Origin of the sequence: Bacillus sp. HSf4, from assembly GCF_029537375.1 — a bacterium.
Classification (GTDB): Bacteria; Bacillota; Bacilli; order Bacillales; family Bacillaceae; genus Bacillus; species Bacillus sonorensis_A.
The window spans coordinates 980,001-1,206,765 of the sequence record NZ_CP120679.1 but is presented as its reverse complement, the minus strand read 5'-3'; the positions used below and the strand labels follow the sequence as shown (position 1 = coordinate 1,206,765).

238 protein-coding genes, 17 tRNA genes, 1 rRNA gene, 3 pseudogenes and 1 riboswitch (2 of these 260 only partly in view) are annotated in these 226,765 nt (G+C 45.3%); of the genes and pseudogenes, 81 read left to right on the top strand and 178 right to left on the bottom strand.

The features are described 5' to 3' along the window. The 7 genes and pseudogenes from P3X63_RS06150 to P3X63_RS06125 all read left to right on the top strand — a co-directional run. Positions 1 to 1,251, top strand: the 3' portion of a protein-coding gene (locus tag P3X63_RS06150; RefSeq protein ID WP_277692602.1) for an FAD-dependent oxidoreductase. The gene continues 279 nt to the left of window position 1, outside the view; the window shows 1,251 of its 1,530 coding nt (coding positions 280-1,530); the start codon falls outside the window, past its left edge; its stop codon occupies positions 1,249 to 1,251. A gap of 94 nt (positions 1,252 to 1,345) precedes the next feature. Next, positions 1,346 to 1,879 (top strand): annotated as a pseudogene (locus P3X63_RS22820) (protoglobin family protein); the annotation flags it as partial. Between the two features lie 252 nt (positions 1,880 to 2,131). After that, positions 2,132 to 2,638 carry a methyl-accepting chemotaxis protein gene (locus tag P3X63_RS22815; protein ID WP_409446677.1) on the top strand — a complete coding sequence of 169 codons (507 nt, stop codon included), beginning with the start codon at positions 2,132 to 2,134 and terminating at the stop codon, positions 2,636 to 2,638. A 143-nt stretch (positions 2,639 to 2,781) separates the two neighbouring features. Beyond that, complete coding sequence (locus tag P3X63_RS06140; protein WP_077737092.1) at positions 2,782 to 3,327, top strand: biotin transporter BioY; 546 nt, start codon at positions 2,782 to 2,784, stop codon at positions 3,325 to 3,327. 17 nt (positions 3,328 to 3,344) lie between these two features. Then, positions 3,345 to 4,781, top strand: a complete 1,437-nt coding sequence (locus tag P3X63_RS06135; RefSeq protein ID WP_026586298.1) for an AMP-binding protein — start codon at positions 3,345 to 3,347, stop codon at positions 4,779 to 4,781. Then, the gene (locus P3X63_RS06130; protein ID WP_277692601.1) at positions 4,778 to 5,881 is read left to right on the top strand and encodes an acetyl-CoA C-acyltransferase; all 1,104 of its coding nucleotides are present in this window, start codon (positions 4,778 to 4,780) and stop codon (positions 5,879 to 5,881) included. The genes P3X63_RS06135 and P3X63_RS06130 overlap by 4 nt, the downstream gene beginning before the upstream one ends. Before the next feature lie 77 nt (positions 5,882 to 5,958). Beyond that, positions 5,959 to 6,531, top strand: a complete 573-nt coding sequence (locus P3X63_RS06125; protein ID WP_026586296.1) for a histidine phosphatase family protein — start codon at positions 5,959 to 5,961, stop codon at positions 6,529 to 6,531. A gap of 43 nt (positions 6,532 to 6,574) precedes the next feature. Here the strand turns inward: P3X63_RS06125 and P3X63_RS06120 are convergent, their stop codons facing one another. From P3X63_RS06120 to P3X63_RS06105, 4 genes are all read right to left on the bottom strand, one after another. Then, positions 6,575 to 7,597: a FecCD family ABC transporter permease gene (locus P3X63_RS06120; protein WP_277692600.1), complete on the bottom strand. Its 1,023-nt coding sequence runs from the start codon at positions 7,595 to 7,597 to the stop codon at positions 6,575 to 6,577. Then, a complete protein-coding gene (locus tag P3X63_RS06115; protein ID WP_277692893.1) occupies positions 7,594 to 8,592 on the bottom strand; it encodes a FecCD family ABC transporter permease in 999 nt (332 codons plus the stop codon). The genes P3X63_RS06120 and P3X63_RS06115 overlap by 4 nt, the downstream gene beginning before the upstream one ends. A gap of 79 nt (positions 8,593 to 8,671) precedes the next feature. Further along, positions 8,672 to 9,646 (bottom strand): ABC transporter substrate-binding protein, encoded by a 975-nt coding sequence (locus P3X63_RS06110; protein ID WP_277692599.1) that lies wholly within the window; start codon positions 9,644 to 9,646, stop codon positions 8,672 to 8,674. Between the two features lie 79 nt (positions 9,647 to 9,725). After that, positions 9,726 to 10,718: an EamA family transporter gene (locus tag P3X63_RS06105; protein ID WP_277692598.1), complete on the bottom strand. Its 993-nt coding sequence runs from the start codon at positions 10,716 to 10,718 to the stop codon at positions 9,726 to 9,728. A gap of 330 nt (positions 10,719 to 11,048) precedes the next feature. On the opposite strand from P3X63_RS06105, the gene P3X63_RS06100 reads away from it, so the two are divergent. Next, complete coding sequence (locus P3X63_RS06100) at positions 11,049 to 12,188, top strand: S8 family peptidase (RefSeq protein WP_026586291.1); 1,140 nt, start codon at positions 11,049 to 11,051, stop codon at positions 12,186 to 12,188. Positions 12,189 to 12,249: 61 nt separating this feature from the next. Here P3X63_RS06100 and P3X63_RS06095 read toward each other — a convergent pair whose 3' ends face one another. The 4 genes from P3X63_RS06095 to P3X63_RS06080 form a co-directional block, all read right to left on the bottom strand. Further along, complete coding sequence (locus P3X63_RS06095) at positions 12,250 to 13,503, bottom strand: M48 family metallopeptidase (RefSeq protein WP_026586290.1); 1,254 nt, start codon at positions 13,501 to 13,503, stop codon at positions 12,250 to 12,252. Positions 13,504 to 13,574: 71 nt separating this feature from the next. Next, positions 13,575 to 13,889, bottom strand: coding sequence for an AzlD domain-containing protein (locus P3X63_RS06090; protein ID WP_026586289.1), 315 nt, complete (start codon positions 13,887 to 13,889; stop codon positions 13,575 to 13,577). Next, positions 13,882 to 14,598: an AzlC family ABC transporter permease gene (locus P3X63_RS06085; RefSeq protein WP_026586288.1), complete on the bottom strand. Its 717-nt coding sequence runs from the start codon at positions 14,596 to 14,598 to the stop codon at positions 13,882 to 13,884. The genes P3X63_RS06090 and P3X63_RS06085 overlap by 8 nt, the downstream gene beginning before the upstream one ends. 11 nt (positions 14,599 to 14,609) lie before the next feature. Further along, positions 14,610 to 15,161 (bottom strand): helix-turn-helix domain-containing protein, encoded by a 552-nt coding sequence (locus P3X63_RS06080; protein WP_077737100.1) that lies wholly within the window; start codon positions 15,159 to 15,161, stop codon positions 14,610 to 14,612. A 106-nt stretch (positions 15,162 to 15,267) separates the two neighbouring features. Here P3X63_RS06080 and P3X63_RS06075 point away from each other — a divergent pair, with 106 nt between their 5' ends. Then, a complete protein-coding gene (locus P3X63_RS06075) occupies positions 15,268 to 15,783 on the top strand; it encodes a YhfM domain-containing protein (protein WP_277692597.1) in 516 nt (171 codons plus the stop codon). Here the strand turns inward: P3X63_RS06075 and P3X63_RS06070 are convergent. From P3X63_RS06070 to P3X63_RS06060, 3 genes are all read right to left on the bottom strand, one after another. Continuing rightward, complete coding sequence (locus tag P3X63_RS06070) at positions 15,704 to 17,245, bottom strand: fatty acid--CoA ligase family protein (RefSeq protein WP_026586286.1); 1,542 nt, start codon at positions 17,243 to 17,245, stop codon at positions 15,704 to 15,706. The genes P3X63_RS06075 and P3X63_RS06070 overlap by 80 nt on opposite strands. Positions 17,246 to 17,413: 168 nt before the next feature. Continuing rightward, complete coding sequence (gene lplA / locus P3X63_RS06065) at positions 17,414 to 18,403, bottom strand: lipoate--protein ligase (protein ID WP_026586285.1); 990 nt, start codon at positions 18,401 to 18,403, stop codon at positions 17,414 to 17,416. Next, a complete protein-coding gene (locus P3X63_RS06060) occupies positions 18,387 to 19,154 on the bottom strand; it encodes an MBL fold metallo-hydrolase (protein ID WP_026586284.1) in 768 nt (255 codons plus the stop codon). The genes lplA and P3X63_RS06060 overlap by 17 nt, the downstream gene beginning before the upstream one ends. 158 nt (positions 19,155 to 19,312) lie before the next feature. On the opposite strand from P3X63_RS06060, the gene yhfH reads away from it, so the two are divergent. The 3 genes from yhfH to P3X63_RS06045 all read left to right on the top strand — a co-directional run bounded on the left by yhfH (position 19,313) and on the right by P3X63_RS06045 (position 21,398). Continuing rightward, on the top strand, positions 19,313 to 19,447 hold the full coding sequence (gene yhfH, locus P3X63_RS06055) for a protein YhfH (protein WP_077737102.1): 135 nt from the start codon (positions 19,313 to 19,315) through the stop codon (positions 19,445 to 19,447). A 311-nt stretch (positions 19,448 to 19,758) separates the two neighbouring features. After that, positions 19,759 to 21,045 carry a glutamate/proton symporter GltT gene (locus tag P3X63_RS06050; protein WP_077737103.1) on the top strand — a complete coding sequence of 429 codons (1,287 nt, stop codon included), beginning with the start codon at positions 19,759 to 19,761 and terminating at the stop codon, positions 21,043 to 21,045. A gap of 149 nt (positions 21,046 to 21,194) precedes the next feature. Continuing rightward, positions 21,195 to 21,398, top strand: a complete 204-nt coding sequence (locus tag P3X63_RS06045) for a hypothetical protein (protein WP_035427978.1) — start codon at positions 21,195 to 21,197, stop codon at positions 21,396 to 21,398. A gap of 227 nt (positions 21,399 to 21,625) precedes the next feature. On the opposite strand, the gene P3X63_RS06040 is transcribed toward P3X63_RS06045, so the two are convergent. Next, a complete protein-coding gene (locus P3X63_RS06040; protein ID WP_026586281.1) occupies positions 21,626 to 22,666 on the bottom strand; it encodes a M42 family metallopeptidase in 1,041 nt (346 codons plus the stop codon). Between the two features lie 104 nt (positions 22,667 to 22,770). On the opposite strand from P3X63_RS06040, the gene P3X63_RS06035 reads away from it, so the two are divergent. Continuing rightward, complete coding sequence (locus P3X63_RS06035; RefSeq protein ID WP_077737104.1) at positions 22,771 to 23,766, top strand: ketoacyl-ACP synthase III; 996 nt, start codon at positions 22,771 to 22,773, stop codon at positions 23,764 to 23,766. Between the two features lie 91 nt (positions 23,767 to 23,857). Here the strand turns inward: P3X63_RS06035 and P3X63_RS06030 are convergent, their stop codons facing one another. The 6 genes from P3X63_RS06030 to P3X63_RS06005 all read right to left on the bottom strand — a co-directional run bounded on the left by P3X63_RS06030 (position 23,858) and on the right by P3X63_RS06005 (position 32,625). Continuing rightward, positions 23,858 to 26,020, bottom strand: coding sequence for a YhgE/Pip domain-containing protein (locus P3X63_RS06030; RefSeq protein WP_077737105.1), 2,163 nt, complete (start codon positions 26,018 to 26,020; stop codon positions 23,858 to 23,860). A gap of 71 nt (positions 26,021 to 26,091) precedes the next feature. After that, positions 26,092 to 26,664: a TetR/AcrR family transcriptional regulator gene (locus P3X63_RS06025; protein ID WP_026586278.1), complete on the bottom strand. Its 573-nt coding sequence runs from the start codon at positions 26,662 to 26,664 to the stop codon at positions 26,092 to 26,094. A gap of 183 nt (positions 26,665 to 26,847) precedes the next feature. Next, positions 26,848 to 28,269 carry a protoporphyrinogen oxidase gene (hemY, locus tag P3X63_RS06020; protein ID WP_026586277.1) on the bottom strand — a complete coding sequence of 474 codons (1,422 nt, stop codon included), beginning with the start codon at positions 28,267 to 28,269 and terminating at the stop codon, positions 26,848 to 26,850. A 15-nt stretch (positions 28,270 to 28,284) separates the two neighbouring features. Beyond that, positions 28,285 to 29,223, bottom strand: coding sequence for a ferrochelatase (gene hemH / locus P3X63_RS06015; RefSeq protein ID WP_077737244.1), 939 nt, complete (start codon positions 29,221 to 29,223; stop codon positions 28,285 to 28,287). Between the two features lie 73 nt (positions 29,224 to 29,296). Beyond that, positions 29,297 to 30,358: a uroporphyrinogen decarboxylase gene (gene hemE, locus P3X63_RS06010; RefSeq protein ID WP_026586275.1), complete on the bottom strand. Its 1,062-nt coding sequence runs from the start codon at positions 30,356 to 30,358 to the stop codon at positions 29,297 to 29,299. Positions 30,359 to 30,483: 125 nt separating this feature from the next. Continuing rightward, positions 30,484 to 32,625, bottom strand: a complete 2,142-nt coding sequence (locus tag P3X63_RS06005) for a transglycosylase domain-containing protein (RefSeq protein WP_277692596.1) — start codon at positions 32,623 to 32,625, stop codon at positions 30,484 to 30,486. A gap of 131 nt (positions 32,626 to 32,756) precedes the next feature. Between P3X63_RS06005 and P3X63_RS06000 the strand changes: the two genes are divergently transcribed. Both P3X63_RS06000 and P3X63_RS05995 read left to right on the top strand, forming a co-directional pair. Next, the gene (locus P3X63_RS06000; protein ID WP_026586273.1) at positions 32,757 to 33,260 is read left to right on the top strand and encodes an antibiotic biosynthesis monooxygenase family protein; all 504 of its coding nucleotides are present in this window, start codon (positions 32,757 to 32,759) and stop codon (positions 33,258 to 33,260) included. Positions 33,261 to 33,363: 103 nt separating this feature from the next. Then, positions 33,364 to 34,617: pseudogene (locus P3X63_RS05995) on the top strand (hypothetical protein); the annotation flags it as partial. Between the two features lie 128 nt (positions 34,618 to 34,745). Here P3X63_RS05995 and P3X63_RS05990 read toward each other — a convergent pair. Together P3X63_RS05990 and P3X63_RS05985 are read right to left on the bottom strand one after the other, a co-directional pair. Beyond that, on the bottom strand, positions 34,746 to 34,880 hold the full coding sequence (locus P3X63_RS05990; protein WP_277692595.1) for a hypothetical protein: 135 nt from the start codon (positions 34,878 to 34,880) through the stop codon (positions 34,746 to 34,748). Beyond that, positions 34,877 to 35,974, bottom strand: coding sequence for a Rap family tetratricopeptide repeat protein (locus P3X63_RS05985; RefSeq protein ID WP_277692594.1), 1,098 nt, complete (start codon positions 35,972 to 35,974; stop codon positions 34,877 to 34,879). Before P3X63_RS05985 ends, P3X63_RS05990 begins: the two co-directional genes overlap by 4 nt. Before the next feature lie 271 nt (positions 35,975 to 36,245). Here P3X63_RS05985 and P3X63_RS05980 point away from each other — a divergent pair, with 271 nt between their 5' ends. Beyond that, entirely contained in the window at positions 36,246 to 37,988 is a 1,743-nt protein-coding gene (locus tag P3X63_RS05980; RefSeq protein WP_277692593.1) for a ribonuclease YeeF family protein, read from the top strand. A 1-nt stretch (position 37,989) separates the two neighbouring features. After that, positions 37,990 to 38,418 (top strand): SMI1/KNR4 family protein, encoded by a 429-nt coding sequence (locus tag P3X63_RS05975; RefSeq protein WP_277692592.1) that lies wholly within the window; start codon positions 37,990 to 37,992, stop codon positions 38,416 to 38,418. A 27-nt stretch (positions 38,419 to 38,445) separates the two neighbouring features. On the opposite strand, the gene P3X63_RS05970 is transcribed toward P3X63_RS05975, so the two are convergent. The 27 genes from P3X63_RS05970 to P3X63_RS05840 all read right to left on the bottom strand — a co-directional run bounded on the left by P3X63_RS05970 (position 38,446) and on the right by P3X63_RS05840 (position 62,072). Beyond that, on the bottom strand, positions 38,446 to 39,354 hold the full coding sequence (locus P3X63_RS05970) for a peptidoglycan-binding protein (protein ID WP_277692591.1): 909 nt from the start codon (positions 39,352 to 39,354) through the stop codon (positions 38,446 to 38,448). 50 nt (positions 39,355 to 39,404) lie between these two features. After that, complete coding sequence (locus tag P3X63_RS05965) at positions 39,405 to 39,668, bottom strand: phage holin (RefSeq protein ID WP_277692590.1); 264 nt, start codon at positions 39,666 to 39,668, stop codon at positions 39,405 to 39,407. Positions 39,669 to 39,682: 14 nt separating this feature from the next. Further along, positions 39,683 to 39,952, bottom strand: a complete 270-nt coding sequence (locus P3X63_RS05960) for a hemolysin XhlA family protein (protein ID WP_277692589.1) — start codon at positions 39,950 to 39,952, stop codon at positions 39,683 to 39,685. 62 nt (positions 39,953 to 40,014) lie between these two features. Beyond that, positions 40,015 to 40,197, bottom strand: a complete 183-nt coding sequence (locus tag P3X63_RS05955) for an XkdX family protein (protein WP_277692588.1) — start codon at positions 40,195 to 40,197, stop codon at positions 40,015 to 40,017. After that, positions 40,194 to 40,526, bottom strand: coding sequence for a hypothetical protein (locus tag P3X63_RS05950; RefSeq protein ID WP_223254772.1), 333 nt, complete (start codon positions 40,524 to 40,526; stop codon positions 40,194 to 40,196). The genes P3X63_RS05955 and P3X63_RS05950 overlap by 4 nt, the downstream gene beginning before the upstream one ends. Positions 40,527 to 40,529: 3 nt before the next feature. Beyond that, positions 40,530 to 41,999: a phage baseplate upper protein gene (locus P3X63_RS05945; protein ID WP_106070664.1), complete on the bottom strand. Its 1,470-nt coding sequence runs from the start codon at positions 41,997 to 41,999 to the stop codon at positions 40,530 to 40,532. Between the two features lie 16 nt (positions 42,000 to 42,015). Then, on the bottom strand, positions 42,016 to 43,878 hold the full coding sequence (locus P3X63_RS05940; RefSeq protein ID WP_106070663.1) for a glycosyl hydrolase family 28-related protein: 1,863 nt from the start codon (positions 43,876 to 43,878) through the stop codon (positions 42,016 to 42,018). Positions 43,879 to 43,913: 35 nt separating this feature from the next. Then, positions 43,914 to 45,626: a phage tail protein gene (locus tag P3X63_RS05935; RefSeq protein ID WP_106070662.1), complete on the bottom strand. Its 1,713-nt coding sequence runs from the start codon at positions 45,624 to 45,626 to the stop codon at positions 43,914 to 43,916. Between the two features lie 12 nt (positions 45,627 to 45,638). Continuing rightward, on the bottom strand, positions 45,639 to 46,475 hold the full coding sequence (locus P3X63_RS05930) for a phage tail family protein (RefSeq protein ID WP_035338298.1): 837 nt from the start codon (positions 46,473 to 46,475) through the stop codon (positions 45,639 to 45,641). Further along, positions 46,475 to 50,944 (bottom strand): phage tail tape measure protein, encoded by a 4,470-nt coding sequence (locus tag P3X63_RS05925; protein WP_277692587.1) that lies wholly within the window; start codon positions 50,942 to 50,944, stop codon positions 46,475 to 46,477. The genes P3X63_RS05930 and P3X63_RS05925 overlap by 1 nt, the downstream gene beginning before the upstream one ends. 208 nt (positions 50,945 to 51,152) lie before the next feature. Continuing rightward, positions 51,153 to 51,518 (bottom strand): phage tail assembly chaperone G, encoded by a 366-nt coding sequence (gene gpG / locus P3X63_RS05920; RefSeq protein ID WP_106070661.1) that lies wholly within the window; start codon positions 51,516 to 51,518, stop codon positions 51,153 to 51,155. Positions 51,519 to 51,571: 53 nt separating this feature from the next. Beyond that, entirely contained in the window at positions 51,572 to 52,189 is a 618-nt protein-coding gene (locus P3X63_RS05915; RefSeq protein ID WP_035338292.1) for a major tail protein, read from the bottom strand. Between the two features lie 14 nt (positions 52,190 to 52,203). After that, a complete protein-coding gene (gene gp17 / locus P3X63_RS05910) occupies positions 52,204 to 52,587 on the bottom strand; it encodes a tail completion protein gp17 (protein ID WP_035338290.1) in 384 nt (127 codons plus the stop codon). Continuing rightward, positions 52,584 to 52,982, bottom strand: coding sequence for an HK97-gp10 family putative phage morphogenesis protein (locus P3X63_RS05905; protein ID WP_035338289.1), 399 nt, complete (start codon positions 52,980 to 52,982; stop codon positions 52,584 to 52,586). Before P3X63_RS05905 ends, gp17 begins: the two co-directional genes overlap by 4 nt. Beyond that, on the bottom strand, positions 52,982 to 53,290 hold the full coding sequence (locus tag P3X63_RS05900; RefSeq protein ID WP_035338287.1) for a phage head closure protein: 309 nt from the start codon (positions 53,288 to 53,290) through the stop codon (positions 52,982 to 52,984). The genes P3X63_RS05905 and P3X63_RS05900 overlap by 1 nt, the downstream gene beginning before the upstream one ends. Next, positions 53,280 to 53,582 carry a head-tail connector protein gene (locus P3X63_RS05895; protein WP_035338285.1) on the bottom strand — a complete coding sequence of 101 codons (303 nt, stop codon included), beginning with the start codon at positions 53,580 to 53,582 and terminating at the stop codon, positions 53,280 to 53,282. The genes P3X63_RS05900 and P3X63_RS05895 overlap by 11 nt, the downstream gene beginning before the upstream one ends. A gap of 20 nt (positions 53,583 to 53,602) precedes the next feature. Beyond that, complete coding sequence (locus P3X63_RS05890) at positions 53,603 to 54,019, bottom strand: collagen-like triple helix repeat-containing protein (RefSeq protein WP_035338283.1); 417 nt, start codon at positions 54,017 to 54,019, stop codon at positions 53,603 to 53,605. Positions 54,020 to 54,041: 22 nt separating this feature from the next. Continuing rightward, on the bottom strand, positions 54,042 to 55,322 hold the full coding sequence (locus P3X63_RS05885) for a phage major capsid protein (RefSeq protein ID WP_035339334.1): 1,281 nt from the start codon (positions 55,320 to 55,322) through the stop codon (positions 54,042 to 54,044). A gap of 69 nt (positions 55,323 to 55,391) precedes the next feature. Beyond that, the gene (locus tag P3X63_RS05880) at positions 55,392 to 56,123 is read right to left on the bottom strand and encodes a head maturation protease, ClpP-related (protein WP_035338281.1); all 732 of its coding nucleotides are present in this window, start codon (positions 56,121 to 56,123) and stop codon (positions 55,392 to 55,394) included. Next, positions 56,068 to 57,378, bottom strand: coding sequence for a phage portal protein (locus P3X63_RS05875; protein WP_035338279.1), 1,311 nt, complete (start codon positions 57,376 to 57,378; stop codon positions 56,068 to 56,070). Before P3X63_RS05875 ends, P3X63_RS05880 begins: the two co-directional genes overlap by 56 nt. Beyond that, positions 57,379 to 57,573: a DUF1056 family protein gene (locus P3X63_RS05870; RefSeq protein WP_016886545.1), complete on the bottom strand. Its 195-nt coding sequence runs from the start codon at positions 57,571 to 57,573 to the stop codon at positions 57,379 to 57,381. A 9-nt stretch (positions 57,574 to 57,582) separates the two neighbouring features. Further along, on the bottom strand, positions 57,583 to 59,292 hold the full coding sequence (locus P3X63_RS05865; RefSeq protein ID WP_035338277.1) for a terminase large subunit: 1,710 nt from the start codon (positions 59,290 to 59,292) through the stop codon (positions 57,583 to 57,585). Continuing rightward, the gene (locus tag P3X63_RS05860) at positions 59,289 to 59,804 is read right to left on the bottom strand and encodes a phage terminase small subunit P27 family (protein WP_035338275.1); all 516 of its coding nucleotides are present in this window, start codon (positions 59,802 to 59,804) and stop codon (positions 59,289 to 59,291) included. The genes P3X63_RS05865 and P3X63_RS05860 overlap by 4 nt, the downstream gene beginning before the upstream one ends. A gap of 230 nt (positions 59,805 to 60,034) precedes the next feature. Continuing rightward, positions 60,035 to 60,409 carry an HNH endonuclease gene (locus tag P3X63_RS05855; RefSeq protein ID WP_106070660.1) on the bottom strand — a complete coding sequence of 125 codons (375 nt, stop codon included), beginning with the start codon at positions 60,407 to 60,409 and terminating at the stop codon, positions 60,035 to 60,037. Positions 60,410 to 60,435: 26 nt separating this feature from the next. Further along, the gene (locus P3X63_RS05850; protein WP_035338272.1) at positions 60,436 to 60,744 is read right to left on the bottom strand and encodes a hypothetical protein; all 309 of its coding nucleotides are present in this window, start codon (positions 60,742 to 60,744) and stop codon (positions 60,436 to 60,438) included. 80 nt (positions 60,745 to 60,824) lie between these two features. After that, a complete protein-coding gene (locus tag P3X63_RS05845) occupies positions 60,825 to 61,592 on the bottom strand; it encodes a hypothetical protein (protein WP_035338270.1) in 768 nt (255 codons plus the stop codon). Between the two features lie 255 nt (positions 61,593 to 61,847). After that, positions 61,848 to 62,072, bottom strand: coding sequence for a CotD family spore coat protein (locus P3X63_RS05840; RefSeq protein WP_080736642.1), 225 nt, complete (start codon positions 62,070 to 62,072; stop codon positions 61,848 to 61,850). 598 nt (positions 62,073 to 62,670) lie between these two features. On the opposite strand from P3X63_RS05840, the gene P3X63_RS05835 reads away from it, so the two are divergent. Then, positions 62,671 to 62,889, top strand: a complete 219-nt coding sequence (locus P3X63_RS05835) for a DUF2188 domain-containing protein (RefSeq protein ID WP_035338268.1) — start codon at positions 62,671 to 62,673, stop codon at positions 62,887 to 62,889. A gap of 396 nt (positions 62,890 to 63,285) precedes the next feature. On the opposite strand, the gene P3X63_RS05830 is transcribed toward P3X63_RS05835, so the two are convergent. Next, a complete protein-coding gene (locus P3X63_RS05830; protein WP_035338266.1) occupies positions 63,286 to 63,666 on the bottom strand; it encodes an ArpU family phage packaging/lysis transcriptional regulator in 381 nt (126 codons plus the stop codon). Positions 63,667 to 64,059: 393 nt separating this feature from the next. Between P3X63_RS05830 and P3X63_RS05825 the strand changes: the two genes are divergently transcribed. Further along, positions 64,060 to 64,884, top strand: a complete 825-nt coding sequence (locus tag P3X63_RS05825) for a short-chain dehydrogenase (protein WP_106070658.1) — start codon at positions 64,060 to 64,062, stop codon at positions 64,882 to 64,884. Positions 64,885 to 64,941: 57 nt separating this feature from the next. Here P3X63_RS05825 and P3X63_RS22810 read toward each other — a convergent pair whose 3' ends face one another. The 11 genes from P3X63_RS22810 to P3X63_RS05775 form a co-directional block, all read right to left on the bottom strand. Next, positions 64,942 to 65,100, bottom strand: coding sequence for a DUF7667 family protein (locus P3X63_RS22810; RefSeq protein WP_457851280.1), 159 nt, complete (start codon positions 65,098 to 65,100; stop codon positions 64,942 to 64,944). Positions 65,101 to 65,205: 105 nt separating this feature from the next. Continuing rightward, positions 65,206 to 65,376: a Fur-regulated basic protein FbpA gene (locus tag P3X63_RS05820; protein ID WP_003185375.1), complete on the bottom strand. Its 171-nt coding sequence runs from the start codon at positions 65,374 to 65,376 to the stop codon at positions 65,206 to 65,208. Then, the gene (locus P3X63_RS05815) at positions 65,373 to 65,912 is read right to left on the bottom strand and encodes an ERCC4 domain-containing protein (protein WP_073425508.1); all 540 of its coding nucleotides are present in this window, start codon (positions 65,910 to 65,912) and stop codon (positions 65,373 to 65,375) included. The genes P3X63_RS05820 and P3X63_RS05815 overlap by 4 nt, the downstream gene beginning before the upstream one ends. After that, entirely contained in the window at positions 65,909 to 66,346 is a 438-nt protein-coding gene (locus P3X63_RS05810) for a hypothetical protein (RefSeq protein WP_106070657.1), read from the bottom strand. The genes P3X63_RS05815 and P3X63_RS05810 overlap by 4 nt, the downstream gene beginning before the upstream one ends. Before the next feature lie 241 nt (positions 66,347 to 66,587). After that, positions 66,588 to 69,014, bottom strand: a complete 2,427-nt coding sequence (locus P3X63_RS05805) for a phage/plasmid primase, P4 family (RefSeq protein ID WP_106070656.1) — start codon at positions 69,012 to 69,014, stop codon at positions 66,588 to 66,590. Positions 69,015 to 69,074: 60 nt separating this feature from the next. Then, a complete protein-coding gene (locus tag P3X63_RS05800; RefSeq protein WP_106070655.1) occupies positions 69,075 to 69,515 on the bottom strand; it encodes a DUF669 domain-containing protein in 441 nt (146 codons plus the stop codon). An 18-nt stretch (positions 69,516 to 69,533) separates the two neighbouring features. After that, positions 69,534 to 69,887, bottom strand: a complete 354-nt coding sequence (locus tag P3X63_RS05795; protein ID WP_277692586.1) for a hypothetical protein — start codon at positions 69,885 to 69,887, stop codon at positions 69,534 to 69,536. Continuing rightward, positions 69,877 to 70,812: an AAA family ATPase gene (locus P3X63_RS05790; protein ID WP_277692585.1), complete on the bottom strand. Its 936-nt coding sequence runs from the start codon at positions 70,810 to 70,812 to the stop codon at positions 69,877 to 69,879. Before P3X63_RS05790 ends, P3X63_RS05795 begins: the two co-directional genes overlap by 11 nt. 3 nt (positions 70,813 to 70,815) lie before the next feature. Then, a complete protein-coding gene (locus P3X63_RS05785) occupies positions 70,816 to 71,376 on the bottom strand; it encodes a host-nuclease inhibitor Gam family protein (RefSeq protein ID WP_277692584.1) in 561 nt (186 codons plus the stop codon). Between the two features lie 196 nt (positions 71,377 to 71,572). Then, complete coding sequence (locus P3X63_RS05780; protein WP_077736770.1) at positions 71,573 to 71,839, bottom strand: YqaH family protein; 267 nt, start codon at positions 71,837 to 71,839, stop codon at positions 71,573 to 71,575. After that, positions 71,836 to 72,399 carry a hypothetical protein gene (locus P3X63_RS05775; RefSeq protein ID WP_277692583.1) on the bottom strand — a complete coding sequence of 188 codons (564 nt, stop codon included), beginning with the start codon at positions 72,397 to 72,399 and terminating at the stop codon, positions 71,836 to 71,838. Before P3X63_RS05775 ends, P3X63_RS05780 begins: the two co-directional genes overlap by 4 nt. 53 nt (positions 72,400 to 72,452) lie before the next feature. On the opposite strand from P3X63_RS05775, the gene P3X63_RS05770 reads away from it, so the two are divergent. Then, positions 72,453 to 72,743, top strand: a complete 291-nt coding sequence (locus P3X63_RS05770; RefSeq protein WP_277692582.1) for a hypothetical protein — start codon at positions 72,453 to 72,455, stop codon at positions 72,741 to 72,743. Here P3X63_RS05770 and P3X63_RS05765 read toward each other — a convergent pair. After that, positions 72,730 to 72,894, bottom strand: coding sequence for a hypothetical protein (locus tag P3X63_RS05765; RefSeq protein ID WP_017474700.1), 165 nt, complete (start codon positions 72,892 to 72,894; stop codon positions 72,730 to 72,732). The genes P3X63_RS05770 and P3X63_RS05765 overlap by 14 nt on opposite strands. A 310-nt stretch (positions 72,895 to 73,204) precedes the next feature. Continuing rightward, on the bottom strand, positions 73,205 to 73,390 hold the full coding sequence (locus P3X63_RS05760) for a helix-turn-helix domain-containing protein (RefSeq protein WP_026587143.1): 186 nt from the start codon (positions 73,388 to 73,390) through the stop codon (positions 73,205 to 73,207). A 268-nt stretch (positions 73,391 to 73,658) separates the two neighbouring features. Here P3X63_RS05760 and P3X63_RS05755 point away from each other — a divergent pair, with 268 nt between their 5' ends. From P3X63_RS05755 to P3X63_RS05735, 5 genes and pseudogenes are all read left to right on the top strand, one after another. After that, positions 73,659 to 74,087 (top strand): helix-turn-helix domain-containing protein, encoded by a 429-nt coding sequence (locus P3X63_RS05755; RefSeq protein WP_026587142.1) that lies wholly within the window; start codon positions 73,659 to 73,661, stop codon positions 74,085 to 74,087. Between the two features lie 10 nt (positions 74,088 to 74,097). Beyond that, positions 74,098 to 74,526, top strand: a complete 429-nt coding sequence (locus tag P3X63_RS05750) for an ImmA/IrrE family metallo-endopeptidase (protein WP_277692581.1) — start codon at positions 74,098 to 74,100, stop codon at positions 74,524 to 74,526. A 57-nt stretch (positions 74,527 to 74,583) separates the two neighbouring features. Continuing rightward, complete coding sequence (locus P3X63_RS05745; RefSeq protein WP_277692580.1) at positions 74,584 to 76,008, top strand: recombinase family protein; 1,425 nt, start codon at positions 74,584 to 74,586, stop codon at positions 76,006 to 76,008. Between the two features lie 10 nt (positions 76,009 to 76,018). Then, positions 76,019 to 76,168, top strand: a pseudogene (locus P3X63_RS05740) (hypothetical protein); the annotation flags it as partial. A gap of 142 nt (positions 76,169 to 76,310) precedes the next feature. Then, on the top strand, positions 76,311 to 77,474 hold the full coding sequence (locus P3X63_RS05735; RefSeq protein WP_142246162.1) for a M20 family metallopeptidase: 1,164 nt from the start codon (positions 76,311 to 76,313) through the stop codon (positions 77,472 to 77,474). 175 nt (positions 77,475 to 77,649) lie between these two features. On the opposite strand, the gene P3X63_RS05730 is transcribed toward P3X63_RS05735, so the two are convergent. Genes P3X63_RS05730 through P3X63_RS05720 form a run of 3 tightly spaced genes read right to left on the bottom strand, consistent with a single transcriptional unit; the run spans position 77,650 to position 80,367 of the window. Continuing rightward, positions 77,650 to 78,357: an EcsC family protein gene (locus P3X63_RS05730; protein WP_026586270.1), complete on the bottom strand. Its 708-nt coding sequence runs from the start codon at positions 78,355 to 78,357 to the stop codon at positions 77,650 to 77,652. A gap of 53 nt (positions 78,358 to 78,410) precedes the next feature. Continuing rightward, complete coding sequence (locus P3X63_RS05725) at positions 78,411 to 79,634, bottom strand: ABC transporter permease (RefSeq protein ID WP_277692579.1); 1,224 nt, start codon at positions 79,632 to 79,634, stop codon at positions 78,411 to 78,413. Continuing rightward, positions 79,627 to 80,367 (bottom strand): ABC transporter ATP-binding protein, encoded by a 741-nt coding sequence (locus tag P3X63_RS05720; RefSeq protein ID WP_026586268.1) that lies wholly within the window; start codon positions 80,365 to 80,367, stop codon positions 79,627 to 79,629. Before P3X63_RS05720 ends, P3X63_RS05725 begins: the two co-directional genes overlap by 8 nt. 512 nt (positions 80,368 to 80,879) lie before the next feature. On the opposite strand from P3X63_RS05720, the gene P3X63_RS05715 reads away from it, so the two are divergent. From P3X63_RS05715 to P3X63_RS05705, 3 genes are all read left to right on the top strand, one after another. After that, entirely contained in the window at positions 80,880 to 81,311 is a 432-nt protein-coding gene (locus P3X63_RS05715) for an HIT family protein (RefSeq protein ID WP_026586267.1), read from the top strand. A gap of 220 nt (positions 81,312 to 81,531) precedes the next feature. After that, positions 81,532 to 82,605, top strand: coding sequence for a 3-phosphoserine/phosphohydroxythreonine transaminase (gene serC, locus P3X63_RS05710; RefSeq protein ID WP_026586266.1), 1,074 nt, complete (start codon positions 81,532 to 81,534; stop codon positions 82,603 to 82,605). A gap of 143 nt (positions 82,606 to 82,748) precedes the next feature. Beyond that, on the top strand, positions 82,749 to 83,276 hold the full coding sequence (locus tag P3X63_RS05705; RefSeq protein WP_026586265.1) for a tryptophan transporter: 528 nt from the start codon (positions 82,749 to 82,751) through the stop codon (positions 83,274 to 83,276). A gap of 92 nt (positions 83,277 to 83,368) precedes the next feature. On the opposite strand, the gene yhzF is transcribed toward P3X63_RS05705, so the two are convergent. After that, positions 83,369 to 83,560, bottom strand: a complete 192-nt coding sequence (gene yhzF / locus P3X63_RS05700) for a membrane protein YhzF (RefSeq protein WP_026586264.1) — start codon at positions 83,558 to 83,560, stop codon at positions 83,369 to 83,371. Between the two features lie 149 nt (positions 83,561 to 83,709). On the opposite strand from yhzF, the gene P3X63_RS05695 reads away from it, so the two are divergent. Both P3X63_RS05695 and P3X63_RS05690 read left to right on the top strand, forming a co-directional pair. Next, a complete protein-coding gene (locus P3X63_RS05695; RefSeq protein ID WP_026586263.1) occupies positions 83,710 to 84,066 on the top strand; it encodes a YtxH domain-containing protein in 357 nt (118 codons plus the stop codon). A 191-nt stretch (positions 84,067 to 84,257) separates the two neighbouring features. Next, complete coding sequence (locus P3X63_RS05690) at positions 84,258 to 84,878, top strand: HTH-type transcriptional regulator Hpr (protein ID WP_026586262.1); 621 nt, start codon at positions 84,258 to 84,260, stop codon at positions 84,876 to 84,878. Here P3X63_RS05690 and P3X63_RS05685 read toward each other — a convergent pair. Then, positions 84,875 to 85,222: a YhaI family protein gene (locus P3X63_RS05685; protein WP_026586261.1), complete on the bottom strand. Its 348-nt coding sequence runs from the start codon at positions 85,220 to 85,222 to the stop codon at positions 84,875 to 84,877. The two genes, P3X63_RS05690 and P3X63_RS05685, sit on opposite strands and share 4 nt — an antisense overlap. A 210-nt stretch (positions 85,223 to 85,432) precedes the next feature. On the opposite strand from P3X63_RS05685, the gene P3X63_RS05680 reads away from it, so the two are divergent. After that, a complete protein-coding gene (locus tag P3X63_RS05680; RefSeq protein WP_026586260.1) occupies positions 85,433 to 85,948 on the top strand; it encodes a DUF3267 domain-containing protein in 516 nt (171 codons plus the stop codon). Positions 85,949 to 86,022: 74 nt separating this feature from the next. Beyond that, entirely contained in the window at positions 86,023 to 86,238 is a 216-nt protein-coding gene (locus P3X63_RS05675; RefSeq protein WP_003180249.1) for a hypothetical protein, read from the top strand. 49 nt (positions 86,239 to 86,287) lie between these two features. On the opposite strand, the gene P3X63_RS05670 is transcribed toward P3X63_RS05675, so the two are convergent. Both P3X63_RS05670 and P3X63_RS05665 read right to left on the bottom strand, forming a co-directional pair. Further along, the gene (locus P3X63_RS05670; RefSeq protein WP_003180247.1) at positions 86,288 to 86,386 is read right to left on the bottom strand and encodes a YjcZ family sporulation protein; all 99 of its coding nucleotides are present in this window, start codon (positions 86,384 to 86,386) and stop codon (positions 86,288 to 86,290) included. Between the two features lie 121 nt (positions 86,387 to 86,507). Continuing rightward, positions 86,508 to 86,594 carry a YjcZ family sporulation protein gene (locus P3X63_RS05665; protein ID WP_035427975.1) on the bottom strand — a complete coding sequence of 29 codons (87 nt, stop codon included), beginning with the start codon at positions 86,592 to 86,594 and terminating at the stop codon, positions 86,508 to 86,510. Positions 86,595 to 86,756: 162 nt separating this feature from the next. Between P3X63_RS05665 and P3X63_RS05660 the strand changes: the two genes are divergently transcribed. Continuing rightward, entirely contained in the window at positions 86,757 to 87,617 is an 861-nt protein-coding gene (locus tag P3X63_RS05660) for a peptidylprolyl isomerase (RefSeq protein ID WP_026586259.1), read from the top strand. Positions 87,618 to 87,665: 48 nt separating this feature from the next. Here the strand turns inward: P3X63_RS05660 and P3X63_RS05655 are convergent, their stop codons facing one another. The 6 genes from P3X63_RS05655 to P3X63_RS05630 all read right to left on the bottom strand — a co-directional run bounded on the left by P3X63_RS05655 (position 87,666) and on the right by P3X63_RS05630 (position 95,454). After that, the gene (locus tag P3X63_RS05655; protein ID WP_026586258.1) at positions 87,666 to 87,893 is read right to left on the bottom strand and encodes a sporulation YhaL family protein; all 228 of its coding nucleotides are present in this window, start codon (positions 87,891 to 87,893) and stop codon (positions 87,666 to 87,668) included. A gap of 67 nt (positions 87,894 to 87,960) precedes the next feature. Continuing rightward, the gene (gene yhaM, locus P3X63_RS05650; RefSeq protein ID WP_277692578.1) at positions 87,961 to 88,905 is read right to left on the bottom strand and encodes a 3'-5' exoribonuclease YhaM; all 945 of its coding nucleotides are present in this window, start codon (positions 88,903 to 88,905) and stop codon (positions 87,961 to 87,963) included. A gap of 73 nt (positions 88,906 to 88,978) precedes the next feature. Then, the gene (locus P3X63_RS05645) at positions 88,979 to 91,927 is read right to left on the bottom strand and encodes an ATP-binding protein (RefSeq protein WP_277692577.1); all 2,949 of its coding nucleotides are present in this window, start codon (positions 91,925 to 91,927) and stop codon (positions 88,979 to 88,981) included. A gap of 13 nt (positions 91,928 to 91,940) precedes the next feature. Then, on the bottom strand, positions 91,941 to 93,167 hold the full coding sequence (locus tag P3X63_RS05640; RefSeq protein WP_277692576.1) for a metallophosphoesterase family protein: 1,227 nt from the start codon (positions 93,165 to 93,167) through the stop codon (positions 91,941 to 91,943). A 126-nt stretch (positions 93,168 to 93,293) separates the two neighbouring features. After that, positions 93,294 to 94,565, bottom strand: a complete 1,272-nt coding sequence (locus P3X63_RS05635; RefSeq protein ID WP_077737109.1) for an ABC transporter permease — start codon at positions 94,563 to 94,565, stop codon at positions 93,294 to 93,296. Further along, on the bottom strand, positions 94,558 to 95,454 hold the full coding sequence (locus tag P3X63_RS05630; protein WP_026586253.1) for an ABC transporter ATP-binding protein: 897 nt from the start codon (positions 95,452 to 95,454) through the stop codon (positions 94,558 to 94,560). Before P3X63_RS05630 ends, P3X63_RS05635 begins: the two co-directional genes overlap by 8 nt. Positions 95,455 to 95,572: 118 nt before the next feature. Between P3X63_RS05630 and P3X63_RS05625 the strand changes: the two genes are divergently transcribed. Next, entirely contained in the window at positions 95,573 to 95,758 is a 186-nt protein-coding gene (locus P3X63_RS05625; protein ID WP_026586252.1) for a YhzD family protein, read from the top strand. Between the two features lie 67 nt (positions 95,759 to 95,825). On the opposite strand, the gene P3X63_RS05620 is transcribed toward P3X63_RS05625, so the two are convergent. From P3X63_RS05620 to P3X63_RS05575, 10 genes are all read right to left on the bottom strand, one after another. After that, positions 95,826 to 96,095: a hypothetical protein gene (locus P3X63_RS05620; protein WP_277692575.1), complete on the bottom strand. Its 270-nt coding sequence runs from the start codon at positions 96,093 to 96,095 to the stop codon at positions 95,826 to 95,828. Positions 96,096 to 96,112: 17 nt separating this feature from the next. Continuing rightward, entirely contained in the window at positions 96,113 to 96,253 is a 141-nt protein-coding gene (locus P3X63_RS05615; protein WP_179115746.1) for a hypothetical protein, read from the bottom strand. Then, the gene (locus tag P3X63_RS05610; protein ID WP_077737112.1) at positions 96,243 to 97,361 is read right to left on the bottom strand and encodes a Rap family tetratricopeptide repeat protein; all 1,119 of its coding nucleotides are present in this window, start codon (positions 97,359 to 97,361) and stop codon (positions 96,243 to 96,245) included. Before P3X63_RS05610 ends, P3X63_RS05615 begins: the two co-directional genes overlap by 11 nt. Before the next feature lie 122 nt (positions 97,362 to 97,483). Further along, positions 97,484 to 98,251 carry an enoyl-CoA hydratase gene (locus P3X63_RS05605; protein WP_277692574.1) on the bottom strand — a complete coding sequence of 256 codons (768 nt, stop codon included), beginning with the start codon at positions 98,249 to 98,251 and terminating at the stop codon, positions 97,484 to 97,486. 132 nt (positions 98,252 to 98,383) lie between these two features. Beyond that, positions 98,384 to 99,901 (bottom strand): coproporphyrinogen III oxidase, encoded by a 1,518-nt coding sequence (locus P3X63_RS05600; RefSeq protein WP_277692892.1) that lies wholly within the window; start codon positions 99,899 to 99,901, stop codon positions 98,384 to 98,386. 166 nt (positions 99,902 to 100,067) lie between these two features. Beyond that, positions 100,068 to 100,931, bottom strand: coding sequence for a Cof-type HAD-IIB family hydrolase (locus tag P3X63_RS05595; RefSeq protein ID WP_026586247.1), 864 nt, complete (start codon positions 100,929 to 100,931; stop codon positions 100,068 to 100,070). A 464-nt stretch (positions 100,932 to 101,395) separates the two neighbouring features. Beyond that, positions 101,396 to 101,749: a YlbF/YmcA family competence regulator gene (locus P3X63_RS05590; protein WP_026586246.1), complete on the bottom strand. Its 354-nt coding sequence runs from the start codon at positions 101,747 to 101,749 to the stop codon at positions 101,396 to 101,398. Between the two features lie 101 nt (positions 101,750 to 101,850). Next, the gene (locus P3X63_RS05585) at positions 101,851 to 102,981 is read right to left on the bottom strand and encodes a DUF445 domain-containing protein (RefSeq protein ID WP_277692573.1); all 1,131 of its coding nucleotides are present in this window, start codon (positions 102,979 to 102,981) and stop codon (positions 101,851 to 101,853) included. Positions 102,982 to 103,222: 241 nt separating this feature from the next. Further along, a complete protein-coding gene (locus P3X63_RS05580; protein WP_026586244.1) occupies positions 103,223 to 103,612 on the bottom strand; it encodes a hypothetical protein in 390 nt (129 codons plus the stop codon). Further along, the gene (locus P3X63_RS05575) at positions 103,609 to 103,815 is read right to left on the bottom strand and encodes a helix-turn-helix transcriptional regulator (protein WP_277692572.1); all 207 of its coding nucleotides are present in this window, start codon (positions 103,813 to 103,815) and stop codon (positions 103,609 to 103,611) included. Before P3X63_RS05575 ends, P3X63_RS05580 begins: the two co-directional genes overlap by 4 nt. 459 nt (positions 103,816 to 104,274) lie before the next feature. Between P3X63_RS05575 and P3X63_RS05570 the strand changes: the two genes are divergently transcribed. The 5 genes from P3X63_RS05570 to P3X63_RS05550 all read left to right on the top strand — a co-directional run bounded on the left by P3X63_RS05570 (position 104,275) and on the right by P3X63_RS05550 (position 109,198). After that, positions 104,275 to 105,360 carry a YheC/YheD family endospore coat-associated protein gene (locus tag P3X63_RS05570; RefSeq protein ID WP_277692571.1) on the top strand — a complete coding sequence of 362 codons (1,086 nt, stop codon included), beginning with the start codon at positions 104,275 to 104,277 and terminating at the stop codon, positions 105,358 to 105,360. After that, the gene (locus tag P3X63_RS05565; protein ID WP_026586241.1) at positions 105,357 to 106,700 is read left to right on the top strand and encodes a YheC/YheD family endospore coat-associated protein; all 1,344 of its coding nucleotides are present in this window, start codon (positions 105,357 to 105,359) and stop codon (positions 106,698 to 106,700) included. The genes P3X63_RS05570 and P3X63_RS05565 overlap by 4 nt, the downstream gene beginning before the upstream one ends. 169 nt (positions 106,701 to 106,869) lie before the next feature. Continuing rightward, positions 106,870 to 107,079 carry a YheE family protein gene (locus P3X63_RS05560; protein ID WP_026586240.1) on the top strand — a complete coding sequence of 70 codons (210 nt, stop codon included), beginning with the start codon at positions 106,870 to 106,872 and terminating at the stop codon, positions 107,077 to 107,079. Positions 107,080 to 107,099: 20 nt separating this feature from the next. Further along, a complete protein-coding gene (locus tag P3X63_RS05555) occupies positions 107,100 to 107,987 on the top strand; it encodes a helix-turn-helix domain-containing protein (RefSeq protein WP_077737115.1) in 888 nt (295 codons plus the stop codon). 104 nt (positions 107,988 to 108,091) lie between these two features. Then, positions 108,092 to 109,198 carry an ABC transporter ATP-binding protein gene (locus P3X63_RS05550; protein WP_026586238.1) on the top strand — a complete coding sequence of 369 codons (1,107 nt, stop codon included), beginning with the start codon at positions 108,092 to 108,094 and terminating at the stop codon, positions 109,196 to 109,198. Between the two features lie 24 nt (positions 109,199 to 109,222). Here P3X63_RS05550 and P3X63_RS05545 read toward each other — a convergent pair whose 3' ends face one another. After that, a complete protein-coding gene (locus P3X63_RS05545) occupies positions 109,223 to 109,444 on the bottom strand; it encodes a hypothetical protein (protein ID WP_277692570.1) in 222 nt (73 codons plus the stop codon). 220 nt (positions 109,445 to 109,664) lie between these two features. Here P3X63_RS05545 and P3X63_RS05540 point away from each other — a divergent pair, with 220 nt between their 5' ends. The 3 genes from P3X63_RS05540 (at position 109,665) to P3X63_RS05530 (ending at position 110,772) form a co-directional block, all read left to right on the top strand. Further along, positions 109,665 to 109,865 (top strand): alpha/beta-type small acid-soluble spore protein, encoded by a 201-nt coding sequence (locus P3X63_RS05540; RefSeq protein WP_026586236.1) that lies wholly within the window; start codon positions 109,665 to 109,667, stop codon positions 109,863 to 109,865. A gap of 118 nt (positions 109,866 to 109,983) precedes the next feature. Continuing rightward, positions 109,984 to 110,127, top strand: coding sequence for a hypothetical protein (locus P3X63_RS05535; protein ID WP_179115747.1), 144 nt, complete (start codon positions 109,984 to 109,986; stop codon positions 110,125 to 110,127). Positions 110,128 to 110,151: 24 nt separating this feature from the next. Continuing rightward, positions 110,152 to 110,772: an NAD(P)-dependent oxidoreductase gene (locus P3X63_RS05530; protein WP_026586235.1), complete on the top strand. Its 621-nt coding sequence runs from the start codon at positions 110,152 to 110,154 to the stop codon at positions 110,770 to 110,772. Between the two features lie 34 nt (positions 110,773 to 110,806). Here the strand turns inward: P3X63_RS05530 and bmrD are convergent, their stop codons facing one another. Both bmrD and bmrC read right to left on the bottom strand, forming a co-directional pair. Further along, positions 110,807 to 112,825: a multidrug resistance ABC transporter ATP-binding protein/permease BmrD gene (gene bmrD / locus P3X63_RS05525; protein ID WP_077737117.1), complete on the bottom strand. Its 2,019-nt coding sequence runs from the start codon at positions 112,823 to 112,825 to the stop codon at positions 110,807 to 110,809. Then, the gene (gene bmrC / locus P3X63_RS05520) at positions 112,822 to 114,576 is read right to left on the bottom strand and encodes a multidrug ABC transporter ATP-binding protein BmrC (RefSeq protein ID WP_026586233.1); all 1,755 of its coding nucleotides are present in this window, start codon (positions 114,574 to 114,576) and stop codon (positions 112,822 to 112,824) included. The genes bmrD and bmrC overlap by 4 nt, the downstream gene beginning before the upstream one ends. A 535-nt stretch (positions 114,577 to 115,111) precedes the next feature. On the opposite strand from bmrC, the gene P3X63_RS05515 reads away from it, so the two are divergent. From P3X63_RS05515 to P3X63_RS05495, 5 genes are all read left to right on the top strand, one after another. Beyond that, positions 115,112 to 115,612 (top strand): universal stress protein, encoded by a 501-nt coding sequence (locus P3X63_RS05515; protein ID WP_026586232.1) that lies wholly within the window; start codon positions 115,112 to 115,114, stop codon positions 115,610 to 115,612. Between the two features lie 225 nt (positions 115,613 to 115,837). Continuing rightward, the gene (locus P3X63_RS22805; RefSeq protein ID WP_081692818.1) at positions 115,838 to 116,152 is read left to right on the top strand and encodes a heterocycloanthracin/sonorensin family bacteriocin; all 315 of its coding nucleotides are present in this window, start codon (positions 115,838 to 115,840) and stop codon (positions 116,150 to 116,152) included. Positions 116,153 to 116,270: 118 nt separating this feature from the next. Next, positions 116,271 to 118,118, top strand: a complete 1,848-nt coding sequence (locus tag P3X63_RS05505) for a putative thiazole-containing bacteriocin maturation protein (RefSeq protein ID WP_277692569.1) — start codon at positions 116,271 to 116,273, stop codon at positions 118,116 to 118,118. Further along, positions 118,118 to 120,052 (top strand): TOMM precursor leader peptide-binding protein, encoded by a 1,935-nt coding sequence (locus P3X63_RS05500; protein WP_277692568.1) that lies wholly within the window; start codon positions 118,118 to 118,120, stop codon positions 120,050 to 120,052. Before P3X63_RS05505 ends, P3X63_RS05500 begins: the two co-directional genes overlap by 1 nt. A 72-nt stretch (positions 120,053 to 120,124) precedes the next feature. Next, entirely contained in the window at positions 120,125 to 120,589 is a 465-nt protein-coding gene (locus P3X63_RS05495) for a DUF4944 domain-containing protein (protein WP_026586229.1), read from the top strand. A 12-nt stretch (positions 120,590 to 120,601) separates the two neighbouring features. On the opposite strand, the gene P3X63_RS05490 is transcribed toward P3X63_RS05495, so the two are convergent. Next, complete coding sequence (locus P3X63_RS05490) at positions 120,602 to 121,582, bottom strand: aldose 1-epimerase (RefSeq protein ID WP_026586228.1); 981 nt, start codon at positions 121,580 to 121,582, stop codon at positions 120,602 to 120,604. A 231-nt stretch (positions 121,583 to 121,813) separates the two neighbouring features. On the opposite strand from P3X63_RS05490, the gene nhaC reads away from it, so the two are divergent. Further along, positions 121,814 to 123,175: a Na+/H+ antiporter NhaC gene (nhaC, locus tag P3X63_RS05485; protein WP_277692567.1), complete on the top strand. Its 1,362-nt coding sequence runs from the start codon at positions 121,814 to 121,816 to the stop codon at positions 123,173 to 123,175. 40 nt (positions 123,176 to 123,215) lie between these two features. Here the strand turns inward: nhaC and dat are convergent, their stop codons facing one another. Then, complete coding sequence (dat, locus tag P3X63_RS05480; RefSeq protein ID WP_026586226.1) at positions 123,216 to 124,067, bottom strand: D-amino-acid transaminase; 852 nt, start codon at positions 124,065 to 124,067, stop codon at positions 123,216 to 123,218. A 276-nt stretch (positions 124,068 to 124,343) separates the two neighbouring features. On the opposite strand from dat, the gene P3X63_RS05475 reads away from it, so the two are divergent. The 3 genes from P3X63_RS05475 (at position 124,344) to P3X63_RS05465 (ending at position 126,044) form a co-directional block, all read left to right on the top strand. After that, positions 124,344 to 125,243, top strand: coding sequence for a polysaccharide deacetylase family protein (locus P3X63_RS05475; RefSeq protein ID WP_026586225.1), 900 nt, complete (start codon positions 124,344 to 124,346; stop codon positions 125,241 to 125,243). A 106-nt stretch (positions 125,244 to 125,349) separates the two neighbouring features. Continuing rightward, positions 125,350 to 125,859 carry a GNAT family N-acetyltransferase gene (locus P3X63_RS05470; protein ID WP_277692566.1) on the top strand — a complete coding sequence of 170 codons (510 nt, stop codon included), beginning with the start codon at positions 125,350 to 125,352 and terminating at the stop codon, positions 125,857 to 125,859. Further along, on the top strand, positions 125,856 to 126,044 hold the full coding sequence (locus tag P3X63_RS05465; RefSeq protein ID WP_277692565.1) for a hypothetical protein: 189 nt from the start codon (positions 125,856 to 125,858) through the stop codon (positions 126,042 to 126,044). The genes P3X63_RS05470 and P3X63_RS05465 overlap by 4 nt, the downstream gene beginning before the upstream one ends. A gap of 254 nt (positions 126,045 to 126,298) precedes the next feature. Here P3X63_RS05465 and P3X63_RS05460 read toward each other — a convergent pair whose 3' ends face one another. The 3 genes from P3X63_RS05460 to P3X63_RS05450 all read right to left on the bottom strand — a co-directional run bounded on the left by P3X63_RS05460 (position 126,299) and on the right by P3X63_RS05450 (position 128,499). Next, complete coding sequence (locus tag P3X63_RS05460; protein ID WP_277692564.1) at positions 126,299 to 127,048, bottom strand: NAD-dependent protein deacylase; 750 nt, start codon at positions 127,046 to 127,048, stop codon at positions 126,299 to 126,301. A 28-nt stretch (positions 127,049 to 127,076) separates the two neighbouring features. Beyond that, positions 127,077 to 128,153 carry a mechanosensitive ion channel family protein gene (locus P3X63_RS05455; RefSeq protein ID WP_026586221.1) on the bottom strand — a complete coding sequence of 359 codons (1,077 nt, stop codon included), beginning with the start codon at positions 128,151 to 128,153 and terminating at the stop codon, positions 127,077 to 127,079. Positions 128,154 to 128,391: 238 nt separating this feature from the next. Then, positions 128,392 to 128,499 (bottom strand): YhdX family protein, encoded by a 108-nt coding sequence (locus P3X63_RS05450; RefSeq protein ID WP_003180159.1) that lies wholly within the window; start codon positions 128,497 to 128,499, stop codon positions 128,392 to 128,394. Positions 128,500 to 128,689: 190 nt separating this feature from the next. On the opposite strand from P3X63_RS05450, the gene P3X63_RS05445 reads away from it, so the two are divergent. From P3X63_RS05445 to crcB, 3 genes are read left to right on the top strand one after another with little or no spacing between them, the layout of a single operon-like run. Next, positions 128,690 to 129,412 carry a glycerophosphodiester phosphodiesterase gene (locus P3X63_RS05445; protein ID WP_077737125.1) on the top strand — a complete coding sequence of 241 codons (723 nt, stop codon included), beginning with the start codon at positions 128,690 to 128,692 and terminating at the stop codon, positions 129,410 to 129,412. After that, positions 129,409 to 129,807 (top strand): fluoride efflux transporter FluC, encoded by a 399-nt coding sequence (locus tag P3X63_RS05440; protein WP_026586219.1) that lies wholly within the window; start codon positions 129,409 to 129,411, stop codon positions 129,805 to 129,807. Before P3X63_RS05445 ends, P3X63_RS05440 begins: the two co-directional genes overlap by 4 nt. After that, a complete protein-coding gene (gene crcB / locus P3X63_RS05435; RefSeq protein ID WP_026586218.1) occupies positions 129,804 to 130,154 on the top strand; it encodes a fluoride efflux transporter CrcB in 351 nt (116 codons plus the stop codon). Before P3X63_RS05440 ends, crcB begins: the two co-directional genes overlap by 4 nt. A gap of 209 nt (positions 130,155 to 130,363) precedes the next feature. Here the strand turns inward: crcB and P3X63_RS05430 are convergent, their stop codons facing one another. The 3 genes from P3X63_RS05430 to P3X63_RS05420 all read right to left on the bottom strand — a co-directional run bounded on the left by P3X63_RS05430 (position 130,364) and on the right by P3X63_RS05420 (position 132,656). After that, positions 130,364 to 130,624 carry a hypothetical protein gene (locus tag P3X63_RS05430; protein ID WP_026586217.1) on the bottom strand — a complete coding sequence of 87 codons (261 nt, stop codon included), beginning with the start codon at positions 130,622 to 130,624 and terminating at the stop codon, positions 130,364 to 130,366. A 144-nt stretch (positions 130,625 to 130,768) separates the two neighbouring features. After that, positions 130,769 to 131,167, bottom strand: coding sequence for an RNA polymerase sigma factor (locus P3X63_RS05425; protein WP_026586216.1), 399 nt, complete (start codon positions 131,165 to 131,167; stop codon positions 130,769 to 130,771). 115 nt (positions 131,168 to 131,282) lie between these two features. After that, positions 131,283 to 132,656 carry a hemolysin family protein gene (locus P3X63_RS05420; protein ID WP_077737126.1) on the bottom strand — a complete coding sequence of 458 codons (1,374 nt, stop codon included), beginning with the start codon at positions 132,654 to 132,656 and terminating at the stop codon, positions 131,283 to 131,285. Between the two features lie 311 nt (positions 132,657 to 132,967). Between P3X63_RS05420 and P3X63_RS05415 the strand changes: the two genes are divergently transcribed. Both P3X63_RS05415 and P3X63_RS05410 read left to right on the top strand, forming a co-directional pair. Further along, a complete protein-coding gene (locus P3X63_RS05415; protein WP_026586214.1) occupies positions 132,968 to 133,393 on the top strand; it encodes a Cu(I)-responsive transcriptional regulator in 426 nt (141 codons plus the stop codon). Between the two features lie 59 nt (positions 133,394 to 133,452). Further along, entirely contained in the window at positions 133,453 to 134,772 is a 1,320-nt protein-coding gene (locus P3X63_RS05410; RefSeq protein ID WP_026586213.1) for a hemolysin family protein, read from the top strand. Positions 134,773 to 134,817: 45 nt separating this feature from the next. Here P3X63_RS05410 and P3X63_RS05405 read toward each other — a convergent pair whose 3' ends face one another. After that, complete coding sequence (locus P3X63_RS05405; RefSeq protein ID WP_026586212.1) at positions 134,818 to 135,174, bottom strand: DUF805 domain-containing protein; 357 nt, start codon at positions 135,172 to 135,174, stop codon at positions 134,818 to 134,820. A gap of 141 nt (positions 135,175 to 135,315) precedes the next feature. On the opposite strand from P3X63_RS05405, the gene P3X63_RS05400 reads away from it, so the two are divergent. Then, positions 135,316 to 135,912, top strand: a complete 597-nt coding sequence (locus P3X63_RS05400; RefSeq protein ID WP_026586211.1) for a TetR/AcrR family transcriptional regulator — start codon at positions 135,316 to 135,318, stop codon at positions 135,910 to 135,912. After that, on the top strand, positions 135,912 to 137,180 hold the full coding sequence (locus P3X63_RS05395) for an acyl-CoA thioesterase/bile acid-CoA:amino acid N-acyltransferase family protein (RefSeq protein ID WP_277692891.1): 1,269 nt from the start codon (positions 135,912 to 135,914) through the stop codon (positions 137,178 to 137,180). Before P3X63_RS05400 ends, P3X63_RS05395 begins: the two co-directional genes overlap by 1 nt. A gap of 63 nt (positions 137,181 to 137,243) precedes the next feature. On the opposite strand, the gene P3X63_RS05390 is transcribed toward P3X63_RS05395, so the two are convergent. The 4 genes from P3X63_RS05390 to P3X63_RS05375 all read right to left on the bottom strand — a co-directional run bounded on the left by P3X63_RS05390 (position 137,244) and on the right by P3X63_RS05375 (position 139,345). After that, positions 137,244 to 137,846 (bottom strand): lysophospholipid acyltransferase family protein, encoded by a 603-nt coding sequence (locus P3X63_RS05390; RefSeq protein ID WP_026586209.1) that lies wholly within the window; start codon positions 137,844 to 137,846, stop codon positions 137,244 to 137,246. 258 nt (positions 137,847 to 138,104) lie between these two features. Then, entirely contained in the window at positions 138,105 to 138,245 is a 141-nt protein-coding gene (locus tag P3X63_RS05385) for a hypothetical protein (RefSeq protein WP_277692563.1), read from the bottom strand. 15 nt (positions 138,246 to 138,260) lie between these two features. Continuing rightward, positions 138,261 to 139,163, bottom strand: a complete 903-nt coding sequence (locus P3X63_RS05380) for a tetratricopeptide repeat protein (RefSeq protein ID WP_277692562.1) — start codon at positions 139,161 to 139,163, stop codon at positions 138,261 to 138,263. A 17-nt stretch (positions 139,164 to 139,180) separates the two neighbouring features. Further along, positions 139,181 to 139,345, bottom strand: coding sequence for a response regulator aspartate phosphatase (locus tag P3X63_RS05375; RefSeq protein ID WP_236251210.1), 165 nt, complete (start codon positions 139,343 to 139,345; stop codon positions 139,181 to 139,183). A gap of 469 nt (positions 139,346 to 139,814) precedes the next feature. On the opposite strand from P3X63_RS05375, the gene sigM reads away from it, so the two are divergent. The 3 genes from sigM to P3X63_RS05360 are packed head-to-tail and all read left to right on the top strand — an operon-like array spanning position 139,815 to position 141,647. Next, complete coding sequence (gene sigM / locus P3X63_RS05370; RefSeq protein WP_003180127.1) at positions 139,815 to 140,306, top strand: RNA polymerase sigma factor SigM; 492 nt, start codon at positions 139,815 to 139,817, stop codon at positions 140,304 to 140,306. After that, complete coding sequence (locus P3X63_RS05365) at positions 140,299 to 141,369, top strand: anti-sigma factor (RefSeq protein WP_026586208.1); 1,071 nt, start codon at positions 140,299 to 140,301, stop codon at positions 141,367 to 141,369. Before sigM ends, P3X63_RS05365 begins: the two co-directional genes overlap by 8 nt. Beyond that, entirely contained in the window at positions 141,357 to 141,647 is a 291-nt protein-coding gene (locus tag P3X63_RS05360) for a hypothetical protein (protein ID WP_026586207.1), read from the top strand. Before P3X63_RS05365 ends, P3X63_RS05360 begins: the two co-directional genes overlap by 13 nt. A 175-nt stretch (positions 141,648 to 141,822) precedes the next feature. On the opposite strand, the gene P3X63_RS05355 is transcribed toward P3X63_RS05360, so the two are convergent. Next, positions 141,823 to 142,194 (bottom strand): GNAT family N-acetyltransferase, encoded by a 372-nt coding sequence (locus P3X63_RS05355; protein ID WP_409445030.1) that lies wholly within the window; start codon positions 142,192 to 142,194, stop codon positions 141,823 to 141,825. Positions 142,195 to 142,366: 172 nt separating this feature from the next. On the opposite strand from P3X63_RS05355, the gene pdxR reads away from it, so the two are divergent. Continuing rightward, positions 142,367 to 143,764 (top strand): MocR-like pyridoxine biosynthesis transcription factor PdxR, encoded by a 1,398-nt coding sequence (pdxR, locus tag P3X63_RS05350; RefSeq protein ID WP_277692561.1) that lies wholly within the window; start codon positions 142,367 to 142,369, stop codon positions 143,762 to 143,764. Positions 143,765 to 143,842: 78 nt separating this feature from the next. Beyond that, positions 143,843 to 144,718 carry an AraC family transcriptional regulator gene (locus P3X63_RS05345; protein WP_277692560.1) on the top strand — a complete coding sequence of 292 codons (876 nt, stop codon included), beginning with the start codon at positions 143,843 to 143,845 and terminating at the stop codon, positions 144,716 to 144,718. A gap of 127 nt (positions 144,719 to 144,845) precedes the next feature. Here the strand turns inward: P3X63_RS05345 and P3X63_RS05340 are convergent, their stop codons facing one another. The 3 genes from P3X63_RS05340 to P3X63_RS05330 all read right to left on the bottom strand — a co-directional run bounded on the left by P3X63_RS05340 (position 144,846) and on the right by P3X63_RS05330 (position 149,085). After that, the gene (locus P3X63_RS05340; RefSeq protein WP_035428267.1) at positions 144,846 to 146,471 is read right to left on the bottom strand and encodes a pyridoxal phosphate-dependent decarboxylase family protein; all 1,626 of its coding nucleotides are present in this window, start codon (positions 146,469 to 146,471) and stop codon (positions 144,846 to 144,848) included. Between the two features lie 25 nt (positions 146,472 to 146,496). Next, the gene (locus tag P3X63_RS05335) at positions 146,497 to 147,855 is read right to left on the bottom strand and encodes a sodium-dependent transporter (protein ID WP_026586202.1); all 1,359 of its coding nucleotides are present in this window, start codon (positions 147,853 to 147,855) and stop codon (positions 146,497 to 146,499) included. A gap of 138 nt (positions 147,856 to 147,993) precedes the next feature. Then, positions 147,994 to 149,085, bottom strand: coding sequence for a citrate synthase/methylcitrate synthase (locus P3X63_RS05330; RefSeq protein ID WP_077737134.1), 1,092 nt, complete (start codon positions 149,083 to 149,085; stop codon positions 147,994 to 147,996). 111 nt (positions 149,086 to 149,196) lie between these two features. Here P3X63_RS05330 and P3X63_RS05325 point away from each other — a divergent pair, with 111 nt between their 5' ends. Further along, entirely contained in the window at positions 149,197 to 150,075 is an 879-nt protein-coding gene (locus tag P3X63_RS05325) for a transcriptional regulator CitR (RefSeq protein ID WP_026586200.1), read from the top strand. 676 nt (positions 150,076 to 150,751) lie between these two features. On the opposite strand, the gene P3X63_RS05320 is transcribed toward P3X63_RS05325, so the two are convergent. The 3 genes from P3X63_RS05320 to hmpA form a co-directional block, all read right to left on the bottom strand. Next, complete coding sequence (locus P3X63_RS05320; RefSeq protein WP_277692559.1) at positions 150,752 to 151,567, bottom strand: C40 family peptidase; 816 nt, start codon at positions 151,565 to 151,567, stop codon at positions 150,752 to 150,754. Positions 151,568 to 152,082: 515 nt separating this feature from the next. Further along, complete coding sequence (locus tag P3X63_RS05315) at positions 152,083 to 153,489, bottom strand: SpoVR family protein (RefSeq protein ID WP_277692558.1); 1,407 nt, start codon at positions 153,487 to 153,489, stop codon at positions 152,083 to 152,085. 112 nt (positions 153,490 to 153,601) lie between these two features. Next, positions 153,602 to 154,813, bottom strand: coding sequence for an NO-inducible flavohemoprotein (gene hmpA / locus P3X63_RS05310; protein WP_277692557.1), 1,212 nt, complete (start codon positions 154,811 to 154,813; stop codon positions 153,602 to 153,604). Positions 154,814 to 155,065: 252 nt separating this feature from the next. On the opposite strand from hmpA, the gene nsrR reads away from it, so the two are divergent. Then, positions 155,066 to 155,497, top strand: coding sequence for a nitric oxide-sensing transcriptional repressor NsrR (gene nsrR / locus P3X63_RS05305; RefSeq protein WP_026586196.1), 432 nt, complete (start codon positions 155,066 to 155,068; stop codon positions 155,495 to 155,497). Between the two features lie 26 nt (positions 155,498 to 155,523). On the opposite strand, the gene P3X63_RS05300 is transcribed toward nsrR, so the two are convergent. Further along, on the bottom strand, positions 155,524 to 155,787 hold the full coding sequence (locus tag P3X63_RS05300) for a DUF3889 domain-containing protein (RefSeq protein WP_372709768.1): 264 nt from the start codon (positions 155,785 to 155,787) through the stop codon (positions 155,524 to 155,526). 249 nt (positions 155,788 to 156,036) lie between these two features. Here P3X63_RS05300 and P3X63_RS05295 point away from each other — a divergent pair, with 249 nt between their 5' ends. Continuing rightward, positions 156,037 to 156,285 carry a YhdB family protein gene (locus P3X63_RS05295; RefSeq protein ID WP_026586194.1) on the top strand — a complete coding sequence of 83 codons (249 nt, stop codon included), beginning with the start codon at positions 156,037 to 156,039 and terminating at the stop codon, positions 156,283 to 156,285. Between the two features lie 25 nt (positions 156,286 to 156,310). Here P3X63_RS05295 and P3X63_RS05290 read toward each other — a convergent pair whose 3' ends face one another. From P3X63_RS05290 to P3X63_RS05245, 10 genes are all read right to left on the bottom strand, one after another. Then, positions 156,311 to 156,829: an NADPH-dependent FMN reductase gene (locus P3X63_RS05290; RefSeq protein ID WP_026586193.1), complete on the bottom strand. Its 519-nt coding sequence runs from the start codon at positions 156,827 to 156,829 to the stop codon at positions 156,311 to 156,313. 4 nt (positions 156,830 to 156,833) lie between these two features. After that, positions 156,834 to 157,475 carry a response regulator gene (locus P3X63_RS05285; RefSeq protein ID WP_026586192.1) on the bottom strand — a complete coding sequence of 214 codons (642 nt, stop codon included), beginning with the start codon at positions 157,473 to 157,475 and terminating at the stop codon, positions 156,834 to 156,836. After that, positions 157,472 to 158,620 (bottom strand): GAF domain-containing sensor histidine kinase, encoded by a 1,149-nt coding sequence (locus P3X63_RS05280; protein WP_026586191.1) that lies wholly within the window; start codon positions 158,618 to 158,620, stop codon positions 157,472 to 157,474. The genes P3X63_RS05285 and P3X63_RS05280 overlap by 4 nt, the downstream gene beginning before the upstream one ends. Before the next feature lie 266 nt (positions 158,621 to 158,886). Beyond that, entirely contained in the window at positions 158,887 to 159,075 is a 189-nt protein-coding gene (locus P3X63_RS05275) for a helix-turn-helix transcriptional regulator (RefSeq protein ID WP_026586190.1), read from the bottom strand. Between the two features lie 21 nt (positions 159,076 to 159,096). Next, positions 159,097 to 159,555: a DUF6773 family protein gene (locus tag P3X63_RS05270; protein WP_026586189.1), complete on the bottom strand. Its 459-nt coding sequence runs from the start codon at positions 159,553 to 159,555 to the stop codon at positions 159,097 to 159,099. A 123-nt stretch (positions 159,556 to 159,678) separates the two neighbouring features. Then, a complete protein-coding gene (locus P3X63_RS05265; protein WP_026586188.1) occupies positions 159,679 to 161,427 on the bottom strand; it encodes a phospho-sugar mutase in 1,749 nt (582 codons plus the stop codon). 190 nt (positions 161,428 to 161,617) lie between these two features. Further along, entirely contained in the window at positions 161,618 to 163,288 is a 1,671-nt protein-coding gene (gene glpD, locus P3X63_RS05260) for a glycerol-3-phosphate dehydrogenase (protein ID WP_277692890.1), read from the bottom strand. A gap of 143 nt (positions 163,289 to 163,431) precedes the next feature. Continuing rightward, positions 163,432 to 164,922 carry a glycerol kinase GlpK gene (gene glpK, locus P3X63_RS05255; protein ID WP_026586186.1) on the bottom strand — a complete coding sequence of 497 codons (1,491 nt, stop codon included), beginning with the start codon at positions 164,920 to 164,922 and terminating at the stop codon, positions 163,432 to 163,434. Positions 164,923 to 164,963: 41 nt separating this feature from the next. Continuing rightward, complete coding sequence (locus P3X63_RS05250) at positions 164,964 to 165,779, bottom strand: MIP/aquaporin family protein (RefSeq protein WP_026586185.1); 816 nt, start codon at positions 165,777 to 165,779, stop codon at positions 164,964 to 164,966. Between the two features lie 230 nt (positions 165,780 to 166,009). Beyond that, positions 166,010 to 166,567, bottom strand: a complete 558-nt coding sequence (locus tag P3X63_RS05245) for a glycerol-3-phosphate responsive antiterminator (protein ID WP_277692556.1) — start codon at positions 166,565 to 166,567, stop codon at positions 166,010 to 166,012. Between the two features lie 174 nt (positions 166,568 to 166,741). Between P3X63_RS05245 and P3X63_RS05240 the strand changes: the two genes are divergently transcribed. After that, positions 166,742 to 167,734, top strand: a complete 993-nt coding sequence (locus P3X63_RS05240; protein WP_277692555.1) for a quinone oxidoreductase family protein — start codon at positions 166,742 to 166,744, stop codon at positions 167,732 to 167,734. A 161-nt stretch (positions 167,735 to 167,895) separates the two neighbouring features. On the opposite strand, the gene P3X63_RS05235 is transcribed toward P3X63_RS05240, so the two are convergent. From P3X63_RS05235 to P3X63_RS05205, 7 genes are all read right to left on the bottom strand, one after another. Next, on the bottom strand, positions 167,896 to 168,807 hold the full coding sequence (locus tag P3X63_RS05235) for an AEC family transporter (RefSeq protein WP_277692554.1): 912 nt from the start codon (positions 168,805 to 168,807) through the stop codon (positions 167,896 to 167,898). A 120-nt stretch (positions 168,808 to 168,927) separates the two neighbouring features. Beyond that, the gene (abc-f, locus tag P3X63_RS05230) at positions 168,928 to 170,565 is read right to left on the bottom strand and encodes a ribosomal protection-like ABC-F family protein (RefSeq protein WP_077737139.1); all 1,638 of its coding nucleotides are present in this window, start codon (positions 170,563 to 170,565) and stop codon (positions 168,928 to 168,930) included. A gap of 82 nt (positions 170,566 to 170,647) precedes the next feature. Next, complete coding sequence (locus P3X63_RS05225) at positions 170,648 to 170,809, bottom strand: hypothetical protein (protein ID WP_179115750.1); 162 nt, start codon at positions 170,807 to 170,809, stop codon at positions 170,648 to 170,650. 88 nt (positions 170,810 to 170,897) lie between these two features. After that, entirely contained in the window at positions 170,898 to 172,436 is a 1,539-nt protein-coding gene (locus P3X63_RS05220; RefSeq protein ID WP_026586181.1) for a bifunctional GNAT family N-acetyltransferase/carbon-nitrogen hydrolase family protein, read from the bottom strand. 24 nt (positions 172,437 to 172,460) lie between these two features. Continuing rightward, complete coding sequence (locus tag P3X63_RS05215) at positions 172,461 to 173,123, bottom strand: HAD family hydrolase (RefSeq protein WP_277692553.1); 663 nt, start codon at positions 173,121 to 173,123, stop codon at positions 172,461 to 172,463. Between the two features lie 138 nt (positions 173,124 to 173,261). Beyond that, a complete protein-coding gene (locus tag P3X63_RS05210) occupies positions 173,262 to 173,666 on the bottom strand; it encodes a CBS domain-containing protein (protein ID WP_372709771.1) in 405 nt (134 codons plus the stop codon). A 157-nt stretch (positions 173,667 to 173,823) separates the two neighbouring features. Beyond that, entirely contained in the window at positions 173,824 to 174,207 is a 384-nt protein-coding gene (locus P3X63_RS05205; protein WP_051290400.1) for a DUF5365 family protein, read from the bottom strand. A gap of 107 nt (positions 174,208 to 174,314) precedes the next feature. Between P3X63_RS05205 and P3X63_RS05200 the strand changes: the two genes are divergently transcribed. Next, entirely contained in the window at positions 174,315 to 175,226 is a 912-nt protein-coding gene (locus P3X63_RS05200) for an RluA family pseudouridine synthase (RefSeq protein ID WP_077737141.1), read from the top strand. 12 nt (positions 175,227 to 175,238) lie between these two features. Here the strand turns inward: P3X63_RS05200 and P3X63_RS05195 are convergent, their stop codons facing one another. The 3 genes from P3X63_RS05195 to P3X63_RS05185 form a co-directional block, all read right to left on the bottom strand. Further along, the gene (locus P3X63_RS05195; RefSeq protein ID WP_077737142.1) at positions 175,239 to 175,835 is read right to left on the bottom strand and encodes a class D sortase; all 597 of its coding nucleotides are present in this window, start codon (positions 175,833 to 175,835) and stop codon (positions 175,239 to 175,241) included. After that, positions 175,832 to 179,365 carry a 5'-nucleotidase C-terminal domain-containing protein gene (locus tag P3X63_RS05190; RefSeq protein ID WP_277692552.1) on the bottom strand — a complete coding sequence of 1,178 codons (3,534 nt, stop codon included), beginning with the start codon at positions 179,363 to 179,365 and terminating at the stop codon, positions 175,832 to 175,834. Before P3X63_RS05190 ends, P3X63_RS05195 begins: the two co-directional genes overlap by 4 nt. Before the next feature lie 113 nt (positions 179,366 to 179,478). Beyond that, positions 179,479 to 181,494: an ATP-binding protein gene (locus P3X63_RS05185; protein ID WP_277692551.1), complete on the bottom strand. Its 2,016-nt coding sequence runs from the start codon at positions 181,492 to 181,494 to the stop codon at positions 179,479 to 179,481. Between the two features lie 632 nt (positions 181,495 to 182,126). Here P3X63_RS05185 and P3X63_RS05180 point away from each other — a divergent pair. Further along, positions 182,127 to 182,786, top strand: coding sequence for a spore coat protein (locus P3X63_RS05180; protein ID WP_077737144.1), 660 nt, complete (start codon positions 182,127 to 182,129; stop codon positions 182,784 to 182,786). Positions 182,787 to 183,790: 1,004 nt separating this feature from the next. Here P3X63_RS05180 and P3X63_RS05175 read toward each other — a convergent pair. Further along, positions 183,791 to 184,372 carry a YhcN/YlaJ family sporulation lipoprotein gene (locus P3X63_RS05175; protein ID WP_026586160.1) on the bottom strand — a complete coding sequence of 194 codons (582 nt, stop codon included), beginning with the start codon at positions 184,370 to 184,372 and terminating at the stop codon, positions 183,791 to 183,793. A 142-nt stretch (positions 184,373 to 184,514) separates the two neighbouring features. Here P3X63_RS05175 and P3X63_RS05170 point away from each other — a divergent pair, with 142 nt between their 5' ends. Together P3X63_RS05170 and P3X63_RS05165 are read left to right on the top strand one after the other, a co-directional pair. After that, positions 184,515 to 186,305 carry a S9 family peptidase gene (locus tag P3X63_RS05170; protein WP_277692550.1) on the top strand — a complete coding sequence of 597 codons (1,791 nt, stop codon included), beginning with the start codon at positions 184,515 to 184,517 and terminating at the stop codon, positions 186,303 to 186,305. Positions 186,306 to 186,359: 54 nt separating this feature from the next. Next, positions 186,360 to 186,719 carry a hypothetical protein gene (locus tag P3X63_RS05165; protein ID WP_026586158.1) on the top strand — a complete coding sequence of 120 codons (360 nt, stop codon included), beginning with the start codon at positions 186,360 to 186,362 and terminating at the stop codon, positions 186,717 to 186,719. A 39-nt stretch (positions 186,720 to 186,758) separates the two neighbouring features. Here P3X63_RS05165 and P3X63_RS05160 read toward each other — a convergent pair whose 3' ends face one another. Next, complete coding sequence (locus P3X63_RS05160) at positions 186,759 to 188,144, bottom strand: L-cystine transporter (RefSeq protein WP_035427961.1); 1,386 nt, start codon at positions 188,142 to 188,144, stop codon at positions 186,759 to 186,761. 367 nt (positions 188,145 to 188,511) lie between these two features. Here P3X63_RS05160 and cspB point away from each other — a divergent pair, with 367 nt between their 5' ends. Continuing rightward, positions 188,512 to 188,712: a cold shock-like protein CspB gene (gene cspB / locus P3X63_RS05155; protein ID WP_003155376.1), complete on the top strand. Its 201-nt coding sequence runs from the start codon at positions 188,512 to 188,514 to the stop codon at positions 188,710 to 188,712. A 115-nt stretch (positions 188,713 to 188,827) separates the two neighbouring features. Here the strand turns inward: cspB and P3X63_RS05150 are convergent, their stop codons facing one another. The 17 genes from P3X63_RS05150 to queG form a co-directional block, all read right to left on the bottom strand. Further along, on the bottom strand, positions 188,828 to 189,769 hold the full coding sequence (locus P3X63_RS05150) for an ABC transporter permease (protein ID WP_277692549.1): 942 nt from the start codon (positions 189,767 to 189,769) through the stop codon (positions 188,828 to 188,830). After that, positions 189,762 to 190,685, bottom strand: a complete 924-nt coding sequence (locus P3X63_RS05145) for an ABC transporter ATP-binding protein (RefSeq protein WP_277692548.1) — start codon at positions 190,683 to 190,685, stop codon at positions 189,762 to 189,764. Before P3X63_RS05145 ends, P3X63_RS05150 begins: the two co-directional genes overlap by 8 nt. A gap of 33 nt (positions 190,686 to 190,718) precedes the next feature. Then, positions 190,719 to 191,423, bottom strand: coding sequence for an ABC transporter ATP-binding protein (locus tag P3X63_RS05140; RefSeq protein ID WP_026586154.1), 705 nt, complete (start codon positions 191,421 to 191,423; stop codon positions 190,719 to 190,721). Beyond that, positions 191,413 to 191,793, bottom strand: coding sequence for a GntR family transcriptional regulator (locus P3X63_RS05135; protein WP_026586153.1), 381 nt, complete (start codon positions 191,791 to 191,793; stop codon positions 191,413 to 191,415). The genes P3X63_RS05140 and P3X63_RS05135 overlap by 11 nt, the downstream gene beginning before the upstream one ends. 3 nt (positions 191,794 to 191,796) lie before the next feature. Continuing rightward, positions 191,797 to 192,564, bottom strand: a complete 768-nt coding sequence (locus P3X63_RS05130) for a hypothetical protein (protein ID WP_026586152.1) — start codon at positions 192,562 to 192,564, stop codon at positions 191,797 to 191,799. Between the two features lie 129 nt (positions 192,565 to 192,693). Further along, positions 192,694 to 193,038 (bottom strand): hypothetical protein, encoded by a 345-nt coding sequence (locus P3X63_RS05125; protein WP_026586151.1) that lies wholly within the window; start codon positions 193,036 to 193,038, stop codon positions 192,694 to 192,696. A gap of 13 nt (positions 193,039 to 193,051) precedes the next feature. Further along, complete coding sequence (locus tag P3X63_RS05120; protein WP_026586150.1) at positions 193,052 to 193,582, bottom strand: NAD(P)H-dependent oxidoreductase; 531 nt, start codon at positions 193,580 to 193,582, stop codon at positions 193,052 to 193,054. An 18-nt stretch (positions 193,583 to 193,600) separates the two neighbouring features. Continuing rightward, on the bottom strand, positions 193,601 to 195,166 hold the full coding sequence (locus tag P3X63_RS05115) for a DHA2 family efflux MFS transporter permease subunit (RefSeq protein ID WP_051290399.1): 1,566 nt from the start codon (positions 195,164 to 195,166) through the stop codon (positions 193,601 to 193,603). A 65-nt stretch (positions 195,167 to 195,231) separates the two neighbouring features. Next, a complete protein-coding gene (locus P3X63_RS05110) occupies positions 195,232 to 195,864 on the bottom strand; it encodes an HlyD family secretion protein (RefSeq protein WP_277692547.1) in 633 nt (210 codons plus the stop codon). Positions 195,865 to 196,166: 302 nt separating this feature from the next. Then, positions 196,167 to 197,336, bottom strand: a complete 1,170-nt coding sequence (gene yhbH, locus P3X63_RS05105; RefSeq protein ID WP_026586147.1) for a sporulation protein YhbH — start codon at positions 197,334 to 197,336, stop codon at positions 196,167 to 196,169. A gap of 150 nt (positions 197,337 to 197,486) precedes the next feature. Further along, complete coding sequence (gene prkA / locus P3X63_RS05100; RefSeq protein ID WP_026586146.1) at positions 197,487 to 199,382, bottom strand: serine/threonine protein kinase PrkA; 1,896 nt, start codon at positions 199,380 to 199,382, stop codon at positions 197,487 to 197,489. Positions 199,383 to 199,787: 405 nt separating this feature from the next. Next, complete coding sequence (locus P3X63_RS05095) at positions 199,788 to 200,486, bottom strand: hypothetical protein (RefSeq protein WP_277692546.1); 699 nt, start codon at positions 200,484 to 200,486, stop codon at positions 199,788 to 199,790. A gap of 13 nt (positions 200,487 to 200,499) precedes the next feature. Beyond that, positions 200,500 to 201,210: a polymer-forming cytoskeletal protein gene (locus P3X63_RS05090; RefSeq protein ID WP_077737147.1), complete on the bottom strand. Its 711-nt coding sequence runs from the start codon at positions 201,208 to 201,210 to the stop codon at positions 200,500 to 200,502. Positions 201,211 to 201,224: 14 nt separating this feature from the next. Next, on the bottom strand, positions 201,225 to 201,839 hold the full coding sequence (locus tag P3X63_RS05085) for a YhbD family protein (protein ID WP_077737149.1): 615 nt from the start codon (positions 201,837 to 201,839) through the stop codon (positions 201,225 to 201,227). Positions 201,840 to 201,924: 85 nt separating this feature from the next. After that, positions 201,925 to 202,407: a tRNA (uridine(34)/cytosine(34)/5-carboxymethylaminomethyluridine(34)-2'-O)-methyltransferase TrmL gene (trmL, locus tag P3X63_RS05080; protein WP_142246136.1), complete on the bottom strand. Its 483-nt coding sequence runs from the start codon at positions 202,405 to 202,407 to the stop codon at positions 201,925 to 201,927. A gap of 39 nt (positions 202,408 to 202,446) precedes the next feature. Continuing rightward, the gene (locus P3X63_RS05075) at positions 202,447 to 203,352 is read right to left on the bottom strand and encodes an amidase domain-containing protein (protein ID WP_277692545.1); all 906 of its coding nucleotides are present in this window, start codon (positions 203,350 to 203,352) and stop codon (positions 202,447 to 202,449) included. Positions 203,353 to 203,413: 61 nt separating this feature from the next. After that, positions 203,414 to 204,562: a tRNA epoxyqueuosine(34) reductase QueG gene (gene queG, locus P3X63_RS05070; RefSeq protein WP_277692544.1), complete on the bottom strand. Its 1,149-nt coding sequence runs from the start codon at positions 204,560 to 204,562 to the stop codon at positions 203,414 to 203,416. An 82-nt stretch (positions 204,563 to 204,644) separates the two neighbouring features. Here queG and P3X63_RS05065 point away from each other — a divergent pair, with 82 nt between their 5' ends. Further along, entirely contained in the window at positions 204,645 to 205,274 is a 630-nt protein-coding gene (locus P3X63_RS05065; protein ID WP_026586139.1) for a hypothetical protein, read from the top strand. 102 nt (positions 205,275 to 205,376) lie between these two features. On the opposite strand, the gene P3X63_RS05060 is transcribed toward P3X63_RS05065, so the two are convergent. The 7 genes from P3X63_RS05060 to P3X63_RS05030 form a co-directional block, all read right to left on the bottom strand. Next, a tRNA-Gly gene (locus tag P3X63_RS05060) sits at positions 205,377 to 205,450 on the bottom strand. Between the two features lie 135 nt (positions 205,451 to 205,585). After that, on the bottom strand, positions 205,586 to 205,855 hold the full coding sequence (gene rpsN, locus P3X63_RS05055; protein ID WP_026586138.1) for a 30S ribosomal protein S14: 270 nt from the start codon (positions 205,853 to 205,855) through the stop codon (positions 205,586 to 205,588). A gap of 103 nt (positions 205,856 to 205,958) precedes the next feature. Then, the gene (locus P3X63_RS05050) at positions 205,959 to 206,243 is read right to left on the bottom strand and encodes a hypothetical protein (RefSeq protein WP_026586137.1); all 285 of its coding nucleotides are present in this window, start codon (positions 206,241 to 206,243) and stop codon (positions 205,959 to 205,961) included. Continuing rightward, positions 206,240 to 207,148 (bottom strand): PqqD family protein, encoded by a 909-nt coding sequence (locus P3X63_RS05045; RefSeq protein ID WP_026586136.1) that lies wholly within the window; start codon positions 207,146 to 207,148, stop codon positions 206,240 to 206,242. The genes P3X63_RS05050 and P3X63_RS05045 overlap by 4 nt, the downstream gene beginning before the upstream one ends. Beyond that, a complete protein-coding gene (locus P3X63_RS05040) occupies positions 207,138 to 208,607 on the bottom strand; it encodes a hypothetical protein (RefSeq protein ID WP_026586135.1) in 1,470 nt (489 codons plus the stop codon). The genes P3X63_RS05045 and P3X63_RS05040 overlap by 11 nt, the downstream gene beginning before the upstream one ends. After that, a complete protein-coding gene (locus P3X63_RS05035; protein ID WP_077737151.1) occupies positions 208,573 to 209,319 on the bottom strand; it encodes an ABC transporter ATP-binding protein in 747 nt (248 codons plus the stop codon). Before P3X63_RS05035 ends, P3X63_RS05040 begins: the two co-directional genes overlap by 35 nt. Before the next feature lie 108 nt (positions 209,320 to 209,427). After that, positions 209,428 to 209,637, bottom strand: coding sequence for a hypothetical protein (locus tag P3X63_RS05030; RefSeq protein WP_026586133.1), 210 nt, complete (start codon positions 209,635 to 209,637; stop codon positions 209,428 to 209,430). 549 nt (positions 209,638 to 210,186) lie between these two features. Between P3X63_RS05030 and P3X63_RS05025 the strand changes: the two genes are divergently transcribed. Next, the gene (locus P3X63_RS05025; protein ID WP_026586132.1) at positions 210,187 to 210,393 is read left to right on the top strand and encodes a helix-turn-helix transcriptional regulator; all 207 of its coding nucleotides are present in this window, start codon (positions 210,187 to 210,189) and stop codon (positions 210,391 to 210,393) included. Continuing rightward, entirely contained in the window at positions 210,390 to 210,845 is a 456-nt protein-coding gene (locus P3X63_RS05020) for a DUF2178 domain-containing protein (RefSeq protein ID WP_077737152.1), read from the top strand. Before P3X63_RS05025 ends, P3X63_RS05020 begins: the two co-directional genes overlap by 4 nt. 36 nt (positions 210,846 to 210,881) lie before the next feature. On the opposite strand, the gene thiC is transcribed toward P3X63_RS05020, so the two are convergent. Further along, on the bottom strand, positions 210,882 to 212,657 hold the full coding sequence (gene thiC, locus P3X63_RS05015) for a phosphomethylpyrimidine synthase ThiC (RefSeq protein WP_026586126.1): 1,776 nt from the start codon (positions 212,655 to 212,657) through the stop codon (positions 210,882 to 210,884). A gap of 140 nt (positions 212,658 to 212,797) precedes the next feature. Beyond that, positions 212,798 to 212,907: riboswitch (TPP riboswitch) on the bottom strand. Positions 212,908 to 213,122: 215 nt separating this feature from the next. Between thiC and P3X63_RS05010 the strand changes: the two genes are divergently transcribed. Continuing rightward, the gene (locus P3X63_RS05010; protein ID WP_077737154.1) at positions 213,123 to 213,899 is read left to right on the top strand and encodes a sporulation protein; all 777 of its coding nucleotides are present in this window, start codon (positions 213,123 to 213,125) and stop codon (positions 213,897 to 213,899) included. Positions 213,900 to 213,939: 40 nt separating this feature from the next. Here P3X63_RS05010 and aroD read toward each other — a convergent pair whose 3' ends face one another. Beyond that, positions 213,940 to 214,707, bottom strand: coding sequence for a type I 3-dehydroquinate dehydratase (aroD, locus tag P3X63_RS05005; RefSeq protein ID WP_077737155.1), 768 nt, complete (start codon positions 214,705 to 214,707; stop codon positions 213,940 to 213,942). 148 nt (positions 214,708 to 214,855) lie between these two features. Here aroD and P3X63_RS05000 point away from each other — a divergent pair, with 148 nt between their 5' ends. Next, the gene (locus P3X63_RS05000) at positions 214,856 to 215,224 is read left to right on the top strand and encodes a four-helix bundle copper-binding protein (protein WP_179115751.1); all 369 of its coding nucleotides are present in this window, start codon (positions 214,856 to 214,858) and stop codon (positions 215,222 to 215,224) included. 110 nt (positions 215,225 to 215,334) lie between these two features. Here P3X63_RS05000 and P3X63_RS04995 read toward each other — a convergent pair whose 3' ends face one another. From P3X63_RS04995 to P3X63_RS04975, 5 genes are all read right to left on the bottom strand, one after another. Beyond that, positions 215,335 to 216,429 carry a response regulator aspartate phosphatase gene (locus P3X63_RS04995; protein WP_077737156.1) on the bottom strand — a complete coding sequence of 365 codons (1,095 nt, stop codon included), beginning with the start codon at positions 216,427 to 216,429 and terminating at the stop codon, positions 215,335 to 215,337. Positions 216,430 to 216,782: 353 nt separating this feature from the next. Beyond that, the gene (locus P3X63_RS04990; protein ID WP_026586121.1) at positions 216,783 to 217,214 is read right to left on the bottom strand and encodes a DUF805 domain-containing protein; all 432 of its coding nucleotides are present in this window, start codon (positions 217,212 to 217,214) and stop codon (positions 216,783 to 216,785) included. Positions 217,215 to 217,514: 300 nt separating this feature from the next. Continuing rightward, positions 217,515 to 219,116, bottom strand: coding sequence for an ABC transporter permease (locus P3X63_RS04985; RefSeq protein WP_077737159.1), 1,602 nt, complete (start codon positions 219,114 to 219,116; stop codon positions 217,515 to 217,517). Continuing rightward, entirely contained in the window at positions 219,116 to 220,024 is a 909-nt protein-coding gene (locus P3X63_RS04980; protein ID WP_026586119.1) for an ABC transporter ATP-binding protein, read from the bottom strand. The genes P3X63_RS04985 and P3X63_RS04980 overlap by 1 nt, the downstream gene beginning before the upstream one ends. Beyond that, positions 220,024 to 220,602 (bottom strand): TetR/AcrR family transcriptional regulator, encoded by a 579-nt coding sequence (locus P3X63_RS04975; protein WP_268884453.1) that lies wholly within the window; start codon positions 220,600 to 220,602, stop codon positions 220,024 to 220,026. Before P3X63_RS04975 ends, P3X63_RS04980 begins: the two co-directional genes overlap by 1 nt. Before the next feature lie 477 nt (positions 220,603 to 221,079). On the opposite strand from P3X63_RS04975, the gene P3X63_RS04970 reads away from it, so the two are divergent. From P3X63_RS04970 to P3X63_RS04955, 4 genes are all read left to right on the top strand, one after another. Further along, the gene (locus P3X63_RS04970; RefSeq protein WP_277692543.1) at positions 221,080 to 221,853 is read left to right on the top strand and encodes a hypothetical protein; all 774 of its coding nucleotides are present in this window, start codon (positions 221,080 to 221,082) and stop codon (positions 221,851 to 221,853) included. A 556-nt stretch (positions 221,854 to 222,409) separates the two neighbouring features. Beyond that, positions 222,410 to 223,963, top strand: coding sequence for a T7SS effector LXG polymorphic toxin (locus tag P3X63_RS04965; protein ID WP_277692542.1), 1,554 nt, complete (start codon positions 222,410 to 222,412; stop codon positions 223,961 to 223,963). 7 nt (positions 223,964 to 223,970) lie between these two features. Continuing rightward, the gene (locus tag P3X63_RS04960; RefSeq protein ID WP_077737162.1) at positions 223,971 to 224,387 is read left to right on the top strand and encodes a YxiG family protein; all 417 of its coding nucleotides are present in this window, start codon (positions 223,971 to 223,973) and stop codon (positions 224,385 to 224,387) included. Between the two features lie 259 nt (positions 224,388 to 224,646). Continuing rightward, positions 224,647 to 225,006: a hypothetical protein gene (locus P3X63_RS04955; protein WP_026586114.1), complete on the top strand. Its 360-nt coding sequence runs from the start codon at positions 224,647 to 224,649 to the stop codon at positions 225,004 to 225,006. A 137-nt stretch (positions 225,007 to 225,143) separates the two neighbouring features. Here the strand turns inward: P3X63_RS04955 and P3X63_RS04950 are convergent. From P3X63_RS04950 to rrf, 17 genes are all read right to left on the bottom strand, one after another. Then, a tRNA-Leu gene (locus tag P3X63_RS04950) sits at positions 225,144 to 225,225 on the bottom strand. A gap of 13 nt (positions 225,226 to 225,238) precedes the next feature. Beyond that, a tRNA-Leu gene (locus P3X63_RS04945) sits at positions 225,239 to 225,327 on the bottom strand. A 12-nt stretch (positions 225,328 to 225,339) separates the two neighbouring features. Then, positions 225,340 to 225,410, bottom strand: a tRNA-Cys gene (locus P3X63_RS04940). 15 nt (positions 225,411 to 225,425) lie between these two features. After that, positions 225,426 to 225,500: transfer RNA gene (locus tag P3X63_RS04935), tRNA-Gly, on the bottom strand. A 53-nt stretch (positions 225,501 to 225,553) separates the two neighbouring features. After that, positions 225,554 to 225,625: transfer RNA gene (locus P3X63_RS04930), tRNA-Gln, on the bottom strand. An 8-nt stretch (positions 225,626 to 225,633) separates the two neighbouring features. Continuing rightward, positions 225,634 to 225,706 (bottom strand) — tRNA-His (locus P3X63_RS04925). A gap of 20 nt (positions 225,707 to 225,726) precedes the next feature. Further along, positions 225,727 to 225,800: transfer RNA gene (locus P3X63_RS04920), tRNA-Trp, on the bottom strand. 7 nt (positions 225,801 to 225,807) lie between these two features. Next, positions 225,808 to 225,892: transfer RNA gene (locus tag P3X63_RS04915), tRNA-Tyr, on the bottom strand. Positions 225,893 to 225,899: 7 nt separating this feature from the next. Further along, positions 225,900 to 225,972: transfer RNA gene (locus P3X63_RS04910), tRNA-Thr, on the bottom strand. Positions 225,973 to 225,975: 3 nt separating this feature from the next. Beyond that, positions 225,976 to 226,051: transfer RNA gene (locus P3X63_RS04905), tRNA-Phe, on the bottom strand. Between the two features lie 9 nt (positions 226,052 to 226,060). After that, positions 226,061 to 226,137, bottom strand: a tRNA-Asp gene (locus tag P3X63_RS04900). A gap of 22 nt (positions 226,138 to 226,159) precedes the next feature. Beyond that, positions 226,160 to 226,236: transfer RNA gene (locus tag P3X63_RS04895), tRNA-Met, on the bottom strand. Positions 226,237 to 226,257: 21 nt separating this feature from the next. Next, positions 226,258 to 226,333 (bottom strand) — tRNA-Val (locus P3X63_RS04890). Positions 226,334 to 226,448: 115 nt separating this feature from the next. After that, positions 226,449 to 226,523: transfer RNA gene (locus tag P3X63_RS04885), tRNA-Glu, on the bottom strand. A 15-nt stretch (positions 226,524 to 226,538) separates the two neighbouring features. Then, positions 226,539 to 226,630: transfer RNA gene (locus P3X63_RS04880), tRNA-Ser, on the bottom strand. 7 nt (positions 226,631 to 226,637) lie between these two features. Then, positions 226,638 to 226,712, bottom strand: a tRNA-Asn gene (locus P3X63_RS04875). 8 nt (positions 226,713 to 226,720) lie between these two features. After that, positions 226,721 to 226,765, bottom strand: a 5S ribosomal RNA gene (gene rrf, locus P3X63_RS04870) (it continues 71 nt past the right edge of the window).

Here is a 226,765-nt window from a genome sequence, read left to right as displayed (position 1 = left end):
ATGCCGAATGCCAGGGTCTATTATGAAGCAAATCTCCAGGCGCTTTCATACATTAAAAACCTTGTGCTTGAGCAGAACATCCCCTGTGATTTTGAAGAACAAGACGCCTGCATTTATACGACGGAAGAGCAATCGGCAGAAAAAATCAAAAAAGAGTATGAGGCTTACAAAAAGCTCGGAATCGACCGCGATTTCATCAAAGACCTTCCCGTCGCCATCGATATTAAGGCCGGTCTTGTCATGAAAAATCAAGCCCAGTTTCATCCGCTTTATTACTTAAAACATCTTGTCGAGAACATCCAGCAAGCCGGGGGAAAAATTTTTGAAAACACGGCCGCCAAGGAAATCAAAGAAGGCGACCGCCCAAAAGTGCTGACCAGAAGCGGACAGCAGATCTTCAGCGACTATGTCGTGTGCTGCACGCATTTTCCGTTTCATGATAAAAAAGGCTTCTATTTTGCAAGGCTTGAGCCGAGCCGCTCCTACGTCCTGGCTGTCAAACCTAAACAACCGTACCCGGGCGGCATGTATTTAAGCATTGACCAGCCTTCCCGCTCCCTGCGTTCGGTTGTGATCGGCGGCGAGAAAATGGTTCTCGTCGGCGGCGAAAGCCATAAAACCGGCCAGGGAAAAGACACAATCGAACATTATCAGGCATTGGAATCATTTGCAGAAGGTGTTCTCGGCATCGAAGACATCCCCTACCGCTGGTCGACACAGGATTTAATCAGCCTTGATAAAATCCCTTATATCGGGCCGATTTATCCGAAGGAAAAGCGGATTCTTGTCGCAACAGGATTTAAGAAGTGGGGCATGACGTCAAGCACGCTCGCCGCGCAAATCATGACCGACCATATCACAAACGAAAGCAATCCTTATCAGGAGGTCTTTACACCTGCCCGTTTTCATCCTGATCCGGGCATAAAAAAAGCGATGTCCTACAACGCGGATGTCGCAAAGCATTTTGTTGAAGGAAAGCTCGAACAGCCGATCCGGAAGCCGGAAGACCTCGCCCCCGGAGAAGGAGCGGTCGTGGCGATCGGCGGCAAGCGGGCCGGCGCCTATCGCGATGACTACGGACAGCTTCATACGGTCGATACGACCTGCACCCACATGGGCTGCGAGGTCGAATGGAATGACGGGGAACGGACATGGGACTGCCCGTGCCACGGGTCAAGGTTTTCCATCAGCGGCGATGTCATTGAAGGACCGGCTGTTCTGCCGTTAAAGCCCTCTGAAAGCAATACCTAAGCTTAAAAAACGGAAAAAAAAGCCGATAAGAAAATAAAGCGGGATATTTTCAAAAAACCGGTAATTTCATTGCCGTTTACAGGGGGATACGATTGTGTTATTCAAAAAGGACAGAAAAACGGAAGGATCATTATTTGCTGGTACAAGCGATGATCAAACGAGTCGCATCAGGCTTAAACAGCACGCGGAATTTAAAAAACAGCTGGCCATGGTTAATTTAACAGATGAAGACCTTTGGGTGCTGAGCAAGCTGAAACCCTTGATTTCAGAACATATAGAGACGATCGTCAGCCGGTTCTATCAAAACCTTGAACATGAAAGCTCGCTGATGGAGATCATTCATGAAAACAGCTCTGTCGACCGCTTAAAAAAGACATTATCCATTCATATACAGGAAATGTTTTCAGGCGTGATTGACGAGGCATTTTTAGAAAAAAGAATTCGGATCGCACATGTTCATTTGAAGATCGGTCTTTTGCCAAAGTGGTATTTGGCCGCTTTCCAAGACATTCTTTTATCACTGCTCAAGATATTTGAAAACGGCTTAAACAATGAAGACTATCAACGGGCCGTCACGGCGGCGACAAAGATTCTCAACATTGAACAGCAGATCGTTCTGGAAGCCTTTGAAGATGAGCACGCGAGACTCCGCGCACAGGAAGAAAACAGAAAAACCGAACTTCACAAGCAAATCAAAGAGACCTCCGGCTCATTAGCCGCCTTATTTGCAGAAACGACAGGCGCGGTGCAGGAACTGGTCGATAAATCAGCAGAAATCGTCGAGACGTCCAGAGCGGGTACGAAGACGGCCGTATCTGTGGAGGAAAAATCGATCGGCGGCAAAAAAGAGCTCGAGGAGCAGGAACAGCAGCTGAATCAAATGGGGAGCAGCATGACCCAAATTGAGTGTGAAATCAAAAAACTGGAAGAAATCGCCCGGCAAATCGAAAAGATTTTTGGGATTGTGACAGGCATCGCCGAACAAACGAATTTGCTGTCTCTCAACGCCTCGATCGAATCGGCGAGAGCCGGGGAGCATGGCAAAGGATTCGCGGTTGTCGCAAACGAAGTCAGAAAGCTTTCCGACGACACGAAAAAAACGGTCTCAACCGTCTCCGAGCTCGTCAATAATACAAACGCCCAAATCGGCATCGTGACCAAACACATTACAGATGTGAATCAGCTTGTTAATGAAAGCAAGAATAAAATGTCAGAGATCAATCACCTGTTCGACGATATTGTCAGCAGTATGAAAACTAGCAAAAACCATAGCGGGCAAATCGAAGGCGATTTGCAGGCCTTTTTAAGCGGACTAGAGGAAGTCAATGGAGCCGTATCCCAAGTCGCTTCTTCAGTTGACGCTCTCGTTGAACTGACAAAAAAATAACCCTTCACACTACACAGGTCATGACATGATCTGTGTTTTTTCCGCCCCTTTATGTAAACCTATAAAATATTATAGTTGACATTACAAAAGTCTCAATGATAATTTGATTCTATTCATATATTTGAAAGGAATCGAAGTCTACTATGCATGTAAAAGATATGGTTTTCATTTCACTTAGCACGGCGATTATGGCGGTTCTCGGTTTTTTTCCCCCGGTCATGCTGCCGTTTACACCCGTCCCGATCACAATGCAGACGATCGGTGTCATGCTTAGCGGCGGCATCAACAAACCGAAAAACGCCGGGCTCAGTCTCATCGTCTTTTTGCTGCTTGTTGCAAGCGGTATGCCGATTCTTGCGGGAGGCCGGGGCGGAATCGGTGTCTTTACAAGTCCGAGCGCAGGCTTCCTGCTGGCCTATCCCGCCGCAGCTTTCTTCATCGCTTTAGCCGTCGGGAGGCTGTCTGTTCTGCATTTCAGACACCTTTTTTTGATTCACCTTTTATTTGGCATTCTCTTTATCTATGCAGTTGGCGTACCTGTTCAGGCCTTTCTGATGAACATTTCTCTTCAAAAAGCGCTGACGTTCTGCCTGGTCTATGTTCCCGGTGATCTGTTAAAGTCGGCCATTGCGGCTTATCTCGTGCTAAAATTAAGAAAAGCGATGCAGATCAAGAGACAAGGAATATAGTTTGGAGGAATTTCACCATGCCGATCACCGAAACCTATCAACGCCACGCACAGCAGCACCCTGAAAAAACGGCCATCCAGACCGGAACGGAATCAATCCAATACAAAGACTGGCATCGGCTCGTCTGCCGGACGGCCGCCTGGCTGAACAGCCAAAAACGGACAAATAAAAGGATCGCGTTCATGCTGCCGAACGGCCTTCCTTTTTTGCAGCTGTTCGCCGGGGCTGCAGCAGCCGGCTGGACGGCCGTTCCCTTTGATCCGAGGTGGAGCCGCGCCGAGTGCATCGAAAGGCTGTTACTTTGCAAGCCCGACCTTTTCATCACAGAGCGGCCCTTTCCTGAATATGAAGATGCTCTTGCTTTGGAAGAATGCCTCGCGGACATCAGGAAGAGACCGGTTGCTGATGAACCAGACATCGATGATGAAGAACCCTTTTACATCGGGTTCACATCAGGTTCAACAGGCGCGCCGAAAGCATTCATCAGATCTCAACGTTCCTGGATTGAGAGCTTCCGCATCAGCAGCAGAGACTTTCAATTATCCGCTGAAGACAGGGCTGTCATTCCAGGTCCGCTCTTTTTTTCTCACTTTTTATATGGCGCAATGAACACATTATTTCTTGGGGGAACAGTCGACCTTTTGCACAAATTTTCAACGCACCGGCTCGAAAAAACGATCGACAGCCTGCCTGTCACAGCGTTATATACAGTGCCGACAATGACGGAAGCGATGTTGTCGGAAAACAGGCGGATCGAAAGACCCCTTAAAATTATTTCTTCCGGCGCCAATTGGAGCCAACACGCCAAAAACGCGTTCCAAAAAGCCTATCCTAATCTTTTGTTATATGATTTCTACGGGACATCAGAATTAAGCTTCGTCTCCGTTTCCGCTCCCCGCGATTTTCAGGTGAAGCCCGCTTCAGTCGGACGCCCCTTTCAAAACGTTGACGTCTCCATCCGCCGGAACTCAGGGGATATTGCCGATACCGGCGAGGTCGGCAAAATCTATGTGAAAAGCCCGATGGTGTTTTCAGGCTATTTGCAGGAACAAGCCGGCTTCCCCCGCCCTGACGAAAGCGGGTGGATGACGGTCGGTGACATGGGCTGGATGGATGATGACGGATACTTGTACATCTCCGGAAGAGAGAACAGCATGATCGTCTACGGAGGCATTAATATTTTCCCTGAAGAGATCGAAGCTGTCCTCACCTCGCATCCTGAGGTCGAAGAAGCGGCGGTCGTCGGTATCGCCGATGATTATTGGGGAGAAAAAGCGGCAGCCGTCATTAAGGGCGGAGCCTCCGTCAAAGAGCTGAAAGCGTTATGCAGACGCAGGCTCGCCCCCTACAAAATCCCGAGAAGCTGGCATGTTGTCGAAGAGCTTCCGCATACTGCCGGAGGAAAAATCGCCCGCAGCCTCGTGAGAAAACAGCTGAAGGAGCTGATCAAATGAGAGCGGTCATCACAGCCGCCAAACGAACGGTCATCGCAAGACAAAACGGCTCTTTGAAAACAGCAGAGCCGCACGAATTGGCCGCCGCCCTCATTCAATATTTAGAGAAACCGCTGAACGGCCATTTAAATGAAGTCATTCTCGGAAATGTCGTCGGACCCGGAGGCAATATTGCCCGTTTAGCGGCGCTTTCCGCCGGGCTTCCCGCTTCTGTAACCGGAATGACGATCGACCGCCAATGCAGCGCAGGTCTTGAAGCGATCCGCACCGCCTGCTGTTTCGTCCAGGCCGGGGCAGGAAGCTGCTACATCGCCGGAGGAACGGAAAGTGCGAGCCTCTCCCCTTTTCCGCAAAGAGCGCGCTTTTCTCCAGATGAATGGGGGGATCCGGATATGGGCGAAGCGGCAGAAATGACGGCGCAAGCTTATTACATCACCCGCCAAATGCAGGACGATTATACACTGTTAAGCTATCAAAGAAGCATAAGGGCGTTTGAAAACGGTTATTATGAAGATGAAATCCTGCCGTTTCAAGACTTGACGGCTGATGAAAGTATGCTCAGCAAGCGGCAGATCGAAAAAATCGTCCAAAGGGCTCAGCCGGCTTTTAAAAAGCAAGGCACCGTGACAGCCGCCAACAGCTGCGGAATTCACGACGGCGCAAGCGCCGTCGTCGTCATGGACGAACAAAAAGCAAAAGCGCTCGGCTTAAAGCCCGTTCTGCGATTCGTCGACAGTGAAGTCAGCGGCGTCAATCCAAATTTCCCGCAAATCTCGCCCGTGCCCGCGATTCAAAAACTGTTACGGAGAAGAGGTCTGTCCGTTCAAGATATCGATCTGTTTGAAATCAATGAAGCATTCGCCGTCAAAATCGCGGCGTGCGCCCAAGAACTTGGAATCGGCTATCATAAACTGAATGTCAGGGGAGGCGCCTTGGCGCTCGGTCATCCCTACGGCGCTTCTGGGGCCATTTTGGTGACCCGTTTATTTCATGAGACGAAGAGAAGACCTGATCTGAAGTATGTCATCGCAGCGATCGGCAGCGGGGGCGGCATCGGAACAGCCGTGTTGTTCGAAACCGTATCCGGTCATCATGCGTGAGTTCTCGTTTTGACATTAGTATAATGACCTTATCACCAAAAAACGTGCACTCGTGCTCGAAAGGAGATTTTTGCAAAATGACTGCGATTTGTTTAATCCGGCACGGAGAAACCGACTGGAATGCTTTTGGAAAACTGCAGGGACGAACAGATATCCCTTTAAATGAAACCGGAAAAAGACAGGCGAAAGAAACCGGAGAATTTTTAAAAGATACAGACTGGGACGTCATCATTACAAGTCCTTTAAAAAGAGCTCGGGAAACAGCGGACATCATCAATCAATATTTAGGGCTTGATATTGTGGAAATGGAGGATTTCATCGAAAGAAATTACGGAGATGCCGAGGGAATGCCATTTGAAGAAAGAATGAGGCTCTATCCTGATAAAAACTATCCGAATCAAGAATCGAAAGAAGCATTGGCTGAACGCCTGATGGCCGGTGTTCAAAAGGTCAATGAACAATATCCCGATCAAAAGGTGCTCATCGTCGCGCACGGAGCAGCGATCCATACGCTGTTGTCCAAGATTTCAAACGGAGACATCAATCTTGAAAACACGAAGCTTGTCAACGCCTGTCTGAGCAATATCAGCTTTCAGGACAACAAATGGCATGTCAACGACTATAATCTGCGCGATCATTTGTCAGTATGATATGAATAACGGACGGCCCGAATGGATGCCGTCCGTTGTCGTTTTACTTCCTGCCCCGTTTTGCTTCACGGCGCAGCAAATAGATAAAATAAGGCCCGCCGACAACTGCGGCGATCAAGCCCGCCGGAATTTCCAGCGGCGGGATCAGCCCCCTTCCGACAGCATCGGCCGCAAGCAGGATGATCCCCCCGATCAAGCCGGAAGCAGGAAGCAAAATCCGTGATTCATGGCCCGCCAGCTTTCTTCCGATATGCGGTGCCATCAAGCCAATAAAACCGATCGTCCCCACGGCCGTCACAGCCGCCGCTGTCAGCGTGACGGCTGCGGCGAGCAAAAGCCCCCTTGTTCTTTCAAGGGAAATGCCGAGGCTTGCGGCTACCCCGTCCCCGGATTTCATAATATCAAGCGGTTTTGCCGCCAGCCAAACGGGCGGAATCAAAAGACAGCACCAAATGAAAAGATCCAGCACATGATCCCAGCTTCTCCCCCATAAACTGCCGTTCAGCCATATTAATGCACTGCTCACATTCGGACTGGCTCTTGAAATCAACAGCTGAATCCCCGAATGGCAAAAAGCGTTGACAGCGATGCCGACCAATGCCAGCCTTACCGGGGCGATTCCGTTTCGGTAAGCCAATACATAAACGAGAACAGCGGCCAGGATGCTGCCAAGGAAAGCGGCGCCTGTCAAAAAAAGCGGTGTTTGCTGGGCAAACAGCACGGTGACGATCACCGCGCCGAGCCCCGCTCCCCCGGTAATGCCAAGCGTGTCTGATGCTGCGAGCGGGTTTCTCAGCAGCGACTGAACGATCGCTCCAGCAATGGCTAAAGCGGCGCCTGCCAGGACGGCCAGGATGATTCTCGGCATTCTGAATTCCATTACCATAAACCGAACGCCGGGATCGCCTTGCCCAACCAATGCTTTAAGCACGGCGAAAAGCGGGATGTTCTCATCGCCGATCGCCAAATTCAACACAGCGAGCACAGCCAGGCAAATCAAAAGGAGGAGCAGGACCGCCGCCGGTTTCCCCCGGTGTTTTTTTGTGTGGTCTGTCCATTTGTTCATGAAGCCGTCCCCTTTTTGCTTCTTCGCGCCAAATAGATGAAAAAGGGCGTTCCGATCAATGCCGTGACAACGCCGACCGGTGTTTGGTACGGATAATAAACAAAGCGTGACGCGATATCAGCCAGCTGAAGCAGGATGGCTCCTAGCACGGCTGAATACGGAATCACAGCGCGGTAGTCGGCGCCCGCGACATACCGGATCATATGAGGAACCATCAAACCGATGAAACCGATCGGACCGGCTGCTGCTACAGAAGCACCGGCTAACGCGACAACGGTGACGGCAATGAGCACCCGGACCACCCAGACTTTTTGTCCCAAGCCTTGGGAAATGTCGTCACCGAGACTGAGAACGGAAGCCGCTCTTCCCAGGGCCGCCGCAATCAATAAACCGATGATGCTGACCGGAAGCAACAAATGCAGCTTTTCCCACGAACTTCCGGCCAGAGAGCCGGAAAGCCAAAATAAGATGGTTTCCGTCGATTCTTCATTGAAAATCAGCATCATCTGTGTCAGTGAAGCAAGGATCGCCTGAATGACAACGCCGATTAAAGCAAAACTGATATCCTTGTCATGCTCGCTGAAAACCGATGCGGTCACATAAACGATCATGGCGGCAAAAGCGCCCCCCGTAAATGCGGCGCCCATCGTCATTTGAGGAGCCGCGGCTGCCGGCAGCATCACCGTCAGAAAGACAACAGCCGCGGAAGCGCCCGCACTTATGCCGAAAATCCCCGGCGATGCCAGCGGATTTCTTGTCACCGCCTGCATGAGCGCACCGGCTGCGCCCAGATTCGCTCCGATCAATGCCCCTTCCAGAGCGCGCGGTATGCGAATCGTCTGAATGACTGCGTGCAGCTTCGAACTGTCACCTGAAAAAATGGCCGCCCAAATATCGGAAAGCGCGATATTTGTTGAACCGATCGAAATCGAAAGCGTAAAGCTCGCAAGCAAAAGAATGAAAAATAAGAGCGGAACGAACCGATTCACCTTCATCAAAGCAGCTCACCTCCCAAAGAAAAAACAAGCGCATGCTTTTTTGACAAAAAGCATGCGTTGAATAGATAAGCCGGCATCAGGATTTCTTTTGAACAGCCGGAAGAATATGTTGATCAATTTCGTCAATCACGGCATTCGCCCCGTCTATGCTGCGGCGAAGCGACCATGCGAATCTGTCAACCTCATACACATTGCCGGTTTTGACGGCATTGAGCTTTTTCCAGAGCGGATCTTTTTCAATCGGCCTTTTTCCATCTTGATCGACTTGATCCTTTTCTCCTGTCATCAGGATCATGACATCAGGATCTTTTTCCAGAAGCTGTTCAAGCGTCATTTTAATATTGACGGACTCACCGTTGTCAGCATCGCTTTTTTGGCTGTCTCCCACACCGTATGTGTAGCCGATTTTTGCTAAAAGCTGAGAGGTGAAGAAGTTTTCGTCACGGACGGTGACAGCCTCATTTGTATTCCCGATTAAGAGGATGCTTTGCTTTTGACCAGCAAATTTCTTTTGCAGCTGATCTAGTTTTTCTTGATGTTCGGTCAGTTTTTTCTCCATTTCGTCTTCTTTGCCGACCGCTTTTGCGATCGTCTTGGAGACGTCAAGTGTATCCTCGTAATCAGCGTTTAAATTTTTCAAAGCGATCGTCGGCGCGATTTTTGACAGTTTATCGTAAACACCGCTGTGTCTGCTTGAATCGGCAATGATTAAATCGGGCTTTAACGCGGCAATTTTTTCAAAACTTGGCTGGGCGCGTGTCCCTACCGATGTGTAGCCTTTGATTTCTTCCCTGACTTTTTCATTGATAAATTTCGGTTTTCCGTCATCTGCGACACCGACAGGCTTGATTCCGACGTCAACGAGCGCATCGATGAAGCCAAGCTCAAGGACAACGATCTTTTTCGGATGCTTCGGCACCTTTGTTTCGCCAAGGTCATGTTTGACTGTCACAGTATCCTGTGCGGACGTTTTTCCGCTTTCGCCTGCCCCCGAGCATGCCGCTAAGACTGAAATAAGCAGACATAGAATGACAAAAGATTTAAGCTTCATATGTATCTCCTTTTTTCTTAATAGACGAAACTATTATAGCAACAGCAGAAACAAATGACAACGATAATCATTATCATTATTAAAAAGGAGATTCGAAATCTGTGATGTCCGTTTTTGTTTTGCCTTCTCTGCTTAAAGAAAGCCAGATGACCGTCATGATGATCATGATCGTGCCCGCTCCTTGAACCGCATTGAACGGAACATCCAGCCAAACCGCTGATGACAGAACAGCCGCAAGCGGTTCGGCACAGCTCAGGCAGCTCGTTTCCTTCGGCGATAGATAAGAAAGGCTGCCAATATAGAGGGCAAATGCAAGGGCAGTGCCGCATAAAACGACAAACAAAACAGCCATCCCCTCCCCGATGCCGATTGCAGACGGATCAAACTGAAACGGGGGGAACACGACGGAAATGCCGAGACCTCCGATCAGCATCCCCCACCCCGTGACTGTCAGTGCACCGAACGCTTGAATTAAAGCTCCGGCATAAACCGTATAAAAGGCAAGCGCTGCGCCTGACAGCACACCCCAGATGACCGATGGCAGCGGCACATACAGGCTGTCGGGCCTGCCTCCGGTCAACAGCAAAAACACGCCCGCCAGCGCAGCAAACGCGAGCATTACATCTTTCAGCTTAGGTGAAGCCTCTTTTTTGATATAGATGTAAATCAGCACAAAAAAAGGCGCTAAATACTGAAGAACGGCAGCGGCCGCCGCATTTCCCCCTTCTATCGAAGAAAAGAATGTATATTGGACGGCGAGCATCCCAAAGATTGAAAAGATGAGAATCGAGGAGGCCGACGATTTTTTCTTCCAAATCCGAAAGACATGCGAGCTTGAGTTTTTCACAGCAACATATAATAAAAGAATCACGCCTGATGCGAGAAGCCTCACCGAAACGAGAGCCCCGGCACCTACTGCTCCCTGCTCAAATAAATACTGGGCCGCACTGCCCGACAATCCCCACAATGTCGCGCCGGCAAGGACCATCATGATTCCTTTGAAATGCTTTGCTTTCATATCATCCACTCTCTCCCATATGCGATATATTGCATATTCTAATGCAAGAAACATTGATCTGCAACCCCCCCCTCTAAAAAATATTATGTTATGAAATGATCGATTGGTATTTTCATAAAATGAAGTAACGGTCGGAGCTATTGGCGCCGTTGAAGGGCGGGACGTCTTTCACACGTAGAAACGGCGGGAACTATATACTGAAGGTATTGGTTATTTTTCTAAAACAGTCATTTATGACCAAAAAATGGTTATATATTTTCGGGAAATTTGGTCCTACCCGACAATTCATTTTTTTTCTATAATAAATTAACAGAATAATTCGAATAGAATATATTATCCATCTATTTCAATTATTCTGAATAAAAAAGAGGAGAGTGAGTAACGATGAGAAAAAGAAGTCTATGGCTTAGTGTGCTGACGGCCCTTCTGCTCATTTTTTCAATGGCTTTCAGCGGGTCGGCTTCTGCTGCCCAGCCGGCGAAAAATGTAGAAAAGGACTATATTGTCGGATTTAAGTCAAGAGCAAAAACAGCAGCCGTCAAAAAAGATATCATCAAAGAAAGCGGCGGAAAAGTGGACAAGCAGTTTAAAATCATCAACGCCGCAAAAGCATCGCTTGATCAAAAAGCGCTGAAGAAAGTGAAAAACGACCCGAGCGTCGCTTATGTCGAAGAGGACCATGTCGCACATGCACTGGCACAAACCGTCCCTTACGGCATTCCGCTCATCAAAGCTGATAAAGTGCAGGCTCAAGGCTTTAAGGGAGCCAATGTCAAAGTCGGTGTCATTGATACCGGAATCCAATCCTCTCATTCAGATTTAAATGTTTCCGGCGGAGCGAGCTTTGTATCCGGTGATTCCAATCCTTTTATTGACGGAAATGGACACGGTACACATGTTGCCGGTACAGTAGCAGCGCTCGATAATTCAATCGGCGTTTTAGGCGTGGCACCAAATGTGTCCCTCTACGCCATTAAAGTGTTGAATTCAAGCGGAAGCGGAACTTACAGCGCGATCGTAAGCGGAATCGAGTGGGCGACGTCAAATGGAATGGATGTCATCAACATGAGCCTTGGCGGATCATCGGGTTCAACCGCCTTGAAACAGGCTGTTGACAATGCGTATGCAAGAGGAGTTGTCGTTGTGGCAGCAGCGGGAAACAGCGGATCATCAGGAAGCAGCAATACAATCGGCTATCCTGCCAAATATGATTCGGTTATCGCTGTCGGTGCAGTGGACTCTAACAGCAACAGAGCTTCTTACTCAAGCGTCGGCTCAGAGCTTGAAGTCATGGCTCCAGGCTCAGGCGTGTACAGCACATATCCTTCCAACACTTATGCGACATTGAACGGCACTTCAATGGCGTCACCTCATGTTGCAGGAGCAGCAGCTTTGATCTTGTCAAAATACCCAACGCTTTCAGCTTCACAAGTCCGCAACCGTCTCTCCAGTACGGCGACTTATTTGGGAAGCTCCTTCTACTACGGCAATGGGCTGATCAATGTCGAAGCTGCCGCCCAATAACATATTTTAGCAAAACCTCGATAGAAAAAGCTAGTGTTTTATCACATTAGCTTTTTCTTCGTTATTTGGAGCCCTGTTCAACGTTTTGAATCCGCTCCATGATGGTCGGGTGACCGTATTTAAAAATTTTGACGAGAAACGGCGGATTCGCTTCACTCAATCCCGCCTTTGACAGCTCTTGGAAAGTGGAAACAGCAGCCTTTTTGTTTTTCGTCAATTCAATCGCATACTGGTCGGCGGCTTTTTCCTGATGTCTTGATACCGCATTTGTAAAAGGGGAAGAAGCGAATGAAACGACGCCGATCAAGAGCAGCAAAAGCGGGAGCGCTGCAAGATCCGCTTTGCTTTTGATGTTGAACCTTCTTCCATGGCGGCGGATGATCCATTTATATATTTTGTCGATCACAAACAAGCCGGCGAGGGACAAAAGCAAATAACCGCCGAGGCCGATGTAGACATGCTTCATGACATAGTGCCCCATTTCATGCGCCATGATGAATAAAATTTCAGGCTCGTCAAGCTTGTTCAGCGTCGTATCCCATAAAACGATCCTTTTATTAGCACCGATCCCTGTCACATAGGCGTTTAACGCATTCGTTTTTTCAGACATGTTGACTTCATACACGTGGTTCGCGGGTATGTCGGCCTGATCGGCAAGCTTCAAAATGTGGTGTTCCAGCTCTTTATTTTTCAGCGGGTAAAAGTCGTTATATAAAGGATCGATCACAACAGGCTGAAGAAAAAACAAAAACAGTGTAACCGGGACAGTCAAACACCATGCATAAAACCACCACCGTTTTTCATGCTTTTTGATCAGCCAGAAAAACACCAGCACCGCTCCGAGCGTCAAAGGAAAGCTGATCCAAAAATCGATCACCTGATCCTTGATCCAGCTCGCAGTCGTCTGGGTTGAAATGCCGTAGTCAAGCGAGTATTGGTAGCTGATCCAGTCAAGCGGCAAAGAAGCGAGCGCAACGATCAGAAACAGGCAAAAAACATAAGCCGCAATCTGAATAAACCTGCGCCTTGACGTCTGCTCCGCCCAATCCTTCATTTTCTTGGATAAGCCGGCTGTCAAAAGAATAAAAAACAAAAACCATTCAAACGGAATCCGGAAAAAAAACAGAAAATCTTTGATTTTCGAATACTCTTCCGACAGGATAAGCTCCCGTTGATTCATAAATGTCGCCGGATCGGCACTTGTCCCTTTCAGCGCCTCGGGAACGGAAGACTCGCCGGTCATAAAGAGGTACCAGTAGAAAAAAAGGCCGTACAGTACATATAAGAGACCGGCGCCTGCGATCCATTTCCCCATCAACAATCACTTCCTCTCACTAAACGGTTACTCCTATTGTAAGCTTTTTAGCAAAAAGTTAGAACCAAGCCTTACAATGAGAGGAACAATCCCGTTCCGGCAAGCGTCAAAATCGTACCTGTGACGACAATGATGACGCTCGCTCCCAAATAGGCGAATAAAAAAGCGATGAGAGCGCCGGCAAGTCCGTAAAGCATGCCGCTTTGGACAAAAAAAACGCCCGGAAAAATCAATGCGCCGAGCACCGCATACGGCACGTTCTTGAGGACGCGCTCTAAAAATCCGGGAAGCTTCAGATTTTCAAGTGCGACTAAAGGGATCATCCGCGGCACATATGTAACAAGAGCCATCCCGAGAATCATCCAGATGATGTGATGACTAGACATATTTTCTCTTCCCCTCTGTTCTCATTTGATCAAGCCATTCAATCAGAACGGCCGATAAAAGCGTAGCACATACAATCGACCAGCCCGAGGACAATAAGCCGTTCAACTGGATAGCGGTGTTGAGCACCCCTGCCGAACCGGCCAAAAAAAGCACTTTTCTCTGTTTTTTTAATGCGGGCACAAGAAGCCCGATGAACATCGCATAAAGGGCAATGCTCATGCTCTCCTGCAATACTGCCGGCATGGCCGCGCCAAGTGCATGGCCGGCGGCACTCCAAACAACCCAGCTTACATAGCCGATCGAACCAAGCCCCATCATGTATGACGTCGTCAGTCTTTCATTTCTTAAAGCAGCGACCGTAAACGATTCGTCCGTCACCGCAAAAAAGGCGTAGAACGCTTTTTTCCAGGATGAATCCTTTTCCACGAGCTGGTTTAAAGAAGCGGAGAATAAAAAGTGCCTAATGTTGACAATAAAAGTCGTCATGATAATTTCAATGATTCCGGTTTGAACGGCGAGCATGCTCAGTGACATGTACTGGGACGCCCCGCCGAAAACAAGCGCGCTCATTAAAAACGTCTCGAAAATCGACAAGCCCGTTGTTTTTGCCAAAAGCCCGAATGTCAGGGCAACCGGAATGTAGCCGACTGCAAGCGAAACCCCTGATCGCAGTCCGTCCATAAATGTGAGTGAACGCTTTGTTCCCATCTTGACACCTCTTACGGATAATAAATTAATGTATAGCATGATGCGGTCTGTTCCGTATGGTTCTGATAGCTGTGGACAGTATTGGCGGTAAAATGCATGGCATCGCCTTCATGTAATTCACAGCTGTAGCCTCCCGCATCCACGGCGACCGTCCCTTTGGAGACGAGCACATATTCTTCGATTCCTCCGTGATGAGGCTCAGACTCATGCATGCAGCCCGGCAGCAGTTCAATGTAAAAGATTTCGAATTTCTTTTTTTGATCGAACGGAAAATGCGGGTAAGCCGCATATTTGTCTTCACCGGCCATCACAGGCGTTTTCTCGAGCCTGCGAACGATTGTCGGTTCCCCGGCCGGTTTTTCGGCCAACGACGTAAAAGAAACTTGCAGGCCGTTGGCGATTTTCCACAGCGTGGTGATCGTCGGGCTTGAAGCGCCTTTTTCGATTTGCGCGAGCATTCCTTTGCTGACACCGGTTAGATTTGATAATTGATCAAGGCTGTAGTTGCGGATTTTTCGAAGCCTTTTGATATTTTCGGCAACCTGCTGTTCGATGGAATTCATCTTTCATCTCCTTATAATAAATTGAACATTTGTATAATTTAATGAACATTATAGCATAATTTTTCAGGATGAAAAGATATGTGCGCGGAAAAACTTGAGACATGAGGTGATCATTCTGAAAAAAATAATGGGCATCGTGCTTTTTTTCGGTATTTTATCACTTAGTGTTTTTTATATATTCAGCCTGATGGCAGATCCTTTTGATGCAAGAAATGCCGAAGAAATCACGCTCGTGCCGGCAGAAAAAAACGGAAAAACGATCAGGATTGAAGAAAGGCGAGAAATAAATGAGATGCTGGATGTGTTCAACAAAGGGAAAAGAATGAAGAAAACCACGGCTCATGAACTGTCCGCCCCGGATTACCGCGGCGATATCAAAATGAACGATACCCACAGGGTGCGTTTCACGGTCTGGCTGAAGGAAGATGAAGCTGTGATTTTGAAGAACGAAGATGCAACTTACTTTCACCTCAATAGGAAAGACAAAGCCGTTCTCATCAAAAGATTGCAAAAAGGGACGCAGGCTCGCGTCCCTTTTTCTGCTAAGATTGCTTTGTCAGCATGTCCTTTAAAGCGCGTCTTAAAATTTTCCCCGTCGAATTTTTCGGAATTTCTTCCATGAAAACGATTGCTGACGGCCGTTTGTATTTGGCAAGATGCTTCTTGCAATGTAAAAAAACCTCATCTTCTGTCAGCGTCTTCGTTCTAGGAACGACATAGCATTGCACGGCTTCCCCTGTATTCGGGTCAGGAACGCCGATGACCACCGCTTCCGCAACTTCCGGATGCCGGTAAAGCACTTCTTCGACTTCCCGCGGATAAACATTGTAGCCGCCGACGATAATCATGTCTTTTTTTCGGTCGACAATATAGAAATAGCCGTCCTCATCCCGTTTAGCCAAATCTCCCGTATACAGCCAACCGTCTTTAATCGTATGCGCCGTTTCTTCCGGCATTTTGTAGTAGCCTTTCATGACGTTCGGCCCCTTGACGATCAGTTCGCCGACCTGGCCTGGTGGAAGCTCCTCTCCCAGCTCATTGACCACCTTGTTTCTCACATTCAGAATGTTGGTGCCGATCGAGCCGGGTTTGCGGCCTGTGCTGAACGGATTAAAACATGTTACAGGCGATGCTTCAGAGAGCCCGTAGCCTTCCAAAACGAGGACGTTGAACTTCTCCTCAAAGCTTTTCAAAAGGGCTACAGGCATGGCCGCACCTCCGGAAATGCAAAGCCTGACAGAGGCAAACCCGTTCCCATCGGCCTCCTCATACTGATACAGATAGTTGTACATCGTCGGAACACCGGAGAATATTGTTGCCTGATGCTTCTTGACTAGTTTAAAAACAGCCGCCGGACTGAACTTCGGTACGATTAAAATCGCGGCGCCGTTCATCAGCGGCGCATTCATGCAGACCGTCAAACAGAACACGTGGAACATCGGCAGAGCGGCGACGACAAGATCGGCTTCATTCATCGTCAAGTATTGCGCCGTATCATTCGCATTTGAAAACAGATTTTGATGGGACAGCATCGCGCCCTTCGGTTTCCCCGTCGTTCCAGACGTATAGAGAATCGCGGCTGTATCTTCACTTTGGATGTCAGGAAAAGACTTTTCGGATGGCTTCATCATATTTGCAAACGATTTCAATTTCATGCGGACTTCTATGTTGGCCGATTCTTGAAGAGGCTCTCCCGTTTCACACAGTACGACATGCTCGACCTTTTGGAGGGATTCGTGCATCTTTTCATACAATGGAAGAAGCTGCCCTGCAGCCACAATCACTTTTGCATCACCATTGGTGAGCATATAGCCGATTTCCGTCGGCGTATAGGCCGGATTAATCGGAATGACAACGGCTCCGGCTTTCAGCGCTCCATAAAATGAAATCACAAAGTGCGGTGTATTGCCGAGAAGCAGTGCGACATGATCTCCTTTTTCAACCCCTATTTCCTGCAAACCCCCTGCGAAACAATCGATCTTTTGCTGCAATCCTCCGTAGGTTTCCGTCTGTTCCCCAAAAATATAAGCGGTTCGGTCAGGCTTTGACCGGGCTGTTTCCCCTAGCTTTGAAACTAAATTCATTCTCCCACCCCTTAAAAATGAATGAATAACCATTCATTTTGTGATAATCAAAATCTATTCCCATTATAGTAAATGACGAGAAAACACTCAAGAGCCGAAGGGAAATATCTTCCATAACTCCTGTGTTTAAAAGAAGGAAGCATGCCCAAGGGTATGGGCGCGCTCCCTCTAGTATACGAGATCGAAAAATTCTTCTTTTTGAATGTTTCCGAAGTAATGTTGAATATCAACACCCTGCAGGGCTTCTTCAATCGCTTTTCTTTCATATTGAATGCCTGTCAGCTTGTCTTCGATTTCTCCGACATCGCCGACACCGAAAAAGTCGCCGTAAATGTTGCATTCATGGATGACGCCTTTGTGCACTTCAAGGCGGATGTCAATCGATCCGGCTGTAAAACGCTTTGAATGCTGGAGGTTGAACTTCGGCGATTTTCCGTAGTTCCAATCCCAGTTTTGATAGCGTTCTTTTGAGATTTGCTGAATGATTTCCCAATCTTTTTCCGTCAACTTGTACTCCGGAATTTCATCCTCCGTATCGAAAATGTAGCGAAGCAGGAGGCTCCTGAATTCCTCTGTCGTCATCTTCTGCTCGAGAAACTCGCTGATGTTGGCCACGCGGCTTCTAATCGATTTAATGCCCTTTGATTCGATTTTATCTTTCTTTACCTTCAATGCGGAGACAACGTTCTCTATTTCTGAATCAAATAAAAGCGTGCCATGGCTGAACATTCTGCCTTTCGTTGAAAATTGCGCATTGCCGGAAATTTTCCGGCCGTTTGCCATCAGATCGTTCCGCCCGCTCAGCTCAGCGTCGACGCCAAGGCGCTTTAAGGCTGCGACAACGGGCTCGGTGAACTTTTTGAAGTTATGAAAGCTGTTGCCGTCATCCTTCGTAATAAAGCTGAAGTTCAAGTTTCCGAGATCATGGTAGACGGCTCCGCCGCCTGAAAGTCTGCGGACAACGATGATCCCGTTTTCATCGACATACTTCGTATTGATTTCCTCGATTGTATTTTGATTTTTGCCGATGATGATCGACGGCTGATTGATATAAAACAGCAGATAAGTCTCTTCCGGATCAAGATGCTTTAAGCAATATTCCTCAATGGCCAGATTGATCCGCGGATCTGTGATATGTTGATTATCGATAAACAGCATGTTTTCCTTCCTCCTTCTCATCTCCCCACACATAGCCGGTGTGTGCCAGATCAACGCCGCCCTTGTATACGGTTTTGGCCTCTTCCACAAGCATCCGATGCTCACCGAAATGCGGAAGGTGTGTCAACAAAAGATGCCCCGCTCCGGCTTCCGCTGCGATCCGGCCCGCTTCAAGGCTGTTCATATGCCCGGCTGATGCGCCATCCTGTCCGGCATAAAAATTGCACTCGCTGATGACGAGATCCGCCCCTTCGCTAAAAGGAATGAACGCTTCCTGAAAGCTCGAATCCGCGGTATAAACGACCGAGTGGACACCGTCGGTAATCCGCATCGCAAAACAGTCGACAGGATGGACCGTTTTCAAAAATGTGAATGTAAACGGACCGATTGTCAAGGGCTGATCGGGATCATATGACAAGCCCGCAGTATGCGTTTTATATGTAAGCCTTGAAAACTGTTCTTCATCAAAAGGATGTCCGTAAATCGGAAGCGCATTCTCCCCTTTTCCAAGGAATGAACCGACGAGTTTGGCAAATTGCAATGGCCCGATGTCTGCAATATGGTCGTGGTGATAATGGGATAACACAACGGCATCAAGCTTTTCAACAGGCAAAAACTGCTGCAGCTTCGATAACACCGCGCTGCCGCAATCGATTAAGACCGAACGATTCCCTGATTGAAGCAAATAACCTGAAGTCGCTTCATTTGCGGCCGGAAACCCTCCATAGCACCCGATAACAGTGATCTTCATCCTGCTTACACCTCATTGTTTATGAGTTTAGTCCCCCTATTCAATATACCCATTTTTCTTAAAAATTGCATGTTTTATGTTTTGCCATAAAACAGATATTGATTTTTCGCAAACTGTTATAATACAATGTAATCAACAAACGAATTGGAGGAATTGAAATGCTGGGCAAAATCACAGAATTTTTCAGAAATTTACCTTCAAAAAAATGTTCCAAATGCGGCAATGAAATTGATGAGCAGCACGAATGCTACGGAAATACGTGTTCTAAATGTCTCAATTTAAAAGATTTATAAATGCTAAGACATACACTTCGGCGGACAATTGCTCCCCGGGGTGTTTTTTTGTCACAAAGTTAGTCATAAAGTGAGAGATTTTTGTCAAAATTCATTATCTTAATAACATTTTACTATCTGGGTTGGGAAAATAGGCTCCGCTTTCGGAGCCTGTTTGATTTTGAGCTGTGTAAATGATCTCATATCTGAATTTTCGATATATTCAGATGTTATTTTTTTAATGGACGAGCTGCTTTTTCTTTCGCTATACTTAATTTACGATCTCGAATTTAATATTTTAGTATAATTACATACTTGTTGGGAGGGCATCTATGAAAAGAATGAAAATCGGCTTAGCCACGCAAATATTCCTCGGGCTGATTTTAGGTGTGGCAGTGGGAGCTATTTGGTTTGGAAACCCCGCTGTAGCAACATATCTTCAGCCTGTCGGTGACTTATTTTTAAGACTCATCAAGATGATCGTGATTCCAATTGTCGTATCCAGCTTGATCGTTGGGGTTGCGGGAGCCGGAAGCGGCAAAAAAGTCGGCAGACTCGGCTTTCGGACGATTCTTTACTTTGAGATCATTACCACGTTTGCCATTGTTCTCGGACTGCTCTTGGCAAACGTTATTCAGCCAGGACACGGCGTCAATTTTTCGGGTGCCGAAAAGACGGATATCAGCCAATACGTCCAAACGGAAAAAGAAGCGGGCACAAAATCGGTCGCAGACACTTTTTTACATATTGTACCGACAAACTTTTTCCAATCTCTCGCCGAAGGAGACATTCTGGCGATCATTTGCTTCACCGTCCTTTTCGCCCTTGGGGTTGCAGCAATAGGGGAAAAAGGAAAACCTGTGCTGTCTTTTTTTGAAGCAACTTCCCACGCTATGTTTCATGTCGTCAATATTGTCATGAAATTCGCACCGTTCGGCGTTTTTGCCTTAATTGGTGTGACGGTCTCCAAATTCGGTTTTTCGTCACTCATGTCGCTGGGAAAGCTCGTTTTACTGGTCTATTTCGCGCTGGCTTTCTTCCTGATTATCGTCTTCGGCATCGTCGCCAAACTGGCCGGCATCAGCATTTTTAAATTTTTGGCATACTTAAAAGACGAACTTCTCCTTGCCTACAGCACTTCAAGTTCTGAAACCGTCCTGCCCCGCGTGATGGAAAAAATGGAGAAAATCGGCTGTCCGAAAGGCATCGTTTCCTTCGTCATACCGATCGGCTATACATTCAACCTGGATGGTTCTGTCCTGTATCAGGCGATCGCCGCCTTGTTCTTGGCGCAGGCGTATGGGATTGATCTGTCCATTGTCCAGCAGCTCACATTGATTCTCGTATTGATGGTCACATCAAAAGGGATGGCCGCGGTTCCCGGCACATCGTTTGTCGTTCTTCTGGCGACGCTTGGAACCTTCAACATCCCTGTAGAAGGTCTTGCCTTTATCGCCGGCGTCGACCGGATTATGGACATGGCGCGGACGGTTGTCAACCTAACCGGAAACGCCCTTGCGGCGGTTGTCATGTCTAAATGGGAAGGCGAATATGACGCCGTCAAAGGACATGCTGAATTGAATAAAACTGAACCCGCTGACATGAAAATGTCCAGCTGACGGCATGAAAAAACGTATGTATTCCCTTTATCGGAAAACATACGTTTTTTTTAAAAATATACGATTTAATCAAGAAACCTGTCCAATCAGCTTCCTTCTATTGACATACGATGTACTGTACTTCAAATAAGAACAGGAGGGAAGTTATCATGTATTACTATCATGATCACTGCAAGAAGGACTTTGACTACGATTACGACTATCATAAGAAAGACCACGACTGCAAGAAATACTACTACTATTATTATTACTACTACTATCCTTGCTATAAGAAATATTATGACTACGACTATAAGAAATTCGATTATGGCTATGACCACTGCAAAAAGAAAAAGCATTATGACTTCTGGTAAGTCATTCTATTAAGATTGCCGACAACCCTTCACATTCGTGATCGGTTTTTAAATCGGCGCTCACAAATCAGGAAGGCATGCCGGCTACGTGCATGGATCCCCTGTGAAAGTCTGCTCCTCTGGCCGTTCTTCCTGAACTGTAATTGTTTAAAGGTCACGCCTGAAAAAAGATGACTTCCACAACTTTTCTCCCAAGGGATCGATCCTTGGGAGTTTTTTGCGAGAACTCAAACCATTTCCGACTGCACGTAGTGATACAAAAGGTTTGCCGTATGCTCCAGAGATGTCCGGTGCGTCCTTTCAAATGCGTGGGATGCGTCGATTCCCGGGCCGATCAGCCCGTGGACGATGTCATGGCCTGCTTTGATGGCAGCCGAAGCGTCCGATCCGTAGTACGGGTAAATATCAAGCTTATATTTGATCCCATGCTTCTCACAAATTTCGGTCAGGCGTTTTCTGAGACCGAAATGATACGGGCCGCTGGCATCCTTGACACAAATGGATACCGTATATTCATCCGTCGATTGTCCATCACCGATCGCCCCCATATCAACGGCCATGTATTCGACTGTTTCAGGCGGTATGTTCGAATTGCCGCCATAACCGATTTCTTCGTTGTTCGAAATCAAAAAGTGGGTTGTGTAAGGCAATATGATCTTTTTATTATGAATCGTTTTGATCAGCTGCAGCAAAAGAGCGACGCTTGCTTTATCATCCAAATGCCGCGATTTGATAAATCCGCTCCGCGTGATTTCAACCCGCGGATCAAAGGAAATAAAATCCCCTACATTAATGCCGAGCGCCCTGGTGTCTTTTTCATCCCGGACAGGCTCATCAATGCGGACCTCCATGTTTTTCTGGTTCCGTTCGGCTTTCCCGGCGTCTTTATATACATGAACAGATGTTTGATGCATTAAGATCGTGCCCGTGTATGTTTTTCCGGAAGCCGTTTCAATTCTGCAATATTCACCTTCGATCGAATTGTAATGAAAGCCGCCGATTAAGTCTATTTTCAGCCTTCCGTCTGACTTAATCTCTTTCACCATTGCGCCAAGTGTATCAACATGCGCCGTCAGCATCCGGTGGCGTGTCCTGTCGCGCCCGGGAATCGTCGCGATCAGCCCGCCTTTATGATTGAGCCTTGTTTCAATCCCTTCTTTCTTTAGCAGCTGGTCGATATAGTGTATGATCTCATATGTATTTCCGGTCGGGCTCGGAATCGAGACAAGCTCTTTGATAAGCTCCATTGTTTCCTCGACAGATGACATCTTCATTCCCCCTATCTTTGGATGTCTATAGTATACCTCATAATAACAAATTAGTACCAGATACTAATACTTGATGATATAATATAAATAAGGAGAGTGAGTTCATGAAAACTTTATCAAAAGCGCGAATCTCGGCCATTGGGAGCTATGTTCCCAAAAAGCGGCTGACAAACGAGGACTTGGAAAAAATCGTTGACACTTCTGATGAATGGATCACACAGCGGACGGGCATGAAAGAAAGACGGCTGGCTGACGAACAGGAATTCACATCAGACCTTTGCATTCAGGCGATAGAAAATTTACAAAACAGATATCACGGCACACTTGATGATGTCGATATGATCATCGTCTCCACAACAACGGCCGACTACGCGTTTCCGAGCACAGCCTGCCAAATTCAGGAGCATTTCGGATGGTCGGATACCGGTGCGGTCGATGTCAATGCAACATGTGCCGGGTTAACATACGGCCTGCACATGGCCAACGGGCTCATCACTTCGGGATTGCACCGGAAAGTCCTTGTGGTTGCCGGTGAGACATTATCAAAAGTGACCGATTATACAGACCGCTCATCATGCGTATTGTTTGGGGACGGGGCCGGCGCACTGCTTGTCGAGCATGATGAAACAGCTGCAGACTTCATCACATTTGTCCAAGGCACGAAAGGCGACGGCGCCCGGCACTTGTACAGGACCGGCTTGAGAAGTGATCTAAAAGGAGATCCGCTTGCAGGAGAAGGGAAAATGGTTCAAAACGGGCGTGAAGTATACAAATGGGCTGTCCGCACCGTACCAGAGGGCATTCATGCACTGCTCGAACAAGCGGAAATGTCTCTTGAAAACATCGATTGGTTCGTACCGCACAGCGCAAATTTGCGGATGATCGAATCGATCTGCGAAAAATCGGGAATCCCGATTGAAAAAGCGCTGACAAGTGTTGAATGGTTTGGCAATACGTCTTCCGCTTCGATTGTCCTTGCACTTGATGAAGCCGTGAAAAACGGAAAACTCAAAACTGGAGACACACTGCTCCTTTTCGGCTTTGGCGGAGGCTTTACATATACCGGACTGCTTGTGAAATGGGGTGTGCCTGTTTCCTAAAACAGGAGAAAGAGGATTGGCAGCTGAACAGTTTCCGGCATAAAAAAAACACCTTTTTAGACCTATAAAGGGCTAAAAAGGTGTTTTTTCCTTATGCAGGCTGCTCCTCGATTTTTCCTTTGCTGAGCAGCACTTTAAAATAGATGAGCGTTAAAGCCATCATGAGCAGGGCAACACCGCCGAGGACAGCGGCCTGTTCCCACATATAACCGTAATCTCCGCTTGAAATCACCGCTCTGTAGCCTGCAATGCTGTAAGTCATCGGCAGCGCCGCATGAATCACTTGGAAGAATTTTGGAACGAGGGCGATCGGGAATGTTCCGCCGCTTCCGCCAAGCTGCAGGACGAGCAGAATAACGGCGATGAACCGGCCGGGATTTCCCATCGTCGCCGCCAAAAATTGAATGAGCGCAAGACAGGTAATACTCATAATGATGCTGAACAAATAAAATCTCCAGACGCTTTGCACTTCAAGTCCGATTCCCCAAAGAATAATCGTGCAGGCGATGACCGCTTGCAGAATACCAACTGGAAGAAGCACGCTGAATTTGCTGATGAACCAGCCAAACGCCGATTCGGGCTTGCTTGAAGGTTGTTTGACATCAAACACAACGGTGATCATGAGGGCGCCGACAAATAATCCGAGCGATAAAATGTACGGGGTCAATCCTGTGCCGTAATTTGATACCGGATCGATCTTGTCGCCTTTGACATCCACAGGATCAGAAAACATATTATAGTTCTTTTCCCCGGCTTTGATATCACCCGTCTCATCCGCCGCATCAGACAGCTTGTCGGAAAGCTCCCCGCTGCCGTCTTTCAGCTTGCCAAGCCCATCGTCCAAATTCTTCATTGCGTCAGACAGCTTGAAAGAAGCATCCTCCAGCTTCTTGGATGAGCTTTGCAGTTCGCCAAACTTGCCGGTCAATGTCTGGCTGCCTTCGGCAATCTTTGAAGACCCGCTTTTCGCTTCTGCGAACTTTTCGTTATAAGCCCCAAGCCCGTTTGTCAAGGTGTCGAGTCCTTTTTGGATCTTTACCGATCCGGTATAAAGCTGGTTCGCCTGGGAAGGGAACTTTTTAAGCTCCTGAAGCTGCTGTTTCATAACAGAAAGATCAGGAAGCTTGCTCATATCCGGAATCCGCTCTTTCAGCTGTTCCAGTTCAGGGAGTTTCACCTCTCCCATCCGCTGATCGACCTGTTTTGAAAGAGCCGCTTTTTGTTCTTTTGTCAGCATGTTGCTTGATTCAATAATTTGTTTGACTTCAGTTTTTTGGTTTTTCAATGCTTGTTCCAGCTGTGTCAAGTCGTTTGACATTTGGCCGATGTCTTTTTTCGCCTTCTCGGCGTTTGTGAGCGCCTTTTCCAGCTGCGCAATCTTCTCATCTGAAATCGATTGTTCGAATTTGCTGATTTGCTGGGCCTTGTCATTGAGCTGCTCTAAGCCTGCCACCAGCTGCGGCATGCCTTGCTGAAGCTCTTGTGCACCGCTGTACAGCTGACCGCTTTTTTCCTGGAACTGTCCGAGGGCAGAATCAAGGTCATGGATTTTTTCATTGAGCGTATGAAACGCCTTACCGAACTTCTCCATGCCGTCTTTGTTAAACTGCAGCTGGCTTTTCGCCAATTCTTCCAGACCCTTTTTGATCTTTTCGCTGCCGTCTTTTGCATCCTTTAAGCCTTTATCAAGCTTTCCGGCTCCAGCGCTTGCTTCTCCCAGACCTTTTGCAATCTTACCGAAGTTATCAAAGATCACTTTGACGTACTGTTCGCTGATTTCCGAGCCGACTGAATGCTGCAGCTGCTCAATCGCCTTGTCGCTGATCTGAGCGCCGACATAGTTGCGTCCGGCGTTTGTATGATAAATCAGATCAAGCTTTTTCGGCTTTTTGTCCAACACAGTGCTGGCGTTTTTTGAGAAGTTTTCAGGAATTTCCACAACCATATAATATTCTTCATTTTGCAGGCCTTGCAGCGCTTCATCTTTCGTTGTAAAATGCCAGTCAAATTTATCATTTTCTTTCAGTTCTTTAACAAGATCATCGCCGATGTGAAGGTCTTTTCCTTCATATGTTGTTCCCTTATCAGAGTTGATGACCGCTACAGGCAGCTGATCAACGTGTCCGTAAGGGTCCCAGTATGCCGCCAAAAAAACGCTGCTGTAGATCAGCGGAATAAAGAGAACCCCGATGACAGAGATGAGCAGTTTTTTATTTGTGATCAGTTCTCTCCACTGGTTTTTTAAAACATTCATGGTTGATACGCCTCCTAATCAACGGCCGGATCTATCGATTTGGCCGCACACCTAAAAAAAGGAAGGATTATCTAGTTTGACAATCCTTTTAAAATATACATTTTCAGCATTTCTGCAATTTCTTCTTTCTTCAGCGGTTCATGGTGTCTTTCCCAATCAAAGATAAGCGCAATGTAAAGCTTAAAAATGACAAATGCGTTCAGTTCGGGATCACACGGTCTTATATCGTCATTTTTAACCGCTTCTTTTATTTTTTTCTTAATGTAGTTGATCACCATCCGCTCCAGCTTTTCAGTCACTTCCCGGGCGGCGGGGGTGCCCAGCTCCGTTGCCTCCTGAAAGATTTTAATCGTCAGCTGATGTTTCTTTCTGTACTCCAAAATGGCCATCATCGCGCGATGAGCATTTTCATGAAACGGCAGTTCAGGGTCGATCGCTTGATCTGCCGTTTGCTTCATTTCAATCAGCAGCGATGAAAAAATTTCGCCGAACAGTTCCTCCTTATTTTTGAAAAAGGTATAGATGGTGCCCTTCCCGACATTTGCAAGCTTTGCCACTAAATCCATTGTCGTCGCTTTGTATCCAAATTGTGTGAATGATTTTGTCGCCGCTTCAATAATCAGTATTTTCCGGTCTTTGCTCATGCTTTCTCACCCCAAAAATGACTATTTGAACATTTTGGTCAATAAGTACAGAGAGTAATTTACCACATCCGCAAGCGAAATGCAAATGATTTAAATGTTAGTTTTTCCATATCCAGCCTTTGATTATGTGATCATGAAAAGGGCAAAAAAAAAGCCGCCGATTTCGGTCGGTCAGCTTTGCTCTTATTCTGCTTTTTCAAACAGGTGGGAAAGAACATCTTTGACGGCTTGTTTGCCTTGATCGATGCAATCCGGAATTCCGACACCTTCAAAAGAAGCGCCTGTCACAAAAATTCCGGGATACGAGGTTTGAAGCCCTTCCCGTATTTCTTTTATTCTTTTTTGATGGCCGACATGATACTGCGGCATGGCTTCATTCCATCTTGTGATACAGCTCATTTCCGGCTCGCCTTCGATGTTCATGATCCGTTTCAGATCGTCGAGCACGATCTTGACCATTTCTTTGTCCGACTGCTCGACAACCGACTCATCACCGGCTTTGCCGACGTAAGCCCTTAACAGAACTTTGCCTTCCGGCGTGGTGCTCGGCCATTTTTTGTTTGTCCATGTGCAGGCGGTGATAGAGAAGTCACTGTTTCTTGAAATGACGAAGCCTGTGCCTTGATGCTCCATCTGGACAGCTTCCTCTGGAAAGCCCAGCGCCACATTGGCGACAGATGTCGAAACCATTTTCTGCAGACCTTTCAGCCAATCTTCATCTTGAAACATTTGCGAAACGGCTTTATGCGGAGCGGTGACCACGGCTGCATCGGCGTCGAGCACGGTTCCGTTGTCAAGCTTCAAGCTGTATCCGCCTGCGGCGTGCTTGATCTTGACTACTTTTGTGCCTTTGTAAATCTTTGTCCGTTCAAGCTGTTTTTCCAGTTCTTCTACAATGGTCTGCAGTCCGGTTTTCAAGGTTTGAAACTGGCCTTTCTTTTTGCCCGCCGGCTTTTGGCTGCCTTGACGGCCGCGCGACTTTTTCATACCGACGATCAAGCTTCTGTATTTCTGCTCGGTCTGGTAGAACTGCGGGAAGGTTGACATCAGGCTGAGGCGGTCGATATCTCCGGCATAAATGCCTGAGAGCAGCGGCTCAATCAGGTTTTCAACCACTTCCCCGCCGACGCGTCTTCTGAAAAACTCACCGAGCGACTGGTCTTCCTGAGGCTTGCTTGCGGGAAGAAGCAAATCCATCCCCGCCCTCAGCTTTCCCTGAAAAGAAAACAGGCCGGTTGTCAAAAAAGGCCCGATTTTCGTCGGCACACCCATTACAGCCCCCTCCGGGATCGGATAGAGCGTCTCATTGACGAGAACATAAGACTGGCCTGTCGCATTGTTGACAAGCAAATGCTCGAGTCCGAGATCTTTGACAAGCTGCGGAGCGCTCTGTTTTCGTTCCAAAAATGAATCCGGGCCCCTCTCAATTACATATCCGTCTTTGTGGACGGTCTGAATCTTTCCGCCTAATCTCGGACTCGCCTCAACAAGCGTCACTTCAGCCGGAAGGCCGTTCGTTTTGATTTCCTTTTCCAAGTAGAAGGCGGCGGCCAACCCGGTAATACCGCCGCCGATAATGACAATCTTCCTGCGTTCTCCACTCATATAAAATCGCCTTCTTTACTGTTCTTCTTTGTCCAATTCTTTCAGCACAACATCTGCTAATGCGTCGATAAATTGCGGTTTTGCATTAGGCATTTCCGGCCTGTAGTAGCTGGCTCCGACATCATCTGTGACAACTTTGCATTCATAGTCGTTATCGTACAGGACTTCCAAATGGTCGGCCACAAAACCGACAGGCGCGTAGACAAAAGCGCTGTAGCCTTTTTGCTCTGATAAGTCCCGCGTCAAATCCTGCACATCAGGTCCAAGCCAAGGATCAGGAGTGTTGCCTTCGCTTTGCCAGCCGACCGCATAATCCGCCACACCCGCTTGTTCAGCGATAAGGCGGGCTGATTCTTTGAGCTGATCCGGATATGGATCTCCTAAATCAACGATTTTTTCGGGCAGGCTGTGGGCCGATACGATCAGGACAGCGTTATCCCTTTCTAGAGGCGGCATTTGCGCGTACGTTTTTTTGATTTGATCCGCCCAGTAGCTGATAAATTTCGGCTCATCATACCAGCTGTTAATCGATGTGATCTTGATGCCCAGCTTATCCGCTTCCTCCTTTGCCCGCTTGTTGTATGACTGGACGCTGAATGTGGAAAAGTGGGGCGCCAGGACGATGCTGACCGCTTCTGTTATGCCGTCTTTATGCATGTCCTGAACGGCGTCTTCAATAAACGGCTCAATATGCTTAAGACCGATATACGCTTTAAAGGTCACATCATCCTGCATCTCGTTTAAGCGCTTTTCAAGCTGACTTGTCTGCTCGCCGGTAATCTTCGCCAGCGGGGAAATGCCGCCGATCGCCTGATAGCGGTCTTTCAAGTCCTGAAGCATGTCCGGCTCAGGTTTTCTGCCTCTCCTGATATGCGTGTAATAACGTTCAATGTCTTCTTCCTTGTATGGCGTTCCGTATGCCATGACGAGAAGCCCCATTTTCTTTTTACCCAACATGAACACCTCTTTACAGATCTTTATCTATTCGTATTTTGACAGTTCAGGTCGTAAAGACCAACTGAAATGCTCATGAAATCAGGCTCGATTTTTTGGAGGCGGAATACTCATGAACAAATGCCGTTAACTTTTTCAGCGTCTCAGGGCTCACCTCAGGGAAGATACCGTGGCCGAGGTTGAAAATAAACCGATCTGTCAGCAGGCCCTGATCGAGAATTTCCTTTGTTCTCGCCTCGATGACATCCCACGGCGCAAGCAGAATCGACGGATCGAGATTTCCCTGGAGGGTTTTGGTCAGCCCTTTGTCCCTTGCTTCCTGAATGCTCATCCGCCAGTCCAGGCCGACGACGTCGAGGGAAAGGTCATGCCAGTCGCGGGCAAGGTGGCTTGCGCCAACACCGAACATGATCAATGGCACACCTTCTTGTTTAAGCTCTTTAAACAACACATCCATCGTCGGTTTGATGTAGCGGCGGTAGTCAGCCGCATTCAACGCTCCGACCCATGAATCAAACACCTGAATCGCTTTTGCGCCGGCGCGGATTTGCGCCTTCACATAAACGGCCGCCATTTCGCCCAGTTTTTTCATCAATTTAAACCACGCCTCAGGCTGACTGTACATAAACGCTTTTGTTTTATTGTAGTTTTTAGATGGACCGCCTTCGATCATATAGCTTGCCAATGTAAACGGCGCACCTGTAAAACCGATCAGCGGGACGTTCAGCTGCTCCTTAGTCAGCAGTCTGATCGTCTCGAGAATATAGGGAATATGTTCATCCGGCTCAAGCTCGCCGAGTTTTTCAACATCGGCAAGCGAAGTGATCGGCTGATCGATCACAGGGCCGATTCCGTTTTTAATCTCAACGTCTACGCCAATTCCTGGAAGCGGTGTCATGATGTCCTTATAAAGAATCGCCGCATCCACCCCGTACTGTTCGACAGGAAGCCTTGTCACATAAGCGCACAGCTCAGGCTGATGCGTAATGTCAAACAGTCCGTATTTTTCTTTTAACGCCCGGTATTCCGGCTGCGATCTGCCGGCCTGCCTCATGTACCAAACGGGCACATGGGCGGTTTTTTCTCCGCGGCACGCTTTTAAAAACGCGTCATTAAAAGCATTGTCGTTTTTCACACTGATTTCCACCTTTCAAGCTGCAACCATACGTTCGCAAAATTACTCCTTCAAATATACCGTTTTTTTGCTGAACGGTATACTCATGAGACTTATTGTTCAAAAAATTGATGAATTTCGTGTTCCTAATGACCCGAAGGAAATATATTCGGTTCGATAAAATCGGTCCCTTCCCCCTCTGTTTTCGTTTGCGGATTGTATGGAACAATTTTGTATGAAGCACCGGAAAAAACATTGGCATACGGGATGTCATAGCTTCCCGTTCCTTTTACGGTATCGATCAATGTTTCTTTTCCGTTTTTCTTTTCATATATTCGGTATTCGGCTCTTTTATCCTCTTGTTCATGCCATTTTAGTGACACCGTAATCAGTCCCATAGGTGAAAAGGTGTAGTCTGCTGTCGCGATTTCCAGGTCTTCAAGATGAATCGGACGGTCCAGATCCTTGATCCCTTCCGGTTTTTGAAATGCGGACGGCTGCTGGCCGGAGCGTTTTAATATGTCTTTAAACAGCCTTGTCGGATAAGAGCTTCCGCCTTTTAAATAATGGGTTTTATCCGTCCTGTCATAGCCCATCCAGACAGCCCCTGTCACTTCGGGGGTATAGCCGGCAAACCAGGCGTCTTTTGTACCGCCTTCTTTACCGGTAAACGTAGTGGAACCCGTTTTCCCGGCCACCTCTCCAGAAAATTCGCCGGCTTTCCCGGTTCCGCTTTTGACAACCTCTTGAAGCATGCGCGTCATGTTCCAGGCCGTCTGTTTGCTAAAAACCTTTTCCGGTTTTTCTTGATGGCGGTACAGCACATTCCCGGTCTCATCCGTAATTTTTTTAATAAAGAACGGCTCATCATATTTTCCTGAATTGGCAAATGTCCTGTATGCGCCGGCGAGTTCAAGCGGCGATACGCCTGTTTCAAGCCCGCCCAGCCCCAGCGCGAGGCCGTCATCAGGAAGGTTCATCCCCAAACGGCTGAGATAAGGCTTGACGGTTTCAACACCGATCTCATTCAGCGTCCAAACAGCGGGAGCGTTTTTACTGTATGTCAAAGCATCCACCATCGAGACTTTTCCTTCATACTTTCCGTCATAATTTTTCGGGGAGTAGCCGCCTTCATATGAAAGCTGTTTATCTTCAAGCAGAGAATACGGTTTATAGAGCTTTTCTTCAAGAGCCGGCCCGTAGACGGCAAGAGGCTTGAACGTCGAGCCGGGCTGCCGCGGAGCGGTCGCTCTGTTATAGCCCTTCGGAAGATAATCCCTCCCTCCGAGAGCTGCAACAACACCGCCTGTCTTATTGTCGATAAAAACGGCGCTGCCTTCGGCTTTATTGTCTGTACCCGGAAAATAGCCGTCCTCTTTCATCAGCGTATAGGCTGCTTTTTGGATTGAGGTGTCAAGCGGTACAGTGATCGTGTATCCGCCTTGAAGGAGCTGCTCGCTTGAAATGGAATATTTGTCTTCCGCCTCTTTCATGACAAGGTCAATATAGCTGTCGAGCCAAGGCGTTTTTGATTTTTCTTTTACGTGAAGGCCCAGCGTGCTTCCCTGCGCCCTGACCGTTTCTTTTGAGCTGAGATACCCCTGCTCATTCATCATGCTGAGGACGACATTGCGCCTCTCTCTGCTTTTATCCGGGTGGAGAATGGGTGAATATGTGCTCGGCGCCTTGGGAATCGAGGCGAGAACCGCTCCTTCGGCCGCTGTTAAATCTTTTACATCTTTATCGAAAAAATAGTTTGCGGCCGCCTGAATCCCGTAAACACCGTGTCCGAAATAAAGCTGGTTCAAGTACATTTCAAGGAGCTTGTCCTTGCTGTAATCCCGTTCTAAATTAATCGCGATGATGACTTCTTTTGTTTTTCTTAAAAACGTTTTGTCATTTGTTAAAAAAATATTTTTAGCCAGCTGCTGTGTGATCGTGCTTCCACCTTCTACTTTGCCGCCGGCTAATATATCTTTGTAGACGGCCCTCGTCACCGATTTAAAGTCGATGCCATGGTGCTCATAAAAGCGTTGATCTTCAACAGCGATGAACGCATGTTGAACGTTATCCGGCACTTCATCGATGGAAACCGGTCTTCTGTTTTCGGTATAAAGGCTTGCGACCTCTTCACCATTTTGGTCGACGATTTTAGAAGAAGCATGGAAAATCAGCTTCTTTTCATCAATGACGTAATCCCCCAGAAAAATGATCGTAATATAGCCGATTAATGATAATAGGATAATGGCAGCAGTTATGATAATTGGAATGAAAAATCTTTTTTTCATCTGTTCACCTCATTCCTTTCTATAGCTAGTATGGGAATTTTTTCTTCAGATTATGTTTTCGCATTTATTCATTTCCTTGATAGAATTTTAAAACGGCCTTTTGTTATACTATCAGAAAAGGGGTGGGTAAAATGAATTTTTACATGACATACGGAACCGTTGATTTTTTAAAAAAGATCGCTGAAAAACACGGTCTTGAAAACATGCTGTTTATGAAAAGCTACGATTCTGCGCTTCTTTTTCACGAAACGGAAGGAGAGAGCGTTTTCCAGGCTCCTCACCGCTACGAAATCATCGACCGGTCCGGGGAATTGGGAGAGTCCGGTTTTGTCGTCCTCAACAACATCCCTGTGACACCTGAAGGCAGACCTTTGTTTGAAACCCGTTTTAAAAACAGGGCGGGAAAAATCGAAAATCAGCCGGGGTTTAAAGCGCTTCGCGTGCTCAGGCCGCAAGAAAGCGACACCTATATCGTGTTATCGCTCTGGGAATCAGAACAGGCCTTTCAGGATTGGAAAAATTCAAACTCATTCAAAGAAGCACACAAAAAAGAACAATCTTCAGCAGGAATCAACAAAGGCGGAACGATCTTTTCCAGGCCGTCCTATATTTCTTCCTATCATTCCGTCCAATAACTGCCTTTTCGGCAGTTTTTTTATTTCCGGGGAAATGGCCCTCCTTCACACTCTTGCAGCCCAGGAATAAGCTGTATGAGGTCATGATACAGGGGGATTGGAAATGGATCTTGAACTGACGTCCGTTCATTTTTTGTATTTGGCGTTCATTGCCGCCATTCTTGTGTTTATGCTTCTCCGCCTTGACACGACATGCATCTCGCTTGCCGGAGTGTTTTTCATTTCCCTAATGGCGACCCATTCCTTCAGCGCTTCTGTCATCGGCGTATTTAACAGCTTAATCTATGCAGCCCGCGAACTTCTCCCGACCATTTTTATCATTTGCTTCGTTGTTTCCATGAGTGAGCTCCTGACCAAATCGGGGATTCATGAAACGATGATCACCCCCATCGCCAAGTGGATAAAAGGGCCTGCTCTGGCCTACTGGATTACCGGAGCTCTGATGTTTATCATTTCATCCTTTTTCTGGCCTTCCCCTGCCGTTGCTCTCGTCGGAGCCGTGCTTTTGCCCGCTGCGCTTAAAGCCGGCCTTTCACCGATAGCCACGGCGGCAGCGATGAATTTGTTCGGCCACGGCTTCGCCCTGTCAGGAGATTTCATTATTCAAGCAGCGCCAAAACTGACGAGTGATGCGGCTGGTGTCCCGGTTGCAGAAGTGATGGCCGCAAGTGTTCCGCTCGTCCTCGTCATGGGTTTGACAACGACGGTTACAGCCTTTTTCATGCTGAAAAAGGAGCGCACAGTTTCAGGGATTGATCCGGCCGGCGTGCAGCAAGACGCTCCCGAACCGCTGCTTGGTCCGGCTGCGAGAAAATGGCTCGCATTCGTCGTGCCGATGATATTCATCGGCGATATTGCCCTTATGTTGATCCTAGACCTCCAAGGAGAAGAAGCGACAGCGCTAATCGGCGGAACAGCCGTTTTCGTCCTCATTCTTATCCATTTTATCGTCTACAAGCACCGCTGCCTTGAGAAAATCACCGCTTATTTCATTCACGGGTTTCAATTCGGTTTTAAAGTGTTTGCCCCCGTCATTCCGATTGCCGCTTTTTTCTACCTGGGCGATACAGGTTTTAAGGAAGTTTTGACGGCCGACATTCCGGGATTCTCGAACAGAATTGTAAACGACCTCGGATTGGCTGTTGCCCATTCCGTTCCCCTGTCTCCCGCCATTGCCGCGATTGTCCTGACATTCGCCGGGGCTATTACAGGTCTTGACGGCTCAGGATTTTCCGGAATTTCTCTAGCCGGTTCTGCCGCCAGCATGTTCGCTGCCGCTACAAGCGCCGATCCAGCTGTTCTGACAGCCCTCGGCCAAATTTCCGCAATTTGGGTAGGCGGCGGAACGTTGGTTCCGATAATAGACATATAGTTTAAGCGCTAAATTAAATAAGAGAAGGGATTCGACCCCCTTCTCTAATATTAATCTAATTAAGGAAAAAGAAAAAACCCTTCCCATTTTGAGAAGGGCAATAAATCTCAATATCACCCAAAAATTGCACTCTCAGCAACCTTTATTGGCGATTGCTGATCTGCATTAGATGAAACGTGCGATAACCCAAATGCCACGACACTTCCAAGTACAGCAATAGTAATAATCGCTTTTACTTTTTTCATCATAATTCCCCCGTTAGTTTAAGAATTTGATCTTTAGCGCGACATGCTTCCTCGAAATATTTCGCCGCAATGTCACTATCTCCCTGCTTTTTATAAAATATTGCGATATTAAAAGTGAGATCTGCTACGTCTGCCCACAACTTTTTATTTTTCAAATACTCTAACGCGTTTTCAATGGTGAGCAAATCACGCTGATCATATAAAGAGTATATGAGTTTAAGCTTGGCCTTATATACTCTGTCGTCTTCTTCTATAGCACGTTCAAGGCTTTTACTGTACCACTTGCGGGCTTCCTTAGATAAATTCAACTTGTAATTAACCCGGCTCAACATGTACATGCTTCGTATGCCGAACACTGAATTTTCGCTTTCATGGATACTTGCAGCCTGTTCAAAATATCTTTTAGCCTCAGATAACAAATCTCTTCGCTCATAACATACACCCAAATTAAAGCATGCAAAGCTTTCTGTTAATCGGTCTCCCTTTGATGAAGCCGTATTTAAAACAAGCTTGTAGATCTTTTCAGCATCTTCATAACGTTCCAGTTCAACTTGATTGGCTGCAATGATCATTTTACATTTAAGTACCCTATTTGTGTAGGATTCATGAGCTTTGTACGAATCTAACGCCTTTTCTGCATGATTTAATGAAAAGAAATGCTGTCTTATTTCATAATATGCAATTGCCATTTGATAGTGAAACTCCGCTTTTTCAATCTCATCATCAATTTTGATCAGTCGGTTTTCAGCGATTCTGTAAAAATTGATTGCCTTGGTGAAGTTCTTTTTATAATACTCGTACATGCCTGAAAAGAAATAAAAATAATATTGAATCATGTGGTCGGTCTGAGCTTCCACGGATTCCGGACTAATTTCTGCTAACAAGTCGCCAGACTCATTATATTTTTCTATTAAAAGCTTATAGCGAGAATCAATCAAATTAAAATAGATTAAAACCTCCTGGTTTTCTTCCATGTGCGGCAGCTTATCTTGAATTTCCTCCCGCATTTCAGTCGCTTTAGGAATATCGTTTTGTTTGATCACCTTATACCAATCATTAATCCTCTGCCCTATTTTTTCATACGCTATCTTTTCCACATTTGCCCCTTCCTTTCTCTCAAGATTAAAATTCTTCAGACAAATTAAAATATTTTACTTTCTCTTAATTTCATGGTAATTATTTTACAGAAAAGATCATTTTTTGACAACCATATTTTGCTAACCTCATAGAGCAGACTACCCGTTCATTCGGGTTGTTTGACCTAATCATTATGATTCATTTTCAGTAATCGGCAGGATTTATTCACCAATTCTTTTCTATAAAGTGGTAAACTCGTTTTTGAATAAGTCTTTTGAAAGGGTTTGATGAATGAAAATCTTTGAATCTAAAACTTTATTAGCTGCAATGGAGGCACGATCCAAAGAGTACAAAAGCACAAGGGAGCAGTTTGTCAATCTGAAAAAAGCCTTTCAAGGCATGGCCGACTTAGGGGATGACTTTCAGGGTGAGGGAGCTGACAAGATCAAAGCATTTTATAGAGATCAGGCCGGGATAGTTAATGACTGGATCGACCTAATTGATATGCAAACTAAGTTCCTGGACAGCATTTCCGATGCTGTAGCCGATGCCAAACTGGCCGGAGACACATTTGTCGATATGGAGTTCTTAGAGAATCAGCTTAACAATGCCCTTAAAAATGCTAAGGCAATGGTGTCCCACCAGAAAAAAGACCTGAAAAGGATCTTGCAAGACATCCATGATATACTGCCTTTAGAAGTCTTTTCTTCTGAAAAATTTAAGCAGCATATTAATGATGCAAACGATGAACGCAAAGAAACAATCAAAGCTGTTGATGATCTTGACGCAGCTCTCAAAGAAGAGTACTCAGCATCTGAAATCAATCAACAAATGGTCGTCGCCGACTATACCGCACTCATTGATGCGACCGGCAAGGGAAAAGACGCTTCGCCAATTCATTATGATGCCAAAGCTTACCGAAGTAGCGAAGCCTACCAACTAAAAGATGACGTACATAAGAATGCAACAAACTATATCCAGTTCAAAAAAGATCAGGCCGAAGGCCGCCGGATCGCAAAGGAACAGGAAGAACTAGCGAAAAAGCAGCAAGAGCTTGCAAACCGTCCTTGGTATGAAAAAGCGTTGGATGCCGGCGGAACATTTCTAGGAGAAATCAGTGGGTACTATGATTATAAAAGGGCTGCTGAAGGCGTTGACCCGGTGACAGGTGAAAAACTGACGGATGGTGAGCGTGTCGCAGCAGGAGCGATGGGCGCGGCTGGGTACATTCCTGTTGTCGGCTGGTTCGGTAAAGGAGCCAAAGGAATTAAAGGCGCCTACAGCATGTACAAAGCAGAAAAAGCAATATCGACAGCTGACAAAGCGCTTGCGGCCTACAAAACGCCGAAGACGTTCCAGGCTTTGAAAAACTCTGAGAAAGGTTTATACGGCCTCGCCGCCGCAAACGGTTTCAGCGAAACGATTACCGGCCGGGATATGTTCGGGAATCAGATATCTGAGGAAAGGCGCGAACAAAACCTTAACAATGCTTTATCTATGCTTGGGGCTTTTGGTTTACGTGGTGTTAGCGGTAGGTTGAATGCAAGAGCACCAGGCAACGTTACTAAAAAGACAGATGCAAGTTCTTACAGGCATTTAAAAGTCTACGAGAAAAACAAATATTTTAAACGAAGTGTGGAATATAATGCGGGTAAAGACGGAACGGGATATACTTATAAAGTCTATCAAAGAAGCGATGTAGACTGGAATATGGTACGAACCAAAGGCGCGAAAAAAGGCCGTGGGTTGACAAATGCAGAGGCTTCAGCAAAATACGGTCTAGCCCCTATCCTTGATGAAAAGGGTAGCGTTGCGACGTTACACCACTCACAACAAAAAGGTGTTGGGCCATTGTTTGAAGCCTCAACCAGATACCATAACATCAGTAACGCCAAAAAGGCTCCTCTGCATCCATACAAAGGTAAGTTAAACCCCTATCACCCGATGGATGAAGGAACCAGGGCAGCTTTTCAAAAAGTCGATTCTATAAACTATTGGAAAGTAAGAGGAAATGAAGCTTTAGGAGGGAAATAAAATGAGCATTTTACCTGAAAAATTAGATCAAGTTCTCGGAGAAGATATTTATAAACGGGAAGATAAAGATGAAGTAAAAGAGGTTTTAAAAAGGTTAGACGTAAAGGTATCAGATACTTTCCTTGAATTTTATAGCCAGTATGCCGGCCCATTTTGGGAAGAAAACATTCCTTTTGAATTGTTAGATATTATAGATGAAGAGAATAATATTGAATCCTATACAAAGACCACGCGTTTTGAGCACGGCTTTCCTGATAACTTCCTTGTACTAAGTGAAATGTCTGCAAATGCTATTTTAGTGCTTGATACAGTAACGGACAAAGTTTATAACGTGAATTTTGAAGGCGGAGATGAACTGCTTTTAAAAGGAGAGCTACAGGAAACTTGGCCAACTTTTTATGATTTTCTAAAAGAATACTTCAACTGCTGAAATAAAGCCCCCAAGCGGGGGCCTTTTTTATGAAAACAATTTTGTCCAGGTAGCTTTTCCGGCAATGCCATCCACAGAAAGACCCTTCGCTTTTTGGAAGGCTTTAACGGCTTTCTCAAGACCATTACCAAAGATTGAATCAAGGCCGTTCACATCATAACCTTGACAGATCAGCAAAGCTTGCAGAATCCAGGTCAGGTTCCCTCTTGCACCTTTACGGACGTTCACGGCAGCCGCGCGAGTTTTCGGCCCCCACAGCCCATCCACGACAAGACAGGCATTAAATTGTTTGTTTAATTCAGTTTGGAACCCCTTCAGCAAGGCTTTTCGCGTTTCCGGCCCTGGGTAGCCGTCCACCTTAATTTTTAAGCCGTACCGCTTATTTAAAGTGGACTGGATGGTTTTGACGATTGCCCGGCCACCGCTGGAAGATGATTTCTTTTCCGGCTTCTTTGCTGGTGTCGGATTGCTTACCTTTGATTTTAATTTCGGACGCTTCCCAGCTTGCAATTGTGCTAAAGTCAAACCGCCCATCATTTCTAAATGCGGGTAGTCTTTAAAGCTTTTCCAATCTCCGCCCCATGCAAAGCCCAGGGCTTTTGCAATCTGAGCGACTCTGCGCCATTTGCTATTTACAGTCCAGAGCGCTTTTTTTCCATCAGAAGAAAGCAGAACATAGTCAACCGCTAAACCATAATTATGGTTTGACTGACCCGCTTTAGCATTCGTAACAATATTCCCAGGAGCTGTCCTTCCCTGCGCGTACAATCTATTTTGTTCTTCAAAAGAACGGTAACCCGATGTAATTTGAACGTAGATTTTTTCTTTATAGGCACGCTTGATCACTTCGATTGCGGTCTCTTTCACAACAGGGTGTATTCCTGACCCCATGTTACGGACAGAACGATCAATCAATTTTTGTAAAGAAACTGCCATTTGAAATCACTCCTAATCTTTTAAATAAAAAAGGCTGCCAGCCGGCAACCTTATTTCGTCAATCCTTTTTCTTTCAATGCCTCTTTTTGCAGTTTTCCTTTCTCGGTAACATAGTTGTTTTTATACCAGGCGGCAATAGACGTAACGATGGTGAATGCCGCAGAGCCGGCCAAATACAAAGCATCTGCCAGCGTGTTGACCTGGTCCTCGCTGATCGGCAAAGCTGCCTTTCCAAACATGATCAATGTCTGGTTTACCAATGCAATAAAAAGAAGCACCGTCCGGACGACCGTGCCTTTGTCTAAGTTTTTCATATTGTTTTTCCTCCTTATTTCTGCAGTAGATTATAAAAAACAGCGATTGCGCCGCCGATGATTCCGGTGCTGACCGCTGTAATGATCGCGCCAGTGATGCTGCGCTTGATCCAAGTTGTGTTTTCCTCGATCTTGTTCAGCTTTTCATTGATTGAAATGATCTGCTGATCATGTCGGTCAGACGTCCTTTCGAGAGTAGTAATCCGCTGATCTTGTGTTTTTTGATCTGCTTTAATTTCTGCGATTTCTTTTTGTAAAACATCATAATCATTCGCTTGCGTCATGTCCCCTAATCCTCCTGTTCTCACATCGTATTCACCTCCCCTGAGGCAAAATAAAAACACCCTTATTGGGCGCTTGTCATTCCTAAATCCACACTGAGAGATGGCTTATCGTAGCTTCGGCCTGTTATTTCTTCATATTCTGCCGGGGTGATCCAGTCGATCCTTACATACTCTCGCATCTCATCATCCGTGTAACACCCCCAATCATAGAATTGTTTTATATCCGCAAGCGTGGGATACTTCATGATGCTCCGCCCCCTTTTAACGCTTCAACATCGGCCTGAAGGCGTGCAATTTGCAGTGAGAGCAAGGCATTTTGTTTTTTCAATAGATCAGTTATGTCTGGCTCAGGCTCCGGAGGCTGCAAGCTTTCAATGTACTCTTTTGTAGCCGTCTCCTTCCACACCTTTTCGTCCGGATAAAATTTCGGTTTATACAAACCTTCCGGTGGCGCAATTGTAGTCGTGTTTTCTGGTAAAACGTAGTTACCTTCTTTGTCGATTTCCTCTACTATGAGAATATCTGTGAGGAGAAAATTAACGTCGTACTGAAAAACTTGGATCAATAAAAACACCTCCTAATTGATCGGAACAACAACATCCAAATAATAGCCAGTCACTGCACCATCATTATTTGATTGTATTCCGGTGAGTTTTAGGTCCCCTTCTGGATAAATTATCAGTTTGCTATTACCCATCGTCCCGCTTACAGATACGTTTACTACTGCACCACTTGTTGGCGCGAATGAAGACGGAATTGACCCGAACACGACCTCTCTGTTCGTCGTGACATGACCGCGAATCTGTAATGTATTTCCGACTTTCGTATACTGAACCGTCCTATCTCCCGATTTCGCTCCGTTTTTCAGCGTAACCTTTACCCACGTCGGTGATTCAAGCTCGCTTGAAGGGACAAGGCGTCTCCAGCCCATCCAGCCGAGGTTGCCGTCTCTATAGTTCGTATAGACGTTATTTTTGTAGTCCGTGGAAATGACCCATCCGAACGTACCTTTCCCCTCTGCATCTGTACTCGTAAAATGAAACATTCCTCGATTTGATAGTGGAGTCGGGGAATTTACTGCGCCTCCTGCCGCATAAAAAGTCCCCATCCCTTTCCCTAATGAAGTCACCTTTTCTAAGACATCCTCACCATTGTAAGCTATAGCCGTTACCCCACCATCATCAGCGCTGATTTTCTTTAGCTGCCCGCCATTCCACTTAGTCCGCTCATTTGCGGTAATATGACGAACATTATCCGCGGTATGCGTATCAAACTCCGTTTTGGCCGCCTGTTTAACGTTGTCTACATTCGACAAGCCAACCTGTGCTTTTGTTACTGCGTGAGGATTACTCTTATTTCCGACGTGGCTATCGAAATCGATTTTCGCCGCCTGCTTGACGTTATCAACATTTGAGAGGCCGACCTGAGCTTTCGTTACCTTGTGAGGATTGTTCTTTTTAGATGCGTGCTCATCGGTATAAGCTTTCGCACCAGTCTCAGCGGCGTCCGCTTTTTCCTGAGCGCCTTCTTTCGTTTCAATGTTATCGAGATTTTCGAACTTCTTCTGTAATTCAGCGATAACCCGTTCGGCATCATCCGCCATTTCTTGAACGGCGGCTTTTAGCGATTCAAAATCGTCGATATAGTATTCGGCCACCGGGGCGATGTCCTGATCAACGAGCGCCCGATCGATTTCGAACGAAAACTTATGCACACTCATCTTTTGGCCGTTGTCGTAATTGACGTAAAGCTCAGCCTGCACCGTTCCATAATGCTTAACTTGTTCCGGTGTTAAGACATAAAAAATAACGCCCTTCAGCGCGTCTTCGACTTCTGTATTAACATAGACTTGGCTGCCGTCAGTAAACCTCATGAATAGCTTGGCATGGGTTGCCTTACTTATCGGCAAAGGTACACCGTCCTTTGTCAGGTTAAACGACAATTTTGCGGTCCCTATATCTTGCGTACTAAATTGAATGCTTGTTGAAATGCTTCGTTTTATCTTCGAGTTAACATCGAATAGAATATCTGCATTCTTGTAAACCATCTGTTCCCCTCCCGTCTTATACGTTTCCGGACGTTTCTATTTTATTGGTCGCGCTGTTCCGGTACGAGTCTGCTTCGACCGCACGGCACCGCGTATCATTTCCGAATGCGACGATATTGTCGCACGTCGCCGTAACCCAAATACCGCGGCGAGGCGCTTTTTTAGAGCTGCGGATTTTGTTCGCAATCAGAGAGCTATCGGTCGTATCGTTCGACATGTAAATGCCATCGAATCCTCCCGCGCTTGACTGAGAAGGATCGGTGATTTTGTTGTACTTCAGATCGATCCCGGAGCATCCTCCATGCGTCATGATTCCATGTGTTCCGGTATCTTGAATTGATACGTTATTGATGTTGGCTTGTTTGACCGCATTAAGCTTGATCCCGTCTGTCTTGGTCGTCTTGACCTCTCCCCCACTGGTAGATATATTTTTGGAAAACTCCGCATAAATTGCCTGGCTACCTGTATTTTTGCTTTGGTGGTTGCTGATGTTGACTCCATCTGCATATCGAATGAATATCCCTTTTTTGCCGTCCGCCGTCCCTGAAACGATATTATTAGAAATCGTCACGTCTCGTTGGTAGATTTCTTTTCGACCCAAAACGTAGATCGCTTTTTCTCCCATGTTTTCGAAAGTATTTGCGTTAATCACTACGTCGCTTCCTGTCTCGTAAGTGACTTTTGTTCCGCCTAAATCGTATAGCTGACCGTCAGGGATAGGCGCAACGTAAACGCCGCCATAAGTGTTTAAGAACCGATTTCCCGAAACCACGACACCGCGCCATTTCATAGGCTTAACGGAGTAATAACGCATACCCTCAAACGTGTTGTTTATGACTTTGATATTCTCGTAGAATTTACCGGTGACTGCACTGTGCGATCCGACGCCAGCATGAAAAGCACCCATCTCCCTCGAAGCCCCAAAGTAGCAGTTTTCAACCGTCACATTTTTTGTGACTGTGCCATCTAAATTTCCGGAGTCAATCGTTCCATATGATCCGGATTTTGTCGTATCTAACTGTATCGCTTCCGCAAAGAACCGTGAATCACTTGTTTCCTGCCCAAGAAAAAAGCAGTTCTTAATGTAAACGTCTTTGGAACCCGGCAAATCAATCGCATGGTTATCGCGAACATTCTTAAAGGTGACGTTCTTAATCATAATGTTAGACGCATGCGGAGCCGTAAGCAGTGTAAATCCGCCGGTATATAAATGCGAATTCCCTTCGATTGTGCCCCCGTCAAATATAACGTTACTAACGCCGCTATATCCCGACGTGACAACTCCGTCTCTATATAAAACGAAGAGCGTCGCGTTATGCTGCGAAAAACGTCCGACTGTCGCGCCGTCCATCCATAGGTACGTATTGCTATCCACGCGCAGGGATGTCGTCATTTTATACGTACCGGGCGGAAAACGAACAAAATGCATTTTGCTTGCGCTTAGCCGCGCGTCTAATGCTGATTGGATAGCAGCCGTGTCATCCGTTTCTCCGTCGCCAAGGGCGCCGTAATCTTTAACGCTTACCCATTGGATGAGGTCGGTGATTTTGTTGTAATCGTAGTCAAGACGGTCTTTTGCCGTCGGATGGATCGAGCCGTCCATTGCGACACGGATGTCGACGACCTCTTTTATACTGGTCCCGTCGGGATTTAATACGAGGTTAGCAAACCGCGAATATAGATTTTTAATTCGGTTTGCAACAGAATAGCCGCCGTGATCGATTTGTTCTGACGTGTGGGCGGTTTGAGCTGTTTTGTGAGCTTTAAGCTGATTTTCTTGATCATTTAAGCCATTTTCGATACTCTGCATGTCTGATCTCAACTGTGATTGGTAACGGGAATTTCGTGTATGGTCATAATCTTTTAACAGCCGCACCATTTTCTCACTCCTTTTTTTAGCAAAATAAAAAACGCCTACCTGAGCGTTTTGAAAAGCTGGTCAATATATCGTTTTTGATCCCTTAGTTTCTTAGCCTGATTGACTGCAATATCCTGAATATCTTTTCTGAAATTCGCGAACATCAATTTTGGGCTGCTGTATGGGTTCAACGGGTTGTACTGAATTGAAATCAGCCGAACATCGTCTTCAAACATGATCCCTGATGCCGTAACAGCCAAGACATGGATGGTGTCGCCTTTCCAGAAATCTTGCTCGATCTCTAAAAGCTTCGGCTCATAGATTTTTTGGAAATCAGCTTCTACCGTCATTTCCGGATATGGATTCACATGCCTTTTTAATGCAGAAATCATACTGCTGGCTTTTTTATAGCGCTCATCCCTGATCGGTTCAGCCCAGCGTGGCTTCCCTTCAATCAAGAATTTCTTTTCGTCTGGATGAATGTATAAAATAGGCTCAAACTCGTACTGAGGGTTTTTGTCATCAGTACTGCTCCCCTTTTTTAAGGCCCCGTATCCCCAGGCACGTGTTGTACTGTTTTGCGAGTTTGTTGTAATTGAAATGCCGGGCATATTATAGCGCGAATCTAGGGTGAAATTAATCCGTTTCCCCATCTTTTTGTAGATATAAATTTTGTAATTATCCACGTCTATTTCAATCCCATAATCCTCAATGATTTCATCCATTAGCTCTGTCGAGTTTTTATCACCGAAATTTTCTTGATCTGCTGATTCAAATTCACTCTCCGGCGTCTTAAAAATATATTTGAAGTCTGTATTCTTCAGAGCAAAATCAAGCGCATCTCTCAATCTTAATTTCTTTGATACAGTTTCATGAATCCTGTTGTTAATAAGCAGCACAGTGAATATGTGGCTTGCTGTAACGGTTTTACTTATGACATTTTTCTCTTGATGAAGTTGGACACCCGTAATGTAATATTTTTGGTGATTGAATTTTTTCTCGTCCAAATAAAGAATATTGTCATCCACCAATAAATCAAATTCTGTACCGTTTTCCTGCGTTTTTGTGATCGTAAAGGTAAAACTCTTTTTGCCAGTCGTATCGTCCATCAGATCGACGGAAACGCCCGTTATTTCCACAACGCTCTTTCCGTCTTTCGTTGAGACATGCAGCTGTGGAAAATCAATATCCGTAGGCAAATTTTGATTAAGCGGAACGTCTTTCCCATCATATTCTTTGCTTGGTACCTCCGGCGTCGGTATCGGTGTTTCGGGTTCTTCAGGTTCATCCGGCACCTCATCCACAGAATCATATTGTGTGAGTTTGTAAGTGAAAATGAGACTGTTCAATTTGGTGGCGTAATTTGGATCAGAAGCATATTCAGCTTCTACAAGAGCAGCTGTCGCCTTCTTATAATCTTTTTCCCCCACCACGGCTTTATAATGGTCTGGGTCCCAGCTCGTTCCGTTTATGTACAGCTTGGCTAAATCCTGAATCGATTCATACCGAGACGGATACTTTCGGAAGCGAGCTTGCACTTTGGTTGCATTTCCGCTCTTATCATATTCAGTCGTCCACATGAGAACATATTGACCGTTATAAGTACCCTTGATGCCGAATAGGTTTTTCGCTTTTTGGGCCAGCTCACTTGTACCCCATCCGCTCTCTAAACAGGCTTGAGCAATAATGAGAGACGCGAGAATATCATATTTTTTATAGACTCTTTGGGCGTCCGGTGCAATTTCTTTTATAAAATCTGTATTTGCCATATTGCATGCTCCTTACGCGTAGTAGAAACGGGTATCGAATATGATCTCAAAATCACTGGTATTCTGGATTTCAAACTCATTCATTCCTATATCGAGTCCCGGGAGCCTGCCGGATGTTTTGATAGGCGTTTTATTGATCACCGTGTATTGCTTAATAAAAGAAACGCGCTGTGATTTTTTTAATTCCTGTTCAATTTTCAGTTTCTCACCATTTGTATGGTTGATGATCGTCACATTTTTTCCGGCTGCCCATAAGGTCACATTGTAGTCATGCTCAAGAGGATTGATATAGGCATCACCGGTGTTATAAACCTGAAACCTCTTTCGATTTTTGAACCTGTATTCCAGATCGTCACGCATGTGAATATTCATTCCCGGACTCCAATGTTCTCCATCAAAATTCTGCTTTGTCAAAGAAGTGAATTTGGATTCTGCCAGTCCAGTGATGTTGTTAAATTCAACTGTGAACGTTACAAAGTTTTTCTCCTTTTCTTTTGGAATACTAAATTTCCCATCACAAGTTACACGAAAACGGAGATTCGGCAATAAATCGGTCGAGATATAATAGGGAAACGGCTTGACTAAAAGCGCGTAAAGTTCCCGCCTAAATTGATAAAAGTTTTCAGCGATGACTGAATTCAAATAAAATTCAACGGTTATTTTTCGTTCTGTATATGTGACATCCCGAGGATGCTGCGGAAGGATAACTCCGTTTATTCTGGGTATGCTAACCGCTTCACGATCAATCCCAGGTGCTTCAGGTGTGAAGCTTAAAGGTTCAAAAAAAGGAAGCAGGCTTTTTAAACTCTGCTCCCCAAGTCCATTATCGTAATCTAGGAATAATTTCACTATCTCACCCCGTTTATGAATGAAGTTCGATTAAACCGATCACCGGCTGATTGGTCAATTTTCCTGCCATCAAGATATGTGTTGCTGTCTTTTAGTAAAAGCTGCTGCAAGAGCTGCACATTTTTATTTAGAAAATCAATCTGCTTTGCCATCATACTGATTTGTTTTTCTTGATTCTTTACAACACGGCTGATGTCTACAGAAAGATCATTAGGGGGTGGCAGCTCCTTTTCAGGCTTTGCCGAAACTTTTTGAAGCAGGAGAAGTGCTTTTGAAATCATCCCATCCTGCAAATCCGGAAGTACGCCAAGCTTGCTACCGATACGAGCCCATAGTCCAATATTACGCTCCCTGTATGAAGGGTCTTCCGTGATCGTTGTTTCATCATACCCTCGTTCATTTAAAATGGCCCATTTTGAACCGCCTTGACCAGGTGAGATACCGCCTTTTGCATAACCAACATAGCCGCCACCCCGGGCCATTGATTTTAAACCTGGATGATTGCTAATGTCGCCATATCTGCGCTTGATATAGTTAATTGCAGCCAACGTATTATCTATTGGATTCAAAATGTTATTATGTCCAGGAAACTTGTTGGCGTTAAAAGTACCCGGGATCGTCTGCATTAACCCCTGTGAGGGATGGCCTGCTTTCGCATTGGAATCCCATAAGTTGATAGCATTTGGATTTCCGCCGCTTTCCTTCATGGCGATGGTCACAAGCCCTGGAATCCATGAAAGAGGCACCCCCGCAATACCAACAGCCTCTGTAACCCATTGGTTTACGGCTTTCGTTCCGCCAGTCCCTTTAAATGTGGACGGCTCTGGCATGACTCCTTTCAAAAATTGAGCTGCACCATTTTTTAAAGTCTTGAGTATGCCGGTACCAAACGAATCAATGCCTTTTCCCGATTTATACGGGATCAGCCCACTAAACAGTTTTTTAATTAATTTTCCTGGGCCGTTGATTATCAAATCCATAGCGCTTGAACTAACATCCCCGACTTTATCAACGACACCTTTTCCGAACGAAATAGCTCCGTTGACCATTTTCTTAGAGCCTTCAGCGGCTTTTTTAAAAAAGTCTCCGACACCGCCGGCATATCCAGGAAGACCTGAAGCCGCTAACTCTTTTGATTGATCATGGGGGAGCACAGATGTACCACGCGGCAGATCCCAAACTTGCGGGCCGCCCATCCCGACAACATACGTTCCGATGCCTGGTGTATGGGCCAGTTCCCATCCTTCTTCACCAACAAGCGCTTTTCCTCCAGGGTGAAAGTCTGTACCTTTCGCATATGCAGCTCCTGGCGCCATTTGCATTTTTTCAGACCGGCCATTGTAACCTTTAGGCTTCCACTCTGGAATGGTTGGGATATGCATAAATTCAAGAACCGTGTTAATTCCACCGGTAATCTTATTAACAACACCAGCTAAATCGAGAACAAAAATATCCCATTTTCCAAGGACTTCGCCTGTCTCAAAATCAACTTGATCAAGATGTCCATAAGCTTGAAGCTTTGCCTCCTTGACTACACCTTGATGCGTCTTTTCTGCTTGTTTGATTGTTTTTTTGGCTTGGCTTTTTGCTTTTCCAACAGTGTCATCGTGCTCTTCCTTTGAAATTGTGCCTTTTACATAATACTGATCATCAGCAGCAGCAATAACGGAATCGCGTTGCTTTTCGGCTGCTTTTATTGTTTTTTCTTTTGCTTTATTACTATTTTTCACAACAGCAGCAGCCTGTTTAGCAGATAAGTTAGAGGATTCTTCCTTCAGCTTCCTTGAAATTTTAATTTGCTCGTCCTTGCTTCGAGTAAGAGCCGTCTCCATTTGAGCCAACATTTTCCCCTGTATCTCTGCTATTTCTCTGTTTTCCTTCGCTGTTGTTTTTCGATTTTCTTCAGCCGCGGTTCTGTAAATTTCATTTACCCGATCCACATAACCTTGTATTTCCTTCTGTTTCTTATCATTTCCACTTTTGATTTTATTGAGGATTTTAGCTGCTTCTTTATCTGAGGTTTTATCATTTGAAGCATAAAAATCCTGTAACACTTTGGTGGCTGAATCGGCACTTGTTTGAAATCCCTTTTTCAACGAGTCTCCCATTTCAGTGAACTGTTTTGTCACATCATTAGCAATATCCTTGGTGATCTTTGTATTTGTCGCTCGAAGGGTATTGAGCTTTGCCGTAACTTTGATATTCATATCTTCATAAGCATTCACAGCTTTTGCCGTTGACTTCGATACGCCCTCACCAAAGTCAATAGTCGATGGAAGAACCCTTTTCTTCAGATTGTCATAATACTTTGTACCGGCTTCCGTTAAAAGTGTCACTCCTGTCACGGCAAGACCAACAGGACCACCTAACAAGCTCAATCCGCCACGTAAAAGGCCGACGACTCCTGCTCCTTTTTTGAGAATGTTGAATAGACCAAAACCGCTTTTTGCTAATTTCATAAAGCCGCCAGCGCCTTTAATTGCATTGGCTCCAACCTTTAAAATATTCCCACCGAATTTTAAGAGCTCAGGAGCAAATGAAAGAATTAGCCCGGCAATTGAACCAACTGGCCCACCAAACAATCCAAGACCAACGCCGGCAACACGTGAAGCACCGCCTAGACCTCGCATGGCTTTAGCACTTCTGCTGGATGATTGTTCAAGCCTCCCGACTCTGGTTGTTACCAGATTGGCTGACTGATGAAAACGCCCCATTCGTGTGGATGCTGCTGCCGCTGCCGCAGATGTTGTTGTCATTCCTGCAGCCGCTGTCCTGGAAGCTGCGCCCGCTGCAATGGCTTCCGTAGAATAAACGCCAAGACTGACCGATGCTTGATTTACATTCCGCGTTAAATAGCCGCCCGCGGTCCGAAGCATATTCCAGCCTGCTGCTACTTTTGGCAAAGAGCCCAGCAACAGTAAGAACGCGCCGCCTAAGAGGGAAAATACAGTGATTGCACCGCCAGTAATCGCAATGGTACTCGCCACAGAAGGGGGCAATGAATCAAACCAGGTTACAAGCTTTGTTAGTCCGTCAGCTGTAGCCCGGATAACAGGCAAGAACTGATTTCCAAAAGTGATAACAGCATTGTTTGTAGCAGATTTTAGATACTCAATAGAGCCAGCCAGGTTGTCCATTTGCTTTTTGGCTACTCTTTCAGCTGTGCCGCCGCTTCCCTCAACTTCTTTTGTGAATTCTTGAAGCTTATCTTTCCCGGCGTGCATTAAGGTAATAAACCCAGAAAGCGCATGTTGCCCCGCCAGCTGTTTGGCAATACGAATTTGCTCAGTTTCGGTATAATCTTTTGTTTTTTCATTGATTTGTCCGATAATATCAGCAAGCGGACGCATTCTACCGGTTGAATCTGTAACTTTTAGACCCAACTCTTCAATCGCTGATGCAGCTGGTTTTGGTGGTGCAGAGAGTCGCGTCAAGGTAGACCTTAAAGCCGTTCCTGCCATATCGGCTTTAATCCCGCTGTTTGCCATGATACCGGTTGCCGCCGCCAATTCCTCCATACTGACTCCCGCTGTTTTTGCGGCCGGCGCTGCATATTTCATTGTTTGCCCGATTTCTTGCAGGGTGGCGTTTGAATTCGTAAAAGTATATGTCATTGCATCCGCAACACGGTTTGTATCTTCAGCCTTGATATGAAATTCAGTCAAAATGTCAGAAACGATATCGGCCGTAACTCCAAGGTCTGTTTGACCAGCTGCGGCAGTCGCGAGAAGGCCAGGCATAGCCCCGATAATTTGATTTGTTTTATATCCGGCCATCGCAAGGTACTGCATACCTTCTGCCACTTGCCCATCTGTATATTGAGTTGTTGCACCCAAATGACGGGCTGTTTTTGTAAGCTCACCCATTTGATCATTTGTTGCATTTGCCAAAGCACTTACGCGGCTCATCGCTTTCTCAAAATCAGCTGCGGCTTTAACAGACATGCCGATTCCCAAAGTTCCTGCTGCACCGATAGCAGAAAGAGCCTTTCCGGCGGTTGTAGCTGATTGATACACCGCGTTTAGCTCTTTAGATACTTCTCCTGAATTGCGTTTAAACACAGAAAAAACACCCGCTGCCCGCCGGGTGCTGTTTGTGGTATTTTCAAATAGTTTTGTTACTCGTTGCAGTTCATTTCCAAGGTTTTGATGAACGGCAATGGCATCATTTAGCCGTCGTCCTTGTATCTGCGTTTCTCGGTTGTCCAGCCCTTTTTCTCTGACTAACTTATTGTATTTTGTCCGATGCTCATCAACTAAACGGCCTTGTATGCGGTATTTGTTATTAAGTCCTTCTACTTGCGATTGAAGAAACTTAGACTGATTGCCCGCAGCTTTATAAACAGCGCCGGATGCTTTCATTTCCGAATTCGCTAAACGCATTTGCCGCTTTAAACCTTCAATTCCACGATTAAAGCCGGTATCATCAAGGCCTACTTTAACAATCATATTTCCGATAGGTTGCGCCATATGTATCCACCCCGCTTCCCTGGCATAAACTCAACGAAAAAAGACCGGTGATAAAACCAGTCTTAGAAAAACACTTGATCAATTGGAACAACTTTTGGTTTATTTTCATGAGCCAAAACTTCTAAGTAATGGTAAATATCCATCTCGTCAATTTCAGTCATGGTCCATCCCTGTTTTAAAAGGGCCGCATATATATCATTGAGCTGTTCTATTCCTTTTTCTGCCGAAAGGCCTCCGCTTCCGCTACCGATAAAAAATCTTCTTCCTCCTTAACTTCCTCATAACCCATAATCTCGCCCATGATTCGCCTTACTTCGTTTGAAACTTCAAAGGACTGTAGGCCTTCTTGAAATTCCTCTAAAGTAAATTGATTATGGAATACACGCACAATGAATTTCATACGATCTTCAAGGCTTTTAAGCACTGCCTTAATACTGTTGGTATTTTTAGCAGCTGCCTCATCTAGCTCCAGAGCTTCGTACAAAGTTTTTGTATTTGTGCGAGGTGCAATAAACGTTTTATATTTTTCTTCTTTTTCAAACCACAATTTAACCGATATTTGTTTTTGAGCCATGTTGACTCCTCCTTTATTTTTCTAGATTTAAATAGGAAGCACGGAGCTTCCCTTTATACCGTCTTTCCAATGTCTACGCTGGATTTATTATCAGAGCCTGAGTCCGGATTTTTATAAGCATCGCCAAACACTTTTTCATAAAACTTGTCCAGACTAAAATTTGGTGCATCCTCATCAGCCAATACTTTATAGATGTCATCCTGTTCTCGCTCCATAAATTCAGCAGAAAGTTTGACTGTTTGGAAGTCTGTCTTTTCTTCTTTTGTTTTCCATTCATCATCCGGAAGAGAAAAACGCCCTTTCACTAAGCCTACATGGCGATTCTTGCCGTTCGCTTTTGGCCCATAGAAAGACATAGCAACCCATGGCGCGATAACATTCTTTTTGAACATATAGATCCCGTCTGTTTCTTCTATCCCAAACAATTCCTCCAAAATTTCCATTGGCAGATCCCGCATTTCAAGCTCCAATTTTGTGGAACCAGTCGTGACAGCCATATCCACCAGTTTGTTGTCTGCATACTGCTTTTCTGTTGATGTTTCCGTATTGACCTTCGCGTTAATTGCGTAAGGGTAATCAATAATTTTTGTAGCTACATAAAAGCCATTTTCCTTTTTTAAAGGCGCAAATTTAACGCCTTCCAATCCGGTAACTGAACTGTATTCAGGCATTCTTAAACCTCCAATTATATTAAAATATTGGCCTCAAACCGGTAACCTTTCCGGATCAGCCCTTCATCTTTTAAAAAGCCATTGATTAAAACCGATGTTTGAAAACCCAATCGATTCATGACCCCGACTACGGCAGCCAAAATTTGATCGCAGGAAGAATCGTTATACACATCGATTTGATAAACAGCGCTATCCTTGATCGGCTTTCCGTCAGCCCACTTGGTAGTTCTGTAGTCCAATTCCTGTACGACGATATAAGGCGGTTTGCTTTTGATCCCAATTGGTACCGCAAGTTCAAAAATGTTTGCAGGATCAGCCAATAATAAAAGCGCCGGATCAGTTTCCAGCGCTTCAAATACTCTGTTTTTTAGTTGTAATGCTCTCTCTGCCACATTCATAGCTTGTACCCTTTCCTGATAACGGCTACCATCGCTTCAAGCATTCGATCATTTGCATTTTTCATACTCTGCTGAATAAACGGGTTAGCCGGTTGATATATCGTCCCGAATTCCGGTAAGTGGACGCGATATTTTGTATCTTTTGTAGGGCCGACTACTGCATATATCTCACCATCAGGGTCCTTTCTCGTACGATTACCGACTATGATATCTTCATCAATGTGAGGATGGCTCCCCCCAATATTGGAACGGGGAGCATTCTTGTTAATTTCCTTCGCAAGAATCGCGCCGCCGGCTTTCACAGTGGCTTTATTTATTTTTTCGTCCTTTCTTGCAAGTGCAGATAAGTATGAATCTAATTCTTTAAAGCCCTGCATTTCCATTTCAATTTTCATTATTCCACCGCCTTTGCCCTAATTGTGGTGAAATTTTTTCGGGAATAGTTTGGAAGAATTGATTCGATCTCATATGATTGGTTCTGAAACAGAATCCGCATATGTTTATCGATATCCTCTCGGTGTCGGATCGTAAATTTTACTGTATGTTCTTTTTGTACAGCCGCCGCTGCATAGTATTCCCGGCCTTTTAATCCTTCAGCTTTTGCCCAGCATTCAACGATAGTTTCATATTCACCTTCCACAGGGAGACGGCCGCCTTCTTTTTTCTTTTGAAACTTGATTCGATATCGCATGTCATTCAGCATCGGCATCAGTCTCCGGAACTGTGTATTTTAATTGATTGATCAACGTTGTTAAAACTCCATCAAGGTTTGAAGTTGTGCCAGCTATTTCACGGTTTTCATACCAGTGAGTTACAAAAGCCTTTACACACAGGTCCGCGCGAGCTGAATTATTAGGGAATTTCAGGCCAGTTGCGGTCGTAATGTATTCTTTTGCAGAAGCGATAAACCCAAGAATTAAATCATCCTCCAGATCACCATCGACCCGGAGGAATTTTTTTGCTTCTTCAAGCTCTTTTTGCTCAATTTCAGTCATAGGGCATCACCTATCTTTCGTTAGCTAGATGTTCCGCCTTTTAATTCATCAATTTGCTTTTGTAGGTCTTCAAAAATGGCCTTTACTTCGCTGTTTAAGTTGTCCATCATGATGCTACCAGTTCCTACGTTGTTGCTTCTTACTACCTTTTCACCAAGCATTTCATGGGTAATGCTTTTTTCTTCAATGACAGCAGGATCGCCTTTGTCACCTTTTGGACCCTGGGGTCCTGGTTCTCCTTGTGGCCCAGTATCTCCCTTGTCCCCTTTTGGCCCTTTCGGACCCTGCGGACCAGGTTCCCCTTGCATTCCTTTGATGTATAAAGGATTATCTTCACTGTTGCCTTTCAAATAAACCGGCGTTACCGGTTTTCCCGTGCCATCGTCCTCTGCGGAAGTATAAACACCATTGCTTTGGTTTAAAAATTGATCTGCCATTGTTCCTCATCCTTTGCTTTTATTATTTTCCAACGTCAACTGATTTTTCTTCTGTGTCGCCAGTGCTTGGAGCTTCATTGTCAGGAACTGCATCTTTAATTGATGAAAACTCCGCGTAAACCACCGCATCTGTATCCCAAAGAACTACATCCTCACGCTCAATAATTCGCACATCTGTTGAATTGCGATAAAATGCTTTTCCACCGACATTAGTTGTTAAAATAGAATACTGCTGGCGGTCAAACAGTTTAACGGCTTCTTTAAGGTCTCCAATGATTAACGGATGTTTTGGTGTTTTTGTGCCGCTGCTCGGCAAATATTTATCAGAAATCACAGAAACCGGTTTTCCAAACAGCAACTTTTTCGTAGGGTCTGTAGGATTCGGCTGAAGTAGATAGCGGCCGAACGCGTCTTTCAGTTTATCCAACATATTAAAGCCGGATTGGTTTGTGACAACTTTAGTTGTCGCATTAATAGCTGGATCGAGTTTGACATTAAGAATGTCTTTAATGTCGTCCTGTTTTGAAACCGTAGTTTTTGTAAGGGTCCCCAATTGATTAAGGATCAACGTATTACGGGTTACGGCTGATTTTTTCGCCAACCAAGTCGCTAGATACTGTAAGAGCGCTTCCTGTGTATCTGCAAGCAAATCGTTTGAAAGAACCAAAATCCCGGCATAGTCTTTGATGTTATATTTAATGTTTTCAAATTTAGGGTTCTCTAACTCTTCAATATTTTCTAATTCCTCAAGATTTGCCAACGGGGTGATATCTGATAATTTTTCAAGAACCCGTGAACCTTTGTTTGTTGATACCGGAATGACATCGACGAGATTTGCCAGTGTGTCAAATTGGCGTCGTTTTTCATTAATTTTCGTGGAGATATCCTGCGGTACAATAAGCCCGCCGTCCTCATCCACACCTTCTTTCATCGCGGCAAGAGGCTGCGGTACTTTGCCTGTTCTAAGGGCGTGAGCAAAAAGTTGAACATGATTCTTCACTTCTGTTTTAGTGATATCATCCGTAGGCTGTTGCGGTGTTTTTGTCTCTGGATCATGCTGCGGCTCTTCTTGTGCATATGAAACCTGCATGTTTCGTAAATCCTCATATGTTTGAATTTGATCTTTAATTTGTTGAGCCTCTGCAAGTAGTTTTTTGGCTTCATCAAGTTTGCCATCATCGGTCAATGCTTCAATGTCTGTACGTTTTTCCGCCAAGGCTTGGCGCAACTCCCGTTCTTTTTTAGACATTCCGCCACCGGCGAAAAATTGAATATCGAGTTTCAAAGGTCTTTTCTGCTTCAATAGGCTTTTTTGTTTCAATAACTTTTTCAAATGCTTGTCCTCCTTAAAAATGGCATAAAAAAAGAACCCTTAAAGATTTAAGAGTTCAAGTTTCATATTGATCTTTTGTTTTAATAATTCATCCGGTTTAGTTTCTTCAGCCGGACTTCCAGCAGCGGATTGAGCAACAATTTTGCCTGGAACATGTTTAAAATGTGCCAGTACCTGATGATCAATGCAGGCTGCTACATCCTTTGATTCTGAAACCATATCGATCAAGCCATAATTTAAAGCTTCATCGGCGGTGAGCCAGGTTTCCTCATCCAGAAGCTGGCGTAAAGTCCCGTCGTCCAGTTTGTCTCCTGCTTTCGCAAGATATGTGGAAACGATACTTTCAGTAATTTTGTCCAGATCATCGGCAGCCTTCCGGAATTCCGCGGCATTCCCGACCATCCCCATGTATGGGTTGTGAATCATCATCATGGCGTTACTTGGCATGGTAATTTTATCGCCGGCCATTGCAATGACAGAAGCAATACTTCCAGCCAGTGCATCCACATAGACATTGATTTTTGCCTTGTGACGCTGAAGCATCGAATGAATAGCCTGCCCCTCAAAAACATCCCCACCAGGCGAATTGATGTACAAATCAATAAAGCTCACATCACCTAAACTTTTCAATTCAGACTGAAAGGCTTTAGATGAACTTTCACTGAACCAGCCTTCGCCAGTTATCGAACCGTAAAGCGTGATTTCAGCGGACGAATCATCCAGAACCTTCATGTTCCAATACTTGTTTTTCTTCTTCTGTTCCGTTGCCATCACCCCCTTTCAGGCGATTTGAAGACCGTTTGACCTTGCTAAGTTGATACTCTTTCATAATTGAAAGGGGAACAAGGTTTAAGTTTCCATAATGCTCATCGCCGATCTCCCCGATACCTGTCATGTCCTCTTTTTGAAGAATAGTATTGACGCTAAAGGCGCCTACGCTTTGCATCGTTTTATAAAATTCAGCACGTGATTTACTATCCCCGCGAAGCTCTGATTCCAGGTTAAATTTAAAGTAATAACCAGCTCCCCGCTGCTTCTCTGTCAAAACCTTATCGTTTAACTCTTGTTCAATATTTGTGACGATTGGCTGTAAAGTGGTTTTGACATAATCTAAGGATTGTTGCTCAATATTTGAAAATGTTGCCCGGTCCAGCTCACCTATTTTATGCGGAGGCACCTTGTAAATCGATGCAATCTGCTGACGATTCCACTTCATTGACTCTATAAATTGAGCATCCTTCATAGGCATTGTTACTTGTGAATAATCGAGGCCGGCGTCTAAAACTGCAATAGACTGCCCCGCATTCACCCGCTCCCAGTCTTCCCTAAGAATTTGTTTGCTTTTTCGGTCTAAAAGGGTCGGCGCTTTTACAACGCCAAATGGCGCGCCCCCATTCTTGTAAAATTTCGCGTTAAATTTTGTGGCAGCTCTATTTGATCCGATATTGTCCCGAATAACTGAAATCGGGGTTTGACCTACAATTCCGTCAAGAGATAGGTTTTTAAAATGCAGTACCTCTTCGTAAAAAAATTCACGGTACTTGCCGTCAAGTGTGGTTGAATACCATACCCGGCCGTTATTTGGATCAATATTCGTATTTGTCGCTTCAGGGTCTAATGGTCTGATACCAGCCACATTCCCGTCTTTATCAAAAAGCAAAAGATTATAGCTGTTTCCCCAAGTACACAGTCTCGTAACCAACAGCCGTTTCCACACAAAGCTTGTCATGAAGTCATTGACTTTGTTCAGAATAATGTCGCTTACTTCATTTTGAATCTGTTGTATGTTTCCGTTTTGATTCTGAAAAAGTTTAATCGGCAGTTTCGCAATATCATCAGCTAAAACAATCACGCAAGCATATACATCCGGATGCAAAACGGCCGTTTTTGTTGATACTCTTTCACCAGATGAACTCTCTGTCCCGGCAAAAATATTTCTAAACCAATTAGCCGGATGGAGAAGGGAACCGCTATCCTCTTCAGCAATTTCATTTTTTATTCCGCTCTTTAAACGGCTTAATAGCATCTATTTCCCTCCCTCATCCTTATTTTTTTGACGAACAAATCCTGCCAAGCTGGCAAGAGAAAATAAAAAAACACCGGTTGCAATTAAACCCGCGTTTACGTTCATCCGATATATGGCTATTGAAATGAATACCATGCCTGCGATGAGCAAGATATCCTCTAAAATCAACTGCAAGAATCTTAAAAACTTCAGCATTCCCACCCCCTACAGGCTGAACGATCCGGATTGTATATAAGCGTTTAAGTCAACGGCCGTATCAATTTGAGATGCCCGCACGTGTGCATTGATAAGCGCAGCCGCCGGGTCAATCCGTTGTGTTGACTTTGACTTGTCCAGCATTATGTTTTCTTGGGCATCTACTTTTGTAACGGCATTCCCCATGGCCCATGTCAGCAGATCATTTTTATTGTGAATGATCTTTTTCGCTTTTACTTTTTCACGGAAGTCTTTCGTTGGTTCAGATAATGTGGCAACACCCTGCCGAATTTCAATCATGACATATCCGTCCGCCTCCATCTGTTGGGCAAATTGAGTAGCATTATACGGATCGTAACCAATTTCTTTGATTCGCCACCCTTTCTCTTTCTCCATTTTTTTAATGTAGGTTCTGATATAGTCATAATCGACAACAGCGCCATCGGTGACGGTTAACCAATTCTTTTTCCTCCACAAATCATAAGGTACATTATCTGTCTTCATGCGCTCATAAAATGTATCTTCTGGCATAAAACCGTGACTCTCTACAGCAAAGCTCCCGTTATCCAACGGAAAAATAAAGGATACAGCTGTCAGGTCAATTCGTTTTGATAAGTCAATCCCAACATAACACTCGCGGCCGGTTAGATTAGGGAATTGATCAGATCCGCAATCTTTCCAAGCCTGCATATCCATATAGCCGTTTTCGCGCATATTGACCCAGATATTCATATTTTTAGTGAGGAAATTACGCATTTTTTCAGGAACCGCGAGAGCTACTTCAAGCTCGCCGCGCAAATACTCTAACCCGTGTTCATTAGCAGCCACAATAGGGTTTGCTTTTATCCAGTTACGCTCATCCTTGATGTCATCGCCCTTATCCAGTTCATTGATCATCACAAAATACTGTTCATTGGTTTCTACTTTGTTTGGGTCTAAAATCCGAGAGACGTAATCATATTCCACCCGGTAAGCTGGATTGTTTAACTCAAAGCCTGCAGTCGTGATAATAATCATCAATGGCTGGTTTCTTGCTCCCATCCCAGAAGCAAGGACGTCATAAACTTCAGATGTTTTATGCGCATGGTACTCATCAATGATGCCGCATTGGGGCGAAAAGCCGTCCCCTGTTTTACCGGCATCCTTAGATAAAGCTTTGATAATTGAATTTGTTTTTGGGTGCTCAATGGTACTGTATGCAATCCTGTATTTTTGCTCCGGTTTGTTTAAAAGTTCGCACCCTTCTATCTGGGCTTTTATCTCCTTCCAACATATTTGAGCCTGTTCAGTTTTTGTGGCTCCAATGTATACCTCTGACATGTTTTCACCGCTTGCCATAGCCTCATATGAAGCGACACAGGCCAAACTCTGAGTTTTTGCATTTTTACGGCCAACCTGCCAATACACTTTTCTGAAACGGCGGAATCCCGTATCTTTGTGAACCCATCCGTAAACATTTCCAAAAATAAAAATCTGTATAGGTTCAGGAACGATATTTTGTCCTTGTAACGGCCCCTTGGTATGTTTAAATTGAGTCATCCAAAATAGAAAACGCCGAGCCCTCTCGTCATCGAATACGTAGGGAAATTCTCTTGTCCCTTCTCTTTTGATGTCTTTTAAGAATCGTTCACAAGCCCAAATATGCTTTTGACACGCAACAATCTCGCCCGATACCACATCGCGCGAGTAGTCAATCATAAACTGTTTAATTGTATTCATACATTATTGAACTCCTTTTCCGCTGCTGTTTTTTCGCGTTCTTCTTGGGTCTTGGTGATCGCGAGCTTGGCACGTGCAGACGGTGTGAGTCCGAAATCATTAGCAGCCGATTTCATTTGATCATAGAAGTTTTTCTGCCGTTTCAGGAGGGGATGTTCTTCTCCAATCAACTTGACCGGCTCCCCGTTTTCACCTTGACCCTCTGTATGAATCATGATGCCGTCTTGTTCAATAATTTTGGTAATAGAGATGTACTGAGAATAGGCGTTACAATAGGCGGCTAACATGCTGATATCCGCCTCCGTCATAATTTCCACCTCAGATAATAAAGCAGCAATCCGCTTAAATTCTTTTTTAGCCACCTTATCCAGCCAGGTAGGCGGTTTGATATTTTCAGAGCGCATTTTCAACTTTTTTTCATGTTTGGCCCTGGCTGCAAGCTCTTTCGTATTCTTTTTATTTGGATTGCCCTGTATTAATTGAAGGGCTGCGGATTTTGCAGGTCTCGGCATGTTTTCTCACCTCATTTCTTTAAAAAAATTGCAATTTTGTGCTTGTTTTTTCTCAGTCTCATGCTATGATGAAAGCAACAACAAAACCAGTCATATCAAGCCCTCTCGGCGAATTTGCCGGGAGGGTTCTTTTTGTTTTCGGGAACTTTGAAAAGCGGTGTTTGTTTGCAGAAGAGGGGGCGCCGTTCCCGCGGCGGTTGCTTTCCAAGGATTTTCATAGGGGGGTACCCCTACTTAATCGGCTTGTTCTGATCGCCGTGAACCTTGTTATGGCAGGCATTGCAGAGGCTTTCGAGATTCGAAAGGTCTAAACGCTTGGACCAGTCCTGCTTTACCTCCACAATATGATGAACCATGTCAGCAGGCGTGAAACGGTGTTCTCTCAAGCATCGCTGACAAAGACGATTGTCTCGAAGCAAAACAAGTTCTCTTGTTCGTTTCCATTCAGTTGATTTATAAAAACTTGTTATTGTTTTGTTTCTTGAATGTTTGTTGTAATGTTTCGTTTCCTCCTGCTTGACGTGCTTATGGTCAGGGCAGTAGCCTTCTCGGGTAAGAGCCTTGCATCCATGGGCCTTACACTCCCTTAATGGTTTAGGCGGCATTATAATCCTCCTTCAGTGTCAAACACTTATTGGTTCAGCTCTTCATTTGCTTGCTCGACTAAAGGCTGCATAAGTAGGCCTATACGCTCTTTTAAGTTGAAATACTCTGTCAAAAGACGCTCGGCTTTCTTTAGCCTCTTGGCTTTCGCATATTGGTTCTTTACACCTCTAATACGCTTTTGTAGGACTCTAATTTGTGGGGTGGTCACGGAGAACACTGCCCTGCGCTGGCAGGCGGGGCATTGAATATACCCAATTTCAACGCCATTCTCCCTTTTTTCCTCCCGCAATAAAGCCCCGTGAACGTCTCCGCAATGCTTACATTTTGATTCCATCTATACCATCTCCCTAATGAGGTTTGGGTCATTATTGGTGATCTGAACACTCTTTTGTATCTATATAAAAAAGGGACCTCTTAATAAAGAGGACCCCTTAGCTGGTCTAGCAATCGAGTTTGTTTTGAAACCAATTGATAATGAAATTCTTTATATAACTGAATTAACTCATTTTTAAACCTACTTTCAAGGTCGGAAATACTTTTTTCCAAATTACCTAATCTCTTTTCATGTTCAGCTGTTGGTTCATTATTATTAATTGCATTTTCTAAATCTGGATATTCAAATTTAGCATAATCAAAAACTAAATCTTCTGCTTCACGAGAATACCATTCAATATTTTGAAGTTTCTCCTTAAAATCTAAAAAAATCTTAAAGGCTTCCCCATCAACAAAAATTAGTTTATTTTTATAACCATCTAAATTCTCTCTCATAAGAGGATTATATAATGATCCTACTATTAGTCTTACTTCTCCATCTTTTTTTCCAATATAAAAAAATGCCCTCCCTTCTTCTCGAATTCTAATCTTCATTATAGGAATCTGTTTCTCATATACTTCTCTAACATTATTTATTACTTCTTCAATAGAAAGAATTTTTTCAGGAAGCTCATTTTTGTAATTTAAATCTTCGTTAGCTTTAATTGTTTTCTTGACCCCATAATATGTTATGCCTCCTCCAATGATTGCGCCGATAAAGGCAATACAGGCAGAATATAATGTTGTATCAATTTTACCAAAAAAAGATTTGATTACGCCTGCAAAAATTAAAAGATCAACTAATATGAGAGAAAACAGTATAAACAAAAAAACAAAGTCCCAATTGAGTTTTGATTTTTTTCTATCCACAATTCCTCACTCCCACCTTATTATCGGTGAAAGAAAAATATAAGAAAACCTTTCGCAAAATTTGTCGAAAGATTTTTATTTATGACTGGATATATTCTTTCTAAACCGGGCCCACACTCAGAGGCTCTCATTGGCCGCCAATCGTTTATTCTGAGATTCACTGGACCCGGTTTACAGAGAACATAAAAAGCACCCTTCATTTGGGTGCTAAAGATGAAGATGCACTGTAAACCATACAGACATTGTTAAATCCCACTAGTTACAACAAGGTTTGCCGCAATGAGTATGAGAGTGTGTAACCGGATCGTAACTAGAATAAGTGTGTGGATATTGATGGACATGCTGGAAGTGCTTATGATGCACACTTGTTATATGCTGCGGATGAATATGCGGCACAATTGTTTTTGAAAAAGTATGAGTTTGACAACAATTAGTCGGGTGTACAATTGGCGGCATCACATTTGGTTTGCAATGAAACATGACTAAGCTCCCCTTTCATTCATTTATCATATTCATTATCAAACTATGATAAACAGTGTATACATGTACCATTACAATCACCCATATTTGTCCGATCACGTACTATCCACAGCCTAAAACCAAAAAAAGTATCCTCAAAATTTTTTTAAGGATACTTAAACTGAAAGGAGAGAAATATATATTTATAATTATGATTTCGATCCATATTTGCAGCTTGTCTATTCGAATTCATTCAAAAAACAAGAAGCATCCTTCAGGATACCTCTTGAAAAAAGGGGTAATTCTCGATGTATTTTATTTTATGCAATAAATCACAAAAAATAAACTTGTCTACTCGCTTAATACCATAATACTCGATCTAAACAAAAACAGAGTGCCAACGTTGTGCCAGAATTGTGCCAAAATCATTTTTCTGTCATACCTCTGATTTGAGATATATTTCATAGCTTCGCGCTCGTGAGTCCATTCTTGGACTGTCCTTTTATCTTAATGGAATAATTCACGAAATTTGTCGAACGATTTCAGACTTCAGAGATTAAATATCTGCCATTCATCCAGGACTTTTGATTTATAATTTTAATAGAATGGAGGTGATTAAATGGCTAATCAACATATTACAAAACATCCAAATGGTTGGCAGGTTAAGGGCGAAGGCAATAAAAAAGCATCATCTGTTCACAAGACTCAAAAAGATGCAATTGCTGCTGGCCGAGAAGTTGCCCGTAATCAAGGTTCTGAATTAATTATCCATGGGGAAGATGGAAAAATAAGAGCTCGAGACAGTTACGGCAATGATCCATTTCCTCCAAAAGGATAAACAATTAGAAAGAGGTATCAGTATTGTATAACTGGTATCCTCTTTTTCGTTATCACTCCCCTTACGCTAAACGCTTTTAAAATATGCGTCTTACACACACTCCGGGAGGAAGCCAAGTATAGTAAGACGGCATGTCCAAAAAACATACTGATTACAAATCTCCCGATACCAAAGCCGCAAGACTAGCGCGATCCGGCTCAGAATGTTCCTCCCGTTTGGCCTCATTCTTCATCACCTTAATTTGAGTATCCGAATTCACCTTGATAAGGGATTGGTGCGTCTCCCGTTATTTCTTGATAAGTAAATCTTATCGATAAATCAAAAATAAATAGTCTCCTTTTTTGTCTCCCTTTTTGTACCCCAAAATGTTTACTTTTTGTCCAAATAAAAAAGCACTCAGATGATTCCGAGTGCTGTAGCTAGGCGGCAAATCGCCCTCTTTTTCAGTTCATAATAAGTGTTTTTCTTTAAACCCAAATCCATATAAATATGAATATCTTTCACCCTGGCAGCCGTCAGGTATTTCTTTTCGATAATTAAACGTTCTTCATCGTCCAAACTGTTTTGTAAAGCCCGTTCCATCTGCTTGACTTTGAGTTCATTAACGGTAAATGAATCCCGGAGGGAAGGGAAAATGTTAATGCCGGCAGACGAACATTCTTTTTTATTCTCTAATTGGACTTTGAGCGCACGATAATTTTTCAACTCTTTGATGACTATTTTGCGGACTGCCTTTTCGTCCACATCATCGAGAAAAGATAGCTGTTCTTTTGACATCCTTTCCCTCCCTTCGTTCATTTTTCTTTTTCCCATTCCTGGATCCGTCTTTCCACAATCTCCATCCAGATGAATGGAGTGGCCAGAATGACGATTCCTATAATTAGATAAATCATAGCTTCCCCCTTCACGGTTCCGACCGCATTATCTGATCTTGTGGTTATTAAAAATTTTTGTATCAAAATCTCCACTAAATAATTGAGATCGTTCATGCTTTTTGCATGTGCAATTCTTCTAATAGTTCCTGATCCTAAGCGATCTCCATATCTGTCATTGTCATTTTCAATTCCCGATACTGAGCGGGGGTGAATCCGATATCGTCAATGACTCCCACACCAATCACCTACTTTCGTGGTAAAATTATGATAAAAAATAGAATGGAGTTGTTTTGGTTTGTGTAACGAGATAACGTCAGATTATTTAGCATTACAATTAGGTTTATATCAACCTTTCATCATCAATGAAGAAAACGCTGATCAATTTGAAGCTTATATGAAGGCTCCCAAAAAGTTTCAATTTGATTCCTACTGTATTGAATGCAAAAAAGAGTCTACATTTAAATTTCATTCACAGAGAGGGTATTTTCCGGTATATCCACCTGAGCACGGCCCAATAAATTTTCTAGATAGGATAAAAGTTGACGATCCCATAGACTTATTATTTCAATGTCAAAGAGACGGAGACCATCTATTCTATTTGTCGCTACTTATTCGCGGTAATAAAGTGACTAAGATCGGGCAATATCCGTCCCTTGCTGACCTTCAATTACATAAAATTGATAAATATCGAAAAATCTTAAATGACGACTATCGGGATTTTTCAAAGGCAATACGACTGAATTCCCAAGAAATTGGTGCCGGTTCATTTGTTTACCTTCGCAGAATCTTTGAAAATCTAATTGAAGAAGCCAGGCAAACTGCGGCATCCCAAGAGTCCCAATGGGACAACAGCATTTTTGATCGTTCAAAAATGGATGAAAAAATTAAGCTGCTTAAAAATTATTTACCAGAATTCCTTGTTCAAAATAGACAGCTGTATGCAATTTTAAGTAAAGGTATACATGAGCTAACTGAAAAAGAATGCCTTGATCTATTCCCCAATGTGCAACTCGCGATTGAATTAATTCTCGATGAAAAAATTCATCAAAAAGAGAAACAGAAAAAGATATCTTCAGTACAGAAATTTGTATCAGCTACTATTGAAAGATTGAAAAGCTAGAGACTAGCCATCTTTTCAGGATGGCTTATTTTCTTGTCCCTTCCCTGCTGTGACCCATCAATGGAAATCCACAGACACTTCTCCAAGTTGGCTGCACACATCGTGTTGCCAATCGTCATCCTTTGTAGTGAGAGCAAGTAAGGACTGATACTTTAAGGCAGCCACCTTCCAGCACTTGTTCAGGTTTGCATCCAGGCAGATCCTAAATTCGCTCATTTCCTCACCTTCTGGAGCCCGTGGCGCTTACAAGATGCTTATCGATTAAACTTTCGGCCAGCTGCCGCACCTCTTGTGATTCTTCAAACCCTACAAATGCCATGGTCATTTTCCCCTTTCAATCAATTTCTTTTTGAATATTTCGTCTAATTCAGTCAATGAAAGCTCGTACAGCTGCCGACCGTCAGGCGTTTTAAAAAATCCCATTTTAAGCAGCCGCGCTTTAAGTTCGTCCTTTTTCCTTTCACAATAAAGGGCCTTCATTAATTCATTCACACAAGGCCCCCCTTTAACAGCTCCCGGGCCATATAATGAAAATGGTGATAGATATAGTTTCCGGTCGCGCTCGGGTTAATAAAAACCGTTGAGAAATTGTAACGGACTTCAAATGTTTTTAAGCTGCCAAGCAAAGATTGCGGCTTATATTGTGAGCGATATTTTCCGTTTAATATTTTTTGGTAGCCTTCCAGATCCTCCACAAGAAGAGTGAAAGGGTGTTTGGCTGCACGAATCAATTCATTTTCAAACCGGGAACGGTCTTTAATGGATTGAACCAGCTCATCAACTCCGTTTTTCCGTTCGATAGCGGCGTTCAAATACATGTCCCGGGTGATCCCGTATTCCTCGTTTTTCGGGATCATGGCGGAATAGTCACCCGTCTTCATCCCTTTGAATTTAATAGATACGTTCTTTTTGCGGAGATAGTCAAGAACATGCTGGTTCTTCTGCTCCCTCGTATCCACAATAATGATCATGCTGTCGAGAATATTTTTCATTTCAGTATCCGAATAATTGTAATGAATAATCGTCATGCTTTCTTCCCCTTAAAGTACGACATGGCACTTTCATAGATTTCTAAAGAGAGTTTGTCCGTTTCTTCATCCTCAAAATTCGAAACGGAGCTGTTCAGATCTCTCCAGCCGTTCTCCCAAAATAGAACAAGCAATCTCGCGGCTTTAGTTGCCGCATCCCACTCATGATTGAACCAGTCGTCTATTTTTGGATTCATTTCTTGATCTATGCCCATAAAATAATTGATGATTTTATCAATAGTTTGTTTGATTTTATGATCCTGCATTGAGTATTCACCTTTTAAGAACTGGATGATCCGTTTTTTATGTGACTGAACAAATTCCACAAGTTCTGGATATACATTCTCCGGATTCTCAATATAAAGGTCATCCCCGTCCAGAACTAAAGGTGATCCCAAAAAGGCAAGGTCATCACAAATTTGTTTTGGATGCAAAATAATCACCCGCCTTGCTGTTACTTTTGTTACTTTTTAAGTAACACTGATCGTCCTTACTCTCCCAAGGGATTGAGCCCTTTTTGTTACTTTTGTTACTCATTTTTATATATAAAGGTATATAGAATATATATATATTTATTTTTTATTTATTTTTTTCAGTAGATGGAACAGGGGATTTAAGTAACAAAAGTAACACCATATTTTAACAAAACCCTCAAAACCCCTGTTGTATCAACGTTTATAGCTTTTTTCTCTGGATGCTTGTGACGTTACTTTTGTTACTTTTTATACCCGATGGGCTCTGACCCTGTTTAAAAAGATTTAATTGTTTATGCAAATCTCGGTTCTCTTTTATTAAACCGATCCCATCAAAATAATTTTTGTTATAATTTCCGCGATATTTCTTAAAGCCGCGGATTTCCATTTGTCGATAAAATGCCCGGTTCTTCAGTTCAATTTCGTCATTTTCAAAGCACCAGTCCTTGTAATCCTTATAAAGCTCCTTTGCTTCTACCTTTGCGGTCGGATGCTGGATACATCTTTCTTCCATATACGGACCGAGAATGTCCATATCCTCCCGGTAGCCTTCCGTTGCCTTCCTGATCGCTTCCGGTTCTCCCAGGCCTTCCTTCTGCCACTTCAAGCAGCCCTCAATAGCCCACCGCAGGACCCCTGGCATTTCCGCAGCCAGTTTCTGCGGCAGCTTCTTGTCTACTTTTTCTTTTGGAATTGTGACAGTAAAAGGAATCAGCCGGATCCGGCGCCAAATCCCCTCATCGCTGCCTTTAACGATCGGTTTATGGTTTGTGGTAAAGAAGACTTTAAATTCCGGTGTAAACTCAAAGTATTCCTGACGTAGAAAACGCGCTGACATCTTTTCGCCACCGGTGATCTGCTTCACCAACGATTCAGACAGCTGCTGTCCCTCTTCACTCTCGACAGCCGACACAAACCGGGCGCCGTCCAACCTCGCAATGTCATTGTTTATGGCACTGTCATTTTTCTTCTTTATGAAGGTGTCGCTGTTTGTCTGCCGCCCATAGTCCCCGAACAGGTGCTGAACAGTATTGATAAAGGTTGATTTACCATTCCGACCGTTCCCAAATAGAAAGAACATAACCTGTTCTGTGGTGTCCCCGGTCAGCGAATAGCCAATTGCCTTCTGCATGAAATCAATAATTTCATAGTTTGGCTCGCCCTGGTCATCTATAAAAATACTTTCCAAGAAAGCTTTCCAGTTCGGACAGTCGGCGTCCGGTTGATAAGAGACAGGAGATATTTTTGTAAAAAGCAGATCCCGATCATGCGGCAGAAGTTCTCCTGTTTTCAGATCAATCACACCGTTATCGCAATTGAAAAGATATTTGTGGGAATCCAGTTCCTGTTTCCGCACTGAAACCATTGGCCGAACATCTAAAATGGTGTTCATCCGTATATTGCGGCGCTCGCATTTCTTCGCCCAATCATTGAGCTGTTTTTTTCGGAATTTGTCTTCTGTGGCCTTGGCCTCGCCGTACAACGCCCGTAATGTCTTAGCAGTGATGGCTTCAATTTTTCGTTTGCTGTCTTCTTCCCATCGCTTGCCGTTCCAGATCAGCCAGTCAAGCTCGTTACAGTATCGGATATTCTTTCCGTGATAGTAGACAATTCGCTCAGCGTTGCCAAGCTCCGTTAAATGAAAGACCGGCGGGGTGTCAATGATCTCTTCTGTATCCTCAACTTGAGAATTATCGGAATGAGAAATGTACACCTCATACGGCTGTTCCTGCTGCTCTTCCAGCAAATTAGAAATTGTGGTATGAGTTGAATAAACGGCCGCGGCAATGGTCATGTCTCCATATGTAGCGCCGTCAGATGAATGCTGTCGATCCCATTTCTCCCGGAACAAACCCGATTCGCGAAACATGGAATCCATTTTTGCGGGATCCTTATCCGTCCAGAATGCCAAGTGATTACACAAAGCCATATCTGTGGCCGAGTGATCATCGTTTATCAGATGACCGTTAAACAGATCCTGAATGCTCTTCCCGTTCTTGCTGTTGAACATCCTTTCCCATATCTCCTTATTGGAGAGATTGCTCATATCTTTGGATGAAACAGCGGGCGGGGTGGACGGTTTCGATTCTTCTTTTTTGTCCTTCAAATATTTTTCGAACAGCTCTTTGAGCTCGTCTGTTCGTTCTTCAACGGCCCCGATCCCGAGACTATTACCGGTAAAGGTGAAATAGCGGCCGTGGCGGTATACTTCCAGTCCAAGTTCAGGATTTTTTCTCCCTGTGCCCGGCCCGCGCAATGGGATCTTACCTTTTGTGATGATGTGGACTCCTTTGCCGCTGGGTGAATATTCGGTGTAACTGCTAATCGCCTGAACAATTTCCTCAGCAAACGGGGACAAGACACCGTCCTCCACACAATGATCTATGTCTATGCCGATGAACGGATCATCTTTTGAAAACATGAAGCCGATCCCGTCATAATCTCGATCGTTATAAAATTTCAAAACGGTCGGGAATGTCGACCAGGTTCTTTTATTACTGGATTGAGCCATGCTGCCGTCAATCTGGTACGGCACTTTTGTTTTCTTACCGTCACGTTCTTCGGAACGCCATAAAATCCACTGAGGGGCGTTTTTTAGCTCTTGCGGTATGTTCTTAAATTCGTACATGTGATAACTCCCCTTTAAAAACGAGGGAGCTATCCACTCCCTCAAATGTGTATTTTATGATCAAAACGGTACATCATCGTCACTGATGTTAACTGGAGCTGCTTCCGGTGCCATCGCCTCAGACGGCTTAAACGCTTTGACTTCCGGATATTTTTTGCCGTTGTGCTCTCGTTCTCCGACAACCAGGCGAACCGGTTTATTCAGGAATGCATTGGCCCATTCGATATGATCTTTAAATTTCATTCCGTTTGGAAAACCCGCGGCCTTTGATGCTTGATGAAATCTCCACATTGCATTGTCTGTAACCGTGAAGTTATCGTATAGGATTTTTTGACCCTGACATGGCTGCTCAACGTCAGAACGGATTTCATAGTCTACGACAAGCCTTTTATTTCCGGATGCAGCCGCTGTTTTCTCCTCAAAATTGATAACTGTTGCCTCATATTCTCCTGGTTTAATAGGTTCAAAAGCTTCACCTTTGCTGTGGTCTACTGTGAACATATCTAATTCCTCCATTCTTTATTTTCCGTTTAAAACTGCTGCAAGATTTTCAGCTATAGACGCAATTACATTAGGATCTGTAATGTCTTCATTTCTTAGGTCATAAAGCACACTATCGATACCGATGTTTAATCTATCAATCTCCGAAATTAACCAGGGGATGTCTTGACGAGCGTTAGCAATAAAAATACAATCGTTTTCTCTTGGTATATTTGGATAATCTACCTGCACCGCGGCAATTGAACCGTAGCCCGGCCCTTTCGGCCCCCAAATTAATCTTGCTTTCCCTCGGTCATAGTTGATATCACTATTTGGTGACCACGGCCCAGCCGTTGCCGCAGCAACACGTTGGCGAATTTCCTCAAGCTTCATTTTGATCACCTCCTGCAGCCTTTAATCTCTCAAGGGCGGCCGTCGCAAGCTTTTTATTCCATTGATCAAGTTTTTTATTGGCTTTGATCTGAAATTCTTCAACCATCTGTGCGGCTGCTTCGTTGCCGGAAACAATCGCTTTAATTTCCTCAATCAAACGGATACGTTCAGCTTCTTCCTCTGCCTTCACGTCAATGCCGAGCTCAAGCCATTGGTAAAGCTTGCGGCCGACTTCTGGATTGAGTTTAAAAGAAGAACCTTCAAACATGCGTGTATTGTCTTTGGATGTTTCCGCCATATGATCGATACTGATATTGAAATTCAGCATGAATTCATATTCCATTTCATCCTTCTGCACAGGCTTGGTTCCGACCTTGCGCGGTGCCATCTTTCCGTTTTCATCCGGTTCAACCACATACTCCGTTTTTGTTCTCAATGTCGCCAAGATGTGGACATCGTTTTGCGTTAAGGTCTTAATCAATTTGGTTGTTTCAGGCGCAAGCTTGCCCCAATTTTGAAATGAGTTGCCGGACATGCTCCCGTGTTTTTCTACTATCCCGCCTTCCCCTTGCCAGTTGTGGGAAAGCGAATCGATCACGACCACCTCGGCCCCGGCGTTCTTGATAGCCTCCACAGCCATTTGATAGCGTTCTGTTGTGTAAGGCGGCGTAAAATCAATATGTTTAAAACTCCCGATCCGCACATCATCAAATTGCAAGTTTGCATACAGTTTGGCGCGGCGGTGCTCAGTATCCACAACACCAATCTTTGACCAGACTTCCTCATCGCTTGCTTCTGGGTATGCTTCCCGCATCATTCCGTAAGCAACAAGCAGGGCGCCGGCAGTCTTTCCGGATCCACTCGGCCCGATAAAGCCGACAATTGCCTTTTCCTTTTCACGCTGCGCGTTTGTGACTTGAAACATCTATCACACCTCCACTTTGAAGCTGGTGGAGGCTGGTTCTATTTCTACCCCCGGCACAGCTTGTCCATTTTCATCAACGACAACCTTTTTGCCGTCAACCTCTTTGATGGACAGAGATTTTTTAAAGTCGCCCCATTTGACATCTTCTTTGATAAATTCAGTGAGTTCAGCTTCTTTGACATGCTTGAGAAGCTGGTCCTTATCGGCTGGCTTAGGCTGCTCTTTAATTGCGCGGCTTTTTGACTTACCGTAAGGTGTGGAAAGTGTTTTTGCTTTCGGATCCTGCTCGAGCTGCTTTGAGTGATAAACGCTGACCAGGTTTTCAAAGAAAGCCAGATTGTCCGCGACAGGTTTAAGTTCCTGGGTTTCCCATTCATCGATGCGCTGCCTTTCGGTTGCCGCCAAAGCCTTGATTTCTTTTTCCTGTGTCTTTAAAGCAGCAATTTTCCGGAACGCCCAATTTAGACTATTCATGTCCGTAATCTCAAACTGTGGACGGCTCTCCTGCGGCGCTTCATTTTTATTTGAAATTTCACTTAATTCAAATGCCTGTAATGGATTCATGTATATACCTCCTGTATTGATTTTGTATTAAACACCATTTAAAATGATGTTGTTAGGTATTTAGTTTAATTGTCGCCTCTGCCAAGGCGGCTTTTTTATTTGTCCTCATCGTCTTGGTCATCATCGCCCTCAGCCTGCAAATACTCCAAAGGATAGCCGTAACGGTTGATCTCTGTAACAATTGGATGTTCGATGTTCATTGATACGCCCTCCTTACAGTTGAAACATTAATCCCTCTGCTTGCGAGGTTGGACACTATTTCACTGAGCTGGACGACTTGTTCTGGATGTTCCATCCGTTGAAGGTCCTTGCAATTTGAAATGATTGTCGCCGCAATTTCTACACATCCTTCAAAATCATGTTCCTCGATCGCGGCAGGCAGTTCAGAAATAAGATCTCGCGTTGAAATGAACAGCCTTTCCGCCTTTTCACGGTCAGCTTTTAGAAATCGGTTTAGGTTCATGCCTGTACCCCCTCTCTTTTTAGAAAGAAAATACCGTTAGGATTAGGCCCGTATTTTTTTCTAAAAGCTTGATTCCCTTGCCGCTGCCTCTCCTGAGGCGACATAACAGGTGTGGTAGCCGCGGTATATGGATCCCAACCAAGTTTTTTTACACGGCTTTGTAGAGTTCTATAACTGACACCGTTCGATTCAGCTAACCTGACAAGATCTTCTGAGAATTTACGGCGTTTCGTTCTTGGTGAAAGTTCGCACATTCTTTTCATATGTTCATTTCGGTCTATTTTTGGTGTCGTAGCTGCCTTTTCTTCAGTCCAACCGCGTCTTAACCTATAGCGAAACACGGATCTTGAGACGCCATTTTCTTCAGCAAGCTTTCCCCATTTATCCCAGATCGCTGAAAATTTATCTCTATCTTGGAACTGAATCGGTTCGGTTAATGCTCGCTGTTTGCTCCAACCTTGCCTACGTATTCGCCAGATAAGAGTGTCCTTGCATATTCCGTTTGCTTCTGCTTGTGCAAATTCTTCCGGCGTAATATAGAAGTCATAAGGGTTAAACATTTTCGCTCCTCCTTTTTTGGTATAATGTCCCTGTAGGATAGGGGGGGAAACAAATGATATTTGAAACTAAAAAGCCAGGTGTAAAAATCAAATCCGTTCTAGCTGACCTTGGTTCAGAATATGAAATCAAACGTATTGACCTATGGAACAATATTTACCGCGACTTAGGAAATGGTTATGAAATTCAAATCGGCGAGATAGATAACGCAGACCGAATTTTCAATGTATCAGTTTCGATTTGGATGAATAAACCTACTGTAAAACCTATCGAATCAGTTTCACACATTAAATCAGTACAAGAATTAAAATCAGTTTTAGATGAAATGATTGTTAAGTATTCCTGATTTTATAAGTTTTCAACAATAACATTAAATCTTGGCGGTCAATCTGTTTTCTTTCGATCAAAGATTCAGCTTCCGCCAAGGTTTCTTGATCTGTTACTTCAAAACGTCTGTACAACCAATCTTTCTTTTTGTTCTGTTGTTTGCCACACATTACCCTCACCACCTTTCAAGAAATTCACGAAGTACTCACAATCAGGACATCAATTTCGCTTTCACAAATGCTTGATAAATCTTCATGAAACGCTCCGCCTTACTTAATGAAAGCCATTCTTTTGTTTTGATCTTCATTTTTCTCACCTCCCCACTTTTTTTACTGAATGATCATTTACCGTTATCCCGCCCACTGTTAACGTTCTGAATCTGATGTCTTTACCATATTTTCGGGAAACAATGCTTTCAAAAATGGGCTTTAACTTACGAACCTTGTCCTCTGTGATCTCGATTTTCCCAACCGTCATTTTTCAAGAAACCTCCTTCATGTCTAGGATCTTGACAATTTTCTCCCTGACCTTTTTGCCTTCTCTTTTACCGTGTAAAATGTCGGAGAGATAGGGACCTGAAATGTTTAGCATTTCAGCTAATTCTTTCTGCTGCATACCGTTAATTATTAACCAGGTCTTAACCCTTTTTCCGAAATCCAATTCCACAGAAAACACCTCCTATATATTTTTTGCTAATTATTTAGCTTTTTGTTGACTGAAAAATAGGATATATGCTAATATCTAAGCATAGCGAATAAACCCTACAATTACAGCCTTTTACGTTGGGGAACGTGGTCTTAGGCTTTAGTTTGTAGTGTCCTGAAAGCTAAATAAGTAGCTTATGAACACAGTTTAATAAACTATATGCTAATTGTCAACACAAAAATAGCATAAAGTTTAATTTTTGTCATAGGCTCATTTAAGGATGGTTGATATGACAATAGTTGAAAGGATAAAAAAGTTGGCAAAAGAGCATAAAATATCTTTGGCTGAACTTGAAAGGAAGACCAAATTATCAAATGGAACAATTAGAAGATGGGATGAAAAAACTCCAGGTATAGACAAAGTTCAAAAAGTAGCTGATTATTTTAACGTCTCAGTTGATTACCTTCTCGGCAGAACAGAAAAGGAAAACTTTGAGCCGGAACTTACAGAAAAAGATGAAAGAGATATACAGAAAGAGCTACAAAAAATTATAGAAGGGTTAGAAGGCAAGAACGGTTATGCCGCATTTGACGGCCAAACTCTTGACGATATGGATGAAGAAGACAAAGAGTTGCTAATTGCAAGCCTAGAAAATTCCTTACGTCTTGCCAAAAGAATTTCAAAACAAAAATTTACTCCTAAAAAATATCGTAAGTAGGTGCCTTTTTGTGGAGTCAATTACTGCAAAAATCAAATCAATAACAGAAAAATTTCAAACAAACAATCCATTTAAAATTGCAAAAGAATTAGGAATTGAAGTCGTTTTTGAAGACTTAGGAAAAGCTCTGGGGTATTACAGTAGGCATTTCAGAGTGAAGATCATCCATATTAATCAGAATGCCAATGAACATAGTAAGGAGTTTATTTGCGCTCATGAATTAGGTCATGCGATCTTTCACCCAGACGCAAACACTCCTTTTCTAAAAAGCCAGACTCTATTTTCGACAGATCGAATCGAGTTGGAAGCAAATTTTTTCGCAATTAATTTGTTGTTCTCCTCTACCAATGGGTGTGTAACTACGAAAGAAGCAATTGAACAATATGGAATCCATGAGAAATTAGTTTTATCTAACCTAAATCTAAAAATTTTTAACTAAAAAACGAACCATCGTTCCATTTTAATCCCATTAGCAAAACAAAGGAGTAAAATAATTATGCGGGTTGCAATTTACATAAGAGTGAGTACAGATGAACAAGCTAAACACGGCTATTCACTAGACGCCCAAAAAGAAAAACTTGAGGCTTTTTGCAAGTCTCAAGGATGGGGAAACTATAAAATCTATATTGACGATGGGTATTCGGCAAAAGATCTGAATAGACCAAAGTTTAATCTAATGAAAGACGATATTGAGAGCGGCAAGATAGACATTTTACTTGTCTACCGTTTAGATCGCTTAACAAGATCCGTTATCGACCTATACGAGATATTAAAAATGCTCGATGAAAACGACTGTAAATTCAAAAGTGCCACCGAAGTCTATGATACGACCAACGCCATGGGCCGCCTGTTCATAACTCTCATTGCGGCTATAGCTCAGTGGGAGAGGGAAAACCTTGCCGAGCGTGTGAGGATGGGGATTGAGAAAAAAATCAAAAGCGGAAAATGGAAAGGTGGGATGGCCGCCTATGGCTATGTTTATGAAGATGATGAGCTCATTATAAATCCAGAAGAAGCTAAAATAGTAAAGCTTATATTTAGGATGGCAAGGACTTTAGGCTTTTATACCCTTGCAAAAAAGCTGACAGAAGCAGGCCACCCACCCAAGAACGGTGGGGAATGGCATGTTGATTCTGTAAGAGGGATCGTCAATAACCCTGTATATATGGGCTTCCTAACTAATAGCGATGACCCTAAGGATTATAAAAAACCCCCCAGAGAAAAAGTCTTATATGAAGGCAATCACGAAAGAATCATTGAACCTGATGAATTTTGGGAGCTGCAAGATATTTTAGAGAAAAGACGCACAAGTGGTGGCAAACGAGAGACAAGCAACTATTATTTTTCATCCATCCTTAAATGCGGCCGCTGTGGATGTTCAATGTCAGGGCATAAGACAGCGGCAGGAAAAACATACAGATGTTCAGGTAAGAAATCGGGAAGGTCTTGTACAAGCCACATCATTCTTGAGAAATATCTTGTTCAAAAAGTTTTCGAGTCCTTCGATGACTTAATTTCTGAGCTTAACCCGCGCGCGAGTGTGGCGGCAAGTCCGCCTGACGAAAAAATCAAGGAGATGGAGAGAGAACTAGCTCTGATCGAAAAGAAACTCGAAAAACAGAAAAAGATGTTTGAACGAGACATTATTGATATTGATGAACTAGTGGAGGTATCAGAAACCCTCAGGAAAAAAGAAAAAGAGCTCACCGCGCAATTAAGAACATACCGAAAAGGCACAGTGCATTCCGAAGAAATTACCTATATTGCAGAGAACATCACGTCTTTATGGGAATTAGCTAATGACTATGAGCGAAAACAGATGATGACCACTCTTTTCAACCAAATGGTGATTGATACAAAAGACGAATACAGAAGAGGCACAGGAAAGCCTAGAGAAATTCTAATCCTGTCAGTGAAATAATGATGTGTCTTTTGTTGGTTTAGGTACGTTGGTTCCTTGGGCGCTCATCCCTGTGGCAGCCATTTGCAAAGTTGATCCGTTTGAGCTGGCAAGAAAAAATTTCATTCCCGTCGCCTGCGGCTTGGCGGTAACTACGCTGGCTGCGATTTTTCTTTTATAAAAGCTTGAAAGCATGGTTGAACAGCGGCTCAAACTGTCATAAAATTATAAAAACTCGTCGTTCCTTAAAAGGAGGAATTGTTTTGAGATTAGCCGCATTAAAGCAAACGATCCATCAGGAGCTTGATACACACTATGATGAGATGGTCAAATTGAGGCGCCATTTCCACCAGCACCCAGAGCTCTCATTTCAGGAAAAGAACACAGCCGCGTTTATCGCTTCTTATTATGAAGCGCTGGGCGTTCCGATCCGCACGAATGTCGGCGGAGGCGGTGTCCTCGCTGTTATTGAAGGAAATGAGCCAGGGCCAGTCGTTGCCTTAAGAGCCGATTTTGACGCGCTGCCCATCCAGGATCAAAAAGATGTCCCTTATAAGTCAACGGTTCCCGGTGTCATGCATGCCTGCGGCCATGACGGCCATACCGCAACCCTGCTCGTTCTTGCAAAAGTGTTGAGCCGGCATACGGACGATTTAAAAGGAAAGATTGTCATGATCCATCAGCATGCTGAAGAATATTCACCCGGAGGCGCCAAGCCGATGATTGAAGACGGATGTCTCGATGGAGTCGACGTCATTTTCGGCACCCATCTGTGGGCCACTTCACCGCTCGGAACCGTTCAATACCGAACAGGTCCAATCATGGCAGCCGCTGACCGCTTTACGATCACGATTCACGGGAAAGGCGGCCATGGTGCACAGCCTCATGAAACAAAGGATGCCGTCTTGATCGGTTCTCAAATTGTGACCGCCCTTCAGCATATCGTCAGCCGCAGACTCGATCCGACACAGCCGGCCGTCATCTCGACTGGATCTTTTCTTGCGGAAAACTCTTTTAATGTGATTGCCGATAAAGCCGTTTTAATCGGAACCGCACGCTCCTTTAGCGAGGATATCCGCGCAGCTATTGAAAAAGAGATTGAAGAGGTGGTAAAAGGAATTTGCGGCATGCATGGAGCCTCTTATGACTATGCGTATGAAAGAGGCTATCCGGCCGTCTGCAATCACCGAGAGGAAACGGCTTTTCTCGCCGGCATTGCCGGGGAAACCGAAGGCGTTGAAAAGATAGAGGAAAGCGAAATGCAAATGGGAGGAGAAGATTTTGCCTACTATCTCCAGCATGTGAAAGGAACTTTCTTCTTTACAGGAGCCAGCCCTCTTCATCCCAATGAAGTCTTTCCGCACCACCATCCGAAATTCGATATCAATGAAAAAGCGATGCTGATCGCGGCCAAAGTGTTGGCAAGCGCCGCTGTTTCTTATCAAGAGCAGAAAGCGCCGCTCGCAAGCGGAAAACGGGACAAATGACTTTTATACAAAAACAGCCGGCTTATCCGGCTGTCAGCGTGTCGACAAACCCTCGCATTCGTTGTCAGGCCTGCGCGTCGGTACTCACGAATTGCAACATTCGCTCCGCTCCAATGCTCGGCCTTCCTAGACTGCAAGGGTTTTCAATCAGGCTGAAAGAATGATGACAGCCGGATTATCCGGCTGTCTCTTTCATGAATCTTAAGTGAAAGACATGTCTCGCCGTTTCGCCGAGGTGGCCGAGCAGCTGATAATTGGCCGTTCCCCCGACAATCGCACCGAAGCCCGGGACAAGCTGAAATAATTTGACGAGATCGAGATAATCCCGATATTCCTGCTGAAATGTCTGCCAATCGATGTCGCGCTTTTCTCTTTCCCAATTGTCAATGATGCGGAAAATCTCTTTCCGGTGCGCATCACCCGAAAAAGCAAGCTGAAAAATATACAGGAGGAAGATCCGCTCTTCCTTCACTTTGACGTCATAGCCGTAAATCGCTGCCAACTCAAACAGGCATTTCATTTTGATGCCGAGCAGGAGCGGAAAATCCGCCAACCCGAGAAAAATCCCGCCGGCACCCGTACCGGCTCCTTCGACTGCGGCCGCTTTCTGATAGCGGGCCACCGCTTTTTGCGCCAATTCGGCTTTTTCCTTTAAGGAAAGGGAGCCAGTTTCCCTTTGGGAAGTCGTCAAATTTGAGCCGACGAGCGTCGCTTCGACCATTTTTTTGATGCTTTCCGTTACGGCCTTGTGCACTTTTTTGGGAATGGCAGCATTGATCTTTGTCTGAACGCCTTTTGACATCCGTTCTGCCATCGACTGCTTCCGCAGAAACTTCATTTTCCAGCGGTGAGCCTCATCTAACAACAGCTGGTTTTCATTCATGCGCCTTTCACCTCTTCTTTATTCATACTGAAAAAAGGAGAAAAGGTTTCATTTTATCTGCGGGCATTTTTCCTTAACCTGCTGGTAAAATAAGGCTTCATGACGACAAATATTAAGAGCGCCGAACTGCCCAGACCTAAAAGCATACCTGTCCATTGGAGCCTGACGCAGGCGGCGGCTGCGACTAAGATCGCCTGAATGCTCAAGACAATCTGAAGCAGCTGGAAAAAGCTCTTTCTTTTTTCTTCTTGTCTGACAGGGTAGAGCTCCTGCAAAGACAAATGCGAAAAATGATCAAACAGCGGTGTCAGCTGAATGCCGGTGATGAAAACGGTGAAGACGACAAGCAGTGCAGACACCCACTCAACCGTTGAAAAGTAAGCAATGATGAGGGCGAAAATCACGGTCAGCCTGATCACGATTCCGAAATAGTCGTTTGATCTGATGAATGCCCTGCCGTACATGTACGCAAATGTCCGCCGCTGATCATACGGGATGAAGCCGAGCATCCAGTCGAGATATGCCCTTCTTTTCGCTTGTTTCTTTAGGTGAGGGACATCGGTAAACAGATTGGCAAGCCGGTAAAACCGTTGTTTTCTTTTGATTTCATCCTCTATATGGAGCTCCCATTTCAATGACTTTTTCTTATCAATCATTGTGAAATAGACGAGCAAAGCTGCCATGATCACATAAAGCGCGGCGGCAAAGCCGTAGGAGGCCTCTAAAGCAAAGTAAATCACGATCGCATTGAGAAAAAAGCGGACAACCCTGTCCATAATCCGCATATTTTTCTCGCTGAAGTATGTCAAACGCCATTGCATCGCCATGTTCCAGACCTTTAAAACAATAAGCTGAACCAGCAACATCAGATAAGCCGACAGCGTCTTTCCGCTCGCCTCGAAGTACAGCGGCGCTAAAACGAGCATCGCCGCGACAAGCGGAAACAGCTGTGTGATAAAACTGAATCGGAAGGCCTGTTTTAAGTACGGCTCCATTTTCGCTTCAAGCGGCAGCAAAAAAACAAGATCCGCTTCTTTAATCAATGTTCTGACATGCGATCCCGCCAAAATGAGCGAAAACAGGACGGCCATCAGCCAATAGGCCGGAAACCCTTCCGGCATCTCCTTCAGCCATTTGCTGTACCAGCTCGCACCGCCCGCCAGCACAAAAATCATGACGATGACGAGATGATCATTCAGCATATATTTCAAGTACGATCTCGTCTCTTTTATATACTCCTCGATCCTTGTCTTCCAAATCGCGCGAATGCTATTCATAGCTCTCTTCCTTCGTCAGTTCAACATACAGATCGTCAAGGCTCGCCTCTTTCATGGAAAACTGCTCTCTCAGCTCTTCAAGCGTACCCTTAGCCCGCACTTCGCCGTTATGTAAAATAATAAAAGAATCACAATACCGTTCTGCGGTGGCTAAAATATGCGTCGACATCAAAACGGCCGAACCGTTTTTCTTTGCTTCATTCATCCGTTCAAGGAGAGCGTTGATCGCCAGCGGATCAAGGCCGAGAAAAGGCTCATCGATAATATAAAGGTCAGGCTCCACCAAAAAGGCGCACATAATCATGACCTTCTGCTTCATCCCTTTGGAAAAATGGGCCGGAAACCATTTGAGACGCTTCTCCATCCTGAACTCCTTCAGCAGCGGCGGAAGCCTTTTTTCAAATGTTTCTTTCGATAATCCATAGGCCATCGCGGTCAGTTCCAAATGTTCCTTCAGCGTGAGCTCTTCATATAAAATCGGTGTTTCCGGGATAAACGTAAATTGGGAACGGTAGCTTTCCGGATCTTCCATGAATGTCTTGCCGTTCAGCTCAACAGAGCCTTTGTGCGGCTCCATCAGTCCGATAATATGGCGGATCGTCGTGCTTTTCCCCGCCCCGTTCAAGCCGATCAATCCGACGATCTGCTCCCGTTCAATCGAAAATGAAATATTGCGGAGCACCGGATTTCTTGTATATCCTCCAGTCAGATCCTTAACAGTCAGTAGTGACATACGTTCGTTCCTTTCCACTCATTTTTCTTAATAGTACCAAAAACAAGGAGGCTTTTAAAACGTTTTCCCTCCGGCTTTTTTCAGTCTGAAAGAAAAACGAATAATCGAAAACGGTTCAGGACAATCTAAGTGATGAAGAAGGGGCAGCTGATCACTCTGGCAAATGAGGTGTTTGTCAAAGACGAGTCTTGAGTAAGAAACGTGTCAGCTTAGAAATTTCTTTCATCCACTGAATTGAGAAAGCATCCGCTTCTTATGGCAAAGCCGTTTGAAAAGGGTGTGACGATCAAATGAGGTGTTTGTCGCAGGAAATGTATAGGCGTTTCAAGTCTTCATTTTGACGAAAAATGGGGTGCTTGCAAAAGGCAGGAAAAGTTTCTCATCAACAAGCGAACCTTCTTCATGGCAGGGTGAACGCGGGAGCCGTTCATCCTGTTTTCGTGTTTCACCGGAAATTATGGTAATATGATGCTTATACATAACCTTTCCATAATGGAAAAAGGAGGAAAAATATGAGCGACTGTATTTTTTGCAAAATCATTAACGGTGAAATCCCATGTGCAAAGGTGTATGAAAACGAACACGTCTTGGCTTTTCTTGACATCAGCCAAGTGACGAAAGGACACACCCTGGTCATTCCCAAAGTCCATAAAACGAACATTTACGAAATGACGCCTGAAATTTCAAGAGAGTTTTTTGAAGCGGTTCCGAAAATCGCCCAAGCCATTAAAGATGAGTACGAGCCGATCGGCTTAAACCTGCTCAACAACAACGGCGAAAAAGCGGGTCAGTCCGTCTTTCATTATCATATGCACATCATCCCGCGCTACGGAAAAGGTGACGGCTTCGGCGCCGTCTGGAAAACACACGCGGACGACTATTCACCGGAAGATTTGCAAACGATTGCCTCTTCCATTAACAGCCGTTTGACCAAACAGGCATAACACTTCCTCAGGCATCGAGAACATCGATGCCTTTTTCTATATAAAGCCTTCCCGCATCCCCGCGTTTTTGTCATAAAATATTCACATGTTTCGCTCCTTCTTGGTGCGGCTGGAATCAGATTGCTCTATATTTCACACAATTCAAATTTTTTATGTATAACGCGATCCTTTTATGATAGGATTGTTTTATATTTTTATACATGAACAGGGAGCGATTGTGATGATACGTACAACGAACTTTAATGCAGGACCTGCGGCACTGCCTTTAGAGGTGTTGCAAAAGGCGAAAGACGAGTTTCTTGATTTCAACGGTGCAGGGATGTCCGTTATGGAGCTGTCCCACCGAAGCAAGGAGTATGATGCCGTTCATCAAAAAGCGAAAGCTCTTTTAAAAGAACTGATGGAGATCCCTGAGGATTATGACATTTTGTTTCTGCAAGGCGGAGCAAGCCTCCAGTTTTCAATGATTCCGATGAATTTTCTGTCCGCACAAAAAACGGCGCACTTCGTCATGACCGGGTCATGGTCTGAAAAGGCGCTCGCAGAAGCGAAGGTTTTCGGAAACACATCGATCATCGCTTCAAGCGAAGAGGACACATACAGCTATATTCCGGAAGTTGCGGAAATTCCGGAGGACGGGGCATATCTTCATCTGACATCCAACAACACGATATTCGGAACGCAGTGGCAGGAATATCCCGACTCTCCGATTCCGGTTGTAGCCGACATGTCGAGCGATATTTTAAGCCGTAAAATCGATGTTTCACAGTTTGACATCATCTATGCCGGCGCCCAAAAAAACCTCGGACCGTCCGGAGTCACCGTCGTCATTATGAAAAAAGAGCTGCTCGCAAAGGAAAATGAAGGAATCGCCAAAATCTTAAAATACTCCACACACGCAAAAGCGAATTCGCTCTATAATACACCGCCGACTTTTGCGATCTATATGCTGTCTCTTGTCCTTGAATGGATCAAAGACAAAGGCGGACTGGCTGAAATCGAAAAACGCAACCGCAAAAAAGCCGAGATTTTATACAGCGCGATTGATGAAAGCGGCGGATTTTACCGCGGCCATGCGAGACCGGACAGCCGTTCAGCCATGAATGTCACCTTTACGCTGAAAAATGATGAGCTGACAAAATCATTCATCGAAAAGGCCAAGGAAGAAAAAATGTCGGGACTCGGCGGACACCGCTCTGTCGGAGGCTGCCGAGCATCGATCTACAACGCTGTTTCCGTTGAAGACTGCGAGAAACTGGCAGCATTTATGAAGAGATTCCAGGAAGAGCATTAAGCCTTGATCCTTTTTCTGACATCTTCTGAAAAAGGCTTCCCCATTCCTTCTAAAGTTTGATATACTACTAGAAAGCTTTCGCAATAAATGGCGAGCATATTATTGGAAAGCAATAAAGAGCCTGAGACGAGGAGAGAATAGACATGAAAACAAAAGAATTAGTTGCCATGGCGCTTTTTGCCGCCATCGGAGCAGCGCTGCACGCTGTGATTCCGCCCTTTTTTTACGGTATGAAGCCAGATATGATGCTGATTATGATGTTTATGGGAATCCTTCTGTTCCCTAAAGTGCAAAACGTACTTGTCATCGGAATCGTGACGGGCATCATTTCCGCTTTAACGACCGCATTTCCGGGAGGACAGCTGCCGAACATCATTGACAAACCAATTACAGCTTTGATCTTCTTTGCCGTATTTCTTGCTGTGAAGAAGCTGAAAAATAGAACGGTCACAGCTTCCGTGTTAACCGCAGCGGGAACGATCCTTTCCGGAACCATCTTCCTGGCGGCGGCCCTCCTGATTGTCGGCCTGCCTGGAAACCAGGGATTTGCCGCACTGTTTACGCTCGTGGTTTTGCCTGCTGCACTCATCAACACAATCGCCATGTTCGTGATCTACCCGATCGTGCAGGCGATCATGAAACGTTCAAGACTGATCGAACAGGCAAAATAAAACCGAAATGCCTCTTTAAAAAAGGTGATCTTCCTTTTTTAGAGAGGTTTTTTCATTTCTATGGTCAAAAAAAGAGGAATCCGCCCGATATTTTATATAAGAAGCCGAATGAAAAAAAGGAGCAGGAGTGCTAATCCAGCGCTTCCCGTACAAAAAAGCGCTTTTTGTTTTAGTACGCGTTTCGGCGGATAAGATGCGGAAAAACCGAGAAGCCTTAAATAGTAAAAGGAGCCTGCAGCAAAAACAGCGGATAATATTGTTAAAACAATGATGATGACAGACAACCCTCTCCCTCCTTTTTTAAAAAGTATGCTAAAATAAAGCAAGCTATGCAGATGTTTCTTCTGAATCTAAAACAAGTTTTCAATGACAAAAAGGCCGGCGTTTTTGCTTTATAGCCTGACCTTTCAAAAATATAACCGGGGTGATGTACATGTCAAAAGGCCGATCTTTAGCAGCTGGACTGATTGTGGGCGGAATCATCGGCGGTGTCGCCGCTTTATTGTCCGCACCGACTTCAGGAAAGGATTTGAGAAGACAGCTCAAATCAAATTGCGGAAAGTTTGAAGACACTGTCAATAGACTGAAAACCGACGGACGTGCTTTAAAAGAACAGGTTGTCAAAACCGCCAGAGAAGGCGCTGAAATCATCAAAGATGTCAGCAGCGAACTGCAGACGTCCATCCAGGAGTGGCGCAAGGAAATCCAGCCTCATCAGGAGAACCTGAAAAAAGAAATCGCTGATATTGAAGAGAAGATCAAACAACTGGAGAAAACCTTACAAAACTAATATATTCAGCGAAAAAAAAGAACCTTTAAAAAGGGGTGTGAATGGTCATTTTCACGCTCTTTTTTTAATCAAAATGTTGAATTAACACCGAAAAAAGGATTTTTTAAAAATTTCGTAAATTTACATCTTTATTAATCTTTATTTTATTGGCATAATAGAAATTATAAGATAAAGAGAAGCAGGTGAAGTGAATGAATCGAGCGGAAGAGCCCTATTCAGTGAAAGAAGCCCTTTTATTCAGCCAGCGAATGGCACAGCTCAGCAAGGCGCTTTGGAAATCGATCGAAAAGGATTGGCAGCAGTGGATTAAGCCTTATGATCTGAACATTAACGAACACCATATTTTGTGGATTGCCTACCAGCTGAACGGAGCTTCCATTTCAGAAATTGCGAAGTTTGGTGTCATGCATGTATCCACGGCGTTTAATTTTTCCAAAAAGCTTGAGGAAAGAGGATATCTTGAATTTTCCAAAAAATTAAACGATAAACGCAATACGTACATTCAGCTGACCCCGAAAGGCGAAGAGGTATTTCTTAAAATCCTTGAGTCCTATGACCCATCCCGGAACGCTGTTTTAAAAGGCGCCCAGCCCCTGCATCAGCTGTACGGAAAATTCCCTGAAATCGTGGAAATGATGTCCATCATCCGCCATATTTACGGCGATGATTTCATGGAAATTTTCGAAAAATCGTTTACCAACATTGAAAATGAATTTGTCAGCGAAGAGGGCAAAATGAAGAAAAAAGAACCAGCAAAAGAAGCCGGGGAATCGATAGAAATGGACAAACCGCTTGAGCCAATTAAAAATTAAGCCAGATCATATCGCTTGATGATGCTGATGAACTCGCTCATCAGCGGTTTGTAAAGACCTTGTCTGTGAAGGGCGAAAATCGTTTCGTGCACTTCAAGTTTTTCATTTAACTGCCCGGCAAAAAGCGTAAGGAGATGATCGAACATCACATATCCTTGCGCTTTTTGCGCTTCCAGTTCCTTTGTAAGTTCCTCGCACAGCTTTTCCGTCTCCTTTGCTTCTTCCTCGGATAAGCCCTGTTCAATCAGCATTTTATAATATGGATATTCGCTTAAATCTAGTGTGCTCAAAAGCAGCCTCGTATAAAATTCCAGCCGCTCAAGACGCTGTTCCAATGATTTCATATTCGTCACTTCTCTCACCCTTTCTCTTATTTTAGCCGATATTAGCTTCTGATGAAAGTTCAGCGGAAAATTTTCCGTTCCTTTAAAAGCCCCTAAATTCTTTCTAAAATAACGAACTTTTTTTCGAAAAGGGATTGATTTTTCTCATCCAAGGGAGTAAATTATTCTGAGGATTTCATATATGAGTTTTGAAACGGAAGGATGTTATTCATGAGTTGCTGGAAAACCATCAATCTGATCAAAGATTATGGAGGCATGCGCATCGTGCTCAGTGCCGTCAGTTTAATGATTTTATTTTTTATTCCTGAATATTTGGCTATGCAGCTTATTCATCCGCAAACCGTTCAGAGAGGCGATCATGCGCTTTTGTTTGCCGGGCTTTTAATTGCTGCGATTATCGCCCATAAGATCCTTCACATTGTACCGATGTTGACGAAGAAAAAAATAGAAAAAAAGATTTTTTGGCTGAAAATGAGAACATGGAGAGAAATTCCGAAAAATACGATGCTGACTTCTCTTCTCTGCCCATTCCTCGTGATTACACCGATTTTGTTTTACGCGGGAGCAGTGATGCCGAGCTTCGCCCATTATTTCTGCATCATTTCCAGCATCCATTTCGGCTACTGCCTGCCGGACTTTTTGTTTGCCTGGAAACTGGTCAAAGCGCCGAAGAATTGCTTTGTTGATCAGGAAGCAGACGATTTTGATATTTTAATACAAAAATAAGCGGAATAAGCGCTGGAAAATCCTTTTTTTCAGTCTATTTTCTATCTTTTTTAATAAATATTTGGTAATGTAATATGGAGCAGAAACAGAGAGGGGGATCTCCTATTATTCTTTTTTATTTCATCTTGTTTGCGGTCTTCACTGTGTTTAACATAAACAAGCTTACAAACTCTTTATGCCTTGTCAGAGAGATTCCTGAAGAACGGCAGGATAAGGTATTTAGAATGATTAACGTGCTGATTTTAATTTTATTGATCTCATCATTCATTGAGATTTCCTTTACAGTGTAAAGAAAAAGGATAGCTGCCCTTCAGAATGTAAGGGAGCTATCCTTTTTCATTAGCATATCCAAGAAGCACCAATAATAATTAATAAAATGAACAGTACCACCAACAGTGCAAAACCGCCGGCGAAACCTCCTGCGTAACCATCGCCCATATTGACACCTCCTCTGCCCCAGTCGTTACATTAGTGTATGCACGAATGTCATGAAACGATTAGGCTCTCGGAAAAAGAAAAGAACCGCCGGAATTGGCGGTTCTTTTCCTATTTTCCAGGTTTAGCACAGATAAGCTGCACCAACGATGATTAACAAAATGAATAACACGACCAATAAAGCAAAACCGCTTGAGTATCCTCCGCTCATGTTATTGACCTCCTTTTCTTGATCACTATATGTGTATGACCGCCGAGAAAATTTGACTAGACGGATGCCCCTCTGTTGAAATTCTTTTTACAGCATGTCAGAATATGATATGATACAATTTAAAGGAAGTTTAAACTGTTAAGATTAGGAGTGTTTGCATTTATGAAGAAAATTGCAATTGCGGCGATAACAGCAACAAGCGTGCTGGCTCTCAGCGCATGTAGCGGAGGAGATTCTCAGGTTGTTGCTGAAACAAAAGCTGGAAACATAACAAAAGAAGACCTTTACCAAACCCTTAAAGAAAACGCCGGAGCGGACGCGCTCAACATGCTTGTTCAGAAAAAGGTACTCGATGACAAATACGATGTCACCGATAAAGAAATCGACAAAAAGCTGAACGAGTACAAAAAATCAATGGGAGACCAGCTTGATTCACTCATTAAGCAAAAAGGCGAAGACTATGTCAAAGATCAGATTAAATATGAGCTTCTCATGAAAAAAGCCGCAAAGGATAACATAAAAGTAACCGATGATGACGTAAAAGAGTATTATGACAGCCTAAAAGGCAAAATCCGCGCAAGCCACATTCTTGTCAAAGACAAGAAAACCGCAGAAGAAGTTGAGAAAAAGCTGAAAAAAGGCGAAAAGTTTGAAGACCTTGCAAAAGAGTATTCAACTGACGGCACAGCTGAAAAAGGCGGCGATCTCGGCTGGTTTGCCAAAGAAGGCGAAATGGATAAAACATTCAGCAAAGCCGCTTTCGCATTGAAAACAGGCGAAGTCAGCGAACCGGTCAAAACGGATTACGGCTACCATATCATTAAGAAAACCGAAGAGCGCGGCAAATATGATGATATGAAAAAAGAACTGAAAAAAGAAGTTGAAGAACAAAAGCTAAACGATCAAACTGAGCTTCAATCTGTCATAGACAAGCTTGTGAAAGACGCTGATTTAAAAGTCAAAGACAAAGAGCTGAAAAAACAGATCGATCAGTCACAGACAAACACCAACAGCAACAGCTGATGTCGCAAAAAAAGCTGTCCATCCCTAAGGGGTGAGGACAGCTTTTTATTATGCGATGGAATGTTCATTTTTCTCTGAACCCTCGTTTTTGTCATCGGCAGAACGCTTCATTCGCCTTTCTTTTTCCTTCTCCATGCGCTCGATATAAATGCGGCCTTCTTTTTCTATAAACGACTGATCGATCTTTTCCTCTTCCTTTGCGGTCGCCATCAGCTTATAAGCGCTGAATATAATGCCGACGATGCAAAGGTAGACCCACCACGGAAACAGCAGCATGGCTCATCCCCCTTTTTCAATAAACTGTATATCAGACATTATGCAAAAAGGAGACAAGTTATGACGTTTATTTATGAAAACTAGGCTTGTAAAAAGAGCGGTTATCCAAAGCAAAGACGCGTTCCGTATATTCACCAGGCTTGACCCGTTCGAGCGCCCTTTCCATCATATTGATTTTCGCGTCAAGATTGTCAATATAATGAAGGACCTCCGCCTCTTTGACCATCGGCGGCTTCGGGCTTCCCCATTCAGGTTTGCCGTGGTGGCTTAAAATCAAATGCTGAAGAATCAGCACTTCCTCGGTATCAATTTGCAGCTCTTCTGCGGCTTTTGAGATCTCCGTCACCATAATTGAAATATGGCCGAGCAGATTCCCTTCAACCGTATAGGTGGTTGACACCGGGCCGGAGAGCTCTTTGACCTTCCCGAGATCATGCAAAATGACACCGGCATACAGCAGATCCCGGTCGAGCGTCGGGTACAGGTCCGCGATCGATTTCGCCAGCTTCAGCATCGAGACAACATGGTATGCCAGTCCAGATACAAACTCATGATGATTTTTCGTCGCAGCCGGAAAGTCCATAAATTCATTTCCGTATTTTTTGACGAGGTGTCTCGTGATTCGTTGAATATTCGAGTTTTTCATTTCAAAAATATATTGGGTGACCGTATCCATCATTTCATTTTTGGGGATCGGGGCGGTCTCTAGAAAATCGTCGATCCGGACGTTTTCATGTTCGGCCGCAGGTCTGATGTTTCTCAGTTTCAGCTGGTTCCGCCCGCGGTAATGATGAATGTCTCCGACCACTTTGACGATCGTCTGCGGTCCATAAGTCGTTTCATCATGTTGCTTGGCGTCCCAAAGCTTTGCTTCAATATCTCCCGACTGATCCTGGAGCATCAGTGTTAAAAACGGTTTTCCGTTGCTTGCGATCCCTTTTGTCGACGATTTGATAAGCAGATACATATCGACCTGTTCGCCGACTTCATGCAGCATAATACCTTTTGCCATTTTAAAGCTCCCTCCGTTTTCTTACATAAATTCATTATAACACAGACCATTTATTGACAGATTGACATTAACCTTATTTTTCCATCTGGTGCAGACTTGGAGAAAGCATTGTCACCTCTCCCTCGCGGAAAGCTTCTCTCACATGCTCATGACATGTAAAGTATAATATTTGCTGCTCTTCGCCTGACAGGCGTTTTAATATGTCCAGCACCTGTTTAAACCTTTTTCGGTCAAAATGGACGAAGCTGTCATCAAGCAGGAAAGGCAGATTGATGCGTTTTTGCTGGGACAGGGCGAGCGCAAAGCGGATCGCCAAATAAAGCTGTTCACATGTGGCCTGGGAAAGCTCGTGTGCGTAAAACACAGCTCTGTCCTTCCTCATGACCATCATGGCGTCATCTGTTTCGGAAAAATAAATGTTTTCATATCGTCCGTCTGTTAACGGCTTTAATAAAGATTCTGCTGTATGCAAAAGCTTCGGAAGACGAACCTTCTTATGGTCTTCTATCCTGTTTTTCACCGCCTGCCTGACAAGCTTGACAGAGGCCCAGTTTTTGGCGAGTTCGGTGACCCGCGCTTTTTGCATTTCCACCAGGTGTGTGAGCTCGGAAACCGTTCCGGATTCTTCAAGCCTGCGCTGCTCTGCCAAAAGCATAGCAGCCTTTTCCCTTTCTTCTTTCAGCTGAATTTCCGTCCTGTTCCTTTGTTCGTTGGCTCCTTCAAGCTTTTCTTTAAGATCGGCAAGAGAATGAGCGGACGCCAGCATGACGGCCCTTTCGTCTTTTTTGCTGATCTCAGCTTTGATCCGGCTGAGCTCTAGTTTCACTGCTTTTTTGAACTCATCGCGCTTCGCCAGTTCAATAAACCTATCCCGGCCGTTTGCTCCAGCCTTTTGAAACAATGCGGTGATTTGTGATTTGAAGTACTCCGCTTCCTCCGACAATTCTTTGATTTGCTCATCCGTATGTTGAATAGACAGCTCTGCCTCCTGTTTTTTCAGGAGCTTTTCTTTTTGTGAATCAAGCTCGTGTTTCAGCTTGAACATCAGCTCCTGCACGCTGCCTTCAGATTGAAGGAGCGATGTGGCGAGCCGTCTTAAGCGCTCTTCAAACGATGCTTTTTTTGCCTTCAAGCTCCGAAGTTCGTCTTCCATTTCCCTCTTTTCGGATATCCTCGTGGAAAGTTCCTTCATCAAAGCGTAAGCATCGGATAAAAAGGACGGATCAATTCCCAGGTTCAGCTCTTTTAAATAGCGATCGATTTGCTCCTGATAGGGAAAAAAATCTTTTTCCCATTCTTCGAATTTTTGAATCGCCCGTTCGTATTCCGCCTCTTTTTGCTTCAATTCAGACTGTTTGGCCATGAGCAGCTGTCTGTTTTGGTCGTCCCTCCACAGCGCTTCTCTTAAGCGTTTCAGTTCCGGGCCATTTTCCGCTGCACCGCGTTCGGCATCTTCAAGCTGCTTTTCCATGAAAGCCATAACAGAGGACGGCTCCGGCTTTTTCAATGCGAAAAGAATCAACACGAGCGATAAGGGAATGATCAAAGCGGCCGGAAGCCAAGCTTTGAAAAACACCGCGGCGGCGCCTGCTGCAATTGCCGCTGTCAGCGCCGCGGCAGCAGCGGTTTTCCTTTTTTTCATCCGCTCGTTTTGTTCACGCTTCAGAAATGACAGCTGGCGCAGCAGCTCTTCACGTTTCAAGGCCCCTCCGCCGGCTGCTGTCAAACGGCTCAGCGCTTCCTCCTTTTGTTTGCGGATATCATCCGGCATCACTTCGCCTTCAACATCAGAACAGGCCTGTTCCGCCTCCTCAAGATTGATCCGCGCCTGTTCAAAGCGTTCATCAAGGGTTCGTTTCTCTTCGCGCAATCTGAGAAAAGTCTGAACCGTCTCCTCAAGCTTCCACTCGTACTCGTATGTGGTGTCCGCCTTGAGAATGTCCGCTTCATGATCGATCTTCAGCCGCTTCATCCCGGCCTGAACCCTTTCATTCGTCTGCTTCAGCTTGTCCGTCAGCGTCATGATTGTCTCGGTATATGATTGGTAAAACGGATGCTCTGATAAGAGCTCTTCGATTTTCGCTTCATGCCGCAAATAGCCTTCATGCGGCGCAAGAGCCGCCGCCTGCTGCTTCAAATCGCGTTTTTTTTCTTGCAGCGCCTTCAGCTGAGCGGCCTTTGGATGAAGGTGGGATTCGTACTTTTCAAGCTCAAAAAGCCCTCCCTCCGGGAAGCCGCTTTCTGCGGCCCCGTCCGCCTCAAGCTCTGCGGCCAGCCGCCGCTCCTCTTCCTTCAGCGGATGAATCTCGATCGCCTGTTCAATTTGCGCGATCGAGTGCATCAGGTCTTTCAGCAGCCGTTCGTTCTCCTTAATGGACGCTTCCGCGGCTTTTTTTCCGTTTACGATTTGCTGATAGTCGCCTTCGCGCGCTTTCGCCTTTTTCAGATCTTCAGAAAGCTTTTTTAAATGTTCAAGCTCCTGATTGAGCTCCGGCTTCCGGCCATTCGGCTTAAACAGCTCTTCCTGCCTTTTTCTCAAAGCTTCATCCATTTTGGATACGGCGTCTGATCCGAACAGACTTGAGAAAAGCAAAAACTTGTCCATTTGATCACGGCTGAATTGATGAATCTCTTGAAGCCCGAACACATCAAATGAGTAGACCGCTTTATACAGCCGCCTGTCGATGCCTGACAGCAGCTGTTTCAAAAACGCCTCCGGCCGGGTGCTTCCATCTTCTAAATATACGGTGACCCGTTCAGGCTTTCCCGCAATCCGTTCAATGCGGATATGACCCAGTTCGGGATGCCGGGCTTCCAGCATTCCCCCGTAGATTCCGCCTGTTTTCGGCACGTATCGCTTCGTTTTCGGAAAGCCGAACAGCATGCTCTCAATAAAGGACATCAGCGTCGTTTTTCCGGCTTCATTCAGCCCGTAGATTAAGTGAAGGCCGGAAGGCGAAAGGCGAAATATCTGATTGGCAAACTTCCCGTATCCGTATATATGTATTGCGTGAATATTCACCCCGTATCCTCCCTTACTTCCTGATCATCTTCAGCCCATGAAGCAGAGCATTTTGCGCCTGAATGCGAATGCCGTGAACATCTTCCTTCTCAAAGCGCTCTCCATACCTTCTGAAAACGGGGTGTCTCTCCAAATCGGCGAGAATCAGGCCGATATCCTCAAAATCATTAATTTCACGTGTGAGCTCCCGGAAGAACGAATCGCTTTCCAAGTCCTCCATCCCTCTGTCAGTCCGGTCTTCGACAGCGGCGAGCCAGATGAAATGTTCTTCTTCCAGCTCCTGGTCATGAAAAATGTCAAGCAGCTCATCTGTGATTCCCGCCGACCCTTCCCTCAAATAAGGGGGAGCTTCTCCGGTCAGCACGGCTTTGATGCAGGCGGGTTTTCCTTGATTTCTGAATGATTGAAAGACGCCTTCGATCAGATCGATTAAGTCTGTTAAATGTTTTGTTTCCGATATATCGAGATCAACCGTTTCCCAGAGCACATCCGAAACCGCTTTAAAGGCAAAGGAAAGTTCGCCTTCATGAGCCTTGACGAGATAGCAGCCTTTCTCACCGGTTTCCTTCATATGGCGGGATTGTGTGTTTCCCGGATAAATCACCGCCGGATGTCCGGATGAAATGACCTGTCGTTTATGAATATGGCCGAGCGCCCAATAATCCATCTGGCCGTTTTTTAGATCTTGCAGAGAAAAGGGACAGTATGGATCATGGCCGCTTTCCCCTGCAAGCGTGCCGTGGATCATGCCGATATGGAAGGGGGCGTCCGTCGTTTTTTTCATTTCGGAAGCTTTGTTCGCAAATACCGAGCGCTCCGGATAACTGTATCCATATATGCTCGCCGCAAGCCGGCCGTCTTTGTAAAACGGCTTTTCTTCAATGTCCTCCGCAGAAAAAATGTGGACATTGTCAGGCCATTCAACAGGTGTCCATTCCCCGCCCAAATGATCATGGTTTCCGAAAATGACATAAGCCTTAATATCGTTTTCCCGGAGTTTTAAAAATTGATTGCGCAAAAACATTTGGGCTTTTAAGCTGCGGTTCGCTTCATCGAAAAGATCGCCGGCCAGCAGCATGAAATCAGCCCGCTCATCTACGGCAAGCTGAAACACATTCGCCGCGCTCTGAAATGTGCTGTTTTTGATCCTGCGGTATACCTCTTCAGGAAGCCGGCTGAGGCCGTGGAACGGACTGTCCAGATGCAGATCGGCAGCGTGAATGAAGGTGATGTTTGTCAATCTTCTGCTCCTTTTTTATAAAACAATTTCTGCCCTCATTCTATCACGGCTTTCAGGCGAATGCACGTTCTATTGATCAACCGGAAAAAGCAGCTTTTCTTTCAAGCTGCTTTTCTCCTATTCTCACTATTCGTCTTTGGACAGGCGAAGCGCCTGTTTGATATTTTTCAGCCCGCCTCCGTGGCCGTACATGAGAACGCCGCCTTTATAAACCCGCGCACCGATGACCGCGAGAATGATGATGGTTGCGGCGGTGATGCCGATGCCAAGCGCCGCCTCCCAAAACGGAATATCAAGCATTCCCACCCTGAGAAACATAATCATCGGGGCGAAAAACGGAATGAAGGAAGTGACCGTAATAAATGGTGAGTCAGGCGCGTTTAAACCAAACATCGCAATCATAAATCCGGCGACAACCAAAAAGATCATCGGGGAAATCGTCTGCTGAACGTCTTCTATCCGGCTGACGATGCTGCCGAGAAATGCGGCAAGCGTTGCATAAAGGAAATAGCCGAGCGCCAGAAAAATCACGCCGTAAACGAGCGTTGCCACAGGAACACCGGATAGGTCGAAAAAGCCTTTAATCTGTTCTGCCGCTCCGCCTGCATTCTCTGCGTTTGCCTGCAGGGACATATAGCCTGCCAGAATCAGGACGGCCAGCTGTGTAACCCCCAAGAGGGCGATCCCGAACAATTTGGCAAACATTTGCTGAACGGGCGGTACACTGGAAATTAAAATCTCCATGACGCGGGACGATTTTTCGGTTGCCACTTCAGTCGCGATCATTGATGCATACATCACGACAGATATATAGATGACAAACAGGACGATATAGACAAGGCCTGACGCCTTCTCCAGCTCTTCCTCCGTTTTGGCCCCTTCTTTCAGAGCGACACTTTTGATTTTAACCGGTGCAAAAAGCTGATTCAGCTTTTCCGGCGGCACATTCAGCTCAGCCGTGCCGACGGCGATTTTCGTTTGTGAAAGCGCCTGTTCAATCGTGGAAACAGATGACTTCTCAGCGATATCAAGCGCCTTATATGTTCCGGAGACTTCGCCTTTTTGATCCTTGGCTAAAATGAGGATCCCGTCAAGCTTATCATCTCTTACGTCTTGTTCCAGCTCTTTTTCAGTCTTCTTCGCTTTTTCAAGCTTCAGCTCATGATCCTTGTCAATCGCCTTCACCTGCTGGGAAAATGGCTCATACAGCTGATTCGCTTCATCAATGACGGCGATTTTATCCGCTTCACCGCCGTCACTGTCAAACATGGAAATAATTGAGCCCAGGTTTGTGACGACCATCACCAGTGCAAGTGTGATCACAGTCGAGATGATAAAAGACTTCGTTTTCAGCTTGCTTATATATGTATGAAAAAGGACAATCCAAAACCTACTCATAACGGGCACCTACCTTTTCAATGAAAATATCATGCAAAGAAGGCTCTTCCAGTTCAAACTTTCGGATAAACCCGCGCCCTTGAAGCATGGAAAACAGCTCCCGGGAAATGTCCTCATTCTCGATTTGCAGCCTGACGCCGTCAGAAATCTCTCTCCACTTTGTAATCCCGCTCGCTTCTTTGAGAAAACTCAAGTCGTCATCTGAGTGGATCGTGACGTTCTTTTTGCCAAAAGAACGCTTGATTTCTTTTAATCTTCCTTGAACGACCGGCGTGCCGCGCTGCAAAATGCAGACGTGTTCACAGAGCTCTTCAACATGCTCCATCCTGTGGCTCGAAAAGACGATGGACGTTCCGCTGTTTTTCAGGGAAACAACCGCGTCCTTTAACAGCTCGACATTGACAGGATCGAGTCCGCTGAACGGCTCATCGAGAATCAAAAGGTCGGGTTTGTGCAGAACAGCTGTGATGAACTGAATCTTTTGCTGGTTTCCCTTTGAGAGCTCTTCAACCTTTTTATCCGCATATTCTGTAATGTGGAATTTTTCCAGCCATTTATCCATTTCTTTAAGCGCGTCCTGTTTTGACATGCCTTTCAGACGGCCGAGGTATACGAGCTGATCTCTTACTTTCAGCTTCGGATACAGTCCGCGTTCCTCCGGCAAATAGCCGATGCTGCCGGTGACATTGTAATTGATCGGCTTCCCCTTCCAGGTCACCGCGCCTTCTGTCGCATTCAAAAGGCCCAGTATCATTCGAAACGTCGTCGTTTTTCCCGCTCCATTTGCACCAAGCAGTCCGAACATTTCTTTCTCGGGGATCTCGAGCGTCAGATCGTTCACCGCTGTAAAAGAACCGAACTTTTTCGTTACATGATCGATTTTCAGCATCAAAAACTCCTCCTTCCAATTTACAATCATACGTTAGTCATACAAATTTAAAAAGGATTTTTTTGATTTTTATATAAATTTAAACAAACAGATCTTTATTTGTGAAAGGAGAATATAAATGGAAACATATTATGTAACCGTTTTCGATCCTTCGGGGGAAACCTTGCTGAATGAACGGTTTGAAGCGATGAATGAGGAAGAAGCAAAAGAAAAAGGAAAAAAGCTGTTGAAGGAAAAACAATTCTCGGACCATACCCACCGTGTAGTTCATTCGTCCGGTAAAATGATCGTGTTCCAAAGATAAAAGAAATCGCGAGGCGGCGCTTTGAAGCAGACACCGGTGTTCCGCCGCCCGTCCTTTGACTGCTTGTTTACCCGAGAATCAACGCGGCCAACAAGCCGAGGTTAAGCAATCCGAGCAAAAACGACACAAATGCAATGCCTTTATGTCTCTGCCAAAAATAGAGACCGTTTGCGATCAGCACAGAGATGATGAAAACGTCGAAAATGCGAAACGGCATGTCTTCCAACTGAAAGACCGGATTGAAGACAGCAGTTCCAGCCGCGCCCAGCACCAAAAACAAAGAAACTGACCAAAACGATTTCCACTCTTTTGCCGCCGGGCTTCCTAAATCCTCCATAAACTAAAGTGCGCCTCCTATGCCGTTGTATTCCCGTCCGAAGTCGTGATCATTTTGTCCGCATACAGCGAAGGGGCTTTTCCGCTTTCCGACAAAAAGCTCGCAGACGTCAACACACAAGCCAACGACAACGCGACAACCAGCAGCTTAACTTTCATACAACGCATCTCCCCTTTGAATTTTTCGTCTTGCCTGAGCGCCCTTTTCATAATAAAAAATGGAATCTTTCAGCCGCTCAACTTTATTATAATATTGAGCCGCGTCTAATGCCAGTTCTTCGACAACAGAATACATATGTTTCGACTCCAAATAATCAAATCCGCGTTCCACAGCGATTTGGTCCCCTCCGTCTAAATACAGTCCCCGCAGAATATTCAGCTTTGCCGCATGTTCTTCATCGCCGAGAGATGCCGCACTTTTGATGCCTTTTTCGTAACATTCGGCAGCTACAGCAAAATTGGCCTGTTTCAGATGGACGTACATCAAATTGTAGAGAACCTTTGGAATATATGATGAACTTTCCTGTTTGAAAATGGAAAGAGCGCTCTCCATGTGGTCGGAAGCTTCGCGGTATAATCCTTGATAAAAGTAGCAATTCCCCAAATTGAAATGTGCGGATGCCGTCAAATGGCTGTTTTCGATTTTTTTCGCATCTTCTAAAGCATTGGACAGACTTGTCAGCGCATCACCATATTTCATCGATTCAACCCAATTGCCGGCAATGATAAAATCGCAAAAAATCTTTTTTTCTTTCAGTGTTTCGTATTTGTTAAAAATCTCGGAAGCCAGCTCCGCATAGTTGATCGAAAGGTACCGCTGGTTGATATAATAATAAATTTCCGCAAGCTTATAATAAAACTCTGCCTTTTCAACCTCGTCTGCCAATACGCTCACTTTTTGTTCAGCCATTTTATAACAGTCGATCGCTTTGACGAACTGCTTTTGCTTAAATTCGTACATTCCTTTAAAAAACCAATAGTAATAGTTTAATAACCCCGTCATTTGGTCTTCTTTTTCTTCCAAATCCCGAAGGTTTTTTTCAATATTTTCTGTTTTTTCTGGTTTCAAATAGCTGAGCATCAGCTTATGCCTGAATTCTAGCAGCGAATAATAAAGCAGGACATCCTGATTTTCTTCCATGTCTTGAAAGTCGTTTAAAATTTCGGCTTTTAATGATTCACTGGCGGCGACCTGATTTTTCCGAATGGCGTTGTACCAGTCATTCAGCTTTGCAGCAACGAATTCAGATGGAATCTTTTGTCTCAATTTTCTCCGCCCCCTCGGCTCCAACAACCTGTGTCTTATGAATCATTTTATAAAAGTTTAAATTTTTTTACAAATCGTTTCAAACCTCATTCCCATGACCGCCATCCCATTCGTGCCTTTAGTCATTGGCGATTAAACCGGGGTTGCCGCTTTTCCAGAAACGCCCTGATTCCTTCTTGATGATCGCTTGTCCTTCTCATTTTGATCTGGGACACTTTTTCAAGATCAAGCGTTGTGCGAAGACGGCCGGCATTCAAAGTCTGATAAATTTTTTTCGTCTCAATCATGGCCGAAAGCGGCGATTCGAGCAGTTTTTCGAGATGCGCCCCAACATGGCGGTCGAGATCCCCGTCAAATACCGCATCAACCAGCTGAAGCCTCCTCGCTTCATCAGCCGTCAGCTTTTTGCCGCTCCAAATCAGTTCTTTGGCGGCGCGTTCACCAATTCGCCGTTCCAGAAAAAAATGCCCGCCGCCATCAGGGACAAGACCGATGCCGATAAAGTTCATCGCCAGCTTTGCTCCTTTGTCGGCAAGCACATGGTCACAGCTGAGTGCAAGGCTCAACCCCAGCCCCGTCGCCGCACCGTGGACGGCCGCGACCGTAATCTTCGGCATGCTGTAGATCATCATTGCAATATCGGAAAGCGTATCAATCACAAGTTCTGACAGTTTTTCATCGGTGGACAGCATCATGTTGATGTCGCCTCCCGCTGAAAATCCCTTTCCGCTGCCTTTCAGAAGCAAAAGCATCGCTTCACTTTCCGAAGCAAGGGTCAATGCCTCTTTCAGCTCTTCAAGCATTTGGACATGTAAGGCATTATACGCCTCTGGTCGATTCAGGACAATCTCAAACATCTCGCCCCTGTCTTTCCATTTGATATACTCCAACTTTCAGCACCTCCGAGAATGCGTTTTCAAAAGACGTTAGCTTTACTATTCCACTTTTAATCTCCAAAACCTTTTTTTAAGTCTGAAGTTTCATTTCACAAAAAAACTGCCGGTTAGGCCGGCAGTTCAGATTTAAGCCCTATGAAACCCGCTTTTGGCGTCCTGTTCATAAAGCTCAGACAGGTAGCGAAGTTTTTCCTCTGTGTAGTGTTCAAACCTGTCGTTATATGTTTTGGGATCCTTCGGATTGGCGAAATGCGTGATTTTTCCTGTTTTCGGATCGACAAATTTACTTGCCGCTCCGCAGCCGATGCCGATGATCGTCTGCTTTTCTTCCATGATCATAATGTTGTAGATGCTTTCCTGTCCCGGCAAAGAGTAACCGATATTTTCAAGATTGCCGAGGATGTTTTTTTGCCTGTACAAATAGTAGGGATGATAGCCGTGCTGTTTTGTCCAGGACACTGCATCATCCATCATCTTGACGATTTCCCCGCGGTCGGCCACTTTGTATTTGTGCTTGTTTCTCGTCATTTCAGATGCCCGTTTAAATGACAATGTATGGACTGTCAGTGACTCCGGCATTAATGCTTCCGTTTCGCGAAGGGAGTTTTGGAATTCTTTGACGCCTTCGCCCGGAAGGCCGATGATTAAATCCATATTGATGTTCGACATGCCGTGCTTTCGTGACAAATGATATTTTTCAATCGTCTCTTCAACCGTATGATGGCGTCCGATCGCCTTCAGTGTCTCATTTTCGTACGATTGCGGGTTGATGCTGATGCGGTCGATGTTCCATTTGTTTAAAACGGCGAGCTTTTCCTCTGTGATGGTGTCAGGGCGGCCCGCTTCAACCGTAATTTCACGGATATTTTCCACATCGGGAAAGGAGCGGTACATTTCTTCATACAAAAGATCCATTTCTTCCGCGGAAATGCTTGTCGGTGTGCCCCCGCCGAAATAAACGGTCGTAATTTTCACATGATGGGTTTTGAGCCATTCGCCGATTTTCTGCATTTCATAGTGCAGACCCCACAAAAATGAACCGACCCGTCCGGCCTGCCCCCTGATGGCGTAAGCTGGAAACGTACAGTAGGCGCATTTTGTCGGACAGAACGGGATGCCGATATAAATCGAGACTTCCCTGTCCAATTCGTATAAATCAGGAACAGCTTTCAGCTGCCGGTCGATGATGTTTTGCATCAGTTCGATCTTTTCTTCATGAATTAAGTAATCTCTTTTTAATTCGGCATGAGCCTGCTCTTTTGACAAGCCGCTCTGCAGTTTTTTGTGAAGCAGCTTTGTCGGACGGACGCCTGTCAAGATGCCCCACTTCTGCACGATCCCCGTATGCTTTTGCAGCATCGTTAAATAAATATAGGAAACGGTGTTTTTCACCTGTTTGAACGCTTCTTTCTCCGACAAACCGGGCGCAAGTGATTTCGTGCAGTCGGCTTTGATGTCCGTATCTTTGATTGCTCCAGATGCGCTGACTGATGCCTCGTCCCGCTCATAGCGGAGGACAATCGCAAGGTCGGCTGTTTCTTCTTCAGCGAAAACAACCTCGGACTCTTCAAAAAATAGGTTGGCTATGTGCTCAAGGGGCCGCTGGAATCTTTCATCTTGAAGCCCTTCTATATAAATGCGCAATCTCATCACCTTTTTCGTTTCAAAACTTTCTTTAGTGTACAAAAATAACCGGGCAAAATCAATCCGGGCCGGCAAAAAGGCCTCCCCTCCCCGCATTTAACATTCCGGATTATGCCCGTAACAAACGAATCCCCGTTTCCAAAACGAAAACGGGGATGTTGTCGGATTATACTTTTCTAATATGGAATTTTTTAAGAAAGCCTTTGCTCTGCTGCATTCTGAAATATTCTTTAATCATATAGGCGACGCCCTGCTCATCATTGGATCGCGTCACCCAATCGGCTTTTTGCTTGACTTCCTGGACGGCATTGCCCATTGCCACACCGAGTCCCGCAAGCTCAATCATCGGCAGATCATCGATGTCATGGCCGATCGCGACGACATCGTCCATATTGAAGCCAAGATCTGCGGCAAGCATGGTCAAGCCCGATTCTTTTGAAACGCCTTTGTGGACGATCAGCATTTTTTCTCCAGCCTCGATGATATCGACCGAAGGAAAAGCGCCTTTGATCGTTTCTTTGATATCCTCTTGCTGCTCTTTTGTACAATAAACTTCAATAACCGGCGCACTGACCGGTTCATCCATCAGCATATCGCTTAAGGAATCAACGAACTGCACGGGATAAAAGATCGGATCAGACGGATGGATCATCGTTTTGCCAAGCAGATTGGAGTTTGTTTTTTTGCGGTTGCCGATTGAATATTTTTCATGGAGGATTCGTATATTGCAATCATAGCTCTCCAATATTTGAACAAGGTTGAACGTTTTTTCTTCGGAAATCCTTTTTTCCAACAATGGTTCATCGATATTGTCGGCAATAATGGCCCCGCTGTGGGTAATCAGTTTTGCATTGAGTTTAAGCGATTTGGCGATTTTTTGCGCCGAGCGAAAATGCCTGTTTGTGACAAGCGTAACATATACATCTTTTTTCTTTGCATATTCTATCGCTTCCTTCGTTGCGGGATGAAGCCGTCCGTTTGTCCGAAGCAGCGTTCCGTCTATATTGAGCGCAAGCATTTGTTTTGACACTTGGAGGTCCCCCTTCTTTGATGACTGAATCTATTACAGAGAATATGTCCTGATCCGCCTCTTTAGAACAGAGCTCTTTTGTTCAAATAAAAAAAGCCTGTGAAAAACAGGCTTTTGCTTCGCATCTTTTTGGATACGATCATGATTTCTCCCTAAAATATCCGAAAACAGCGAATTCAATGCCCCTTTTCATTCAATTCGCTGTATATAATGAACCCCTTTTATTTGACCGGAAGTTGTCGTGCTTTCCTTCAACAAAATCTGTTCATTTTCTCTGTACCCCTTAACATTTTGCCGCAAGTCAGTTTATCATGATCGTATCCCGGCAAACTATGAAAGCACTTACATTTAGTATTATCGCAACAATTTCACAAATTGACAAGTCTTTTTTTAAATGATTATGAAAGTTATTTATTCACCTAGTTAAAAACCCCCTCTTTTCCATGTAAAGAGGGGGTTTTTTATTAGCTTTCCGGATTTCCGTAAAGTTCTTCCAGCGGCTTCATGATGATTTTGTTCAGTTCGGCAATCAGCACGCTCATCCGCTGCTCTGCTTCCATCAGCTGAGAAATTTTTTCATGCTGCTGGACAAGCGCTACGGATTTTTGCGCCTGTTCGACTTCCTCCTGGGAGATGTCTTCACCGTTCATCTGTTTCTGCTGAAGCTTCAGCTGAATATCACGAAAGTTATCAAACATCTTTTTGGCAGATTGATCGGCATTCACCTCATCATAAAGGCTTTTCAACCGGGAGTATTCATCGCTTTCACGCAATGCCTTCTCCAAATCATAAGCCGAATCGTGCAAGTTGACCGTCATGTTCATACGCTCCTTTCCTGCCGTTATTTCCTCTCATGGAAATGGCACCACTCCACTATAACAAACTATGGAGTATTTTTCACAGTTATACAGACGATTTCTCAGATGAAGATCACGAAGAGGGCTTGAACCGCTCCGATGATTCCGCCAAGCAATCCGCCTAAATACGTGATCATCTTAAACTCCCGTTTCGAGATGGACAAGACCATTTCCTCGAGACGCTCGACCGGAAAATTGTCGACCTGCTCCTTTACGATGTCTTCAAGCTGGAGCCTTTTCAATATATCTTCCAGGCGGCGCCCTGCTTCTTCAAGAAGGCGGTCGGTCACTTCCGGCAGACGTTTTTCAACCTCCTGTTCGATCATGGAGACGTATGAGCCTGTCGTTCTTTCAAAAAAAGGCGCGAGCGAAAATCGCTTCATCAGCTTTTGTTTCATCTTCATGATCAAGGTTTGAAGGTTCCATTTGTCATCCGCTTCTTTAAAAGTATACTCCTTCAGCTTGTCCCATTCATTTTCAAGCAAATCCATCAGCAGCCGTGCGGTTTCACCGTTTTTCAAAAACTTGATGATCTCCGGCTGAACGCGGTCAACCAGGCTGCTGTTGCCTAAAAACATCTGCACCATGCTCCCGAGCATGCCGCGCTCTTTCAAAAAATCGTCAATCATATGTCCAAGGCGGCTTTTCCCTTCATCACTTTCAAAATAGCTGACAGCCCGCTGCAAAATATAGTCGGACACCATCGGGATTTTTTCTTTCAGCTTTTCCTGTGCTTCTATAGGAATCAGCTCTTTCAGCGGTTCATGTTCATACGCCGCCAAAAGGGCAGACAGCTTTTCATCCGTCCATTTGTTCACATATTGGTCGGCCTTCTGGGCGGGATCGGCAATTCCGATTTTTTCGAGCGCTTCTCCAAGCGTAAGCGTCGATTGGCCTGCGTGCGACAAGAGCCGCCTCCCCAATTGGAGCGCCTCTTTTTTGACCGTGTCCGATGTCAGCCTTTTTTGGATTCCCTCCGTTGTCAGCAGGTGACCTGTGACCATCTGTCCCATCTGCCTCGCCAGTTCATCACGTCTTTTCGGAATCAAACCGGGTGTAAAAGGGATCCGCTTCCCGAATATGTAATGCGCCTTATATGGGCGAAAAAGCATTTTGATCGCAAAGTGATTCGTCACAGCGCCAATCAGTGCGCCAATTGCAATCATGATGATAAAAATTCCTAAAACATACATTTATTTTTCAACTGCCTTCCATTCACCTGATGTCATTGCTGCCTAGACTGCACACGGCCTTCCGCAGCTGGGACCCGTTATGCCTATCATTATCTAAGGATACACTGTTTCATAATAGGAACCTGAAGCACCTTACACTCGCCTCTATTTAAAAAACGAATAAGCTGCGTCTTCTTTAGGATTGCCTTTTTCCTTTACTTACAGAAATTTATTTTCATGCTAGAGAAAAAAGTTATACATATTACTGATATTTTTTTGCAACTAAAAACTCAATAAAAGGTAAAGTTATCATTGATAGCGCTAATAACAGCAATAGAAAGATATTCATTGTCTCGTTTATAAATTGGTCAGCAGCTACTGCTCCAAAAATAAAAAATGTCAGAAGAAAATAACTCACTTTCGAACTTTTCTCTGTAATCCTTTGTCCGAGCTCTTCCTCCTGCAATATTCCATCTTGCTCTTTCTTTGTTCCCCAAGTGATAGCAGAAAAAAATATCATCAACAAAGCACCCATACTCATAACTTCGTTAAATCCAACAGCTTTTCCAACAACAATCTTATAAATTGTAAAGCCTATCACAATCAGAGCAGCTATACCCGATATTGCTGAACTCATTTTTCGAGTGCTCATCCTTCTACCTCCCTTTCATTTAAAAACAAGATATCAACCCTAACTTCTAAATTTTTTGCAATATCAAATGCTAATTGTAAACTGGGGTCATATTTATTGTTTTCAATGGCATTAATCGTCTGTCTGCTCACATTGCATAAGTCTGCCAATTTTCCTTGCGAGATGTTTTTTTTCTCTCGATACTCCTTGATTTGATTTTTCATCAGATTTCCACCTTCACAATAAGATAGGTGTTAAAAAGTTTTTACATACAGAGTATAAAAAAAGATGGTTAAGGTGTCAAATCTTTTTTACATCCAAACCATCATATCAAAATATGTCTTCTTTCGCTAACCTATCCTTTAATTGAAGTCCATTTCTTCACAATCTCCATCATGATATTATCCAGCGTTTATTTGAACGTCTTATTCCATTAAATCAACCGATTGCGGAACAAAAATAACATGGGACAGGCGTTTGAACAATAAAATTGGTCAAGTGGCTTTTATTTAGGGCGAAAAATATTTTTAATAAATTTCCAATTTATAAATGCCTATTTCCGCAGTTTCAGGCGTATCATTTAACAGAAGTTCATGTATATGATGATTGTCCCCACGGCTTAAAGAGTTAGCCGCGTCCTTTTCTTTGGCCGGCTAAGCGTTTTTTAACAAGGAGGAATATGCATGCTGACGCTTGGATTTATGTCGCTGTCCAACGATCATGAAAAAGATTATGCCGAGGAATTGGCGAAAATGGCTTCGGAATACGGCATTCGCTTGATCCGGTTTACACCTTTGGATATCTCTCCGGGCTCCCTATTTGTTAAAGCGCTCACATATCACCCCAAATCGGGACAGTGGAACGAAGTCGAACGGGAAATTCCCGAAGTGATCTATGACCGCTGCTTTTACGGCCGCGATCAGCAATCGAAGAAAGCAAAACCGATCGTTGAATGGCTCAAAAAATACCCGAAAACGGTCTTCCTCGGACTTGGACTCCCTGATAAATGGATGGTTTACAAGGCTTTAAAGGCCGACTCCATTCTCCAGTCCTATTTGCCTGCCACGAGGCTTGCGGCCAGCGCGCAGGATATACTGCGCCTCCTTGCCAAAGAAAAATCGTGCATCTTAAAACCCGCTTCCGCATCAGGAGGACGCGGCATCATCCACCTCGAAATGACGGGGAAAACGGTGAAAGCCTCTTACCAAACAGGGAAGCATAAACAGCTCAAATCGTTTTCAAAGCAGGCTTCCTTTGAAACATGGTGCAAAAAAGTCCTGCAGCACCGCTATCTATTGCAATCGTTCCTCGACATTCAAGACAAAGACGGCTACCCGTGCGACATCAGACTGCTTTTGCAAAAAAACCGCTCGGGGGAATGGGAAACGGCCGGGAAAACGGTGCGCAGAAGCTACCAGCACGGACTGCTGGCGAATCTGACCGGGGATGCTGAATCGGTAAGCTTTGACAGCTGGCTCGTATCCGTTCCCAAGAAGCGCCAAGCCGTCCTTCTTGATGATTTGGAGACGATTGCTCAAGCCGTGCCAAAAGCGCTCGAATCCGGGCATGGGCCGTTATTTGAGCTCGGCCTTGATATTTGCTTGACGAAAGATGGAAAGGTTTGGCTTCTTGATGTCAATTCTAAGCCGGGAAAAAAAGCTTTTTTAAAACATTCCCCTGAAAGCAGACTGCTTTTGCATCAAGGTCCCCTGGAATACTGCTCCTTTTTGGCGGAAACGTTCGATAAGAAAGGGGCTGGGAAAAGATGACCGGTCAAACGTTTACGGTCGGGATCCATCCAAACAGTGAAAACACGATGCTGATTCCCGCTCCTTTCAAACAGGAAGGTCTGCTTTATGCGGCTTTTGGAACGTGTGTAGAAAGGTGTCATATCTCCTTTGACAGTCATTTGCAGCGAACGGTTTTGCTCTCTGAGAATCTGTACAAAAGTCTGCGGATTCCGCACCGCGGGAAAGCGACCTTGTTTTTCCGCGATAATACCGTCCATATCGGGCCGTTAATCGGGATATTCACCGCCGGCTTCACAAAGTCGGAGCATGAGCCTCTGAGAGACCGTTCTTTGTTTTTTTCGAAGCTTTTAACAATGGAGCTTCCGGCCGGCGGCTATTGCTATCTGTTTGGCACCCATCAAATCCAGTGGGAAGAAGGAACGGTCCGCGGCCTCATCTTCAGGGAAAACGGCTGGGAGGAAGCCGTCGTTCCCCTGCCGAACGTCGTTTACGACAGGCTGCCGAATCGAAAGGCGGAAGACTCGGCCGCCCTGCAGGAAGCGAAGGTGCGTCTGGTGAACGAATACCGGATTCCATGGTTTAATCCCGGCTTTTTTAATAAATGGGATGTATATGAAGCCTTACGGCATGACGAAAGAACGAAAGAATTCCTTCCTTATTGCGAATTAGAGCCCGGTGCAGAAACAATCAGCGACATGCTGAAGCAATATGGCGTCATCTATGTAAAGCCGACCGACGGCAGCTTGGGAAACGGCATTTTTCAGCTTTCTAGAGGTGAGGATCAACACTTTTTGGCAAAGGACGCTAAAAGCGAGAAAACGTATCCGGGAGCGGACGCTTTTTTAAACGATTTAAAAAAACGTCTGAAAGCCCCGTATATCGCCCAGCAAGGTATTGAACGGGTCAAGGTCGGCGATCGGCCCGCGGATTTTCGGGTGCATACGAACAAAAACGGAAAAGGAAAATGGACCGTAACAGCAATCGCCTGCAAAATCGCGGAAAAAGACGGCATCACAACTCATCTTTCAAAGGGAGGCGCCGTCAAAACGCTTGGAGAAATCTATGATGACCCCAAGGAGAGGCTGCTTATTCTGCAAAAGCTGACCAAAACAGCTCTAGTCATCAGCAGTGTCCTTGACGAAAAAATACACGGCTTTATCGGTGAAATCGGTCTTGATCTCGGGATGGACGTGTCAGGAAAGGTTTGGATATTCGAGGCCAACTCCCGTCCGGGCAGAGGAATTTTCGCCCATCCCCGTCTATCATCTGTCAGCCATTTGACGAAAAAAAGAAATTTCGAATACGCGTCTTACTTAACCGAACAATCGCTCCTCCATCCGGAGAGCATGTGGACCTAGATGAAAACCGTGAAGTTGATGCTTCACGGTTTTTTGTGGAGAAACCATTTGAAAAGAGCCTATGATCTTTGCTGTGAATAAGATACAATGATAACAAATCAACGTTGGATAGCCGGCTTGTGGTTCGACCGCGGAACATTTAGAAATCGATTAAGGAGCGTGGCACTTTATGATTTCTCACTTTCAATGGAAGCCGTTGTTTAAACAAGAAAAACTGCCTGGCTGGAAAATTTCGTTTTACCATAATGGAACACATTATGAAGGCATTTACCATCGCTCTGGGGAAATTGAATGGGGCAGCGTTTATCCGCCTCATGATGATGAGCCTTCCCTTAAAAGCGAAATTCATGAATTAATGCTCTTTCATATTTACGAATAAATGAAAAGGACGTTTTCAGGATGCTGGAAAAATTAAAAATGTTGTACGGCGAAAGAATGGTTGCCTCCGGCTCGGCTCCAAAGCATGAAACGCTCTGGTATCAAACGGACGAAGGCGAAACGTTCGGCGTTTTAAAAGAAGCGGTGACAGACCGGGAAAAACGGCTGCTCTCGGCGCTGTTTCAGCCTTTTAGAGAACCGGAGGCGCCCGAGCTTACACTGCGCGAAAAAGAATGGCATCAATATATTTTTGCCAATGCCCCTCTACACAATCTGGAAAACATTCAGCATGTCCAAGGACATTTTTTCAAAATGAAACATTCGCCTGAAGAAAGACAGGCGATAAAAGAGGCCGTCAGCGGTTTTTTTGAAAAACCGCTTATTGTGTGGTATGACCTTCATGAAGCGGTCATCCTTCATGAAGATCCTTCTGTGTTTCTCTCAAAAAAAGAATTGGAAGAGCTGTCTGACGCCTTGACGAGCGATTTTTTGTCAACCCCTGTATTTTTCAGCGGCCAGCTTCATCAAGTGAACGCTTCGCTCCAAGAAAAAATCCGCTTTGAAAAACAAATGTTCCACCATATGCTGGCGAACAATAATCGCGGAAATGTCGCTTCATTTTGCCAGTGCCTCCCGTCATTTTTGCTGGCGGCACCGGAAAAAATCAATGCCTCGCTATTTTCGGACGCCATGCGAGATGCCCTGGCTGATCCGGAAATCTCCTTGACGATCCGGACGTATTTGAGATGCAGCCTGAACGCATCTCTGACAGCCAAAGAACTATTTATCCACCGGAACAGTCTGCAATACAGGATTGACAAATTTATTGAACGGACGGCAATTGATATCAGACAGTTTGAAGAAGCAGCAGCCGTTTATTTGATCCTGCATGTTCTCAAGCTTTTCTAGCAATCTGCACGAACTCAAATTGTGCACCCTGTCCATTTACACCGCCCATTCATTTCTATAAGATAAAAATAAATTAAGCGCTTACATAAAAAGGGGGATGAAAAATGGCTGAGCTTGTACTTGACCGGATTTACAAAGTGTATGACAACAAAGTGACGGCTGTGGATAATTTTAACCTTCATATTGAGGACAAGGAGTTCATCGTCTTTGTCGGACCTTCAGGCTGCGGAAAATCGACAACACTTAGAATGATCGCGGGACTTGAGGAAATCACAGACGGCGAATTCATCATTGACGGAAAACGGATGAACGATGTTGCCCCGAAGGATCGCGACATCGCCATGGTGTTCCAAAACTATGCCCTCTATCCTCATATGAATGTCTATGACAACATGGCTTTCGGGCTGAAGCTGCGTAAGTTTCCAAAAGACGAAATTAAACGCAGGGTGCACGAAGCGGCGAAAATTCTCGGGCTTGAAGAGTATTTGGACAGAAAGCCAAAAGCGCTTTCCGGCGGACAGCGCCAGCGCGTCGCCTTAGGCAGGGCTATCGTCCGCGATGCGAAAGTATTCCTGATGGATGAACCTTTATCAAACCTTGACGCCAAGCTGCGCGTTCAAATGCGCGCTGAAATCACAAAGCTCCATCAGCGCCTGCAAACGACGACGATCTATGTCACGCACGACCAGACGGAAGCGATGACGATGGCGACGAGGCTCGTCGTCATGAAGGACGGCATCATTCAGCAGGTCGGCGCGCCGAAGGAAGTCTATGAAAACCCGGAAAACGTCTTTGTCGGCGGCTTTATCGGCTCTCCGGCGATGAACTTCTTCACGGGCACCCTGAATGAAAACAGGTTTACATTCGGTGATGCATCCGTCCTTGTTCCAGAGGGAAAAATGAAGGTTTTGCGCAGCAAAGGCTATAGCGGAAAAGAAATCATCATGGGCATCAGACCTGAAGATATTCATGACGAGCCTGTCTTTATCGAAGCTTCAAAGGAAGCAAAAATCGATGCGCATATCGAAGTGGCTGAGCTGATGGGGGCTGAAACAATGCTGTATTCACAGGCGGGCGGACAGCCGTTCATCGCAAGGGTCGATTCGCGGACGGACGTCCAGGCCGGGAACACGGTCGCTCTCGCCTTTGATATGAATAAAGCCCATTTTTTTGACAAGGAAACAGAGCTCCGCATCCATTCCGAAGGATAATCCAATGCAAATGACCGAAGCAGCTTATGCTTCGGTCGTTTCGATTGCAACTGTTTCATCATATGTGCAGTCTTGGCAAGTGAATATATGAATGCAGTTCCGGGGCTTCTGCGAAAATGAATCATATTCCATATACGGGCTGTACGGTCCGTAAAAATCGGTCGTTCTTCCGGCATCCGCCATCTCGCCGCCGCACTTCGGGCAATTCCTTTCCACGACAAGCATGCCATTGCACACAGGACACATCTGAACATCCTCCTGACTTTTTCCTTAGCATGCCCAAATTGCAGCATTTTGCACTTTCAACATTTACCAGTCCGTCTCATGCATGCAAATCCGATCGTTCCTCCATAATACGTAGTAACAATCCACATTGGGCTTAGCCAGAGAGGCAGCGGTGAACACCGTCAGCTGGTGCAAATCCAGCCGGCCCAACCATACTAATATGAAAAGGAGTTTGGATACAATGGCTAACCAAAATTCTTCAAATCAACTTGTTGTACCTGGAGCAGCTCAGGCGATTGATCAAATGAAACTCGAAATCGCTTCTGAGTTCGGTGTGAACCTTGGCGCTGACACAACTTCCCGTGCAAACGGTTCTGTCGGCGGAGAAATTACAAAACGACTCGTTTCCCAAGCTCAAGCTTCTATGGGCGGTCAACAATAAACAATTTCATATATTGGCTTAACAGAAGAAGGTGCTATGCACCTTCTTTTTACATTGGCCAAAAACCCGCACCCCGCTTCTCCTTTTTTCATATGCTGAAAACAAAGGAGGAGTCGGCATGCAGTATGTGGCAAGCATCAATTGGGAACTGTTTCAATTTGTCGGGATCTCTCTCTTGCATGAATATGTCGTCAATGTCCGCCCAATTCATGCGGCCTTCCGCTTTCAGGGGGCTTTTTCTTCCAGACGATCTGGCGTATGATAGATCAGATGGGAGGAATGAATGATGAAGATTGCGCTTTTTGGAGGCACAGGCCGTGTCGGACAGGCCTTTGTGAATATTTTGGAAAAAGACGGCAGACACTCGGTTTACGCCCTCGTCCGCACGGAAAATGCAGGCCTTTTGAAAAACCGCTGCCGGACGCTGACGGGGAACGCAAGAAATCAGGCTGATGCGCGCGCTTTGATCGCAGGAGCGGACATTGTGGTCAGCTGTTTAAATACGGATGGAGACGATACATTAACCGTCTCCATCGAAAACATCATCAATGCCATGAACGAACAGAACAAAAAACGGCTGATTACCATCGGAACCGCCGGAATTTTAAATGCAAGACAGGATCCCAAGCTTTACCGCTTTGAAACGAATGAATCAAAAAGACGTTCAACACGGGCGGCTAGAGAACATGCCAAAGTGTATGAACGGCTCGCCCGCACGAACCTTGATTGGACAATCATTTGTCCGACCTATCTTCCCGACGGTCCGGCCGTTCAAACATACCGGACGGAACGGGATTTTTTGCCCCTTGGCGGAAAAGAGATTTCAACAGGAGACACCGCCCACTTCCTTTTACAGGTCTCCGAGTCTGATCAATATATTAAAACAAGAGTCGGAATCGCTTATTGATTGTCAACAAGGTGTAAGCCGGAGATCGTCCGGCTTACACGCTAAGCTTCCCGCGCCCTTTTTGCAGCTCATACATTTGATAATATTGTCCTTTTTGTTTCATCAGCTCTTCATGATTGCCCCGCTCTATAATCCGCCCTTTTTCAAGGACAAGGATTTGATCGGCGTTTTTGATGGTTGACAGCCTGTGGGCGATGATAAAGGTTGTGCGCCCTTTTTTAACCACGTCAAGCGCCTTTTGAATAACGGCTTCTGTTTCGGTATCGATATTTGCCGTCGCCTCGTCTAAAATGAGGATGGCCGGGTTATAGGCAAGCGCACGCGCAAACGAAATCAGCTGTCTTTCCCCGGAGGAAAGCGTGCTCCCTTTTTCAATGACCGGCTCATCAATGCCTTTGGACAGATGGGCAAAGAGCTTATCCGCCCCTACGTATTTCAATGCCTCTTCAACCTGTTCTCTCGTGATCTCTTCACTATCAAGGCTGACATTTGAAGCAATCGTCCCCGAAAACAAGTAAGGATCTTGAAGCACGATCCCCATGTTCTGTCTGATTTCCTGCCGCGACATTTGATAAATGCTTGTTCCATCAATTTTCACATCGCCTTTTTGAATGTCGTAAAAGCGGAACAAAACATTCATAATCGAGCTTTTGCCTGAGCCCGTATGACCGACTAATGCGACGGTCTCCCCTTGGTTGGCTGCAAATGAAATGTTTTTTAACACAGCGGCCCCGCCGTCATAGCCAAATGAGACATCCTCAAACACGACATGCCCTTTCATTCTGTCAGCGCTTGTTTCTTCCACATCAACTCCCGCCTCATCCAAAAGGCGGAATACCCTTTCAGATGACACGCGCGCCAGTTCAAGCTTGGCGAATTGGTTGACGATGGCGGTAATCGGCTGAAACAAACGATTCAGGTAGTCAACGAATGCATAGAGGGCTCCGATTGAAATCATGCCTTCCGCATTCAGTGCAGCGCCTCCAAAGTACCAGATCAATCCGGCGAATGTCACGTTTCTGAGAATGTTGACCAGATTGTGCGACATGAGAGAATTGAGATTCAGCATTTTATTTTGATAGCGGAAGTGGTTTTCATTGAGCTGTTCAAATTCCCGTTTCGTCTCCTTTTCGCGGCGAAAGGCCTGAATGATGGTCATCCCTTGAATGGACTCATTCATTTTAGCGTTGATCTCACTGTTGATCGATCGGAGTTTATGATTGTATCCTGATGCAAATTTGCGGTAGATGACCGACCAGACGGCAATCAACGGCACGATCACCAGACAGGCGGCTGCAAGCCTGATATCAAGCAAAAACAGCGCGGCAAAAATTCCGGCAATATAAATAAAATTGGTCACAAATGTCGAGAGGACGGTGACGTACAAGTCGCGGATCGCTTCTGTATCATTTGTTACTCTGGCCACGATTTTTCCGGCCGGCAAATTGTCAAAATAGCGGACCGGGAGACGTTGGATGTTGGCAAAAACATCCCGCCTCATCTTTTGAATAATCCGGTTTGCACCCATCTGCAGCAGGTAGAATTGTCCGTAATGGAAAAAAACCGAGAAGATGAGAAGGCCAAAATATAAGAAGACCAGAGAGATGAGCCCTTCAACTTCGGGTTCATAAAACGAATACACTTCAGACATTGACAACCGGTCAGCCTGATACGTTTTCGACTGTTTCCCGTCGGAAATTCGCAGCTCCCCGCCGGACGCCGTGCGTTTCCCGTCAAAAGGAACCGCTTCATCAACAAAATAATAATCTAGGCCGACTTGAAAAACATGGACTTCCCTCGTTTTTTCTGCGGAAGGGCCCAGCCTGTCTTCCCTGACATATTCGCGGCCGTTATAGGAAACCGTATACTTGCTTTTATCCGGGACTTCATACCACATCTTTTCAATCCCCAAAATATGATCGTCGATCATCTTTTTGGCGATCATCGGTCCGGTCAGTTCGGCGGTCACCGCCACAGTCAGCATGACAAGCGCCCAAATAAGGATTTTTTTATAATGAAGCGCATATTGCCAAAGCCTTTTTCCCGTCTTCATCCAACAGTCCTCCCTTCTTCCACTGAAGGAAGCTGCTGTGCTTCATATTGTTCAAAATACCAGCCTTTCGCGGCGATCAGCTCATGGTGCGTCCCTTTCTCAATCATGCGCCCGCCTTCAAGGACAAGAATGAAATCGGCATGCTCAACAGCCGACATACGATGCGACGTAATCAAGGTTGTTTTTCCTTTCCTGGTGTGCCGAATGTTGTCAATGATCGCCGCTTCCGTCTTCGCGTCAACAGCGGAAAGCGAATCATCCAATATCAAAATATGAGGCTGTGCGATTAAAGCCCGGGCAATCGAAATCCGCTGTTTCTGCCCTCCTGATAAAGCGACGCCTTTTTCCCCGACCATCGTCTGAAGTCCGTCTTTCAAAAGCTCAATGTCCTTTTCCAAATAAGCCGCATGAATGACACCTTTAAGGTCCTGCTCTGTCGCATGCTCAGCGCCGAACAGAATATTTTCTTTGACCGTTTTTGAAAACAGCACATGATCCTGCGGTACATAGCCGATCCAGCTGCGCAGCTCGTCAAGCGGAAGCTGTTCAATCGGCACATCCGATATGCTGATTTTTCCCTTACCCGGCGGATACTGCCGCAACAGCTGTTTGACTAATGTCGTCTTCCCGCTTCCGGTTCTCCCAACGATCCCGACCGTCTGCCCCTCTTGGACAGCGAAGGAAATGCCGGTAAGGTTTTCTGAGGCAGAGCTCGGGTACGTAAAACTGACATTATCAAACACAATATCCCCCGGCTCCGTTTTTACAGGGGTTGAGGCTTCCGTTACATCAGGCTGATACGCGAGTGTATCCGTGACCCTGTCAAGCGATGCATTCCCCCTCTGCATGACATTGATCAGCTCCCCGATCGCAAACATCGGCCAGATCAGCATCCCCAGGTAAACGTTGAATGAAACGAGTTCTCCCAATGTGAGCTGGCTGCGGAACACAAGAAATGCACCATAGCCGAGGCCGATCAGATAGCTGATGCCGACCAAGAGCTTTACCGTCGGCTCAAACAGCGAGTCAATCAGCGCCACTTTCATGTTTTTTTGATAGACATCCGCCGTCATCCGGTTAAACCGGGCGACATCGTTTTTTTCTTGCACATAGGCACGGATCACCCTGACCCCTGAGACCGACTCAAGCACGCGGTCATTCAAATCGCCAAAGGCATCCTGCGCTTCGGTAAAACGCTGGTGGATTTTTTTCCCGTAAATACTGATCGCTGCGGCCATCAAAGGCAGCGGAATGATCGAAGCAAGCGTCAGCTTCCAGCTGATGAAAATCCCCATCGTGAACAGAATCGTCAGCATATACATGGTTGAGTCTACAAGCGTCAGGATTCCGAAACCGGCCGTCATCGAGACCGCTTTTAAATCATTTGTCGCCCTCGCCATCAAATCTCCGGTGCGGTTTTTCTCGTAAAAAGCCGGCGTCATCTTCAAAAGGTGCCCCATCAGTTTAGATCTGAGGATTTTCTCGATCAAATTCGCCCCGCCAAACAGCTGATACATCCAATAGTAAGACAATGTATATACGACAATGGCAAGCGCCATGAATAAACCGATATAACCGAGCATCCCGGCCGCTGAAAATGTCCCCGCCTGCATATCGTCAATGGCGTTTCCCAGCAGCTTCGGCGGAAACATCTCCAAAATATTTACGATGATGAGCAAGGCGATCGCGACCGTGTAGCGCCGCCATGAGGCTTTGAAAAACCAGCCAAGCTTCCATAAAACAGAAAACATGTGATATCCTCTCCTTTTTTAGCCGCCTTCAAGCTTTTCCTTACAGTCGTTGATTTTGTTTTTGCTGACAGTGAGCATCAAAACTCCTCCTTATGTTCGTTTTTTCGAAAAATCAGCTGGTCCAGCTTCATTTTCGTCTATAGAAAAGCATGGGCCCCAACTTGTTAAAGCCATGCTTTTTCACCTAAAAAAAGGCATACTGTAAATGCAGCATGCCCTTTCACATCAAAAAGGCGCATGTACGCTCATACTACGCGACATGCGCCTTCCTTCATTTTCAGATAAAAATGCGGATTTTCTATAACCATCTGGAAGGTATGGAGCCGTCACGCGCAAATTGATTTGTCTCTTGAGCTGGTCGATTGATTCTCTTCATGACGATACCCTCCAATCTTATTAATATTTTCCATCTTATAGTACGGCCCTTTATTTGTCAATTTATTTTTTGAAAATTGACAATCTTTTTCTTCATCTTGTTAGATCATGTGAAAAACGGGTAAAACGTCTATAAACCCATTTCGAAAGGAGGAGCAAAATGTTGAAAGCCGATCGCATCATCGTCGCCTTTGACGAAAAAGAAGAAAGCAAGAAAGCGCTGCAAAAAGCGATTGTCCTGACAAAAAAGCTAGGCGCCGAACTGACCATCGCCCATGTTCACGAACCGAAGCAGGCAAGAACGGCGAGCGAAGAGCAGCGGCCCGCCGCAGGCGCCCCTTATCTTTACAGCGGCATTCCGGCCGCAGCTCCCGTCCCGCACGAGTCCGACCCGGCCGGGGAGCCGCTGATCTATGAAGATAGCGCAGAAGAAGCGATTGCCGCAGCCAAAATCATCTTAAATAACAACCAATTCGACGCTGACATTGAAGTGTTAGAAGGGGACCCTGCAAACGCGGTCCTTCACCATGCTGAACATATCGGTGCCGATCTCGTCATAACAGGAACCCGCGATCAAAACCGCCTGAAAAAACTGCTGTTCGGGAGTGTCAGCGATAAGATTTCCTCAAAGTCGGAGATACCGGTGCTGATCGTCAAGTAATACCGCTAAGGAAGCCGGCTTTTACAGCCGGTTTCTTTTTGATGGTGCCGCCTTTTCCCCCTCCCTCACACCCCGCCTCATATCCATTTACAGGAAAAATAGGCGTTGCATTCAGTAACACTCACCTAACAGGCCTCATAATTTGATCTTGAGTGACCCGGGTAGACTTTCAATCTACGCATATGATTTTGTTCTTTTGGATTACATTGAGGAGGATTGTATAAAATGCAACATTTTTATGATGAACTGCAATCATTGGAGATGGATCCATTCCAAGCGGAGACGCCTTGGAATCATGACCGTCACCATGTCAACGACAAGCATTGCGCGAGCTGCTGGAGTTGCGCCAGTTGCGGAAGCTGTTGGAGCTGTGCGAGCTGCGGAAGCTGCTGGAGTTGTGCAAGCTGCTGGAGCTGTGCAAGCTGCGGAAGTTGCTGGAGTTGCGCGAGCTGTGCGAGCTGCGGAAGTTGCTGGAGTTGCGCGAGCTGTGCGGGCCACTGCTGCTGGAGCTGCGGAAGCTGCTGGCATGGAGGTATGTAGCACCACCCGAAGAAAGCCGCCCCTGCCTGTTCTGCCGCAGGGGTCTTTATCATAACAGACAAACATGATTACATAACATGATATGTATGATTTTTACATCTTCTAAGGAGGAGGCAGCATGACACAATTGACCGCTTCCGCTCGTCTGAAAGTGAAGAAAGATACACGTTACCTTCCCGATCCGCATGGAGCTGTGTATTTTAAACATAATTCCGGTTCGTTTCGTATCAAAGGCGCTTCAATTGATCAATGGATTGAAAAACTGCTGCCGATGTTCAATGGCGATTATACGCTCGGCGAATTAACAAACGGGCTGTCGGCCCCGTACAAAAATAGGGTGTATGAGATCGCTGATATGCTGTATCAACACGGATTTGTCCGGAATGTGGAAAAGGACCGGCCCCATCAGTTGGAAAGCGGGTTGCTGCAAACGTACGCTCCGCAGATCGAATTTATTGAAAGCTTTAAGGATTCGGGAGCTTATCGCTTTCAGCTATGCCGCGAGACAAAAGTCTTGGTGCTTGGTGCGCTCTCCTGTGTTGTGCCATTGATTCAATCGCTTGCAGAGGCTGGTTTCGTCAATATTTACCTTGATGCAACTGATCAAAGTGAAGAACTGAAAACCGCCATCGAAAAATCGAAGCAAAAAGACGATGCAAAGATTGAAATGATCCCCAACGGAAATTGGCGGGAAGCCGTGCCATCCATGGATTGGATTTTGTATGTCGGAGAAGGTGAAGACTCAAAAAATCTCCGCGAATTGGAAACGGTTTGCAAACAAGAGCAAAAAGGATTTTTTCCGGCAGTCTGCCTCAAGCAGGTTGGTCTTCTCGGACCTGTTATACCGCCTGATTCAAGTGTTTTTTGGGAGGCGGCATGGCGGCGTGTACACCGTAGTGCCCTTCATGAAAATCGGGAATCGAAAGCCTTTTGTTCAGCGGGAACAGACATCCTGACAAACGTTCTCTCCTTTGAATTGTTCAAAATGGTCACCGGACTTACGCCGCCGGAAAAGCGGCATGAAATGTATCTTCTTGACTTTAAAACGCTTGAAGGGGCTTGGTATCCGTTTCTTGACCACCCGCTCATCAACTTCGACGGAGCTGAGGCTGAATTGCTGGAGGATATTGAAGAAAAGGCGGAAACGAAGCACCGGGACGGCCGGTTATTTCAGTTATTCAGCGACCTGACATCGACAACAGCGGGGATTTTTCACCTGTGGGAAGAAAAACATGTAAAGCAGCTGCCCTTGTCACAATGCATTGTTCAAGCCGCTGATCCCTTGTCATCCGGACCGGCCGAACTTTTGCCTGAAACGGTGTGCGCCGGTTTAACACATGAAGAAGCACGACGAGATGCAGGCCTGACCGGGATTGAAATGTATATGTCAAGACTTGCGGGCCCTTACCTCAAAGAGATAGGACAATACGGAATCGGCGCCGGGGAAACGCTTGCCGAAGGCGTATCAAGAGGAATGCAGATATGTTTGGATGATCAGTTCACACAGAGACAAATTAGCGGAACAGAAACGATCAAGCTAAGCCAGTTGGGTGCTGTAAAAGATACGCATGCCGCCTACTATCTCGAAATACTGTCCATGATGCACGGCACCCCCGCGCTCGGCATAGGGGAGGACGTTTTTGGCTTTCCCGTTGTATGGGCGGGCGTTGATGACCTCTGGTACGGAAGTCCGGGGCTCAATCTGACATTGGCGTTCAGGGAGGCGCTCAAGCGGGCACTGATGGATATCAATCCGCTGCAGGAAACGGCCGTTGTTTTACAAGAAAACGAAATGAAGCTGGAGATTCCTGCTTTTGAGGATCCCCCGCAAGCCCTAAAGCCGGCATGTCAAAACATCAAGCGCAGCGGTTTACAGCTCTTCGTCTACGATCTGCCGGCAGAACCTTTTTTGCAAGAAAATCTCGCCGGCATTTATGCTGTACGCATCAAAAAGGAGGAGGCTTGATGAAAGAGAGAATGCTGCTTGTTGGTGAAGGCGTAATTGCAGAAGCTGTATCCAACCGTTTGGCCGCTCATTACACATTCACCCGCCAGCCTGATTTTAATGCTGGAGTACCCGAAGGAACGGCATTCGCCATTGTTGTTCACGATGCTTCGCGTCCTTTACTCTATCGGGAGGCCGAGAACAGATTGAGGCCCGCCGGCATCCCCTGGCTCCGCGCTTTCGCAACATTTGGCGAAGGCGTGATTGGACCACTCATTGATCCGAACGAATCAGGGTGTTCGCAATGCGCTGATAAGAGGAGGTTTATCGCTGCCCCGGACAGCAGGGAAATGCTTGAGCTCGAGCAAAACAACCGAGACGCCGTCCGCGATCCTTGGGTATCAAAGACTGGAGCGCGCCATATAGCCCTTTTCATCTGCAATGAAATCGACAGGATCATGGGAGGCGATACCAGCCAATTGAAACAAACGCTGTTATTGATCAATTTAAACACATTAGAGAGTTCTCTTCACTCTTTTATACCTGACCCGCTGTGCACGATCTGCAGCGTGATGGCTGATGACTCACAGGAGGCGGCGAAAATCGCGCTTCAGCCAAATCCAAAAACGAGCCCGGAAAGCTTTCGCGTCAAAGAGGCTGACGAATTAAAGCAAACGCTCGGAAAAGGCCTTCTCGACCAGCGGACAGGGATTTTCAACGGCAAAATGTACGACGCGATCTTGCCCTTTGCCGATATGATCGTTAACATGCCTCTATGGACGGGACATGAAGGTGTCGGCGGCCGCAGTCACTCATATGAAAACAGCGAGTTAACCGCTCTATTGGAAGGTTTGGAGCGTTATTCAGGAATTGCACCGCTCGGCAAAAGAACAATCGTTCACGACTGCTATTTCAATGTAAAGGACCGTGCACTTGATCCAGTGAAAACGGGCTTGCATGACGAAAATCAGTATCGGCAGCCCGGCTTTCCTTTCCGGCCGTTTCATCCAAAACGGCCGCTCCATTGGGTTTGGGGCTATTCCTTTTTACAAGAACGGCCGATATTGGTTCCGGAATCGCTCGCCTATTACAGTCTCGGCCGGGAAGACGCCTTCGTCTATGAAACGTCCAACGGCTGTGCAATCGGCGGAAGTTTGGAAGAAGCGATTTTCCATGGCATATTGGAAGTGGCTGAAAGGGATTCGTTTTTAATGACCTGGTATGGGCGGCTCCCCTTAAGGCAGCTAGATATTCAGTCGTGCGAAGATCTGGAATTGAAGCTGATGGTCAATCGGGTTCGCAGAGTCGCCGGATATGAACTGTATGTCTTTAATTCGACAATGGAACACGGCATCCCAAGCATTTGGGCCGTCGCCAAAAACAGCAAGCGGCAGGGGCTCAACCTTATTTGTTCTGCCGGGGCGCATCCCGATCCTGTCAAAGCGGTCAAAAGCGCCCTTCATGAGCTGGCGGGCATGATGCTGAAGCACGACCGTCACCTTGAAGAAAGCCGGGATAAATACGAAGCGATGCTGCACAATCCTTTTTTGGTCCGGGAAATGCAGGATCACAGCATGCTGTACGGCTTGCCGGAAGCCGAAGAACGCCTCCGGTTTTTATTGGAGCAAACGCGCCCGCCGCAAACATTTAGCGAAGCCTTCAAAGAAAGAAAGAAAACCCTTGATTTAACGGAAGATCTTCGTCATCTGCTCGAAACATTCCGCCGCCTGAACCTTGAAGTGATCGTCATTGATCAGACGTCGCCTGTGACCAAACGAAGCGGACTGTCCTGCGTGAAAGTCCTGATTCCAGGCATGCTGCCGATGACATTCGGGCATTCCCTCACCCGGTTGTCTGGGCTTGAGAGGGTGCTTACGGTTCCGATGGAACTCGGCTATACAACAGAGCCGCTTCAATCCGAACAGCTGAACCCGCACCCGCATCCGTTTCCTTAAATTTCATAACATGTCTATTTTTTTGCCTGTTCTGCTTTATAATAAAGCGGAACTTTTTTAGGCGGTGAATGCATGAAACAGGAATACAAGCGGCCGCTTCTGTTCGCATCGGCTCTTTTAATGGCTTTTTGCTTTCTTTACTACGGCGGCAAGCTGATCGGCTTTTATATGACGGAATATCCCAAATGGACCGGGAAGAGCGCTGACGGGAATTGGGAGGCGGTCATAAAAAAAAGCGACAACGGGTACAGCGGAGATTTATATTGGACAGGCGGCGAACCGGATGATACGTATTTGGAAACATTCGTTGTGAAATTTGATGATGAAACGGCCCTCAGCTCCGAAATTGAAACGGCGATGAGCGACTATTCCGGCGGTGTTTTGCCCGGCGGAGGAAGAAAAGAGGAATCCGTATCTTTTCTGGAAAATATGGAGGAATCCGAATTCGACGGCCGCACAGTCACCGTGCAATTGAATTGGAGACAGGGAAAGCACGTTTCCCGTACAGAATTTATCCTTGAAAAGAAAACATTTTAAAACGGCGAAGTGTCACACTCCGCCGATTATAATTTTGCTTTTCATAACAGCTTCCTCCCGCGGTCCCAAAGCCTGAAAGCCTGTGACCTCATGCGGCAGATCAAGATTCGGGGCGTTGGTCATCCATGTATAGGGCTCCAGACAAAGCAGGTCTGAATCGTCAGATGTCCCGTTATACACGACCCAGTGTTTGAAATGACTGTCGCACTGATATGACAGGCGGATGTCGGCAAGGCGGTCGCAAATGTCCGCGGTGCTGTTTCCTTCCTGATCCACTTCAGCCGCGAAAATATCATCCAGCCTTTCTCCAGCCGCGGTTCTCCCTGTCTTAAATTCCTCTGTCACATGATATTCACCCGTCGGCAGCAACCGGTCTGTCAGCACCCATTGTTTCTCAGTCGGCAGGGAAAACAGACATTGCGCTTTATCTCCTTTTTCATTGAACGGATAGCGGAATGAAGTGTGATATCCAAGGCCGAGCGGCATCGGTTCTTTGCCGTGGTTGACAACAGAAGCATCCATCTGCAATTGTTTGCCTTCCAGCCTGTAGGTGATGACGATCGAAAACGAATGGGGAAAGATGCTTTGAATGTCGGGATGCTCGTCCGCATGCAGCACCGTCTGCGCCATGCTTTTCTGATCATCGGCCTCCGCTTTTGTCAGCGTCCATTTTTTATCATGAAGAAATCCGTGCAGATGATTTTGCAGCGGTTTTTCATTGATGGGCAGCTGATAGGTCTTTCCGTCATATGTAAATCTTCCTTGGTCGATCCGGTTTGGCGGAAAAAGGATCGGGATTCCGAATAAAAAAGGGTTGGCATCATACTCTTCCTTTGTTTCAGGCGTTTTCAGCAAGCTCAATCCGCCGGGCTTCCACTTCAGGGAAATCAAATTGCTCCCCCATCCCGGCACAAGTACAGCCTCCAAATATTCATTTTCCATCAAGATTGCTTCTTCATTTAAAAATCGGCTTTTTTTGGCAGTGCAGGACATCTCGCATTTCCCCCTATTTTTCATCTATTCAATACAGGCATACGCTAAAAACCTTTCTATAAGCCTATTATATCTAAAGAAGTCAGCGCTTTCAAAAATACGCCCGCACACACGAAAAGTTTTTGAAATATTTTAATTTAAGTATATCTTCTATTTTTCTGTTATAATACGTTTACGCACAAAAGCATAAAAGGATTAAAGACTGATATTTTTTCTAATGAGGTGTATGATTTGTCAAACGAAAAACGCTTATCGTTTTCCATATCGGCTTTATTATTTGTTGTCATCTTAGCGGTCATTTTTACATGCCTGTTTGTTTTTCACGCCGAACCGCATGTGCCATTATTGATTTGCGTCGGCTTTTTGGCGGTCGTGGGCGTGTTTAAGGGCTATTCCTGGAAGGAGCTCGAAAGCGGCATCGTCTCCGGAATCCAAAATGGCGTACAGCCGATTATCGTCCTTTCTTTAATCGGCATGTTAATCGGAGTTTGGGAATATAGCGGAGCGATTCCGACCGTAACGGTTTACGCGTTAAACCTGGTCGAACCGCATTATCTGCTCCTGACGGCTTTATTCAGCTGCCTGATCATCAGTTCACTGGTCGGTTCAAGCTTTACGACGGTCAGCACGATCGGCGTCGCCTTGATCGGCGTCGCCCAGGCGGCGGGTGTGCCATTGACATGGGTGGCAGGGGCCGTGATTTCGGGCGCCTGTTTCGGCGATAAAATGTCCCCTTTGTCTGATACGACAAACTTTGCCGCTGGAATTGGCGGACTTCCGATTTTCAAGCATATTAGACATATGATGGGCACGACGATTCCGGCACTTTTGGTGACCATTCTGCTCTTCTTTTTCATGGGGCGCACGCTTACCATCGGCGCGGCCTCTACGGATAATATTCAAGCCATTGTCAGCGGGATTGAAAACACGGTCGATATCAGCCTGTGGACGCTGTTATCACCTCTTTTGGTGATTGTGCTTGCCGTCAGACGTATGCCGGTCATTCCGTCCCTTGCGGCGGGAATCGTGTCGGCGGGCATTCTTGCCGCGCTTATTCAGCCTGATGCAGGCATTTCCTCCTTTTTATCAGCGATGCAAAAAGGACCTGTTTTTTCAGCGGAAACTGAAGCTGTTGCCAATATTTTAAACCGCGGCGGCCTCCAATCGATGATGGGCTCCGTTTCCCTGATAATCATCGCCTTTGCGCTCGGCGGTTTGATGGAAAAAACGGGATTGATTACAAGCCTTCTTGAAGGCGTGATCCGCGGCATCCGTACAAAAGGCCGCCTCGTTTTCTCAACCGTTTCATCAAGCATCGGCATGAACTTGTTGACTGGTGAGCAGTATTTATCGATTTTGATTCCCGGCCAGTCGTTTAAAAAACTGTATGATCAGCTTGGGATTGACCGGAAGCATTTATCAAGGTCACTTGAAGACGGGGGAACATTGATCAATCCAATGATTCCGTGGGGCGTCAGCGGCGCGTTTATGTCAAGCGCGCTCGGCGTTCCTGTCATTGAATATTTGCCGTTTGTGTTCTTCCTGTATTTATCACCGTTCTTTTCCGTGCTGTTCGGATTTCGCAAGTCATAAAAAAGCGCCGTTTCCAGAGATGGAGACGGCGCTTTTTTTATTACACAGGTTTTGCTGTTTCTGCCAAAATACTGTTTTGCATTGCTTTTTGCACTTCTTTTGTAAGCGGTCCGGGCGTTCCCGTGCCGATCTCCTGTCCGTCGATTACAGTGACCGGGATCACTTCAGATGTTGTTGAAGAAATAAACACCTCATCGGCGGTCAGCAATTCTTCTTTTGTGATGGCCTTTTCCTCGTGCTTCCAGCCGTTTTTCGCAAACAGCTCCAACAGCTTCATCCGCGTAATCCCGTTTAGAATCAGGTTTGTCGCAGGATGGGTGTAGATAACGTTTTGTTTGACGGCATATACGTTTGAAGACGTTCCTTCTGTCACGAACCCGTCGCGGACCAATATCGCCTCAAATGAGGACACTTCGCTTGCCTTTTGTTTGATCATCACGTTGTACAGCAGATTCAAACTTTTAATATCGCACCTCAGCCAGCGCAGATCATCTGCCGTAATCGCGGAAACGCCGTTTTGCTGTTCTTGTTCAGGCTTTTTGATCGGGAATGTATAGGCGGTCACCTGCGGGGTAAGGCCTGCTTCATATTGGTGCTTCCTCGGCGCCTTCCCTCTTGTCACCTGAAGGTAGAGCCCTCCGTCTTGAGCCTGGTTGACTTCAATAAGCTCTTTGAGCTTTCCTTTCAGCTCCGTTTCTGAAAACGGCAGTACGATACCGATTTCAGAGGCGCTTTTGTAAAAACGGGCAATGTGTTCGTCAAGCGTATAAAAGCTTCCATTGTAGATGCGGATCACTTCATAAACACCGTCTCCAAACTGATAGCCTCTGTCTTCGATATCAACAGCACATTCGCTCCGTTCAACGAGCCGGCCGTTAAAAAGAACCTTCATTTCTCCATCCCCTTGCTATTTTGTTGGTTTCTCGATTTTCTCCATTCCATTCTAACACGTCGCCCCCGTTCAAAATAGTGCAAGATTTCCAAAAATTTTCCGAGTCTCATAGTCTGCAAATTTCAGCATGTTCTCTAAAAATTTGCTATATTTTTCGTCCAATCCGGTATCCAACTTCTTTCCAATCCTGTATACTTAAACATTGTGATCCATTATTTTATGAGACTCGCAATCTATATACATAATGGAGCCGAAAAATGATACGGAGAGAGTTACATGCGCCAAGTTTCCAAAAGAACTTCCCCATCTGTCACCTACCTGTTGATGAAAACAGCATGTTTTGTCATTTTGTGTCTGATCCTTCTTTACGTTTGGGATTTATCACAGTCAACTGAAGCTCCCGGCAAAAAGGAGCTGACAATGTCCGAAAACAGCCAGATGCGGCATGAAGGAGACAGCATTCCGCTGAAAAAAGCGACACAAGGTCAGCTTATGGATCACCTGAGCACGAAACAGGAGGCAGCAAAACGCAAAGAAGAAAAAGAAAAGAAAAAAGCGGCGGAAGAAAAAAAGAATCAGAAAACGGTTTATTTGACTTTTGATGACGGGCCTTCTGCGGTCAGCCAAAGACTGCTTCAAGTCTTATCGGAACATGATGTCAAAGCGACATTTTTCATGCTTGAACCAAACATGAAGGTTCATAGACAAGCCGTAATCCAAATGAAGCAGCAGGGCCATTCACTCGGGCTTCATGGAGTGACACATGACCAGAAAAAGTTTTATAAAGACGCCAATTCTCCCAATCTGGAAATGAAACAGGCGCAAAAAACGCTGAAATCCATTACCGGGGTTGAAACCCATTTGATCAGAACGCCTTACGGCAGCAAGCCGTCCCTGACCGAAGCTCAAAAGAAGGTTCTGAAGAAAAACGGGTTTACTTATTGGGACTGGAATATCGACAGCCTGGATTGGAAATACAGAAGCCAAAAGTTCGTTCCGGAAGTCATGAACCAGCTCAGCATCATCGAAAAACGGCAGTCAAAACAGCCGATTGTGATTTTGCTGCATGATATCCCTTCAACCGTTCAGTCATTGCCGCTGTTGATCAACAATTTAAAAGAGATGGGCTATTCATTTGACACGCTTGATGAATCAATGACACCTGTCCATGAATAGCATGACGATCCCCTTTAGCAGGGGATTTTTTTATTTGTCATCAAATCTGACACATTGTTTGCCGAAAAAACGCTTTCGGCTATAGTAAGGGGCGAGGTGTTGTGAAATGCAAATCGAAGAAGTAACATCGATGTCACCGTATATGGACCAATTGGCAAACCTTCTCGTTCAAGTGGTGAATGACGGCGCATCAATCGGCTTTCTGCCGCCGCTTGATCATGAGCAGGCTTTAAGCTACTGGAAAACCGTCCTCTCACCGGACGTCATTTTGTTGATTGCCAAACAAAACGGCGAAATTGCCGGGAGTGTCCAGGTTGCCCTTTGCACTAAACAAAACGGACGCCACAGAGCCGAAATCTGCAAGCTCATGACAGCGCCCTCCTTCAGACGGCAAGGCGTCGCCCGTGCACTCATGCAAAAAGCGATCGAAAGGGTGAAGCAAGACGGCCGATCCCTGCTTGTTCTTGATACGAGAGAAGGCGACCCTTCAAACCTGCTTTACGCATCACTCGGATTTCACGAGGCCGGACGAATTCCCGGATACGCAGAATCGGCAGACGGAAAACTGGATGCCACCGTTTTTTATTTTAGATGTTTAACGAAAGGGGAAACATGATGATGACATGGAAAGTGAAAACAGCCAGTGAACAAGACGCTCCCGTCATTCACAAACTGATCGAATATCGCTGTCTTGCCGTTTCCCTCCAGCGCGTTGACGGAAACGGCGGAATCCTTAAAGACAGCTGTGCAAAACGGTCCAGAACAAGCCGTTTTAGTTCCGCTCGGTTCAGCCAAATGTAGATTCTCTCGTCTTTTCACGGCTCTCTGTCACACCAAAAGCGAGGGAACATTCATTCTGGCGTATTTCGAACGTCATGCCGCAACCTAAGGCAAAGCAAAAAGCTGCTGCTTGGTGCGGACCTCACTGCCTAAAAACATCAGTTTTGCGGTGATCAAAGAAGAGGATGTGGTCAACCCGAATGGCTTTTTCGTGAAAACCGCTTTGATGGAAAAAGCATTGCGCTAAAAAGGCGTTCCCCCTATGGAACGCCTTTTTATCCGTTTATTTCTTTGACAAATTCTGCGACTTTACGATGGATGACAAGGTCAAACAAATAATCATCATCCGTTTCATCCAGATTGATCATGATTTTCTTCAGACCCGGTATGCCGTGGGCCTCCTCAGGAACAAACCTGACGGGCGCCACTTCAAGCGAGGTGCCGATCACCAGAAGCAGATCGGATTGATCAAGGCTTGCAAACAAAGTATCGAAATGCTGAACAGCATCGCCGAACAATACGACATCCGTCTTTAAAATCAAACCGCATTCCCTGCCGTTTTCATTCACACGGCTGCATCTCGGAACCTCATCCTGCAAAATGTATTCAAGTCCGTAGCGCGTTCCGCATTTAGGACATGCCGCCGTTTGGATGGAACCGTGCAGTTCGTATACATGGCGGCTGCCCGCCTTGACATGGAGCCCGTCAATATTTTGCGTGAACACTTTGACTTCTTTTCCCTGCCGCTCAAGATCGGCTAAATACAGGTGCCCGGCATTCGGCTGATACGATCCGGTCATTTTCATTTGAAACAGCTCTTTAAATTTCGGCCAAAAAAGCTTTGGATAACGCTCATAATAATCGAGGCTCATCGCTTCCATTCTGGACATATCTTCCGTCCAGATTCCCCCGGCTGAACGGAAATCCGGGATTCCGGACTCAGTGCTCATTCCGGCCCCGGTTAACACGGTGATACGTCTGGCGCTTTCGATCAATTTCAAAAATGTCTCGGCTTCTCTCCGCATGTGCCGCTCCCCCTTCATGAACCGCTGATCACGCTTGATCTTGCTGATCCTTCATCTTCTTTAATTCAAACAGACTGTGGCCGGGTGATACAAAATCCACCTGTTCTTCTTCCATGATCTCAAGGATCCGGTAGTTCACATCCTGTCTGACGTCCAAGTTTTCGGCCCAAACCGTCGTCTTTGTATAGTAGTTGAAGAAAATGCTCATATGCGTATCCTTCAGCACCTCAAGATTGACCATGATCACTTCCGGATGGACTCCTTCATGATTCCTCAGCATGTCTTTAAACCGTTCCACACATCTTTCGACTTTTTCCCGCGGGTTTGACGGATCAATATCAAGCGAGAATGTGACCTGGCGCTTTCTCATCTTCGTCCAGTTGCTGATCGCTTCATTGGCCAGAACCGAATTGGGAACGGTGACGAGCGACTCTCCCGCGGTGCGGATTTTCGTGCTTCTAAACGATATATCCTCGACCGTTCCGGTGACGATGGTCGTTTCAATCCAATCCCCAATTGTGAAAGGCTTCTCCATAATGATGACGATTCCTCCGAAAAAGTTCCCGATCGTATCTTTCGCCGCAAGTGCAAAAGCAAATCCGCCGAGCCCGAGTCCGGCGACAAACCCGTTCACATCATAATTGAACTCCCCGGCGATCACGCTGATACCGAGCGCCACGATAATAAAGCGGAGAATTTTCGACAGGAACGGAGCGAGTATGTCGTCCATATCCAGTTCGAGCCGCTTCGAGATTTTGTTGAACAAAACAGATGATGCTGCCGTTAAATTGTAGAGGCCGCTGACAACAATCACAACAACGGACACTCTGTACAGCCTATGAATAATCGCCATATGCTCTTCGAAAAACGGCGAGTAAATAATGGCTAAATAAATACCGAGAATCGCAAAAAACCATCTCGCAGGCTTCTCAAACGCGAGCGCCACCTGATTGAAAAAATCGGTTTTCGGTTTATGCGTTAATTTCAATATCAAGTTGAACAAGTATTTCGTGAATATTTTTCTAAGCAAGAAAAATAAAAGCAAAATCCCGATGCTGATCCCGATTTCAGCAGCGAAATCCATCGTCATATACTTTGTAAACATTGCTGTCTCTCCTTATTCACATTCATCAAGCATTCATTATACTAAAAGCTTCGAAAAATTTCTCTTTTTATTGTACAGGGGAGAATCATGCCAAGTGTAACCCATTTGTATTTTTAAAACAATCCCTGCAGACAGCCTTCCTCCAAACCCCGCATAAAAAAACTCCGGGAAAAATCACCCGGAGTTTGACTGTTCGATTTTGATGTTTCCAAGAGACAAATGATTCGGGTCAACACGGCTATTTTTTCTTCTGAGACTGTGTTTGATCAAGGAGAGTCGCTTTAAACATTTCAGCATCGGTTTCGATCTTAATCCGTTCTTCCACTTTTATTCTCCCTTTACCCATCAGCTAAGCCTCCTTTTTTTCATTATAAATTATCTGAAAATGAAACGAATGAAACTTTCGCACTAATTTTGCCGAGGCTTGTCGTTTTAAGCAAAGCGGGCTCACTGCCAGCGCCATTTTAATTTTACTTGCATCACCTGTTCGGGTATCCTTGATATGGAAAGAACTTTATGAAGAGGAGCTGACATGTTTGCATATCATCGCCCATCGCGGAGCCTCAGGTTATGCACCGGAAAATACGTTTGCCGCTTTTGAAAAAGCATGCGAGCTGGGGGCTGACTTCATAGAGCTTGATGTACAGTTGACAAAAGACGGCAGGCTTGCTGTCATTCATGATGACAGGGTCGACAGAACGACAAACGGCGCGGGCTTCGTTCGGCAGTTTACGATGAGCGAGCTCGAAAAGCTTGACGCGGGAAGCTGGTTCAGCCCCGCTTTTAAAGGCGAAAACATTCCCATCCTTGACGAGGTTCTCGAAAAGTATCACCAAAAAACGGGGCTTCTGATCGAAATCAAGTCTTCTAAAACACAACCGGGAATTGAAAATGTCATCGGCAAGCTGATCAGCAGTTTCGGATTTTCCATGAAGACGATCGTGCAATCATTTGATGCCGGTGCCATTAAAACGATGCACAAGCTGTATCCTGCCATCCCGGCCGCTGTTTTGATCAGACCGAGATTCGGCATGGTGCCGCGCGGTCAGCTTCGGCACATCGCATCTTTTGCCGATTATGTCAGCGTAAAACATACGAGGCTCAGCCCGTTTTTGATCAACGCGATTCACAGCCATGATTTAAAGGCTTTAGCCTGGACGGTGAACGGACAAAAAACCGGCCGCCGGTTAGAGAGCTGGAAGATTGACGGAATCATCACCGATTATCCCGATTATTTTAAGAAAGAAGGAAAAGCATGAAATATCTCGCTGTTTTTATCGGAGGGGCACTCGGTTCACTTCTTCGTTATATAGTAAACTTGAATGCAGGAGCCGGTTTTTTTCCTTGGGCGACTTTTATCGAAAATTGCTCGGGAAGCTTGCTTCTCGGCCTGCTGACAGGCTTTTTTTCGTTTCGGGCGAAAAAACCGCTCGTCCAGCTTTGCTTAGGAACCGGCTTTTGCGGAGGATATACGACAATGTCGGCGTTTTCCAAAGAAACCGTCTTGATCCTGCATTCCTCCGCCCCTGAGATCGGAATCATGTACTTGGCGGCGTCTCTCGCCGGCGGGGTATGCTTCGCATTGCTCGGCATTATGTTAGGAAAACGAATCGGCGGCACAGCGGAAAACAAAAAGGAGCGTTTTGGATCATGATCGCAGCTGGTTTTATGATTGCAGGCGGAATCGGATCTCTATTAAGGTTTTGGCTCGGCAATATCATCATGTCGAGGGTGCCGAAGCCGCGCATCCCCGTCAGCATTATGCTGATCAATATTCTCGGCTCTTTTGCCCTCGGCATTTTTGTCAGTCTTGGCATTGACAATCACGCGGTCTCGATCATCGTCGGCACGGGATTTTTCGGGGGATTCACAACATTTTCCACGTTCAGTGTTGAAGCGGTAGAGCTGATTCTCGCCAAACGGTTTTCGGCATCGGCAGCATACATATTGCTCACACTTGGCTTATGTATCGGGGGATTCTGGGCGGGGAGCGTCATATAATGAAGCAGCTGTTTAGGATCGGCATAGAGTTTCCGATTTGCGCCCGCCTAAAGGCAGGGGAAAATCCACGAATGTCAAGTAAGATCGCTGCCTGACGAAAAAAATCCATTTTGGCTTTCCGTCAAAATGGATTTTTTTCGCTTTAGCCTTATTCGATCATCGTCATACTTTCCCCGCTTGCTGCTTCCACATATGCCTCCCGGGACCAATCAGCCGTCATGTTCGATTTCCTCTTTTGTCAACGGCTTAAAAATGTTTTTTGAGCCTGAATAAAAACCGACTGATGACAATCCAAGCCAGGTTCCGATCATCATGTCTTCCTTCCAGTTCCCCGATGTCAAAAACAAAGAAATCCAGATTCCGAACATAATCGCAAAAACGGGGAGAAATCGTTTCTGAACGCCCAAAATCTTTACCGTATGAACCAAACCTGTGACAAGCGGAACGAGTGCGATATCAGAAATATCCATGCTCTTTCTCCTCCTTAGTTTGTTGAAACAAAGGCCGGTTTTCCTATACACCTGCCCCTGTTTTCATCATCATATAAGAAAGCAGCCCTCATGCCGCGTCAACATTCCGTCAATAAACTGAAGAATTCCCGAATCCGCCCCGTCCTAAATATTCGTAATCGCCACCAAGCTGACGAGCAGCTTGTCCAACAGCGCTTTTTTCATTAAAAACAGCGTTTTTTCACTGCAGCCGATTTCCATTGCACATTTGCCCATGCTCCAATTATGGAAATAGCGGTATTCGATAAATGTGCGCTCAACCTCATCCAATTCGGCCAAAGCCGTTTCCATGGCGTCCAGCAAATATTGATAGAGTCTTTTTTCCGAGGCGATTTGATCGTTCACATCCGCTTCTTTGATCAATCCGCTTTCCGCTTCCTTATCCATCCTCCTTTCCAAATTGAATACGGCGGCTTTGTAATTTTTCCAATTGCGCAAATGAAATTCGATTCGCTTCATATACGTTTTCTTTTCATTCTCGGAAAGGCTTTCATACCAAAGCACAACCATCCCCCCTATACACAGAACATTTGTTCTCATTATAAACGAACGAATGCCCTTGTTCAAATGCCTTTTCTCTCAGGGTCTTTTTTCTTACAAACATAAAAATCACCTTGAGCTACTTTTCGCTCAAGGTGATTTCGTTTACGACAATCGGGTTTGACGGTGCCAGCTCCACGTGTTCTGTCGTCTGCTCCTGTTTGATTTCCACATGCTTGATCAGCCGGCCTTCCATCTCAAGCACCGTGATCGTATAGGAGCCGACATGAACCGCCTCTCCTTCCGCTATATCTATATTTTCCTTCAACACGAGTCCGCCGACCGTTTCGACTTCCTCCTCCTGGATCTCATCGGCAAACAGCTCATTGACCTGATCGATTCTGACCTTTCCGTCCATGATGTACTCATGCTCGGAAACCTTTTGAATGAGCGGTGTTTCGTCTTCATCAAATTCGTCTCTGATGTCACCGACGATTTCTTCGAGAATATCCTCAGTCGTCACAAGGCCTGACGTTCCCCCGTATTCATCCGTTAAAATCGCCATGTGAATCCGTTCCCGCTGCATTTTAATCAGCAGCTTTTGCACAGGGACGGTGTCAATCACTTCAATGACGGGACGGACGTAGGCTTCAAGGGACAGCCGCTTTTTCTCCGCGTCCGACATGAACAGCATATCGGTAAACAGCTGTTTCGTGTTGATCATGCCGATCACATGGTCCTTATCGCCTTTATAGACGGGCCAACGCGTGTATTTTTCTTTCAGCATCACAGACAGCGCCTCATCGATCGGCATATCCACAGAGACGGAAGCGATTTCTGTGCGCGGCACCATGATTTCTTTGGCGATCCGATTGTCAAACTCAAAAATTTTATTGACGTATTTATATTCAGACGGATTAATTTCTCCACTTTTGTAGCTTTCTGATAACAGGATTCTCAGCTCTTCTTCGGTATGGGATTCATCCTTTTCCGAAGCGGGCTTCAAACCGAATAATCCGGTCAGCACTCTGGCCGACGCATTCAGCACCCATATGAATGGGAACATGACAACATTGAAAAAATGCAGCGGTCCTGCCAGCCACAATGTGATTTGTTCGGCTTTTTGGATCGCGATCGTTTTCGGAGCGAGTTCGCCAACCACGACGTTCAGGAATGTAATCAGGCAAAAAGCGATGGCAACCGACAGTGCATGTGAAACAGAATCTGAAACATGCAGGCTTTCAAAGAGCGGATGCAAAACCTTTCTGACCGTAGGCTCACCCATCCAGCCCAAACCTAAAGCAGTGATCGTAATTCCAAGCTGGCAGGCTGACAAGTACTCATCCAAATCAGACACCACTTGCTTTGCCCGAACTGCCCTTTTATTTCCTTCCGCTATCAGCTGATCAATCTTTGAGCTCCTCACTCTGACAATCGCAAATTCTGATGCTACAAAAAAAGCGGTCAAAGCAATCAGAACGCCGATGATAATCAGACTAACTATATCGTCCATTTAACCTTATCCCTAAAAGGATAAGGAGTCACCTCCTGATGAAATCAAATTCACGTAATAAGGCTGATGTGTGTTCTGTATGAATGACTATGCAGAGGGCCCCATCAAACCACCTCCAAGCCAATATATACTATTATCTTACTTTATTAAAAAAGAGTCAGTCAAATGTCTAAACTTTAAATCTAACAATATTTTCACAAATTTTTAGAAAAATAAAGCGGTCTGCATCATGTTCTCGCCCTTTTTTATTCAATTAACTTGTATAAACGGCTTCTAATATATTAAAATGTTTTATAACTATAACGTGATGGTTGAGGAGGGATGCAGATGGGGCAGAGAAATATCGTATTGGCGAATTAGCAGCTGCAGCAGGCGTAACAAAACGGACCGTTGATTATTACACGAATCTCGGGCTTTTAACGCCTGACAGATCATGTTCAAACTACCGTTATTATGATGAAGTTGCTCTCAAACGGCTGAAATTTATTACAGACTGCAAGCAGCAGAGATTGGCCCTGTCCGACATCAAAATGCGGCTGGAAAACCAGTTTCCCTCTTCAACAGTGAATGATGACGAAATTGGAAGCCTGACGGCGGAAATTGATCATGTCAATGACAATATCTCCGTGATTATAAACAGAATGAAACGGCTAAATCCCGATGAGCGGGAGATTCTCAAAAGCCGGCTTTCTCCTGAAAAAATGACGGTCATCCAGTCATTTTTGCTGCTGCTTTAGTTAATCTTTACTAAACAGGAGGTGTTACCTTCATTCTCACGCTAGAGTGAAGGTCCTAATTGGAAATAGTTAATTTGATTTTTGTTGCTGTTTTAATTGCTTTGACAGCATTTTTCGTAGCGTCTGAGTTTGCGATTATCAGAATCAGAAGCTCGCGGGTTGACCAGCTGATTGCTGAAGGAAACAAAACAGCGGTATCGGTCAAGAAAGTGATCACGCATTTAGACGAGTACTTATCGGCCTGCCAGCTCGGCATTACTTTGACGGCACTCGGCCTTGGATGGCTCGGGGAGCCGACGGTCGCCCGTCTGCTTGAACCGCTTTTTACCGAATGGAACATTCCAAGTTCTGTTTCACATATCGTGTCCGTTGTGATCGCCTTCAGCTTCATTACGTTCCTGCACGTTGTCGTCGGGGAGCTTGCACCAAAAACGCTGGCGATTCAAAAGGCGGAAGCGATCTCCTTTGCATTCGCAAAACCCCTGATCTGGTTTTACCGCATCATGTTTCCATTCATTTGGGCGCTGAACGGATCAGCAAGGCTGTTGACGAAATCGTTTGGCCTTGAAGCGGTTTCGGAAAACGAAATGGCGCACTCGGAAGAAGAGCTGCGGATCATTCTGTCAGAAAGCTACAAAAGCGGCGAAATCAATCAGTCCGAGTTCAAATATGTAAACAAAATTTTTGAATTCGATGACCGTCTTGCCAAGGAAATCATGATTCCGAGAACAGAAGTCGTCAGCTTTCCGCATGATATGAAAATCAAGGATATGATCGACATTACGAAAGCCGAAGGATACACGCGCTATCCCGTCGAGGACGGCGATAAGGACAACATCATCGGCGTCGTCAATGTCAAAGAAATACTGACGGCCTGCATCAGCGGAGAATGCTCCAAAGAAGACACGATTGAGCAATTTATCAACCCGATCATTCATGTGATCGAAACCGTTCCGATTCACGATCTGCTCCTCAAAATGCAGAGGGAACGCGTCCACATGTCCATTCTGTCCGATGAGTACGGCGGAACGGCCGGACTGGTTACGGTTGAGGATATCATCGAAGAAATCGTCGGTGAAATCCGCGATGAATTTGATATAGACGAAATCAATGAAATCCGCAAAATCGATGAAGATCACTACATCCTCGACGGAAAAGTGCTGGTCAACCAGGTCAACGATCTGCTCGGCATCCAGCTGGACAATGAAGAAGTTGACACGATCGGCGGGTGGTTCCTGACGCAGAAATACGACGTCCAAAAGGGCGACATGATCGCAGAACAGGGATACGAGTTTACCATTAATGAAATCGACGGCCACCACGTCTCATATGTAGAGGTCCAAAAAGCGGCTGAACCGCTGCTTGAAGAAGCGGAATAACAATATAAAGATGGATGTTCATTCTGAACATCCATCTTTTTTTGGTCATTTAGGATTCGGCCCGTATTGATTTTCTCCCTTTTCTCCGTCTAGACAAAGCAGTATCAATAAAGTCAACATGCCAATGAGAGGAATAAAGACGATGAAGATCCATCCTCCGTTTTTTCCGGTATCATGCAGCCTGCGAATAGTAACGGCCAGAGCCGGCAGAAAAACGGCGATCAAATAAAGTCCGCCCAGAAAAGAATCGGTGCCAGTTAACGGAAGATTCATCAATCCTTTAATCACACCGTAGATGACAAGAACCAAGTAAGAGAAAATGGCAAATGTCCAAAACTCCTTCCGTCTCGCCCTCCCTTGAAACCCTATATAATTCTTCAACGCTTTGAAATACCATTTCATATCAGTTCCTCCAATACGATAGAAAACATATACATTGTGTAAATAGTGTTTATCAGCCGCTGATCAAAAATGTAACCACTTGATTACATCACGAATTCCCTTTAAAATGTAACCATCCGATTACATTTCAAGGAGAGACATATGACAAAACAATTAACGAGAGAACGCATTATTCAGGCGGCTCTGAATCTCTTTAAAGAAAAAGGTTTTACAGCCGCTTCAACCAGAGAAATCGCCGAAAAAGCAGGTGTCAATCATTTAACCCTTTTTAGACATTTCGGCAATAAAAAAAATTTATTCCGGGAAAGCGTGATTCAACATGTCACTACGGACGATTTTATCCGCGGTCTTGAAGAACATCTGACCGGAAATCTGCTCGCGGATTTAACATTGATCGCAGAAACCTATTTCGAAGAAAATTTGGAAAAAGACAGCGTCTTTTGGGTTTACTTCAGGGAATCAACACAAGATAGCGGGATTTCTGAATTGATCATGGAAATTCCTCGGCGTTTAAATCGCTTTTTAGCGTCTTATTTGGCAAAGCATCACAACCGCCAAAACATTTCAAAAGAAAGGTTCTGCATTCTCAGCAGCATGTTTTTCGGGCTGCTCAATCAATACATCATGTTCCATCATCTGCCCGCATTCAAGGAAGCATTCTACGATCAACCAGAAGACTATATTGAGGAGTGCGTCGAATTGTTTCATGCAAGACTTGAAAAGGAAGTGCTGTCTTGATGAGCCCCCAGCCTGTATTACACGCCCCTTCCGAATCTCGTTGGGATGAAAAAATCGAGATCAAAGTCACCGGGCTCACACCGATGGAGATGATTGATATCATGGTTCAAGCGGAGGATGAATCCGGCGTCAACTGGAGATCGCACGCCGTTTTTCAAGCCGATCCACTCGGGGAAGTTGATCCTGGTGCGGCTACTCCACTAAAAGGCACATATCAAGTGCAAGATCAAATGGGACTTTTCTGGTCGATGCAGCCTGTCGGGTCTTCCTGCTCATTCGAGAAAAAAACGGTTCATCCTGCTGTTTTCCGCATCGAGGTAAAACGGAAGGGATGCGTCATCTTGCGCAAAGAAGTGAAACGGGTGCTTCTTTCTGAAACGATCGACAGACAGGAAGTGAAGGAAAACGGATGGTACGGAACCTTTTTCCGTCCTCATAACGCTGTCCGGCCGCCCGTTATCATCGTTTTAGGCGGCTCTGACGGAGGGCTTGATGAAACATTGGCAGGCATGTTGTCAAATTACGGATATGCGACGCTTGCGATTCCTTATTTTCAATACAAAGAGCTTCCCGGACAACTGATGGAAATCCCGCTTGAATACTTCCAAAAAGCCATCGCATGGCTTCTTCGCCATGATGGCATCAATCATGACCGAATCGGAATATTTGGACGGTCAAAAGGGGGAGAATTGGCGCTTTTGATCGCATCTCACTTCCACGAGAGCCGTTTTGTGATTTCTCATGTAGGGGGAGGGATCGTCTTTCAAGGCGTCGGCTTGAAAAAACTCCGGCGTACATCTTCCTGGAGCTTTGGAAGAACGCCGCTCACCTTTGCATCTCTTCCGTGTTTCAGCATTCTTTCCCTGTGGACATTCATCAAACAAACAATAACAGGGCGGCCGCAGTCTTTTCTCTCCCTTTATCAAAAGGCATTGCGTCACGTAAATGATGATCATCCCTCTATCATCAAAGCCGAACATATCAATGGGCCCGTCCTTCTCACGTCGAGTACAGATGATTCCGTATGGCCATCGGCACTCATGAGCAAAAAAGTCGCCGAACGGCTGAACAAGAAAGGCTTCCCCCATTCTGTTCTGCACTTAAGTTTTGAAAATGCCGGACACAATATCAGGCCCCCTTATTTTCCAACCGCTGCGCGCCAGAGCCGAAAGGTTGTATACGGGGGAAACACTGAGGCGGATGCCAAGGCCTCTCGGACATTTTGGCGGGAATTGCTTTTGTTTTTGGAAGAAACGGCTTTACGTTAAGTTACTCCCCAAGAAAGAACACTCCCGCAATTTAAGGGAGTGTTCTTTCTTGGCAATATGTTCTTATGACATCTGCTTTAGCTGCTGTTCAAGCCCTTTAATACTTTCATTTAAAGCCTCTGTCATTTTCGCCAGCTTTTCTTTTGACGAATATTGAGCAAAGTCTTCCTGATTGAGCGGCTCGCCGATGATCAGCTTCATTTTGCCTTTCTTGAACAGCTCTTTTCCGTTGGACGGCCCGCTGTAAGCCGCCGGCACAAGCGGCGCTTTTCCCATTTGGGCGATCGTGACCGCCCCTCTTTTTAAAGGAACGTCTTCCGATGTTCTCGTCCCGCTCGGAAAAATGCCGACGATCTTTCCTTCTTTCAGCAATTTAATCGGGGTTTTGATGCTGCTCGGCCCCGGATTTTCCCTGTCGACCGGAAAAGCGTTGATGCTTGAAAGGAAAGAACCGGATAATTTATTTTCAAAAAGCTCTTTTTTCGCCATGTAGTGAATTTCATGAGGCAAAATGCCGACTCCTAATGCGACGACATCCACCCATCCGGAATGTGTGCAGGCCAGCACGAAACCCGTATCTTTAGGAAGGTTTTCCTTATTGTATACTTTAATTCCGCCGCGCAAAGAAAGAATCACTTTTGCAGCATTACCGATAAACTGATACATATGGCACTTCCTTTATTGTAGTAGTCGATTTTAGGTTTTCCTTTTCTATTATAACAACTTTTTTTATTACCTGGTACTAAAAATTGATTTTTCATTAAAAACTGGGGATTGAGGCTTCATATACGGGCTCGTTTTAGCTGATATTTCGCGTTTTAAGTGCACTGACTTCGCTGACATACTCCTGAAAGACACGAGTTTTCCTCGCCCCAAAAACGAGAAAGGCCCTTCTCATAATTTGAGAAAGGCTGGTGTTTCACTTTAACCGAATACTGCGTCTTCAGCAATTTTTATCGGCAAGGTTTCGTTAGCTTCAATTGAGCTTGATGTCATATTGTAAAGACCTAAAACAAGAAGACCGCCTAAAACTGCAGTTGCAATAATAGATTTCATACGCTTCATGATAATACCTACGCGTCAATTTAAGAATTTGATCCTTCGCATGACATGCCTGTTCAAAGTATTTCGCTGATGATAAATATTTCCTTCTTTTTTGTAATGAAGTGCAATTATGGTTGTTAATTCTGCAACATCTGACCACAACTTTTTTTCTCTCAGCTGTCCCAAAGCTTCGTCTATTTTTGCAGGATCGTGCCGATCATACAATGAGTATATCATTTGAAGCTTTGCCTTATATTCAAATTCATCTTCTGCATCGGCCCAGGAAAAGCTTTGTTGATACCAACGACGAGCTTCATTCAATAAATTTTGTTTATAATTCACTCGGCTCAACATATATGTACTGCGTATTCCAAAAATCGAATTTTCGCGTTCTTGAATGTTTGCCGCTTGTTCAAAGTATGTTTTTGACTCGTCCAACAAATCTCTTCTTTCGTAACACACCCCTAAATTAAAACATGCAAAGCTTTCAATAAGGCTGTTTTTATTGTCGCGTGCCTTATTTAAAGCATGTTTATAAAGCTTTGCGGCTTCTTCAAAACGATATAAATCAACTTGATTAGCGGCAAGTACCATTTCGCTGTTAATCACTCGATTGCTGTACTCTTCATAAGCCTTAAATGAATCTAACGCTTTTTCAATGTGATTTAGCGAAAAGAAGTGTTGCTTCATTTTGTAATAGGCGATTGCCACTTGATAATGAAATTCTGCTATCTCGATTTCATCCGGAATTTGTTGAAGCTTAGATTCCGCTATCCTGTAAAAATGAATGGCATCGGTGAAATTCTTCATATAAAATTCATACATACAGCTGAAGAAATAAAAATAATATTGCAGCATGTCGTCCGTCTTCTTTTCTTCAGCTTGATGTTCCATTCTTTTCAAGAGACTGCCTGACAAGCTATATTGATCAACCAGCATTTTATATCTTGAATCTATTAAATTAAAGACAGTAGGACATCTTGGTCTTCTTCCATGTTTTTAAGAGCATGTTCAATCTGATCTCTCATTAATTTTGCTTTATGAACCTGCTGAAGCTTAATGATCCCATACCATTGATTTAACATGTTTCCCACTTTTTGAGACGGCATTTTTACACTCAAGGCCCCTCATCCCTTTCCCCAAATTGAAATTTTTCAGTCTAATGAAAATTTTTTACATTTTTTTGATTTATGGTAATTATTTTGCGGAAGGAGGCATTTTTTGACAACTGGATTTGTGCTATTCCGTCTATTCAATTTACCGCAGTCTATAGATCGATTTTCAAGAACCCGTCTGTGTCCGGTTCTTCAGTAAATAAAAAGCACTCCGTCAGCTAACCCTTGACCAATAACAAAGCTTTATGGTATCTCTAATTTTCTGTCGTTATCTAACACGAGTTTGTCCGGGCGATTGGGGGAACTTTCAAAAATTCCCTCTCATCCATCATTAGTTTTTTTGAACATGTTCAGTTATTATATAGGATAGATGATTTTTAAGGGTAAGAAATTGGAGGAAAAAACAGCCGTGGACATGTTGAGTGCAACTTCAAACCTTTCTTATGCGTTTATAACATAGAGGGGAGAAAAGGCAGTGACTATCGATGAAATTTACCAAATGTATATGAATGATGTTTACAGGTTTCTGCTCTCCATGACGAAAGACAAACATCTTGCAGAGGATTTGCTTCAGGAAACCTTTATGAGAGCCTACATACACATCCACTCTTACGACCACAGCAAGGTGAAGCCCTGGCTTTTTCAAGTGGCTCGGAATGCGTTTATCGATTATGTCAGAAAGCATAAAAAGGAAGTAACGATTTCTGACGATATGATCGGAAGCTTGTTTCAAAACGCGGTCCAAAGCCCTGCCCACCAGGTCGAGATTAAGGAAGTGTTGACGCTATATATGAACCAGCTCCCCGATAACTACCGGGAAGCGCTTACGCTGTATTATTTAAAAGAGCTGAACTACAAGGAAGCATCAAGCTTGATGAATATCTCAGAGGCTAATTTTAAAAGTGTTTTATTTCGTGCCAGACAGCGTCTGAAAGCACTTTACAACAGAGGTGTTAACGATGAATGAAGATTTCAAAAAACGTTGGGAACAGTATAAAAACGGCGAGCTTTCCGAAGCGGAAATGATCAAGGTTGAAGAAGAGCTTGAACAGCTCGAAGAGTATCAGAACATGCTGGATCAGGAAATGAAAGACGAAAATTGGGACCTCACCCTCAGTCCTGAAAAGCAAAAAGCGATTTTAAGATATGGGAAAAATAAATCATATATGCGGATTTCAGCTCTTGCTGTCCTTTCCACGCTCATCATTCTGCCGCTGTGCACGCTTGGAAGCTATTTATACTACGGCATGGGCGGACATGAAAGCAAAGGAAATGCGTTGGTGCAGACCGCTTCAATGACGGTGGCCGTCACAAAGCCGAACATTCAGGTGGATACGGATGCACTCGTCAACAAAGTGCAGCTTTTTGGCATCAAGACCCAGTTTCCATTAAAGAAACAGATCGGCAATGTGACAAAAGTGGTTGGAAACGAGGAAGTAGAGATGTTCTTTGACCAGCTGAAGGCCCCGCGGGTTCACCAATATAACCAGGAGCTCACACAGGAAGAAAGGCATTTTGTCTATCCGGGAGGCATCAAAGAAAAATCGACTTCCAAAGCCAAAGCGATCTTGAAACAATTGCCTGACGGAACGGTGACAGAAGCTTACGTTTCATTTGAAAGATCCTATCCGACAAGGGAACTGTACGACAAGTTAAAAAGATATGATGTACGCGTCCTTTGGAATGCGATTGAAACAGAAACCGATTTAAAAGAGCATCCATACGCTGAGCCGATCGGCTATCCAGGGAAGGATTCCGACCGCATTTACGTCTATCAAAATTCCGATCAAAGCGATGCGGAGCAGTTCAAAGCGGCCCTGTCATATATGATCAAACACAATAAGTGGGCTGAAACGATATCAGGCAGAAAAGACTTAAAGCTTGCAAAACGGCTTGACTACGTTGAGAAAAACGGTGTGAATGTGTATGGCGCGGTGGTGACCGGTCCTTCAAAAGAAATTGAAAAGCTGATTGATAAAGGTCCTGTAAAAGCAGCTAAAGTAGGTGAGGTGGCATTATGGAACTGGTAAGAATTTTTAAAGAGCATAATGTATTTGGATGGGTATCTGTCGCGACAGCGATTCTTTCCCTGCTCATTTTAAATTTGGCGATCATCAGCGATTCATTCGCTTATTCCTTTAAAATGCTTCCTTTTGCAATGGCCGCCATTCCGCTCGGCATCATCGAGCTATTCATCAAAAAAGGCCGGACCGGATTAGGGCTCCTTGGTGTTGTGCTCAACATTTTCATCCTCATCTGCGTCTGGACGATTGTGTCAATTGATACGAATCTGCAGCTTGGTTTTTGATGATGGAGCTTTGAAAACTAAAGACGCGGAAGTCGAGAGCGGACACCAGCGCCATAAGCCGATGTCCGCCCCGCTTTCCGGAAAGATACCCATTTGAATAAAAAACCGCCTCCGCATTTTGGTTTTACCATCACAGCAGGAGGCGGTTTTTTATGCCTTTACATCCGCTCCCCTGCTAAAGCGGCTTTCGGTATAAATAACTCGCCTTATTGTATTTCATTTTTTCTTCGTAAAAACGGTGGGCGTCGCGTCGCTGTGTCCCTGATGACAGTGCGACAGACCGACAGCCCTGCTGCTTGGCCCATTCCTCGACAGCCGAGAGCAGCTGTTTTCCATAGCCTTTTGACCGGTGTTTTTCACACGTCACCAGATCCTCCACCCAAACATGGGCTCCTTGATTTAATGTTACTCGCTTTGAGAAGCCCGCCAAAGAAACGGGAACGTCATTGCTGTACAGTGCCAAAAGCTTGTAATTTTCGGTTTTCTGCAATGTTCCAACGAGCTCTAAAAACGCCGATTCATCGAGATGCGGTCGCAGCTGTTTCATCACCGGATATACTTCCTTTCGTTCTGTTTCAGATTGAATTTCTTTGAAATAAAGCAACAATATCATTCCTTTCTATTGGTTATGGATTTACTTTAACCTGACATCTGGCATGATTAAAATAGTCAGTTTTGCTAAAATAGTGAATGCCAGTTATCTTGAAAGGTATGATCATATGGATATAACACCTTTTTTAAACCGTGAACATGACGAGCCGCTTTATCAGCAGCTGTATACGTTTTTCAAAAATGAAATCCATAGCGGACATATCCAGCCGGGGACAAAACTTCCCTCCAAACGGGCGCTCTCCAGACATTTAAACGTCAGCCAAACAACCGTTGAGCATGCATATGATCAACTTACCGCCGAAGGCTACCTGATCACAAAGCCACGGAAGGGCTGGTATGCGGCTGAAGCAGATGGTGATTTTCAAGCGTTTTCGCCCCCTCCTCCTTTTGAAACAGCGGAGGAAGAAGCACCGCTCTCCGAGGAAGTCATCGATTTTCACCACGGCCATGTCGATCTCTCGTCATTTCCGATCTCCGCATGGAAAAAAACGCTCGCCAAAACGATTGATATTTCAAGTGCCGAACTTTTTCAGAGCGGGCCGCCGGCCGGAGATCTGTCGTTAAGAAAGATGATTGCCGTATACCTCAGAGAATCGCGCGGCGTCGTTTGTTCACCGGAGCAAATCATCGTCGGCGCCGGGACACCGATTTTACTGCAGTTTTTATGCCGGCTGTTCCCAAGAGGCGCGGCCGTCGGATTTGAAAACCCGGGATTCCATCGCTCCAAATCGGTCTTGCAGACAGGCGGGCTCAGGGTCATCCCGACAGCCGTTGATGACAGCGGAATTTGCGTCAATGAACTTGCTCAACACCAGCCCGCACTGGCTTATGTTACACCCTCCCATCAATTTCCGCTCGGCATGATCATGCCGGTCGGCCGCAGAATGAAGCTGCTTGATTGGGCGACATCACGGGGCGCTTATATAATTGAAGATGATTATGACGGCGAGTTCCGCTATGCGGGGCAGCCGATTCCCTCCCTCCACGGACTTGACCAAAACGACCGTGTTATCTATATGGGGACTTTTTCAAAGTCGCTGATTCCCTCCTTAAGAGTCAGCTACATGGTTCTGCCCCTTCCTTTGGCCGAAAAAGGACATGAGCTTGCTTCATTGTATAAACATACCGTTTCCCGCCATTTGCAGCAGGCTATCGCGAAATTTATGGAAAACGGCGAATATCAAAGACATATCAACCGTATGAGGACGCTTTACAGAAAAAAACGGAAAACATTGCTTGAAGCCGTTAAACGGGAGCTGGGAGGATATGCCGCCATCAAGGGAGAAAATGCGGGTCTTCACATCATTCTTGAAATACAAGGCGAACAAAGCGAAGAACGGCTGATTTTAAAAGCGCTTGAAGAAGGCGTCAAAGTCTATCCCGCATCTGTCTCATATGCGGCGCCGCCGCAGAATACGGCTGTACTTCTCGGATTTGGAGGGCTTTCTGAAGAGGAGATTGCATTGGGCATCAAAAGGCTGCAAAAAGCGTGGTTTGGTCAATAAATAAATCCCTGCACAACCGGGCACGAAAAGTCGGATGGCCTGATTCGCTTCCTGTTAATGTATAAAGGAGGTTATCTTATGGATTTGCTGAAGAACATGAATGAAGCCATGTCGTACATCGAAAAACATCTGGCGGACGATATTGACATTAAAAAAGCGGCAAAGCTCGCTTTATGCTCTGAATATCATTTTAAACGGATGTTTTCCTTTCTCGCCGGTGTCTCCCTGTCAGAATACATTCGCCGCAGACGCCTGACGCTAGCGGCGTTTGAGCTGAAAGACGGCGGAGCTAAAGTGATTGATGTTGCGGTTATGTACGGATACAGGTCCCCTGACGCTTTCACAAGGGCGTTTCAAAAACTGCACGGGATCACGCCGACGGAAGCAAGATACGGTTCTCACATGCTGAAAGCATATCCGCCGCTGACCTTCCAATTAACCATCAAAGGAGGAAGTGAAATGAACTACCGGATTGAAGAAAAGCCGGCCTTCCGCATCGTCGGCATCAAGAAAAGGGTGCCCGTCATATTTGACGGAATCCATCCGGACATCGCCGCCATGTGGAAAACGTTAAACAGCGATATGATCAAGCAGCTGAAAGAACTGTCCAATGTGGAGCCTGGCGGAATCATTCAAGCGTCCGCCAATTTTTCTGAGGGGCGGATGGAGGAGCAAGGTGAGCTCGATCATTATATCGGCGCCGCTACAACGAAAGAGTCCCCGCAGCATTTTACACATCTTGAAGTGCCAGCTTCAACATGGGCCGTATTCGAAGCGATAGGACCGTTTCCCGATACACTGCAAAGTGTGTGGGGGCGGATTTATGCAGAATGGTTTCCATCCGCAAACTATGAACAAATCGAAGGGCCGGAAATCCTTTGGAACGAGCACCAGGATATCGCCTCGCCGACGTTCAAAAGCGAAATATGGATACCGGTTCAAAAAAGGAACTGAGCGGTAGACAGACGGAATCCCCACATATAAAAGCCGAGTCTTCAAAGCCTGCTTTTCACATCGTGAACGAAAAAAGATATGGGAGAAGGGAATAAAATAAGGCCCTTTTTCCATATCTTTTTGACGTTTACCAGGTTGTGACATCCGACGATTCAACATGCGCTTTTAAAAAATCAATATACCCGTCAACCGCTTCAACCGTCGTGTAAGGAGACACACTGTAAAATTTCTGCACGTAGAGCGGTACAGGCGACCGGCTGTCAGCAGGATAGACATATTTTTGTTTTTTGGTGCTGCCAAAATACGTCTGATTGCGGAACCTCCCCAATCTTTCCGCAATTTTTTCATTATACTTATTGATGTTTTCCACTTCCGCCTCTGTAATGTTTCCGGTGAGTTCATCTTGATAGCGGACATCACGGGGGTAAAACCGGAATGTCGTCACCGGCGAAGCGTCATTGGTGACAGCTGCATTTGAAAAAGCTTCTGTCAGCTTTTTGCGAAACGCGAGATTGACCCTGATGTAATTCGCTAAAATCTCTTGGTAGCCTTGGATGCCGAAAGCAAGCAATGACGCATAAATCGGAATGCTGCTCCCCATTCGTGAGCATTCCAGCGTATAGCTTGTATGATAGCTGCCAAATCCTCTGTTTCCGACATACGGCGTCTCATCCGGGTCAAGATCGACCGCTTTTAAAGCCTTCCTGTTTTTGATTAAAAAAAGACTTGTCGTATATGGGGTTTGCCCGAGTTTATGAAAATCAAAGACAAGGCTGTCCGCAAGATGCAGGTGCTGAAAATGCGATCTGTAGCGGACAAGTGTTTCAAGCACTTCCTCCTCAAACCGGAGCGGATTTTCCGCAACATCATACCCGTTAAAAAAGCTGTACATTCCGCCCATCGCCGTGTCGGCATGGATGTAGATATGGGGCAGGCCGTATTTGCCTTCAAGCTCTTCCGTCACCTGCCTGATCCCCGCTAAATCATCGATTCCGAATGTATCTGTCGCACCAAGCGTTGCCATCACATAAACCGGTAGTCCGCCGTCAGCAATGACAGCCTCCATTTTCTCACGCAGATCGACCAGACTCATCGCATGATCGCGACCAGTTTTGACCTTGATCAAATGGTCCGTTCCTATCCCTGAGGCTTCCATCGATTTATAGAGGCTGAAATGCGACAGTTCGGAACAAAATGCGTACAGATGGTGCGGCGTCCCTTTTTGATTCGCTTCCGGACACGCATTTGCGATCGCGATCCTGAGCGATTGAAAGACGGCGCCCTGTCCTCCCCAGGTCGTAAAACCCGCGCTTGTTTGCCTGTCAAGCCCGACGATGTCCGAGAGCATGCTGGTGATTTTCACCTCTGCTTTGGCAGCTGCCGTGCCATCGACATCCCATAGATTATTTCCATTTAAAAGAACCATGAGCAGATTGCCCGCAATGCTGGCATTGTTCGGCAGCGGGGTCGCATTCGCTACATAATGCCGATTGAGAAAACGATGGCCATCCGCCAATGTCAGCAGTTCTTCAACACTCTTTTTTGCTCCAAGCCCTTTCACAGGCAAAACGGCCTCATCGATCACTTTCTCGTAATAATCTGACGCAACGGCTGATGCAGTGCCGAGCGCCAGCCGGCCCGGATCTTTCAGCTTATCGATTCCGCTCAGGACGGTTTCAAGCAGTCCGAGCAGCTCAAACCGCGCCTCATGATTGCCATCCTCGCTTGGAAACATCTTTTGAAGGTGTTGCATCATAATCTCCCATCTCCTGATCAATTTAAAATGAAAATACGCCGATTAAGTTTAAGAAAACAAGAACGATCGCGAGCGGAACAAGAAAGCGGAGCAGGTAAAACCACACGAGAAAGAACCCTCTCCCCGCCTTTGATCCGCTTTTCATCTCTTCAAATAAATCGCGCTTTGACAATTTCAGCGGCACAAAAATGGAAATAAACAGCGCTCCCAGCGGCATCAGCACATTGCTGACAATGTAATCCGCCGCATCAAAAAACGTCTTGTCAAAGATGAACGGCTGATGAAGGACACCGAATGACAGACATGAAGGGATGCCCGCGGCAAAAATCAGAAGCCCGATTGTCCAGGTCCATGTCGCCCTTTTGGCCTGCTCACCTTTCGTCACAGCGGCGACGATGATTTCGATCATCGAAAAAGCCGATGTCAGCGCGGCAAATAAAAAGGCGACCAAAAAAGCGATAAAGAACAGCATGCCGAACGGAAGCTGGCCAAAAACTGCGGGCAGCACCGCAAACAATAAGGTCGGACCCTCATCAGGCTTAAGGCCGAATGAGAAGACGGCCGGAAAAATCGCCAGACCGGCCAAAAGTGTGACGGCAAGATTCATGATGACGATCGACAGCGCCGATTTTGGCAGGTTTTGCGTTTTTGACAAATAAGAGCTGTAGGTCACCATCACGGACACGCCGAGTGTCAATGTGAAAAAAGCTTGTCCAAGCGCAAAAAGGACCGCCTTTGGCGTCAGGCTGCCAAAGTCCGGGACAAGCAGGAAACGAACGCCGTCCATCGCATGATCTAATGTTAAAGCCCGTAAAACAAGGGCGATAAATAAAATAAATAAGAGCGGCATCATGATTGTACTGACCCGTTCGATTCCTTTTTGTACACCTTTGGCAACGACAATGATCGTCATGATGATAAACAGAAGCTGCGCTGCCAGCGTTTGCCATGGATCTTGTATGATCGAGCCAAAAAGGGCCCCATATTCAGCTTGTGAAAGACCCGACAATGAACCGGACACAGCTTTCATGATATACAGCAGGATCCAGCCGCCGATCACACTGTAAAAGGACAGCACGAGAAAACAAGCGGCGATTCCAATCCAGCCTGTGACCACCCAAGGCGTCCCCGGTGCTATTTTTTGATAGGTGCCGATGGCATCGGATTGGCTTTTTCTTCCTAAAATAAATTCCCCAAGAAGCAAGGGATACCCTAAAAGGATTGTAAAAAGGACAAACACAAGGAAAAATGCGCCCCCTCCGCTCGTTCCCGCCACATAAGGAAACTTCCAGATCGCTCCGAGACCGATGGCAGATCCCGCGGCGGCGAGGACAAATCCTATTTTCGATGCCCATCTTGCTGTGATTGTGCGATCGCTCATTCATACACTTCCTTTCTATTACTTTTTCTATTATCTCTTACCGAGAGGCTTTTTTTAAAGTGATCTTATAAATTCTTATTTTTCGGAATTAATAAACAAAAAAACACGCACTTCAAGTTCAGAAGGCGTGTGTTCTCATTATTGGGTGACCGTGTCTCCGATATATTTGGCCGACGGCCGGAAAATCGTATTGTTTTCGGCCTGCTCCAAAACGTGGGCACACCAGCCGACCATTCTGGCAGCCGAAAATGTCGGCGTAAACAGCGATGCGTCAAAATTAATCGCTTTCATGACGGCTGCTGCGTAAAACTCAACATTGGTGTACAGCTTCCGACCCGGTTTATATTCTTCCAACAGGCGGATCGCCGTATTCTCAACATGAAGCGCCAGATCAATATCCCTGTCGCCCCCGGCAATTTCTTCCGCTTTGATCCGCAAAGCCTTCGCTCTCGGATCATGCGTTTTATAGACCCGATGCCCAAATCCCATCAATCTCTCGCCTTTTTCCAGCTTCGCTCTCAGATAGCTTTCAGCACGATCCTTTTCACCGATATCCTCAAGCATTTCAGTCACCGCCGACGGTGCTCCGCCGTGAAGAGGTCCTTTCATGGTCCCCAGTGCGGATGTAATGCTTGACACAAGATCGGATTCGGTAGATACCGTCACCCTTGCCGAAAAGGTTGAAGCGTTCATGCCGTGTTCCATCGCGAGAATCATGTATGTTTCGAGCGCTTTTTTCTGCGCTTCGGTCGGACGCTTTCCTTTCAGCATATAAAAATAATTTTCCACAAAGCCAAGTTCAGCATGCGGCTGCACAGGTTCCTCTCCATCGATCAGGCGCTTTCTGAAAGCGATGATGGACGGTGCGGCAGCAATCAGCCGAACGGCTTCCTCCATCGTTGGGCGGAACGTATACGTTTTATCCCCGAATGAAGAGATAACGGTGCGGAGAACCGCCATATCGTCGAATTCTCTTGGAAGACAGGCGATCAGCTTTTCAGCCGCTTCCGGCAGCATGCGGAATGAAGCAAGCGTTTCGGTGAATGAGCGAAGTTCTTCCTCTTTTGGAAATGTTCCATTCAGTATTAAATACGCAATTTCTTCAAATGTCGAAGCAAGCGCCAGTTCATCTGCACGATATCCTCTGTAGATCAGTTTTCCCTTTTCACCGTCAATATGGCTGATCGCTGTTTCAACACAAGTAACCCCTTTTAATCCATGATATACCATATGTATTCCTCCTTTTTCCTTTGTTACTTTCATTATAGTTGATATAATATTTAAAAAATATTGAATTATATTGATGTCTTCGATTAAAAATATTAATCAGGAGGAGCGCAAATGGATTTTAAATGGCTACATACCTTCGTAACCGCAGCAAAATATGAAAATTTCCGAAAGACGGCAGAAACCTTATTTATTTCCCAGCCGACTGTAACCGTGCAGATCAAGCTGCTTGAAGAAGAGCTCGGCTGCGAGCTGTTCACCCGGAAAGGGAGAAGCATTCATTTGACAAAAGAAGGGAGGGCCTACCTGCCTTTTGCCCTGCGTCTTCTGGAAGACTATGAGTCTAGCATGCAAGAGCTCCACAGAATCAGGCAAGGCTATTCGCAAACATTGAATCTCGCAGTCTCGCCGCTTATCGCCGATACGATACTGCCTTTCGTGTTAAAAAAATACACATCGCTTCACCCCAATTCGGAAATCAAAGTGAAGATCGCCGAATCAGCTGAAATCGCCCCGTTGATTTCAGCTGGGAACGCAGATATCGGATTAAGCTGCTTAAAAGTTCAATCATCAAATCTGACCTGTTATTCGATGTACAGCGACCCCGTCATTCTGGTGGCCCCCCATGACGGCCGCGACTCGGAAACCGCGCCTTCGCTCGAGGTCAAAGAGCTGCTCGAAGAATATTTATTGCTGACCCATAACCACCCGGAGTACTGGGATGACTTGGTCAGACAGCTGAGAATTAAATTTCCGTTTGTGAGAACGATGCTCGTCTCCCAGACGCATATTACGAAAAGGTTTATTTCAGAAGGGCTCGGCATTTCGTTCTTGCCGCTTTCAACCGTGCGCCGCGAGCTGATGGAAGGAAGATTAATAGAGGTTCCGTGCGGATTTATGCAGCTTCCCGTCGTCGGAGGTTATGCGATCAGTTTAAAAGATAATGAAAAAGTCGAGCACTTTTTGACCTTTTTATCCCAGTTCCGATTTTAAAAACGGAAAAAATTGCTCAACCTGGCTGTCCAGCTTGTGGATTTGAGTAAGATTGAAAGCTCAAAACACGATTGCAGGAAAAAGAGCCGTCTGATTTTGGGTCACAAGGTTTATCATACTGCTGCTGAATGAGGGAATAAGGGAGAAACGCCGTATTTCGCCTTCCAGGCTGTCCTTGATGACCAAGCTTCCGGCTGCCGTACTTCACATCGTTTGGCGTGAGCTTTGACCTCTGCCCAAATTGCCGGCCTCGAAGTAAACTCAGAGGCGGCTGGAAGAGGAAGTACCGATAAAAAGTAAACCAATATCTGTTTATTTTTTATTCCACTGTGATACTATATAGGTATGACAGTGACTACTTTTAGATAGCAAGTGCTCCTAATATGATGAAGTGCATTTCTTCTTAAGAAATGCATAAAATAAAAAAAGCCCTGACTGCTGGTAACAGTCGGGCAATGTACACAAAGCTGGCCCAACAAGTGGCCCGGCTCCGAAGGTGTAAATACATGGACCTCACTCTCAAACATTGAGAGTGTTTTTATGATGGAAAAGAAAAACCCCGGGTTATTGGACGACCTTTATTCCCCCTCTCATCAGGATTGAAATAGAAAAAGGCTGTCGATTTTTTCGACAGCCTGTCCCGTTTCTAAGCATGAACGGGTTTGGTTACATATGACTAGAAGCGTTTTGCACCAAGATAGCGCGGCTTCCAATAGCTGCTTGTCATATCGCTTGTTGTCACACCGTCTGAACCGGCATGAATGAACTTGTTGTTGCCAATATACACGCCCATATGTGACGGTCCGGGCTGGTATGTGGTAAAGAAAACAAAGTCGCCGACAGCTGGGCTTGATACGCTGGTCATGGAATTCCAGTAGCCGACTGTATTCGTTCTTGCGACATTCGTTTGTTTATTTAAGAGATACCAGACAAAGCCGCTGCAGTCAAAACCTGAAGGCGATGTGCCGCCCCATTTGTAAGGTGTGCCGATCAGGGCTTGTGCATCTGAGACAAGCTTTGATGTATTCAGCTTTGAAGAAGACGTTTGAGATTTGCTTGTCTGGCTGGATTTGACCGCTGTATTTGAAGATGCCGCTTTTGCATTCCCCTTTACCTTCAACACTTGCCCGATACGGATTAAATCTGTTTTTAAACCGTTCAGATTTTTCAGCTCATTCACCGTCATATTGTAGGACCGCGAAATTTTCCAGAGGGTGTCTCCTCTTTCGACTTTGTATGTCGAAGAAGATGTGTTTGTGCTTGAAGATGTTTTACTGCTTCCATTGATGGAAAGCGTTTGTCCTATGTAAATGATATCGGAATTCAGCTTGTTTTCTTTTTTAATCTTGCTGACTGTCGTTCCGTACTTTTTGGAAAATCCCCATAATGTGTCGCCTTTTTTCACCTTAACCGTTTGTGCCGACGCCGCTCCCGCAAACAAAGTTGTCCCCAAAACAATCGCTGATGCAGCCGTTAATACTTGTTTCTTCATGTTGTCCTCCCAAAGTAGATTTTTTTATGTTTTTCAATACAAGTGATCTCTTATTGTTAGAAAGTAAAACGGCTTCTACCGCCTTCCTTTGTTTCTATTATAAGGAGACGATTCCATCAGAAATAGTCTTGACTTCCCACATCAAATTTCTTACTTATTCGTTTTCAAAAAAAGTTTTTAAGGGTATAAAACATTTCATTTACATTGCAAAGGTAACCTAAATACTACATTATTACGTTTCCAATAGGTAAATATCGGCATTTATAGAAAGACCACCCCGTCAAAACATTTACTATTCTACAATACTTATACAGCATTTTAATAAATAAGCAGAACTGGACAAACATGCTTTCTTTCCCGACTATAGTGAATGACTCTAATAGGCGGATCAATCCTTTAGACAACCGTTTGAATACAAACCGGACACACCGGTGCAGCGGTCGGCCCTTTTCAAGAGCGATTTAGCGGTTATTGGCGGTGCAGCAAAAAAAGAGGGGAATCCCCTCTTTTTCAGGCTACAAATATCTGCGATGAACAGCCTTTCCGTCATATGAAAACATGACGGGTTTATCCTCAAGCACGGTTTCGACATGCACGCTTCTTCCCCACAGCTGATGGAGGTAGGGCAGCACTTTTTCAAGATACTTTAAATCGAGTTCAATTCCTTCATACCAATGTTTGATATAGAGTTCGTTATTTTTTAAATAATCTCCGTCCTCGACGGTCAGGTATGGAAAGCCTCCGTTTACCCTCATGCTGACAAGCTGATCGCGAACGGCTTCCCATTCCTTGTCAACAATTTTATAATCCCTTCCCTGCTTTTGAAACAGATAGAGGTCTTCTCTCATCACAAGATCCTTTGTCAAGTAGTTGCGGATAAAGGAAATGTCTGATTCGATTTCCCTCACTTCAAAGATTTTCTCTTTTCCGGAGTTTGGATCAACCCCCATTTTCTTCATGTCTTCGGTCGGGTTGTTGTAGCGTTCTTCGATGTCTTCAAAAATTTTCAAACCGAGATAATAAGGATTGATGCCGGTTTTAGATGGCTGGACGACACCCGCATTCAGCTTGGCAAATTCGATCGCTTCACTTGAGGTCAGATCCAGCTCGCGGATGATCCGCTGATGCCAATAGGATGCCCACCCTTCATTCATGATCTTGGTTTCAAGCTGCGGCCAGAAGTACAGCATTTCCTCTCTCATCATTGTGAGGATATCCCGCTGCCAATGTTCCAGTTCTCTGGAGTGCTCTTCTATAAAAAGCAGGATGTCCTTTTCCGATTTGGGCGGAAACTTTTTCTTCGCTTTTTTCTTCTTCTGTTTCGGCTCCTTCCGATCCAGCTCCCATAGATCATCATAAGGACTTGCCGGCGTTTCCGCTTCCTCCTCCTCATCATCGATGCTCCAGGATAGCTTTGGCCTGACCAACGAAGGATCAATGTGTTCTTCAATCGCCAATACCGCATCAAGAAACGCTTCCACTTCCTTTGAACCATGGATCGTCTCATAATGCTTAATCCGCTCCGCCGTCGCCGCCATGCTTTCGACCATATCGCGTTTTGTATTTTGAAAGCGGCAGTTGTTTTTAAAGAAGTCGCAGTGTGCCAAGACATGCGCGACAATCAGTTTGTTCTGGATCAATGAATTGCTGTCAAGCAAAAACGCATAGCAAGGATCTGAGTTGATGACAAGCTCGTATATCTTGCTCAGACCAAAATCGTAGTGCAGCTTCATTTTATGAAACTGCTTGCCGAAGCTCCAATGGCTGTATCTTGTCGGCATCCCGTATGCGCCGAATGTATAAATAATCTCAGCCGGACATATTTCATATCTCATCGGGTAAAAATCAAGGCCGAATCCTTTCGCGATTTCCGTAATTTCCTCAATCGCCCGCTCCAGTTCTTTTTGCTCCCGTACGCTCAATACTCAAATCCCCCCCGGTTGGACTTATCTTATTGTATGAGCCGGTTTGCGAAAAGATGAAATACGCGAAATATGTTTTAAGGCAGCTGCCAATTTGACAGCTGCCTTTTGTTTAATTCGCAATCTCCATCTCGAGAGAAGATGCAAAGCTTTCATAACGGATGTTTTCCATGGGAACACCGAGATTCCGCAATCCATCGATGACGTTTTTCATGAAGGAAAGCGGTCCGCACACATAAAATTCACCGTCTTTATCATGCACGATCGTTCTCAAAAGCTCCTCATCCATCCGGCCTTTGATGACATGTTCGCCGGATGTTTCAACAGCGCGGCTGTAAACAAACAGCAGGCGGTTTTCCGGATTCACGCTGATTAGTTTTTCAGTTTCTTCTTTAAATGCATGCTGTTCTTGGGACTTGGCTGCATGTACGAACGTGATGTTCCGGTCAGCTTTTGCGGCCAGTGTTTTCGCCATGCTCATCACCGGAGTGATGCCGGATCCGGCGCTGATAAAGTAAACCGGCTTATCCGTCTGTCCGGACAGTGTGAAGTCTCCCGCCGGGACGCTCACTTCCAAGCTGCCGCCAATCTCCATCTGTTCATGCAGGTAGCTTGATACCCTTCCTTTCGGCTTGCCTTCTTCGGCTTCCAATTTGACTGAAATCCGGTAGTAATCCTTATTCCAGACGTCTGACAAGCTGTACTGTCTTGTTAAAAAGTATGCCTCTCCCGGAATTTTAATCCGCACAGACACGTATTGGCCCGGGCTGAAAGGCGGCAGGTCTGTTCCGTCAGCCGGTTTTAAATAAAAGGAAGTGATCGTCTCAGATTCCTGCCGCTTATCTAAGACGACAAACGGTTTAAAGCCTTCCCAGCTTTCAGGAAGTTTTTTGTCTTCATCATACATTTGCTTTTCGATTTCAATAAACACGCGGGCGATCTCTTCATACGCCTCTGCCCATGCCTGAAGAATCTCCTCTGTCGCAGCGTCGCCGAGCACGATTTCAATCGCTTCCAACAGGTGCTGGCCGACGATCGGATAGTGCTCAGGCTTCACATCCAGACTTTTATGCTTATGTCCGATCTGTTTGACAACCGGCAGGAGCGCTTCGAGGCGGTCGATATTCTCCGCCGCCTGCAAAACCGTGTAAGCCAGCGCTTTAGGCTGGCCGCCGGTCTGCTGACGTGACATGTTAAAAATGTTCTTCAGCTCAGGATGTGCGTTGAACATTCTTTTGTAAAAACAAGATGTAATCTCCGTTCCTTTTTCCTTTAAAACAGGGGCAGTCGATTTCACGATTTGCATTGTTTTTTCAGATAGCATACTGTTTGCTCCTCTCCAGTTTCTTTAAAGATATATTTAAAATACATCTTTAAAGGCGCAAAACGGTCTTTTTTAAAGTATTTCTTAGGTTAAAGATGTATTTTATCTACATCTTTATCGTAGTCCTTTCGGTTCATTAAAGCAATATTATGAACGAATGTTTTATATTTTTGTAACAATTTCCGCTTCACCCTCATAAGCGGAGGCAAATGTGATAAGATAATGTAAACTTGTTTGATTGAGGGTAATGCGATGAAATTAACAAATTATACGGACTACTCATTAAGAGTTCTGATTTTTCTAGCATCCAAAAACTCAAACGAGCTTGTCAATATAAAGGACATCGCCGACACCTACTCCATTTCAAAAAACCACCTCATGAAGGTGATTTACGAGCTTGGCAAGCTTGGCTACGTGGAAACGATTCGGGGCCGCAATGGCGGAATCCGTCTCGGAAAAGCGCCTGAACAGATTAATATCGGTGAAGTCATCCGAAAAACTGAAGATGATTTTGATCTTGTGGAATGCTTTAATAAAGAAAAAAACAACTGCATTCTTTCCCCTACATGCGGGTTAAAACATGTATTAAACAAAGCGCTTTCCGCATATTTGGAAGTGCTTGATCAATATACTCTTCAGGACATCATCTTTAATCAGGACCACATACGTAAATTGTTGAGTTAACGAAGGAATCGTCTCCTTCGTTTTTTTTACAGGGGAAATATCTGTACGCTGATAATCGCATTTGTCACCGGATGAAAATAGACTTCCGCATGCGCTGAAAAGGCTTTGCCTTCCTGAATGACGGTCACCCTGAATACATCTTTTGCCTGTTCATCATTGACCTCGGTCCGCCCTACATATTCATAATCCTCTAATTTGGCGCCCTTGTATTTTTCCTCAAGCGCGCTCCAGGCGATTCTTTCCCACCTGTCAGCCGAATCGTGTTCAAGCCCTGATATATGGTTCTCCATGAATGTGAAAAGCACGAGCACACTGAAAAAGACCGCGAATTTCTTCATTGTTGGATCGCTCCGTTTGCATTGTACATATGATTATCATGACCAGAAAAACGGCTGACATGCAAAATTTTTCGTTTTCCTTATACCATCCTCATATTTCTAGGCTCTGCACGTCAGGGAGACCAAGTTTTGCCCGAAGAAAAAATGCCTCCGTCACATAAAATAATCAAGACTCCTTAAGAAAGAAGGGAGAATCGCGAAGTGAACTATGCCGATTATGATAAAGCTTTGTATTACACGCACCGATCTCAATGGGATAACCTGCTCATCTTAATGGTGCGCACCGAGGATGATTTGCTATCCAAACGAATTGAACATTTCTTGCACGCCTATAATTTTGAAAGGGACGACACCATAGTCGAAAAAAGGCTTTATGACCTGCTTCAATATATTGATCATGCTTCATTTACCGGGCATGAAAACGAAAACGGCGTGCTTGTCTTCACATAAAAAAAGCCTGGCGCTTTATCAAGCGTCAGGCTTTTTGAAATTTGGCAAACAACAGAAGTTCTTCCATCACATGTTTGATGCTCACTTGCGCTTCTTCTGCGACCGTACTGTTTGCCTCATCAATATGGATCGGGTCGAGTATCAGCTGCTTTGTGATCACATTCGCATACAGGCCGCGAGCTACGATGCGCATGTTGGTCAGAGCGTTCATCCCGCCTTTTCCGCCGCCGGCACATGCAAACAATGCCACCGGTTTTCCGGCAAACTGCTCATTGCTTAAAAAGTCGAGCGCATTTTTTAAAGCGCCGCTCATACCGCTGTGATATTCCGGGGATAATAACACGACAGCATCCGCTTCTTTTACGGCTTTTTTCAGGTTTTGCACATTTTCCAAGGCAAACTGTTCTTCCTCTCCGTTAAAAACCGGCAGAATGAATTCGCTTAAATCGATCAGGTCGGTGTGGTATGTGTTGGCGATATATGATGCGGCGATCCTCGTTCTTCCTTTTTTTCTTGCGGTTCCGCTGATAACGGTGATTTTCATTTGATCATCTCCTGGTATTTGGATATATATCATGTTTCACGGCAAACAATGCAGCCTGTGTCCGATCTGACAGTTCAAGCTTTGACAGCAGATTGGATACGTGGGTTTTGACCGTTTTTTCACTGATAAATAATGAAGCTGCAATTTCCTTATTGCTTTTGCCTTGAGCAATTTCAAATAAAACATCTTTTTCTCTATTTGTCAATTGGTGGATTCTTTCTTTCTCATGAGCCTGTGACATATGGTGAAAGATGTGGGACATAATCTTCGGGTCAAGCGTATGCCTGCCTTCGTGCACAGCCCTGATCGTTTCGACAAGCTCATCCGGCTCGGCATCTTTGAGCTGATAGGCTTCAGCGCCGGCCTGGATCGCCGGAATCACATGCGCTTCATCGGCATAGCTTGTCAAGACGATCACTTTTACTCGAGGATGGGCTTTTTTGATCTGTTTTGTCGCTTCAATTCCGTCCATTTCGGGCATCGATAGATCCATCAGGACGATGTCGGCCGCGTGCCGCTTCAACGCTTCCAACACTTCCACACCAGTCGATGCTTCCCCTGCGACTTCGAGATCTCTTTGCGTTTTGAAAAAAAACAGCAGGCCTTTTCTGACAATATGATGATCATCGGCAATGATGATTTTTATTTTCTCCACTTTGCCTCCCCCTTCTCCCTTAAAGGCAGTAACACCCGGATTTTCGTCCCTTTGTTGATGTCCGTTTCAAGCTGGAAGAGACCGCCGGCTTTTTCCGTCCGCTCTTTCATCCCTTTTAAGCCGAACGTTGGAAGATTTGAATCGGGATCGTATAGAAATCCTTTACCATCATCCTCAATTTCAAGTACGGCAGATGACGGGGACACACTGATGTTTACATGGACGAGTTTCGCTTCGGCATGTTTTTTACAGTTGCTGAGTGCTTCCTGGCTCAGGCGCCAAAACAGCTCTTCCTCTTCCGGCGATAAGCGGAGCACACCGCTCTGTGTCATGTTGACATCAAGGCCGAGGACTTCGGCATACTTTTCAACAGCCGCCGACAGTCCTTCCTCAAGTCCCTGGGGCCTGAGCTGCCAAATCAACGCCCTCATCTCAAGCAGTGCTTCATGTGACAGATGCTGGATAAACTCAAGCATTTCACAGACGTCAGGGTTATCTGTCAGCTCGCCCGCGGCTTTGGCGGTCAAGCTTAAAGAAAAAATCATTTGATTGACGGAGTCATGCAAATCTTGCGCGAGCCTGTTCCGCTCGGTCAACAGTAGATTCCTGCGTTCATGTTCGGCGAGCTTGATCCGCTTAATCGCTGTGCCGATTTGGAGAGCGACGGCCTCTAAAAGAGCCAGCTCTTCCCGATCAAAATGGCTCTTGCCGGGAGCGGCCACATTCAAAAGACCGAAGCGTTTATTCTGGTCTCTAAGGGGCACTGTTGCATGGTGTGTAATGCCTTCCGGGTCGCCCCTCTTCATTTTAATCGCCGCTTCAATGCGCTGACAGTGAATGATATTTGTCGCCCTGTCCATGTTTTCATCCCTGTACTGCTGAATGCAGTAGCATCCTCCTTCACACAGTAAACGACTGTTGTCATAAGCCAGAGCCTCGGGTAAAAAAGCGGAAGCTGCCAGCTCAAACCCGCCTTTTTCATCAATTAAAAATAGCCATGCCGTCCTGAGTCCTGTTAGATCAAGCAGCTTTTTTAAGACGGCATCAAGGGTTTCCTGTAGATAGTGCCCTTCATTTAAAGTTTCCGCGATTTCTTTCAGTGTTTTTAACTTTTCAAACCGGGTGTTTTCTCCCAACAGCTTCATCCGCCCTTCTTTTAAATTCGTTCGAACTGACGGCTTATTTTATTATACAAATGTTTTTTAAAAAGCGGCTCCCCCATAGGTTCTGAAATGGCTCACCATTTGTGCTGAATCGTTCTAAGACTTTTGGCTTAGGACGCGAAGTGTCATCTTTGAGGTGTTGTGATGGTCGATTTTCTTATATTCCCAAATCGGCTGGACTTGCTATGTATTCCGCAAATCCCCTGTGCCAAACAAAAAGAAGAATTCATCGTCCGGCTTCAATCCCAAAATAATTCGTCCAACGTTTTGTCCAGCGCTTTTGCAATGGCGATGCAAAGCTGCAATGTCGGATTGTATTTGTTTTTTTCAATCAGCCCGATCGTCTGCCTTGTCACATGAACCCGTTCGGCCAATTGCGCCTGAGTCCACGATTTTTCGATTCGGGCCAATTTCACTCTGTTAACCATCTCCTCACCCGCCATGTCGATTTAATCATCCAAAAGATCTTGATTTTTTTTGAAAGATTTGTGTAAAGAAATAAAATTGGTGATGAAGTAGAGAAAGGTAAAAAGCACAAACATGACAATCAGGTCCAGCCATTCCTCCGGGCCGTCCGGAATGCCAGTGAAAATAAGCGTTAAAATAGAAAAAATGATACCTGAAGTAATGCTGACGGCCAGCATTTCTTTTCTTTTTTTTCGGTAAGCCGTTTTGCTGGCAATCTCCGGATACTCAAGGCCTGATAAAAGATAGCGGAGCAAGATCCAGCCCGCGTATACTGCAAAAGCGATCCCGCTGACCAAATATTCGGATGATGGCCTCTGCAAAATTAAACCTCTGATCAGAAAATCGAGAAACAATAGGGCTGCGATCATCATACCGGCTTCGCTGAAAAATTGGTTCATGCTCTTGTTAACATATTCGTCTCCTGATTTAAAGAACTTCATGACAGCTTGATCCCCCTCGTTATATGCAACATATACATTACTTAATGCAAATTATACATTACATCAATCAGGAGAACTTTTCAATGCAAACGAAAAAATCCGCCTGCCCGGCGGATTTTTGGCTTACGATTTCGAGGTTGCCTCTACAATCTCGTCTATTTTTTTCATCACTTCATCTGATAAGGTGTTCAGACGGGCTTCACTGTCTTCGTCCGTATCGCCTTTGACCGCGAAATAAAACTTCACTTTCGGCTCCGTGCCGGATGGCCTTAGGCAGAACCACGATCCGTCTTCAAGGAAATATTTCAGCACATTCGATTTTGGAAGGTCGATCATTTCTTCCTTGTTTTCCTTCAAAAGCGTCCGTTTGCCGGCGAGATAGTCTTCGGCTGATACCACGTCTTTTCCGGCGATTACATGTGGCGGCTGCTCTCTAAAAGTGCTGAGAATGGCAGCGATCTGTTCAGCTCCTTCTTTCCCTTTGAGGGTAAGGGATTTCAAGCCTTCACGGTAATAACCGTATGTTTTATACAGCTCCTGCAGCCCGTCGTACAGGGATTTTCCCTGCTTCTTGTAGAAGGCGCAGACTTCAACGGCAAGGAGCGCAGCTTGTACGGCGTCCTTATCCCTTGCAAAGTCGCCGATTAAATAGCCGTAGCTTTCTTCATAGCCGAACTGGAAAGTGTATTCGCCTGAAACATGGTACTGCTTAATTTTTTCGCCGATGAATTTAAAGCCTGTCAGCACATCGATTGTATCGAGCCCGAATGAAGCGGCGATATCGCGCCCCATTTCACTTGTCACAATCGTTTTTAAAACGACTCCGTTTTCCGGGAGGATTCCTTTTTCCTGTTTTTGCGAAAGCAGGTAATGAAGGAGTAGCGCTCCTGTCTGGTTGCCCGTCAATACAACGTAGCGGCCGTCGTGATCTTTCACGGCGACGCCGAGGCGGTCCGCATCGGGATCGGTCCCGATCAGGATATCGGCTCCTTTTTCTTCTCCGAGTTTGATCGCATACTCAAAAGCGGCGTGTTCTTCAGGATTCGGTGAAGAAACGGTTGAAAAATCGGGATCAGGAAGCTCCTGTTCAGGGACAACGGTTACCTGTTCATAGCCGAGTGCTTTCAGTCCCCGTCTGACAGATTTGTTAGCCGTGCCGTGAAGCGGTGTGAAAATCACCTTTACATCTGTTTCTTTGGACAAATCCGGATTGACGGAGATCGTTGTCAGCTTCTCAAGGTATGCTTGATCAATATCTTCGCCGATGATGTTAATCAGCCCTTTTTCTGTTAAGGCATCCTGATCGCCTTCTGTGATCTCCAGTTCGTTTTCTATCGCATTGACATGGCCGATGAGCTTATCAGCAGCTTCTGGCGTCAGCTGTGCTCCGTCATCGCCGTATACTTTGTAGCCGTTGTATTCCGGCGGATTATGGCTTGCCGTAATGACGATTCCGGCGTATGCGTTCAGTTCTCTTACAGCAAATGAAAGCTCAGGTGTCGGGCGAAGTTCGTCAAACAAGTATGTTTGCACACCGTTTGCGCCAAGTGTTTTGGCCGCTTCCATCGCAAATTCAGGCGACTTGTGGCGGGAATCATAAGCGATGACAACGCCCCGCTTTTTGGCTTCTTCACCGCTTGCGGCAATATAAGAAGCAAGCCCCGCCGATGCTTTGCGGACCGTATAGACGTTCATCCGGTTTGGACCTGGTCCGATTTCTCCGCGCATACCTGCCGTTCCGAATTCAAGCTTTTTATAAAAGCAATCCTCCAGTTCTTTTTCATTTCCTTCTGCTGCAAGAAGCAAAGATTTTAATTCAGGATCCAGGTTATCCGTGTTCTTCCAGCGTTCATAGCTTTTTCTCCAGCTCATGACAGACCTCCATTGTTTCGCTTATGTAATCGCGGCTTTTCTTTTTATATTATCGGATAAACGCCTGCTTTGTCCAAAGTTAGACGGCTCATCTCAAAAAATGAGGCTGCCCTTTGCGGGGGCAGCTCCATTTTAGTCATATAGACTCTATTATGAGCAAAATCGACACAGGTCTTTAGAATCAATTCGCTTATTTGCTTGCAAGCGGGACAACGGCGTCATGGAGAAGCTGTTCCAATGTTTTGACCTGTTCGGCCTTTGTTTCAGCGTCCCAGTTCAGCTTATCACTCATATACTCCGTAAGTCCCTCTTTATAAGTGCGGACCCAATCAATGTCAAAGAATAATGCACCCGTTCTGCGGACAAAGAAGTCTGCTAGTGAAGCGGCCATTTCTTCATCGATGGCGTAGTCCATCTCCGCCAGCACGTGAACCGGAATACGTCGTTTAGCTGCTTCTTCTTTGAGCGTTTTCACCCGTTCAAACAGGCGGTCTGTATTTGATCCGTATCTTGCAGCAAGCTGAGCGGCTGTTTGTTCTGTCAAACCTGCTGCAGCGCCTTCGGCGGCTTTTTTCTCGATAAAAGCCTGCAGGTTTTTGGAACCGCCGATGTGGCCGCCTGAAATCGGCATCGTTTTCGTTTTGCAAGGTCCGAAGTCTTTGTCTCCTTCCTCTTTTAAGCGCATTCTGACAAGATCGACGATATGTTCAGCCATTTTTCTGTAGCCGGTCAGTTTTCCCCCGGCAATCGTGATCAAACCGGAGTCCGATGTCCAGATTTCGTCTTTTCGGGAAATCTCGGACGGATCTTTTCCTTCTTCATGAATCAGCGGTCTGAGCCCGGCCCAGCTGGATTCCACATCATCGGCTTTGATGCCTAGACTAGGGAACATATAATTGATCGCGTTGATGACATAATCCCTGTCTTCAGTCGTCATTCGGGGATGTTCAAGATCTTTGGTGTAGACGGTATCGGTTGTTCCGACATATGCCTTGCCGTCCCTCGGTATGGCAAAGACCATGCGGCCGTCGGGTGTGTCGAAATAAACCGCTTGTTTTAATGGGAATACCGATTGGTCGAAGACAAGGTGTACACCCTTTGTATGCTGAAGGTGTTTGCCTTCTTTTGAACGGTCTTTTTCTCTCAGGCGGTCGACCCAAGGGCCTGTCGCATTGACGACTTTTTTCGCATAGACGCGGTACGTTTTCTTTGTCAGGACATCTTCAATGACCACGCCTCTGACCTTGCCGTTCTCATAGAGAAATTCGCTTACTTTCGCATAGTTTACGGCATCGGCTCCAAAATTGACCGCTTCTTTTAATACTTCCATTGTCAGTCTGGCGTCATCTGTGCGGTATTCGACATAATAGCCGCCGCCTTTCAGGCCGTCCTTTTTCACAAGCGGCTCTTTGTCGAGCGTTTCGTTCGCGTTCAGCATGCTTCTCCGCTCGGATTTTTTGACGCCCGCCAAAAAGTCATACACCCTGAGGCCGATCGATGTCGAGAACTTGCCAAATGTGCCTCCTTTATGCATCGGCAGAAGCATCCATTCGGGTGTTGTCACATGCGGTCCGTTTTCATAAACAATCGCCCGCTCTTTGCCGACTTCGGCGACCATTTTGACTTCAAACTGCTTTAAATAGCGGAGCCCTCCATGGACGAGCTTCGTTGAACGGCTTGATGTCCCTGCGGCAAAGTCCTGCATTTCGCAAAGAGCTGTTTTCATCCCCCGTGAAGCGGCATCCAAGGCCGTTCCGGCTCCCGTGATTCCCCCTCCGATAATAAACACATCATACGTCTGTTTTGTCATAGCCTGCAGAATATCGTCGCGTTTGCGGCTTGAAAATAATGATTCCATTATAAAAGTCCTCCCTTGTTGTCACGGCAAATAACAGAAAAAGAGACCACAAACATCCAAAGCAAATATTGTGCTTTGGTGCCTGTGGTCTCTCCTCTTCTCCAACCGTTTCTATTAACTTAAGTTCATTGTAGCATAATGATTGATTATTTAAAAGCCATAGCTGCTTGAACGGCCTTTTTCCATCCGCTGTATAGGCTCTCGCGTTCTTTTTCATCCATTTTCGGCTCAAAGCGTTTATCCAGATGCCATTGGTCTTTGATTTCTGAACGGTCGTTCCAGAAGCCGACTGCAAGGCCTGCTAAATAGGCTGAACCAAGCGCGGTCGTTTCATTGATTTCCGGACGTTCAACCGGAACATCGAGAAGATCCCCCTGAAACGACATCAAGAAGTTGTTCTTCACGGCTCCGCCGTCCACACGCAGCGTTTTCACTTCAATTCCGGAATCCTCTGTCATCGCATCAAGCACATCTTTCGTTTGATATGCAAGCGACTCAAGCGTTGCTCTGATAAAATGCTCTTTCGACGTTCCGCGGGTCAGGCCGAATACCGCGCCGCGGACATCGCTGTCCCAATATGGCGTACCTAAGCCGACAAATGCTGGAACCACATAGACACCATCTGCGGATTCCACCCTCACAGCGTAATTTTCACTTTCCTTCGCATCTTTAAACATTCTCAGCCCATCGCGCAGCCACTGGATGGCCGAACCGGCGACAAACACGCTTCCTTCCAGAGCATACTCGACCTTTCCGTCAATTCCCCAAGCGATCGTCGTCAACAGGCCGTGCTCTGATTTAATCGCTTTTTCCCCGGTGTTCATCAGCATGAAGCAGCCTGTGCCATACGTGTTTTTAACCATTCCTTCTTCAAAGCAGGCTTGGCCGAACAATGCCGCCTGCTGGTCGCCGGCCGCTCCGGCAATCGGAATACTCTGTCCGAAGAAATGGTAGTCGACCGTTTCAGCGTACACGTGAGAAGATGGCTTGACTTCCGGAAGCATGGATTTCGGAACGTCGAGAATGTCGAGCAGCTCCTCATCCCACTTCAAGTCATAAATGTTGAACATCAATGTTCTTGAAGCGTTGGAATAATCCGTCACATGGGCTTTTCCGCCAGACATTTTCCAGATCAGCCATGTGTCGATCGTTCCGAAGAGGAGGTCGCCGTTTTTGGCTTTTTCCCTCGCCCCCTCGACATTGTCCAAAATCCACTTTACTTTTGTTCCTGAAAAGTAAGGATCGATTAAGAGTCCTGTTTTTTCTCTGACCGTCTTTTCATAGCCTTTAGCTTTTAATTCATGGCATATATCCGCCGTTTGCCGCGACTGCCAGACAATCGCATTGTAAACCGGCTTGCCGGTATGCTTATCCCAGACGACTGTCGTTTCCCTCTGGTTCGTGATACCGATTCCCGCTATTTGTCCTGCTTCAATTCCTGATTCGGAAAGAGCCGACGCGATCACCGCCAGAACCGAGCCCCAGATTTCATTTGCATTGTGCTCAACCCAGCCCGGGTTTGGGAAATACTGAGTGAATTCTTTTTGCGCAACATGCACGATTTCCCCGTCTTTGTTGAAGATAATCGCTCTTGTGCTTGTCGTCCCTTGATCAAGAGATAAAATATACTTTTCCATTTTAAATCCCCCTTATTGTGTCTGTTCAAGCAGATGCTTTCTTAAAATGTGACTGATTTATCGACAGCCTGTTTTTTCATATGAATATAGAAACCTAACAATATCACAGCGAGTACAACGCTTACAATCCAAAAGGTGTTTGTCAGATGTCCTTTAAAAACAGCATTGTAAAATACGCCTGCAAAAGAGCCGCCGAGAACCGGTCCGAGAACTGGAATCCAGGCATATCCCCAATTGGAGCCGCCTTTTCCTGCAATCGGCAGAACAAAGTGGGCAATTCTCGGGCCTAAATCGCGGGCCGGGTTGATCGCATATCCGGTCGTTCCGCCAAGCGAGAGACCGATGGCCACGATCAGAAATCCGACGACAAGCGGATTTAGACCATCTGTGAATTTATTTGCACCAATTGCTAAAATACCGAGTACGAGAATAAATGTCCCGAGTGTTTCACTGAACAGATTGGCAAATGTATTGGGAATGGCCGGACCTGTTGAAAACACCCCGAGCTTCGCTCCCTGATCTTCGGTTTCTTTCCAATGCGGCAAATAATGAAGATAAATGAGGACAGCTCCTAAAAACGCGCCGATCATCTGGCCTAAAATATAGGAAGGTACCTGTTCCCAAGGGAAATCACCGACAAACGCCAACCCCAATGTTACAGCGGGGTTTAAATGCGCACCGCTGATATTCCCGACGGCATACACGGCCATGGCTACGCCAAGCCCCCAGCCAAATGTGATCACAATCCATCCCGATTGATGTGAAAGCGATTTCTTCAAATTCACTCCTGCACATACTCCTGCTCCAAACACGATGAGCAGCATCGTTCCTACAACTTCCCCCCAAAATGCTGTCATGATGATCCCTCCTAAACAATCTATTGATAAGTCCGTGTATTCCAGATGAACGTTATCGTCCACCTTATCCACTGTGCCTAAAAGACCATAAAAAAACACAGCAAACTTTCTTTACATAGTGATAGTAAAGAATTGCTGTGGTCTCCGCGTCTCCGTCACAATGTATTAACTTAGTAAGATCGTATCGTATTTTGTAAGCGGTGTCAATAAAATTTCACACTTTCATTTTTTCAGCCCCAATATTTTTTCCACAGTTCCGTATTAGAGGTGGTGACAGCGGCGGCTCCGGCTGCCAATGCCTGTCTGACATCGTTTTCGGAACGGATGAATCCGCCTGCGAATATCGGAATTCCGGTTTTTTCCTTTACTTCTTTAATTAATGCCGGCGAGATTCCCGGAAGCACTTCTATATAGTCAGGCCTGTGTTTTTTGACAAGCTCAATGCTTTTGCTCATGGCGCTTGTATCGATTAAAAACATGCGCTGGATCGCATATACTTTCTTTTGCTTCGCCTTGGCGATAACGCTTGACCGGGTGGACAGAATGCCCGCCGGCTTCATTTCCTGGCAGATGAATTCAGCTCCGTATTCATCATGCTTGATTCCCTGGATTAAGTCGACATGGACAAGCATCTTTTTTCCGCGGGACCTCGCCGCGCTAATGACGCCGCCAAGCTGTCCCAGATGAATATCAAGAAGGACGCCGTATGAAAAAGGACTGTCCAAAAAAGTATCAAATTGTTTCATGTTCCGGATGGCCGGTAAAATTTGCTGATCGTGAAAACTCATGTTTCATCTCCTTCACTTTTTTACTGTTTTACACTAAAGGAATTTCCTGCGCATTGCAATCCCCTTTAGAAAGTTTGGCCTCTTCGGGCTGTATACCATTCCCAGACAGATCTTTTACATTCCTTCTGACTAAACAGATATAATTGGTTTCAAATAATCAAAGGAGGAGTCTTGATGAAAGCGATCATTCATGACGGAACGACCGGACTTGCAGGTCTTACATACGAAGACGTACCGGCAAAATCGCCGGGGAGCGGTGAAGTAAAAATCAAGCTGAAAGCGGCAGGGCTAAACCGCCGGGATCTGTTTCTGTTTCAATCCAGAACAATCAGCGATGCCCCGTATATACCGGGTTCGGACGGAGCGGGTGTGATAGAAGAAATCGGCGGGGGCGTTCACGATCTCTCCGTCGGAACAGAGGTGATCATCAATCCGAGCATCGATTGGGAATCGACGGATTCCGTTCCAGATGTGCCGGACATTCTCGGGGGCCCTTCTGACGGAACCTTTGCGGAATACGTCATAGCTCCGGCCAAACACGTTGTGAAAAAGCCCGCTTACCTTTCATGGGAGGAAGCAGGCGTCTTGCCATTGGCCGCTCTGACAGCCTCTAGAGCCCTGTTTACGAGAGGAGGCTTGAAAAAAGGCCAGCACGTTTTAATTCCCGGCATCGGAAGCGGTGTCGCAACATATGCGCTCTTGATGGCAAAAGCTGCGGGAGCACATGTCACCGTGACCTCCCGGAGCGGGGAAAAAAGGGAAGAAGCGCTCAAGTACGGAGCAGACCAAGCCTTTGACAGCCGCAGTGATTGGAAAGAAAGCCTGAATGGAAGCCTTGTTGACCTCATACTTGACAGCATCGGTCCGGCAACATTTGATCACTATTTTGATGTGATCAAGCCGAATGGACGTATCGTCAGTTTTGGAGCCAGTTCGGGAGACAGCATCACCATTCCCCTGCGTTCGCTGTTCTTTCCGCAGATCAGCATCATCGGAACATCGATGGGCAGCCTTGAAGAATTCAAGGAAATGCTCAGTTTTATGGAACACCATTTGCTGAAACCGGTCATCGATCAGGTTTTCCCATTATCAGAAGGGGCTGCTGCCTTTAAGCGGCTCGCCGACAGCGAACAGTTCGGAAACATTGCTCTGTCAATCGATGGTTAAGACGGCTCGCCTGCGGCGGTTCCTTGCCGCCGCTTTTTTTGACCGCCTGTGTGCTGCCGGTGATGAAGTTTCCCCATCATTTCTTAAACTATTTCTCCGGAAGAGATGCCGTTCCTTCTTTTCTTCTCACCACGCAAAAAGGCCGCCCAGGTCAGTTTAGGTCAGCCCCACAAAGACAGCATCCACAGTACGATCGGCAGGGTGGCGATGCTGAGCATCGTACTGATGAAGGTTGAGCTTGAGACAATTTCCGGCTTTGTTTGAAACTGTACGGCCATCAACGTCGTATTGGCCGCTGTCGGCATAGCCGCGGCCAGGATCATGATTTTTTTGACAAGGTCATCGACAGGCAGAATCATGGTAAACCCCCATGCAATCAGCGGAGACACGAACAGTTTCAGCAGGAGCGAGTAAGAGACCTTCCGATATTCGATTTGTTTAAAGGAGATGACGGCAAGCTGCATGCCTAGAATAATCATGATTGTCGGTATCGCAGCGTCGCCTACTAATTTAATTGCCGTCATTAACTGTTCGGGAATCGAAATATGAGTCAGCTGAAAACACATGCCAAGCAAAGCACCGTATGCGACGGGCATCCGGGTGACTCTGGCCATGACCGTTTTAAATCCGCCCGCTTCAGGACTTCCTTTCGCCGCGTAATAGACGCCGATCGTGCTCATGACGAGCTGCTGAAGGACCATCAGCACAACTGCGATATCGAGCCCTGCCGCCCCATAAACAAGCAATACGACCGGAGTCCCGTAGTTTCCGTTGTTCATGAACGCCGACGACAGCACAAGCGCGCACCGCTCTTGATTGGAATACCTATGAAAATATGAAATGACATAAACAAAAAGAATCAAAATGATACAAAGACCGAGACAAAAGACAGACATATAGACGTAATCCATTGTCAATTTGTTTTCATAAAAGGTATCAAACGCCAAAAAAGGAGACATTAAATAAAGCGACATTTTAGATAAGTTTTGGATGTCAAAATCAAGCAGTTTCTGACCGGTAAACCCGATCGCAAAAATTCCGAATACAGGCAATAAAACAAGCAAAAACTCCATGATGCACCTTCTTTTTATGTATAAACCGATTCAGCATTAATTTCAATCATATAGAAAATTCCGTTTATTTTCAATGGGCATCAAAAAGACAGAGCCGGCTGACTCTGTCTTTTTTTCTATTTAATCGCCGTACAGCCGCTTTTTCTTTTCTCTTGCAAACGTATAGTGTCCTTCATATCGAGTCAAACGCCCGTCTTCCAGCCAATACGTCACATTGAAAATCCGGTCGAGAAAATACCTGTCATGGGAAACAGCAATAATGGTTCCCTGAAATTGGCTTAGCGCTTCTTCGAGCACTTCCTTTGACTCGATGTCCAGATGATTTGTCGGCTCATCGAGAATCAGGACGTTGTGATGCTGGTGAACGAGCTGTGCGAGGCGAAGCCTCATCCGCTCTCCCCCGCTTAACTCTTTCACTTTTTGAAAAACGGCGTTTCCATAGAATAAAAACTTGGCGAGCATCATGCGGGCTTCGCCTTCTGCCAGCCTGACTTTTTCCCTGAATTCGTCCAAAACCGTCAGCTCTTCATTCATTTCAGCGACATGCTGGCTCAGATGTGCAGCCGACAGCCGGCTTCCAAGCTGCACTTCACCGCTGTCAGGGGCAGCCATTCCGCTGATCAGCTTCAAGAGCGTCGTTTTTCCGCTGCCGTTCTCCCCGACAATGGCGACCCGATCCTGAAAGCGGACGTGCATGTTCACGTCCCGTAAAAGAAGCCGGTCCCCGAATCTTTTGCTGACACCGTCCAGTTTGACGACGTCTTTTCCGCTTCTGTCATTCATATTGAAGGACAGGTCGATTTTTTTTCGCTCGAGCACCGGTTTTTTCACTACCTCGATCCGTTCCAAGGCCTTTTCCATGCTTTTCGCGCGCCGATGGAGACCATCGTTTGGGGGATTGGACCGATTTGCCCAGTCTTTCAGCCGCTTAATCGTTTCCTTCATTTTTTTGATTTTTTTCTGCTGATCCTGATAGTGCCGGAATTCATTCAGGAGGCGCTCCTCCCGTTCAACCGCATAGTTTGAGTAGCCGCCTTGATATACGTGAAACCCGCCTTCATCGATGTCCAAAATCGATGTAACGGCCTCATCCAAAACATACCGGTCATGGGAAACGATGACCGCCGTTCCTTTGTACTGCTTTAAAAATGAGGTGAGCCATTCGATCGCAGTCAAATCCAAATGGTTTGTCGGTTCATCCAGTAAAAGCAAGTCAGGCGCTCTCAGCAAAAGCCGGGCCAGGCCGACCTTCGTCCGTTCGCCCCCGCTCAAGCTCCGCCATTCGGTTTCATAAAGGCGGCTGATGTTCAAACCGGCCGCCACGCGTTCCACTTGCGCGCTGATCTCATATCCGCCTTTTTGCTGAAATTCATCCTGCAATGTTCCATACCGCTCCAAAAGCCGTTCAAGTCTTTTCATATCTTTTTCATCCGCAAGCTCCCGTTCCATCCGGGAAAGCTTCTGCTGTATCTTCCATAACGGAGCAAACGCAGCATAAAGCAGCTCCCTCACTGTTTTATGGGCGTCCATGGAAGGGTGCTGCTCAAGCAGCCCTGTCGTTATTCCCTTTTTCCAGGTCACAAGGCCATCATCAGGCTGCAATCGGCCGCTCATAAGCTTTAACAAAGTTGTTTTCCCTGAGCCGTTTCGGCCGATCAGACCGATCCGTTCGCCTTGTTTAATCTCGCACGATATACCATTGAAAATCGCATGTCCTCCGCTGGTTTGCGTGACATGCTGAATACTGCACACGATCATTGATCTCTTCCTCCATATTCCGTGAAGAGACACCGCAGCATAAAAAAGACGGCAGAGCTTCCCCTGCCGCAAGTCTAATGATTTAAAATCCGATTGTGGGCAGATGTCTCTCACTGGCATTTTTTCCTATTTGAATGTCAAAAAGGGCAGACTGATCCCGTAGTCCGCATTCTTCGGAAAAAATCGCACGACAAATATACAAATAAAGTTGTGTGTCCGTCATGCGCTTGCCAGTTTGATTCATCTTTCCCACCTCCTTTTCGATAATTACAATATATGAAAAATAAACCAGTTCGTCAACTCCAAAAAAACCGGCCAAAAGCGGCCGGCTGTTATTTTTTATAATGAATCCGGTATATATCATGGCGTCTGTCTTTAAGCTGGCGGACCGTTCCGTCCTGGCGCTGCCTTCTGAGAATCTCCAAATCGACGTCGCCGATGACAACCATTTCAATGTTCGGGTTGCACTCTCCGACGATTCCGTCCCTTGCAAATTCAAAGTCTGAAGGCGCGAAAATCGCCGATTGCGCATATTGAATATCCATGTTCTCCGTTTGCGGCAGGTTTCCAACCGTTCCGGAAATAACGGTGTATACCTGGTTTTCCACCGCCCGCGCCTGAGCGCAGTATCTGACGCGCAAATAGCCTTGGCGGTCTTCCGTACAGAAAGGCGTAAAAATAATTTTGGCGCCTTTTTCCGTCGCAATTCGGCCAAGCTCAGGGAACTCAATATCATAGCAGATCTGAATCGCGATTTTTCCGCAGTCCGTGTCAAACACGCGCACTTCGTCTCCCCTGCTGATCCCCCACCATTTCCGTTCATTCGGTGTGATATGGAGCTTATACTGCTTTTCGATCGTCCCGTCTCTTCTGAAGAGATATGCGATATTGTAGATTTTCCCTTCCTCTTCGACAAAATGGGAACCGCCGATAATGTTCACATTGTATTTGACGGCGAGATCTGTGAACAAGCTGATATAGTCCTCCGTATATTCGGTAATCCGCTGCACGGCAAGGCTCGGGGAACGCTCTTCCAGAAACGACATCAGCTGTGTCGTAAAGATTTCCGGATAGACCGCAAAATCGGCTCCGGCGTCTGAAGCGACATCAGCATAGTACTCGACTTGATTGGCAAACTCTTCAAATGAATGAATCTGCTTCATTTCATATTGAATCACACAGATCCGAACTGGAAAGGCCGACTTGTAATAGCGCTTTGTTTGCGGGAGATAGTCGACATTGTTCCACTCCATCAATGTCGCATATTTGCTCGATGCTTTGTCATCCGGAAGATAGTTTGGATTGATCCGCATCATCGTAAATCCGTTCAAGAGCTGAAAGGAAAGGACCGGATCGTAAATCTGATGGTGGATGACCTGTTCGACATATTCCCTCGGCGTCATTTCCGCAGCATATTTATGATAATTCGGGATCCGTCCGCCGATAATGATGCTTTTCAAATTCAGGCGCCTTGCCAAATCTTTCCGGGCTTCATAAAGGCGGTGGCCGATTTTCATTCTTCTGTATTCGGGATGAACCATGACTTCAATACCGTACATGTTCAAGCCTTCAGGGTTGTGATTGGTGATATAGCCGTCATCTGTGATGTCCTGCCAAGTATGTCTGTCGTCATATTCGTCAAAATTGACCAAAAGGCTGGAACAGGAACCGATGACTTCACCTTCAAGCTCCGCACAAAACTGCCCTTCGGGAAAATGCTCGAGATGGCTTTCCAAATGCTCGCGCTTCCATGGGATCATCCCCGGAAAACAAAGCTCTTGAAGTCCGATGATGCTCTCGATGTCTTTTTCTTCAATATTTCGGATCACAATCTTTTTTTCAAAACGGGAAAGATCCAATTTTTCCGACACGCCTCAATTCCTCCTCTGACTGCTTCATGCTTGTTCAGACAGTTTCTCGATCAGCTGTTCCAGCTCCATTTCCGCCATCGATTCAAGGCGATGGTCGAAATGTTCAAACAACAAGGTTTTCGTGACTTGGTTCGGAACGATGACACACTTCATTCCGGCTCGTTTCGCCGCGGTCGATCCATTGACCGAATCTTCAAAAGCGATGCATTCTTCAGGCTTTACGCCGAGACATTCAGCAGTCTGCAAATAAAGCTCCGGATTCGGTTTGACCTCCTCGACATCATCGGCTGTCCGGATGCACTCGAAATCGTCATAAAGTCCGAGCTGTTTTAAATGCTGTGATACCCATTTATAATCTGAGCTTGAGGCAAGGCCGACTTTTAAGCCGAGCTCTTTGGCCGCTGACAAATAAGCTTCGACGCCTGGCCGCGCTTTTTCATTTTCCATTCTTTTGACAAAGCGTTCTTGTCTCATCTTTGTCAGTTCTTCATGGTCAAGCTTTTTCTGGATCTGCTCCTCTAAATAATGAAATGGCTTAAATCCGGCAGCCGTACCGATCACCTTGCCCCAAACCGACATGGGCAGGTCAGAGCCGTGCTCCTGAAAGATTTCTTGCAGCACTTCATAATCATGTGTTTCTGTATCTAAAATCAGACCGTCAAAATCAAAGATCACTGCTTTAATCATCGTGCTTTACCCCAACTCCTTTTGACTGTTTGCACACTCATTGTATCCTTCCTGCACGCCCTTGAAAAGCCCGAAGCCTTCACTTTAGTATGTATAAAGGAAGAAGAGCCTGCTGCTATAAGGCAAGCTCTTCCATCATTATTGTGTTTTTGTCGGAGTGGAAATGTTGGTCAGCGCCTGTCCGGCTGATTCGTTTGACAGTTCGTTTACCGCCAGGTCTCCAAGCGCGACAATGCCGACCAAATGATTGTTTTCCACAACCGGCAGGCGGCGGATCTGGCTCTGAGCCATAAGTTGTGACGCTTCCTGCAGGCTCATGTTCGGATTTCCCGTTACAATGTTTGATGTCATGACCGCTGAAACCGGCGTCTGTCCATCTTGCCCTGCCGCCGTCGTTCTGAGTGTGATATCGCGGTCTGTGATCATTCCCTTTAATACACCTTGATCAACGACAGGGATCGCTCCAACATTGTGGCGGCTCATAAGCTCTGCTGCTTCCTGAACCGACTGATTGGATGAAATCGTAGCTACTTGTCTTGACATGGCATTGCTGATTGTGCTCAAAAGTTTGCCCCCTTTCGATAGATAGTATGTGCAATCAGCCAAATGCTAAAAAGGAAGTTGACACCATACATTGTGTTTTTCGCTTTTTTCCTTTATAGTCATCTCATGAAAAAAGAGCTATCCAAAGGATGAGCTCTTACATCAGGATTTGAATGCCCTGCTTGTCAGTTTCTGTATTCAATATATTAAAGTCGGATGAGCTGAGGGGAAAATACAGACCGCAGTCATTCAGCTTTTTGCAGTTTTTATCGAATAGATCACGGTCTTTGAGCACCCATTGCCTTTTTGATTTCGTGAGCAGTGTGTGAATCAGCTGCAGGCTCGTAATGATCTGAAAAGCATCATCCAGCGTCCCTTTGTAATCATATTCTTTAAAATCAAGTGTTCCCTGCTCTTTCAGGTCTTTCATTTTTTGTTCGCTGAAATACATCGGAAACACTTGATACAGCTCATTTGCAAGCTCCTCAATGAAGATTTCCTGTTCTTCGGTAGCAGCTTTTACAATACGCACATTGATCAGTCCCTTGTTCAAGTCTCTTCAAACAGAATAGCACACAAAAACACGGGGCTGTGAAGGTAAGTGTTTCCTAATGTCTTCAGCGCTTTTTATAGAAAGGAGCAGTAAAAATGAACCAAAAAAACAGCTTGACGTTTCGCGTCGCCAAGCAAGATGACAATGAACATTTATTTACATTTTTAAAACGGGAAACAAAAGCTTCTAAGCCCGTCTTGCAATATTGGGCCGCACAGCAAAAAATAAAGGTCAATCAGAAAGATACGTCTCAAAACATCCGGCTGAAAACCGGCGACAGAATTATGATCGATCTTCATGAACAGGAAGAAAGCGGCATCATCCCCGAATACGGCGAGCTTTCCGTTTTGTTCGAGGATGACCACATGCTCATCGTCAATAAGCCTCCCGGAATCGCAACCCATCCGAACGAAGAGGGACAGACCGGCACGCTCAGCAATCTTGTCGCGTTTTATTTTCAAGCAAGCGGTGACGAACGAAAAATCCGGCACGTTCACCGCCTGGACAAGGATACAAGCGGTGCTGTCGTTTTTGCAAAACACCGCCTCGCCCACGCCCGTTTAGACGAACAGCTGCAAAGAAAAGAATTGGTAAGAACATATCTCGCCATTGCCGAGGGAAGGATTAAAAAGAGGCAAGGGACCATTTCAAGCCCGATCGGCAGAGACAGGTACCATCCGGTCAGAAGAAGAGTCTCCCCGACCGGACAGGCGGCGGTCACTCATTATACCGTCAAAGGATATCACAATGCAGCCAATCTTACATTGTGCGAGCTCCAACTTGAAACGGGCAGAACCCATCAAATCCGCGTCCACCTTTCAAGCCTCGGCCATCCTTTGGCAGGTGATACGATATACGGCGGTTCGCCGGCTCTTTTCAGCAGACAGGCGCTTCACGCCAAGGAAATCAAGGTGACCCATCCGGTCACAAATGAACGATTAACCATTGCTGCACCTCTGCCTGACGACTTAAAACAAGAAGCAAAACGATTGTTTGGAATCATATAGAAATAGCGCTTATCATTGAAGCGGCTTCGCATAAATAATATAGCGCTTGGGCGCATCCCCGATGTAAGAAAACGGGTAGCATGTCGTCAGCAGCAATTCTTCTTTTTCGTGCTGCAGGGTGATAATCGATGTATCTTCTTTGTCAACGATTTTCATGTTTGTAATCCGGTAATCAAAGCTGCCGTACGGAAGCTCAATATTCAGTCTATCGCCTATTTCGAGCTCGCCTGTTCGCCGAAAAACCGTATCCCTGTGTCCCGAAAGGACAATTTGCCCGTTTTGCTTCGGATAGTAGCTGTCCTTATAATGGCCGACTCCTTTTTCCAAATCATCCGGGCTCGTTCCTTCGACAATCGGCAGCTCGGCTTTCAGCCGGGGAATATTTAAAATGCCCACTGCCTCGCCCGTTGCGGTTTGCAAGGAATCCGGCCCCGTCTCCGCTGAAGAGCTTGCATCGGAATCCCTTGGCTTTCCCGCTGCAACCGCTTCTTTTGCTTCTGATAGAGAAATACCTGTCTGTCTGTTCATATCAAATATCTTCCATCCGCCATAGCCGACAATCATCAGGCCGGCAGCGATCAGAAAGAGCGAAAAAAACTTGATTTTCATCGTTTTGCCAATCTCCTTTTCCATCCATAAAGAATCATGCCAATCAAAATGAGCAGGAAACCGTACAGCAATGTGTTGTAAAGGCTTGTTGCCGTTTGCGGCAGTAAATGTTCCTCTCCCGTTTTTTCAAGCGCTGGTCGAAACGGCCCGCCTGTTTTTGATCCGTCACGATCCGTCTTATCAGCATGATCGCGAGCGCTTCCCCCATCCCCCGGAACCGCGGGCTGTCCGCCGCCGGCCGAATCCTCACCGCTTCCCGGCGTTTCTCCGTTATCAGGGTCCGCTCCATTTCCAGGCGTTTCTCCGGGATGTGAGGCGTCTTCGACCATTTTGATCCGCCCTTCTTCTTCATAGGCGATCGGCTCCTTAAAGCTTTTGACAAATGCAACGGTGGCTTCGATATCTTCCGGCCCTGTCACCGGATTTTTTCCCAGCTTGGAAATCGGCAGATATTTGCTTCCGGAAGCAGAGGCCATAAAATCGTTGACCGTCACTGTATAAGTCCGGTCTTTTTCAATCGGCGAGCCATCCTCAAGAAAAATGTCGACCGCTTTGTTCGTTGCAGGATCCCATGTATATGTAAAACCGCTGATGCTGTAGTCCGGACCGAATTGCGGTGAAATCTGTGCATCGATGATGTCATACAAGTCCCGGCCCTTGATTTCAAGCCGAACGAGAACATTTCCGAACGGCTGGATATTGAATAAATCGCCCCATGTAATCGGCCCTTTTTTTAAATCTTGGCGGATGCCGCCGCCATTCATCAAAGCGAAATCGGAGTTCATCGCACGTCTCATCCCGTCGGCGATTAAGTTCCCGAGCGGTGTGTCGCCGTCATTCGAGTATCCGCCGGCCATATCATGCGCCGCTACACCGACTTTTTCACTGATGATCGGCTCAACCATTCGTTCGTATTTTTCTAAAATCTGACCCACGGCGGGATCGGGGCTCAAGCTTTCCTGGCTGACATATTCGATATCGGCCTTCTTTTTGACAATATCTTTTGTCTTCCGATCGATTTCAAGATCGATGACACCGATCGCTTTTCCGTATTCATATGCTTGCACAATTAAAATATCATTGACTTCGCCGTTGACGACTTCATGGTTGTGACCGGCGAAAATGATATCCACCTCAGGATCTGCCTGTTTGGCCAGTTGCGCTGATTCTCCTGTGATGGTTGTACCGCTCTGGGCAGCTGTCATATGGGCGAGCACAGCGATTGAGCGGATACCTTTCGCTTTCAGTTCTGCAGCGGTTTGATTGACCGCCTTTACCTCATCGGTGAATTCAATCGTCTTAATGCCATCCGGCATGACCATATCGGCGGCAGATCTGGTCACAACTCCGATAAAAGCGACCGGAATCCCTTCCACTTCAGCAATCTCATACGGGGGCAAAAAATTCTCTCCGCTGCCTTTCATTTTACAGTTGGCACAGACAAGCGGAAAATCCTGGCCGTCATAGCCTTTCGTCCCTTTGCCCTCAGGATGTTCACCGCCGTTTAACATCCGCAAAAGCTCATTCGTCCCTTCATCAAATTCATGATTTCCGACAGTCCCTATATCAAAGCCGATTTCCTCCATGATCTCAACGGTCGGCTCATCCTGAAGCAGGGAAGACACCGGAGAGCTTCCGCCGATCATATCTCCCGCATGAACGAGCAGCGTGTTTTTCTTTTCCGCTTTTTTTTGTTTAAGAAGAGCAGCCGTATAATCCATTCGCCCAAAGGTTCCGTCAAGGAGGCCGTCGCCATTGATATCGAGCTGATACTGCTGGTCGATTTTGCCGTGTAGATCATTCATGCTTAACAGGCGCAGGGAAAGGTTTCCGCTTTGCTCTTTTGTCCGATAGCCGGCCGCTTCAGCTTCCTCTGAAGAAGCAAAGAAAATTCGTCTCTCCACAGGAACGTCGCGCCATTTGTCAGGTGTGACGAATGTTTTCTCTGCGGAGTCTCCGACATACCTCGTCAGCCCTTTTCCCTGCTCTCTTGCACGGAATTCAAACGGTAATTCTAAAAGGGGATCATCAAGGTTCCATATGCCGAGGTGCTCCGCTTTTGCCTGCTTGACAGCGCTTTGAAACAATTCGTAATCTTTTTCATTGCCGATTGGCCAAATAAAATAGGTCGAAGCCAGCCCTTTTTTGACCATTTCTAAATTCGTGTTTAATCCGTCGGCTGTGATGACTTGGGCAAGCAGCCGACCGTAGTCGTCTTTCGCTTCTTTGCCTACTTTAATCGTCACTTTGTCACCCGGTGACAAAAGCGACTTCAAATATTCTTTTGCCACGGTTCCGTGTCTCAGCTGATTTTCATCCAAGTCGTTTTTCGGCGTATGATATGTTTCAGGGGTGTCTATATTGACATAGCGGACCTTTGTCGACCCCAATACCGGCTCTTTTAAATGGATGGTATCACCGTCGATCACGCGGTCCACAACGCTTTCATATTCCCCTTCAGAGACGGGAGGAGGATGGCCGGCATCGTCAAGCCTTTTGATGTCTTCCGGTTTTCTCGGCAAGAGCTGCAGCGTATCATAACGGCTTAAAATGCCGATTATGTCATACCATTGCCCTTGTTCGAGTTGTTTGACCGCATTTGTTTCTTCCATCACCCGCAGTGTGAGCGGATGATAGTGTTCATCAATCATCGTCATGTTGTAGCCGCCGCCGGCAGGCGTTTCAGGTTTTGACTCTATATATCCTTTCAGTTTGACGAGGCGCCCTTCGTTTTCATCTGCTTTTGCATCATTCTGCAATTCTTCAATCGTCAGCTGAATAGGCTCGGGAAGCGCCGCTCCTTCACCTGTTACCACGAGGCCTGACGGTTCGGGAATGATCTCCGTCAAGCCTCGATAGGCTGTGATTTTCCCCGTAACCGAGACGATCATCCCTTCTTTCAGTTCGGGAAAATCGCTTTGTGATGCGGAAAAAATATTGATTCCAGCTGTTTCATCCTGGATGAAGGTTGACAGCTTTCCGCCGCCGATCGCAGCCTGATCAGCGGTGACGACCCCGCTGATTGTAACGGTTTCATTCATTCGCTTGCGGGCGTCCGCTATCGTTTTTACAACGGGCTGGGTTGGAGGCTGGTCAACATCTGCAAGCTGAATGGATTGAACGGACTTTAAACCCGGGGAGTTAAAGTATGAAGAAAGTTCACCTTCTATCGTTAGTTTTTTTCCAAGGAGATTTGGATTGGTTTTCAGCCCGAATTGGTTTCTGAAAGATGCGGGAATTTGCACGGGGAGTATATTGGCCGGCGATGTTTCTTCTTTTCGGTCGGCGATCGCCAAATTGTAATCATTCGCAAAATTCCCTGTGAAATTGTATTTTCCTTTAGAGACCGTGTGGCCGACGACATAGCCTTCAACACGTGCATGCCCTTCATTATGTTTGATGGCATCTTCAACCGATATCGGTGCCTCCGCCCCATGAGCTGTGCCGGCAAATGGGGCCAAAAAAGACGAAACCAGAAAAATCGCAATGACAACACAGGATATCAAAGGGACTTTCAGAAAATGAACCATTAATTCGCCTCCTTATTTTGCTTTTCATCAAATGTATCTAATATTTATAAAGCTGACATCAAGTTTTTGTAAAAATTTCAAAAAAGAATGAGAATCGAGGTGGCCTCAGGTTCTCATTCTTTAATCGGAAGCTTCAATTTCACTTTTGTCCCTTTGCCTTCTTCACTTTCAAAACGGATGCTTCCTCCGTGATTTTCAATGATTTTAAAGGTGACCATTAGACCGAGTCCCGTTCCTTTTTCTTTCGTCGTGTAAAATGGCTCTCCCAGCTTTTCGAGAACTTCTTTGGAAATCCCCTTGCCCTGATCTTCAAAAATGATGAATACGCTGTCTTTCTCCCGGTAGGAACGAATGGAAATGACACCTTGGACATCTTCCATTGCTTCGATCGCATTCTTTAAGATGTTTAGAAATACTTGTTTCAGTTCGTTTGTGACCGCGAGAATCTCAGGAAGATCACCGCTCAGTTCCTTCTCGATCCGCACGCTGTTCAAGACCGCCTGGGACTCTAAAATCATGCAGACATCTTCGACGATCGTATTGACCTGCACCGGATCATATGTAGCAGATTTCGTTTTCGCCAAGACGAGAAACTCGTTGATGATCGATTCAAGTCTGATAAATTCGGACATCATGACTTCCGCATAATCTTTTTGATATTTTTTGCTCTGGATCATCAGCTGGAGAAACCCTTTCAGGGATGTAAGCGGATTGCGGATTTCATGGGCTATCCCTGCTGCCAGCTGTCCCACGGCTGAAAGCATCTCCGATTTCATCAGCATTTTTTCAGACTGCTTCTGATTTGTGATATCCTCCGAAATCACCATCACTTGCTGAACGTCGCCCTCGTGGTCTTCAACAGGAACGAGCGAGACTTGCTCCCACCTGTCTTTTCCGTTATTATCACGGCAGTGCAGTTCACCTGACCATGGATTTTTTTCTAAAACCTGCTCCCAGCAGCCGGCCAGATCGGAGCAATCAAAATGTTCATGATACAGGTTAAACACATTTTTGCCGCTGATTTCTGCCTGCTCTTTTCCGATCAGCTGACAGAACCGTTTATTTGCATATTGCACAGTTCCCTCAACAGAAGCCATTAATATGTTCGCAGGACTTTGGTCGATCGCCTGTGAGCTGATATGGAGAGCCTCGTTCGTCATTTTCAGCTCCGTGATATTGGCAAATGTAATGACAACCCCCTCCACTCTGTTTACCGCCTTACGATAAGGTATGATTTTGACAGCATACCATTCGCCGGCAGATGTGTTCCATTCTTTTTGAATCGTCCTGTTTTCTTCAAGCGCCGCCTTCACACCTTCTGCATATGCTTCGTATTTGAGCCGGTTTCCCAAAACTTTCGCGGAACTCCCGATATCCCGCTTGTCCAGCTCAAACATATGAGCCGCTTTCGGAGTGAACAATTTCAATTGAAGGTGCTGATCGAGAAAAACCGCGGCCGTATCTGTATGGATCAGCAGATTGTCCATCTCTTTTTTGATGGTGTTCAGCTCGCGGATTTTATTTTCATACGCCTTGTTGACCTTCATTAATTTCCTGTTTTTATTTTGTAAGTTCTGATTTGCGGCTATCAATGCCTCATTGGACGCTTCAAGCTCTTTTATCGTTCGCTGAAGCTGCTGATCGCATTCTGATGTTTGTCCGCTGTCTCCTGCGCGTCTCTCCTCGTGTGCTTTTTCGATTAAAAGTACGTACAGCTTGTGGTATTGACGAAAGTAACTTTTTAATGTCAGATGAACAAAGGAAAGCTTTCCGCTTAAATAAATCGGAACGTTTTTGAGTGCCGTCTCCCTCTTTTCTTTTTTCACCCGCTTCAAAGCCGCATTGATCTGCTGTGCCAAACTGGCGGGAAACGCTTGGTCGATGCTTCCTTTTGGACATGTTAAATATGTTTGCGCGCGATTTGAAGATGCTACAATTTCTCCCCTGTCGTTTAGAATCGTACAAGGACATGCATACTGGTCGATTAGTGACAGGTAAATATCATCCATTCTGTAGAAATCACTCAGTTCGTTGATTTTTTTATATGCTTCCAATTGCACCTTTGGATACAAAGCTTCATCATCACTTAAGCCTGACATTTTTCCAACCGTCTCGCTTGAGCCCAGCATAAACATCCTCCTTTTCTAAGTGCAAAATAAAAAAGGGAAATCCTTTTTTTGCATTTTCATGGTGATAATAAAAACCTTGGCAGCTGAAATCATTTACGGAGGGAGAATCCTTTACAGAACACGCAGGGGCAATAAAAGAGCCTTTTTGGAATGAAGTTTCCCAGCAAAACAATCGTTAAAAAAGCCGGACGCTGTTTCCTTTTGGTCCAAGTTCCGTCCCTTTCTTTAAAGACCTTGAGCTACAGCTTTTTCCGCCATACATCCGGCAGCCGTTTTCGACTTTCAATACGACATTGTTTTTTCGGGCTGTGCCGTGATTTGCTTTAACAAGCAGCGTCTTACTCATACAAGTGATTCCAAAACCGGCCTGAAGTCGGGCAAGAACTTAAGTTTTATGCCAAGTGAATTTGATTACCGCCACATCAACCTTTGAATGACTCATGTTCCCGGATTTTTAATCGCCAGCAATGTCTTATGGAAAAGACCCTATAATATTTTCTTCTGACATATCCTATTCGACGGTTAGAATAAAATCCCTTTAAATCCAATTTGTCGAATATGCTTTTTTGAATAAAAACATTGTCAAAAACAAAAGATAACGTTTGAACTAAGTTTAAGGAGGATACCAAAGAATGGAACAACCAAACCAACAGCAGCAAATGCAAATCAATCAGGGCAATGAAGGAATGCAGCACATGAATCACGGAGGCCACGAGGTTTTTGATATGCACGAAGTGCTGTCAGGAATGATCGGTACTCTGGAGCAGTACATGATGTTCAGACAGCAAGTGAAGGATCCCGAGCTGCTCGATATTTTAGATAGACAGCATCAATTTATTACGTCGCAGTACAATCTGACAGTAGAGTGCTTCCGGACGGGGCAAAAACCGAGCCAGGAAACGGCGACTTATATGATGAAGCAGGATCGCCAGTTTGTTTACGGCTTGAAGAACACCCAGCCTAAAACGCCGAAGCAGTCTCCTCAACAAATCGATGACGCCTGCATCAGCAGCTTTATGCTCAGCTTAATGAAGACATGTTGTTCCTCTCTTGCCATGGCAGCTCCCGAGGTGACGAACCCTGTCTGCAGAAGGGTGCTTGCGGACCAAATTCCTCACTATATCGAGATGGCTTATGAAATCTTTCTTTACCAAAACAAACACGGCTATTACCAGGTGCCTCAACTTGCTTCTCAGGATATGCAAAAAATGCTTTCGGCTTACGCGCCTGCTCAAGGTCAGATGCAGATGCCTCCAAACAACGGCCAAACGCAGCAGAGACCGATTCATTAATCACAAAAACGGCATTGATATAATGATTCAATGCCGTTTTTCCGTATTTTTGTGTAAAGTCGTTTTCGAACTCGCTTAACTCCTGATCCACAGCAGCCTTAAACCCGCTTTCAAAATTGTTTCGCTCCGCTGTTTTCTCCATGATTTTGAGAATGATTCCCTCCCCTTTTCGGGCCACAAGTTCTTCAATAATATAAAAGCTCTGCAAATAAATATCCGTCTCATCATCATCGCGCGCTTGTTGCCACTGCCGATCCGACTTTAATTTTCTAAAAGGAACGACTGTCGCCAGGTTCCGGGCATAAGCCTCATCATAGGCAGCGGCCCATTCTGCGACCCCTTCGTGGAACCAGAGGGGAAATTGTTTAGGGCTTGCGTTCAGTTCCCGAAGCTTTTCGTGGAATGTAAAATGGGTATATTCGTGAATCAGCACCCGCTTATAAAGAAAGACGGCGAACCCCTTTCCATTCAAAAGCTGCTTTTTTTCCTCCGGGAGCAGCCCGATCATCCGCAAGTTTTCTGAATAAAACCCGGTAATATCCTTTAACTGTGAAAATGACTCCATTTCTTCTCTGCTAGAAAAAAAGATCAGGTCCACTTTGTCTGAACGGAGGTTGCCAAAAAGTGTTCTGCTCACGGCTTCTGCATCATCAAGCGTCTCTTTTGTAAGATGCAAAATCGATTTTTCCGCCTCTGAATGATAAATGCTGACATTTCTATGGACGGTCATCTGCAACGATGCTTTCAGTTTTTCTTTCTCTTCAGAAACAAGCGCTCCCTTCTGGAAGCCTTGATTTGAGATGATAAACATGATGAATAACAGAGCGGATAGAGCCCCCGCTGCGATGAAAACAAAGGCTGCTTTCAACTCTCCCGTCACCGTTTCTCCCTCCATCCGCAAAAAAGGTTCTCTTTATAACACTATGCCGTGATGGATGAAAAGTAACCCGGGATGAAAACAGCCGACAAAAAAAGCCGCACATTAACGTTGCGGCCTTTCGTTTTTATCTTTGCTGAGGAAAAATTCTGTTGATCGTCTCGCCAAACTCGTCAAAAATGCCTTCAATCGGTTCACCGTTGTTGATCCTGTCTCCATAATTTCTCATGCGGTCAACAAAATCCGGATTGGCTGAAACAAATACATTGTCGATGCTTTTGTCTGTTTCTTTCACTTTCTTGGAGATTTTCTCCTTCAAATCGCCGGTGACGTCGCCTTTCGGATTGCCTTTCAAGACAACTGCCACATAAGCGTTGTTGTCTGTCACAATCACATTGGCGCTGCTGACTTCTTTCAGTTTTGCTACTTTATCTGCTACATCATCGGCAGATTCCATGTTATTTCCATTATTATTGTTCCGATTGTCCCGGTTGAGATCGCGGTTGTCCGTGACATTCATCCGGTTATTTCGATCATTGACATCATTTACGTTTGTTCCATCATTCAGATTATCTCTGTTGGTCACATTTTGAAGCGCATTATCTTGATTGCGGCGGGCATTTTCGCCTTGGTTCGCCATTCCGCATCCCGCAGCAAACAACAGCGGAAGAAGAAAAGCGATGATTGCGCCCTTTTTCAGGTTGAACATTTTAATTGCCTCCTTTTTTGATTTATGTTTAGGTTTATCTTTTCCATCTGATTTATTCGTCCTAGGACGTATTTTTTATACCCATATTTTGTTATGATCAAAGAGTATCGATCTATACTAAACTGAGGAAGGTGTTTGAAAAATGCAAGGTGCCAAAGAATTATTTCATGTTTTTCGAATTGCAGACTTTGCCGTTCACCCAGAGGAGACGCAGCTTATCTTTGACACAAACATCAATGGAAAATCAAACTTGTGGGCGATGGATCTTCCCCACGCATATCCATATCAGCTTTCATTTTTGAATCAGAACTCACAAGGTATCGCCTACAGCAAAGACGCATCTGTCATTGTCGCTGGGTTTGACAATGATGGAGACGAACGAAGCGGGCTTTACAAGCTATCGGCAAAAGGCGGTGAGCCCGTGCCGCTAAACGGAAACAAAACGGACCGCCATTTTGAACCGATACCGGCAAACCACGCAGTGTACTACACGTCAACGAAAGATAACCCTACATTTTTAAATACATACAAATGCGACCTTTTGACAGGCAAGGAAGAGCTTGTTTTTGAAGGAAAAGGCGGGCCATCCATGCTTAGCGATGTCAGCCCCGGTGAAAAGGCGGTCAGCATCCTTGTCTCCTATGTCAACAGCCATTGCGTCTGTATGGTCCAGACTGAAAAGGGAGATATCACAACGATTGTTCCCGACAAAGAGAAGCCCCACATGGTCTATTCATCCTTTTTCACATCAGATGACGAGCTGTACGTTACTCTCAACTACGATTCCGAATTTTCATATCTTGCGTCATACACCATTTCGTCCGATACATTCGCCCCGGTTCTTTCAATCGACAAAACGGAGCTGACATCGATTCACCCCGATCCGAACGGGAAATATCTCTACCTCATTGGAAAAAAAGGTGTGAAAGATGTGCTGTATGAATATGAGACAGCGACGGGAGAAGCAAGAGAGATCGCGTCTCCATGCACATCCATCGCCAAAGTATGCTGTGTGAAATCGGGATCGCTCTACTTGTTGGGATCTACCCCGACCCGGCCGGCGAACATTTATGTGAAAAGCCGGAACGAAGCAAACTGGCGGCAATTGACTAAGCACATTGTTCCGGGTTTTAGTGAAGACGAGCTGTCATATCCGGAAGTCGTCACATATCCGTCGTTTGACGGCTTGCCGATCGAGGCGATGCTGTTTAAGCCGGCGGCAAGAGAAGCAAACGGCTGGACGATCATTTGGCCGCACGGCGGACCGCAGCACGCGGAACAATTCATGTTCTATGATATTTTTCAGATCGCAGCGAAAATGGGATATCAAGTATTTATGCCGAATTTCCGCGGGTCTGCAAATTATGGCTATTCATTTTACAAAATGGTGGAACAGGATTGGGGAGGCGGGCCGCGGCTCGATATGGTGAACGGCATCGACTGGCTCATCGAAAAAAACCTTGCCGACCCTGACAAACTGTATTTAATGGGCGGCAGCTATGGCGGTTATATGGCTCTTTTACTGCATGGAAGGCATCCTGAATATTTTCGCGCCGTCGTTGATATATGCGGAGTCAGCAACCTGTTTTCCTTCGCCAAATCCGTTCCTGATTTCTGGAAGCCTTTTATGGAAAAATGGGTCGGCGATCCGGAACATGATGATGAAAAGATGAAAGCCGACTCCCCGATCACTTATTTGCAAACGATGACGCGGCCGATGCTGATTGTTCAAGGAGCAAACGATCCGCGCGTCGTCAAAGAGGAGTCAGACCAGGTCGTCGACCAGCTGAAAGCCTGGGGAAGGGACATTGAATATATCGTCATGGAAAATGAAGGACACGGTTTTTCCAAAAAAGAAAACAAAATCAAGGTGCTCACCGCGATTTTCAGCTTTTTTGAAAAACACCGGCAAACTCAGACGTCCAAAGCATGAAGTATAAAACATGGGAATCCCGGGGATGGTAAACGTAAAAAGGAGGTTGATCCTTTGTTCAGACGAAGAGCAGGAATCCATCCCGCTGTATTGGTTTTGGGATCTGCTGCATTAACCGCGGCATTCTCCCCTGAAATCCGCAAAAGAGTCACAAACATGTTTTCCAATTGGATGGGCGGACAACAGCGTGGAAGTGATCAAAAGAACGCGATGTTGAATCCGGCTGACTTGATCAAACAAGCATTCAATCCGGGAGGACAATCACAGACGCAGCAGAGCGACAGCCAGTCAGGCCAAACAGAGAGTCAGAATCACCAGCAGGCTTACGGCCATATGACGTCAGCTCCGGTCAATGTCATGAGTGACGAACCGGCAGGTCAGACCATGTACAATACAGATCAGACGTATTCATGAAAAAAACCCGCACAGCGCCATAAACTGTGCGGGTTTTTGCTACATTTCAGCTTCAATAATATTTGTTCGGTCATGGTACGTATCGGTTTCAAGCTCTTTTGTCACCTTGCTTGTCACAAGACCGGAAGTCATGCTGCCGCTGACATTGAGAGCCGTCCGGCCCATGTCAATCAGCGGTTCTACTGAAATCAACAGCCCTGCAAGGGCAACCGGCATATTTAAAGCCGATAGGACGAGAAGCGCCGCAAATGTCGCCCCGCCTCCGACGCCGGCCACACCGAACGAGCTGACAGCAACGACGGCGATCAATGTGAAAAGAAATGACGGATCAAGCGGATTTTGACCGATCGTCGGCGCGATCATAACCGCAAGCATGGCCGGATAAATACCGGCGCAGCCGTTTTGACCGATCGATAAACCGAAGGAACCGGCAAAGTTGGCGATTCCTTCTGGAATGCCCAGGCTTCTTTGCGTTTTGATGTTCAATGGCAATGCACCGGCACTGGATCTAGACGTGAAGGCAAAGACAAGCACCGGAAATGCCTTTTTCACGTATGTGACCGGGTTTAATCCGCTGATTGTAATCAGCAGCAAATGAATAATGAACATCACAATCAGCGCCGCATATGACGCAATCACAAATTTGCCGAGTTTAGCGATACTGTCGAGGTCGCTTGTCGCAATCGTTTTTGTCATAATCGCTAAGACACCGTAAGGCGTCAGTCTTAAAATGAGCGTCACAACACGCATCACAATCGCATATATCGCATCAACGATTTTTTTGAAAAGTTCGGCCTGTTCAGGCTGTTTTCTCTTCACGCCAAGATATGCGATACCGAGAAAGGCCGCAAAAATGACAACAGCGATTGTTGATGTCGGTCTTGCTCCGGTAAAATCTAAAAACGGATTTCCCGGAAGGAGCTCAACAATTTGCTGGGGCAGTGTTTTGGCCTCCATGGCTTGGGATTTCTGCTCAAGCTCGGCACCTCTTGTCGCTTCAGCCGCCCCTTGGTCAACATGGACGGCCTGAAGGTCGAAGGAAAGCGCGGACGCAATACCTACAGCGGCAGCGACAGCCGTCGTCGCAATCAAAATTCCGATGATCAGCCCGCTGATTTTTCCGATATTATTGGTCAGTTTAAGCTTTGTAAACGCCCCTAAAATCGAAATGAAAACAAGCGGCATGACGATCATCTGCAAAAACTTGACATAACCGCCGCCCGCAATATTGAACCAGTCAGACGTTTGTGTAATCGTTTCTGAAGACGAACCATATATAAAATGCAAAGCGAATCCATAAACAATTCCGAGTCCAAGAGCGGAAAATACCCGCTTAGAAAACGAAACATGCTTTTTTTGCATCATATAAAGGAGCGCCATCAGAAAAAGCATGACGAGAATATTAATAATCACAAAGAATGTCATAATAGCAAAAAGCACCCCCAGAATTTTTTTACATTAAAAAACTATAGTACAACAAACCTGATTGGTCAAGTAGGAATTACTCAACCAACCGGAAATGGGCCCGTTTTTGTTGAAACGTGAATTCTCATATAAAATTCTCCATTTAAAGACCATGTCATGCCGAGTGTTTCAAATTCTCAAGCTAAATTCACTTTTTCAAAAAAATTTTTGAGAATCAGTTGTAATTTCGCTTAAACACTGGTAAAGTAAAGGTAATTATTTTTGTTCGAACTATCTTTAAGAAGAAAGTTTTGTAAGAGTTTTCGTCTTGGAAGTTTTTAGAGCAAGAATAGTGAATTTAAGCGTTATCGCTTTAGGAGGAAATTTCATGCTAGAAGGTAAAGTAAAATGGTTTAACTCTGAAAAAGGTTTCGGATTCATCGAAGTAGAAGGACAAGACGATGTATTCGTTCATTTCTCTGCTATTCAAGGCGAAGGCTTCAAAACTTTGGAAGAAGGCCAATCTGTTTCTTTCGAAATCGTTGAAGGAAACCGCGGACCACAAGCTGCTAACGTAACAAAAGCATAATAAAGAGCACGGCTCTTTATTCAAGACTGCTGACATTGTCAGCAGTCTTTTTATTTCTCACAAAAAAAGCACAACGCCTAAAAAATCGCGTTATGCTCCTTGAAGCAACACCGGTTTATGAGGCGATGTCTCTTTTCGTAAACACGCCAAAAGCCAGCACTTGAAAAATGATGTAATACACCGCCAGCACCGTCACCGAGAAGCCGAGCGTCATGCCGGAAACAAGCGGCTCCCTGTCAAAGTATTGGCTTAGGTCTGTGTTTGCAAATAAGATGTATTTCACCCAGTCGAATTTCAGCGAGAGAAGATTGGTTGCCGTACCGCCAACGGCCAAAAGGAAAATGGAAATACCTACTGCAAGCGAACTGTTTCTAAAAACCGCTGAAATCATAAAGGCCATCGTCGCCATCATCAACAGCGAGATTGATTTCATCAGGTAGCCCACGCCCAGATGCAACAACAGGTTCTTTTCTTCAACACTTCCGTCGACATACGCCAAGTGAACCTGGCTGCCGTCACCCGCTCCGAATAAAGCAAGACCTGTTATCCCTGCGCTTGCATACAAAATGACAAGCAGTGCCAAGCCAAAAAGCAGGACCGTTATATATTTCGCCAGCAAAATTTTAAAGCGGCTGATCGGCCGAATCACCAGGAGCTTCACCGTCCCCCAGCTGAACTCGTTGGCGACGATTCCAGCCGCCACCGTAATCACAAACAGACCGGTCAGGGAGATCACATCTCCGGCATCATTGATAAACGACATCGCCGAATACTTTCCGTCTTCCGGCATATCGTGCTTGATCCGATACTCATTAATCGCGATCGACCTTTCATAGTTTTTTTCAAGTGTCGGATTGTTGACCCCTTTCAGCTGTTCCTTCATATTCGCATTTTCCTGCGCCAGTTCCTTTTTCCAGTCTGTGTTTGGATCTGCCACTCCGCTCGTTTTCGCGAGAATGCCCAATCCAATGACCGATAACAGCAATATCCCGATCATGACGTATGTTCCTTTTCGGCTGAAAATCTTGATCCATTCATTCACGATAAGCTTAAACATGCTGAGCCTCCCCTTTTTCCGAGGTAATTTCCAAGAATCGGTCTTCCAATGATTTGTTGATCGCCTTCACTTCATATAAACGGATGCCGCTGTCGGTCAAGTGTTTGATGAAATCAGGGACTTCATCTTTGGACAGGCTGAGTTCGATCCCGTGTTCGACTTTTTCAATGCGGCTGTCTTTAAACCCGCCAGCTTCGCGGTAAAGGGCGTCTCTGTCATCAGCCTGGATGAAATAACGCTTTTTCTTATCAGCCGCAGGACCCTTCACAGATTGAATGTTGCGGAGCTTTCCGTTTTGAATGATGGCAATCCTGTCACACATCAGTTCCATCTCCGACAGCAGATGGCTTGATACGATGACGGCCAGACCTCTTTCTTTCGTCAGCCTTCTTAAATAGTCACGGATTTCCCTGATGCCGGCCGGATCAAGTCCGTTTGTCGGCTCATCGAGAATCAGGAGCTTTGGATCGTGCAAAAGGCTTTGTGCGAGTCCGAGCCGCTGCCTCATCCCCAAAGAATACGTTTTGACCTTATCATTAATTCGATGTTTCAAGCCGACGAGCTCAACGATTTCATCAATTTTCTTTTTCGTCACCCCTTTTGTCATCCGCGCGTATTGCTGAAGGTTTTGATAGCCCGTTAAAAACTTGTAAAGCTCGGGATTTTCGACGATCGCCCCGATATGTGCAGCCGCCTTTTCAAAATTGTCTTTTACACTGACACCGCACACCGCGATCTCGCCGGCGGAGATCTTCATATGGCCGACAATCATCCTGATCGTTGTCGTTTTACCGGCGCCGTTCGGTCCGAGAAAGCCGAAAATCTCGCCGGCGTGCACATCAAAGCTCAAACCGTCGATAATTTTCCTGCCTCTGATCGTTTTTGAGACGTTTTTTAATTGCAAAAGTGTTTCCACTGTGTTATCCCCCCGTCTTTTTCATATGCAAACCTAGTGCGCCTTTTCTAAAATGAGCTCCTTAAACCATGTTAAAAGCGACATCCCTGATTCTTCCCGAAGCTCTTCGACATCCTTTTTCTCTTCAATCCGCCCATTTAAGACAACGATCACCTCATCCAAAATCTGTTCGATTTCCTTAATCTCATGCGTAGCGATGATGACCGTTTGCTTTTCCAGGTCAAGATATGTGAGAAGGCTCTTCACAATCGACTCTCTGACTAACGGATCAAGCCCTGACAGAGGTTCGTCAAGCAGCACGACCGAAGCATCGCGCGCCAATGTCAACACGAGCTTCAGTCTGCCGCGGTTCCCTTTGGAAAGCCTGCTGATCTTTTTATCAGGGTCAAGTTTCATTTCTTTTAAAAGATCAAAGGCCTTATCAGCTTGAAAATCGGCGAACTGGCTTGCGTAAAAATGGATCATATCCTTTACTCGGAAAGGATCATAAAACATGTCAAGCTCGGTTAAATAGGCGATATGTTTCGTCATATTCCGGGCTGCCGGCTGCCCGTCGATATACACGGCACCCGAATTCGGAAACGAAAGCCCGGTGATCAGTTTCAAAAGCGTTGATTTACCGCTGCCGTTCGGTCCGGCCAAGCCGTAAATTTTCCCGGGTGTAAGCGATAGATTGGCATCTTTGAGCGCATAATCTCTGCCGTACTTTTTCGTGACATTTTTCAGCTCAATGTTCATTTGGATCCCCTTTCTGAAGATAATGGTTCAGTTCTGACAACATGTCTTGTTTAGACAAGCCGAGCTCTTCCATGCTCTCCACAAATTGACCGATGACCTCCAACCTCATCTCACGCTTTAAATCATCGATGACTTCCGTATTTTCCACAACAAAGGTTCCCTGCCCCCTTCTGCTCTCCACGACACCCATCCTCTCCATCTCATTGTAGGTTCTTTGAATCGTATTCGGATTGACCTGAGTCTGAACGGCCAGCTCGCGAACGGAAGGCAGCTTTTCTCCCGGTTTGATCTCTCCGCGGACCATTTGTTTAAACAGCTGTTCGGCGATTTGCCTGTAGATCGGCTTAGAGGCAGAAAAATCATTGGCCATTCTCTACACCTCGACTCTTCTATCAAGTAATTTGCCCGCAAAGTAGAAAAGACTAAGAGCTAAAACTGTGTAATACACCAGGAGAACACCCGGTAGATCAATTTGAGAAAATGTAACCGTCCAGCGCGAGTCTTGATAGTGCAAATTGAAATTCGCTTTTATAGGAATCGTCCAAAACCCCTGTACGAACTGGAAAAGACCGCTTTTTGCTATCATCCACTCCAACCATCCATAAGCATTGTAGATCAACACCGGAACAAGCCAGCGAACTTTCTTGATGGCCGGAAATTTTCTAAGCGATTCATAGATCGTCCACAGGAACATCACCCACGCTGACAAAAACAATGAGCTTAAAAAGACGACAATGTTGACCAAAAGCAAATCCGAAACGGAAAACAAACGGTCAGCAAGAGATTGCAGGACGCCTCTGACAATCAATCCGAAGATCACGAGAATCACCTGCGAAATCAATTGGTAAACGGCGGCTGCCGCCAGCTTTGACAGCAATAGAACCGCTCCATTGTTCGGATTGTAAAGCCATAGCTGTGTTTTCCCCTCCAAACGAAGCTGAGTGATCATCATAAGCGGACAAAACAGACTATGAAACAATAAAATGGTTGCAAATGCCCCAAACAGCGCCATCGGTTCGTCTATATAACGGGCAAACACAAAGCTTGCAATAATCGCACAAATCAGAATGAATATCCAAGTCACAGACCAGAATCGTGAGATGCGCAAATCTTTTTTTAATAAACCGCTGAAAGATTTCAAAAGCAATAGCCTCCTCTAACCATCATGTGTACTACATGAATAGTACACTAATACAAAATGAAAAACAACCAAAAAAGCAAAATTCCGCATAAAAAAAAGCAAATCCGCTGTTATCCAGCGAATTTGCCGTTAATCTTGATCCCTTTTCTGCATGGATTTCAAAGCATTGCGATAATCCATGTCATTCATATCGTTTTTCGGAGCCCTAGTTTGTTCCGCCCTTGGTTTTTGCAATTTTTGCAGGATCTCACGGTATGTTTGATCATTCATGACATCCCGATCATCTTCTTCGGAAGTGCTTGGCGGCATCTCCTGCTCCCGATCTTCCTCAACCGGGGATGCGTCCAATGCGGCGGTGCGCTCCTCTCCAATCTTCTGAGGCTCTTCTTTTCCGGAGGATACGGAGCGCACATTAAACACCACAAGACCGATAATAACGATGACTGCAGCAATAATGGTCAATATAATGGTCATGGTAAACCGCTCCTTACTGTCCTGAGGCAACGCGTTCAGTCACTTGTGCGACTCGTCTGCCCAGCGCCCGGCCCAGCTCAAGCCCTTCTTCTGCAATCAATTCATCGCTGTCGACAGGGCATGTAATACCCGCGCCGTAATAAGATCCGTACAAAGCATTTTCAGGCACATTTCCCGGCAAGCCGACAATCATCATGCCTTGATGAAGCATCGGTGTGATGAGGTTGAGCATCGTCGCTTCAAGTCCGCCGTGAGTCGTCGCTGTTGTACAGAAAACCGCGCCGATTTTGTTGATCAGCTTTCCTTCCGCCCAGAGATAACCAAGCTTATCAATCCATGCTTTTAAACCGGAACTGATCGTGCCGAAATGTCCCGGACACCCCCAGATGATGGCATCCATGTCTTCGAGCTTTCTGACATCAGCCTGGCTGACATGATCGATCAGCACTTCCGCCGCTTCATGTTCCCCGGCGCCTTCTGCAATGGCTTCAGCTAATTTTTTTGTATGATCGCCTTCACTGTCATACACAACATAGATTTTCATATGAGAACCTCCTCATCCTTAAGATTCTTTTGCTTCCTTCGGAGCCGGCAGCAGTGTCAGCTCTTCTTTATTCCGTTTCTTGCGGTCCTTGTCTTTTCTGACATCCCGCAGGAACAGGCTGAGTACAAGACCGACGACACAGAAGCCCGCTGCCCACATAAATGCATCGTTGATACCCATGACATTGGAATTGAGCTGGGCCTGTCCGGTCAAGTATTTCACAACATATTGTTGTGCCTGTTCGAGCGATATATGCATCGATTGCGCTGTGGACTGAATCGTCGATTGCAGCGTATGCATGAATGACGGATCAGCCGTATTGGTTTGATCAGCGAGCGCAGCATAGTGGAATGTCGTGCGCGTTGTATAAATTGTCGTGATCAAGCTGGTTCCGATCGAACCGCTGATTTGCCGAAGCGTATTCGACATAGCCGTTCCATGGCTGTTCAGATGCTTCGGAAGCTGGTTCATACCGGCTGTCATAATCGGCATCATCAGCATTGACATTCCGAAGGCGCGAATCGCATAAATCACGACGATATGGATATAAGGCGTATCAATGGTAAGGGTCGTAAATTCATAAGTCGTCACGACGGTAATCAATAAACCGACGATCGCAAGCGGTCTCGGACCGACTTTGTCAAACAGGATACCTGATACAGGTGACATTAAAAGCATAACGATCGCGCCTGGAAGCATTAATAATCCCGACTGCAGTGCGGTAAATCCGACAAGGTTCTGCAAATAAATCGGAATCAGGAACATCCCGGCGTATAAAGCGACCGTAATGATGGCATTGATGACGCTTGACAATGAAAACATGTCATATTTAAACACCCTGAAATCAAGCATCGGCTCTTTTGCTTTCAATTGCTGGATGATAAAGGCGATAATGCCGATCACACCGATGACAACTGTAGAAAGAACAACCGGATCATCCCAGCCGTCGGTTCCCGCTTCACTGACTCCGTACAGCAATGAGGCAAAACCGATGATTGAAAGAAGCGCACCGGCGATATCAAGCTTGATTTTTTTCGGCTCTGTCATATTTTTAAATAAGAAGAAGCCGAGAATGATGACGATAAGTCCAATCGGTACGAGAACGTCAAACATCACCCGCCAGCTGTAGTTTTCAATAACCCAGCCGGATAAAGTCGGGCCGACAGCCGGGGCAAACATCATCGCCAGCCCGAAGATGCCCATCCCTTTCCCGCGGCTTTCCGGAGGGAAAATGAAGAGAATCGTCGTCATGACCAGCGGCTGCAGAATGCCTCCGCCAGCTGCCTGAATGAGGCGGCCGATCAGCATCGTTGAAAAGTTTGGCGCCAATCCGCAAATGAGCGTCCCGACCGTAAACAAGAACATCGCGCTTAAAAATAAGCTGCGGCCGCCAAAGCGCATAATCAAGAAGGCTGACAAAGGAATCAAAACACCGTTGACCAGCATATATCCGGTTGTCAGCCATTGAATCGTTGTGGCGCTCACATTAAATTCGGTCATTAAGTGCGGCATCGCCACATTCAGCAGCGTCTGGTTTAAAATGGCCAGAAACAAACCGGCCATTAAGATAACAAGCAGTGACATGTTTCCTTGTTTGTTTTGAGAAGCCACTTATGACATCCTCCTTTCGTTCGTTTTTTTCCCCCTGGCTATTTGGAAATTTTCACAGATGCGTTCATTCCCGGCAGAACTTTATCAGACGGGTTTTTGATGGAAATTTTCACAGGCACTTTCTGCGTTACTTTTGTGTAGTTTCCGCTTGAATTGCTTTGGGAAAGCAGATCGAATGTTGAATTTGTCGCATAGCCGATTTCTTCCACATTTCCTTCAAATGTCGTGTCTGAATCACCGTCAACGACGATATCCACTTTGTCGCCTTTTTCAATATCTTTCAGGTCGTTTTCTTTAATGTTTGCTGTAATGTACAGGTGGTCCATGTCGATCGTTTTAGCAAGCGTTTGTCCGGCTTGTACGATCTGGCCTTCTTTTGCTTCATTTTTGACAATCGTTCCGTCCATAATGGACTTCACATCAACTGTTTGTTCACCTTTGATTTTTGCTGTTTTTTCATCTTTGGAAACCTCTGTTCCTTCTTTGATGTCCCAATCCGTCAGCTTACCTGATGCGGGCGCTGTAATATCAGCCATATCCCCTGTGACATGGGCTTCATCTGTTTTCACATAGCTGATGCTGTCATAATAGAAATACGCGCCTCCTGCAATGATGGCAAGCACGATGATGAGTCCGATAATATTCGTGGCAATTAAACGTCCTTTGCTCATGTTTGATTTCTCCTTCCGAATTCTTATATTTTCGGCGAAACCGGCAAGCGGCCCGCACACAGTTTGCTTTGTTCCTCTTTCCCGCCCAGCCTGAAAATGCGGACGTGTACTATACTTGGTTGTTCATAACTGAGCAAGGAAAAACGGAATTCTGAAAAGCGATTACACCTTTACAAAACAACAAAATTAATAGTTAACAAGATTAAATATTAGTTAAAGTAAACAAAAATGTCAACAGCCTTGCATCAAAAATTTTTAATTAAATATTTTCCACATCAAAAAACCTCCGGAACCGGAGGCGTTTACGTATATTGATGCCGTTCTTCATTGCTGAAAAAGCTTTTCAGCGCCTGAAATACATCGGCTTTTTGCTTGAGAACATAATATTTGAATTTTTCATTTTTAATATTTTTATAGGCTGACATTAAAGTTGAATGCCTGTTGTACTGATTGACTTCCCCGTAGCAGAATAGATTGGCCTTCTCCATAATGTCGCCGACGAGCTTAACACATCTCGGATTGTCAGATGTTAAATTATCGCCGTCGGAAAAATGGAACGGATAAATATTGTAGCGAGTCGGATGGTATTTGTCGGCGATCAGCTCGAGCGCTTTTCGGTATACGGATGAACAGATCGTCCCGCCGCTTTCCCCTTTTGAAAAAAAATCTTCTTCAGATACGACCTTCGCTTCTGTATGGTGGGCGATAAATTCGATCTCAACCGTTTCATACTTTGTCCGTAAAAAGCGTGTCATCCAAAAGAAGAAGCTTCGCGCCATATATTTTTCCCAGACGCCCATACTGCCGCTCGTATCCATCATCGCCAATACAACAGCCTTTGATTCCGGTTTGACGGAGTCGTTCCACGTCTTAAATTTCAAGTCTTCAGGAAAAATCGGATAAAACGACGGTTTTCCGGTCATTGCGTTTCGCTTAAACGCGGAGAGCATCGTTCTTTTTTTATCGATGTTGCCGATCAGACCCGTTTTGCGAATGTCATTGAACTCGATATCCTGGACGACGATGTCGTCGCGTTCTTTCTGCTCCAAATTCGGCAGCTCCATTTCGCTGAAAAGCGCTTCTTCCAGGTCCATGAGGGAAACCTCAGCTTCATAATAATCCTCGCCGGCCTGATCACCCGCTCCCTGGCCTTTTCCGGCGCCGCTTCGTCTGTCTGAGCCGTCCCTTGCGACGATGTCACCGACCTGGCTGTCTCCGTCTCCCTGTCCGGCGTGCTTGTTTTTATCATAATTATAGCGGATTTTGTATTCATCCAATGAACGAATCGGTATTTTCACGACATCTTTGCCGTTTGACATGATGATGCTTTCTTCTGTGATAAGATCAGGCAAATTGTTTTTTATCGCATCCTGCACCTTTTTCTGATGGCGCTGTTGGTCATCATACCCTTTTCGATGGAGGGACCAGTTTTCCTGAGAAATAATAAAATGGCCGTTGTCTTTATGGGACATGAATTCCCCTCCTTATTGATAAATCCCTGCTTGATGAAACCAGCCTTAAAAAATGTTTATTTTTATCTTATGCGGATGGCGGACGACTTTTGACAAACAATTGTGAAAATGGGACAGAAGAACCCGCCCTTCTTCCGGACGGGTCTTGATCTACCGGTTTAATAAGCTTCCTACATATTTTAATAGCTCGTTTGCGCTTGTTGAATTATAGCCGTGTTCATCGATGAGACGGGCGACGACTTCGTTGATTTTTTTCAGCTGCTGTTCATCAGGCGTTTTGGTTGATGTCGTGATTTTGACCACGTCTTTTAAATCGGCAAACAGCTTTTTCTGAATGGCTTCTCTGAGCCGCTCGTGCGAATTGTAGTCGAAACGCTTCCCTTTTCTCGCATAAGCCGAGATCCGGATAAGAATTTCTTCACGGAATGCTTTCTTGGCGTTTTCAGAAATGCCGATCTGCTCCTCTATCGACCTCATCAGCTTTTCGTCAGGATTCATTTCTTCGCCTGTCAGCGGATCGCGCAGTTTGATTTTATTGCAGTACGCCTCGACATTGTCGAGGTAATTGTCCATTAATGTTTTGGCTGATTCTTCGTAAGAATAGACGAAGGCTTTTTGAACTTCTTTTTTCGCCATCTCATCATATTCTTTTCTCGCGGCGGAGATAAAGTTCAAATAGCGTTCACGATCTTCGGCGGAAATCGAAGGATGCTGATCAAGCCCTTCTTTTAAAGAGCGAAGGACATCGAGCGCATTGATCGACTCCATGTTTTTGCGAATGATCGTCGAGGAGATTCTGTTGATGACATAACGCGGATCAATCCCGCTCATCCCCTCATCAGTGTATTCCTTTTTCAAATCCTCGACATCGACCGAATTGAAACCTTCAACACTTTCCCCGTCATAGAGCCTCATCTTTTTGACAAGATCAATATCGGAGCGCTTCGGCTCCTTCAGTCTGGTGAGAATCGAAAACATTGCGGCGACTTTCAGCGTGTGCGGGGCGATATGGACATCTGACACATCGCTTTCAGCAATCATCTTCTCGTAGATTCGCTCCTCTTCCGACACTTTCAAATTATATGGAATCGGCATGACGATAATCCGCGAATGGAGCGCTTCATTTTTCTTATTGGAAATAAATGAGCGGTATTCGGTTTCATTCGTATGGGCTACGATCAGTTCATCCGCCGAGATGAGGGCGAACCGTCCCGCCTTAAAATTGCCTTCCTGTGTGAGGGACAAGAGATGCCAGAGGAACTTCTCATCACACTTCAGCATCTCCTGAAACTCCATCATGCCTCTGTTGGCCTTGTTTAATTCGCCGTCAAACCGGTATGCCCGCGGATCGGATTCCGATCCGTATTCAGCAATTGTTGAAAAGTCAATGCTCCCCGTCAGATCGGCAATATCCTGTGATTTCGGATCGGATGGACTGAACGTGCCAATCCCTGTCCGTTTATCCTCGGAAAAAAAGATTCTCTCAACCTTCACTTCTTCAATTCTTCCGCCATACTCTTGTTCGAGCCGCATCATATTCAGCGGGGACAGGTTGCCTTGAATACGGATCCCGTATTCTTTATAAAAATCCTCGCGCAGATGTTGAGGGATTAGATGAAGCGGGTCTTCATGCATCGGACATCCTTTAATCGCGTAGACTGCGCCTTCATCGGTCAAGGAGTAAGCTTCAAGTCCTCTTTTCAGCATTGTGACAAGCGTTGACTTTCCGCCGCTGACAGGCCCCATCAAAAGCAAAATTCTTTTTCTGACATCAAGGCGTTTGGCGGCCGGATGAAAATATTCTTCCACAAGGCGCTCCAAAGGCTCTTCAAGCCCAAACAGCTCCTTGTCAAAAAAGCTGTATACCTTTTTTCCGTCCTTTTCTTCAATACCGCTGTCTTTTATCATATTGTAAACGCGGGAATGAGCAGATTGTGCGACAGCCGGATTTTCTTTCACGATTTCCAAATAATCAGCGAAGGTTCCTTCCCATTTCAGACGCTGTTCTTCCTCTCTATACTGTTCAATCTTTTTTAATATATCCATAAGAACCTCCTATATGATGATTAATGCAAGGTGCCAAGTGACTCACTGTTACATTCACTGTATGCGGAGATGTCCTTTTGCATGCTTTTCATCTTCAAATTGAAAGTACTTCCTCGAATTGACAAGTGCGGTGCAAACCAGTCATAATAAAGGCAGATAAGCTCGGCGCGCACAAGACAAATCCGCGGGACCGGCTAAAACGCAACACGTGCTTGATCGACAGCAAGGGAAAAAGGATGGAAAGGGGGATTTTGTTGAAGACATTGATCATGATGGGGGTCATCCTCACATTTCTCGTGTCTATTTTCACCGCCGGGTATGAAAGTAAGCCCGGAAAGAAAAATTAGTAAATGAAAAGGATGGCGAATTCACGCCATCCTTTTTCTATAACATAACACTGTTCCATTAACTTTGTTTATTATCCTTTACTTCCGATTTGGGTGAAACCTGATAATCGCTTTTGTATTCAACGGTTTCGATTTCACAGCCAGGGCCGATATGGACGCGGTTTCCCCTGACGATCCGAGCGGCCGTATTTTCAAGATAGATGTCGTCTCCTTCTATTACTCCGGCGTTCAGAAAACCGCCGTTCCGCTTAAATATCCCGCGTTTATTGACGACTTTTATATTCGTCCCGCCGATATCTCCAATGCTGCTGCTTCCAAACCTTAATCCGATGTCAATTACACCGGCGTTCAAGAGACCCTTCAATTCAACACTCCCCTGTAAAGTAAACTGCTCCGCTTCACAGTCGCCTTTCACAATCAGCGTGCCTTTGACATCACATCTGTCACAAGCCATCTGTCCGCCGACGGTAAGGACGCCCTTCACAGTTGCTTCACTGATTTCGGCGTCGCCTTCAACATCAGCCGTACCGTAGATTTTCGCCTCTTTTGCTTCCAGGGCGCCGGCGACCTCAGCCTCTCCATGGACGCCGAATTTTTCGATTTTTGCCCCTCCAGACATAGTGCTTGTGCCGTATGTGCGAAATTTGGAGCAGACAAGATCCCCGCCGATCGTTCCTTCTCCTCTGATGACGACATGCTGATAATCACCGCCCGCTGCACAGCCGGATCCGCTAATTTTCAAGCTGTTTTTTTCCATTTTTATACCTCCGCTATATTTTCTGGCTCTCTCCGACTTTTGCCGATTTTGCCTGTTTGAGGTCTTCCCTGTATTCGATCAGACCGATCTCGCAATTGTCACCGATGATCACGGTATTTCCCCGAACGATTTTCGCCGTCGTGTTGGCAAGTTCAATATGATCGCCTTCAATCAGTTCGGCAGACAATCTCGGCGGAGAAATCAGCGGTGTCAAAAATGACAGCAGTTTTGACTGGTGGGCTGTACAGATGATGCGGCGGCCGCCGATTTCTTTGACTTTGCTTTCCCCTCCGTGAACCTTGATCTCAATTTGTTCGGCATTTAACAGTCCGTCGATTGTAAAGCAGCCTTCGGCTGAAAAATGTTCGACCTCACAGTCCTTGCCGATTGACGCTTTTCCCATGACGATCAGTTCGTCTCCTTTGATATGTCCGCCTAAGCCCGCATATCCGGCGATTTCAACTTTTTCCGCACTGATGTCCTGTTCGACCTTTGCCGAGCCGTCAATGCGCACCGACGACGCCGTTATGCCGCCGTTCAGTTTGGCATGACCGCTGATTTTGACCGTATCGGCTTTTACATTTCCGTTGACGGTCCCGGTGCCGTTGCAGATCAGCCGCTTGCAGTCAATATCACCGTTAACGGTTCCTTTTCCATTTAATTCAACCGATTGAAACGTTCCTCCGCCAGAGCTTCCAAAACCGTTTATGATCAAATTTTCCATTTTCCGCTCCTCCATTACACTAATTTTGTCTTTAATTCTTCGCCCGCAGCTGCCAGATCGATGTCAGCAGCGATTTTCGCAGCCTGTTCAAACACGATGTCGCCTCCGGTGATGAAACATGCAGCAACGCCGAGCTTCCGCAGGACGATCAGTCTGCCCTGATGTTTCGAAGCTTTCGACAAAAGAACATCCAAAACCATTTTTCCTTCCTCAAGGCTGATCTCCCCTGATTGAAGCAAACCTTCCAATACATACACCGCAAGCGCTTCTTTCAGCTCAAAGACTTCAGTTCGTTTATCGGTATTTTCCGTAAAAAATGACATGACCGCATCTGTCACCAGCCCTTTTTCAAGCAATTCACTCTTGGTGACACTTAATTGATCAAGCTTTGGTGAAAACATTTCCGCCAATTCATCAAGCGAAAGGTTTTCTTTCATGCTTTGAATTTTTTCGATTCTCTTCAGAATGTCCTCTTTAGGAAAAAACGTTTCTTGTCCGGTAAACGTCGATTTTCGAATAAACCATTCTTCAGGTATTAAATTTTTCCGTTTCCACCTGTAAAGCTGTCCGTATGATATCGACGTCAAATCAAGCAGTTCTTTTTTTGAAATTAAATCCTCCTGCGCCATTGTCTTCACTCCTTCCGAAACATTGTAACATAACACTGTTACATTATAAAGTAAAAAAAGTGCCCCTTTTCAAAGGGGCATCATCTTATGTTAAATGTCTGTAATTCTGCTGGCGAAGCGCCTCATAGACGAGAATCGCCGCTGTATTTGACAAATTCAGCGATCTGACATGCTCTGTCATCGGCAGACGCAGGCAGCGCTCCATGTTTTGTTCGATTAAATCCTTTGGAAGCCCGTTCGTTTCCCTGCCGAATACGAAAAAATAATCTTCATTTTGGTCTGAATAGTCAAATGATGTGTGCGGTTTACGGCCGAACTTCGTAATATAGAAAAATTGCCCTTCGGGATGGGCTGCAAATAATTCCTCCAATGAGTCATGGTAGACGACATTGACGAATTCCCAGTAATCAAGGCCTGCGCGCTTCAGCATTTTGTCATCGGTTGAAAAGCCGAGCGGCCTGATTAAATGAAGCGTTGTATCTGTTGCTGCACAAGTTCGTGCGATATTCCCCGTATTGGCAGGGATTTCCGGTTGATATAATACGACATGCAATGCCAAAATGTTCACCTCTGTTTTTCTCTAATCCGCTGTTTATTATACCACTCTTTACGCTTTTGGCGTATCATCTGCAATGTGAAAAAACGCGTACCGAATCGATGCGGTATATGCGGGCGAATCTTCGTAAGACCAGTACCTCATCCGGCAGTCATGGGTCTGGGCGTTGACAAGCGGCATATTGCTTTTATCCTTTGCCGTGACAATCACCGAATGATCAAACCTTCCGTCACCGTTAAAATCGTAGAAAATCACATCGCCTTCCGTAAGCTCTGCGGCATTTTTCACTTGAACGGAGCGGAGGCCGGCTTTAGAGCGGCTTAAAAACGACCTGAGCGAATTGGCGACGGTCCAGCTGTAGCTCCAGGAATGATTTTGCATCCACCAGCCTGTGCCCCTGTTCGGATAGCCGCGCATCGGCGCACCCCCAGCTCTGAGGCATTGAGAAATAAAATTAGTGCAATTGTCTTCAAAATTTTTATACGCCGGATTTCGTTTGTTCCAAAATGTTTCCGCATACCGGACCGCCGCCAGCCGGTCATATCGGAACGCCCGCCCCAATAATTCGTCCGGCTCTGCACCGGAGCTCCTTTCGCCATCAGGGATAGGCTCAACAGCCGGGCGCGGGACTCCGCAGTCTTTGACCACCATTTGCTCATCCAACAGAGCGCTCCGGTTTTCAACTTGTTCTTCCATATACATATCATCCCCATCTTTGCACAAGTATGCAGTTTGGGTTTGATAGTTTACATGGGCTGCGCCGTCTTCATCAAGCCAATGGTCTTTTATAGCTGCCCGTGTATTCGCTTTAACGATTTGCACCCCGCGCTTTTCGAAAAGCTTCCGCTTGCGATCGAGAACGTCAAAATCGCCTGTCTCCCGCAAGCTCTCCTCTTCCTTGCCGTTGATGAGATAATTCAGCCTGGCCGTCAGCAATTGTTCGATTGTTTGCTTCAAGGGCTGCACCCCCACATGTTTGTTAAACATTTCTCTTCACAAACATATGTCAGGACAGCCCTTAATTAGTCGCACTCGTTTCCTTTAATAACCCGATGCCTTTTTCGATTTCCGCTTTCGCTTCTTCATCCTGTTCGCGGTTCAGCGCTTTTTCCAGCTCTTCTTTGACATCCGCTCCGCCGATTTTCCCGACCGCCCAGGCGGCTGTTCCCCTGATGACCGGGCGCGGATCATTGTGCATGAGGGAGATCAATTCAGGCAGTGCGTCCGTTTCTTTAAAGTGCGCCAGCGCGATGATCGCATTTCGCTGAATCGGCTTTTTCCCTCTCCACGATCCTGCGACATGGCCGAATTTCTCTTTAAATTCGCGATTTGAGATCGTCAAAAGCGGCTTTAAAAGCGGCTTGGCGATCTCAGGATCAGGCTCCATCTCCGGATGAAGGTGAAAATCGACGCCTTTATTTTTCGGACATACCATCTGGCATGTGTCACAGCCGTAGATCCTGTTGCCGATTTTCGTGCGGAACTCATCGGGCAGAAAACCTTTCGTCTGCGTCTGGAAAGAAATGCAGCGCTGCGAGTTGAGCTGCCCGGGATTGACGAGCGCACCAGTCGGGCATGCCTCAATGCACTTGTTGCATGAACCGCATTGGTCTTCTATTCTCTCATCCGGTTCAAACGGGATGTTCGTAATCATTTCCGCCAAATAGACATAGGAGCCGAATTCAGGTGTAATGATCATGCAGTTTTTTCCGCTCCAGCCGATACCGGAGCGCTCGGCGACGGCACGGTCGGACAGCTCTCCCGTATCAACCATTGATTTTGTTCTCACATCGCTGCGCTGCGATTTCAAAAACGCTTCCAGCTGATCGAGCTTTTCCCGCAATACATGGTGGTAGTCTTTTCCCCAGGAAGCTCTGCAAAAGATGCCTCTGCGTTCCCCTTTCGTGCTCCTTGGCGCGTTTTTCATTTTTGAAGGGTATGCAAGCGCAATCGCGATGATCGATTTCGCCTTTGGCAGCAATAGATCGGGATTGGTCCGTTTGTCGAGATCGGGCTCTTCAAAGCCTGATTCATAGCCGAGCGCACGGTTTTCGATTAAACGCTCTTTTAAAGTCGCAAATGTATCGGCGCTTGCAAAACGGATTTTGTCGATTCCGATTTGCTGTGCGAATTGAATGACATCCTGCTTCAGCTTTTTGACATCCATGGGCAGAGCCTCCTTTCTTTGTTTTGGTATTCGCTCACTGTATAATATAAGTGTAACATGATCAGTGGGAGTTGAATTTGAATTGAAGCTAAATGTGCAAATAGATTCCGGCGTTTTAAAGCGCGTTCCTTCATTTAAGGTCGGCGCTGTTTTATATAAAGGAATCCAGATCGCGGACTCTCCGCAAATGTTAAAGGGCCGCCTGCGCCTTTTTCAGGAAGCACTGTTTTTTGATTACGCTGACAGGAGCCTCGAAGATGAACCGGTCAATCAGGAATGGCGGGATACACTGGCCAACCTGAACCCGTCATTTACCGGACGGCAGACAAGCCACACACGGATGCTCACGGATATCCAGCAAAATCGCTATCTTGAACCGGCCGATTCAGCCACCGATTTGAGCCGCTTTTTCTCCTTGAAATATGCGATGCCCGTCCATATTCATGACGCCCGCAATCTAAAGGGGCCGATTCACATCGCCCTCGGCGACAGCAAAACCCTCATAACGGTTTCAGCCGGGGATGAGACTTTCGGGTCGCTTTCGCAATATATCCATCATCACCCTGTCAGCGCGGATACAAAAGACGCCTTGCAGCTCGTCTTCTTCAGACCCTCGGTTTCAAAGAATGAGGCGCACCGGCTCCTAGAAGCTTTGACAAAAATGTTTGAACAAATTCACGGCGGAGAACACGTCTCAGCGGTCTCTCCGTAAAAGCTTGCTTTCTTAGAGGGCAAGTCTTTTTTGTCATACATGAAAAAACGCAATGCTTCGTTTAATCTAAGAAACGAAACACTGCGTTATAAACAGTATGTATGGAGCGGGTGATGGGAATCGAACCCACGACATCAGCTTGGAAGGCTGAGGTTTTACCACTAAACTACACCCGCATCAGATCTTCAATAAACAGATCATCGTTTTGACTTTTATAATGTTACATGTTTATTAAATTTTCGTCAAGGGGATATTAAAAATTTGTCGAAAAAAAACGCCGAAAACAATCGGCGGTTTTTTTCCTCTTATTTTTACCAGCTTGACTTTTTCACACCTGGAAGGTGTCCCTTATAGGCCAATTCTCGAAACGCAATCCTCGACATGTTGAACTTCCTCATATATCCTCTCGGCCTGCCGGTGATCTCACAGCGGTTATGCAGCCTTGACGGGGCAGAATCGCGAGGAAGTTTGGCGAGCGCCCTGTAATCGCCTTTTGCTTTTAGCTCTTTCCTGATGGCCGCATATTGCTCAACCAGCTTTTGCCGCTTTTTTTCCTTAGCAATCTTTGATTTTTTAGCCACTTTTGCACCCACCTTTCGTAAATCGTAATTATTTCGATTTAAATTTATCATATCTCCCATTCGGATGCAAACAAAAAAGCCTGCTCAAGCAGGCAAGCTTTTTTTAAGATCCTTTCTTTTTTTGCTGATGCAGAAAAGAAACCGCGGCGGTGATGACGAAGATGCCGATAAACAGTCCAATCATAATAAAAAAGAAGTTCGGTTTCACCTGAAATGAAAAAGAAGAATCATTTTCCATGACAAACGACAAGCTGTTAAACAAAATGTCGTTACTCGTTTGATTTGAAAACAGATGATAAAACAACAGCGCAACAGACAACATCGGAAACGCCAGGAAACTTGAGAAACTGGCAAATATCAATCCCTGTTTCAAAACGTTTGCATTCATGATGATTTCCCCCCAATTCCTCTGATCAATAGCTGTTTCATGATCGACTTCCCGTCCCCCATAAATGGAAGCAGATACATCATATGCAAAGCATACGTTGAAAAGAACAGAAGCACGCCGACAGAAACTATGTTTTCCTGAAGGAAAAAGATTGTAAACAGCACCCCGGCCAAGCCTAAAAGCCCCGGGGCAAGCGGTCCCAGCGCCGTAATCCAGATCATCTTTCCATCATACGGGTTTGTCACCGGCCTAATAAACTTAACGGACATCATATCCGCGGCCAGATACCCTCCCGCCTGCTGCTTTCCGGCGAGCTTCCGGTGTGCGACGCCGTGCGCCACTTCATGAAGCGCAGTTCCCGTAATCAGCCCGAAATAAATGACGGAAAAGTAAACGGCGATGCCGATGATCGAACCATCGGGAACCGCAACAAATGCCGCACACGAGAGCAACAGAAAGATCAGCCAGAACACGATGATCTTCTTGGAGATGATTTGCAGAAACTTGATGTACAAAAACAGAAATGAAGCAGACCGGCTGGAAAACCTCTCTCTGTAGCGAATATGGTACTGGCTGAAAAATTGACAGACAAACCCTTGAAAAGACGGGCGCTCCCCGTATTTCCAATTGATTAAATAGCGGCGGTTCAGCCCCGAGAGAAGCTCGTGCAAATCTTTCAACAAGACATCCTCGCCGATCTGAAACACACCCGAAAGAGCGGCTGCTATCTCCTCTTCATCTTTTTTTCCGTCGACTTCCTTCAGCATTTGATAAGCTGTCGGGTTAATGGGAAAATCCGCACCGAGGTCATGATCGGAAATATGCTTTTGCTCAAGCGTCACATGCTCCGGAAAATAGGGGATTTTTTTCACTCTGAACAACGATTTCAACATGTCAATGATCATAATGGTACCTCCATTTGAACCCTCCGTATAAAAGCAGGATCAGCACCAGCTCCAGACACGGGATGAGAAACAGCAAGCCTTGCCCGGAGATTTTATCAATGGCATAATTCCCGATGAAAAACAGCGGAATTAAACAGAGAAGCAGCATCCCAAACGAAAAGATTCCCATATAAGGATTATGTCGATCAAGCGGAAAGATAATGCCCGCCAAGTAAAACATGGCAATCGAGTTTAAAAGGACGCCAAGCGTCTGCAAAAAGACCGGAAAGCTCTCCGGAAACGTCCATGTCAGCAAGGAAAACAAGCAAAGCTGCAGCAGGCCGAGCACGCATAACCCGAGATATTTCGACCATAAAACCGCCGCCATCTTCAAATGAAGCGACTTGTAGACCGCGAGCATCTTCATATCATTGCCAAAGGAATTAAATGCGATGATACCGGTAACACCCCCGAGAACCGCATAACTCTCCCCTGTAAAACCAAATTGAAATCTGTATTTTAAAAAGCATAAAGCCAAAAGCAAAAAAATGAAATTGAGCATATTTTCTTCATTTCTGGCTTGGGTTTTGATTTCTTTCACCATCAGACTCAACGGTTTTGATGACGGGATTTTAATAAATGAAAACAGCTTGGATGATTTTTTTTCAGTGAGGATCGGTACAAAATTCAGCGACAGAAAAGAACCCGCTACAGCGGCTGCCAAGATCATCACGATCGGAATGAACGCTGCATCTATCGCCTGACCGTTCAACAATAGAAACAAGGGCGCAGCAAAATAGGTCAGGTTATAATCAAAGGATGCATAAGCATTCTGAATGTTTGCCAGATCAAATTGAGTCATGGCGTAAAACACAGCCAATACGACGAGTACAAACAGTGAAAAGAACTTCTGAAGCGGAAAACCGAATTTGAGAATGATGATGTAAACCAAGTGATAGACAAGGTTGAGCAGTGAAAAGAAAAAGATGATCTGCACGAACAGCACCGCAAAAAATGAAAACGCAAACCAGAAGCCGACACCGCTCGCCATAAAATTCGGTATCAGCAAAACCAACATGAAAAATAAGACAAGAAATGAAACTGCTCCGGCAAACGGAATATAGTAGCCGAGGCTTCTTTCGAAAGCCGTCAGCGGAAACCAGCTGAGCTGCATCGAAAAGCTGTGCTGCTCCGGCGTCCTCACCTTAAACAAAATGAAAAACACAAAGGTGAAAATCGAGGCGTTCATATACATCGAAATCACAAACAACCCGAGAGATCGAACATCGCCATTTAAAAATGAACTCAAAAACATGCCGGTAAAGCTATACCCGATGATGGCACCCATACTGATGGCCAAAAGCAAAAACAGCGCGGCCATTCCTTTTTTCGTCCCGGTATTTAAGAGTTTGCCCATTTCCTTCTGCCACATTTTCAGCATCATTTTAGAAATTTCGAATGATTTGATCAAAATGCGCACCCCTATCACTCAGCATCGAAGCTTTTAAAAACACTTCTTCCAGTGAATCGCTGTTATATTTACGCTTTAATTGTTCGACTTTTCCTTCGTCCATTTTGACTCCTTTTGAAAGAATTGCGATTTTATCGCATAATTCTTCGGCAGAAAGCATGTCATGCGTCGAAAGGAGAATCGATCCTTGTGTGTCTGCAAAGCGCTTCATCAATTTCTTTGTATTGATGACCGCTTCAATATCAAGTCCCCGAAACGGTTCATCCATGATGACAAATTCGCTCTCCAGCATAAACGCTGCGATCAGCTGCGTCTTTTTTTTCATTCCGTGTGAATACGTTTCGATCGGTTCCTTCAATGCTGCTTCCATATCAAAAAGCTCAATTAATTGTTTCCGCTTCTCTTTTGATGTACAATTATACATTGAAGAAACAAAATCCAAATATTCCGCGGCTGAAAGGGCATCCGGCAAAAGGAGTTCATCGGGAACATACGCGAGTTTTTGCTTGAATTCCGCCGATGTGTTCGGCAGGTCATCCAGCTGAATGGTTCCTTCACTTGGCGTAATGATCCCTAAAACGGCATTAATGATCGTCGTCTTCCCTGAACCGTTCGGACCAGCGATCGCGACAATTTGATTTTTTTCAATTTTTATATGAAACCCGCTAACGGCAGTCACATTGTTTTTATATGTTTTAGACAGATGATCTATTATAAACATAATGCCTCCAGGGTAATATAAATGGTAGGGAGGACTTAACCGCCCCCCACAGACGGATAAGTCCCGGTAAAGTTATGTCTTTTGATGTGAACAGATACGTAAGTATAGCTACCTACATTCAATTTTGACCTGCAAACCGCTGACCCATTTGACGGATCCCGTGAAGCTGCCGTGGCCGTTAGCGAGACACCATACCGCCGCGCCGAGCACAACAGTTGCACCAAGAGCCAATAGGACCGCAATAAACACTAGGAACCAAGCCTGGTCTTCAATCGCCGGATTGACAGAATAATCAACCTGCGGAGCTGCGTATGTCATTTTTCCCCCTCCTTTCTATCAAGTAACCAAAGCGTAACATACCCAAATTCATACTGAAATCTATGAATTTTCCTATTTCACAAACACTACCTTCCAACTATTTATTTAAACACGACCCTCTTTTCCCAACCATTGTCCTATTCATATCCTCCGTAATCAGACTTCTTCCCGCATATGACTCTAGTATGTCTGCCACATGGTCAATTTCTCTCAATTTTCAACCTTTTTCGCTTTTCTTTCCTTTGTTCAATCAAACAGGCTGTTTTCTAGCATAGTAGGAAATAAGGAGCAGAAAATAAGGCGCATCCCCATCCGCAATCAAAACAATAAAATAACCATAAAGACCCTATTTCCCAAGCCTTAGATGGTTCTATTTTATCTATTCCATTTTTGTTAATTTTATGTATAAATTTAAATATTACGGTTGCATATCTTCCAAACCTAGATCAAAAGATGTTGATTACATTGTAAAATTGATTTAACATTATGTCTAGTCTATTTAACAATATGTCAAATATACTATATAAACGAAGAATTGCAGGTGGTAAGATGAACAACAGAGTCAGAGAGCTGAGGGCCAGATACGGATATTCACAAGAAGGGCTGGCAAAAGCTGTCGGGGTCACGAGACAAACCGTAGCGGCGATTGAAAAAGGCAATTACATACCATCGCTCCTATTGGCATTGAAAATTTGCGAGGAGTTTCAATTAAAAATGGAAGATGTCTTTTGGTTAGAGGAGGGAAAAACTGAATGAATATGAAAACGAGGACCCTTTTTCACATTGTGCTTTTCGGACTGGCATGCTGGACGTTTATCACGTTTTTTAAAGCAGCTGAACAAATTGCCAGAAGCCTGAAAACAAGCGATTCTGAACTGTATTTTGTTTTTAACCCGATTCCCATCCTTCTGTTTGCTGCGGTCCTTGCGGTCTACTCTTATTTGGAGAAAAAAGGATCCCGCAAACAAAACCTTCTATCCATCCCGGACGAATTTAAGGAACAGGATGAAAGGGAGCAGATGATCACCGCCAAAGCGTGCCGCACTTCTTATATCGTCCTGTATTTCGCAATGCCTGTCGCAGCGCTCGCGATGATTTTTTATCCGTTTATTCAAGCCGATATCCCGTACTTTCCGATCATCGTCATCTTCGTGTTGATCGTCATTCAGCACTTGTCATATATGCTGTCATTTCAAAAAAACAAATAAAAGCAGATGAAGGTCGGGCCTTCATCTGCTTTTTTGTCAGCTGTAAATTTGACCGCCGGCCTTTTTAAATTCCTTCGCCTTCTCTTCAAGTCCTTTTTCAATCGCCGCTTCTTCATCAAGGTTGTTTTCCTTGGCGTAGTCGCGAATATCCTGGGAGATCCTCATGCTGCAAAACTTCGGCCCGCACATCGAGCAAAAATGCGCCGTCTTTGCCCCTTCAGCGGGGAGCGTCTCATCGTGAAACGCAAGCGCTCTTTCCGGATCAAGTGAGAGGTTGAACTGATCGCGCCAGCGAAATTCAAAGCGCGCTTTCGACAACGCATCATCGCGAATCTGTGCGCCGGGATGCCCTTTGGCGAGATCAGCCGCATGGGCCGCGATTTTATATGTAATGACCCCTTCGCGGACGTCATCTTTATTCGGAAGCCCGAGATGTTCTTTCGGCGTGACATAGCAAAGCATCGCCGTTCCATACCAGCCGATCATCGCCGCTCCGATCGCCGATGTAATATGATCATACCCCGGGGCGATATCTGTCGTCAGCGGCCCGAGTGTATAAAATGGCGCCTCCTTGCATATCTCCATCTGCTTATCGACGTTTTCTTTAATTTTGTGCATCGGTACATGCCCCGGCCCTTCGATCATTACCTGAACGTCATGCTTCCAGGCGATTTCCGTCAGCTCGCCAAGCGTTTCCAATTCGGCAAATTGCGCTTCATCATTGGCATCCGCAATCGAACCCGGTCGAAGGCCGTCTCCAAGTGAAAACGCGATATCATACGCTTTCATAATTTCGCATATCTCTTCAAAATGTGTGTAAAGAAAGCTTTCTTCATGATGGGCGAGACACCACTGCGCCATGATCGCCCCGCCGCGGGAAACGATTCCTGTGACACGCTTTGCCGTCAGCGGCACATAGTGGAGCCGGACACCGGCATGAATCGTAAAATAATCGACGCCCTGCTCAGCTTGTTCAATCAATGTGTCGCGGTAAACATCCCACGTCAAATCTTCAGCGACGCCGTTTACTTTTTCAAGCGCCTGATAGATCGGCACTGTTCCGACGGGCACAGGGCAGTTGCGGATAATCCATTCCCTTGTCGTGTGAATATCCTTTCCTGTGGACAGATCCATCATGGTATCGGCCCCCCAGCGGATCGCCCACGTCATTTTTTCCACTTCTTCTTCAATCGAGGATGTGACGGCGGAATTGCCGATATTTGCATTGATTTTCACATGGAAATTCCGGCCGATGATCATCGGCTCGCTTTCCGGATGATTGATGTTTGCCGGGATGATCGCCCGGCCGCTCGCCACTTCGTCGCGGACAAACTCGGGAGATACATGCTCGCGAATGGCGATAAACTCCATTTCAGGAGTGATGATCCCCTTTCTCGCATAATGAAGCTGAGTGACATTTTGTCCTTTTTTGGCGCGCAGCGGTTTTCTTTTCAGCCCCGGATAGCTGTGATTCGCCTGCTTCCCGCTTTTATAGCCGTTATCCTCAGGCTTCACTTCCCGTCCCTCATATTCCTCAGTATCGCCGCGCTCTTTGATCCAGGCTGAGCGCAAAGGCTTAAGCCCTTTTAGAATATCAACTTCCGCATGTTCATCCGTATAAGGACCGCTCGTGTCATATACGCGCACAGGCTGATTTTCTTCTTCTCCAAATGATCCCGTCGTAGAACTCAAGGCGATTTCTCTCATCGGCACCTGAATGTCAGGCCGGGACCCTGCGACATAGACCTTTCGGCTTCCAGAAAAGCTTGACATCAACTTAATGTTTTTTTGCTGCACTGACTCTTGTTTCATGTGTACATTCCTTCCCCTCTTTAAAAAAGATCTTAGACGAAACTCCAGAACAGCACCAGCACAAAAAAACCAGGCACATTGATGAACCTGGTTTTACAGTCAGTAAAATCCGCAGATGAACGTCTGATCTCCCGACATCTGCAAACACCTTTTTACTTCCCCACGCTGGTACGAACCAGATCAGGTCCAAAGGGTTAAGAAACCCGGTCGTTTCTCTCTCAGCCCATACAGGGCACCCCTAGTAAAGCTATTCATTTCTTCATTATGGTAGCATATCCAGTGATTGATGGAAAGGTGAAGTTTGAACCGATTTAAGCCTATGAAAGTTTCCGCTTTTTTTAAGAGACTCCCGTTTTTTAGCTTCGAAAAGACAAAGGACCTATTGATTTCAAAATAAAATGAATCTTTCGCCCTGTGTAAAACGTATTCATTTCTTGTACGACAATAATAGGAGGAATGGTAAACATGTCTTTTTTGAAAAAGCTTGCAGCAAGCGCCGGGATCGGTTCAGCGAAAGTGAATACGATTCTGGACAAGAGCGCATATCGCCCGGGAGAACGGGTGAGCGGAACCGTTCATGTTAAAGGCGGCAATGTTGAACAGCACATCAGGTATATCGATTTATTGCTCGAGACGGAATATCTCGTCGTCAAGAAAGACGAAAAACATTGGAAAAACGCTACCATTGAATCCCACCGCGTGACAGATGCCTTTACAATCAAAACCGGTGAAGAACGGGAATTTTCTTTCTCATTCATTCTTCCGCTTGACACGCCGATTACGATAAAAGGAGCTAAAGTGTTCTTATTGACCGACCTGGACATACAAGGCGGGATTGACAAATCGGATGATGATCATCTCTTCGTTAAACCACATCCGTGGGTTCACAGTATTTTAGAAACGGTTGAAAGCCTCGGATTCCGGCTTCATGAGGCGGACTGTGAGCAAGCATCATATTTCAGAAAGCGTTTGCCTTTCGTCCAGGAATTCGAATTTGTGCCGGTCACACCGCACTATCGTCAGCTGCTGGATGAAGTGGAGCTCGTTTTTCTTGTGCAGGAGGACGGGGTGGATGTGATCATCGAAGTGGACCGCCGCGCAAGAGGAATGCGGGGCTGGCTGGAAGAAATGTATAACGGCGGTGAAGAGGTCTGTCGCCTCCATTTTGACGAATCAGAGCTCAAGGATAAAGGAGAGCTTGCAGAGGTGCTGAAGGACATCATTGAACAATGCGCCAAATAGATTGAAGGAGCCGGCTCAAACAAGCCGGCTCCTTTTGCAGTCATGACAAATTGTCGTGCAAAACGCCAATGATCCGCCTCAGATCGGCGGCGGCGAGTTGCCCCGGTGCAGAGGCCTTCTTGGCCGCCCCGAATGTCATCGCCGAGCCAAACACCTCTCCGGCCAGACGGCTGATGACACCTTTTCCAGCCATTGACATCGTGATTATGGGCCGCTTCGCGTAGTGCTCATTCATCAAATAAGTCGCTTCAAGCAATTTCAGCACATCAGCCGGTGTTTCAGGCATCACAGCAATTTTTGGCAGATCCGCGCCCAGCTCTTGCGCTTTCTTCAAGCGGGAAATCATTTCTTCAACGGACGGTGTTTTCTCAAAATCATGGTTGGAAATGATGACAGACACATCTTTCGCCTGTGCGGCTTCCACCAGCGCTTTCACGTCGCGTTCCTCATAAAACAGCTCGATATCGATCACATCGGCAAGCCCTGTGTTGACAACCGCCTGATTTAAAGAAACATAATATTCCCGGCCGACTTCCTTTTCCCCGCCTTCCCTTGCACTGCGGAAAGTAAAGATGAGCGGCATGTCGTGCAAAAGAGCGCGGATTTCCGCCAAAGCCTCCGCGACCTTCTCAACGTCTTCAACATCTTCAAAAAAGTCCGCCCGCCACTCGGCAACATCCGCATCAAGCGTCTTGATGTGTGCCGCTTCTTCTTTCAATTGCGCAAGCGTTTTTCCGACGAGAGGCACACAGATTTTCGGCGCTCCTTCTCCAAAGGTAACCCCTTTGACCTTCACCAGTTTCTTCACTTGTTTCAGCTCCTCTATGTCCGAGAAATCTCAATGACTTAACGGTACCGAATATTCATCACAAGCGCAAGAAAAATCTTAAGAATGTCAGACGCATAGGCAACCACATATGAATAGGAATATTATGAAGAAAGAAGGGGGAAATGATATGTATGGTCATCCTGTTCCTTATGATACAAATATGAGGAACATCCAAAATCGCCATGTGTTACAAACCGTTCAGCACTGTGAAGCTGTTTGTGAATTCACCGCAAATTACATTCTCACAAGGGAAGATGCAAACCGTCGAAAAGAGCAACTGAGAATGCTTAGAGATTGTGCGGATATATGCACGCTGACCGCTAAATATATGGCACGGCACAGCCGCTTTGCCAAATCGCCGGCCTCGGTGTGCGCCAAAATTTGCGAAGCCTGCGGAAATCATTGTCTACGGCATCCTGACCAGCAATCGCAAAAGTGCGGCCAAACATGCCTGCAATGCGCCCGGGAATGCCGTGAATTCGCGATGTCTTCTTGATGATACTCAATACCCAAAAAGGTTCATACAAATAAAAAAGACGGCTGAACAGCCGTCCTCTGTTTTACAGGTTTTAAGAGCCTGCTCCCCTAGATGAACGTTTTTTCATTTTAAAGAACCTCCTTTCCTGTTAGTTTACTTGATTTTATCGCTTTCTCCAAGAAGTATGTGGAATTTTTGTAATGATTTAACGAACTGTACACTTTTGCCACATCTTCTGCAAGTGCTTCAATATCCACATAAGCCTTTCTCTTTTCCAGCCTGCCAATCAGTTCCTTGACTTGCTCAGCCCCTTCAAGGGGGACAGTGTAGCAGATATTGAGAACAGAGAACTTGAGGGAGAAGTTGATATTATTTGTTTTCTGCGCAAAATCAGCGCCTAATATGACCCACTTTATGGCTTTGTCCAATTCCCCGATCTTATAAGTCGATCGGGCCGACTCATAAATACACTGCATATACATAATCGGGGCGTTTTTTTTAAGATCATTTGTTTTAAAGGACAGGTCAAAATATTCAAGCGCTTCTTCATGCTGATCCTCTTGAATTTTTAAAAAACCTAAATCATAATAAACAGCGGCTAACAAATGGTTGTCACCCATCTTCATCAGCCTGTCAGCACAGCTTTTGAGCATGTTTTCCGCTCTCATCAGCCGGCCGTCGTCTATGTAATTCAAAGCCAGCAGAACAGTGCAGTTTATGGATTGTGTCTTATATTCCCCGTATGCCTGATAAATGCTTTTCGCCATTTGGAGGTGATGAAAAGAGAGCAGGGTTGTTTTCGTAAAATAATAAAGGTTCCCAAGCTTATAATGAAACTCGGCCTTTTCGATCTCATCCTCAACCTTGTCCAGCTGTCTTTCTGCGACCCTGAAAAATGTGAGGGCTTGAGAGTAGTTATTTTTCGCACTCTCATACATTCCTTTGAACAGAAAATAATAATACCTTAACATATTATCGGTTTTAGCCTTATCCTCGGCATTGGGAGGAAGTGAAGGTTCTCCCGCCACATCTTCCATTAGCACTCTAAATCTATAGTCGAGCAAATTAAAATAAAGCAATACATCTTGATCTTCTTCCATAACGCCAAACAGACTCTCTATCCTGTCCCTAAGCTCTATCGCCTTGGAGACTTCCCTCTTTTTAATATGGACGTACCATGTATTGATCAGGTTGGCTACATCCACCGAGGCCACCGCATTCATTGACAAACCTCCCATATCTCATCCTGCCTCTACCGTTTATGATCATATTTTACAGAAAGTTGTCAATTTTTGCAAAGGGGTTGTGCGAATATTTTACCTGCTCAGCTCATGCAATTGGAGCAATTTTCACATTCTGCCTTCGCTCCTTTTCTTCTGAGCTCATGACTCCATAATCCTCCTTAGTATCCACAACTGTCTTTTCTGGAGATCGGGCGGCTTGCAGGCCTCCGTATGCTGAAAGTAAACAAACCATCCGGAAATGAACGAACTGATTTCAAAAGTTACTGGGAGTGTACATGATGTTCTCTCATTAAAAAACACCCCAACCGTTGGATCGTTGGGGTGCCATTCATCTAACTTACTTTTGGATTTACTCCATATTGATTATCGTTTTTTTCACTATCTTGACAGTAAAAGATCAGCAAAATAATAGCACCGACAAGCGGAATAAAGCCAATGAATATCCACCAGCCGCTTTTCCCGATATCATGCAGCCTGCGGACACCGACAGCGAGAGACGGCACCAAAACGGCCAATTGATACAGAATGATCAGGATGTATCCTAGCATTCCGCCGCCATATCCAGCGACATATCCCACTTGATAGCCGTCAAACCCTGCTGCTGTCGTAATTCCAGCTGTTAAAATTCCTACTATTATGATTGAGAGTATAAATAAAGTAAAACAAATAAGGGCATTGAATAAACAAAACATCCAATATTCCTTTCGCCTTGCTCTCCCTTCAAAATCTGCATAGTTCTTTAAACATTTCCAATACCATTGCATAACATTTCCTCCACTATCAACTTTATTGAATAATGCAAAACATATGCATTATATCATAAAAAATCCATTTGTTGTTTGTAATCCTATGATTTTGGATCGATATCATTGGCCGGCAAGTAGGGCCATTATTCTCGCCACTTCTGATTTCATGTAGTTTATCTATCTGATATTTGCGTCTAAATTTTTTTAACCCAGCCTCTCGAAAGTTGCTCTCTTTTGTTATGCTTTAGTCCGTTTCTTCTTTCTCTAAAATAGCAATAAAAAGCACCCCCACTAAGACAAATTGGAGGTGCTTTCACATTAAATTTCAACATCCCGTTTATTAAAGCCAACAAAACCTATTACTGTGAACACAATCGCAAAAATACTTAATAAAAACAGCGGCGTGAAAGAGAAATCCTCAACAGGTATTTGCGGAACGTAGCCAAATGGAGAAATATTGCCAACCCAGTCCGAGAATTGGAATAATCCTCCTAAATACAGTACGATAAAAGAATAAAAAACATAAAGCCAAATGAGATTCGTTAACTTAGGGTAAAACCCGATCAGCAATACTGCTAAACTAATCATGACAAGCATGGCTGGATAATAGGAGAATGCTGCTCCAAAGATCATCTCAAAAGATAATCCGCCTTCAACCACAGCCGTCCCCGCAGACCATAGCCCGAGTGCAGCAAGCGAGATCATGACAAACCCATTGACAATTGAAATGATGAAGTAACTCCCTAATAGTTTTGTCCGTGAAACAGTTCTGCCTATCAGATGCACGACCCGTTCTTTTTTCTCCTCACCGCGCAGCTTATTCACTGCCATAATCGGAGGAACAGTTGCCAGCAATGAAATGACGATCATCAACATCGGTATGAATTGTTCTAACAACGTGCCCCCTTCATGTGTCTGGAGCAGCTGCTTTATCGTTTCGTTATCGGAAAAAAATGATTCGAGATCACCTAAAACAGAGCCGTATGATGCACCTAATACATACATACCGATTGCCCATGATATGATTCCAACTCGCTGCAGTCTTAAAGCAAGGCTGATTGGACTTTGCAAAAAACGAGATGCATATTTTTTACCAGGCTTGGATGGTAAAAATCCCTGATCCAAGTCACGAATGGCATTCAAATAATTCGCAACGATATATAGAGCCAATGAAGCAGCGATCATTAAAACAGTCGGCCACCAATTATTCGTATCGTAAACTTCTGCTTTTGTTACCCATGCCAGCGGTGAAATCCATGACAGCGTCTGATTGCTAACGTCTGTAATCGCCCGAAACAGATAAGCAATCAAAAGCACAGCAATCGAGTAACCAATCGTACCACGCGAACTATCCGACAATTGCGCAAAGACAGCTGTTACTCCAGCGAAAAATAAACCAGTAGCGCCTAATGCCGTACCGTACAATAACGAACCTTCCAAATCCATACTTTCAATCCCTAGTGCATAAAGCCCACATCCAATAATCAATGCCAATCCGATACATGTCACCGTAACGACGAGTAATGATGCATTCAAATACGAAAGACGCCCGATTGGCAGTGAACGCATGATTTCCAAGCGGCCATCCTCTTCATCCGCCCGTGTGTGACGCGTGACAAGCAGGATGCTCATCAGTCCTACCACCGCAGCCGTCATGAGTAACATTTGATGTGCCGTCATGACGCCGAGCGTATAGTTATTTAAATCAGCTGGGCCTGTCATGGCCGTCATCGCAGGGTTAGCCATCGTCTGTGCCATCCCATCTCTTTCCTGCTCAGAGCCGTACAAATCCTTAAAAGCGGTTGGTACAATCAATGTAAAAAAAGTAAGGGAAATGATCCAAATTGGGATCCTGATCCGATCAAGCCGGAAAATAAAACGGGAAAGGTTAACCGTTTTAGCAACTAAATTGTTCGCCATCACCGTTCACCTCCCACTCCCGCATTCTTCGCTCCTTCATAATGACGCATGAATAAGTCCTCTAACGTCGGTGGAGCACTTTCCAGCCTAACGATTCCAAATTGACTAATATGCTTCATCACATCATCCATTTTTTCACTATCAACCTGAAATGACGTGACAAGTTCACGTTCTTCGATTTCATGAATTCCTTGCAGTTCATGTAAACCCGTAATTGGCTGTTTGGTTTCAACGAGCATTTGTGTTCGTGTTAAGTGGCGCAATTCGCTTAAAGTGCCGGACTCAATAATTTTTCCTTGTCGTATGATACTGACTCGATCACACAGCTTTTCTACCTCTGATAAGATATGACTCGACAGCAATACACTTTTTCCTTGCCTTTTTATATCCATCACACATTCCTGAAAAGCCTTTTCCATTAACGGGTCCAGTCCAGATGTCGGTTCATCCAGAATATAAAGGTCCGCCTCCGATGAAAAAGCAGCAACTAAGGCAACCTTTTGCCGATTTCCTTTAGAATATGTTCTGCATTTTTTGGATGGATCCAAATCAAATTTTTTTATCAGCTCTTCGCGTCTTGATTTGTTCGTTGTGCCATTTAATTTCACAAATAAATCAATGACCTCGCCTCCAGTTAAGTTAGGCCACAGATTGACATCACCAGGAACATAAGCGATACGCTTATGTATTTCTACTGCATCATGCCAGGCATCCTTGTCAAAAATTTCAACGTCTCCGCTTGTTGCCTTTAGTATTCCTAATAACACTCGAATCGTTGTCGATTTACCTGCACCGTTTGGACCGATAAAGCCCACTACCTCACCTTTATTCACCTCAAAGTTGACTCCGTCCAAAGCAGTGAACTTGCCAAACTTTTTCGTTAAATTGGACACTTTTAGTAAGCTCATCACTCTTCCCCCTCTTTATAGAAACAACGCTTCAGTATCTTTGAATAGCTGTTCCATTCGTTGATATGCTCCATTCCGACGTTTTTAAAAGACTTGATTTTCTTGATTTGAGCTTCTGCAAAACCAACCATTGTCCAATTCAGGATATGAAGTGCTTTTTCAGGATCGACATCTTCTCGAAATTTTGACCAATCTATATTTTCATAGATTCTATTTAAGCCATTATCCAGAATATTACCCATTAGCTGCTCAATATCAGGTTTAACTTCTGCTGCTTGTTCTTCACCTATCGATTTTAAGAAATCAAACACTAAAGGGTATGTTTGTTGTATCTTTAATTTAATCAATCCGACTTGACTGAGTCGTTTAAAAAGGTCACGTTCATTCAAATCTATTTCATCATAGATTCCATCAATTATTTTTAGGGCGTGATCAATCAAATAAAGATACAGATCTTTTTTATTATTGAAATAATTGAATAACGATCCCTTAGATATTTGTGCTTCCTTGACGATTTCATTTGTTGATGCTTTTTCATAGCCACTTTGTACAAATTGTGTCAATGCCGCGTTGACAATGCGTTCTTGTTTTTCAGGCTTTAAACTGTTAAATTTTGTGTTAATTGCACTTCACTCCTTTCACAGAAAATGACCATATCGGTCATTTTTAATGTAACATGAATGACCAATGCGGTCAAATAAAATCCGAACTCGCACTCTTCATAACATATGGGACCGCAGCCTTCCTCGCTTTCCATCAGGCCAAGAAGAGCTTCATGACAACATTGATCATTACCCCACGAATCTTTAAACGTCCTATCTCGGCAGACTTATCTTTAAAAAAGAGCCCTTCTTATAAGAGTTGGGCTTACTTCAGCATGTGCCTCCTCAAAAAATGAAAATGCTAATCCGTTACACCCAGTGTAATTTCACATCTAAAGTATTGCTTATAAAGCAGAGAAATGTTACTTTTGAACTTTTTTTATTTTAATCACCAAACAATAATAATTTTCAAGTACAATGTGATGGAATATAAATGGAAAGGATGTAATTATAATGAACAATTGGGGTTGCAAGGGTTTTAAGGTGTTTGTTGTATTGTTGACATTAGTATTGGCTTTACCTGTTTTTTCAATAGCCGCATCAGCTACAGAACTAACTGATAATGAGAAATTACATAACGAAACTGCTGTATCAACTAAAGGAATTTCTGTACCCAACCAAAAGCTGAAAAGCGAAGAATTTGAAAATGTAAATGTGAATATGGATGATGTAAAGAGGTTAGAAGCTTATCTTAAATTAAACGCAGATGGAACTCTTATCTTAGATCCATCGTATACTAAACTAGGTATTTCCCACTCTGTAACAAACGAAGTTCATGAGTGGATTAAATACTTAAACGGTTTAGTAAAACAAAATGAAGCTGTCATTAACTCCGATTTTAGTGTTAAAATTTTAGCCAAAGACGGTAGTGTACTGACGCTTGATAATGGAAACAATGATAAAATGAAAGTGGCGAAAAAAGGTTGCGGCCGATCTGGTCATAAAGTGTACTGGTGGGGGTATAATCTTTATTTTGACTGTAATGAAACAAGAACACTTTATCAATCATTTAAAGCAGGGGGTGGAGCAACTACTGGTCTTGCTGCAATATCAAGGTTTATACCCGTACCGCCTACACAATTAGCAAGTGCAATTGCCGGAGTAATTGGAGGCGGACTTGTAGGTTTTGGTCAAATGATTCAAGACGAACATGAAGGGCATGGTGTCAGAATACGTTTTACTGGACTTGGATATGCAGCTGTTCCAACTGGGGTTTTTCCACAATAAAAATGAAAGAAGGGAAACTATGACTTTCTTTGTTTTAATGGCAGGGCTATTTCTTTTGATTTACATGAAAGAACCATTCAGCAAAAAAATGTATGGTTATGTTTACTTGTTTTTTTATTTAATGGTTTTAGCCCTATATATAATTAATACTACATTTGTCAATTTGATATCTAGTAAACTCTTATTAATCGTTGCAGTAATTGTCATTTCACCATTGTTCATTAGTTTCCTAAAATCCTCAACTGAATCTCGTTAGAAAAAAGACAGAAGGAGCAGGCATAGCGCCTGCCCTTTGTTGTTACTATAATAAATATTAAAATTTTTTTCGTATTTTTGATCGTTAATTCAATCTGCATCCAAACCACGCATCATTTGAAACCGTTTGGTTGCATTCTGTCCCCCCCTTCCCCTCAGTTATCAAATGATATTGATAAGGAATAATAACCTAAACCAAATGATTCATTTTGATGGATGCACAGGATTTATTCACCATTATTCTACTATAAAGTGGTAAACTCTATACTGATTGTAACCATTAGTATTAGAGGAGAATGCCATGAAGACCTTGGATGTTCAAGCGTTGCACCATGCAATTGACCAGACGCTCGAACAATTAAAAAAGCAATCAGATGAAATTGCCAATGTCAAAAAAAGTGTGGATGGAATCACGTCCCTTGACGATGCTTTAAAAGGAAAAGGCGGCGATGCCATTCGTAACTTTTATGAAGAATGTCACACCCCTTTCTTGAAGTTCTATGAATCTTTTATTGACGAATACCAGTCAGCACTGAAAAAAATCAAAAATGCATCGGAATCCCTTGAACCGAATCACAACGGATATATTTCGCAAGCCTTTCTTGAACACGAATTGGAACAGGGCTTGAATGCAGCTGACCGAACAACTAAACACTTGGTATCCAAAGCAAATGCCACGATGGCGAAAGTCAGCCATATTGTCGATCTGCCGGATTTGAACGATAACGAGTTTCACGAACAGAACCGAAAAGCAATGAAAGACATCAATCAGACGATTGAAAAGCTGCACACCTTTGACAGGGAGCAGACAAACGCCCTCAAAACGGCAGAAAACGACCTTGAGACGATGCAAAAGTACATCTCAAGGCTCGAAAATATGTATACCGGACCAAAAATTGAAATAACCAGCTATCAAAAAGGCGCGATTTTAAAGCCGGATGAGATGGATACCCTGAGTGGAAATCAAGAAACAGCGATGGGTGTTATGTTGAAAAAAGTCGGAGATAAAGAAGACACTGAAATGAATACTCTCGCCGACCCTGACCGAACAAAAAAATTAGCGACACAAAAAGTTTCTAAGAAAGTGTATAGTGAAGAGGAGTTAGAAAAGCTAGAAAAGAAATATACTGTTTATAATGACACAGTGTACCGAGCTTATATAGATGGTAATATAATCGTCAAGTTAGAACCTGCATACACCCTTCCTGAAAATGTTGAAAAAAGCGAATGGGAAAAATATCTAGAGACTGGTTTGGAATTTGCAGGAGTTTATGATGCAGTAAGAGCCGGATTTGGGTACGACCTTGCAACAGGTGAAATCGTTTCAGTCAAAGATCGTTTTTTAGCTGGATTTTATGTCACACCTTTTGGAAAAGCATTTAAATACGGAAAACGCGGTTACAAATTATTCAAAGGTGAGGAATCAGCAAAGAAAATTGCCAAGGTTGAGAAAGGTGCGAAATCAACTGAGGAAATTTCTAAGGTTCAAAAAGGCGAGAAAACGGCTGAGAAAGCTTCAAAAGTTGAAAAAAGCACAAAGAGTACTAAGTATGTTAATAACATTAAAGGGTTAGCAGATGATATAGGAAATAAATTAGATGGTTCTGTTTCAAATGCTAAAGGAAAAGGATACAAAGTAAACATACCAAATGGCAATAAAACAATTACTGTAAGGATCATGGATAAAGGGTCTGGAGGGAGAGATAAACCTTACTTTAGAGTCAGTGTTAATGGAAAAGGTTCTATCACTCTTGACGGTAAAATTTCTAATGACAGAGCTCTTACTCATATTGATATTACAGATAACTCTCTCAAACAAATAGAAGATATGATAAAAACTTATAAAGGAAAGTGATCATAGCATGGAAACAAGATTAGTAACTTTGCTGAACGAAATGTGGGCAGCAGTTATTGAAAAGTATGAATTTGATATGTTGAAAAATTCGATTAGTTTTGAGCTCAAGACAATAGACAATGGTCTTGAAACAAAACATAAAATGATCTTTAAGGGAGTATCTGCTTGGTATTTCATTGAAGATAGCGGTGAAGATAGATTCAACACAATTGATGAAACAGAAGACCAAGATTATTTAGAGTTAACTTCAATAGACTTTTATAAAAATGGGATTGGACAAATTAAGCCTTCGTCAATAGAAGAAGATTGGGTAAATCAATATTACTCCAATGCTAATTTTGCATTAGAGATATGGGATGCCTTATTATTAGTTGAAGCAAAAAGTATTATCATCAATGGTAATAAATACGAAGTGAATAATTAACCATTTACAATTTTGGACTTTTAAAAACTACGGTCCTCTTTTTAGAGGGCCGTGTTTTGCAATTGGCTATGCGGATAACCCGGATCGATAATAAGTGCACATTTCAAAATTCAAATATGCCGCCCATTCACTCCTCCAGACACCTGCTTCACTTCCAAGTTTACTCCTTTTTCGGGCAGTCCATAACGCAAGCGACTTCTATCTTGATTCATAAAGTTGATTTTAGGGAGGGATTTTCCCTAAAGGAGGATTGATTGAATTGTTACATACAAAATTTTATGATGGATTTGAGGGTGAACCTGAAATTGTCTTATCTGATGGAGAAAACAAAGTCGTGATTTGGAATGGATACTTTGAGACTTTATTAAATTCTTTATTAGATACCAACATTAAAAAAGAAGGAATAATCAAAGAGTACTTTTATCAAGAAGGATGGTATAATGACTCACCTTGGGTAATTGAAGATGTACAATTAACAATAAACCAAATGAAAAGTTTTGATGTAAGCAAACTAGATACTTCAGACGGTTTTAAAAAAGAATTAGTTGAATTAGTTAAAGAAACTATACAATTTCTCGAAAACGCCAAAAATAAAACTGTTGTTATTGAATACGATTAAAAGGCCCTTTCGAGGGCCTCTTTTTGTTATTTCAATAATGCCTCTTCTTTAATAATGCAAAACGCTCATAAACGTTGATATATCAACATTTATGAGCGTTTCGAAAAATCTTATCGGCTCTTAAAAAGAGCAAAGGATACCGGTGGTCGGGGTCGAACCGACACTCCCGAAGGAACACGATTTTGAGTCGTGCGCGTCTGCCAATTCCGCCACACCGGCATGTGTGAGCAAATGGTGCCGAGGGCCGGACTTGAACCGGCACGGTAGTCACCTACCGCAGGATTTTAAGTCCTGTGTGTCTGCCAATTCCACCACCCCGGCACGAGGCAAATAAGGCGACACCCGGATTCGAACCGGGGATAAAGGTTTTGCAGACCTCTGCCTTACCACTTGGCTATGCCGCCATCATTTTAAGAAATTGGAGCGGAAGACGGGATTCGAACCCGCGACCCCCACCTTGGCAAGGTGGTGTTCTACCACTGAACTACTTCCGCATTTTCATGATGAACTTATTTTATCATATTCAGCTTTTTAAAGAAAGATAAAACTGGGCTAGCTGGATTCGAACCAGCGCATGACGGAGTCAAAGTCCGTTGCCTTACCGCTTGGCTATAGCCCAATATTAAGGGCGATTGATGGGAATCGAACCCACGAGTGCCAGAGCCACAATCTGGTGCGTTAACCACTTCGCCACAACCGCCATAAATTGTGAAGTAAAATTGGCAGGGGCAGTAGGAATCGAACCCACACCGGAGGTTTTGGAGACCTCTGTTCTACCGTTAAACTATGCCCCTAAAATCATGGTGGAGGGGGACGGATTCGAACCGCCGAACCCTGAGGGAGCGGATTTACAGTCCGCCGCGTTTAGCCACTTCGCTACCCCTCCACAACAGTGCCGGCCAGAGGACTTGAACCCCCAACCTACTGATTACAAGTCAGTTGCTCTACCAATTGAGCTAGACCGGCAAATGGTGGCTCGGGACGGAATCGAACCGCCGACACACGGATTTTCAGTCCGTTGCTCTACCAACTGAGCTACCGAGCCTTATTTAAATGGCGGTCCGGACGGGACTCGAACCCGCGACCTCCTGCGTGACAGGCAGGCATTCTAACCAACTGAACTACCGGACCATTTTGGCAATGAATTTTAATTTGGTTGCGGGGGCAGGATTTGAACCTGCGACCTTCGGGTTATGAGCCCGACGAGCTACCGAACTGCTCCACCCCGCGATAATATGATTTTCATAGATATGGTGGAGGATGACGGGATCGAACCGCCGACCCTCTGCTTGTAAGGCAGATGCTCTCCCAGCTGAGCTAATCCTCCGAAGCACAGGACGTGCAAATGCATGCGTTGCAACAGGACGTTGCTCCCTTAGCATGCCTTCCTTTGAAAAGTTCCGGCATTCGCTTTCTGCTTTTCAACATGCTGTCCAAAGAAATGGTGACCCGTACGGGATTCGAACCCGTGTTACCGCCGTGAAAGGGCGGTGTCTTAACCACTTGACCAACGGGCCAGATGTTTTTAAAAGTGGCGGAGAGCAAGGGATTCGAACCCTTGAGACGGCGTTGGCCGCCTACACGATTTCCAATCGTGCTCCTTCGACCACTCGGACAGCTCTCCAATAAAATGGCTCCGCAGGCAGGATTCGAACCTGCGACCGATCGGTTAACAGCCGATAGCTCTACCACTGAGCTACTGCGGAATGAGTCTGCCTGGCGACGTCCTACTCTCGCGGGGGGAAGCCCCCGACTACCA

Bases quoted from the DNA above. Each gene is read 5' to 3' on its own strand.
- P3X63_RS22815 (WP_409446677.1), top strand. From the start codon at position 2,132: ATGGGGAGCAGCATGACCCAAATTGAGTGTGAAATCAAAAAACTGGAA.
- P3X63_RS06140 (WP_077737092.1), top strand. From the start codon at position 2,782: ATGCATGTAAAAGATATGGTTTTCATTTCACTTAGCACGGCGATTATG.
- P3X63_RS06135 (WP_026586298.1), top strand. From the start codon at position 3,345: ATGCCGATCACCGAAACCTATCAACGCCACGCACAGCAGCACCCTGAA.
- P3X63_RS06130 (WP_277692601.1), top strand. From the start codon at position 4,778: ATGAGAGCGGTCATCACAGCCGCCAAACGAACGGTCATCGCAAGACAA.
- P3X63_RS06125 (WP_026586296.1), top strand. From the start codon at position 5,959: ATGACTGCGATTTGTTTAATCCGGCACGGAGAAACCGACTGGAATGCT.
- P3X63_RS06120 (WP_277692600.1), bottom strand. From the start codon at position 7,597: ATGAACAAATGGACAGACCACACAAAAAAACACCGGGGGAAACCGGCG.
- P3X63_RS06115 (WP_277692893.1), bottom strand. From the start codon at position 8,592: ATGAAGGTGAATCGGTTCGTTCCGCTCTTATTTTTCATTCTTTTGCTT.
- P3X63_RS06110 (WP_277692599.1), bottom strand. From the start codon at position 9,646: ATGAAGCTTAAATCTTTTGTCATTCTATGTCTGCTTATTTCAGTCTTA.
- P3X63_RS06105 (WP_277692598.1), bottom strand. From the start codon at position 10,718: ATGTTTCTTGCATTAGAATATGCAATATATCGCATATGGGAGAGAGTG.
- P3X63_RS06100 (WP_026586291.1), top strand. From the start codon at position 11,049: ATGAGAAAAAGAAGTCTATGGCTTAGTGTGCTGACGGCCCTTCTGCTC.
- P3X63_RS06095 (WP_026586290.1), bottom strand. From the start codon at position 13,503: ATGGGGAAATGGATCGCAGGCGCCGGTCTCTTATATGTACTGTACGGC.
- P3X63_RS06090 (WP_026586289.1), bottom strand. From the start codon at position 13,889: ATGTCTAGTCATCACATCATCTGGATGATTCTCGGGATGGCTCTTGTT.
- P3X63_RS06085 (WP_026586288.1), bottom strand. From the start codon at position 14,598: ATGGGAACAAAGCGTTCACTCACATTTATGGACGGACTGCGATCAGGG.
- P3X63_RS06080 (WP_077737100.1), bottom strand. From the start codon at position 15,161: ATGAATTCCATCGAACAGCAGGTTGCCGAAAATATCAAAAGGCTTCGA.
- P3X63_RS06070 (WP_026586286.1), bottom strand. From the start codon at position 17,245: ATGAATTTAGTTTCAAAGCTAGGGGAAACAGCCCGGTCAAAGCCTGAC.
- lplA (WP_026586285.1), bottom strand. From the start codon at position 18,403: ATGCTGTTTATCGATAATCAACATATCACAGATCCGCGGATCAATCTG.
- P3X63_RS06060 (WP_026586284.1), bottom strand. From the start codon at position 19,154: ATGAAGATCACTGTTATCGGGTGCTATGGAGGGTTTCCGGCCGCAAAT.
- yhfH (WP_077737102.1), top strand. From the start codon at position 19,313: ATGCTGGGCAAAATCACAGAATTTTTCAGAAATTTACCTTCAAAAAAA.
- P3X63_RS06050 (WP_077737103.1), top strand. From the start codon at position 19,759: ATGAAAAGAATGAAAATCGGCTTAGCCACGCAAATATTCCTCGGGCTG.
- P3X63_RS06045 (WP_035427978.1), top strand. From the start codon at position 21,195: ATGTATTACTATCATGATCACTGCAAGAAGGACTTTGACTACGATTAC.
- P3X63_RS06040 (WP_026586281.1), bottom strand. From the start codon at position 22,666: ATGTCATCTGTCGAGGAAACAATGGAGCTTATCAAAGAGCTTGTCTCG.
- P3X63_RS06035 (WP_077737104.1), top strand. From the start codon at position 22,771: ATGAAAACTTTATCAAAAGCGCGAATCTCGGCCATTGGGAGCTATGTT.
- P3X63_RS06030 (WP_077737105.1), bottom strand. From the start codon at position 26,020: ATGAATGTTTTAAAAAACCAGTGGAGAGAACTGATCACAAATAAAAAA.
- P3X63_RS06025 (WP_026586278.1), bottom strand. From the start codon at position 26,664: ATGAGCAAAGACCGGAAAATACTGATTATTGAAGCGGCGACAAAATCA.
- hemY (WP_026586277.1), bottom strand. From the start codon at position 28,269: ATGAGTGGAGAACGCAGGAAGATTGTCATTATCGGCGGCGGTATTACC.
- P3X63_RS06005 (WP_277692596.1), bottom strand. From the start codon at position 32,625: ATGAAAAAAAGATTTTTCATTCCAATTATCATAACTGCTGCCATTATC.
- P3X63_RS06000 (WP_026586273.1), top strand. From the start codon at position 32,757: ATGAATTTTTACATGACATACGGAACCGTTGATTTTTTAAAAAAGATC.
- P3X63_RS05990 (WP_277692595.1), bottom strand. From the start codon at position 34,880: ATGATGAAAAAAGTAAAAGCGATTATTACTATTGCTGTACTTGGAAGT.
- P3X63_RS05980 (WP_277692593.1), top strand. From the start codon at position 36,246: ATGAAAATCTTTGAATCTAAAACTTTATTAGCTGCAATGGAGGCACGA.
- P3X63_RS05975 (WP_277692592.1), top strand. From the start codon at position 37,990: ATGAGCATTTTACCTGAAAAATTAGATCAAGTTCTCGGAGAAGATATT.
- P3X63_RS05970 (WP_277692591.1), bottom strand. From the start codon at position 39,354: ATGGCAGTTTCTTTACAAAAATTGATTGATCGTTCTGTCCGTAACATG.
- P3X63_RS05965 (WP_277692590.1), bottom strand. From the start codon at position 39,668: ATGAAAAACTTAGACAAAGGCACGGTCGTCCGGACGGTGCTTCTTTTT.
- P3X63_RS05960 (WP_277692589.1), bottom strand. From the start codon at position 39,952: ATGACGCAAGCGAATGATTATGATGTTTTACAAAAAGAAATCGCAGAA.
- P3X63_RS05955 (WP_277692588.1), bottom strand. From the start codon at position 40,197: ATGAAGTATCCCACGCTTGCGGATATAAAACAATTCTATGATTGGGGG.
- P3X63_RS05945 (WP_106070664.1), bottom strand. From the start codon at position 41,999: ATGGTTTACAAGAATGCAGATATTCTATTCGATGTTAACTCGAAGATA.
- P3X63_RS05940 (WP_106070663.1), bottom strand. From the start codon at position 43,878: ATGGTGCGGCTGTTAAAAGATTATGACCATACACGAAATTCCCGTTAC.
- P3X63_RS05935 (WP_106070662.1), bottom strand. From the start codon at position 45,626: ATGGCAAATACAGATTTTATAAAAGAAATTGCACCGGACGCCCAAAGA.
- P3X63_RS05925 (WP_277692587.1), bottom strand. From the start codon at position 50,944: ATGGCGCAACCTATCGGAAATATGATTGTTAAAGTAGGCCTTGATGAT.
- gpG (WP_106070661.1), bottom strand. From the start codon at position 51,518: ATGGCTCAAAAACAAATATCGGTTAAATTGTGGTTTGAAAAAGAAGAA.
- P3X63_RS05915 (WP_035338292.1), bottom strand. From the start codon at position 52,189: ATGCCTGAATACAGTTCAGTTACCGGATTGGAAGGCGTTAAATTTGCG.
- gp17 (WP_035338290.1), bottom strand. From the start codon at position 52,587: ATGAATGTGGCAGAGAGAGCATTACAACTAAAAAACAGAGTATTTGAA.
- P3X63_RS05905 (WP_035338289.1), bottom strand. From the start codon at position 52,982: ATGAAAATTGAAATGGAAATGCAGGGCTTTAAAGAATTAGATTCATAC.
- P3X63_RS05900 (WP_035338287.1), bottom strand. From the start codon at position 53,290: ATGCTGAATGACATGCGATATCGAATCAAGTTTCAAAAGAAAAAAGAA.
- P3X63_RS05895 (WP_035338285.1), bottom strand. From the start codon at position 53,582: ATGACTGAAATTGAGCAAAAAGAGCTTGAAGAAGCAAAAAAATTCCTC.
- P3X63_RS05890 (WP_035338283.1), bottom strand. From the start codon at position 54,019: ATGGCAGATCAATTTTTAAACCAAAGCAATGGTGTTTATACTTCCGCA.
- P3X63_RS05880 (WP_035338281.1), bottom strand. From the start codon at position 56,123: ATGGCAACGGAACAGAAGAAGAAAAACAAGTATTGGAACATGAAGGTT.
- P3X63_RS05875 (WP_035338279.1), bottom strand. From the start codon at position 57,378: ATGCTATTAAGCCGTTTAAAGAGCGGAATAAAAAATGAAATTGCTGAA.
- P3X63_RS05870 (WP_016886545.1), bottom strand. From the start codon at position 57,573: ATGCTGAAGTTTTTAAGATTCTTGCAGTTGATTTTAGAGGATATCTTG.
- P3X63_RS05865 (WP_035338277.1), bottom strand. From the start codon at position 59,292: ATGAATACAATTAAACAGTTTATGATTGACTACTCGCGCGATGTGGTA.
- P3X63_RS05860 (WP_035338275.1), bottom strand. From the start codon at position 59,804: ATGCCGAGACCTGCAAAATCCGCAGCCCTTCAATTAATACAGGGCAAT.
- P3X63_RS05855 (WP_106070660.1), bottom strand. From the start codon at position 60,409: ATGCCGCCTAAACCATTAAGGGAGTGTAAGGCCCATGGATGCAAGGCT.
- P3X63_RS05850 (WP_035338272.1), bottom strand. From the start codon at position 60,744: ATGGAATCAAAATGTAAGCATTGCGGAGACGTTCACGGGGCTTTATTG.
- P3X63_RS05840 (WP_080736642.1), bottom strand. From the start codon at position 62,072: ATGTTTCATTGCAAACCAAATGTGATGCCGCCAATTGTACACCCGACT.
- P3X63_RS05835 (WP_035338268.1), top strand. From the start codon at position 62,671: ATGGCTAATCAACATATTACAAAACATCCAAATGGTTGGCAGGTTAAG.
- P3X63_RS05830 (WP_035338266.1), bottom strand. From the start codon at position 63,666: ATGTCAAAAGAACAGCTATCTTTTCTCGATGATGTGGACGAAAAGGCA.
- P3X63_RS22810 (WP_457851280.1), bottom strand. From the start codon at position 65,100: ATGAGCGAATTTAGGATCTGCCTGGATGCAAACCTGAACAAGTGCTGG.
- P3X63_RS05815 (WP_073425508.1), bottom strand. From the start codon at position 65,912: ATGACGATTATTCATTACAATTATTCGGATACTGAAATGAAAAATATT.
- P3X63_RS05805 (WP_106070656.1), bottom strand. From the start codon at position 69,014: ATGTACGAATTTAAGAACATACCGCAAGAGCTAAAAAACGCCCCTCAG.
- P3X63_RS05800 (WP_106070655.1), bottom strand. From the start codon at position 69,515: ATGTTCACAGTAGACCACAGCAAAGGTGAAGCTTTTGAACCTATTAAA.
- P3X63_RS05795 (WP_277692586.1), bottom strand. From the start codon at position 69,887: ATGAAGCTTGAGGAAATTCGCCAACGTGTTGCTGCGGCAACGGCTGGG.
- P3X63_RS05790 (WP_277692585.1), bottom strand. From the start codon at position 70,812: ATGTTTCAAGTCACAAACGCGCAGCGTGAAAAGGAAAAGGCAATTGTC.
- P3X63_RS05785 (WP_277692584.1), bottom strand. From the start codon at position 71,376: ATGAATCCATTACAGGCATTTGAATTAAGTGAAATTTCAAATAAAAAT.
- P3X63_RS05780 (WP_077736770.1), bottom strand. From the start codon at position 71,839: ATGAACCTAAACCGATTTCTAAAAGCTGACCGTGAAAAGGCGGAAAGG.
- P3X63_RS05775 (WP_277692583.1), bottom strand. From the start codon at position 72,399: ATGTTTAACCCTTATGACTTCTATATTACGCCGGAAGAATTTGCACAA.
- P3X63_RS05770 (WP_277692582.1), top strand. From the start codon at position 72,453: ATGATATTTGAAACTAAAAAGCCAGGTGTAAAAATCAAATCCGTTCTA.
- P3X63_RS05765 (WP_017474700.1), bottom strand. From the start codon at position 72,894: ATGTGTGGCAAACAACAGAACAAAAAGAAAGATTGGTTGTACAGACGT.
- P3X63_RS05755 (WP_026587142.1), top strand. From the start codon at position 73,659: ATGACAATAGTTGAAAGGATAAAAAAGTTGGCAAAAGAGCATAAAATA.
- P3X63_RS05745 (WP_277692580.1), top strand. From the start codon at position 74,584: ATGCGGGTTGCAATTTACATAAGAGTGAGTACAGATGAACAAGCTAAA.
- P3X63_RS05735 (WP_142246162.1), top strand. From the start codon at position 76,311: ATGGTCAAATTGAGGCGCCATTTCCACCAGCACCCAGAGCTCTCATTT.
- P3X63_RS05730 (WP_026586270.1), bottom strand. From the start codon at position 78,357: ATGAATGAAAACCAGCTGTTGTTAGATGAGGCTCACCGCTGGAAAATG.
- P3X63_RS05725 (WP_277692579.1), bottom strand. From the start codon at position 79,634: ATGAATAGCATTCGCGCGATTTGGAAGACAAGGATCGAGGAGTATATA.
- P3X63_RS05720 (WP_026586268.1), bottom strand. From the start codon at position 80,367: ATGTCACTACTGACTGTTAAGGATCTGACTGGAGGATATACAAGAAAT.
- P3X63_RS05715 (WP_026586267.1), top strand. From the start codon at position 80,880: ATGAGCGACTGTATTTTTTGCAAAATCATTAACGGTGAAATCCCATGT.
- serC (WP_026586266.1), top strand. From the start codon at position 81,532: ATGATACGTACAACGAACTTTAATGCAGGACCTGCGGCACTGCCTTTA.
- P3X63_RS05705 (WP_026586265.1), top strand. From the start codon at position 82,749: ATGAAAACAAAAGAATTAGTTGCCATGGCGCTTTTTGCCGCCATCGGA.
- P3X63_RS05695 (WP_026586263.1), top strand. From the start codon at position 83,710: ATGTCAAAAGGCCGATCTTTAGCAGCTGGACTGATTGTGGGCGGAATC.
- P3X63_RS05690 (WP_026586262.1), top strand. From the start codon at position 84,258: ATGAATCGAGCGGAAGAGCCCTATTCAGTGAAAGAAGCCCTTTTATTC.
- P3X63_RS05685 (WP_026586261.1), bottom strand. From the start codon at position 85,222: ATGAAATCATTGGAACAGCGTCTTGAGCGGCTGGAATTTTATACGAGG.
- P3X63_RS05680 (WP_026586260.1), top strand. From the start codon at position 85,433: ATGAGTTGCTGGAAAACCATCAATCTGATCAAAGATTATGGAGGCATG.
- P3X63_RS05675 (WP_003180249.1), top strand. From the start codon at position 86,023: ATGGAGCAGAAACAGAGAGGGGGATCTCCTATTATTCTTTTTTATTTC.
- P3X63_RS05670 (WP_003180247.1), bottom strand. From the start codon at position 86,386: ATGGGCGATGGTTACGCAGGAGGTTTCGCCGGCGGTTTTGCACTGTTG.
- P3X63_RS05665 (WP_035427975.1), bottom strand. From the start codon at position 86,594: ATGAGCGGAGGATACTCAAGCGGTTTTGCTTTATTGGTCGTGTTATTC.
- P3X63_RS05660 (WP_026586259.1), top strand. From the start codon at position 86,757: ATGAAGAAAATTGCAATTGCGGCGATAACAGCAACAAGCGTGCTGGCT.
- P3X63_RS05655 (WP_026586258.1), bottom strand. From the start codon at position 87,893: ATGCTGCTGTTTCCGTGGTGGGTCTACCTTTGCATCGTCGGCATTATA.
- yhaM (WP_277692578.1), bottom strand. From the start codon at position 88,905: ATGGCAAAAGGTATTATGCTGCATGAAGTCGGCGAACAGGTCGATATG.
- P3X63_RS05635 (WP_077737109.1), bottom strand. From the start codon at position 94,565: ATGAGTAGGTTTTGGATTGTCCTTTTTCATACATATATAAGCAAGCTG.
- P3X63_RS05630 (WP_026586253.1), bottom strand. From the start codon at position 95,454: ATGCTGAAAATCGATCATGTAACGAAAAAGTTCGGTTCTTTTACAGCG.
- P3X63_RS05625 (WP_026586252.1), top strand. From the start codon at position 95,573: ATGGAAACATATTATGTAACCGTTTTCGATCCTTCGGGGGAAACCTTG.
- P3X63_RS05620 (WP_277692575.1), bottom strand. From the start codon at position 96,095: ATGGAGGATTTAGGAAGCCCGGCGGCAAAAGAGTGGAAATCGTTTTGG.
- P3X63_RS05615 (WP_179115746.1), bottom strand. From the start codon at position 96,253: ATGAAAGTTAAGCTGCTGGTTGTCGCGTTGTCGTTGGCTTGTGTGTTG.
- P3X63_RS05590 (WP_026586246.1), bottom strand. From the start codon at position 101,749: ATGACGGTCAACTTGCACGATTCGGCTTATGATTTGGAGAAGGCATTG.
- P3X63_RS05585 (WP_277692573.1), bottom strand. From the start codon at position 102,981: ATGTATGTTTTAGGAATTTTTATCATCATGATTGCAATTGGCGCACTG.
- P3X63_RS05580 (WP_026586244.1), bottom strand. From the start codon at position 103,612: ATGAGCACTCGAAAAATGAGTTCAGCAATATCGGGTATAGCTGCTCTG.
- P3X63_RS05575 (WP_277692572.1), bottom strand. From the start codon at position 103,815: ATGAAAAATCAAATCAAGGAGTATCGAGAGAAAAAAAACATCTCGCAA.
- P3X63_RS05570 (WP_277692571.1), top strand. From the start codon at position 104,275: ATGCTGACGCTTGGATTTATGTCGCTGTCCAACGATCATGAAAAAGAT.
- P3X63_RS05565 (WP_026586241.1), top strand. From the start codon at position 105,357: ATGACCGGTCAAACGTTTACGGTCGGGATCCATCCAAACAGTGAAAAC.
- P3X63_RS05560 (WP_026586240.1), top strand. From the start codon at position 106,870: ATGATTTCTCACTTTCAATGGAAGCCGTTGTTTAAACAAGAAAAACTG.
- P3X63_RS05555 (WP_077737115.1), top strand. From the start codon at position 107,100: ATGCTGGAAAAATTAAAAATGTTGTACGGCGAAAGAATGGTTGCCTCC.
- P3X63_RS05550 (WP_026586238.1), top strand. From the start codon at position 108,092: ATGGCTGAGCTTGTACTTGACCGGATTTACAAAGTGTATGACAACAAA.
- P3X63_RS05545 (WP_277692570.1), bottom strand. From the start codon at position 109,444: ATGTGTCCTGTGTGCAATGGCATGCTTGTCGTGGAAAGGAATTGCCCG.
- P3X63_RS05540 (WP_026586236.1), top strand. From the start codon at position 109,665: ATGGCTAACCAAAATTCTTCAAATCAACTTGTTGTACCTGGAGCAGCT.
- P3X63_RS05535 (WP_179115747.1), top strand. From the start codon at position 109,984: ATGCAGTATGTGGCAAGCATCAATTGGGAACTGTTTCAATTTGTCGGG.
- P3X63_RS05530 (WP_026586235.1), top strand. From the start codon at position 110,152: ATGAAGATTGCGCTTTTTGGAGGCACAGGCCGTGTCGGACAGGCCTTT.
- bmrD (WP_077737117.1), bottom strand. From the start codon at position 112,825: ATGAAGACGGGAAAAAGGCTTTGGCAATATGCGCTTCATTATAAAAAA.
- bmrC (WP_026586233.1), bottom strand. From the start codon at position 114,576: ATGTTTTCTGTTTTATGGAAGCTTGGCTGGTTTTTCAAAGCCTCATGG.
- P3X63_RS05515 (WP_026586232.1), top strand. From the start codon at position 115,112: ATGTTGAAAGCCGATCGCATCATCGTCGCCTTTGACGAAAAAGAAGAA.
- P3X63_RS22805 (WP_081692818.1), top strand. From the start codon at position 115,838: ATGCAACATTTTTATGATGAACTGCAATCATTGGAGATGGATCCATTC.
- P3X63_RS05505 (WP_277692569.1), top strand. From the start codon at position 116,271: ATGACACAATTGACCGCTTCCGCTCGTCTGAAAGTGAAGAAAGATACA.
- P3X63_RS05500 (WP_277692568.1), top strand. From the start codon at position 118,118: ATGAAAGAGAGAATGCTGCTTGTTGGTGAAGGCGTAATTGCAGAAGCT.
- P3X63_RS05495 (WP_026586229.1), top strand. From the start codon at position 120,125: ATGAAACAGGAATACAAGCGGCCGCTTCTGTTCGCATCGGCTCTTTTA.
- P3X63_RS05490 (WP_026586228.1), bottom strand. From the start codon at position 121,582: ATGTCCTGCACTGCCAAAAAAAGCCGATTTTTAAATGAAGAAGCAATC.
- dat (WP_026586226.1), bottom strand. From the start codon at position 124,067: ATGAAGGTTCTTTTTAACGGCCGGCTCGTTGAACGGAGCGAATGTGCT.
- P3X63_RS05475 (WP_026586225.1), top strand. From the start codon at position 124,344: ATGCGCCAAGTTTCCAAAAGAACTTCCCCATCTGTCACCTACCTGTTG.
- P3X63_RS05470 (WP_277692566.1), top strand. From the start codon at position 125,350: ATGCAAATCGAAGAAGTAACATCGATGTCACCGTATATGGACCAATTG.
- P3X63_RS05465 (WP_277692565.1), top strand. From the start codon at position 125,856: ATGATGATGACATGGAAAGTGAAAACAGCCAGTGAACAAGACGCTCCC.
- P3X63_RS05460 (WP_277692564.1), bottom strand. From the start codon at position 127,048: ATGCGGAGAGAAGCCGAGACATTTTTGAAATTGATCGAAAGCGCCAGA.
- P3X63_RS05455 (WP_026586221.1), bottom strand. From the start codon at position 128,153: ATGTTTACAAAGTATATGACGATGGATTTCGCTGCTGAAATCGGGATC.
- P3X63_RS05450 (WP_003180159.1), bottom strand. From the start codon at position 128,499: ATGGGTAAAGGGAGAATAAAAGTGGAAGAACGGATTAAGATCGAAACC.
- P3X63_RS05440 (WP_026586219.1), top strand. From the start codon at position 129,409: ATGAAATATCTCGCTGTTTTTATCGGAGGGGCACTCGGTTCACTTCTT.
- crcB (WP_026586218.1), top strand. From the start codon at position 129,804: ATGATCGCAGCTGGTTTTATGATTGCAGGCGGAATCGGATCTCTATTA.
- P3X63_RS05430 (WP_026586217.1), bottom strand. From the start codon at position 130,624: ATGGATATTTCTGATATCGCACTCGTTCCGCTTGTCACAGGTTTGGTT.
- P3X63_RS05420 (WP_077737126.1), bottom strand. From the start codon at position 132,656: ATGGACGATATAGTTAGTCTGATTATCATCGGCGTTCTGATTGCTTTG.
- P3X63_RS05405 (WP_026586212.1), bottom strand. From the start codon at position 135,174: ATGAAATGGTATTTCAAAGCGTTGAAGAATTATATAGGGTTTCAAGGG.
- P3X63_RS05400 (WP_026586211.1), top strand. From the start codon at position 135,316: ATGACAAAACAATTAACGAGAGAACGCATTATTCAGGCGGCTCTGAAT.
- P3X63_RS05395 (WP_277692891.1), top strand. From the start codon at position 135,912: ATGAGCCCCCAGCCTGTATTACACGCCCCTTCCGAATCTCGTTGGGAT.
- P3X63_RS05390 (WP_026586209.1), bottom strand. From the start codon at position 137,846: ATGTATCAGTTTATCGGTAATGCTGCAAAAGTGATTCTTTCTTTGCGC.
- P3X63_RS05385 (WP_277692563.1), bottom strand. From the start codon at position 138,245: ATGAAGCGTATGAAATCTATTATTGCAACTGCAGTTTTAGGCGGTCTT.
- P3X63_RS05380 (WP_277692562.1), bottom strand. From the start codon at position 139,163: ATGCTGGTTGATCAATATAGCTTGTCAGGCAGTCTCTTGAAAAGAATG.
- P3X63_RS05365 (WP_026586208.1), top strand. From the start codon at position 140,299: ATGAATGAAGATTTCAAAAAACGTTGGGAACAGTATAAAAACGGCGAG.
- P3X63_RS05360 (WP_026586207.1), top strand. From the start codon at position 141,357: ATGGAACTGGTAAGAATTTTTAAAGAGCATAATGTATTTGGATGGGTA.
- P3X63_RS05355 (WP_409445030.1), bottom strand. From the start codon at position 142,194: ATGAAACAGCTGCGACCGCATCTCGATGAATCGGCGTTTTTAGAGCTC.
- pdxR (WP_277692561.1), top strand. From the start codon at position 142,367: ATGGATATAACACCTTTTTTAAACCGTGAACATGACGAGCCGCTTTAT.
- P3X63_RS05345 (WP_277692560.1), top strand. From the start codon at position 143,843: ATGGATTTGCTGAAGAACATGAATGAAGCCATGTCGTACATCGAAAAA.
- P3X63_RS05340 (WP_035428267.1), bottom strand. From the start codon at position 146,471: ATGCAACACCTTCAAAAGATGTTTCCAAGCGAGGATGGCAATCATGAG.
- P3X63_RS05335 (WP_026586202.1), bottom strand. From the start codon at position 147,855: ATGAGCGATCGCACAATCACAGCAAGATGGGCATCGAAAATAGGATTT.
- P3X63_RS05330 (WP_077737134.1), bottom strand. From the start codon at position 149,085: ATGGTATATCATGGATTAAAAGGGGTTACTTGTGTTGAAACAGCGATC.
- P3X63_RS05325 (WP_026586200.1), top strand. From the start codon at position 149,197: ATGGATTTTAAATGGCTACATACCTTCGTAACCGCAGCAAAATATGAA.
- P3X63_RS05320 (WP_277692559.1), bottom strand. From the start codon at position 151,567: ATGAAGAAACAAGTATTAACGGCTGCATCAGCGATTGTTTTGGGGACA.
- hmpA (WP_277692557.1), bottom strand. From the start codon at position 154,813: ATGCTATCTGAAAAAACAATGCAAATCGTGAAATCGACTGCCCCTGTT.
- nsrR (WP_026586196.1), top strand. From the start codon at position 155,066: ATGAAATTAACAAATTATACGGACTACTCATTAAGAGTTCTGATTTTT.
- P3X63_RS05300 (WP_372709768.1), bottom strand. From the start codon at position 155,787: ATGGAGAACCATATATCAGGGCTTGAACACGATTCGGCTGACAGGTGG.
- P3X63_RS05290 (WP_026586193.1), bottom strand. From the start codon at position 156,829: ATGAAAATCACCGTTATCAGCGGAACCGCAAGAAAAAAAGGAAGAACG.
- P3X63_RS05275 (WP_026586190.1), bottom strand. From the start codon at position 159,075: ATGGTTAACAGAGTGAAATTGGCCCGAATCGAAAAATCGTGGACTCAG.
- P3X63_RS05270 (WP_026586189.1), bottom strand. From the start codon at position 159,555: ATGAAGTTCTTTAAATCAGGAGACGAATATGTTAACAAGAGCATGAAC.
- P3X63_RS05265 (WP_026586188.1), bottom strand. From the start codon at position 161,427: ATGAGCTGGAGAAAAAGCTATGAACGCTGGAAGAACACGGATAACCTG.
- glpK (WP_026586186.1), bottom strand. From the start codon at position 164,922: ATGGAAAAGTATATTTTATCTCTTGATCAAGGGACGACAAGCACAAGA.
- P3X63_RS05250 (WP_026586185.1), bottom strand. From the start codon at position 165,779: ATGACAGCATTTTGGGGGGAAGTTGTAGGAACGATGCTGCTCATCGTG.
- P3X63_RS05245 (WP_277692556.1), bottom strand. From the start codon at position 166,567: ATGAGTTTTCACGATCAGCAAATTTTACCGGCCATCCGGAACATGAAA.
- P3X63_RS05240 (WP_277692555.1), top strand. From the start codon at position 166,742: ATGAAAGCGATCATTCATGACGGAACGACCGGACTTGCAGGTCTTACA.
- P3X63_RS05235 (WP_277692554.1), bottom strand. From the start codon at position 168,807: ATGGAGTTTTTGCTTGTTTTATTGCCTGTATTCGGAATTTTTGCGATC.
- abc-f (WP_077737139.1), bottom strand. From the start codon at position 170,565: ATGATCGTGTGCAGTATTCAGCATGTCACGCAAACCAGCGGAGGACAT.
- P3X63_RS05225 (WP_179115750.1), bottom strand. From the start codon at position 170,809: ATGAATCAAACTGGCAAGCGCATGACGGACACACAACTTTATTTGTAT.
- P3X63_RS05215 (WP_277692553.1), bottom strand. From the start codon at position 173,123: ATGATTAAAGCAGTGATCTTTGATTTTGACGGTCTGATTTTAGATACA.
- P3X63_RS05210 (WP_372709771.1), bottom strand. From the start codon at position 173,666: ATGTCAAGACAAGTAGCTACGATTTCATCCAATCAGTCGGTTCAGGAA.
- P3X63_RS05200 (WP_077737141.1), top strand. From the start codon at position 174,315: ATGAACCAAAAAAACAGCTTGACGTTTCGCGTCGCCAAGCAAGATGAC.
- P3X63_RS05195 (WP_077737142.1), bottom strand. From the start codon at position 175,835: ATGAAAATCAAGTTTTTTTCGCTCTTTCTGATCGCTGCCGGCCTGATG.
- P3X63_RS05190 (WP_277692552.1), bottom strand. From the start codon at position 179,365: ATGGTTCATTTTCTGAAAGTCCCTTTGATATCCTGTGTTGTCATTGCG.
- P3X63_RS05185 (WP_277692551.1), bottom strand. From the start codon at position 181,494: ATGCTGGGCTCAAGCGAGACGGTTGGAAAAATGTCAGGCTTAAGTGAT.
- P3X63_RS05180 (WP_077737144.1), top strand. From the start codon at position 182,127: ATGGAACAACCAAACCAACAGCAGCAAATGCAAATCAATCAGGGCAAT.
- P3X63_RS05175 (WP_026586160.1), bottom strand. From the start codon at position 184,372: ATGTTCAACCTGAAAAAGGGCGCAATCATCGCTTTTCTTCTTCCGCTG.
- P3X63_RS05170 (WP_277692550.1), top strand. From the start codon at position 184,515: ATGCAAGGTGCCAAAGAATTATTTCATGTTTTTCGAATTGCAGACTTT.
- P3X63_RS05160 (WP_035427961.1), bottom strand. From the start codon at position 188,144: ATGACATTCTTTGTGATTATTAATATTCTCGTCATGCTTTTTCTGATG.
- cspB (WP_003155376.1), top strand. From the start codon at position 188,512: ATGCTAGAAGGTAAAGTAAAATGGTTTAACTCTGAAAAAGGTTTCGGA.
- P3X63_RS05150 (WP_277692549.1), bottom strand. From the start codon at position 189,769: ATGTTTAAGCTTATCGTGAATGAATGGATCAAGATTTTCAGCCGAAAA.
- P3X63_RS05140 (WP_026586154.1), bottom strand. From the start codon at position 191,423: ATGAACATTGAGCTGAAAAATGTCACGAAAAAGTACGGCAGAGATTAT.
- P3X63_RS05135 (WP_026586153.1), bottom strand. From the start codon at position 191,793: ATGGCCAATGATTTTTCTGCCTCTAAGCCGATCTACAGGCAAATCGCC.
- P3X63_RS05125 (WP_026586151.1), bottom strand. From the start codon at position 193,038: ATGACCATTATATTGACCATTATTGCTGCAGTCATCGTTATTATCGGT.
- P3X63_RS05120 (WP_026586150.1), bottom strand. From the start codon at position 193,582: ATGAAAATCTATGTTGTGTATGACAGTGAAGGCGATCATACAAAAAAA.
- P3X63_RS05115 (WP_051290399.1), bottom strand. From the start codon at position 195,166: ATGTCACTGCTTGTTATCTTAATGGCCGGTTTGTTTCTGGCCATTTTA.
- P3X63_RS05110 (WP_277692547.1), bottom strand. From the start codon at position 195,864: ATGAGCAAAGGACGTTTAATTGCCACGAATATTATCGGACTCATCATC.
- yhbH (WP_026586147.1), bottom strand. From the start codon at position 197,336: ATGTCCCATAAAGACAACGGCCATTTTATTATTTCTCAGGAAAACTGG.
- prkA (WP_026586146.1), bottom strand. From the start codon at position 199,382: ATGGATATATTAAAAAAGATTGAACAGTATAGAGAGGAAGAACAGCGT.
- P3X63_RS05095 (WP_277692546.1), bottom strand. From the start codon at position 200,486: ATGGAAAAAAACAGCTTGAAAATTAGCGGATCCGGCTGTGCAGCGGGC.
- P3X63_RS05090 (WP_077737147.1), bottom strand. From the start codon at position 201,210: ATGGAAAATTTGATCATAAACGGTTTTGGAAGCTCTGGCGGAGGAACG.
- P3X63_RS05085 (WP_077737149.1), bottom strand. From the start codon at position 201,839: ATGGCGCAGGAGGATTTAATTTCAAAAAAAGAACTGCTTGATTTGACG.
- queG (WP_277692544.1), bottom strand. From the start codon at position 204,562: ATGGATGTCAAAAAGCTGAAGCAGGATGTCATTCAATTCGCACAGCAA.
- P3X63_RS05050 (WP_026586137.1), bottom strand. From the start codon at position 206,243: ATGAATGCAAACGTTTTGAAACAGGGATTGATATTTGCCAGTTTCTCA.
- P3X63_RS05045 (WP_026586136.1), bottom strand. From the start codon at position 207,148: ATGATCATTGACATGTTGAAATCGTTGTTCAGAGTGAAAAAAATCCCC.
- P3X63_RS05035 (WP_077737151.1), bottom strand. From the start codon at position 209,319: ATGTTTATAATAGATCATCTGTCTAAAACATATAAAAACAATGTGACT.
- P3X63_RS05030 (WP_026586133.1), bottom strand. From the start codon at position 209,637: ATGACATACGCAGCTCCGCAGGTTGATTATTCTGTCAATCCGGCGATT.
- P3X63_RS05025 (WP_026586132.1), top strand. From the start codon at position 210,187: ATGAACAACAGAGTCAGAGAGCTGAGGGCCAGATACGGATATTCACAA.
- P3X63_RS05020 (WP_077737152.1), top strand. From the start codon at position 210,390: ATGAATATGAAAACGAGGACCCTTTTTCACATTGTGCTTTTCGGACTG.
- thiC (WP_026586126.1), bottom strand. From the start codon at position 212,657: ATGAAACAAGAGTCAGTGCAGCAAAAAAACATTAAGTTGATGTCAAGC.
- P3X63_RS05010 (WP_077737154.1), top strand. From the start codon at position 213,123: ATGTCTTTTTTGAAAAAGCTTGCAGCAAGCGCCGGGATCGGTTCAGCG.
- P3X63_RS05000 (WP_179115751.1), top strand. From the start codon at position 214,856: ATGTATGGTCATCCTGTTCCTTATGATACAAATATGAGGAACATCCAA.
- P3X63_RS04995 (WP_077737156.1), bottom strand. From the start codon at position 216,429: ATGAATGCGGTGGCCTCGGTGGATGTAGCCAACCTGATCAATACATGG.
- P3X63_RS04990 (WP_026586121.1), bottom strand. From the start codon at position 217,214: ATGCAATGGTATTGGAAATGTTTAAAGAACTATGCAGATTTTGAAGGG.
- P3X63_RS04985 (WP_077737159.1), bottom strand. From the start codon at position 219,116: ATGGCGAACAATTTAGTTGCTAAAACGGTTAACCTTTCCCGTTTTATT.
- P3X63_RS04980 (WP_026586119.1), bottom strand. From the start codon at position 220,024: ATGAGCTTACTAAAAGTGTCCAATTTAACGAAAAAGTTTGGCAAGTTC.
- P3X63_RS04970 (WP_277692543.1), top strand. From the start codon at position 221,080: ATGAACAATTGGGGTTGCAAGGGTTTTAAGGTGTTTGTTGTATTGTTG.
- P3X63_RS04965 (WP_277692542.1), top strand. From the start codon at position 222,410: ATGAAGACCTTGGATGTTCAAGCGTTGCACCATGCAATTGACCAGACG.
- P3X63_RS04960 (WP_077737162.1), top strand. From the start codon at position 223,971: ATGGAAACAAGATTAGTAACTTTGCTGAACGAAATGTGGGCAGCAGTT.